The following is a 230,686-nucleotide window of genomic DNA, read 5'->3' as shown; positions in this document are numbered from 1 at the left end:
CGCCGAGAAGATGGGACCCGTGGGGCTGGGGCAGAGCATGGAAGCGCGCGCCGTCGTGCTGCTGGTCAAGGGCTGATCCCTTTTCCTTTTCCCGTTTCGCCTTGCGAGCGGCGAGCCCCCTCTAGGGCGTGAAGCGTGTCACCTCGTCGGTGATCAGGCCGTCCACGCCCAGCGCCATGAGCTGCTGGGCCAGTGCGCCGTCGTTGACGGTGTAGCACAGGGCCCGCAGGCGGTGGGTGTGCAGGATGTGGCGCAGGTCGGCCGTCATCAGGCTGTGATGCGTGACCACGGCCACGCAGCGCAGCGCCAGGGCGGTCGCCAGCCAGTCCAGACCGGTGCCGGATTCTTCCGCGTTCCACAGCGTATCCAGCAGCAGGCCGCGCGGCAGACCGGGCGCGGTGTCGAGCGCCGCCTGCAGCGACTCGGGCTTGAACGAAGTCAACAGCGGCGGCTCGACTTCCGCCGGCCAGCGTTGCTGCAAGGTCTGCGCCACGACTTCGCCCGTGCGGTACTCCACGCCGGGTGTCGGCTTGATCTCGACATTGAGCGCCAGGCCCTGGCCCAGACACAGGTTGAGCAGGTGTTCGAGCCGGGGCAGCGGTTCGCCCGCATAGGCCGGGCTGTGCCACGAGCCCGCATCGAGTCTCGACAGCGTGTTCCAGCCGATCTCGCCCGCCACGCCCGACTGGCCCGTGGTGCGATCCAGCGTGGCGTCGTGCATCAGGAAGACCTGTTCATCGGCGCTGAGCTTGGCATCGCACTCGAACATGCGGTAGCCCTGGGCCGCACCGAAACGAAATGCCGCCAGCGTGTTTTCCGGCACGTGTTTTCCGGCACCCCGGTGGGCGATCCAGAGCGGGTAGGGCCAGTGGTCGTAGTCGACCGGCAGCAAGCGGCTGCCTGAGGAGGATGAGGTCATGGCTGCAGTCTCGAGCGTGTCGGGATCGGCGTCAATCGCCGATGCGGCGGCCGTCCTGTGCCGAAAACCAGTGCAGCCGGTCGGTCCGGGGGGCGAGTTGCAGCGTCGAGCCGATCTCCGGCAGCGGCACCGATTCGTCGGTCCTCACCACCACCGGGCGTTCGCTGCCCTGTCCGCCGAGCTGGCCATAGATCAGGTGCTCGGCCCCCAGGATTTCGACCATCTCCACGAACAGCGGCCAGTGGCCCGGCGCAGGCGGCTCGTCGGCGGCCAGCACCCGGATGTGCTCGGGCCGGATGCCCAGCGTCACCGGCCCCTGCACCGGAGACACCGCTCCCGGCGGCAGCGCCAGCGTGCGTGCGCCGATCGTCAGCCCGTCCGGGCCGGCATCGCCCGGCACCAGGTTCATGGGCGGCGAGCCGATGAAGCTCGCCACGAAGGTGCTGGCCGGCCGGGCATAGACCGTTTCGGGCCTGCCGAACTGCTCCATGCGGCCGCCGTTCATGACGATCATGCGTTGGGCCAGCGTCATGGCTTCCACTTGGTCGTGTGTCACGAACAAGGAGGTGATGCCCAGTTCGCGGTGCAGTTTCTGGATTTCCAGCCGGGTCTGCACCCGCAGTTTGGCGTCGAGATTGGAGAGCGGCTCGTCGAACAGGAAAACCTGCGGCTGGCGCACGATGGCGCGTCCCATGGCCACGCGCTGGCGCTGGCCGCCCGAGAGCTGGCGCGGCTTGCGGTCGAGCAAATGGCCGAGCTCCAGGATCCGCGCGGCCTTGTCGACACGCGTCTTGATCTCGTCCTTGGGCACCTTGGCGATCTTCAGGCCGTAGGCCATGTTGTCGAACACGCTCATGTGCGGATAGAGCGCGTAGTTCTGGAACACCATGGCGATGTCGCGTTCGGCCGGTTCGAGATCGTTGACCACGCGCGGGCCGATCGCGATCTCGCCGCCCGAGATTTCTTCCAGGCCCGCGACCATGCGCAGCAGCGTCGACTTGCCGCAGCCCGAAGGGCCGACGATCACGATGAACTCGCCATCGTCGATCTCGGCATCGATGCCGTGGATCACGGGCTGGGCCGAAGCACCCGTGCCGTAGTGTTTGAGGACTTTGCGTAAGGAGATGGAAGCCATGGATTCAGCTCGAATGGGGTGATGCGGTGAAAGGCGCGGACAAGCCAGGGCGCGGCATTATTTTTCGGTATCGACCAGGCCCTTGACGAACCATTTCTGCATCAGCAGGACCACCGCGGCGGGCGGCAGCATGGCCAGCAGCGCCGTGGCCATGACGATGTTCCACTCGTTCTGGCCGTCGCCGCCGGCGATCATGCGCTTGATGCCGATCACCACCGGATACATGTCCTCGCTGGTCGTTGCCAGCAGCGGCCACAGGTACTGGTTCCAGCCGTAGATGAACTGGATCACGAACAGCGCGGCGATCGACGTGCGAGACAGCGGCACCAGGATGTCCTTGAAAAACCGCATCGGGCCGGCGCCGTCCATGCGGGCGGCCTCGACCAGTTCGTCGGGCACGGTCAGGAAGAACTGGCGGAACAGGAAGGTCGCCGTGGCCGACGCAATCAGCGGGATCGTCAGGCCGGCATAACTGTTGAGCATGCCCAGATCGGACACCACCTGGTAGGTCGGTGCGATACGGACTTCCACCGGCAGCATCAGCGTGACGAAGATCAGCCAGAAACACAGGCCGCGGAACGGGAAGCGGAAATACACCACCGCAAAGGCCGAGAGCAGCGAAATCGCGATCTTGCCGAAGGTGATGACCAATGCGCTCACCAAGCTCACCCACATCATGCGGGCCACCGGGGCCGTCGATCCGGCGCCCGATTCGCGTCCCAGCAGCGCGGCCTTGTAGGTCTCCCAGAAATGCCCGCCAGGCAGCAGCGGCATGGGGGCCTGCACGATCTCCTGCGCGGTGTGCGTGGAAGCCACAAAAGCCAGGTACAGCGGAAAAGCGACGATCAGCACGCCGAGGATCATCACGGCGTGGGCCAGCAGGCCCAGGGTCGGACGGCGCTCGATCATGGGGCCACTCCTGTCTGCCAGGTGCGGGCCACGGAAACAGGGCGTGCCATCAGTAGTTCACTTTCTTTTCGACGTAGCGGAATTGCACCACGGTCAGCGCGATCACGATCAGCATCAGGACCACCGACTGCGCGGCCGAACCGCCGAGGTCCATGGCCTTGAAGCCGTCGTAGTACACCTTGTAGACCAGGATGGACGTGTCCTTGCCCGGTCCGCCCTGCGTGGCGGCATCGACGATGGCGAAGGTGTCGAAGAATGCGTAGACCACGTTGATCACCAGCAGGAAAAACGTGGTGGGCGACAGCAGCGGGAACTGCACCGACCAGAAGCGCCGCCACGGTCCCGCGCCGTCGATGGCAGCGGCCTCGATCAGCGACTTCGGAATCGATTGCAGCCCGGCCAGGAAAAACAGGAAGTTGTAGGAGATCTGTTTCCACACCGAAGCCATCACGATCAGCGTCATGGCATGGGTGCCGTTGAGCAGATGGTTCCAGTCGATGCCGAGGTGTCCCAGCGCGTAGGCCACCACGCCCAGCGAGGGCGAGAACATGAAGACCCACAGCACCGCCGCCACGGCGGGCGCCACGGCATAGGGCAGGATCAGCATCGTCTTGTAGAAGGTCGCGCCCCGCACCACGCGGTCGGCGAACACCGCCAGCATCAGCGACAGCGTGATGCCGATCGTGGCCACCAGCGCCGAGAAAATGGCCGTGGTGACAAAGGAATCGATGTAGCTCGGGTCATCGAGCAGGCGGCGGAAGTTGTCCAGGCCCACCCATTCGGTGGATGTGCCGAAGACATCCTGCATCTGCATCGACTGCAGCAGCGCCTGGCTGGCCGGCCAGAAGAAAAAGACCAGGATCACCGCCATCTGCGGTGCGATCAGCGCCCAGGGCAGCCAGGCGGATTTGAAGCGAACACGTTTTTCCATGCGCGGGTCCTGCAGGCGCCGGCCATGCGGCCAGCGCAGGGAAACTCATCCCTTGTTGGCTTTCTGGAAACGCTCCAGCTGCTCGTTGCCGCGCTTGACGATGGCGTCCAGCGCTTCCTTGGCCGTCTTCTTGCCGGACCACACCTGTTCGAGCTCTTCGTCCTCGATCGCGCGGATCTGCACGTAGTTGCCCAGGCGGATGCCACGGCTCTTGTCGGTGACCTTGCGGATCATCTGCGTCACCGCCACGTCGGTGCCCGGGTTCTGCTTGTAGAAACCGGATTTTTCGGTCAGCTCGTAGGCGGCGGTGGTCACCGGCAGGTAACCCGTCCGCTTGTGGCTGGCCGACTGCACTTCAGGGGTGGAGATGAACTCGAAGAACTTGGCCACGCCCTTGTACTCCTCGGGCTTCTTGCCGGCCATCACCCACAGGCTGGCGCCGCCGATCACGGTGTTCTGCGGTGCGCCCGGAACATCGGGGTAGTAGGGCAGGGGGGCGAGGCCGTAGTCGAACTTGGCATTCTTGGCCACGTTGCCGTAGAAACCCGACGAGGTGTTGATCATGGCGCACTCGCCCGAGACGAAGCTGGCCTCGGGCACGTTGCCGCGGCCCTTGTAGACGAACAGGCCCTGCTTGGACATGTTGCCCAGATTCTCGATGTGGCGCTGGTGCAGTGCCGAATCGACCTTCATGCGGGCGTCCAGGCCCTGCAGGCCGTTGGCCTTGGTGGCGAACTCCACGTTGTGCCAGGCCGAGAAGCTCTCGAGCTGGGTCCAGCCTTGCCAGGCCGTGGTGAACGGGCAGCGGTGGCCCGATGCCTTGAGTTTGGCGGCGGCGGCAACCACCTCGGGCCAGGTCGACGGCGCCTTGTCGGTGGGCAGGCCCGCGGCCTTGAAGGCGTCCTTGTTGAAATAGAAGATCGTGGTCGAGCTGTTGAAGGGGAAGCTCAGCATCTGGCCGTTGGGCGCCGTGTAGTAACCGGCGACGGCCGAGATGTAGGCGTTCGGGTCGAACTTGGCGCCGGCGTCCTTCATCACCTGGCCGACCGGCACGACCGCGCCCTTGCTGGCCATCATGGTCGCCGTGCCCACTTCGAACACCTGCAGGATGTTGGGCGCATTGCCGGCCCGGAAGGCGGCGATCGAGGCCGTCATCGACTCGTCGTAGCTGCCCTTGTAGGTCGGCACGATCTTGTAGTCCTTCTGGCTCTCGTTGAACTGGCGAGCCAGATCGTTGACCCATTCGCCGTTGACGGCCGTCATCGAGTGCCACCACTGAATTTCGGTGACGGCCAGGGCGGGCGTGCTGGCCGCGGCAGCGAATCCGGCAATGACGGCGAGATGTTTGAGATGAAGCTTCACGAAAGACTCCTGTGGCGTTCGTCGGAAAGAAGACGGATGTTTCCTGGCGGTTGCGCCCACGGGAGGAGCGGGCGGCGGGCTCAGGCCTGGATGCCTGGCGGGCGGATCAAAGGCCAAGTCGGCAAGACCGTCCGTGTCGGCATCAGTCGGCGCATGCTAGGCCGCGTCTGTGACAGTTTGGTGATTTTTGTCAGTGAAGTGAAAAATTCGTGACGGGGTTAACCCGTTGATGCGCATGTCTCGACGGCAGAAGGGTTTTGCCGGATCGCGCCCAAGGCCTTTCGGGGCTGCGTGCTAGCATCACGGGCTGCACGGCGGATGTGCCCGCCGCAGAGCGGGCGCCCGGGCATGCGCGTCAGCCGGGCGCAGGTTACCCTTTTATTGCGCCAGATTTGGCGGCTATTTTCCTATGAGCAAAACGTCACTCGACAAAAGCAAGATCAAGTTTCTGTTGCTGGAAGGTGTGCATCCTTCCGCCATCGAGGTGCTGCGCGCCGCCGGCTACTCTCAGATCGAAGCATTGCCCAGTGCCCTGCCCGAGGAAGAGCTCAAGGCCAAGATCGCCGATGTGCATTTCATCGGCATCCGCTCGCGCACCCAGCTGACGGCCGATGTCTTCGCCGCCGCCCAGAAACTGGTGGCCGTCGGCTGCTTCTGCATCGGCACCAACCAGGTCGACCTCAACGCCGCGCGCGAACGCGGCATCGCGGTCTTCAACGCCCCGTATTCCAACACCCGCTCGGTGGCCGAGCTGGTGCTGGCCGAAGCCATCCTGCTGCTGCGCGGCATCCCCGAGAAAAGCGCCGTGGCGCACCGTGGCGGATGGCTGAAATCGGCTTCCAACTCCTACGAAATCCGCGGCAAGACGCTGGGTATCGTCGGCTACGGCTCCATCGGCACGCAGCTCTCGGTGCTGGCCGAGTCGGTCGGCATGCATGTGCTGTTTTACGATGTGGTCACCAAGCTGCCCCTGGGCAATGCCCGCCAGGTCCACAACCTGACCGACCTGCTGGCGCAGAGCGATATCGTGACCCTGCACGTGCCCGAACTGCCCTCCACCCAGTGGATGATCGGCGAGAAGGAAATCGCCGCGATCAAGCCCGGCGGCATCCTGATCAACGCCTCGCGCGGCACCGTCGTCGAGATCGAACCGCTGGCCGCGGCCCTCAGGGCCAAGAAGCTGCTGGGCGCCGCCATCGACGTCTTCCCGGTCGAGCCGCGTGGCAACAAGGACGAGTTCCAGTCGCCCCTGCGTGGCCTCGACAACGTGATCCTCACGCCGCACATCGGCGGTTCGACCATGGAGGCGCAGGCCAACATCGGGCTCGAAGTCGCCGAGAAGCTGGTCAAGTACAGCGACAACGGCACCTCGACCTCGTCCGTCAACTTCCCTGAAGTGGCCTTGCCTGCCCACCCCGGCAAGCACCGCATCCTGCACATCCACCACAACGTGCCGGGCGTGCTCTCCGAGATCAACAAGATCTTCTCGGAAAACCAGATCAACATCGCCTCGCAGTACCTGCAGACCAACGAGCGTGTGGGTTATGTCGTCATCGACATCGACGCCACGTCCTCGCCGCTTGCCGTCGAGAAACTGTCGCAGGTCGCCGGCACCATCCGCTGCCGCGTGCTGTTCGACTGATCGGCCAGGCCGACCGGCGGCCGGCCTGAAACGGGCCGCCGTCGCCTTGCCGGACGCCCCAGGCGGGGCGCCTCGATCCGGGCCCGGCCGGGGCCGCCGTTCGTCATCGAACCGACCGGTCGATCCGTTCCGGCGCCGATGCCCGCGGGTGCCGCATGCCGCGCAGCGCGGAATTTTTCCAGGACCTCGTTGTGGATCGGCGCGCCGTCCGGCCGCCGGGGCATGCCGGCTGGCTTATGCTGCCTGTGCCGCGCCGCCGCAGGCCAGTCCGTCGGACGGGCCGGCTTGCGGGCCGCTTTGTCCCCCACACATTCCCACATGAAGGAAACAGACGGTGTTCAAGAATTTGATCGTCTACCGCATCGGTCCGACCTGGCAGCCCCAGCTCGAAACCGTGGTCGAACAACTGGCCAAGGCCGAATTCGCCGAATGCAGCGCCACCCAGGAAAAATCCATGGGCTGGGTTCCGCCGCGTGGCGACGCCCATGGGCCTTTCGTCGAAGCCATCGGCGGTCAATGGGTGCTCAAGCTCATGATCGAGACCAAGGCCGTGCCCAGTTCGGTCATCAACCGCAAGGTCAAGGACAAGGTCGCCGAGATCGAGCAGGCCACGGGCCGCAAGCCGGGCAAGAAAGAAACCAAGGAACTGAAGGAAGAAGCCAAGCAGTCCCTGCTGCCCATGGCCTTTTCCCGCCAGGGCAGCGTGGGGGTCTGGATCGATCCGGCCGCACGCCTGCTGCTGGTCGATGCCTCCAGCCAGGGCAAGGCCGACGACGTCGTCACTGCCCTGATCGAGCAGATCGAGGGGCTCACCCTGACCCTGCTGCAGACCCAGCAGAGCGCCGGCACGGCCATGTCCGGCTGGCTGGTGAGCCAGGAGGCGCCGGCTGGCTTTTCCATCGATCGCGAATGCGAGCTCAAGGCCACGGACGACTCCAAGGCCGCCGTGCGTTATTCCAAGCATGCGCTGGACATCGATGAAGTGCGTGCTCACATCGAAGCCGGCAAGGTGCCGACCAAACTGGCGATGACCTGGCAGGATCGCGTGAGTTTCCTGCTGACCGACAATCTGCAGATCAAGAAGGTCACGTTCCTCGAAGGCGTCTACGACGGGGCCGGCGGCAACAAGGAAGACGGCTTCGACGCCGATGTGGCCATTGCCACGGGTGAACTCGTGCAATTGCTGCCCGAGCTCGTCGAGGCGCTGGGGGGCGAGGTCGAACTGGCCTGAAGCCCGAGACCCGGCGGGCCCACGTCATGGCTCGTGGGCTCGTGGGCGTTACCATAGCGGCATGGCATCCAGCAGCTCCCCCGTCCCGCGTCCGCGCAGCGTCATCCCCGTCTCGATCACCGTGCACCAGAAGTCACGGCAGCTCGAGATCGGCTGGGACGATGGCGCCCTGTTTTCCATCCCGCTCGAACTGCTGCGTGTGTACTCGCCGTCGGCCGAGGTGCAGGGGCACGGCCCGGGCCAGGAAACCCTTCAGACCGGCAAGCGCGAAGTGGGGTTGCTGGCGCTCGAGCAGGTGGGCAACTACGCCGTCAAACCGGTGTTCGACGACGGTCACGAGAGCGGCCTCTACACCTGGCCGTATCTCTATGACCTGGGTGCCCGCCAGCAGCAGCACTGGGACGACTACCTCAGGCGCCTGCAGGCCGCCGGTGCCGATCGCGATACGCCGATGCCCGGCAAGAAGCAGTCTTCCGGCGGTCACGGCTGCGGCACCGAAGGCGGGAGCTGCGGCAGCCATTGAGGCCCGGTCTGCCCGGCAGGGCCGACCCCGCCGTGCACTGTAGGGAAACGTGCCATCGAAGCCCGCACCGGCGTCGCCAGCCCTGACAATACAGGGGCGGCAACGCGCGGCAAATTCACAACACATGTCCTGGGATGGCCCTCGGTTGTAAACCGGCCGGCCCGTCTCTTGCATCTAGTATCAAGTTATGAGCGACACGCATTTCGGTTACGAAACCGTCAACGAAAAGGACAAGGCCCAGCGGGTTCGCGGCGTGTTCGATTCCGTTGCATCCAAATACGACATCATGAACGACCTCATGTCGGGCGGGATGCATCGGCTCTGGAAGCGCTACACCGTCATGGTCGCGAACGTGAAACCCGGCATGCGTGTGCTCGACATCGCCGGCGGCACGGGCGATCTGGCGCTGGCTTTTTCTCGCCAGGTCGGCGCCACCGGCCAGGTGGTGCATACCGACATCAACCACGCCATGCTGAGCACCGGCCGCGACCGTCTGGTCGATGCCGGCGTGATCCTGCCGACGGTGGTCTGCGATGCCGAGCACCTGCCGTTTCCGGATGCCCACTTCGATGTCGTGACCGTGGCCTTCGGCCTGCGCAACATGACGCACAAGGATCAGGCGTTGCGCGAGATGCAGCGTGTGCTCAAACCCGGCGGCAAGCTGCTGGTGCTGGAGTTTTCCCGGGTGGCGCAGCCGCTCGAAAAGCCTTATGACTGGTATTCCTTCAAGATCCTGCCCTGGCTGGGCCAGAAGGTGGCGGGCGATGCCCACAGCTACCGTTACCTGGCGGAGTCCATCCGCATGCATCCCGGTCAGAAGGAACTCAAGGAACTGATGAAGAGCTGCGGCTTTGGCCATGTGGACTACCACAACATGACGGCCGGTGTCGTGGCCCTTCATGTCGGAATCAAATGCTGAGCCATTGAAAGCGGGGCCATGGCCCGCATCTGAGAAGGAGATCGCCGTACCGCGCCTTGCGGGCGGATTCGCACGGAACGCCAGAAAGATTCAAAACATCCGCGTCTGCCGTATTTTTGTAGTGTGTGTTGATGAAAGAAAGACGTAGGAGATGTCGATGAACAAACTCTGGTCCGTGTTATTGGTGGCAGCGCTGTCTATCACGGCGCTGGATGCCGACGCCCGCCGTATGGGGGGAGGCCGTTCCGTCGGCCAGCAGTCCGGCAACGTGATGCAGCGCCAGGCGACCCCGCCCGTACAACCCGCGGCACCCGCCCAGAACGCCGCCGCGCCCCGCCAGGGTGCTGCGCAGGGCGCCGCCGCCGCACAGGCACAACGCAAGCCTTGGGGCGCCATGCTGGGCGGCCTGGCTGCAGGCCTGGGACTGGCCTGGTTGGCCTCCAGCCTCGGCCTGGGTGAAGCCTTTGGCAACATCCTGACCATGCTGCTGATCGGCATGCTGGTGCTGGCCGTCGTCGGGTTCTTCCTGCGCCGCCGTGCGGCTGCAGCGATGCCCGCAGGCGCCGGCGCCGGAGGCCCCAACATGGCCTACCGCGAGCCCGCTCCGGCGTACAAGCCGCAGAACGTCGGCAACGACGCCTCGGCACGTCCCTGGGAAAACCAGGCTCCGGCCGCCGCCAACTTCCAGTCGGCCGGTGCGGCTGCGGGTGGCAGCATGATCGGCGCGGCTCTGGGTGGCAATCAGAACTGGGGCGTTCCCGATGGTTTCGACACCGAGGGATTCCTCAAGGCCAGCAAAGCCAACTTCGTGAGCCTGCAGGCGGCATGGGATCGTGGCGACGTTTCGTCGCTGCGCGCCATGATGACCGACGACATGCTGCGCGAAATCCAGTCGCAGCTCGCCGAGCGCGAGGCGCAGGGCGGCCAGCCGACCAAGACCGAAGTCCTGACGCTGGATGCCAGCCTGCTGGGCATCGAGGAACGCGGTGGCGACTACATGGCCAGCGTCGAGTTCACGGGCGTGCTGCGTGAAGACGATTCGGCAGGCCCGAGTCCCTTCCGCGAAGTCTGGAACATCACCAAGGCCAAGTCCGGCGGCGGCTGGCTGGTGGCAGGCCTGCAGGCCATGCAGTGATCGTGCCGGAACGGCGGGCGGTCGTCCGCTGACAGCCGGACGGGCTGACGGAGAATCCGCCAGCCCACCGGTTTTCCTTCGATAATGGGGCGTATGAAGAGTACGCCCCATTTTTCTTTTCCGCCGCCGTTCGTGACCCAGTTCCTCGGCGGTCTGCAGCCGCCGGCCTGGATGGTCGACGAGGTTCAGCAGCGCGTGGTTCTGTTCCTCAACCATGTGATCATGCAGGAACCGCAGGCGCAGCAGCGCATGGTCCAGCAGACGGGGCGTGTGATCCTCGCGCAATGGCGTTCCTTCAACATCCGCCTGGCGGTCACGCCGGCCGGCCTGTTCGACCGCGCCGATGAATCGGGCGTGCCCGATCTGACCCTGACCGTCAACGACACCTCGCCGCTCGACCTGGCCAGAAGTGCCGTCCGTGGCGAGAAACCGTCGCTGCGCATCGAAGGCGACGTGCAACTGGCGGCCGACGTCAACTGGTTGATCGCCAACGTGCGCTGGGATGCCGAAGAGGATCTGTCGCGTGTGGTGGGCGATGCGCCGGCCCATGCGGTGGCTTCGGTCGGTCGCCGTGTCGCCGAAGGCCTGCGCAGTTTCGTGGCCGAGCGCCGAGCCAGCCGCTGATGCGCTGGTTCAGGCAAGCAGCCCGCGGGCTGTTCATCATCTGGGTCCTGTTCCGACATGGGCTCGACGAGCTGGTTCTCAGCAGTTTCGAACACCCGGGCCTGCGCCGGGTGACCCGCATCCTGACGATCGGACGCAAGCTCGATGCGCCGCGCGGCCAGCGCCTGCGTCAGGCGCTCGAAAGCCTGGGACCGATCTTCGTCAAGTTCGGCCAGGTGCTGTCGACCCGGCGCGACCTGCTGCCGCCCGACATCGCCGACGAACTGGCGCTGCTCCAGGACCGCGTGCCGCCCTTCGACAGCGCCGTCGCCGTGCAACTGATCGAAGCCGAGTTGCGCCGTCCGCTGATGGCCGTGTTTGCCACCTTCGAGCACGTGCCCATCGCCAGTGCCTCGATTGCCCAGGTCCACTTCGCCACGCTCTTCGACAAGCAGGGCATCGAGCGCGAAGTCGCGGTCAAGGTGCTGCGGCCGGGCATGCTCAAGATCATCGACCAGGATCTGGCCCTCATGCGCGTGATGGCCGGCTGGCTCGAACGCCTGTCGTCCGATGGCCGCCGGCTCAAGCCGCGCGAGGTGGTGGCCGAGTTCGACAAGTATCTGCACGACGAGCTCGACCTGCTCAAGGAAGCCGCCAATGCCGCGCAACTGCGCCGCAACATGGAGGATGTGGACAGTGTGATCATCCCCGAGATGTTCTGGGACTACTGCCATTCCACCGTGCTGGTGATGCAGCGCATGAACGGCGTGCCCATCAGCCACAAGCAGGAACTGCTCGACGCCAAGGTCGACTTTCAACAATTGGCGCGCGACGGCGTGACCATCTTTTTCACCCAGGTCTTCCGTGACGGCTTTTTCCACGCCGACATGCACCCGGGCAATCTGCAGGTGAGTCTCGCGCCCGACAGTTTCGGCCGCTACATCCTGCTGGATTTCGGCATCGTGGGCACGCTCACCGAGTACGACAAGGAATACCTGGCGCAGAATTTCGTGGCGTTTTTCCGCCGCGACTACAAGCGGGTGGCCGAGCTTCACGTCGAGAGCGGCTGGGTGCCCCGGCAGACCCGGGTCGACGAGCTCGAAGCGGCGGTGCGCGCCTGCTGCGAGCCGTACTTCGACCGGCCGCTCAAGGAAATCTCGCTGGGCATGGTGCTGATGCGCCTGTTTCAGGCCTCGCGCCGTTTCCAGGTCGAGATCCAGCCCCAACTCGTGCTGCTGCAAAAGACATTGCTCAACATCGAAGGCCTGGGCCGCCAGCTCGACCCCGAACTCGACCTCTGGAGCACGGCTCGTCCTTTCCTCGAGAAATGGATGCGCGACGAACTGGGCCCCCGCAAGTTCTTCGAGCAGCTCAAGGCCGAAGCGCCGCGATACGCCAAGCTGCTGCCCGAATTGCCGCGGCTGTTTCACGACTACCTGCAGCAAGGGCAGGCCGTCGAGGGGCACCGCCGCACACTCGAGGCCTTGCTGCTCGAGCAGCGCCGGACCAACCGCCTGCTGCAGAAACTCATCTACGGTGGCCTGGGTTTTGCATTGGGTGTTCTGGCTGTGCTGGTCTTGGTGCGCTGGCGATTCTTTTGAACGCCAGATGTGGCTATCCAACAAAAAACAGGGCCGATCGCCCTGTTTTTTTGTGTTTTTGACCAATAATCCGCGCAGTTTTTTGTTCAACCCTTGCGTTTAATCCTGCCTGCATGAGGAGTGTCCGGTGCTACTGACCCTGGTGATTGCCTATCTGATCGTGACCATCGCCATTGGCCTGTGGGCCGCCCGGCGCGTCAAGACCACTGCCGACTTTGCCATCGCGGGGCGGCATCTGCCCCTGTTCATGATCATCACGACCACGTTCGCGACCTGGTTCGGCTCGGAAGTGGTTCTGGGGATTCCCGCCAAGTTCGTCGAGGGCGGTCTCAACGCCATCGTGGAGGATCCGTTCGGTGCCGGCATGTGTCTGGTGCTGGTGGGCATCTTTTTTGCCGCACGTCTGTACAAGCTCGATCTGCTGACCATCAGCGACTACTACCGCGAGCGCTTCGGCCGCGTGATCGAGATTCTCTGCTCCATCATCATCATCATCAGCTACCTGGGCTGGGTGGCCGCCCAGGTCACGGCCCTGGGGCTGATGTTCAACCTGCTGTCGGGCGGCGCCGTCAGCATCCCCATGGGCATGGTGATCGGTACCGTGTCCATCCTGACCTACACGCTGTTCGGCGGCATGTGGTCCGTGGCCGTGACCGACCTGGTCCAGATGATCATTCTGGTGCTGGGCCTGAGTGCGATCGCGATCTTCGCGGCCGACCTCGCCGGCGGCGCCGACCAGGTGATCGCCCTGGCCTCGAGCCGCGACATGTTCCGTTTCCTGCCCGAGCCCAGCTGGCACGACATCCTGTTCTTCGTGGCCGCCGCCATCACGATGATGTTCGGCTCCATCCCCCAGCAGGACGTCTACCAGCGCGTGATGTCCGCCAACAGCGTGAGCGCGGCGACCAAGGGTCCGGTGATCGGTGGCCTGGCCTACATGCTGTTTGCCCTCGTGCCCATGTTCCTGGTGACCAGTGCGCTCATCATCATGCCGGAGCAGACCCAGGCGCTGATGGCCGAAGACCCGCAGAAGATCCTGCCCACGCTGGTCATGGATCACATGCCTTTTGTCATGCAGGTGGTGTTCTTCGGCGCCTTGCTGTCGGCGCTCAAGTCCACCGCCTCGGCCACGCTGCTGGCGCCGTCGGTGACCTTCGTCGAAAACATCTGGCGCCAGTTCGTGCCGCGCCAGGCCGGCGCGGCGGGCGACCGCAAGGAACTGTGGACGATGCGCATCGCCACGCTGGTGTTCAGCATCTTTGTCTGCGCCTACTCCATTGCCATGGAAGGCACGTCCATCTATGAAATGGTGGCGGGGGCCTACCAACTGCCGCTGGTGGGGGCGTTCGTGCCGCTGGTCGCGGGCCTCTACTGGAAGCGTGCGACCTCGCAAGGGGCGGTCTGCTCGAGCGTGCTGGGCCTCCTGACCTGGCTGGCCCTGCTGTACACGCCGGCCGGCGAAATCTTCCCGCCGCAACTCGGCGGCGTGCTGGCGGCGGCGCTGGGCATGATCGCCGGCACGCTGGCCCCGCAACGGGTGCGCAATGTGCAGGGGCCGGTCTATCTGGCCTCGCTCGAGCCGACGGCCCGCTGAGGGGCTCCGAGGCACCCCGGCGGGTGCGAGTCCGCCGTGCGAAGGTGCCCGACCGGCCACGCGACAGGCGCGCCTGGCCGCTTGCCCCTGGCAAGAATCTATAATCGGCGGCTTTCCATCCCGCCTGAGCGTGGAGTTCCTGATTCATGCCTATTTACGCCTACCGATGCGACGCCTGTGGCCATGCCAAGGATGCGTTGCAGAAACTGTCCGACGCGCCGCTCAAGGATTGTCCCGCCTGCGGCCAGCCTGCGTTGGTCAAGCAGATCACCGCTGCCGGTTTTCAGCTCAAGGGCAATGGCTGGTATGCCACGGACTTCAAGAACAGCGGCGCCCCGTCCAAGCCTGCTGCTGCGGCATCTGCCGCGGCCCCTGCGGCCAGCCCCGCACCCGAGGCTGCGGCCGCCGCGCCGGCTGCAGCGTGCGGTGGCGGTTGCGCCTGCCACTGAGCGGTGCGACCCAGGGCGCCTGGCGTCACGCACAGTCCGCCTGTGCAACGTGGTTTTCGATTTGATGATGTGCATGCGCCACACTGGCGCTGAAAGATAAAGACATGGCAATGCGTTCCCTCTACTGCGGTCACGTGACCGAAGCCCTGCTCGGCCAGACCGTGACCCTGGCAGGCTGGGTCAACCGCCGGCGCGACCACGGCGGCGTGATTTTTGTCGACCTGCGCGATCGTGAAGGTTATGTGCAGGTGGTGTGCGATCCCGACCGCAAGGACAGCTTTGCCGTCGCCGAAGGTCTGCGCAACGAGTTCTGCGTGCAGATCACCGGTGTGGTGCGGGCCCGCCCCGAAGGCACGACCAACGAGAACCTCAAGACCGGCAAGATCGAAGTGCTGGCCCACGAGGTGAAGGTGCTCAACCCCAGCCTGACGCCGCCTTTCACGCTCGACGACGACAACATCTCCGAGACCACGCGCCTGACCTACCGTGTGCTCGACCTGCGCCGCCCCTACATGCAGCGCAACCTGATGCTGCGCTACAAGGTGGCGATGGCGGTGCGCAAGTTCCTAGACGCAAAGGGCTTCGTCGACATCGAGACGCCCATGCTGGGCAAGTCCACGCCCGAAGGCGCACGCGACTACCTGGTGCCCAGCCGCGTGCACGACGGCCACTTCTTTGCGCTGCCCCAGTCGCCCCAGTTGTTCAAGCAACTGCTGATGGTCTCCGGTTTCGACCGCTACTACCAGATCACCAAGTGCTTCCGCGACGAAGACCTGCGTGCCGATCGCCAGCCCGAGTTCACCCAGATCGATATCGAGACCTCCTTCCTCACCGAAGAAGACATCCGTGCCCTGTTCCAGGAAATGATCGTCGATGTGTTCAAGGACACCATCAACGTCGATCTGGGCGAGTTCCCGGTGATGACCTACCAGGAAGCCGCTGCGCGTTTCGGCTCGGACAAGCCCGACCTGCGCGTCAAGCTCGAGTTCACCGAACTCACCGAACTGATGAAGGGTGTCGAGTTCAAGGTGTTCTCCGGCGCCGCCAACCTGCCCAACGGCCGTGTGGTGGCCCTGCGCGTGCCCGGCGGTGCCAAGGAAGGCTCCGGCCTGTCGCGCGGCGAAATCGACGGCTATACCGAATTCGTCAAGATCTACGGCGCCAAGGGCCTGGCCTACATCAAGGTCAACGACGCGGCCAAGGGCCGTGAAGGCCTGCAGTCGCCCATCGTGAAGAACCTCGACGATGCCACGCTGGCCGAGGTGCTTCAGCGCACGGGCGCCCAGGACGGCGATCTGCTGTTCTTCGGTGCAGACAAGACCAAGGTGGTCAACGACTCCATCGGCGCGCTGCGCATCAAGATCGGCCACAGCGATTTCGGCAAGAAGAACGGCCTGTTCGAGAGCCGCTGGGCTCCGCTGTGGGTGGTCGATTTCCCGATGTTCGAGTTCGACGAGGACGAGCAGCGCTGGTCGGCCGTGCACCACCCCTTCACCGCGCCCAAGGACGGGCACGAGGACTGGATGGAAACCGATCCGGGCCGTTGCATTTCCAAGGGGTACGACCTGGTGCTCAACGGCTGGGAAATGGGCGGCGGTTCGGTCCGTATCCACCGTGCCGAAGTGCAGCAGAAGGTCTTCAAGGCGCTCAACATCAGCGCCGAGGACGCACAGATCAAGTTCGGTTTCCTGCTCGACGCGCTGCAGTTCGGTGCCCCGCCGCATGGCGGCATCGCATTCGGCCTGGACCGCATCATCACGCTGATGACCGGTGCCGAGTCCATCCGCGACGTGATCGCCTTCCCCAAGACCCAGCGCGCTCAGGATCTGATGACGCAAGCGCCGTCCACGGTGGATGAAAAGCAGCTGCGTGAACTGCACATCCGCCTGCGCAACCCCGACGCGGTCAACAAGCCGGCGTAAGCGGGACAAAGGGGCAGGGTCGTCGGATCACGACCTTCCCTGCCCAAGGCGTACCGGCTGGATGCATCGGTCGCTACATCAAAAAAAAGAGGCTCTCGGGCCTCTTTTTTTTGTCGGTGCCATCGGTGCACGGTCGAAAAAAAGCGCCCCGGAAGGGCGCTTCGGTGTCCGGATCCCGGGCCGATTGCATCTGAAGCAACCCAGCCGCGGCAAAGCCGGCGCACGATCAGCGACTGCGGGGCGTCGGCGGGGTACGGCCGGCAATGAAGCGGAAGGTGATGCGACCCTTGGTCAGATCGTAGGGCGAGAGTTCGAGCGACACCTTGTCGCCCGCCAGGATGCGGATGTGGTTCTTGCGCATCTTGCCGCCGGTGTAGGCAATGAGCTGGTGACCGTTGTCCAGCGTGACGCGGAAACGCGAGTCGGGCAGCACTTCCGTGACCAGTCCGCCCATTTCGATCAGTTCTTCTTTGGCCATCTTTCTATCCTTCAACCTAAGAGGGCATGGCGCAGGCATCGACCCGCGCACACACCATGTGTGTATTCATGCGTTCAATTCGCTCTGTCAGGCCAGCGGCAAGCCGTTCGTGCATGCAGGCAGCGCTTCGGCTCGGCCCAATGGGCTTTGATCCAGCCTCCGCCCCGAATGGTGCACCGCCACGCCGATCCACAAGCATGGCAACCGTTCAGGCCAAGGCGGCAGGCTAGCCCGATCAGGCAACAGAAACACTGTGCCCAGGCTGCCGGGAGATCGGCCACCCCAGTACCCCGACAGGCCTGAAAAGGCCCAGGGCGTGCGATGGCGCCGCGACAAAGGCAGGGATTATATCATCCGCCTGATTTTTGGGCGATGGCCGCACCGGGCCGAGGATCAGGCCGGCGTGTAGGCCAACCGGACGTAGATGGGGGCGAAGGCCTCTGCCTGCGTGATCTCGACCAGGGTTTCCTTGCCCAGCTCGAGCAGGGCGATGAAGGTGACGACCAGCACGGGCACGCCGCGCGAGGGATCGAACAGCTCTTCGAACTCGACGAACTTGCGGCCCTGCAGCCGCCGCAGCACGATGGACATGTGTTCGCGTACCGAGAGCTCCTCGCGTGTGATGGTGTGGTGCTGTATGAGCTTGGCGCGCTTGACGATGTCGCGCCAGGCGGCCTGCAGTTCGCTGGCATCGACATCCGGAAAGCGCGGCTGCAGCGACTGCTCGATGTAGACCTGGGCCCGCAGGTAGTCGCGGCCGGCCTGGGGCAGCGCGTTGACCTGGTGGGCGGCGAGCTTGATCTGTTCGTATTCCAGCAGGCGGCGCACGAGTTCGGCGCGCGGATCTTCGGCTTCCTGCTCGCCATCCGACTTCTTGGGCGGCAGCAGCATGCGCGACTTGATCTCGATGAGCATGGCGGCCATCAGCAGGTATTCCGAGGCCAGTTCGAGATTGCGGCTGCGGATTTCGTCGACGTAGCTCAGGTACTGGCGGGTCACGGCCGCCATGGGGATGTCGAGGATGTTGAAGTTCTGCTTGCGGATCAGGTAGAGCAGCAAGTCGAGCGGCCCTTCGAATGCCTCGAGAAACACCTCGAGCGCATCGGGTGGAATGTAGAGGTCCTGGGGCATGGCGAACAGCGGTTCGCCATAGAGCCGCGCCACGGCCAGATTGTCGACGACCTCGGGCTGGCCGGGCACGTCGGGTGCGGGCGTGTCGGGCCACACGGGGCGGTTCATCGGGGCAGGGCGGGACGGGGGTGAGTCGGCAAGCGCGGCGGCGGAGGGCCGGGGGCGTTCACTCGCCTTCGATTTGGTAGACGTAGGGTTTCTGGCTCACACGGGCACGGGCCGAGTCGGCCTGGCTTTCGCGGTTGATCTGCTTGTCCCACAGCAAGGCACGCCCGGCTTTCTGCTCGGCTTCGAGCGTGGGGCGCTGTGCGTGCAGCTCGGACAGGAACTGGGTGATGTCCGAGGTGTAGTCGGGGCGACGGAAGATCGGCATAAACTGCGGCTTTCTTGTCTCTTGTGGGAAGCGCCCAGCCTAGCGGACGGGCGGCTCCCATGATTTTACTGCCGGGGATACGGGATGTGGCAAAGCTGGATGCAGAGTGTCGAGAACCATGGGATTTGGCTGGCGCTGGGCGCCGTCGTGCTGGCGGTGCTGTTGCTGGCAGGCTGCGATGCGCGGCGCATCGAGCAGCTTGAAGAAGGCGTGTCGACCGAAACCGACGTGCGCAAGGCGATGGGCGAGCCCGAACGCGTCTGGCCCGAGCCCGATGGGGCCCGGACCTTCGAGTACAACCGGCAGCCGACGGGACATCGCAACTACATGATCACGCTGGCGCCCGACGGGGTGATGCGGTCCTTGCGTCAGGTGCTCACGCCCGAGAACATGGCCACGGCCACGCCGGGCCTGGAGGAAGAGGTGTTGCGCAGGCGCTTCGGCAAGCCGGCGCGGATCGTGCCGTATGCCTTGAGCGGCGAGACCGACTGGGTCTGGCATTACCTCGAGGACGGCAATCGCAGTTACAGCTTCACGGCCACCCTGGGCCGGGATGGCCGCCTGCTGCGCACCTCGCGCACGCCCGATCCCACCAACGATGCGCCCGATACCCGTTGAGCCCAACTGGCCTTGCCGCACACCGGAGGCTGGACGAAAAAAAGCCGTGCGGGGAGTCATCCGCCGCACGGCTCAAGCTGGCATGAAGCCAACAACAAAGTTGTAATCGTGACGCGCTTCAGTCAGGCGTCGTGCCGGTCACTTGGGCTCAAGCCTGCTTGAGCGCACCGTCCACCAGACGCCAAAGGCCCAGCGGATTGCCGTCCTTCAGTGCTTCGGGCAGCAGGGCGTCGGGCAGGTCCTGGTAGCTCACCGGCCGCAGGAAACGGTCGATGGCGGTGGCGCCCACCGAGGTGTACATCGCGTTCGAGGTCGACGGGAACGGACCGCCGTGCACCATGGCGTGGCAGACCTCCACACCCGTGGGGAAGCCGTTGGCCAGGATGCGGCCGGCCTTGCGCTCGAGCACCGGCAGCAGGCGGCGTGCGTCGGCGTGATCGGCTTCGTCGATCTGCAGCGTCACCGTCAACTGGCCTTCCACGTGCTCGGCCACCGCCAGCAGTTCGTCGAAGTCCTTGGCACGGATCACGATCGAGGCCGGTCCGAACATCTCGGACTCGAGGTCGGGACTTGCCAGCAGGCGCTGGGCATCGGTCACGTACAGCGCAGCCTGTGCGGCATTGGGCTGGTCGCCGGCGGGCACGCCCTGGGCGATCTTGTCCACACCCGCGACGGCGTCCACCTTGGCCGTACCCGAACGGTAGGCTTCGTGGATGCCGGGCGTGAGCATGGTCTGCGCGGCCTTGCCGGCCAGTGCCTCGCCGGCAGCCGAGACGAACCGCTGCAGGTCGGGGCCGTCGACGGCCAGCACCAGGCCGGGGTTGGTGCAGAACTGGCCGGCGCCCATGGTCAGCGAATCGGCAAAGGCCTTGCCGATGGCTTCCGCGCGTGCGGCCAGTGCACCGGGGAACAGGAACACGGGGTTGATGCTGCTCATCTCGGCATAGACCGGGATGGGTTCGGGGCGGGCGTTGGCGATATTCACCAGGGCCAGACCCCCCTGGCGCGAGCCGGTGAAGCCGACGGCCTTGACGGCGGGATGGGCCACCAGCGCTTCGCCGAGCTTGCGGCCGGCGCCGATGAGCAGCGAGAACACGCCTTCGGGCAGGCCCTGGTCCTTGACGGCTTTCTGGATGGCGCGGCCGACCAGCTCGGAGGTGCCGAGGTGGGCGCTGTGGGCCTTGACGATGACGGGCGCACCGGCGGCCAGGGCCGAGGCGGTGTCGCCGCCGGCCACCGAGAAGGCCAGCGGGAAGTTGCTGGCGCCGAACACGGCCACGGGGCCCAGCGGTACCTTGGCCAGGCGCAGGTCGACGCGGGGCAGGGGCTGGCGCTCGGGCTGTGCCGGGTCGATGGTGGCGCGCAGGAAGTGGCCGTCGCGCACGACCTTGGCGAACAGGCGAAGCTGGCCGACGGTGCGGGCGCGTTCGCCGGTCAGGCGGGCGAGGGGCAGGCCGGTCTCGGCGTGGGCGCGTGCGAGCAGTTCGTCGCCGATGGCCACGATGTTGTCGGCGATGGCTTCGAGGAAAGCGGCACGCTTTTCGAGGGGCAGGTTGCGGTAGGGGTCGAAGGCGGCAGCGGCGAGGGCGGCTGCGCGGTCGACTTCGGCGGGGCCACCCAGGCCGAAGGCGGGATCGATCTCGGTGTTGCGGGCAGGGTCGAAGGCGCGCTGGCTGCCTTCGTTGCCGCGAACGGCGGTGAAGCCGATGAGCATTTCGCCGGTGATGGTCATGAGCAGGGTCTCCTAGGATGAAGCAAAAGGACAAACAGGCCAGGCCGACGGTTCACGTCGGCTTTGGCCCGGTGCTATGGCGGTGGAAACCGCAGATACGGTGACATGCGGTCCGCCCGCCAAGGCGGTGTTACTGCGGACCCAGCTTCTGGATCAGCGTGTTCAGGGATTCCATTTCCGCTTCGGTCAGGTCGGTCAGCGGGGCGCGCACGGGACCGGCGTCGTGGCCGACCAGCTTGGCACCGGCCTTGACGATGCTGACCGCATAGCCTTGCTTGCGGTTGCGGATGTCCAGGTAGGGCAGGAAGAAGTCGTCGATCAGGCGAGCCGTGGTGACGTGGTCTTCGGCGGCGACGGCGCGGTAGAAGTCCATGGCCGTCTTGGGGATGAAGTTGAACACGGCCGACGAGTAGACGGGCACGCCCAGCGCCTTGTAGGCTTCTGCGTAGACTTCGGCAGTGGGCAGGCCGCCCAGGTAGCTGAAGCGGTCGCCGAGCTTGCGGCGGATGCGGACCATGGGTTCGATCTCGCCGATGCCGTCCTTGAAGCCGATCAGGTTGGGGTGGGCGTCGGCCAGCTTGGCCAGCCAGTCGGCGCTCAGGCGCGAGTTGGCGCGGTTGTAGAACACCACGCCGATCTTGATCGACTTGCAGACTTCGGCCACGTGGTTGGCAATGCCTTCCTGGCTGGCTTCGGTGAGGTAATGGGGCATCAGCAGCACGCCGTGCGCACCGAGGCGCTCGGCTTCCTGGGCTTGCTGGATGGCGGTGCGGGTGGGACCGCCGGCACCGGCCAGGATGGGGACTTGACCCTTGGCGCCGGCCACCGCGGCGCGGACCACGTCGCTGTACTCGCTGCCGTTCAGAGAAAAGAGCTCACCCGTGCCGCCGGCGGCAAACAGCGCGCTGGCGCCGTAGGGAGCCAGCCATTCCAGGCGTTCCGAATAGGTCTTGGCGTTGAAGTTGCCTTGCGCGTCGAAATCGGTCACGGGGAAGGACAGCAGGCCTTCGGAAATGATGCTCTTGAGTTCTTGAGGTGTCGTCACGGTGGTCTCCAGTTTCAAGGAATTTGCGGGTCAGCGCCGCAAGGTAGGATTTGATGATGTCGGTCATCATACAACATGGGTTTGAGCCCTGTCTTGGTGATAACCCTTGCGGACCCGGCCATTGTGGTTTTCTTGCAGCCGGGCCGTCAAGTCAGGGCTATCCAGCAGGCCTGTCGGCAGGCGCTGGACAGCCGCTTTCCTAGCCTTCCTGGCGCAGCTTGGCGACGCTTTCGTGGGCCTGCCGCAAGCGTTCGCGGCTGTTGGTGAGGTGGGTGCGCATGGCCGCGCGTGCGGCTTCGGCATCCTTGCGTTCGATGGCCGACAGGATGAACTGATGCTCGTGGTTGACGCGCTGCAGATAGGCCTGCTGGTCGTTGGCAGCCAGCGCGGCCGAGTTCACGCGGGTGCGCGGAATGATGGTGGTGCCGAGCTGGCTCAGGATGTCCGAGAAGTAGCGGTTGCCGGTGGCATGCGCGATCTGCAGATGAAAACCGATGTCGGCCTCGACGCTGCTGCCCGGGCCTTGCTGCACGCTGGATTCGAACGCGGCCAGCGCGGTGCGCATGTCGGCGAGGTGGCGGTCGGTGCGGCGTGCGGCTGCCAGGCCGGCGGCTTCCGATTCGATGCTGATGCGGAATTCGAGCACGGCCATGACATCGAGCAAGGTCAGGATGTTGCCGGTGTCGAGCTGCAGCGAATTCGAGATCGGCTTGTCGAGCACGAAGGTCCCGATGCCATGACGGGTTTCGACCAGCCGCGCGGCCTGCAGGCGCGAGATGGCTTCGCGCACCACGGTACGGCTCACACCCTCCTGCTGCATGATTTCGGTTTCGGAGGGAAGCTTGGTGCCCGTGGGGAATTCGCCGGCTTCGATACGCTGCGACAGCGAGCCCACGACTTCTTCGGTCAGGCTGCGTCCGCGGCGGCGGCGGCTTTCGGGATAGTTCATGATGTGTGACGAGTGGCTGGCGCCACGTGCTGGCGTTGATCGTGAGTTTCGCATGGTCACTCCTGGTGTGGATGCTTCTTTTATTTCATCAGGGTAATTCCCAGGTACTCGTAGAGTGTGAGTTCCTACAATTCTTGTACGACAACGTACATCACAACATGGGCGAATACCCTTGGTTTCAGGACCTCGGCGACGCCCTCAAAAATGGAGTCACACATGTTTCCCACAAACTCTGCCGTGTCGCGCGCCGTCGCGGCCGATCGCAGCCGCACGCGCTATTGGATCCTGGCGATGCTGTTCATCGTCACCACGGTCAACTACGCCGACCGGGCAACGCTGTCCATCACCGGTCCCGCCATCAAACAGGAATTCGGCTTCAGCGACCTGCAGATGGGCTACATCTTCTCGGCCTTCAGCTGGGCTTACGTGATGGCCCAGATTCCCGGGGGCTGGTTGCTGGATCGATTCGGTGCACGCCGGGTCTACGCCGCCAGCATCTTTGCCTGGTCGCTGTTCACGGTGCTGCAGAGCACCCTGGGTGCTTTTGCGACCGTGGGCGCCACCGCCTCGGTGCTGTTTCTGATGCGATTCACCGTGGGCCTGGCCGAATCGCCGGCCTTCCCGGCCAATGCCAAGGTCGTCGCATCCTGGTTTCCCAAGACCGAGCGCGGGACGGCTTCGGCGGTGTTCAACTCGGCGCAGTATTTCGCCACCGTGCTCTTCACGCCGCTGATGGCCTGGATGACGCACGCCATCGGCTGGCACCATGTCTACATCTGGCTCGGGGTGTTCGGCATGGCGCTGGCGCTGATCTGGATGATGTTCGTCAAGAGCCCCGCACGCCATCCCCTGGTCAACACGCAAGAGCTGCAGTACATCCGCGACGGCGGCGGACTGGTCGACATGGATGAGGGCCCGCGCCTCGACCAGGCGCCGCTCACCCGCGCGCAGCGGTGGGGCCAGGCCAAGCAGTTGCTGACCAACCGCATGCTGCTCGGGGTCTACCTGGGGCAATACTGCATCAACGTGCTGACGTACTTTTTCCTGACCTGGTTTCCGGTCTATCTGGTCCAGCAACGCGGCATGACCATCCTCAAGGCCGGTTTTGTGGCCTCGCTGCCGGCGGTGTGCGGTTTTGTCGGCGGTGTGCTGGGCGGCATCCTGTCGGATGCGCTGGTGCGCCGTGGCTATTCGCTGACGGCCGCACGCAAGATTCCCATCGTCGGCGGCCTGCTGCTGTCGACCTGCATGGTGGCCTGCAACTACGTCGAGCTGGAGTGGATGGTGGTCGGTTTCATGGCGCTGGCGTTCTTTGGCAAGGGCATCGGCGCCTTGGGCTGGGCCGTGGTCTCGGATACCGCCCCGCGTGAGGTGATCGGCCTGGCCGGCAGCATCTTCAACATGTTCGGCAACATCGCCGGCATCGTCACGCCCATCGTGATCGGCTACATCGTCTACGAGACCCATTCCTTCAATGGCGCCCTGGTGTTCGTGGGGGCGAATGCGCTGCTGGCGGTGTTTTCGTATCTGGTCATCGTGGGCAAGATCGAACGCCTGAAGCTCAAACCCGTCTGAGAGCCGGGGAAGCGGCGGTCATGCTGCCGCACAGTCACCCACCCAGGCACCCGGCCTCGTCGAGCCGGCCCGGTCCTGCGCGGCGCCATCGGCTCATCGTGCCTGCATGAAGTCCGACACCTCGAGCAGGATGAGTTCGTTGTCGTCGGCCCGGTTCGGCTCGCGGCTGCTGGAGTAGGGCAGGTTGTTGTCGTTGCCGACCACGATATGGCGGGCATCGACCGCATCCACGTTCTCGATGGTGAAGAACGGGAAGGTGAAGACGTCGCCGTTGAGGGGTTTGCGGGCCAGCCGCGCCGGGTCCTGGATGGCCATCAGATCGATGTAGCCGATCTTGCGAACCGGCTGTCCGACGTTGTCGTTGCCGAAGGCGATCTTGTAGACGCGCTTGAACCTGGCGATGTCGTCGAAGCAGTTGGCGGCCTTGGCGCCGGCCGGGCAGGCCCGGTCTGCCGTTCCTTCGCCGTTGTCCCGTTCGATCACCAGGCCCACGGCATGGCTGCCGTCGGCGGCCGACTGCATGTCGACGAGGTTGAAATCGCCGATGGCGTGACCGTTGGCCTCGAGCGGGTAGAACCACGAGCGGCCGGTCCAGGCGGCCTGGCGCGTGTCGAATTCGAGCACCCGCAGGGCCTCCTTGCCATCGACCTGTTCGTAGGCCTGCTCGGTTTCTTTCCACAGAGGACCTTCGAGCAGGGCGTAGAGCTTGCTGCCGTCGGGCGATGCGGCCATGCCTTCGTAGCCCTTGGAGCGGCGGGCCTCGAAGGCGACCTTGCCGCCCGGGGCTCCGGGCGTGGCGACCGAGGGATGATCGGGCGAGCGCACGCGCTTGCCGTCGACCAGGGTCTCGAACACGCCCAGCACACGCCCCTTGAGATCGGCCTTGATCAGGTAGGGGCCGAATTCCTCGCCGATCCAGAGGGCGTCGGCCGTGATCTGGAAACTCTCCGGGTCGAAGTCGCTGCCGGTCAGGTAACGCGTGGCGCTGCCTTCCTGCACGATGCGGAAGGGTACTTTCTTGTCGGGATCGTGCAGGAAGACGGTGGCCAGGCGCTGCAGCTGTCCGCTCTTGAAGTCGACCTTGTAGTGGTTGAGGTAGAGCATGAAGTCCGGTGAATTGGCCTTGCTGCCCGCACCGTTGTCGGTGATGACCCAGAAGCTGCCGTCCGGCATGTGCTGGATGCCCGAGTGGCCCTGCAGGGGCTGGCCCTTGAACGGCAGAGACACCCCCGTGGGCCGTCCGCCCGACCGGCCTTCGACGGTGCCGGCCTGCTCGACCCGGCTGCCGGTGGTGAACTTGCCGCTCATCTTGAGGTCGGCCGGCGCATCCTTGGGTGCGGCGATGAAACTTTGCGCCGGCAGCACGGCGTGGCCTGCCAGGGTGGCCCTGAAGTTCGGGACGGCTGAATCGGCAGGGGTGGGCTGCTGGGCTCGTGCCGCGCCCAGCGCAGACAGCAAGGCCAGTACGGGGATCAGGCGTGCCGCGCGAGATGCGGCCCGCTGCACCGAGCGGGTGGGCAAGGGCGACACCCAGGGGTGCACAGGGAGGGGGAAAGACATGCTGGGACTCCGGACGTCGGGGCTGGAACGCGATGACTGTGGAGCGAGGGCATGACAAGCCTGTGACGCCTGGACGCAAAAAAACCGCGCCGCAGAGGCCCCGAAGGGCGGCTGCGGCGCGGCTCGGTGAAACGCGGAGGTCAGCCCTGGACTTTGCCCAGCAGCAGGAATTCCATCAGGGCCTTCTGGGCGTGAAGGCGGTTCTCGGCCTCGTCCCACACCACCGATTGCGGGCCGTCGATGACGTCGGCTTCGACTTCTTCGCCGCGGTGGGCTGGCAGGCAGTGCATGAAGAGCGCGTCGGGGGCCGCCACGGCCATCATCTCGGCATCCACGCACCAGTCGGCAAAAGCCTGCTTGCGCGCCTCGTTCTCGGCTTCGTAGCCCATCGAGGTCCAGACGTCGGTGGTGATGAGGTCGGCACCCCGGCAGGCTTCGAGCGGATCCTTGAAGACCTTGTAGTGCGAGCCCTTGGCCACGCCGGCGACGCTGCTGTCGATCTCGTAGCCGCTGGGCGTGCTGACATGCACGGTGAAGCCCAGTAGTTCGGCGGCCTGCAGCCAGGTGTTGGCCATGTTGTTGCCGTCGCCCACCCAGGCCACTGTCTTGCCGGCGATGGAACCCCGGTGTTCGATGAAGGTGAAGATGTCGGCCAGGATCTGGCAGGGATGGAATTCGTTGGTCAGGCCGTTGATGACCGGAACACGCGAGTGCGAGGCAAAGCGTTCGATCTTTTCCTGCTCGTAGGTGCGGATCATGACCAGGTCGACCATGCGGCTGATGACGCGTGCGCTGTCCTCGATGGGCTCGGCACGGCCGAGCTGGCTGTCGCCGGTGGTCAGGTGCACGACCGATCCACCCAGCTGGTAGGTTCCTGCCTCGAAGCTCACGCGGGTCCGGGTGGATGCCTTTTCAAAGATGAGCGCCACGGTGCGGTCGGTCAGCGGATGGTATTTTTCGTAGCTCTTGAACTTCTTCTTGATCACCGCGGCACGCTCGAACAGGTGGGCGTAGTCGTCGGCGCTCAGGTCTTTGAATTGCAGGTAATGTTTCATGGCGTGCAAAAGGAGTCGGCCCGGCGGATCCTGCGGCAGCGGGCTGCTGCAGGATCGCACCGGGCACCGGGTTCCAGGAAGCTCAGGCTGACTGGGCGGCCAGGAATTTCTTGATCAGCGGCACCAGGATGTCGATGAGTTGATCGGCTTCCTCGATCGTCATGATAAGCGCAGGGACCAGGCGCACGACCCGATCGGCCGTGACCGAGAACAGAATGCCGGCCTCGGCGCCCAGGCCCACCAGTTCACCGCAGCTGTGCTTGAGCTCGACGCCGATCATCAGGCCCTGTCCGCGCACTTCCTGAAAACCGTCGACCGGGCCGAGTTCCTGTTGCAGGCGGTCGCGGATGTGGGCCCCGACCGTGGCGGCGTTTTCCAGCAGGCCGTCCTGTTCGGCGATGCGCAGGGTCTCGACGCCGGCACGCATGGCCAGCGGGTTGCCGCCGAAGGTGGTGCCGTGGTTGCCGGGCTGCAGGATCTGCGCTGCAGCGGGGCCGGCCAGCACGGCGCCGACGGGCACGCCGCTGCCCAGGCCCTTGGCCAGCGAGACCACGTCGGGCTTGATGCCCGACCACTGGTGGGCAAACCACTTGCCCGTGCGGCCGATGCCGGACTGGACTTCGTCGATCATCATGAGCCAGCCGCGCTCGGTGCTCAGGGCACGCAGCTCGCGCAGGTAGTCGTCGCTCATGGCGTGGATGCCGCCTTCGCCCTGGATGACTTCGAACATCACCGCCACCACGTTCGGATTGCCTTCGGTGGCCTTCTTGACGGCCTCGATGTCGTTGAGCGGCACGCGGATGAAGCCTTCGACCAGCGGGCCGAAGCCGGCCTGGATCTTGGGGTTGCCGGTGGCCGACAGCGTGGCGATGGAACGGCCGTGGAAGGCGTGTTCGTAGACCACGATCTGCGGGCGATCGATGCCCTTGTCATGGCCGAACTTGCGTGCGATCTTGATCAGGGCTTCGTTGGCTTCCAGGCCGGTGGAGCAGAAAAAGGCGTTCTCGAGGCCGGAGAGTTCGACCAGCTTGGCCGCCAGTTGCTCCTGCAGCGGGACGTGGTAATAGTTGGAGGTGTGGATGACGCGGCTGATCTGTTCCTGCAGGGCGGGAACCAGCTGCGGGTGGTTGTGGCCCAGCGTGTTGACGGCGATGCCGGCCAGGCCGTCGAGGTACTTCTTGCCGTTGACATCCCACAGCCAGACGCCGTCGCCGTGCGAGAAGGCCACGGGCACGCGACCGTAGGTGGTCATCACGTGAGGGGAAGCGGCGGGGATAGGTGCTGCGGTCATGATCTGGACTCCATCGGATAACAGGGGGGACGAGTCGGGCGGCGCGTCGGCGTCCGTCCCGGCCGGCGGCTTTGTTGCCGGATGCGTCGAATTCTAGGCGGCACCGGCCGCCGGCGGGCCGCGCCATTGCTGAGTTATTCGCATGGGTGTGATGCGTGCCGTCATGCCCCGGTCACCGAGCTTGACCCCGCCGGGTGCTCGGCTGACATACACACGACAGGGGCTGCGCGCTAAAATGGCAGTCTCTCGACCGCGGTCTGCCGGGGGTCTTCCGGGCTTGCGCGCCGGTTGCTGGCACCCGTGGTATCCCACGGCCCGTGCCACCGCCATTCGATGACAGAACCCACAGCCAAAGAAGTTTTTATCCAGGGCATCACCCAGGACGGCAAAGTGTTTCGCCCCAGCGACTGGGCCGAACGACTGGCCGGCGTCATGAGCCAGTTTCGTCCTGGCGGCATGCGTCCAGGAAACCACCTCGGCTATTCGCCCTGGTGCATTCCCACCCAGCAGAACGGCGTGAAGTGCGTGGTGGTCCATCGCGACCTGCGCGACGCCGAACCCATGGCCTGGGATTTCGTCATGAACTTCGCCCGCGACAACGGCTTGACCATCGCCGAGGCCTGCTACGTGCCGCCGAAGTCCGACGGCAAGTGAATCGCCGGTTTGGCGCGCCGTGTGCGGCCGGCCGCGGCGGCGAGTCCGCAAGAGGGCGGGCCCCGGCTAGCTCGCGCGACAAGACTGCGGATCGATTTCCGGTCGTCGTGTGGACTTGAATGCCCTCGACGGAGCGCCGGAAACGAAAAAACCGCCCGAAGGCGGTTTTTTCGTTTCTGCTGACAGCGCACCCGGTTCAAACAGCAGGGCGGCTCAGCCACCCCGTGCGGGTTTGTCTGTTTTTAGGCTCAGGCGGCTGCGGGAGCCAGTGCCAGAGTCTTGACCTTGGAGGCCAGGCGGCTCTTGTCGCGAGCGGCCTTGTTCTTGTGGAAGATGCCCTTGTCAGCGATGCTGTCAATGACGCTTTGTGCCTTGGCGAACAGTTCTGCAGCCTTGGTCTTGTCGCCGGCCACAACGGCCTTTTCGACGTTCTTGACGACGGTGCGGTACTTCGAGCGCAGCGACGTGTTGGCTGCGTTCAGGGCGACGTTCTGGCGTGCGCGTTTGCGGCCGGACGCCAGACGGGGGTTCTTTTTCTTGGGCTTGGTTGCCATGTTCGTAATCCTTGAGGGTTTGAGGATGATGTCAGCAGAACCCGGCATTCTAACACCGACCGACCGCGAAGGCCAGCAAGCCCGCCCGGCATGGCTACACTGCGGGTTGTGAGTCTCTTCAAATCCGCTTCCACCGTCTCGCTCCTGACCCTGGTTTCCCGTATCACGGGGCTGGCGCGGGAGCTGCTCATGGCTTCGGCCTTTGGCGCCAGTGCGCTGACCGACGCCTTCAATGTCGCGTTCCGCATTCCCAACCTGTTTCGGCGCCTGTTTGCCGAAGGCGCGTTCAGCCAGGCCTTCGTGCCGGTGCTGGCGGCCAGCAAGGCCCGCAACACCGAGGCGCAGACCCGCCACCTGATCGACCAGGTGGCCACGGTGCTGGCCTGGGTCCTGGTGCTGGTGAGCCTGGTGGGGGTGCTGGCTTCGCCGCTGATGGTCTGGGTGCTGGCCAGCGGCCTGCGGCAGTCGCCCGAGGGCTACGACGCCGCGGTGCTGATGACGCGCCTCATGTTCCCCTACATCGCCTGCATGTCGCTGGTGGCGCTGGCCGCAGCGGTGCTCAACACCTGGCGGCATTTCGTGGTGCCTGCCGCCACGCCGGTGCTGCTGAACGTGTGCATGATCGCGGCGGCCTGGTTCGGCGCGCCGGCTTTTGCCCGCGTGGGCATCGAGCCCATCTACGCCATGGCGGTGGGCGTGATGCTGGGCGGCTTGCTTCAGCTCGGCGTGCAGGTGCCCGCCTTGCGCCGCCTGGGGCTGCTGCCCCGGCTGAGCGTGAGCTGGCGCGGTTTCCGGTCGGCCTGGCGCGACGAGGCCACGCGCCGCATCGTCACGCTCATGGGGCCCGCGTTGCTGGGCGTGAGCGTGGCGCAGCTGTCCCTCATCATCAACACGCAGATCGCTTCCTACCTGGGGGCGGGCAGCGTGAGTTGGCTGTCGTACGCAGACCGGCTGATGGAGTTCCCGACGGCGCTGCTGGGCGTGGCGCTGGGCGTGGTGCTGATGCCACAACTTTCGGCCGCGCGGGCCAGCGGCGACGACGAACAGTATTCGGGCATGCTGGACTGGGGCCTGCGACTGGTCGTGCTGCTGGCGGTGCCCTGCGCCGTGGGGTTGCTGGCTTTTGCCGAGCCGCTGGTCTCGGTGCTCTATCACTACGGCGCATTCAGGGACTCGGATGTGAGTCAGGTCGCGCATGCGCTGGCCGGCTACGGTGCGGGCCTGCTGGGCCTGGTGGCCATCAAGGTGCTGGCGCCGGGTTTCTATGCCAACCAGGATATCCGCACACCGGTGCGCATCGCGGTGGGCGTGCTGGTGATCACGCAATTGCTCAACGTGGTGCTGGTGCCGCGCCTGGGTCACGCCGGGCTGGCCTTGTCCATCGGGCTGGGTGCCATGCTCAATGCCATGGCCTTGCTGGTGGGGCTGGTGCGGCGCGGCATGTACCGTCCGCGCCCGGGCTGGTGGCGTTTTCTGCTGCAGGTCGGCGGAGCCAGCCTGGTGCTGGCCGCCGGGCTGCTGTGGGCCGCGGGCGCGGTAGACTGGATCGCGATGCGGGCGCAGCCCGGGTCGCGTATCGGCCTGATGGCGGCGATACTGGCAGGGGCAGCGGCAGCCTACTTTGCCCTGCTGATGATCACCGGCGTCAAGCTGCGTCAATTGTTCAGGAAATGACGAGAGGCCGATGGCCATGCGAGGATAGCCCATGAACCTGAATTTCTCGGCTCCATCGGCATTGGAGTACTTCGCCGCGCTGGTGCACAGCGACGATGACATGCCCCTGCTCGAGGCCGCGGTCTCGATTGCGCAGGACGAATACCCCGAGCTCGACATCCAGCAGGTGCTGGGCGACATCGACCAGTTGCTGGCGCGCCTCAAGCGCCGGCTGGCCCCCGATGCCACGCCGGTACAGCGGTTGCGCCTGCTCAACCACTTCTTTTTCCGCGAGCTCAGTTTCGGCGGTAACGTCAACAACTACTACGACCCCGACAACAGCTATATCCATGTGGTGCTGCGCACGCGCCGGGGCATCCCGATCACGCTGGCCCTGGTCTGGATGGAGCTGGCCCAGGGACTGGGCCTGCCGGCCACGGGGGTGTCGTTTCCCGGGCATTTCATGGTCAAGGTGGCACTGGCCAAGGGGCAGGTGGTGATCGACCCGTTCACCGGGCAATCGCTGAGCCGGGAAGAGCTCGCCGAACGTCTGCAGCCCTTCCAGAACCGGGGGCGTGTGGGCCAGGCGGATTCCGAGCTGCCGCTGGCGCTGTTTCTGCGCAGTGCCGCACCGCGCGACATCCTGACCCGCATGCTGGGCAACCTCAAGGAAATCCATCAGCAGCAGAACGACTGGACACGGCTGGTGGCGGTGCTCGACCGCATGGTCATCCTGCAGCCCGAACATTGGGCGAGCTGGCGGGACCGCGGTCTGGCGCGCGCAGAGCTGGGCCATCACAGGCTGGCGCTGGCCGATCTCGAACGTTATCTGGTGCACGAGCCCCATGCCGACGATGCCGAATCGGTGGCGATCCGGCTGCAGTCGCTGCGCCGCATCAACTGAACGCGCGGCGCCCGCCTGATGCGCCGAGTTGTTCCAACGTGTAATTTCCGGAACCGGGCAGGCCCTGTCACTCTCCAACCCTGACCGATTCAACCGTTGGAGTGTCTGATGAAAGCTCGTTTATGGATGGCCGCCGCGCTGTCGGCGGCTTGTCTGGCCGGTGCTGCAGCGGCCCAGGCCCGTGATTTCGGTCAAGACCGTGGCGGTCCGCGCGGCCACGGTCCAGGCCAAGGCCAAGGCCAAGGCCCCGGCTATGGTCACCGCGAGCCGCCCGGTTATGGCCATCGGGCGCCACCGGGTTACGGCGCACCGCGGCACCAGGGGTACAACCCGGCCTACCGGGGCGGCCCGCCGCCGCAGTACCGCTACGTGCCGCCTCCGCCACCGCGCTACGCGCCGCCGCCGGTGGTGCACTACGGTTATCCGGGTGCCCGGCCCTGGTTTCATGCGGGCCGGCCCATGCCACGCGGCTATCGGCAGCAATACTACGTGGTCGATGAATGGCGCCGTTATCCCCGGCTGTCGCCGCCGCCCCGTGGTTACCACTGGGTGCGGGTCGGTGCAGACTATGCGCTGGTGGCCATCGCCACCGGCATCATCGCCTCCATCATTCTCGATTGAAGCCCGGCCGCCGCCAGGCTTTCGGGGGCGTGTCCACCGCAAAGGGCGGCACGGCCGGCGTGGCCGGTGCGCTCAGCTCAGGATGACCGAGCTGAGGCGGCGGCGGTAGGTCGCCACGGTGGGGTCCTGCGGGGGAATCTGGCCTTCGGCGACCTTGACCGGCGGCGGTTCGATGAGTTCGAGCACCGAGACATAGGTCTTGCGGGCGATCTCGTCGTTCCAGGTGCGGTCCCGCATGAGAATCTCCAGCAATTCGTCCATGGCGGCTGTCCACTGCTGGCCGGCGATCAGCGTCTGGGCCAGCGCAAAGCGCGCTTCGAAGTCGCGTTTGTTGGCCGCAATGCGGGCCTGCAGGGCTTCGGCCGACAGGGCCTGGCCGGTGGTGTTGCTGGCGTAGTCGCTGGCATCAATCCAATGCTGGATAGCCTGGAAACGGCGATCGACGATCACCTTGGGCAGCACCGGCGCAAAGGCCACCTTGGCGTCGTCGTCGCGGCCCAGTTGCAGCAGCAGCTTGAGGTAGTCGAAGCGGGCGGTGTCGTTGGCGGGATCCGTGGCGACGGCCTGTTGCAGGGACTCGAGCGCACTCGGCGTGTCGCCTTCGGCCAGGGCCTCGTGGGCGGCCAGCTCTTCCTGAACCGCTTCGGTTTCGTCAGCCGTGGGCACGTGCTTGTCGAGGAACTCGCGAATCTGGGCGGCCGGCAGAGCGCCGACGAAACCGTCGACGGGCTGGCCGTCCTTGAACATCACGCAGAACGGGATGCTGCGCACACCGAACATCTGGCTGAGTTGCTGCGAAATCTGCGGGACCTTGTCGGCGTCGAGCTTGGCCAGGACAAAACGGCCGGCGTATTCGGTCTCGAGTTGCTCGAGGACCGGGCCCAGTTGTTTGCACGGGCCGCACCATTCGGCCCAGATGTCGAGCAGAACAGGCGTCTGGGTGGAGGCTTCGATGAGTTCGGCCTGGAAGTTGTCGAGGGTGATATCAATCATGTCGGTCCTGCGGGAAAACGGGGGATGGGGGGCGGCCGGGCTTCAAGGCGGATGAGACCTGGTGCACAAAACACACGGCGAACACATGGCGTACGGGGGATAATTGAGGGTTCGCTTTAAAATTCCAATATGAACAGCCCCAAAATTGGCGTCGTCATGGGTTCCAGCAGCGACTGGGACACCATGCAGCACGCCGTCCAGATCCTTCAGCAATTCGGCATCGCCCACGAGGCACAGGTGGTTTCGGCCCATCGCATGCCGGACGACATGTTCCGTTATGCCGAGCAGGCCGTGTCGCGCGGCTTGCAGGCCATTATCGCTGGCGCCGGTGGCGCGGCGCACCTGCCGGGCATGATCGCCGCCAAGACGGTGGTGCCGGTGCTTGGCGTGCCGGTGGCCAGCCGTCACCTTCAGGGCGTCGACTCCCTGCATTCCATCGTGCAGATGCCCAAGGGCGTGCCCGTGGCCACGTTCGCCATCGGTGCGGCCGGTGCCGCCAATGCGGCGCTGTTTGCCGTCGCGCTGCTGGCCAATCACGATGAGAATCTGCGTGCGCAACTGCAGGCGTTCCGCGAAAAACAAACCGAATCGGCCCGCGCCATGACGCTGCCGCCCAAGCCATGAGCGGCAGCGCTCCCATCCTGCCCGGCGCGACGCTGGGTGTGCTCGGCGGCGGCCAACTGGGCCGCATGTTCGTGCACGAAGCCCAGCGCATGGGTTATGTGACGGTGGTGCTCGAGCCCGACCAGAGCAGTCCGGCCGGCCTGGTGGCCCATCACCACATCCGGGCTGCCTACGACGACGAGCATGCGCTGGCCGACATGGCCCGGCTGTGCGCGGCCGTGACCACCGAATTCGAAAACGTGCCGGCCCCCACGCTGCAGGCCCTCTCGCGCAGCAAGCCGGTGAGCCCGGCCGCCGAGGCCGTGGCGATCGCCCAGGACCGGGCGCTCGAGAAAGCCCATTTCGTGCGCTGCGGCGTGCCTTGTGCGCCGCATGCGGTGATCGAGACGCCCGACCATCTGGCGGCCGTGCAGGACGACCTGCTGCCGGGCATCCTGAAGACGGCGCGCCTGGGATACGACGGCAAGGGCCAGGTCCGGGTCGCGACCCGCGAAGCCCTGGCCCAGGCCTGGAATGAACTCAAGCAGGTGCCGTGCGTGCTCGAGAAGATGCTGCCGCTGGCCGCCGAATGCTCGGTGGTGGTGGCGCGGGGCCAGGACGGCCAGATCGTCAACCTGCCCGTGCAGCGCAACCTGCACCGCGAGGGCATCCTGGCGGTGACCGAAGTGCATCCGGGCAATGTGTCCGAAGCGGTGGCGCAGCAGGCCGTGGCCGCGGCGAAATCGATCGCCGAGGGCGTGGAGTATGTCGGCGTGCTGTGCGTCGAGTTCTTTGTGCTGGCCGACGGCAGCCTGGTCGTCAACGAGATGGCGCCACGCCCGCACAACAGCGGCCATTACAGCCAGGATGCCTGCGACGTGTCGCAGTTCGAACTGCAGGTCCGTACGCTGGCCCGCCTGCCGCTGGTGCAGCCGCGCCAGCACAGCGCCGCGCTGATGCTGAACCTGCTGGGCGACATCTGGCGGTCGGATGGCGAAATCCCGCTCGAGCCCGACTGGCCGGCCGTGCTGGCCCTGCCGGGCACGCATCTGCACCTCTACGGCAAGACCGAAGCGCGGGCCGGCCGCAAGATGGGCCACCTGAACATCACCGGAGCCGACGCCGCCGGCGTGCGCGAGGTGGCGCTGAAGGCTGCTGCCATCCTGGGCATCGATTCGTTCTGACGGGAGAGGTGTCGTGATCCTTCGTGGCGACGATGCCGGGGCGATTGCCCAGGCGGCCGAAGCGCTGGCGCGCGGCGAGCTGATCGGCCTGCCGACCGAAACCGTCTACGGACTGGGTGCGGATGCGGCCAGCGATGCGGCGGTGGCCGGCGTGTACGCGGCCAAGAACCGCCCGGCCGATCATCCGCTCATCGTCCACGTGACCGGAGCCGACCGTGTCGGCGAGTTTGCGCACGATGTGCCGGATTTCGCCGCACGCCTCATCGACGCGTTCTGGCCGGGACCGCTGACGCTGATTCTGCCGCGGCGGCCCGACCGGGCTGCGGCGGCGGCCGGCGGCCAGGATTCGATCGGCCTGCGCTGCCCCTCGCATCCGGTCGCGCAGGCGATTCTGCAGGCGGCCTGGGCCCGTGGCGTGCACGGCGTGGCCGCACCCAGTGCCAACCGCTTTGGCCGGGTCAGCCCGACCACGGCCGCGCACGTCGCGGACGAACTGGGGCCCGAACTGCTGGTGATCGACGGCGGGCCGTGCGAGGTCGGCATCGAGTCGACCATCATCGACTGCACACGGGGCGTGCCGGTGCTGCTGCGTCCGGGCCTGCTGCCGGCGGCCGCGCTCGAGGCCGCAGCCGGCGAGCGGCTGCGCGGGCCGGGCGATCCGGGGCTGGCAGAGGCTGCCGCACCGCGTGCGTCGGGCACGCTGGCATCGCACTACGCGCCGCAGGCCAAGGTGGTGCTGATGGAGGCGCCGCAACTTCAGGCTGCGCTCGACGCGCTGACTCCCGATCGGCCTGCGCCTGCGGTCTATGCCCGAACGCCTTGCCGGGTGGCGCCGGGCACGGTCGTGCAGCAGCTTGCCATGCCCCGATCGGCCGCCGATGCGGCGCATGATCTGTTTGCGGTGCTGCGTGCGCTCGACGCCACGGGTGTGCCGGAAATCTGGATCGAACGTCCGCCCGCCGATGCCGAATGGGATGGCGTACGAGACCGGCTGCAACGCGCAGCGGCGTGACCGGTCGCGCGGTTCTGCCTAATCCGGATCGTTGCCCGGCGCATGTCACCCCGGCAAAAGTCTAGCGGCGTGCGCAGTTTCTTGACGTGTCCTGTTCGGGTTCCATCGCACAGGCCACAATAGCCCGGCGATTCGCGGCGGATGCACCAGCCAGCGAATGCCGCTGCCGCACGTTTTGCCGTGCTTCGGCGACGCCCGGCTGGTGTTTCATCGTGTGCTCGCATGGCCACGTCAACTTGCTTGACGTGCAGTGTTCATTGACTAAGATGCAGCACCATGACCATGGAACCCCTCACTCGACAGATGGAGGCGCGGCTGGCCCAGTTGCCGGTGGCCGTCATGTTGGAGTTGCCGAACGGGCAGCGCGTCGGCTCCGAGCCGGCGCAAGTCCACGTCCGGCTGAAGAACTGGTCCAGCCTGGCCAATCTGGCGGCCGGCCAGATCGGATTGCTGGGACAGGACTATGTCGAGGGGCTGGTCGACATCGAGGGCGATCTGCACGATCTCATGATCGCCGCTTCGCACCTGATCGGCTCGAATCCGGCCGGCGCCACCCATACCTGGTGGACGGAAGTCTGGCGCAAGGCTCGATCGGTCACCCATCACACGCTTGAACGCGACGCAGCGCAGATCCAGTTCCATTACGACGTCTCCGACGATTTCTATGGCCTGTGGCTGGACCCGCGCCGGGTGTATTCATGTGCCTACTACCGCGACCCGGACATGGAGCTGGCGCAGGCGCAGGAAGCCAAGCTCGATCACATCTGCCGCAAGCTGCGGCTGCAGCCGGGCGAGCGTTTTCTCGACGTCGGCGCGGGCTGGGGCGGCATGCTGCTGTGGGCGGCCGAGCACTACGGGGTGGATGCGACGGGCATCACGCTGTCGCGCAACCAGCATGCCCACGTGAACCGGCTCATCGAGGAGAAGGGCTTGGGCGGGCGCGTGCGCATGGAGTTGCGCGATTACCGTGAACTCGACGAAGGCCAGGCCTACGACAAGATCTCGTCGATCGGCATGTTCGAGCATGTGGGGCGGGCCAACATGAGCGCGTATTTCCGCAAGCTCTACCGCTTGCTCAAGCCGGGCGGTCTCATCCTGAACCATGGCATCACGGCAGGCGGCACACGCAACGCGCAATTGGGCGCGGGCATGGGCGAGTTCATCGAGAAGTACATCTTTCCGGGCGGCGAGCTGCTGCATGTCAGTCACGTGATGGAGTACCTGGCCGGCAGCGAGCTCGAAGCTGTCGATGTCGAGAATCTTCGGCCGCATTACGCCAAGACCCTGTGGGCATGGTCCGATGCGCTCGAAAGCCAGCTGGGCGATGCACTGGGCGTGCTGCGCAAGACGGCGGGCGATCGGGCCGAGCGGGTTCTGCGTGCCTACCGCCTCTATCTGTCGGGCTGTGCGCTGGCCTTCGAGCAGGGCTGGATCAGCCTGCATCAGGTGCTGGCCATCCGGCCGGACCACGACATGTCGCACGGCGAGATGCGGGGCGCGCAGTCGGTTTATCCCTTCACCCGGGACTACATCTATGGCTGATGTCCGACGGCCGATGTAGGCGCGTCTGCGAGGGTGTGCCGGTCTGGCGTCTTCAGAATGATCTAAGCTGACCGGCCTAGAGTCGGTGAGAACGACAACAACCACAGGAGAACGCCATGCTGTACACCTTCAAATCCAAAGCGACTGCCGATCTGACCATGCTCGAAGTGCCTGCCAAGCAGGTGCTGAAGATCATCGGCAAGGCAGCCGGCCCCCAGGGCGTCATCTCGCCCGAAGAGGTGCCTGCCGCCATCAGCGCGCTGCAGCAGGCGATCGCCGCCGAAAACCTCGTGATCCAGCAGCACAAGGGCGATGCGGTGAGCAAACACCCGACCAAGGAAGCCGAGGCACTCAACGATCAGCTGGTGTCGCTGCGCCAGCGTGCCGTGCCTTTCATCCACATGCTCGAAGAGAGCGCAGGCGCGGGTGAACGCGTGATGTGGGGCATCTGAGTACAGAGTTCCTCAGCCAGGCAAAAAAAAGCCGCCTCGAAGGGCGGCTGAATGGGCAAGGCCTCTTTTCGAGGCCTTTGCTTTTGCAAGGGGAGATTTTAATCGGCAGAAACGCCGGCTGCCTTGATGATGGGCGTCCACTTGGCGATTTCGGCCGCCACGAAGGCCTTGTGGGCCGTCGGCTCCTGGCGGTTGTCGGTGACCACGACGGCGCCCAGGCCTTCCTGTTTCTTGATGAAATCAGGATCCTTCAGTGCGGACTTGAGGGCCGTGTTGATCTTGGTGGCGACATCGGCGGGCAGGCCCTTGGGACCGTACAGGCCGTGCCAGATGGTCACTTCGAAGCCCTTGAGGCCGGACTCCTGCAGCGTCGGCAGATCCTTGAGCAACGGAGTCTTGAGACGCTGTGCCGTGGTGACGGCGTAGGCCTTGACCTTCTTGGCCTCGATCTGACCCGAGGTGTTGGTGGTCTGGTCGCACAGCAGGTCGATCTGGCCGCCGATCAGGTCGCTGATGGCCGGCGCGGTGCCCTTGTAGGGCACGGGTGTCATGTCGGCCTTGATCGCGCTGTCGAGCAGCAGTCCGCACAGTTGCGAGGCCGAACCCAGTCCTGCATTGCCCAGGTTGATCTTGCCCTTGTTGGCCGTGATCCACTTGGAGAGCTCGGCGTAGTTGTTGGCTTCGAGCGAGGGACGGGCGATGAGCGTCATGGGCACGTCGTTGACCAGCCCCAGGTAGTCGAAATCGCTTTCGACCTTGAAGGGCAGGCTCTTGTAGAGCGCGGGCATGGTGGACATGCCGATGTGCGTGAGCAGCAGCGTGTAGCCGTCGGCCGGAGCGCGCGCGACCTTGGCCGTGCCGATGGAGCTGCCGGCGCCTGCCGCGTTGTCGATGACGATGGTGACGTCATTGAGCTGCTTGCGCATGGCTTCGGCCAGATCGCGTGCAACGCGGTCGGTGGGACCGCCGGCAGAGAAGGGGACCACGAAGGTGATCGGTTTGGTTGGGAAGCCTTGTGCCAGCGCGGCAGTCATGCCGGCGGCGGCCAGCAGGGCAATGGATAGGCGTTTCATGATCATCTCCTCTTGCTCGGTCTCTGTGGAAACCGGTCCAGATTACAGACCGGTAGGCGATCCTACGGTGCGAAACCATCATGTGAAATAGAGGTAAACACCAAAAGGAAATCCGGGTTTCGCCGCTAGCTTGTCAGCGTGGTGCAAGTTCCATGCGGTCGGCCCGTATTTGGAACTTCGGCACCGGTCTCTTGCCATCGGTCCTGCGCAGCGTCGGCTCGCCCGGTTGGCGTTCGCCATCCGGTGCCGGCGACGGCTACTGGTAGCTGCGTTCGTCGACGATGACCTTGCCGTCGTTGGCCCACTGACCGGGCGGTACCGGCTCGATGTCGGCGCGCAGCTTGGTGACGTCGCGCACGCATTGCAGGCACTGTGCGGCCAGTTCCTCGTTCAACGGGCCTGGGTGGGCGATCTGCAGCACGAGCTGGTCGTCTGCCCGTTCACCGCGCACGACCAGGCGCACACGAGGCTGTCCGGGCAGCCGGCGGGCGACCTCGGCGACCTGGCCGGGATGGATGAACATGCCGCGCACTTTGGTGGTCTGGTCGGCACGTCCCATCCAGCCTTTGAGCCGGGTGTTGCTGCGCCCGCTCGGGCAGGGGCCGGGCAGCACGGCCGAGAGATCGCCCGTGCCGAAACGCAGCAGGGGGTGATCGGCATTGAAGTTGGTGACCACGACTTCGCCGACCTCGCCTTCGGGAACCGGCTCGCCGGTGCCGGGACGCACGATCTCGACCAGCACGTCCTCGTCGACCACGAGCCCCTGGCGGGCCGATGTTTCGTAGGCGATGAGACCCAGATCGGCCGAGGCGTAGCACTGGTAGGCCGCGATGCCGCGCTCGGCGAACCAGGCCTGCAGCGAAGGCGGGCAGGCTTCGCCCGAGACCAGCGCGGTGCGCAGCCAGGGCAGGGCGGTGGCGTTGTCCTCGGCTTTTTCGAGCAGGATACGCAGAAAGCTCGGCGTGCCGACGTAGGCGGACGGACGCAGGTCGAGCATGGCCTGCAACTGCTGTTCGGTCTGCCCGGTGCCCCCTGGAAAAACGGTACAGCCCAGCGCGCGTGCGCCCGACTCCATCATGGCGCCGGCCGGCACGAGGTGGTACGAAAAGCTGTTGTGCACCAGTTCGCCCTGGCGGAAGCCGGCCGCGTGCATGGCGCGGGCCATGCGCCAGTGGTCGGCTGCCAGACTGTCGGGCTCGTAGATGGGGCCGGGACTGGCGAAGGCCCGCGGCATGGCCGCCCCCCAGCCCTGGGTGGCGAAGCCGCCGAAGACGCGCAGGCGTGGGTCGTCGCTGACCGGCCGGGCCTGCCGTGCCTGCTGTTGCAGGGCCAGCAGCTCGTGCTTGCGGATCACCGGCAGGCCGGCGAGCGCCGCGCGGCTGGCCACGCCGTCCGGCCCGATGGACAGGTGGGCGTAAGCGGCCTGGTAAGCCGGACTGTGCTGCAGCGCGTGAGTGACCTGGCGGGACAGGCGTTCCATGAGATCGGCTTCGCGCTCGGCGCTGCCACGGGTTTCGCGCGGATCAGGAAAGGACGTTGAGGTCATGGGACGTGCCTGGGTGGAGAAGAGGGCGTTCGTGTCGGGGCCTTGCCGATCAGGCGAGCCAACGCTTGCGGCGCTTGTACGACTTGGTCTCGCGGAAGGACTTGCGCTGGGATCCGCCCATGCCGAGGTAGAACTCCTTGACGTCCTCGTTGCTGGCCAGCGCCTGCGCCGCACCGTCCATGACCACGCGGCCCGATTCCATGATGTAGCCGTAGTCGGCATAACGCAGGGCCATGCCGGTGTTCTGCTCGGCAAGGAGGAAACTCACGCTCTCCTTGACGTTGAGGTCCTTGACGATCTCGAAGACCTCTTCGACGATCTGCGGCGCCAGTCCCATCGAGGGCTCGTCGAGCAGCACCACCGAGGGGTTGGCCATGAGCGCGCGGCCGATCGCGCACATCTGCTGTTCGCCGCCGGAGGTGTAGGCGGCCTGGCTGGCACGCCGTGTCTTGAGCCGCGGAAAGTAGGTGTAGACCTTGTCGAGATTGGCGGCGATCTCGCCTTTGTCGCGCCGGGTATAGGAGCCTGTCAGCAGGTTTTCCTCGATGGTCAGGTGGGCAAAGCAATGGCGGCCCTCCATGACCTGGACCACGCCGCGGTGCACGAGATCGGCCGGCGAGAGGTTGTCGATGCGCTCGCCGCGCAGCGTGATGCTGCCCTTGGTGACTGCGCCGCGTTCGCCCTGGAGCAGGTTGGAGATGGCGCGCAGCGTGGTGGTCTTGCCCGCACCGTTGCCCCCCAGCAGCGCCACGATGGCACCCTGGGGCAGGGTCAGCGACACGCCCTTGAGCACCAGGATGATGTGGTTGTAGATGACTTCGATGCTGTTGACCTGGAGCAAGGCCGCGGGGGCCGCCGCGCCGGTGCTCTCGGTGCGGCCGGTACTGTCGGTGTGCTGGTCCATCTGGTGGTGTCTCCGGGTGTCGATGGGCGGGGAATGCGCCTCCCGGTTCGCGGGGAGGTGCGGGCGATGCAGGGGTCGACGGATCCCTGCATCGCCGGCTGCCGGGGATCAGTTGCAGCTGCGCGGCGTGATGCCCTTTTCCTTGGCGTACCGCTCGGCATAGGTCTTGACCAGCGGGCCGACCACTTTGGCGTCGGCCTGGTACCAGTCGGACACCACGTCCCACTTCGAGCCGTTCCACTGCGCGATGCGGGCCCAGTCGGCACCGATGTGGTTGCTGCACGAGGTCTTGACGGGGCGCAGGATCTTGCCGAAGCCCAGTTCGTCCAGGCGTGCCTGGGTCAGGTTGAGGTTTTCCAGGCCCCAGCGCACCTGCTCGGGCGTCACGGGCTTGCCCTTGCCGAACTTTTCTTGCGCGGTGCGGATGGCCTCGACCTGCAGCATGGAGATCACCATGCCGCGGGTATGGGCGATGGAGCCCACCTCGGACTTGTCGCTGGCGGTGCCCTGGTTCTTGTCGTAGACCAGCCGGCGCAGATCGTCGTGCACGCGGTCTTGCGAGGCGGTGTCGTGGATGGTGATGGTGTTGTAGCCCTTGGCGCCCGCACCGATGTCCTTGACGTCATGGTCCGATCCGGCCCACCAGATCGCATAGATCTTCTCGCGCGGGTAACCGGTCGCCTGCGCCTCGCGGATGGCGGTGGGGGTCATCACCCCTGCGCTCCACAGCAGCACGTAATCGGGTCGCAGTTGGCGGACCTGCAGCCAGGTCGATTTCTGTTCGACGCCGGGGGCCGTCACCGGCAGCAAGGTGAGGGCGAAGCCGTCCTGTTCCGCGCGTTTCTGCAGCAGGGCGATCGGCTCCTTGCCATAGGGCGAGTCGTGATAGACCAGTGCGATCTTCTTGTCCTTGAGCGAGCCTTTTTCCTTTTTGAGGATGTCCTGGATCATGACGTCCGCAGCGGTCCAGTAGGTGCCCAGCAGCGGGAAGTTCCATTCGAAGACCGAGCCGTCGGCCGATTGCGACAGGCCGTAGCCGGGCGTGATGATGGGCATCTTGTCGCCCGGGGCCTTTTCGCTGACCGCGAAGGTGATGCCGGTCGACTGCGAGTCGAAGCCCGAGGCGCCGCCGCCCCGTGTCTTGAGCCGCTCGTAGCATTCCACGCCGCGCGCCGTGTCGTATGCCGTTTCGCATTCCTCGTAGGCGAGCTTGACGCCGTTGACGCCGCCGTCGCGCGAGTTGACCAGCTTGAGGTAATCCTGCTTGCCGTCGGCCCAGGGCACGCCCAGCGGGGCGAACTGTCCGGTGCGGTAGACGAGCAAGGGCACGAACTGTTCCTGGGCCTGGGCGGCCGCCGGCACGAGGGCCGATGCCAGAGCTGCTGCGGCGCAAGACGCCGCCAGCGTGAAGTCACGTAGCCTGTTGAACATGGTGGTCTCCTGGTACTTGTTATGGCAAAGAGCGGTAAAGGCGGATCAGGCCGACGGACACTGCACTCGAGGCCTGTGCGCGCGGTCGCGTGCCCTGCTGGCGGGGCGCGGCGGCGAAGGGACGGTGTGCGGCTTTCAGGTCATGGCGGAATTCCTCGTGGACGGGTTGCGGGATGCTGCTGGCTGGTACGGGGTCTCGACGTGCGTGCGGCGGGCCGGCCTAGTGGGGGAAGGGCCAGATGCGCAGCTTCTGCCGAGCGGTGGCCCAGAGCTTGGCGAGCCCATGCGGCTCGACGATGAGGAAAAACACGATCAGCGCACCGAACACCATGTGTTCGAGATGGGAGGCCGTGGCGGTGGAGATCGGCAGGCCGATGGCATGCGGCACCGCGTTGAGGACCAGCGGCAGCAGCACAAAGAACGCCGCGCCGAAGAGGCTGCCCACGATGGAGCCGAGGCCGCCGATGATGATCATGAACAGCAGTTGAAAGGAACGGTCGAGACTGAAGGCCGCAGGCTCCCAGGCGCCCAGGTGGACAAAACCCCAGAGCGCGCCCGCCAGGCCGACGATGAAGGAGCTGACCGCAAAGGCGGTGAGCTTGGCGTACACCGGCCGGATGCCGATCACGGTCGCGGCGACATCCATGTCGCGCATGGCCATCCATTCGCGGCCGATGGCCGAGCGCACGAGGTTCTTGGCCAGCAGTGCAAAGATCGCCAGAAAGGCCAGGCACAGCAGATAACGCTGCAGCGGCGTGTTGAAGGCGTAGCCCAGGATCTCGAGGCGGCCCGCGCTGACCGAACCCGACGGCGAATGGTTGCTGACCCATGGCACGCGGTTGGCGAACCAGTCGACGAAGAACTGCGCGGCCAGCGTGGCCACGGCCAGATACAGGCCGCGGATGCGCAGGCTGGGAATGCCGAACAGCACGCCGAGAAGCGTGGCGCAGACGCCGCCGCCCAGCAGTGCGAGGATGAGCGGCATGCCGTCGATGCGCACGTGCAGGTTGTAGGCGGCATAGGCGCCGGCGGCCATGAAGGCTCCGGTGCCCAGCGAGATCTGGCCGCAATAGCCCACCAGGATGTTGAGGCCGATCGCCGCCAGCGCCAGGATCAGGAAAGGAATGAGCACGGCGCGCAGCATGTAGTCGCTGGCGACCAGGGGCACCAGCACAAAGGCCACGGCCAGGATCAGGCCGATGGCGATGCGGTCCTGGCGCACCGCGAAGATCTGCTGATCGTCCTGGTAGCGGGTCTTGAACTGGCCGTTTTCACGATAGAACATGGTGCTCTCGCCTCCTGTGCTTGGCCGGTCAGACCCGGTCGATGATCTTGTCGCCGAACAGCCCCTGCGGGCGGATCAGCAGGAAGCCCAGGGCCAGCACGTAGGCGAACCAGCCCTCGATGCCGCCGCCCAGGTAGGGGCCGAGATAGATCTCGGCGAGCTTTTCGCCCACGCCGATGATGAGCCCGCCGATGATGGCGCCGGGGACCGAGGTCAGGCCGCCCAGGATCACCACCGGCAGCGCCTTGAGCGCCACCAGCGACAGCGAGAACTGCACGCCGAGCTTGGAGCCCCAGATGATCCCGGTGACCAGTGCCACGCCGCCGGCGACCGACCAGACGATGATCCAGGTGCGCGACAGCGAGATGCCGATGGATTGGGCGGCCTGGTGGTCGTCGGCCACGGCGCGCAGGGCACGGCCGGTGCCGGTCTTCTGGAAGAAAAGTGTGAGGGCCGCGACCAGGGCCGCGGCGATGACGGTGGTGTAGAGGTCTTCCTGGCTGACCAGCAGCCCGCCCTCGAACACCGAGTCGAACAGCAGCAGCGGATCTTTCGGCATGCCGATGTCGATCTGGTAGACGGCGCTGCCGAAGATCAGCTGCCCCAGTCCATCGACGAAGTAGGCGATGCCCAGGGTGGCCATCAGCAGCGTGATGCCTTCCTGGTTGACCAGCCGCGAAAGCGCCAGCCGCTCGATCAGCCAGGCCATGGCGATCATCAGCAGAAGGGCGGCGGCGAGGGCCAGGAGGTTGGCCAGCAGGCGGCTTTCGAAGCCCAGCCACTGCGGGATCCAGACCGAAAAGCGCGCCATCGCCAGGGCCGCGAACAGCACCATGGCGCCCTGCGCGAAGTTGAATACGCCCGAGGCCTTGAAGATGAGCACGAAGCCCAGGGCCACCAGCGAATACAGCATGCCCACCATGAGGCCGCCGATCAGGGTTTCGAGGAAAAATCCCATGTCGTGTGCTCCCTCAATGTGCCGCGCCGAGATAGGCGCGGATCACGTCTTCGCTGCGGCGTACCTCGTCGGGGGTGCCGTCGCCGATCTTCTTGCCGTAGTCGAGCACCACCACACGGTCGCTGATGTCCATGACCACGCCCATGTCGTGTTCGATCAGCACGATGGTGGTGCCGAACTCGTCGTTGACGTCGAGCACGAAGCGGCACATGTCCTGCTTTTCCTCGATGTTCATGCCCGCCATGGGCTCGTCGAGCAGTAGCACCTGGGGCTCCATGGCCAGCGCGCGGCCGAGGTCGACGCGTTTCTGCAGGCCGTAGGGCAACTGGCCCACCGGGGTCTTGCGCCATGCCTGGATTTCGAGGAAATCGATGATGTGTTCGACCTTCTCGCGGTGCCGCAACTCCTCGGCGCGTGCGGGCCCCAGATGCAGGGCCTGCAGCAGGATGTTGCTGCGCATGCGCAGGTTGCGTCCCGTCATGATGTTGTCGAGCACGCTCATGCCCTTGAAGAGCGCGAGGTTCTGGAAGGTGCGGGCCACGCCCATCTCGGCGACCTGGCGGCTGTTCATGTGCCGGAAGGTCTGGCCTCGGAAGGTGATGCGGCCCTGCTGGGGTTGGTAGACGCCGTTGATGCAGTTGAGCATGGAGCTCTTGCCGGCGCCGTTGGGGCCGATGATGGCGCGGATCTCGTGCTCGCGGACATCGAAGCTGATGTCGGTGAGCGCCTTGACGCCGCCGAATGCCAGCGAGATGTTCTGCACTTCGAGAATGACGTCGCCGATGCTGCGGGTGGACATGCGAGGCTTTCCTTTGTGGCTCAGGCGGCGTGGCGCTGGGCGTCGCGGATGGGCAGGGTGGCGGACACGCTGCCGCTGCGTCCGTCCTCGAACTTGACCTGGGTCTCGATGAACTGCTCGCCGAGGCCGCCGTAGAGTGCATCGATGAGCACCGCGTACTTGTCGGCCACGAACTTGCGACGAACCTTGCGGGTGCGGGTGAGCTCGTCGTCGTCGGGGTCGAGTTCCTTGTGAAGAACCAGGAAACGCGCGATCTGCGTGGCGGCCATGCCTTCTTCGGCAGCCAGGTCGGCATTGACCTGGCGCACGCAGTCGGCGATGAGATCGAGCACCTGCGGTTTGCTCGCGAGGTCGACATAACCGCTGTAGGGCAGGCCCTGGCGTTCGGCCCAGTTGCCCACGGCCTCGAAGTCGATGTTGACGAAGGCACAGACGTTTTCGCGCTCGTGGCCGAAGCAGACGGCTTCCTTGATCTGCGGAAAGAACTTGAGTTTGTTCTCGATATAGTTGGGCGCAAAGATGGCGCCGCCCGTGAGCCGGCCCACATCCTTGGCGCGGTCGATGATGCGCAGGTGGCCGTCGCTGTCGATGACGCCGGCGTCGCCGGTGTGGAAGTAGCCTTCGGCATCGAGCACCTCGGCCGTGGCATCGGGCCGCTGGTAATAGCCCTTGAGCACGCTCACGCCCTTGACCAGCACCTCGCCCGAGTCCGCGATGCGCAGCTCGATGCCGGGCGCTGCCTCGCCCACGGTGTGCAGCTTGACGCGCCCGTTGCGCTGGATGCAGACATACGCGCAGGTCTCGGTCTGTCCATAGAGCTGCTTGAGGTTGATGCCGATCGAGCGGTAGAAACGAAACAGGTCGGGCCCGATGGCGGCACCCGCCGTGTAGGCCACGCGGATGCGCGAGAAACCGAGCACGTTGCGCAGCGGCCCGTAGACCAGCAGCGAGCCCAGCGCATAACTCAGCCGCGCGCCCAGCGGCACGGGTTTGCCGTCGAGGAGGTCTGCGCCGTGGCGCCGTGCCACATCCATCGCGCGGCGGTAGAGCCAGCGTTTGGCGGCCGAGGCATCTTCCATCCGGATCGACACCGACGTGAGCAGCCCCTCGAAGACACGGGGCGGCGCGAAGTAGTAGGTGGGACCGATCTCGCGCAGGTCGATGGCGGTGGTGGCAGTGGATTCGCAGCAGTTGATGGTGAAGCCGGCGACCAGCCACTGCGCCACCGAGAACAGGTGGTCGCCGACCCAGGCTGCAGGCAGGTAGGAGATGACGTTGTCATGCGAGTCCAGGCCGTCGACTTCGATGCCGCCGCGCGCCGAGGCGATGAAGCTGGCGTGGGTCTGGCACACGCCCTTGGGTTTGCCGGTGGTGCCCGAGGTGTAGAGGATGACCGAGGTGTCTTCGGTTTGAATCTGCGACAGACGCTCGTCGAGCAGTGCGGGACGGGCCGCGGCCTGCTCGCGTCCGAGCGCGATCAGGGCCGCCATGCTGATGAGCCCTGGCTGGTCGTAATGGCGCAGGCCACGCGGGTCGTCGTAGACGATGTGGGCCAGCAGGCCGGGCTCTGCTGCGGGGTCGGCCTCGAGCAGGGCCCGTGCTTCGAGCAGCTTGTCGACCTGTTCCTGGTTTTCCGCGAACACATAGCGGATGTGGGCGTCCTGCAGCACGAACACCATCTCGGCGGCGATCGCGTCCTGGTACATCGGCACCGGCACGCCGCGCAGGCTCTGCGCGGCGAGGAAACCCATGTAGAGATAAGGCCGGTTGTCGCCCACGATGGCGAGGTTGTCGTCCGGTGCAAAACCCAGCGCATCAAGGCCCCATGCCAAGTGGCGCACGTCCTGGTCGACTTGCTGCCAGTTCCAGGTTTGCCAGATGCCGTAGGCTTTCTCGCGCAGCGCGGCGTCGCTCGGACGCCGGGTTGCATGCAGACGCAGCAGGTGGGGGAAGGATGTCTCCATGGCGCTCTTTCTGGGCGGGATCACGACAGGGGGCTCGAGCCTGGGGCGGGGCCGCTGCAGTGTCATCAACGGAAGGGCTTGGAGACAATGGTAGGAAGCACTTTGACGCTGGGATGTCGTTTTGCCGACAAATCGCGGGTTACTCCCATTGGGACGTGTCCTAGGGATTTCTCACACTGAAGACTTCCACATGACGACTCAAGATGGACCCTCTACCCCTGCAGCAACGCGCCCGTTTCGCAGAACGCAAGGAACTCGACGGCATTCCCTGGCTGGCAGTGCTCGACGCCGGCGCGCGCGAGCAGGCGCTGGCCGCCATTCGCGTGAGCGAGGTGCTGCCCGGCGAGCATGTGTGCCGCATCGGCCGCCCGGTGGTGTACTGGTTCGGCGTGATCGAGGGATTGCTCAAGATGAGCCGGGACAATGCCAAGGGCACGACCATGACCTTCGCCGGATTGCCGCCGGGGGGCTGGTTCGGCGAAGGCACGGTGATCAAGCGCGAGCCCTATCGCTACGACATCCAGGCCCTGCGCAAGAGCCTGATCGCCGGTCTTCCGGTGGATACCTTCCATTGGCTGCTGGATCATTCCATCGGTTTCAATCGGTTCGTGATGGGGCAGCTCAACGAGCGGCTGGGGCAGTTCATCATGGCCCGCGAATACGACCGCCTCAGCAGTCCGGACGTGCGCGTGGCGCGCAATCTGGCGGCACTGTGCAACCCGGTGCTCTATCCCGGGGTGCAGGATCTGCTGCGCATCACACAGCAGGAGCTGGCTTACTTGGTCGGCCTTTCGCGTCAGCGCGTGAACGAGGGATTGCAGTTTCTGCAGGGCCGGGGCCTGATCCGCATCGAGTATGGCGGCGTGCGCATTCTCGACCTCGATGGCCTGCGCGTCTGTGAGTTCTAGGTGCCTGCCGCGACGGCGGCGGTGCAACGGGGCGCCGGTCTTGCAGGGTGCGAATCTTCTGTGCCCGTGCAGCCGGCAGCGCCGCGCAGGGCAGGCTCTTAGAATCGACTGCTTTCCGGCCCGCTTGCGGCCGGCGACTTTTTCCGCGCGGATCGGCTTTCGGGCCGTGCGCCCGCGCGTTGCCCGACCATGAATCGCCACGACTCCCGTCCTCCGTCTCCATCCGCTCCACGGCCCACGTTTGCCAATCGGCGATCGCCTGCCGCAGGTACCTCCGAGTCTGCCCCGGGCCGCCAGCCGTCCGCCGGTCGTCCGGCCGCCCCGGGCCGTTCCGCCGCGGCATCCGATCGTGTTCCGGACCGTGCACCTGCGCGCGCGCCCCAGCCCGCGAGGCCTCCGCTGCCCGCCAGCCGGGGTGCACCGGTGCGTGTGAGGGCTGCGCCTTCCGCACCCGATGCGGGGGGCGATCCCGGGCTGACGCGCCTCAACAAACGCATGGCGGAAATGGGACTGTGCTCGCGCCGTGAAGCCGACGACTGGATCGACAAGGGCTGGGTCCAGGTCAACGGGCAGGTGGCGGGCATGGGGGTGAAGGTCTCGGCCAACGACCGCATCACGGTCGACCGGCAGGCCCACGGACAGCAGTCGCAGCAGGTCACCATCCTGCTGCACAAGCCCATGGGTTATGTCAGCGGCCAGGCCGAGGACGGCCACGAGCCGGCCGTGGTGCTGGTGCAGGCGCGCAACCGCTGGGACGGCGACCGGTCTCCGCACCGCTTCAACCCGGGGCAGTTGCGCGGTCTGGCGCCGGCCGGCCGGCTGGACATCGATTCGGTGGGCCTGCTGGTGCTGACGCAGGACGGCCGCGTGGCGCGCCAGCTCATCGGCGAGGACTCGACGCTCGAAAAAGAATATCTGGTGCGTGTGCACTACGGCACCGTGGCCACCGACGTACAGGCCGTGTTCCCGCGCGAACAGCTCGCTCGTCTGCGTCATGGCCTGTCGCTCGACGGCAAGGCGCTCAAGCCCGCGCAGGTGGATTGGCAGAACCCCGAGCAACTGCGCTTTGTGCTGCAGGAAGGGAAAAAACGCCAGATCCGCCGCATGTGCGAACAGGTGGGACTCAAGGTCGTCGGCCTCAAGCGCATTCGAATGGGGCGCGTGCAGTTGGGCCAACTGCCGCCCGGCCAGTGGCGTTACCTGGGGCCGGACGAGCGCTTCTGAGCCAGGTGTCGGCGCTTTGCGACAGGCCCGGCCAAGGCTGAAAAAAATTGCCGGCGGGCGTCGGGCGGGATCGGGCTTGACCCTGCAAGGAAAAGACTCGCGCCTGAGTATAAAAGTGTAACAAATGCAATGAAACGAACAAATCCGATCTCGTGCCAAGATAGTGAGCGAGATTGGATTCATATCTATCTTTTGTCTACGGTATTGCTATAATTTTTGAAGTAGTTACATCGAACATTCTGGCGACACAACTCATGATGCAGAGATCGATACATTCGGGGCCGGCCTGGCCGTGCGTCGCTCGCCTGGCGCTGGAAAGCCTCTATGCCGGCACCTTCGCCTGAAGGCCCGCGGTCACCCACCGCGACAGCCGCCCAGGCCTTGTTGCTCTCCGCGCAGCAGCAGCAGCCAGCGTTGCTGGAACTGGGCAGCGACGGTTGCATCCGCTATGTCAACGGGGCGGGCGAGCGTCTGTTCGGGGCCGAGTCGATCGACCTGGTCGGGCGGCACCACACGGTGCTGGTTTCGGCATCCTGCCGCGAGACCCCGGCCTATGCGTCGCTCTGGCAGCGGCTGGAGCAGGGCGAGGTGGTGAACAACCGCCTGAGTTATGTGGCTTCCGACGGGCAGATCTTCGACGACGATGCCCTGTATCTGCCGGTCCCGACCGTCGAGACGGGCGACGACGGCGTGAGCGGGCCCGTCGTGATGCTGATCGCCGGACGCGACGGGGCCGAGATCTTGCCGCTCCCTGCAGTGGCTCAGCTGCCCGACGCAGACGGCACCCTGGCCGCGTGCCTGCAGGTGGCGGTCGAAGCCTCCGACCGAGCCGTCCTGATCGCCGATGAATACGGCCGCATCGAATACGTCAATCCTTTTTTCGTGCGCATGTACGGGTACGAATCGCGACTGGCGGTTCAGCGCAATGTCGCGGACGTGCTGTTTGGCGAAAGCACGCGGGCCCATCTCTCCAACGAGTGGCGGCAGGCCGTCGGCCGCGACAGCCGTTTCATTCAGTACTGCATGACCGAAGGCCGGTCGGGCCAGCGCTACTGGACCCGCCTTGCCACGCTGGTCGTGCGTCAGGGCAGCGCGGGACAGGGGCGGACCATCGTGTTCGCGACCGACGTGACCAGCGGCCGTCTGCGCAAGACCGTGCAGCAGCCGGTGCTCGAGGCCCTGGTGCGCGATGCACCGGTGCTCGACGCCATGAACCTCATCTGCCGCGAGATCGAGTCGATGGTGCCCGGCACCCGGCTGGTGCTGTCCCAGGTCGGCGAGGGCGGCATGTTGCGCACCCTGGCTGCGCCCAGCGTGGCGCCGCACCTGGTGATGTCGTGGTCGGAAATCCTGGACGACGACGAAGGCGCAGGCACCCTGCGTTTTGCTGCGGTGCTGAGCGGGCAGCCGGTCTTTGTGCCCGATGTCCGCGATACGCCTTTTGTCGGTCTGCTGGCCGCCGACGAGCAGACCGATGCGGAGGCCAATGGCGCTCCGGCGGCGGTGGCGCCGGTGGCCTGCTGGGCCGTGCCCATCCAGTCCAACGACAACGACGTGCTGGGCGTGCTGGCCTGCCTGGGCCGATGGCGCGGCCAGCCCGACCCCTTCCTGATGCGGGTGGTGGACAGTTGCCTGCAACTGTGCGGACTGACCCTCGAGCGTCACCAGGCCCGCCAGCAGCTCGAGCAACTGGCTTTCTACGACACCTTGACCGGGCTGCCCAATCGGCGGCAGCTGCAAAGCCTCTCGGGGCAGGTGATCGCCGATGTGCAGCGCCAGGGGCAGCAACTGGCGGTGATCTATATGGATGTGGACCGGCTCAAGCAGGTCAACGACTCGTTGGGTTATACCGCCGGCGACATCGTGCTGCGCAGCGTGGCCCAGCGGCTGGCGGATGTCGACAGCCGGGCCCTGGTCGGCCGGCTGTCGGGCGACGAGTTTGTCCTGGCGATGCCGATCGATGCCGACAGCGAGGCATTGCCGCTGGTCGAGACGCTGCACGAGCGTCTGTCCGAGCCGGTCGAGATCGCCGGCATGAAACTGGAGATGTCGGTGTCCATGGGCATCAGCCTGTATCCGGCCGATGGCCGCGACATGGAAACCCTGCTGCACCGGGCCGATATCGCGCTGCACCAGGCCAAGGCGGGCGGCGCGGGCAGCACCGGCTTCTTCAGCCGCGAGATGAACCGGGCCAGCCATGGCCGTCTGGTGATGGAAGCCGCCTTGCGCGACGCGCTGCGGACGTCGCAACTGAAGCTGCATTACCAGCCGCAGGTGAGGATCGCCGATGGCAGTCTCTACGGCGCCGAGGCCCTGTTGCGGTGGCAGCATCCTGAATGGGGAATGATCGGCCCCGACCGGTTCATCCCCCTGGCCGAGGAACTGGGGCTGATGAACCCGCTGGGCCTGTGGGTTCTGGCCGAGGCCTGCCGCCAGTTGCAGGCCTGGCGTGCGGCGGGTCTCGCGGTGCCCGCGGTGTCGATCAACATGTCGGCATCCAGCCTGCGCAACGCCGATCTGCCTCAGCACATCACCAGCACCCTGGCTGCACACGGGCTCAGCACGGGCGACCTGCTGATCGAGGTGACCGAAAACGTGATGCTGGATTCGGACCCCGGCACCCTGGCCGTGGTCCGCGAAATCGAGAACCTGGGCGTGCGCCTGTCCATCGACGATTTCGGCACGGGGTATTCGAGCTGGGGTTACCTCAATCGCCTGCCGCTCGACGAGATCAAGCTCGACAAGAGTTTTGTCCAGGCCGTGGCCAGCGACGAGATCAGCCGCATCCTGAGCCAGGCCGTGGTCAGGATCGGCGAGGCGATGGACCTGACCGTCATCGCCGAAGGCGTCGAAACACAGGAACATTTCGATCTGCTCGAACGCCAGGGTTTCGACGTGGTCCAGGGTTATCTGGTGGCCAGGCCCATGCCGCCCGACGAGTTCGTCGTCTGGCTGGAATCCCGCCTGCCTGCCCTGACCCGACCGTCCTGAGCGGATCGCCCGATCGCGGGCCATTCACAGCACGGCATGTCCCGTTTCGTACATCGTGTGTCGAACTGTGGTATGCGGACGACAGATGGCGGCGCGGGGGAAAATAGATTTTTCCCAGTCGAGACCGGATGACGACGTCAGTCTCTAGACTTAGTGAGCGTCTTTGACAATTGAATGCCATGTAGACTCCGGGTTCTAAGGGAGTACGGTTGTGAATGCTTTGGGAATCTTGAGATTCATCCCATCAATGACCGGACGATTTCGGCGCAAAGACTGAAAAAAGGGATAAACGAGATGGATGCACCTTTGATTCATTACGTACGCGAACTGCAGGCGGATCCGTCGTGGACGCCCTTCTTGCGCACGCTGGGCCAGGAGCTCGAAGCTCAATTGGCACCCGCAGATCTGCGGGTGTTGATGGCGCGTGTGGGGCAGCGCTTTGCCGCCTCCTATCCCTTGGGCGCCAGTGCGACGTTGCCCGAGCTTCAGGTGGCGATGAACGAGCGCTGGTCGGCGATGCGCTGGGGCCTGGTCTCTCTGGAAGAGAGCAGCGGTTTCCTGCGTGTGAATCACCAGCTTTCGCCGCTGGTGGCGGTGCTGGGCGAAACCTCGGCGAGCTGGAGCGCCGCCTTCCTCGAAGGCGTCTATCAAGCCTGGTTCACGGCCATGGGGATCGACCCGGCGCTCAAGATCCGTCAGGCCGCCGAACCGGATGCCCTGGGGAGTGTTGAATTCCGCCTGGAGCGCAAGGAGGCGCCTGTGCCCAAGGCGCCCAGTATTTTTGCTTGACTGCGAGGGCAGCATGTTGTGATTTGGGACCTGCCATGAGAGAACTCGACGACGTCAAGAGCCTGTTTGCCGAAATCGGTGTGAGCGGTAGCTCATACAAGGAGATCGCGCGTGACGACTTGGCGCGAGAGTCCCTGTCGCGCTGGCCCCTGCTGTCCACCGTCCACGAGACTGCGGCAGCCGAGGCCGGGCAGGTTGCGTCGACACCGCCGGCGGCGGTTCCCGTGACGCCTGCGCCGCTCGACAAGCCGGCATTCCCCGCGGCCGCTGTTCCTTCTTCGGCACCTGCGCCTGCGCCTGTCTTGGCTCCCGCGCCGGCTGCGCTCGGGATGATGTCGGCCGCCGCACGGTTGTTTTCCCGCAAGCCCGCCGCCGAAGTATCGTCGCCTGCACCGGCTGCCGCGCCTGTCGCCACGCCGCAAGCGGTTGCACCGCAGGCCGACACGCGAGTCGAGCCCGTGCTGGCCAACGCGCCGCTGTTCCGCGCCGCAACGGCTGCGCCGGCCGCGCCAGCCGCGCCGGTGACGGCCCCTGTGCCTGCCCCGGCCCCTGTCGCTGCCGAGCCGGCCCCCGTTGCCAAACCGCCTTCCAAGGCCCAGTTCATTCCCCCCCGGCCGCGTCCGCCTGTGACGGCCGTGTTGCCGGACGGTGCGCCGGCGGTGCCGGGGCAACCCGCCTCTGCCGTGGCTGCGCCGGCCTCGACGCCTGCGCCGTCCAGCCCTGTGACGGGCAGCACGGTTTCGTCTTCACCGCTGCGATCGGCCCTGAGCGCGGTGCTGAAGGCGCAGGAACCGGCGATCCCCGCGCCCGCTCCAGCACCTGCCGACGCGCTCGTCTCGGTGTTCGACCGGCTGCTGCACGGCGCGGCGGTCGCCGGCGATGCCCCGCCTCGCCCAGGAGGGCCTCCCGGGCCTGCTGCTGCCGCGACGCCCGTGCCGGCGCCGACCAGCCTGCTGCAGCAGCTCAACCGCTTATGAAGCGCGTAGCCGTTGTGTCCCCCAAAGGCGGGGTGGGCAAGACCACGGTAACGGTCAATCTCAGCGTCGCGTTGCACCGGGCCGGCCATCAGGTCATGGTGGTCGATCTCGATCCCCAGAGCGCCTTGCGTTTTCACTTCAATCTGGATCTGGAGCATCCCGGCGGACTTTCGCGCGCGGCGATCGACGGTACGCCCTGGCGTGATGCGTGTGTCCAGAGCGAATCCGGCGTCGTCGTGCTGCCCTTCGGTGAGGTCGGCGAAAGCGAACGCGAACAGATCGAACTGGCCATCCACCATGACCCCGACTGGCTGCTGCGTCACCTGCAGGCCATGGGCCTGTCGCAGGACGCGATCGTGCTGCTCGACACCCCGCCGGGGGCTTCGGTCTATCTGCGGCAGGCGCTGCAGGTGGCCCATGCCGCACTGGTCGTGGCGCTGCCCGATGCCGGCAGCTATGCCACCTTGCCCGGCATGGAACGGCTGCTGCAGACCTATTGCGCCGGCCGGCCGGATTTTGTCGGCTCGGGCTACGTGATCAACCAGATGGACGCCTCGCGCCAGTTGGCGCGCGACGTTGCCGGCGTGCTGCGCCAGGACCTGGGCGAACGCCTGGCGGCCGTGGTCCATCAGGACGCGTCGGTGGGCGAGGCCGTGGCGTTCCGGCGCAGCATCTTCGACTATGCACCGCACAGCCTGGCTGCGCAGGATTTCGCGACCTGCGTGCAGTGGCTGCAGGCGCGTTTCGACACCGGCACGACGTGGGCTGATCCCAGCGCGCACTCGGCCTGACTTTTTTTGATTTAACCGGCACATTCCGATGAGCACCACCGAAGTCCCTTCTGCCGATCGCCCGCCGAGCTGGGCTCATCGACTGGCCGGTCTGGGCGACCGCATGCTGGCTTCGCGGGGCTGGGACCATCCGGTGCTGCGTTATGCCGCGATCGCCTTCGCCGCCGTGCTGTTCATCACCGTGGTGACGGTGCCGCTGGATGTCACCATGCAGGCGATCTTTGCCGGCACCTGCGTGGTGCTCGCCCTGGTGCTGCGCAAGGTGCCCGGCCGGCTGGCCATCCTGACGATGATCATCCTGTCGCTGATCGCCTCGCTGCGCTATATGTACTGGCGCCTCACGTCGACGCTGGGCTTCGAGACCTTCCTGGACGCCTTTTTCGGCTTCGCGCTGCTGATCGCCGAGTTGTATGCGCTGATCACGCTGCTGCTCGGGTATTTTCAGACGGCCTGGCCGCTGCAGCGGCGGCCGGAGCCGCTGCCGGCCGATCCGCAGACCTGGCCCAGCGTCGACATTCTGATTCCCACGTACAACGAGCCGCTGTCGGTGGTGAAACAGACGGTCTACAACGCGTTGGCGATCGACTGGCCGGCCGACAAGTTCAAGGTCTTTGTGCTCGACGACGGCCGCCGCCCCGAGTTCCGCGAGTTCTGCGAGATGATGGGCGTGGGTTACGTCACGCGCGACAACAACTTCCACGCCAAGGCCGGCAACATCAACTCGGCGCTCAAGCTCATGGAAGGCGAGTTCGTCGCCATTTTCGACTGCGACCATATTCCGACACGGTCCTTCCTGCAGGTGAGCATCGGCTGGTTCCTGCGTGACCCCAAGCTGGCCATGCTGCAGACGCCGCACGTGTTCTTTTCGCCCGATCCGTTCGAGAAGAACCTCGGCACCTTCCGCACCACGCCCAACGAAGGCGAGCTGTTCTACGGCCTGATTCAGGACGGCAACGACCTCTGGAACGCGACCTTCTTCTGCGGTTCATGTGCCGTGCTGCGCCGCGCGCCGCTGCTGGAAGTCGGCGGCATCGCCGTGGAGACCGTGACGGAAGACGCCCACACCGCGCTCAAGATGAACCGGGCCGGCTACAACACGGCCTATCTCGCGATTCCGCAGGCCGCCGGCCTGGCCACGGAAAGTCTGTCCGGGCACATCGGACAGCGGATCCGCTGGGCGCGGGGCATGGCGCAGATCTGCCGCGTCGACAACCCGCTGTTCGGGCCGGGGCTGAAACTCGGGCAGCGGCTGTGCTACCTCAATGCCATGCTGCACTTCTTCTACGGCCTGCCGCGGCTCATCTTCCTGACCGCGCCGCTGGCCTTCCTGCTGTTCGACATCCAGATCTTCGAGGCTTCGGCCCTGATGATCACGGCCTACGCCATGCCTCACATCCTGCACGCGACGATGACCAATTCGCGGGTGCAGGGGCAGTTCCGGCATTCGTTCTGGAACGAGGTCTACGAGTCGGTGCTGGCCTGGTACATCCTGCGGCCGGTGCTGGTGGCCTTCATCAACCCCAAGCTGGGCAAGTTCAACGTGACGGCCAAGGGCGGGGTGATCGAGAAGGCCTACTTCGACTGGGTGATGGCGCGGCCCTACCTGATCCTGCTGCTGCTGAATCTGGCGGGTTTCATCGCCGGCGTCATGCACCTGGTGTTCTCTGCGGAAGGAACGAGCGGCCTGGCCTTCACCATGCTGATCAACTTGTTCTGGACTTTCTACAACATGCTGATCATCTGCGCCTGCGTGGCGGCGGCCAGCGAGACGCGCCAGGTGCGCGACAACCCGCGTGTGCCGCTCGACCTGCCGGCCGCGCTGCACCTGCCGGGTGGCCAGACCATCGCCTGCGACATGACGGACTTCTCGCAGGGCGGCATCGGCATCCAGTTGCCGGAAGGCGCGGTGGTGAATCTGCACGAGCAGGTTCGTGTCTCGTTGTTCCGCAACCGCGCCGAGTCGGTGTTCCCGGCCGATGTGGTGTTTGCACGCGGCAACCGGGTCGGACTGCAACTGCGTGACCTCACGCCCGCCCAGCAGGTCGAGTTCGCGCAAATGACGTTTGCCCGTGCCGACATCTGGACACGCGAATGGGGCAAGACCCAGCGCGATGCGCCGCTGAACGCGCTCGGCACGGTGTTTCGCACGGGAGCCCGGGGTTTCGGCCTGGTCTTCGTGCATCTCTGGTCGATGGTGGATTCCTGGCGCAAGGGCGAACTCAAGGTCGTCAAAACAAAACTGGATACGGGGGATTGATGTCTGTCTATTTTTCGATGCGGCATAGACCGCTGACGAGAGCGGCCCTGGCTGCTGCCTGTGCGGTGATCTGCTCGCCGCTGGCCTTGGCGCAGAACACCGGTTCTGCCGGTGCACCGCCGGCCGCCGGTTCGCCCGCGCCGGCCGTGGCGCCCGTGGGCGGCTCGGCTGCGGTGCTGCCGACCGATGCATCCTTCCAGCCGACGGGCAACAGCGCCGTGGGTGGCAACCGGGTGCATCGCCTGACGCTGCGCCAGCTCGGCGCGATCTATCCACTGCAGTTGCGTGGCGTGGACGGCATCAACAGCGTGCCGTTCTCCGTGCGATCCGACGAGATCATCGTCGGCGCCCGCCTGCGCATGAATTACAGCTACTCGCCGTCGCTCATCACCGAACTCTCGCACCTGCGGGTGCTGGTGAACGACGAGGTGGTGGCGACCATCCCGGTGCCCAAGGACCAGGCCGGCACCAATCTCACGCGCGACGTGCCCATTCCGGTCCGTGTGCTGACGGACTACAACCGGGTGGGTGTCCAGCTCATCGGCCATTACACCAACGAGTGCGAGGATCCGGCGCACTCCAGCCTGTGGGCGACGGTCAGCAACAGCAGCGTGCTGGAGCTGACGGTGGCCCCGGTGGCGCTGCAGAACGATCTCGGCCAGTTGCCGCTGCCTTTCTTCGACGAGCGCGACGTGCAGCAGCTCAACCTGCCCTTCGTCTTCGCCAACCCGCCCGGCAACGATGTGCTGGAAGCCGCGGGCAGCCTGTCGTCGTGGTTCGGTGCCAAGGCCGGCTACCGCGGCGCCAAGTTCGACGCATTGCGCGACCTGCCGGCCACCGGCAATGCCGTGGTGCTGCTGACCGGCCGTGAGCGGCTCAACGGCGTGGCCACGCCCGAGAGCGTGACGGGCCCGACGATTTCGGTGCAGACCAATCCGCGCGATCCCAACGGCAAGCTGCTGCTGGTGATGGGCCGCGACGCGAACGAGCTCAAGCGTGCGGCCGAGGCGCTGGCCCTGGGCAATGCCCCCCTGTCGGGGCAGACCGCGACCATCACGCAATTCACCGAGACCAAGCCCCGCGTCGCCTACGATGCGCCCAACTGGCTGCGTGGCGACCGGCCGGTTCGTTTCGGCGAACTGGCACAGACCCAGGACCTGGAAGTCAGCGGCTACGCCCCCGACCTGATCCGCGTGAACATGCGGGTCCCGCCCGACCTGTACGCCTGGCGCGGCAAGGGCGCGCGCATCGATCTGAAGTACCGCTACACGCCGCGCGTGGCCTCCGGCAAGTCGACGCTCAACGTCAACATCAACCAGCAGTTCCTGCTGGCCTTCCCGCTGACCGCGGCAGGCCATCTGGGCGACACGGCGCTCGAGCGCCTGGTCAACCGCTTCGTGCCTGCGGGCGTCCAGCCGGTGAACGCGCCTTTCGACCTGCCGCTGTTCCAGTTGCCGTCGAAGTCGCAACTGCAGTTCCACTACTACTATGAAATGTCCAAGGGCAGCTGCGAGGCCCCCCTGGACAACGTGAAGGGCACGATCGATCCGGAGTCGACCATCGACATCTCGGGCCTGCCGCATTTCATCGCCATGCCCGACCTGGCTGCGTTCAGCAACATGGGTTTCCCCTTCACGCGCATGGCCGATCTGTCGGACTCGGCCGTGGTGATGCCTTCCAATGCCGGCGTGGGCGACTGGTCGGCTTACCTGACCCTGATGGGCCGCATGGGCGAGTCCACCGGTTATCCGGCGACGCAGGTCTCGGTGGTGCAGCCCGGCGAAGTGCAATCGATGGGCGGCAAGGATCTGCTGGTGCTGGCTTCGGGCGACAACCAGCCGCTGATCACCCAGTGGGCCTCGCGCATGCCGGTGGCCCGGCAGGGCGATACGCGCACGTTCCAGGTCTCGGATCTGGTCTACAAGATCGCCAACTGGTGGGATTCCGATTCGCGCGTGAACGTCAACGACTCGCGGGCCACGATCGGTTTCCGCAGCAACGGCTCGGATGCCTATCTCACCGGCTTCGAATCGCCGCTGTCGTCGGGCCGCAGCGTGGTCGTGGTGGCCGGCGATTCCTCGGGCAGCCTGCAGAACGCCGTGTCGACGCTGATGGATGCCGACCTGGTCAAACGCATCCAGGGCAGCCTTGCCGTGATTTCCGGCCGCGAGGTCTCCAGTCTCGTGGCCGACCAGACCTATCATGTAGGTGACCTTGGCCCCATACGCTACGTGCAGTGGTTCCTGTCGCAGCGGCCCTACCTGATGGTCTTCGGCGGCGCGGCGGCTGCCGTCCTGCTGGCCATGGTCTGGTATCTGGCTCTGCGCGGCCGTGCCCGGGCCCGACTCAAGAGGTAAACATCTATGGCGCTACCCCGCTCGTCCCGTCCGTTCGATCCTTCGCGCCGCCGCCTGGCCGCCGGAGGTCTGGCGGCGGCCGCGTGGTCCTGGCTGGCCGCTCCCGGCCTGGCCGGGGCGCAGCCGGCGGCACCGGCCGGCGGCAATCGCAAAGGCTCGTGTCCCGCGGTCACCTGGCCGCTCTGGCAGGCCTTTGCCTCGCACTACCTGCAGGCCGATGGCCGTATCGTCGACTACAGCGTGCCCCAGATGCACAGCACGTCGGAAGGGCAGTCCTACGGCATGTTCTTTGCCCTGGTGGCCAACGACCCGGCCGCCTTCGAGCGGATCTGGCGCTGGAGCGTGCTCAACCTTGCCGGCGGCAACCTGTCGGCGCGGTTGCCCGCCTGGCAGTGGGGCCGCCGCGAGGACGGCAACTGGGGCGTGCTCGACCCGAATGCCGCATCGGATGCCGATCTGTGGTTCGCCTACGCGCTGCTCGAAGCCGCTCGCATCTGGAAAAAACCGCAGTACCGCGACGAGGCCCGTGTGCTGCTGGCGCGTGTGCAGCGCGACGAAGTGGTGAACCTGCCGGGCCTGGGCCAGATGCTGCTGCCCGGTCCGCAGGGTTTCAACCTGCCCGGCGGTGTGTGGCGCCTCAATGCCAGTTACCTGATGGTGCCGCAATTGCGCCGTTTCGCGACCGAGGACCCGAGCGGACCCTGGGCCGCGATTGCACGCAATTCCCTCAGGGTGCTGGCCGAGTCGCCGGGCAAGGGTTATGTCGCCGACTGGATCGGTTACCAGGTTTCGGGCTCGTCCGGCGGCCGTTTCATCGTCGATCCGGGCAAGGGCTCGGTCGGCAGCTACGACGCGATTCGCAGTTACCTCTGGGCCGGCGTCACCTCGGCGGCCGATCCCCTGTTCGCGGATTCGCTCAAGGCGCTCGACGGCATGCGCGCTGCACTGGTCACCTCGGGCGGTCTGCCGCCCGAGAAGGTCGATGTCACGACCGGTCAGACGACGGGCACCGGGCCGCTGGGGTTTTCCGCCGTGCTGCTGCCCTACCTCGACGCGCTGGGCGAAAGCGCCCTCTACAACACGCAAATGCGGCGGGTGCTGAGCATGCTGCCGGCAGCCAACGTCACGGCTGCCAACATCCCCGTGTACTACGACATGGTCTTGAGCCTGTTCGCCCTGGGGTGGACGGACGGGCGCTATCGTTTCCTGCAGGATGGGCGTGTCCGCCTGTCCTGGGCGGTCGGGTGCTGAATCCAGCCCCGATGCCGACTACCTGAGTGAATTTCATGAGCCTCCTGCTTGTCGAATCCTTCCGCACCGGTCCGCTGGGCGCCTCGCGGCCCCGGCCCGAGAGCGCCGGCCTGATGTTGCGCGCCGTGGCCGTGGCGTGCGTGCTGCTGGCCTTGCAGCCGGCCGATGTGCGGGCGCAATCCGCTTCGGCCACGCCCGAGCCGGTGCGTGTGCTCATCGAGCAAAGTCAGTACTGGCAGGCCCGCGGCGATCGTGCACGGGCTCGCGAGAATTGGGAAAAGCTCCTGCGCATCAGCCCCAACCAGCCCGAGGCGCTGGTCGGCATGGCGCAGTTGGCCCTGGACGAAAACCAGACCGACAACGCCCGCGAGTACCTTCGCCAGTTGCAGTCCTCGCATCCGGAAAGCCCGCTGATCGCGCAGCTTGAGCAGAGCATTCGCGTGGGCGGTAACCGGCAGCAACTGGAATCCGCGCGTGCGCTGGCCCAGCAGGGCCGCTCCAACGAGGCCGTGGCCGAGTACCGGCAGGCGCTGGGCGGTCAGGCCCCGACCGGCGACCTGGCCCTGGAGTACTACCAGACCCTGGGCGGCAGCGCGCAGGGCTGGGAAGAGGCACGCCAGGGTCTGGAACGTCTGGCCCAGGCCGACCCGGGCAATGGCACCAAGGCGCTGGCCCTGGCCCAGCATCTCACCTACCGCGAGAACACGCGGGCCGAAGGCATCCGCCGGCTGTCCGAGTTATCGCGTCGTCCCGAGGTCACGCAGCAGGCCATTCAGTCCTGGCGTCGTGCGCTGGCCTGGCAGGGCACGGGGCCGGCCGCCATTGCCGCCTACCAGTCCTACCTGCAGCAGAATCCCGACGATCAGGGCGTGCGCACGCAGCTCCAGCAACTTCAGCAACAGCGACAGGCCCAGGCGCAGGCCCAGAGTCAGACGGTGCAGGAAACGCGCGACCCTCTGCGCGAGCGCAGTACGGCCGGTTTCCGGGCACTCGACCAGGGCGATGTCGCCGCTGCCGAACGCGACTTCCAGGCCGTGCTGGCCTCGCGTCCCAACGATGGCGACGCCCAGGGCGGCATGGGCCTGATCCGCCTGCGCCAGGAACGCTTCGAAGAGGCACAGCGCCTGCTGCAGCAGGCCTCGCGCGGCAGCGACGCCTCGCGCTGGCGTACGGCGCTCAACAGCGCCACGTACTGGACGCTGGTGCGGCGCGCCGACACCGAACGCAATGCGCGCAACTGGCCCGAGGCCCAGCGTTCGCTGGAACAGGCCGTGCGCATCGATCCCAACGAACTGACCGGCCAGAACGCGCTGGCCGACGTGCTGGCTCGCAGTGGCCAGCCCGCCGCTGCGGAAACCGCGTACCGCAACATCCTGCAGCGCCATCCCGGCAACACCGATGCCACGCGCGGACTCATCGGCGCGCTCTCGCAGAACAACAAGTCGGCCGAAGCGCTGCAGTTGCTCGAGCAGCTTTCGCCCGAGGAACAGCGTCAACTGGGCTCGATCGGCGCCTTGCGTGCCGAACGCGATCTGGCACTGGCCAAGCAGGCCCAGCAGCGCGGCGACCTGACCGCTGCACGCAGTTCGCTCGAGCGGGCCATGAGCAACGATCCGCAGAGCCCCTGGGTGCGTCTGGATCTGGCCCGCATCTACCTGCAGATGGGTGCGCCCGACCAGGCCCGCAACCTGATGGCCAACATGCTGACGGCGGGTCCGGCCACGGCCGAATCGCTTTACGCGTCGGCCCTGTTCGCCTCCGAGACCGCCGACTGGCCCACCACCCTGAGCCTGCTCGAACGCATCCCGGCGCAGAACCGCACGACCGACATGGGCGCCCTGCAGCGCCGTGCCTGGGTGCACGCGCAGGCCAAGCAGGCAACCGCCCTGGCCCAGCAGGGCCGCACGCAGGAAGCCATCAACCTGCTCAACCAGGCCCGCGGCTTTGCCGGCCAGGACAACGAACTGATGGGCGTGGTCGCCAACGGATTCTCGGACGCCGGCCAGCCGGCCCTGGCCATCGACATGCTGCGCCAGTCCATCGTCAGCACGGTGCGGCCCCAGCCGGGTCTCTGGCTGCAGTACGCCGGCATTCTGCTCAAGACCGGGCAGGACGCCGAGCTGGCCGGGATCCTGCAGCAGCTCTCGACCCAGCCGCTCAATGCCGAGGACGATCGCACCTACCAGGGCCTTCGCGTGTCCTATGTGGTGCGTCAGGCGGATGCGCTGCGCGAGGCCGGAGATCTGGCCGGTGCCTACGACATGCTGGCGCCGCTGCTCGTCCAGTTGCCGGGCAACGGCGACGTGATCGGGGCCCTGGCGCGCATGTACGCCGACCACGGCGACTACAACCAGGCACTGCAGCTCTACACGCGCCAGCGCCAGTCCAACCCGCGCGACGTGCCCACCTTGCTGGCGGCCGCCTCGACCGCGACGCAGGCCAAGGAGTACGGCTATGCCGAGAATGCGCTGGCCGCTGCGCTTCAGGTGGCACCGCAGGATCCGGAGGTGCTCGCCGCCGCTGCGCGCGTGTACCGCGCCCAAGGCAAGAACTCGCGTGCCGAACAGCTCTACACCGCTGCGCTCCAGGCGCAGCAGCGTGCAGCGGGCGGCAGCATCGGCTTGCCGACGGGGCAGGTCTCGTGGTCGGATGCCCGTCCGCGCAATCCCTTCCGCAATGCGACGACGGGTGTGCCTTCGAACAGCCTGACCGCAGCGGCGGCAGCCGGCGGCCGCCAGAACGCGGGCAATCCGTTCGCGGCCTCCAATCTGCAGCCGGCTGCGGGTGCGTATGCCGGTGCCTACGGCGCTCCGGCGCAGCAGCCGGTCTATCCGCCGATCGCCTCGGCCGGTCAGAATTTCATTCCTGCGCCCGTGATGGCAGCGCCCCAGGGCCAGGCGGGCTACGGCGGCTATCCCGCCACGGCCGCGCAGCCTTACGGTGCGGCCAGCATGCCGTCGGCCTATGTGGCAGCACCCGTGGCGCGCACGGCACCGGCGGCCGCCACGGCTCGCACTTCGACAGCCAACAGGCGAACCGCCACGGCCGCAGCCCCGGCGGCCGCACCCGCGCAGATGGCGGCTTCGCTGCCCCAGGCCTACTACGGCGCGGCACCCGCCGCACAGGCGTATGGACAGCCTGCACAGCCGGTCTATCCCCAGCAGGCCTACCCGCAGAACTACGCGATGCCGGCCCAGGCCGGCGTCTACGGTGCACCGGCGGCCTATGGCGCCCAGCCGGTCTACGGCGGTGTCCAGCAGCCTTACGGCTTGCCCCAGCAGCAACCGCAGCAGGGCCTGCTGGCCTCCATCTTCGGGGACAGCGACGTTCCGGTGCAGCGTGCGCCCGCCACATTGGCCGAGGAACTGGCCAGCCTGCGCGAAGAACGGGGTGCCACCGTCTCGCTCGGCGCCACGCTGCGCACGCGGCAGGGCGAGGCCGGTCTGGGCAAGCTCGACGATCTCGAGACCCCGTTCGAAGTCAGGGTGCCGGCCGGCAACGGCAAGGTGGTCTTCAATGCGACCATGGTCAGCCTCGACGCCGGCACGCCCGCCACGGCCACCAGCCTCTCGAGCTACGACCAGGCCAGCCGCTTCGGCGGCGGACCGGTGGCCGCTTACAACTCCTATCTGTCGGCCACGGGCGGTGGCCGCGGCATATCGGCCGGCCCACAGAGCGACGACGGCGTGGGCCTGAGCATCGGCTACGAGAGCGAGCGCTGGCGCGCGGACATCGGCACCACGCCCATCGGTTTCCTCTACAGCACGGTGGTCGGCGGGGCGCAGATCGAAGGGCCGCTCAACGACCAGATCGACTACAAGGTCGGCGTCTCGCGCCGTGCCGTCACCGACAGCCTGCTGTCGTTTGCCGGTGCCAAGGATGCACGCACAGGCGACGAATGGGGCGGCGTGGTGGCCACCGGCGCGCGCGCCGAACTCGGCTTCGAGACCCAGCCGGGCCAGGGCTTCTACGGCTACGGCTCGTACCACACGCTCAACGGCCACAACGTGGCCTCCAACAGCCGCTTCGAAGGCGGCGGCGGCATGTACTGGCGCCTGATCGACGAGCCCAACCGCACGCTCAGCTCGGGCCTCAACGTCACCATGCTGGGCTTCGGCAAGAACCGGCGTTACTTCACTTACGGTCACGGCGGTTATTTCAGTCCGCAGAACTTCCTGTCGGTGGGCGTGCCCGTCGACTGGACCGGACGCAGCTCCCGCCTGAGCTACCGCGTGCAAGGCTCGGTGGGCCTGCAGCACTTCAAGGAAGATGCGGCCAATTTCTTCCCGACCAGCAGCGCACGCCAGGGCGCCGCCTTCGAAGCCGCCCAGACCGCCGGCGGCCTGACCGAACTCGGCGACGACGCCGCACGCGCCCGCTATGCCGGCCAGACCAAGACCGGACTCGGCTACAACGTGGGCGGCTCGCTCGAGTACAAGATCGGCCCGCAGCTGTTCGTGGGCGGCCACCTGGCCTTCGACAACGCCAGCGATTACCGTCAGATGACCGGCGGCGTCTACCTGCGGTATGCGCTGGAGCCGCAGACCCGGGCCATGGCCATGCCGGTCAACCCACTGAAGTCGCCTTACGCACCGTATTGAGCCCCGCACGCCGTGCAGAGCGCGGCGGCGGGTCATGCACCCAGCAGGAAGGATGTCCGGGATGGGCATCCAGGAGTTGAAAATCGTGAAGACAGCAAACATCAAAAAACATTCAGGGATGACACGCGCCGGACTGTGGAGCGTGGCGCTGCTGGCGGCGGCGACGCTGGCCTCGTGCGGCGGTGGCGGCGGCGACGACAGCGACATCGGCGCCGGCGGCGGCACCGACTCGGGCAGTTCGTCGGGCCAGCAGTATCCGGCCGGCATCTGGTCGGGCACCAGCGGCGGCCAGACCTTCTTCGGCATCATCGATCCGGGCAGCGCGACCGGCACCAGCGGCTTCTACTACTTCTCGCGCGGCGGCACCGATGCGATGGGCTTCGACGGCCTGTACGGCACCGACCTGCAGACCACGGGCGGACGCGTGACCTCCAACTCGGGCGTCTACTACCAGCGTCCCGCCGACGAGCAGGGCACCGGCACCTTCGTGACCAGCATCGCGCTGACCGGCACGCTCAGCGGCCGCGGCACGCCCAGCTGGACATCGGCCAACGCCACGTTCAACGGCAACTACACCAACCCCGGCAACAGCGCGACCCGTCTGCAGTTCACCAGCAGCTACGACGTCAACCTGGCCAAGCGCACCGCCAATCTCAGCCTCAACGGCGGCATCCAGGGCGCCTACATGGGGGCGACGTCCGATACCAGCGGCTGGGGTCTGTACGTCGACTGGGCCGGCCGCATCAGCGGACGCAGCGGCAACTGTCAGCTGTATGGCTCGGTCCTGCCGCAAAGCAGCGGGGGGCCGTTCTACAACGTCACCATCACGCTCGCCAACACCATCGACGGCACCACCTGCGCGCAGGCCGGTCATGTCCTGTCGGGACGCGCCATCGTGCGCTACAGCACCGACGACGTGAAGACCGGCCTGTGGCTGGCCGTGCGCACGGTGAGCGGCACACGCAACACCTTCATCCTCGACGGCAGCTTTGCCGCGACGGATTCGACCACCGTGCCGCGCAGTTTCGATGTCGGCTCCATCGCCACGACCAGCCAAGTGCCTTCGGGCATCTGGAAGGGCACCGATCCGTTCAACAACGAAGCCATCGACATGGTGGTGCTGGCCAACAACCAGTTCCTGATGTACCGCAACAATGGCAACGGCGACGTGTTCTACAACCCGTCGAATATCGGCATGGGGAACGCTTCGGGCGGTTTCTACTCGGAAAACAACATCTTCTGGCGCCGTTCGACCGACACGCTCTACAACAACATGCACTTCGCCGGCGCCGTGGCGACGCGGACTTCGCTCAAGGCGATCTACGACGACCCGTCGAAGCAAAGCGCCAACGGCAGCACCCTGGCCTACAACGGCCTGCCGGCGGCCATGTCGCTGACTCCCGCCGCCACGAGCGCGCGCGAAGTCGCCTTCGTCAGCGAACTGACCGGACAGACCTACCGCAGCACCAATTCGGCCGGCTTCGGCAGCCAGCCGCGCGTGACGTCGATCACCATCGGCAGCACCGCCAACACCGACGGCTCCTACCCCTTCAGCGGCACCGCCAGCGGAGGCTGTACCGTGAAGGGCGCCATCACGCCCATCCGTGAAAGCATCCAGACGGCCGGCAACATGTTCTCGGTCAGCGACCTGAGCTATTCGGTCGCAACCGGTTCGACGAGCTGCTCGCAGTCGGGTACCGACACGCAAAGCGGCGTGCTGATCGTCGATCTGAACGCATCGAGCCAAATTTCCGCAGTTCGCGTGCTCACGGCGTCCAGTACCGGCTTTACAATTTTTCTAGGCCAGCCCTGACCGGGGTTGATTCTTCGTCCAGCGGTTCACAACCCGGATCCACGCCACTTCCATGCCTGCCGCAGACCTCACGCAAGACTCCCACATCGTCGACAGCCTCGCGCAAGGGGTGTTCGTCTGCGATGCCGAGGGCGTGCTGCTGCGCGTCAATCCGGCGCTCGAACGCCTGACGGGCTACAGCGCTCACCAGCTCGTCGGCAGCGGGAACACCACGGTGGCGCAACTGCATGACACGCCCGAGCTGCTGCGGCGCGCGGCGCAGTTGCCGTTCGAGGTGTCGGTCGGTGCGCAGGGCCAGCCCGTGCTGGCCGCGCGTGCCTCGGCGCTGCCGACCAGCGGTGCGGAGTTCGACCGGCAATCGTGGACCTACCGCCGGCGCGACGGCACCAGCGTGCGTGTGCAGGTCACGCTCACGACCTTGCCGCAGGCCTGGCCGGCCGCGCTGCGCACGCCGTGCTACATGGGGCTGGTGAACCTCGAAGGCGCCTCGGCGCGCGACGCCTCGCATGGCGCCAATTGGCACGAGGGTTTCCAGGATGCCTGGACCCAGTTGCCCAACGTGACCTGGTTCCAGGAGCGTGCCTCGCTCAAGCTGCAGCATGCACGGCTTCGCCACCGTCCCTGTTCCGTGCTGGTGATCGAGATCGACCAGATGTCGCGGCTGCGCGACTCCATGGGCGACGACATGCTGGGCCAGGTGCTGCAACTGTGCGGTCACCATGTGCGCGGCGTGATCGGGCCGGATGCGATCCTGGCGACCATCGGCGGCGGGCTTCTGGCTTGCGTGGTCGACGGCGACACCCACGAAGTCGACATCCTGATCGGGCATATGCTGCGCCGGGTCTCCCAGCCCATGCAGGCCATCGATCGCAATCTGCGGCTCACGGCCAGCGTCGGCGCCTCGCTGTACCTGCCCGAGCTCAAGGTCGATACCGGCGAGCTGCTGCATCGCGCACGCGTGGCGCTGGGTGCTGCCAAGGCCGCGCACGGCAACCAGGCGTGCTGGTTCCGCAACGCCATGCAGTCCGAAGCCGTCGACCGGCTCGAACTCGAAGGACTGCTGCGCGAGGCGCTGGAGCAGCAGCAGTTCAGCCTGGTCTTCCAGCCGCAGGTCAATCTGTCGACCGGCCGCATCCTGCTCATGGAAACACTGCTGCGCTGGCAGTGTCCGGGGCGCGGTTCCATCAGTCCGGCGACCTTCATCCCGGTGGCCGAGGACATCGGGCTGATCGTGCCCATCGGCGAATGGGTGCTGCGGGAGGCCTGCCGCGAAGTGGGACGCCTGCGGCGCATGCTGCTCGGCAAGTCCGCCGAAGTGCCGCAGGTCGCCGTCAACGTCTCGGCCCGGCAACTGCTTCAGCCTGGCCTGATCGATCTGGTCAAGAGCGCGCTGGACGATGCCGGACTGCTGCCCGAGCACCTCGAGATCGAAGTCACCGAAAGCGTGCTGTTGGGTGACACCGAAGGTGCCCTGGCCACGCTCGAAGGCCTGCGGGCCCTGGGCGTGGGCCTGGCCATCGACGATTTCGGCACGGGGTACTCGAGTTTTTCGTATCTCACGCAGTTCCCCTTCGACCGCCTGAAGATCGACCGTTCGCTCATCATCAACATCGACAAGCCCGGCAAGGGTTACGCCATCGTCTCGGCCATCGTCTCGCTGGCGCATGCCCTCGAGATGCTGGTGACCGCCGAAGGCGTCGAGACCGCCGAGCAGGCCGAGGCACTCAAGAGCCTGCAATGCGACGACGTGCAGGGCTACTGGTTCTCCCGGCCCCTGGCACCCAAGGCGCTGGAGCGGGTGCTCACGGCGATTGCGGACCAGGCCGGCCTGCATGCCGCTTCGGCGCAGACGGCCGGCTGAACGACGCCGGCCCGGCGCTGCGGGCTGCCGGTTTTTCTAGGTACGTTCCGCTACCGCGATCTGATTGCGGCCGCCTTGCTTGGCCCGGTAGAGCGCGACGTCGGCTGCCTTGAGTGCGTCTTCCACATGCCGGTCTTCCAGCCGGAAATCCGCCACGCCCATCGACAGGCTGATGGGCACGCCTTCGTAGGCTTCTTCGATGGCCAGGGCCTGCGCCAGCCGTTCACAGGCGTGCACCGCCTCGTTCGAAGGCGTGCCGGGCAACAGCATCGTGAACTCGTCGCCGCCATTGCGGCACAGCACATCGCCCGAGCGGGCCGTTCGCCGCATGCGTTCGGCGAGGAAACGCAGCACGGCGTCGCCGACATCGTGGCCATGCGTGTCGTTGATCGACTTGAAACGGTCGATGTCGAGCACGACCACCGAGAAGGGCAGGCGGGCCTCGTCCAGCGCGCGGAGCGTGTCGTCCATGCCGCGCCGGTTGAGCAGACCCGTCAGCGGGTCGGTCACATTCTCGTGATTGAGCCGCGAGATCTTGCGCTGCACCAGGCTCAGCCCGGCCAGGATGGCGTGCTTGAGCTTGATGACCTCGTAGTACCACGATGGCACCTTGCCGATTTTTCTTTCGGTGTCGGCATCGTCGAGGCGGCTGGCGATCATGGCCAGGTCGTGCAGCGGGTTGGCGATCAGCCGCGTCAGGAACCAGATGGCCAGCAAGGTCAGCATCAGCAGCGGTGCGACCTTGAGGAGCATGTCCATGACGGGCTGAGTCAGCAGTTCGAGCGTGAGATCGGTCGGGCGCTGCACCACGACCCCCCAGCCGGTCGAGCTGACCGGCGCGTAACCCGACAGCATGGCGGTGCCCCGTGTGTTCTCGGACTGCGCGCTGCCGGTTTCGCCCCGGCGTACGGCCTGCACCACCGGATTGCGCATGACGTTCTCTCCGACGCGCTGCTGATTGGCGTGGAACACCAGGTTGCCCTGCCGGTCGACGACAAAGAGGTAGGAGCCGTTCTGGTAATGGTGGCGCCCCAGCACGCTGTGCAGCCCGTTGTCTTCGTGCAGGTAGACCGTGCCGCCGATGAAGCCCAGGAAATCGCCCCTCTGCGAGTAAACCGGATAACTGATGAAGATGACCAGCCGGGCCGTGCCCGAGGTGACGAAGGGCTCGCTCACCCTGGGCTCGCGCGCCTGGTAAGCGGAGAGCATGCCGGCGCTGCTGATCTGCAGGCCCAGCACTTCGGTCAGCGGCGGGGTGATGTTCACGATCTTGCCATCGGCATTGACGATGAGGACCGAGTTGAAGGTCTTGTTCTGATGAACCAGACGGCGCGTTTCGGCGGTCTGCAGCGACACGTCGTCGAAATTGGAACCCAGCACGTGGGCGCTGAAGCTGAGTTGCGAGAGCGCCTGCTGCAGGAACACGTCGGTCAGCTCGGCCATTTTCGAGGCGTAGGCCTGATTGGCGTCCAGCGTGTTGCGGATCAGCAGTTCGCGCTGCTGCGAGTAACCCGCATGGAAGGTGTTGAGGAAGGTCACCAGCACGGCCAGCAGCGACATCCCCAGGATCAGGCGGCGCAGATCCACACGCAGCAGAAGCGGCAGCAGCCGGGACGAGCGGAGCCGGCTGAGCAGTCGGACGGAGCGGGGAGGACGTTGGGTTGACACGCGGTCGAGGAAAATGAAACGGTCGGGGATGGAAGGCGTCGCGCAGGCATCGGCTTGCCGCGACGGCCGGAAGGCGAGACGGCGGGCTCCCGGCGTGCACCGGGCTGGCCTGTCGGCGGCTGTCGGGTGGCGGATTCGGCAGGGTGCGCAATGTTGCAGAATGGACGGACTGCTGGTCCGGTCGTCGACGGCTTCCCCCAAGTTATTGAAATTCGGCCGCGCACCCGCACTTTCTATCGGCCGTTACTATTTGTGAATCGAATTAGATACCAATGAGCAAGAAAACGCTATCTTTTCAGGCGGAAGTCGCCCAGCTGTTGCATCTGGTCACCCACTCGCTGTATTCCAACAAGGAAATTTTCCTGCGCGAGTTGATCTCCAACGCCTCGGACGCGTGCGACAAGCTCCGCTTCGAAGCCCTCGACCGCCCCGAGCTGTTCGAGGACGCACCCAACCTCGAAGTCCGCGTCAGCTTCGACAAGTCCGCGCGCACGCTCACCATCGTCGACAACGGCATCGGCCTGAGCCAGGACGAAGCCATCGAGAACCTGGGCACCATCGCCAAGAGCGGCACACGCGATTTCGTGAGCAAGCTCTCCGGTGACCAGAAATCCGATGCCCAGCTCATCGGGCAGTTCGGTGTGGGTTTCTACTCCGGCTTCATCGTCGCCGACAAGATCTCGGTGGAATCGCGCCGCGCCGGATTGCCGGTCGACCAGGGCGTGCGCTGGACCAGCGGCGGCACCGGCGACTTCGAAGTCGAGTCGATCGCCCGCGCCCAGCGCGGCACCAGCGTCACGCTGCACCTGCGCGAGGATGCCGAAGACTATCTCAATGCCTGGACGCTCAAGAGCATCATCGGCAAGTATGCCGACCACATCTCCCTGCCCATCCTCATGGAAAAGGAAGAGTGGAAGGATGGCGAGAACGACCAGCCCGGCGACATGGTCAAGACCGGCGAGTGGGAAGCGGTCAACAAGGCCAGCGCCCTGTGGAGCCGCAGCAAGAAGGACATCACGCCCGAACAGTACGGCGAGTTCTACAAGCAGATCGCCTACGACGCCGACGAACCGCTGGCCTGGACGCACAACCGCGTCGAAGGCAGCACCGAGTACACCCAGTTGCTCTACGTGCCGGCCAAGGCGCCGCAAGACCTCTGGAACCGCGATCGCAAGACGGGTCTCAAGCTCTACGTCAAGCGTGTCTTCATCATGGACGATGCCGAGGCGCTGCTGCCCAGCTACCTGCGTTTCGTCAAGGGCGTGATCGATTCGGCCGACCTGCCGCTCAATGTCAGCCGCGAGTTGCTGCAGGAAAGCCGCGACGTCAAGGCGATCCGCGAAGGCAACACGCGCCGCGTGCTCGGCCTGCTGGAAGACCTGGCTTCGCGTCAGCGCACGGCTGCCGACAGCAGCGACGGCAAGATCGACATCGGCACCGGCGACGCCGTGCCGGCGCCTGAATCCACCGGCGGCAGCGACGACAGCGCGACTGCCGCAGGTGCGGCCGCCGAGTTCGCGGACGAGGCCGACAAGTACGCCCGTTTCTACGCCGAGTTCGGTGCGGTGCTCAAGGAAGGCCTGGGCGAGGACCAGTCCAACAAGGACAAGATCGCCAAGCTGCTGCGCTTCGCCTCGACACACGACGACTCCGGCAAACCGGTGGTGAGCCTGGCGACCTACAAGTCACGCATGAAAGAGGGCCAGGACAGCATCTACTACATCACCGCCGACAGCCTTTCCGCTGCGCGCAACAGCCCGCAGCTCGAAGTCTTCCGCAAGAAGGGCATCGAGGTGCTGCTCATGACCGATCGGGTCGACGAGTGGGCGCTGAACTTCCTGCACGACTTCGACGGCACGCCGCTGCAGAGCGTGGCCAAGGGCGCGGTCGATCTGGGCAAGCTGCAGGACGAGGAAGAGAAAAAGGCGGCCGAGCAGGCGGCCGAGTCGTTCAAGCCCGTGCTCGACAAGCTCAAGGACGTGCTCAAGGGGCAGGCCAAGGACGTGCGCGTGACCACGCGCCTGGTCGACTCGCCGGCCTGCCTGGTGGTCGAGGACGGCGACTATTCGGCGCAACTGGCCCGTCTGCTCAAGCAGGCCGGACAGCAGGCGCCCGAAGTCGAGCCGATTCTCGAGATCAACCCCGAGCATGCGCTGGTCAAGAAGCTGGAGCAATTGGCAGGGGCCGACAACGGCTCGGATTTTGCCGACTACGCCCACATCATCTTCGACCAGGCCCTGCTGGCCGAAGGCGGCATGCCGGCCGATCCGGCGGCCTATGTGCGCCGCGTCAACAGCCTGCTGGCGACACGCTGAGGCTGGCCCGCCTGCGGGTGGGCCCTGGGCAAAAAAAAGGATGGCTCCGCGAGGACCATCCTTTTTTTCATGGGGCACCATTGCACTGGCCGCCCGGGCGTGCGGCCTCAGAGCGCCTTGCGCAGATTGGCCGGCGCGATTCTCAGGGCTTCGCGGTACTTGGCCACCGTGCGGCGCGCGCACTCGATGCCTTGCTCCTTGAGCATGTCCGAGAGCTGGTTGTCGGACAGCGGTTTCTTGACGTTCTCGGACGACACGAACTGCTTGATCAGCGCCCGCACCGCCGTGCTCGAGGCATTGCCGCCGGTCTCGGTCGACAGCGCGGAACCGAAGAAGTACTTGAGCTCGAATGTGCCGTAGGGCGTGGAGATGTACTTGGCGGTCGTCACCCGGCTGATGGTGGATTCGTGCAGGCCGAGTTCGTCGGCGATCTCGCGCAGCACCAGCGGGCGCATGGCGAGTTCGCCGTGAATGAAGAAGTTGCGCTGGCGTTCGACGATGGCCGTGCTCACGCGCAGGATCGTGTCGAAGCGCTGCTGGATGTTCTTGATGAACCAGCGGGCCTCCTGCAGCCGCTGCTGCAGGCCGCCGTCGCCCTTGTGGCCCTTGAGCGCGTTGGCATAGATGTCGTGCACCCGCAGGCGCGGCATCACGTCGGGGTTGAGCTGGGCGCGGAACTTCATGTTGGGACCGTGGCCGCTGCTGGTCACGATCACGTCCGGCACGATCACGTTGCGCTCGACGTTCACGAAACGACGGCCGGGCTTGGGTTCGAGCCGCGCGATCAGCGCCATGGCGGTGCGGATGGCGGCGTCCGGTGCGTCGCACAACTGCACCAGCTTCTTGATGTCGCGCCGCGCCAGCAGATCCATGGGCTGGCGGCAGATGCGCCGTGCCACTTCGCATTCCTCGCTCGGCGGCAACTGCGCGAGCTGCAGGCTCAGACACTCGGCCAGATTGCGCGCACCGACCCCGGCGGGCTCCAGGCTCTGCAGAAGCTTGAGAGAAATGCGGAACTGCTCGACCAGTTCCTCGAATTGCTCGAGATCCGGGTCGGCGCCCGTCAGGCTCTGCGCCAGTTCTTCGAGGGGGTCCTCGAGGTAGCCGTCGTCGTTGAGCGATTCGATCAGGAAGTACAGCGCCTGGCGACCGACCTCGTCGAGCCGCAGGCCCAATGCCTGCCGGTGGAGATGGTCTTGCAGCGACTCGTGGGCACGCGCCAGATCGGCCGCGCTGACATCGTCGTCGTCGCTGGCCGCACCGTTGCGCGCCGGGGCATCGCCGCCCCATTCGCTGTCGTCGGCCGCCATGTCGATGCTGCCGTCGCCGTCCCAGTCGCTCAGCGTTTCGGTTTCACTCGATGTGTAGTCGTCGCCCGTATCCGCTGCGCTCTCTGCGGCAGTGGTGGATTCTTCGCTCGCGGCCGACGTGCTGCCGGTGCTGCCGGCGGCCATGCCGTCCTGGCCGAATTCCTCGCGCGGCGCTGCCTCGTCGCCGACCTCCAGGAAGGGGTTTTCATCGAGCATCTGCTCGACTTCCTGGTTGAGCTCCAATGTCGATAACTGCAGCAGCCGGATGGACTGCTGCAGTTGAGGCGTCAGGGCCAGATGCTGGGAGACGCGTAGCGACAGGCTTTGTTTCAAGGCAGATGACTTCTTGCGTTACATGCGGAAATGCTCGCCGAGGTAGACCCGGCGGACGTCGGCGTTGTCGACGATCTCGGCTGGTGTGCCGCTCGCCAGCACATGCCCGTCGTTGATGATGAAGGCGCGGTCGCAGATGCCCAGCGTCTCGCGCACGTTGTGGTCGGTGATCAGCACACCGATGCCGCGCGACTTCAGGAAACTGATGATGCGCTGGATTTCGATGACGGCGATCGGGTCGATGCCGGCAAAGGGTTCGTCGAGCAGGATGAAGCGCGGTTGGCTGGCCAGCGCGCGGGCGATCTCGACACGCCGGCGTTCGCCGCCCGAAAGGGCCAGCGCAGGCGACTGGCGCAGGTGGTCGACACGCAGGTCCTGCAGCAGTCCGTCGAGCCGCTGGTTGATGGCGGCCTTGTCGAGCGGACGTTCGTTCTCGTCGAGCTGGAGCTCTAGCACGGCGCGGACGTTGTCCTCGACCGACAGCTTGCGGAAGATCGACGCTTCTTGCGGCAGGTAGGACAGCCCCATGCGCGCGCGCTTGTGGATGGGCATGTCGTGCACCGGCAGGCCGTCGATGCTGATGTGGCCCGCGTCGGCGCGAACCAGCCCCACGATCATGTAGAACGAGGTGGTCTTGCCCGCCCCGTTGGGGCCGAGCAGGCCGACGACCTCGCCCTTGTCGACGTCGAGCGACACGTCCTTGACGACCTTGCGGCTGCCGTAGGACTTCTGGAGCCCCTTCGCGATGAGGCGGCTGCGCGCGGTCTGCCCGGCCGCCGGCGCCTGGGAGGGATTCAGGGGTTTGCTGCTCACTGGCGGGGCTCCGTGAGAGTGGTGCTGCCGCGCAGGCTCTGTCCGGCCGGCGCAGGGGTCTTGGCGGGGGCGGCCTGTTCGCCGGTGTTGCGGGGCGAAATGGTCGCGCGGACCCGGCCGCCGCCTTGTGGCGAGCCGTCGACCGTGAACACCTCGGTGTCGGTGCGGTAGACGATGCGCTGCCCCGAGGTCTCGTCGCTCAGCTTGCTGCCGACGTAGCGCCGCATCTCGGCATTGCCGATCAGGCGCATTTCGGCAGCCTTGCTGTCGTACTCCAGCGTCAGGGCTTCGCCTTCGATGTATTCGTCGACGCCGTCGCGCTTCTGCCGGAAAAAGGCACGTTTGGACTTGGTGCCGTGCGCCACGCCGAACTGTTCGCCGGCCGCATCCTGGCGCACGTCCATGCGGTCGGCCCGCATGGTCAGCGTGCCTTGCGTGACGACGACATTGCCCGTGAACTGGCTGGTCTGCTTGGCATCGTCGAAGCGCAGCGAGTCGGCCTCGACATTCATGGGTTTCTGGCGATCGGCCTGCTCGGCCTGCACCGTACCCGCGCCGAGCAGCATGGCCGCGGCCAGGAGGATGGGGGAGAGGAGGTGTATCGCTTTAGTCATGAGGCATGAATCTTGCTCTGTTAGCTTTTCATTGTAGCCAGCAAATCGCCGCTGGCAGCGTGCAGGCTGTTCGGCAGACCGCGCGATGCGGGATTTCGCCGAGGACTTGACGGGGCGGCCTGGGCATGCGCCAACAAAAAACCCGACGTCAGGCATCGGGTTCGTTGTGCGGGAAAGACAGGCGCCGCGGGCGCCCGGCCGGGTCAGCGGCCCTTGCGCAGTTCGGCGACCAGGAAGTCGGTCGTCTGCAGCACACGTTCCATGCTGCCGGCTTGCTGGCCGTCGGTATAGAAACGTCCGCCGACGCCGATCGAGGGCACGCCCGCGACTTCGTAGGCATCCTGCAACTGGCTGGCACGGCGGGCCTTGGAGGCGACCGAGAACGAGTCGTAGGTCTCGAGGAACTTGGCCTTTTCGACACCCTGCGTGGCAATCCAGGTGGCGATGGCGTCCTTGGTCGTCAGGTTCTTGCGTTCGACGTGAATGGCATAGAAGACCTTGGCATGTAGCGTGTCGACGAGGTTGAGCGCCTCGAGCACAAAATACAGGCGCTGCTGCGGCTCGAAGTCGGCACGGAACGAAACCGGCGCGCGGCGGAAGCTGACGTCCTTGGGCAATTGCTTGACCCAGGCTTCGAGGCGGGGTTCGAAGGCGTTGCAGTGCGGGCAGCTGTACCAGAAGAACTCCACCACTTCGACCTGCCCCTTGGGCGCATCGGTGGGGGCCGGCTTGCCCAGGACCAGGTATTCCTTGCCTTCCTTGGGCGCATTGCCCTGGGCCTGGCTCGCGCTCACGGCCAACAGGCTGCTGGTGGCCGCCACGGTGGCAGCGAAATGACGACGGTTGATCATTCGGAAAGACTCCTCAATTGGGTTGCTCCTAACGAGGAGTCAGAACCCGCAGGTCATGAAAAAGTTTCGGCGACGGCGAGAAAGCCATGCGGGCGCGAACGGATGCGAGATCCGTTCACGCCGCAGCCGCTCAGCGCTGGACCCGCACCAGGGCCGCTTCGACGCCCAGTTGGGCCAGGCGTGATTTCACGCCTTCGGCTTCCTGCTGGCTGTCGTACGGACCGCTGCGCACGCGGTACACAGGACGGCCATTCTGCTCACGTTCGGTGATGCGCGTGGAGATGCCCGAAAAAGACAGCTTGGCTTTCTGGGATTCCGCTTCCTGGTTGGAGCGGAATGCCCCGGCCTGCACGAAGTAGCTGTAGGCCGCGGCCGAGGCGTCGGGAGCCGAGGTGGCGCCGCCTGCACGCGACATGGCCAACTGGCCCAGTGGATCGTTGCCGCCCACGGTCGCCGGCGGACGCACGGGTTGCGGGGTCTGGGCCTGGCCGCCGGCCACGGCGGGCGGCAGGTTGGAGGCGGCCGGCGGTTGTGCGGTGGCCGGCGCCACATCGGGGGTCGCAGGGGCGGGCTGGCGTCCGTACAGCGGCGAGTTGGGATCCCAGTTGGGGGTGTTGGCCGTGCTGCCCGCGCTCGACGACGGCGAGGGCGTGACGGGGGTGATCGCCGTGGAGCTTGCCGGCGTGTCGGCCGCAGCCGGTCCACGCTTGAGGAAAGGCACGGGCACCTTGGTCACATAGACGGCAACGGCCAGGGCGACGCCGAGGCCGAACACCAGGCCCAGGATCAGTCCGAGCACAGTGCCGCCCAACTGGTGAAGGCGACGGCCGGGGCGCGGGGAAGTGGGGATACGAACCATGTCTGGGAAAAACTCCTTGGGGTTACATTTTCTGCGGCGCGCTCACGCCCAGAACGGCCAGGCCATTGTGCAGGACCTGCGCGGTGGCCGCCACCAGCGCCAGCCGTGCCTGCTTGACGGCTTCGTCGTCGACCAGGATGCGCTCGGCGTCATAGTAGCTGTGATAGGCGGCGGCGAGTTCACGCAGGTAGAACGTCACGTCGTGCGGGGCGAAATCCTGGGCGGCCGAAGACAGCATGTCCGGGTACTTGGCCAGTTGCAGCATCAGCGCCTGGGCCTGCGGGCTCTGCAGGGCGGAGAGGTCGGCCTGTTCCAGGGTCGCCACGTCGCCGCCCCAGGCGGCCAGCACCGAGCGGATGCGCGCATGCGCATACTGCACGTAGTAGACCGGGTTGTCGTTGTTCTGGGCCAGCGCCAAGTCGATGTCGAAGATGTATTCGGTATCGGGCTTGCGCGAGAGCAGGAAAAAACGCACTGCGTCCTTGCTGGTCCATTCGATGAGGTCGCGCAGCGTGACGTAGCTGCCGGCGCGCTTGGAGATCTTGACCTCCTCGCCGCCGCGCATCACGCGCACCATGGTGTGGAGCACGTAGTCGGGGTAGCCCTGGGGGATGCCGACGTCGGCCGCCTGCAGGCCGGCACGCACGCGGGCGATGGTGCCGTGGTGGTCGGTGCCCTGGATGTTGACGACCTTGCTGTAGCCGCGTTCCCACTTGGCGATGTGATAGGCCACGTCGGGCACGAAGTAGGTGTAGGTGCCGTCCTGCTTGCGCATGACGCGATCCTTGTCGTCGCCGTAGTCGGTGGTCTTGAGCCACAGCGCACCGTCTTTTTCGTAGGTGTGGCCGTTGGCGATCAAGCGGTCGACCGTGCGCTGCACGCGGCCGCTGGTGTAGAGGCTGGACTCGAGGTAGTACTCGTCGAACTTCACCGCGAAGGCCTGAAGGTCGAGATCCTGCTCGCGGCGCAGGTAGGCGACGGCGAACTGGCGGATGGATTCGGTGTCGTCGACATCGCCGCTGGCCGTGTCGCTGCGGTCGTCGGCCTGCACGGTGGCGCCGGCCAGGAACTCGCGTGCGATGTCCTGGATGTAGTCGCCGTTGTAGAAGCCCTTGCTGGCCGGATTCTCGGGGTCGATGGGCCAGCAGTCGTCGCCGGGCTTGTGGCCCTGGGCGCGCAGCCGGGTGCTGTGGGTGAGCGTCTGGATCTGCACGCCCGCATCGTTGTAATAGAACTCGCGGTGGACTTTCCAGCCTTGCGTTCCGTACAGGTTGCAGATGGCGTCGCCCAGCGCGGCCTGGCGGCCGTGGCCCACGTGCAGGGGGCCGGTGGGGTTGGCCGAGACGAACTCGACCAGGACCTGCTGTCCGTTGGCGGCCTGGCTGCCGAAGGCATGGCCCGCGGCCAGCACTTCGCGCACCACTTGCTGCTTGGCGTCGGGCTTGAGGCGGATGTTGATGAAGCCGGGGCCGGCGATGTCGAGGCCGTCGGTCCAGCGCACGAAGGCGGCGTCCTGCTGCAGCCGCTCGACCAGGGCCTGGGCCAGTTGGCGGGGGTTCTGCTTGAGCGGCTTGGCCAGTTGCATGGCGGCCGTGCAGGCCCAGTCGCCATGCGCGGCGACCTTGGGCGATTCGAAGACGGCTTTGTCGCCGGAGCCCGGCGACAGGTGCTCCAGCGCTTGGGCCAGGGCGGACAGGAGTTCTTGTTTGACGGAAAGCATAGTCGGGCGATTCTACGAGGTGTGCATGGCAAGTGGCCGCGCTCGCAGCAGCGGCGGGCCCGGCCGGACGATCAGTGCCACCAGCCGCGGGCGTAGAACACGGCCACGATGGCGATCACGGGAATGGCGTGGGCCTGCATCATGATGAGTTTGCGGGTGCGCAGGATGGCATCGGCCGGCGGCAGGGCGCCGGTGGCGCGGTAACTGCGCCGCCACGACAGAATCGTCAGCGTGGGCTTGATCGAGACCAGCGCGAGCACGATGAACAGCGTGAGCTTGAGGTGCAGCAAGGGGCCGCCCCAGTACCAGCCCATGCCCTTCATGCCCCACACCGTGCGGGCCAGGCCGGTGGCCAGCACGGCCACCGCCGAGATGCCGTAGATCATGTCCACGCGCGCCAGGCGCTCGAGCAGCGGGCCGTTGAACCATTCGGGCCGGCACAGGGCGGCCGCGCTGGAGACAAAGACCACCAGGGTGAGGATGGCCGTGATGTGCAGGGCGGCCAGCAGGGTTTCGAGTGTCATGGTCGGGGGCAGGGAGTCGTCGGGGGGAGGCGCCGGTCGGGTCCAGGCAGGGCATGGACGGCTTGCCAGGCTGACCGCATTGTCGCGCGGGCCGGCCGCGACGGGGGGCATGACGGCGTTCGGGCCATGATCGAGATTCATTTGGTTACAAAAAAGACGGCCCAAAGGATGTCCTTTTGGCAGGGTTCAAACGACATAGATCACGTAAGCCGCCGTAGCAGGCATCCTCGGCCCCGGCCGGACGGCGTCTGCGCGATTCTTCTTTTTTGACCTCGAGCTTCGATCATGACTCTGAACCTGTCCAAATCCGTTGTCGCGCTGGGCGCCTGCCTGTCGCTGGCCTTGCTTGCAGGCTGTGCCGCCCCTTCCTCCGGCTCCGCCGACACGGCTCAGGCCCCATCGGCCGCAGCGCCGGCCGCCGTGCAGCGCCAGGATGTCGCCGTCGGCCTGTACGAAATCGCGGCCGCCAGCCCCTCGGCCCTGTTCGTGGCCGCCACGCCGTCGTTCGAGAAGACGCAGGGCGGTCTGCTCTACCAGGTCGACCCGGCCACGCTGCAGGTGGCGCGTACGCTCAAGCTCGATCGCCGCGCGTTTGCCCTGGGCTACAACCGCAAGACCGGCCTGCTGTACGTCGGCAACACGCTGGACGGCTCGCTGACCGTCGTCGAAGCCGCCAGCGGCACCGTCAAGGGCGTCGTGCAGGTGGGCCAGCCCGATGCCAAGGGTGAAGCGCCGCATACCCGCAAGGTCATCGTCGACGAAGCCGGCAACCGCATTTTCGTGACCAGCCCCGAGCAGGAGGGCAAGGTCTGGATCGTCGACGGCGCCACCGGCCGCGTGACCAAGACCTTCGAGGCCGTGGGCAAGTGGTCGACCGGCGCTGCCTACGACGCGGCTGCCAAGCGACTGTACGTGGGCCATGGCGGCCGCAACCAGATCGTGGTGATCGACGTCGACGCCCAGACGATCGTGCAGCGCCTGGACGTGCCCGACGGCCAGGAACACTACTTCATCAACCTGGCGCTCGACAACCAGGGACAGCGCATCTTTGCCGCCGATGCCCAGCAGAACGCGCTGCTGGTGATCGATCCCCGCAACGGCCAGGTGCTCAAGCGCGTGGACACCGGCCTGGGCACGCTGGATGTGCTGTTCAATGCCGCGCGCCAGGAGGTGTATGTCACCAACCGCGGCGTCTCGCGCGAGCAGCCGGTGGGCAGCGGCAAGCTGACGGTGATCGATGCAGTCACCTATGCCGTCAAGCGCACCGTCGATCTGCCGGTGCACCCCAACAGCCTGGCCTTGTCGGCCGACGGCCAGACGCTGTACGTCACGGTGAAGGCGCCCCATGGCGACAAGCACCCGGCCTACCGCAAGGGCGCGCTCGACAGCGTGGTGCGCATTCCGCTCGGCCGCTGAGCCGCTGAGCCCGGGAGCCGGCCTGCAGGCGCCGGACCGGGCCGGCTCGGCAGATCTGCCCGGCCGGACCTGGGCACCGGGCCCTCAGCGCCAGTAGCTGCTGGCGCCGTAGGTGCTCTTGAGGAACTCGATCCACAGGCGCAGGCGGACCGGAAGGTGCTTGCGCTGGGTGAAGACGGCATGAATGCCGTTGGGGGCGGCCGCATAGCCGTCGAGCACGCTGACCAGGCGGCCGCTGGCGATGTCGCCCGCGACCTCCCAGGTGCTGCGCCAGGCGATGCCGCGGCTTTCGAGGCACCAGGCGTGCAGCACCTGGCCGTCCGAACAGTCGAGCGGCCCGCTGGGCTTGATGTGCAGCAGTTCGCCGTCGACCTGGAAGGCCCAGCCGCGCGTTTGCGACGCCTCGCTCGACAGGGCCAGGCAGGCATGGCGGGTGAGATCGGATGGGCGTTGCGGTGTGCCGTGGCGCTGCAGGTAGGCCGGCGTGGCCACGCACAGGCGGCGGTTGTCGGCCAGCCGTACGCTCACCAGCGATGAATCGGGCAGGTCGCCCACGCGCACGGCGCAGTCGTAGCCTTCGGTCGCGATGTCGATCACCCGGTCGCTCAGGTTGAGCGAGAGGCTGACATCGGGATGGAGGTCGCAGAAGCGCGGCACCAGCGGCGCCACGTGCTGGCGGCCAAAGCCCGCCGGGGCGGTGATGCGCAGATGCCCGCTGGCCTGCACGCTGCCGGCGCTGACACTGGCTTCTGCATGGTCGATCTCGGCGAGCAGGCGCTGGCAATCTTCGACGAAGGCGCTGCCCTCGTGCGTCAGGGTGATGCGGCGGGTGGTCCGTACCAGCAGCTTGACGCCCAGGCGTGCCTCGAGCGCATCGAGCCGGCGGCCCACCACGGCCGGTGCCACGCCTTCGGCGCGGGCCGCTGCCGTCAGGCTGCCACGGGTGGCGACGGCCACCAGGGTTTCAAGCTGTTTGAGTTTGTCCATGTCGGGCCGCGGCGCGGCATGCGGTGTGAAGACCCGCCACGGTCAGCCTGCAGCGAGGGCCTTGGCCCGGCACAGATCGGCCCAGGCCTTGGCCTTCTGGTCGGCCTTGCCCAGCAGCAGGGAAGGCGGATAGCTGACCACTACCGGGATGCCGAAGGCCTCGAGGGCCTGGCCGCGCAGCCGGCCGGGTGCGACCGGCGTCTGCAGCAGGCTCTGCGTGGCGTAGCGGCTCATGAGCACGATCACACGCGGTTGCAGCAGCTCGACCAGCCGAGCCATCCAGGCGTGTCCCTGGCTGCCCGCCGCATCCTGCGTGGCATGGTGGGTGTAGGCCAGGAAGGCCCCGGCCTGGCGGCTGAGCCCGCAGGCGCGCAGCATGTTGTCGAGCAGTTGTTCGGCCGGTGCGGCGCGGCCGCCTGCAACCGGGGCCGCCACCGGCGCATCGCTGGGGGCATCCCCGATGAACAGCCAGCGGGCCTGGGCATCGCCGTGGCCCGACAGCACCCGGGTTTCGCCTTCGGGCAGCACGGCCTGGGCCAGACGGGCCTGGAAAGCGGGCCAATCCAGGTCGGCGAGCTCGGCCGGCACGGCGATCGGCGCCAGCCCCGTTGCCGGGATCGAGCTCGCGGCAGGGGCGGCGGGCCGGGTCGGTGCATGGCTATCGACCGCAGCCGCAGGCGTTTCAGCGCGCGCCGGCTGCGGCTTGCCGGGAACGGGCCGGGCCGCCGCTCGTGTGGCCGGATCGACGCTCGGCGACGCCGGAGGGTTGGCCGGCCCGGCGCCGGATGCCGGCCGTGTGCCGAGGCCGACATCGAGTCCCTGCCGGAGCGCGGGTGCGGCTTGCTGCGCCGTGTTGCCGGCCGCTGCCGCAGAGCTTGCAGGCGCCGCAGCCCGGGTAGCCGGGGTGGGGGCCGCATCGTCCAGCGGTGCCCAGGTGCGGATGCCCATCTCGGCCAGCATGGCGCGCTGGCGTGTGTCGAGGGCAAGGCTGGGGGCGGAAACAGGCATGAACGTGCAGTGAAATGAAGAGAAAACAAAAAACGGTTCGGCGACCGGGCCGGCGACCGCGCGCCGCGCACGGCGGGCGCCCGGTGCGACGATCGTCAGGCCGCGGGGAGCGCCGGGGTCTGCAGATCCAGGCTCATGACGATCGCGTCCTCGCGCTTGGTCCAGGACACCGGATAGTAACGCTTGCGTTCGCCGACGACCTGAAAACCGTAGCGTTCGTAGATGGCACGGGCCCGGTCGTTGCTCTGCCTGACTTCCAGCCAGAGTTGCTGTGCGCCTTCGCCGCGCGACCACAGGGCGAGCGCATCGAGCATGACCCGCGACCAGCCCTGGCCGCGCTGATCCGGTGCCACGGTGATGTTGAGCAGGTGCACTTCACCCACGCCTTTCATGGCGACGAAATAGCCCAGGATGCGTTCGCCGGCCATCAGCAGTTCGACCAGATAGCCGTTGTGAACCGAGTCGGCGAAGTTGCCGCGTGTCCAGGGATGGGTGTAGCTGGCGGTCTCGATGTCCATCAAGTCGCGCAGCCGGAGTTCATCGGCCGCATTGACGAGCACGAGCCGCTGCAGGCGGGCATCGTCGGGGCCTGGGCCTGGCTCTGGCGGCGTGGAGGGACTGACAACGGCATTCATGCGCAAGAAAGGGCTGCTGTGGAAGAACGGCTGGCCGGCGGCGCGGCGCCGGTGGGCTTATTGTGTCATTGCAACCCGCCGTTGGTGAAGAGGGCGCGAATGAAACCGGCCGGGGCCGGGCTAGCGTGGGGCTGCGGCGACGGCTGCGGCCTGGCGTTCCGCCAGGCGCTCGGCGGTGGTCTTGGCGACCTTGTCGCGTACGTAGCGAGGCATGGCCAGCGCCGGATCGACTGCGTCGCCGCGCTGCAGCAGTGCCGGGGCCAGCCGCAGCAAGGCGGTGGCCGTGGGCAGGCAGTGGACAAAAGGCAGCGCCCGGGTGGCGGCCGGCAGGCGCTCTCCGAACACGGCGCGTGCGTTGCCGGCGACCAGCGTGTCTGCCGGCAGATCCAGGGCTTCGGGGGCGGCCAGGCCGGCCTCGCCCCGTGCGGCAGGCAGCCCGGTCGACGGCGAGGACAAACCCGCCGGCCACTCGAAGACGCCCAGGTAGATTTCGTCCATGCGGGCATCCATGGCCGCCGCGACGCGGCTGCACGGGGACTCGCCCGGGTGGGACAGCGTGTACTGGTAACGGGCTTCCTCGGCCACGCACATCAGGGTATCGACGGGAATCACGCGCAGCCCGGCACCCAGTGCCAGGCCCTGAGCCACGGAGCAGGCCGTGCGCAAGCCGGTGAACGAGCCCGGCCCTGCGCCGAAGACGATGGCGTCGAGTTCATCCAGGCGCCAGCCGGCATCGGCCAGCAACTGCGAGATGGCGGGCAGCAGCGTGGCCGACGATTGCGCGCCGCCGGCGCCGCTGTAGTGGCCGAGGACGACCGGCGTGGGGCCGGCGGAGCCGGGGGCGGTGGCCATGGCACCCAGGGCCACGGACAGGGTATCGGTGCTGGTTTCCAGCGCGAGGAATTTCATGGTGTCGAGGGGACGGGCGGCCGAGCCGCGTGATCAAGCGCCGATTATCGCCCTCGCGCCAGTCCGGCCCTGCCGCGAGCAAAATGGCGGGCATGCCCTTTCTGCCCATGCAGGGCGCCCGCGCGGCGACCCGTTCATCGTCCTCCCGTTCCCTGGTCCTTTGCCTGGTGGCCGCTGCTGCCGGCTTCGCCGCCGCCGCGCGTGCGCAGGATGCCGTACCGCTGCCGGCTTCGCCTGCGTATCCCGCCGCTGCGCCGACGGCGGCCCCGGGGCCTGCCCGTGCGCCTGTGTTCGCACCGTCTTCCGCACTGCCGGCGGCCGTCGATGCCGCCTTGCGTGCCGCCAAGCTGCCGGCCTCGTCCGTCACCGCCCTGGTGGTCGACGCCGGCGCGCAGCAGGGCGCCCGGCTGGCCTGGCAGGCACAGGCGCTGGTCAATCCCGCTTCGATCATGAAACTGGTGACCACCTATGCCGCGCTCGAGAACCTCGGGCCGGCCTACACCTGGCAGACCCGGGTCTACCTGACCGGCCCCATCCGCAACGGCGTGCTCGAGGGCGACCTCGTGATCCAGGGCGGCGGCGATCCGGGGTTGGTGGTCGAGAAGCTCTGGCTGCTGATGCGGCGTGTGCAGGGCCTGGGCATCCGCACCATTGCCGGCAGCATCCTGCTCGATCGCGCCGCCTTCTCGTTGCCCGCCCACGACGCGGGTGCGTTCGACGGCGAACCGCTGCGGCCCTACAACGCCAGCCCCGACGCCTTGCTCGTCAACTTCAAGTCGCAGGTCTATACCTTCGTGCCGCAGCCTGCTGCACCCGGTGCGACGGCCTATGCCGCAGTGCACGCCGAGCCGCCGCTGGCCGGGGTCGAGGTGCCGGGCCTGGTGCCGCTGAGCAACGAGCCGTGCGGCGACTGGCGTGCGGCGCTGCAGGCGGATTTTTCCTCGCCTCAGGCGGTGCGCTGGAACGGCCGCTACCCCGCAGCCTGCGGCGAAAAGAGCTGGCCGCTGGCCTATGCCGATCCCGCCACCTTCACCGCCCGGGCCGTGCTCGGCCTGTGGCAAGGGCTGGGCGGCACGCTGCTGGGCGAGGTGCGCGACGGCCTGGCGCCGGCCGGCCTGGCACCGGTCTTCAGCCAGGGCTCGCAAAGCCTGGCCGAGACCATCCGCGACGTCAACAAGTTCAGCAACAACGTCATGGCGCAGCACGTGTTCCTGAGCCTCAGCCTGCCGCTGCCGACGCAGCCCGGTGCCGCCGCGCAGCCGCGTTTCGCCGCCAGTTACGATCTCTCGCGCCGTGCGCTGGCACGTTGGTGGCAGTTCCGTTTCCCCGGCTCCGAGGTGCCGGTGGCCGACAACGGTGCCGGGCTCAGCCGCGAAGCCCGGCTCAGCGCCGAAGGACTGGGCCGCATGCTGCAGGAAGCCTACCGCTCGCCGCTGCAGCCCGAGTTCATGGCGTCGCTGCCCATCGTCGGCGTCGACGGCACCCTGCGGCGCAACCGCAGCGGTGTCTCGGGCCACCTGAAGACGGGCACGCTGCGCGATGCCTCGGGCGTTGCCGGTTACGTGCTGGGCGACAGCGGCCGCACCTATGTGGTCATCATGATCGCCAACGACCCCAACGCCGCCGCCGTGCGGCCGGCCTACGACGCCCTGATGGCCTGGGCCGCGCGCGACGGCGGGCCCCAATGACGGCCAGCTCGCACGCAGGCCGTGCCGGGGCGGGCAGGGGACAAAACCGCAGGGGCCTCCAAGTCTTGCGATAATCCGGGTCCCGTGGTCTGCCACGGGCTTTTTTCCGCATCCGCCGGTCGTCCCCTTCGTTTTGCCGGACACCGGTGGCCTCGCCAGCCCACGCCCAGCGCCCCCTGCGCCCTCACCATGACCGCTGCCCTCCATACCTCTTCCCTGAAATCCTTGCCTTTGCTCGCACGCGGCAAGGTGCGCGACAACTACGCCGTGGGCGAGGACCGCATCCTCATGGTGGCCAGCGACCGCCTGTCCGCCTTCGACGTCATCATGGGCCAGCCCATCCCCGGCAAGGGTGAACTGCTCACGCAGATGGCGCTGTTCTGGTTTGCCCGCCTGGGCCATATCGTGCCCAACCACCTCACGGGCGAGGCGCCTGAAAGCGCCGTGTCGGCCGACGAGGCCGAACTGGTGCGCGGCCGCTCCATGCTGGTCAAGCGTCTCAAGCCCATTCCGGTCGAAGCCGTGGTGCGCGGATACCTGGCCGGTAGCGGCTGGTCCGAATACCAGCAAAGCCAATCCGTCTGCGGCGTGCCGCTGCCTGCCGGCCTGCGCAACGCCAGCCCGCTGCCCGAACCCATCTTCACCCCGGCCGCCAAGGCCGAGATGGGCGAACACGACGAAAACATCGACTTCGCACGCGTGGTCGAGATCGTCGGCCCCGAGCTCGCCGCACAGATCCGCGACATCAGCATCGCGATCTACAAGGAAGCCGCCGCCTTCGCGCGCACCAAGGGCATCATCATTGCCGACACCAAGTTCGAGTTCGGCCTGGATGCCGACGGCACGCTGGTGCTGATGGATGAAGTGCTGACCCCCGATTCCTCGCGCTACTGGCCCATCGAAGGCTACGACGAGGCTTTCCGCACCGGCGCCAATCCGCCCAGCTACGACAAGCAGTTCGTGCGCGACTGGCTCGAATCCGTGCGCATCGACGGCCAGCCCTGGCCCAAGACCGCGCCGGCTCCCGAACTGCCGGCCGAAGTCATCGGCAATACCGCCGCCAAGTACCAGGAAGCGTTGACCCGTCTCACGGCCTGAGCGGTTCGGCCTTTCACCCGCCCATCCTGCGCAAGCGCGTGACGGCCGGTCCCCGCAAGCAGCCGGCCGTCCGCCACCGGCCGCCTCGTCGTCTGCTGGGCGCGGGCTGGCATACCCGCCGCCAGGGCGATCCCTGGACGGCCATGGCGGGGCTGGCTTCGCTCACCGCCGCGCTGCAGTCCCTGGGGCCGCTGCGGGTCGTCGTGCTGCGCCAGGCCCTGGCACGGCCCAGACGCGATGAACGCCGCGCCCTGCGGCTGACGGCTTCCTTTGCGCTGGTGCGCGAGATCGAACTCCATGTCGGCGGAGTCGCCCTGGTGGCGGCCCGCTCGGTGCTCTCCGTCGGCGCCTCGCGCGGCGCATGGCGGGCGGTGCGCGGACTGGGCCACCGGTCGCTGGGCAGCCTGCTCTTTGCCGATCCGGCCGTGTCGCGTTCGGTCCTGGTTTTCGGACGGCCACCGGCGAGGACGGCCCGGCAGCGTCCTGACGCGTCCGGTCCCGGGTTCGGCAGCCGCCGGCAGCATCCCGCCCGGCGGTCGGTGTTTGTGCGCCAGGGGCAGGGCCTGCTGGTCATGGAGCGTTTTCTGCCCGCTTTGCTCGAGCAACTGGCGTCGGATCGCGCAGCGTCGGCCTCCCTGGCCCGTGCGTCGATGACGGCACCCGATTCGGCCCCGCGGCGCAAAAGGCCAGTGTCCTAGTCCACTAAAGGCTAGTTTTGCGGACGGGGTGCCATAATTTTGACGCCTGTTCCAGCCAGCCGCGCTTCTTTTCTCGTGTTCACACGCGAGCGCACAGCCAGCCTTGCGACATGCACCGACTATCCGGCCAAGCCAGCTCTATTGCCGACCCCCGCTGATTCGTTGTTCTTGTTCCAGCCACTCGCGCATTAATCCAGCCAGCCTTATTTTCTGCGGTCCTTCCGGCGCCTGTGCGCGTGGTGGGGCGGTGTCGACGGGTCTGCTGCTGCGCTGCGTTTTTAGGCGAGTCAGCACCGGCCCCCCGGTCCGCCCTCTGCGTGCAGAGCCGGGGATTGCACCCTGTGCGAGACAAAGAGACAAAAGGAACACGTCATGGAACACACCAAACGACAGCTCCGCCCGGCCCAGCCCGCCACCCCTGAAGATCCGGACCAGGGCAGCCACAGCGCCGAAGCCCTGCTGGCCGGCACCCTGGCCCTCATGACCGGCCACGCGCAGGCCGATGGCCGCCCGGCCGAACAGCAAATGATCGCCGCCAAGATCATCGACAACCTGCTGCGCCTGTCTGCCCACCCCACCTTGTCCACGCCTTTCTGCGCCATGGTGAACAAGCTTCAGCACGACTGGTTTGTGCTCATGGCCGAAGACCGCCCGGCGGTCGGACACGCCGGCGGCGAGCGTCAGCGCCCCGCCGTGCCCTGGGTGGATGCGCCGGATGCCTTGCAGTAGGCCTGCGGCGTGTGCTGCCTGTATCGGGCAGTCCTGAGAAAACAGCTGGTGCTCTCGCACAGGTACAGGCGCGGTGCCGTTCGAATCGTGCCTGTCCTCAACCGCCATGCGGTCGATGGGCTGCGATGTCGTCGAGCCGGGCGGTTCTGGACCGATCTGGGACAGGCGAGCATTTCAGCCCTCGAGCACCCCTGACATTCGCTGCCTCGATCTATCGGCTGTGTCGTTTCGGCAGCATCCCGTTGGTTACGTGTGGCCTGGAAGGATGAACTTCGTGGCCAACAGAGACAGGGCGCGAGCGTTCTTTTGACGCCGCTCGCTTCGACGACGAGCTCATGAGCGGCTATTTCGATGCCATGGCCCATTGTGCGGCGTGCGCCCTGGCGACGATCGATCTCGACCAGGCGTCACCGAGTCTCAAGGAGCGCCTCGCGGTCGAGGAAATGAGCAGGAAAAGGGCGGCAGCGGCTACGCTTGCGAGGGAGCACGGGTGTCCGCAATGACGCAGGTGGACGCGGAACGTCGAACCTAGCAACCTCAGGTTCATCAGATCGGTTGGGGATCGAAATATGACAGATGTCGTTTGTGTGCGAGTTCGCTTGAAAGAGGGCAGCCTTCCTCGGGCACGGGAGTGGGCTCGTGAAATCGCTGGTCGCGAATCAGAAGCGCTTGATACGCTTGCATCGGAAGGTGTGTCTATTGAGTCCGTGTTTCTAGACTCAAGCACCGAAGGAGATTTTTTGATCTACTACATGCGAGCCCGATCCATCGGGCAGGCGTCGAAAGTTGCAGCGACTTCTGTTGCTGCTATCGATCAGTTTCACCAAGCGTTCAAGCGCGAAGTTTGGGTCGATGTGCGCAAACTGGAGCTGTTACTGGATCTGCAGCAAAAGCAGACGTAACACCAGAGACAAGACAGGGACCGTTTTCGCAGATCGCGCGTTTGCCATGCATGTCCTTCATGAGCGCATGCTTGTACGTCCGATTCTGCGTGGGCAGGTCTTAACGTGCCGCATGCTGCATCGACCTATCCGCCGCTTAATAAAAAAGTCCGGACGGTTGAACACCGTTCCGGACCCTGATCTGGTGCCCTCAACAGGAATCGAACCTGTATCTAGCGCTTAGGAGGCACTCGTTCTATCCGTTGAACTATGAGGACGAAGCCCCGGATTGTAGATGAGATGAACGGCGCCGACCTGCAGACGCAGGAACGGGACGGCGCAGAAGCGTGCGGTCCGTGTTTACCCGGCTTGGTTTCTTTTGACAGCCTTTTGAAAGGTTCCGTTTTTTATCGTGATCGAGGGTTAGTGACAGCCAGCCCGATCACTTGAAAAAAGAACGGAGACCTTATGAAGAAGTACAGACTGTTTGCGCTTGGTGCGATCTGTAGTGCGGCCGCGATCGTTGCAGCCTGCGGTGGTGGAGACTCGGATGACGACGTGGCTCAGCCGGTCGATCCGGTCGATCCGCCGGTCGTGATCCCGGCAGACCAGCCGCGCGAAGTGCGCACCACCTGGTTCGGCATCAGCAATTTTCATTATCAGGCCGGCGACTTCGGCTTCATTCTCGACGGCGAGGTGGTCAACAGCGGCAGGGCGCCGACGCCGGCGGCTGTGACCAAGGTGCTGGGTGCACTCTCGAAAAAGGGCAGCGTCGACGCTTTCCTGGTGGGCCATGAGCATGGCGACCATGCACTTCAGATTCCCGAATACGCCAAACAGACGGGCAAGCCCATCTACGCCCCTCGCGCGGTCTGCGAAGACGTGGTGGCCTATGGCAATCCGGCCTCGCAGTGCACGTCGCTGAAGGGCGGGGAAACGTTCGAGTTCTCTCCCTATGTGACCGTCAGGGTGGTCCGCTGGCTTCACAGCCTGAGCTGCGGCGTCAGCGGCAACGGGTCGGCCGGCGTGGAGACGTTCGGTTTCCTGATCACGGCCAGGACACCTGAGAAGGTCGTGTCCATCTACGCATCCGACAGCGGTGCGGGCGGTCAGGAATTGTTCATTCCGCGTGTGGTCAACAAGGGCACGGCCAGCGAAGAGAACTATCCCTCGCCGTTCGACAACCTGATGACGGCCTTCAAGGCCGCCGGGATTCCCAACATCGACCTGTGGCAGGGCGGACCGGAGTCGCGGGTGGTCAATCAGGCGCGCATCATCGTGCCTGCCTTCGGCGTCAAGTATTTTGCCCCGCATCACCTCGGCACGCGCAACACGCTGGTGGATGGGCAGAGCGTGGGCTTCAGCCTGGAATACGGTCTGCACTTTCCGTATCTCGAGTCCGAGGTTCCGTTGCTGACGGCCTATCTCAAATCGGTGGGCACCACGGCCTTCAATCCGGACAACTATTTCGACGCCTGGAGCCTGACGGCCAACGGGTTCACGACTGTCGACAACGCAGAAGTCAAGGCTGTCTACGGACTGCCGGCCACGGGTCCGGGCCCAGGCAAGCAGGGTCCCAATCCGCGGGCTGGCCAGCTCGAATGCGCGGGCGACTGATCCCGGCGCCGGCGATGCATCGACGAGGGGGCCGAGTTGTCGATGCATCGTCCCCATCCCGACGTCTGCCCGTGCAGCGCCTGCATGCGTTGCAGTTGCAGGGTGTCGACGACCTCGCTCTTCCTTCAAAAAAACGGAAACAACATGGAACATTCTTTGATCGATGGCACGGCACGCTTGACGCGCAGGCGTGTCTTGTCCGGTGCCGGCACGCTGGCGGCTGCCGGCCTTTTGCCCCGTCTTGCCAGTGCCCAGACAGCGTGGCCCACCAAGCCGATCCGGTTCGTGGTGCCTTTTGCACCGGGCGGCAGCTCGGAGATCGTGGCCCGATCGACGGCGGCCGAACTGGGCAAGACGCTTGGCCAGAGTGTCTTTGTCGACAACAAGCCGGGGGCAGCCGGCAACATCGCGATGTCGGAGGTGGCACGCGCAGAGGATCAGCACACCGTGATCCTGGGGCACATCGGCACCTTGGCGGTGAATCCCTACATCTTCGAGAAAATGCCCTGGAAACTGAGCGACTTCAAACCCGTCAGCCTGCTGGCCAAAGTGCCCAGTCTGTACGTCGTTCATCCCGACGTGCCGGTTCGCAACCTGCGCGAGTTCATCGCCTATGCCAAGAGCAAGCCGGGCAAGCTGAGCTACGGCTCTGCGGGCAACGGCAGTGCCGGTCACCTGGCGTTCGAGTTTCTGAAGATGTCGGCCGATATCTTCATGCTGCATGTGCCTTACCGCGGAACGGGCCCGATGCTCACGGACTTGATGGCGGGGCGCCTCGAGGCTTCGGCCGTCGGTGCCGCCGCCATCATTCCGTTCATCAAGGCGGGCAAGGTTCGCTGCATCGCCACTGGTTCCTCGCAACGATTGCCTCAGTTGCCCGACGTGCCCACGGTCGCCGAGCAGGGTTTTCCTGGGTTCGAGATGACCCAGTGGTATGGGTTAATCGCCCCTTCGAATCTGGCGCCCGATCACTTGGCCAAGCTGTCGGCCGAAACCATGAAGGCCGTGAAGGCACCCGACGCCCTGGCCCGACTGCATGCCGACGCCGCCGAGCCCATCGGCGATACGCCGGATCAGTTTGCGAAGTTCATCGCTTCGGAGCAGGAGCGCTGGAAAAAGGTGATTGCCCGAGCCCAGATCAAACCTGACTGAACCAGGCGCGGTGTTGGCGCTCCCTTGGATGCTTATCGATGCGTATCCTTCTCGCGGAAGACGAGCACACGCTCGGGACCTGGCTGTGCAAGGCGCTGGAGCACCTCGGCATTCAGGTCGAGTGGGTCGACAACGGCCGCTCGGCCGACAGCGCGCTCCAACTGCGCGATCACGACGCGCTGGTGCTGGACCTGGGCTTGCCCGGCCTCGACGGCCACGAAGTGCTCCGGCGCCTGCGCGAACGCGACCAGCGTCTGCCGGCGCTCATCCTGACGGCACGGGATTCGGTGAATGACCGTGTCGACGCGCTGAATGCCGGTGCAGACGACTACCTGGCCAAGCCGTTTGCCTTGCCTGAGCTCGAGGCTCGCCTTCAGGCTCTGGTGCGGCGATCGCGGGGCATCGAGCATCCCCGGTCGAGTTGCGGCCCTCTGGTCTACGAAACCGCTCGCCGGCAGTTCACGCTGCATGGCGAGGTGCTGCACATGCCGCCGCGCGAGCATGCGGTGCTGCGCGCGCTGCTTCAGCGCAGCGGGGAGCCTCTGTCCAAACAACAGATCATCGACCGGGTCTTTTCGGACGACGACGAGGTTCATCTCGAGGCGATCGAGGTCATCGTTCATCGGCTGAGAAAACGCCTGAGCACGACGCCGGTTCGCATCCATACCTTGCGGGGGTTGGGTTATGTCCTTGAGCTGGCTTAGCGACAGGACGATGGCCAAAGCCAGGCGCGCCAGCCTGCGCCAGCGACTGGCGGTCCTGCTGCTGCCCTTTCTGGTCGCCCTCACGGGAGTCGAGTTGTGGATGACCCGAAAGGATGCGATCGAGGCCGCCAACTCGGCTTATGACCGCTCGCTGCTGGGGGCGCTCAAGGCCATCGACGCCAGCATCTCCACGGCGTCGGGGGGCCTGTCGGTCGAGTTGCCCTATCGCCTGTTCGAGTTCTTCGAGCTGACGGCGAACGGGCAGGTCTATTTCCGCATCGCGACCTCGGACGGCCTCGTCGAGCTGGGAAGCGCCGACATGCCCATGCCGTCCTCGCCCGTACTCAGCGACAGGCCTGTCTTCTACGACGACGTCTACTATGGGGAGACGGTCCGCCTGGTTGCCTACCGCCGCGCGCTGGACCGCGCACCCATCGGCAGTCAGACCCGGACGGTCTTGGTACAGGTCGCCGAAAGCACATTGTCCCGGCAGGAGTTCATCGACCGGTTTGTGCAGAGAGCGGCGTATCGCGACTCGGCCGTGCTGATCCTGATGCTGCTGGGCACCATGCTGGCCTTGGCGGCGGCGCTGCGGCCGCTGGCCATTCTGGCGCGCAAGGTCAAGGAGCGCCGCCCGGACGATGTCACACCGCTGCCCGATCGGGAGTTGCCTGCGGATGTGCGTCCGCTGGTCACGGCCGTCAATCATCAGATGGCCCGGGTCGAACTGCTCCTCGATCAACGCCGGACGTTCCTGGACGACGCGTCCCATCAGCTTCGAACACATCTCACGACCTTGCAGATGCAGATTGCCGTGGCCCAGCGATTGGGCGGCGGTCACGGCGTGATCGATGCACTGTCTGCGCTCGATACCGAGGTCCGCCGGGCGACGCGCACCACGCGCCAGCTTTTGACGCTGGGGCGAAGCGACAGCGTCGAGATCAGGAAGGACAGGCTGGATCTGGCGGTCTTGCTGCGGACGGTCGCCGTGTCCCTGCTTCCGCGAGGGAAGGCAAAAAACATCGATCTCGGTATCGACGCCGCGCCCTCTCCTTGCTGGGCGATCGGTGACGCCGGTCTGCTGCAGGAGGCCTTGGCGAACCTTATGTCCAATGCGATCGACCATACGCCGGAGGGCAGCGTGGTGACCGCATCCGCGACGCGTGTGACGATGCGCGGTGCGGGGTGGCTTCTGGCCGTAGAGGACAACGGTCCGGGGCTTTCCGAGGACGAGCTGCAGTCCCTGGGGACACGTTACCGAAAGGGGGCCCACGCGAGCAGCAGCGGGTCGGGGCTCGGCCTGGCGATTGCACGCTCGATCGCCGGCCGGCATGGCGGCGAACTCGGATTGCATCGGCGGCCGGATGGCCCCGGACTGCGAGCCACGATCTGGTGGCCGGACAACACACAGGATCGAACGCATGATTGACCGTTTTGCACCCCGATCGGGACCGCTCGACCGCCGGCAAGTTCTCGTGAGGATGGCCGCGGTGTTGGGCGCCACGGGTTGGCCGCATGCGCATGCGGCCTCGAGAGAGCCCTCCAGCGCGGCCGCGGCTTCTCAGGTAGGCGCGGCGAATGCGGCAGAGTGCATCATCCCGTCGAAGGCGGGAGGGGGTTTCGAGCTGACGTGCTTCATTGCCCGCGACGGTCTGCAACTGGTTCGCAAGCATGAGCCCCCGCTTGAATCCACCTATCTGCCGGGCGGCATCGGCGCCATGGCCTATCAGCGCATGGTGTCGAACGCCATCGGCGGGGATTCGACGGTGGTCGCCTTCTCCAGCGGCTCGTTGCTCAATCTGGCCCAAGGGCGCTTCGGCCCGCCTGGAGAGCCGGTCCGATGGCTTGCCGCGCTGGGCGCCGACTACGGCCTGATAGCCGTCCATCGCGACTCGCCCTTACGCAGCATGGCCGATCTGCTGGCCGCGATTCGGGACGACCTGCGGCAAGTCGTGTTCGGGGCAGGGGGCACGGTGGGCAGTCAGGATTGGGTCAAGGCGGCATTGATCGTTCGGGCGGCGGGCCTCGACCACAAGGCCATGCGTTTTGTCTCTTTCGAAGGCGGCGGTGACGCCTTGGCTGCGCTATCGGGCGGGCACATCAAGGTCTTCACGGGCGATGCCGCCGAGGCCATGCTGGCACTGAACGACGGCGCCGCCTTGCGGCCGTTGGCCGTGCTGTCCGAGCATCGGTTGCCAGGCATATGGTCCCGCACACCGACCGCCCAGGAACAAGGCGTCGATCTGGTCTGGCGCACGGTTCGCGGCCTGTACACCGGGGGACAGGTGTCGGCCGAGGCCGTTGCCCGATGGCGTGCCGCCCTGGCCGAGATGCTGGGGCATCCCGCGTATCCCGCGATCCGGGATCGATACGGCCTGTTCGAGTTTTCGCTCACCGGGCCGAAGCTGGAGCAGTTCGTGGAAAAGAGTCTGGAAGACTACCGCGCTCTGGCCGAAGATTTGCGGTTGCAACGGTGGCTTTTGCGGTGATGTGGTCTCCAGGATCGGCGGTCATCGCAGAGTCTGTCTGAAAGCGTCTCCATCCTGGGGTGATGAAGCCTTTCGTCCTACTCGATGCACGCTTGAAAAGCCGAACACTCACTGGCGCCTTGCAGTTGACCATGAGCATGGCCAAGTGAAGCCTCTTGATCCCGAATCCGCATCATGCCCTGTTTCGAGAACTTGAGTAAGCCGGATTTTCAGAAATGGCAAGGATGTTTTCACCGGGTTATACGTTGCTTTTTTCCCCACTGACGAAGGCTGCGGAGATTTTGCCGAAAGCGGCCCCATTTGCTGATGCTTTCGCTATCATCTGTTCGATGTCGTAAAGAAAAAACAGAACGTTTTTTCGTAATGAGCGACGACAAATGGCTGAAATTGCGTTGAGACCTGCTGGGTTGGGCCTGCCGGGGCAATGACAAGATTTTTTAATAATTGTCATTACGGACGCAGGTTGTCTCGGCTTGCGAAGAGAATTGAGAAATCAGGAGGCAGATTCGCTGTGAGGTTTTTCTTTGCCGATGTTTGGCATTCAATAGAATCGTTTTTATGTTCTCTGTCTGAGTTGATAAATCTCATTTTTCACGCGATCGCCTTTGACGTGCACGCGTGTCGGCAGGCTGGGTGTGCATGATTATCCATTGCCTGTTTGATGGGCTTGAGAATATTGTCTACAGCTCGGTCAGTACAGGCGAGTCGTATGTAGAGGGCTCTGCAGCTTTGGAATCGAAAAGACTGCCCAAGTGAATTATTTCAACTATGTCACTCGGCCACTTTTGCGCCGAATGTTTGCAAAGGGACTCCTTGGGCGTCCTCCGCGCGCGCCTGCGGATGTTCCTCGTTTTCGGGTGCTGGTGTTGGGAATCTACCTGACCGACCGTGTCAATCAGGCATCGCAATTGGTTGTGGATTTCGCCAAGTCGCAGCACCATGATGTCGACCAGAAATGGGTCGCTCTGGGCGCGACGCCCCCGACTTCGGATCCGGGCCTGAAAGCGGTGACCGTCAGGCACTGCAGGCAGCTGATCCCGAAATTCAAGTTGCTCAATGAAATGCTGGCGGGTCTCGAGGTCGATGACTATGACTACATCATCTTCACGGATGACGATGTGGCGTTGTGTCCGGATTTTGTCGATGCCTATTTGGCCTGGGTAGCGAGCTGCGGCTTCTCGATCAGCCAGCCGGCTCGTACGCGTTTCAGCTACCGAGACCACAAGTTCTGTTTGCGGACGTGGGGTGTCAAGGCGCGCGAGACCTTGTTTGTCGAGATTGGACCGGTTTTTGTTTTCGACAGGGCTGCTGCTCGTCATTTGTTGCCTTTCGACGAGCGAAGTCCCATGGGTTGGGGCATTGATTTTGTATGGCCCAAAAAGACCCGAGAGCTGAATATGACGATGGGCATCATCGATGCGGTCACGGTGGACCACAGCTATCGTGAGCAGGGGAAGACCTATAGCTCGAGCGATAACAGAATCATCATGGATGAATTTTTGCGCGACGTCGAGCATTTGAAGCCTGAAGAGGCCAGGGTCTCTATCAGGATTTACCGGTGAGAGTTTATCAATGGATTCGATGAGTTTTTCGATTCTCCAAGGGCTGTGCAGAGAATGAGATTTCTGAGTCGTATTTTTATACTGCCGGCCAGTTTCTATTACTGCCGAAATATCCGGGAATGGCTGGATGAGCGGCGGACCAATCCCCACTTTTATCAGTCGGTGATGATCGACTCCCTGCACATCAGACGGCGTTTGATCAAGCGCAAACGCCTTTGGCAAAGCCTGGTCTGCGGTGGGTTTCTGGTGGCCCGTGAGCTGGAATCCGGGGCGTCTGCACGCCAGGCTTTGACGACCGTCTGGACGCACTACCGGCGCTTCGGCGCGAAGGCCATCCGAGCCCGGGTTCTGGATTGGTCAGAGAGCACCCCTGCCGCATCGCTCAGCATGACCGCGAATCCGCGAAAGATTCTGGTCGCCGATAGCAATCTGCCCCGTGCCGACTTCTCTGCCGGCGAACTCGCAACCGTCGGCATGCTGCGCAGCCTGGTCCGACTGGGATATGAGGTGGTGTTTTTACCCGCGGATTTCCAGGACGATGTTGTGTATCGGCAGAAGCTGGAGACGCTGGGGGTCGAAGTGATCGTCAAGGGTCGGGGTTATGAGTCTGTCACTCGCTACCTGGTGACGGAGGCTCATGCCTTCGCGAGTATCTACCTGATCAGGGTGAATGTTGCCGAGCAACTGTTGCCGGTCATCGAAAAGGCGGCGCCGCACGCCAGGCTGATTTTCCATGCACCCGATCTGTATTTCCTGAGAGAAATGCGGGAGGCCGACCTGAGCCAGGATCCCAAGATGCGGATCCAAGCCAACCAAACGCGTGACCGAGAGTTCTCGGTCATGGGGCGAGTCCACCACACGGTGGTCGTCAGCTCGGCAGAGGCCGCCGTCCTGCGCGAAGCGTTGCCCTCGCTGTCGCTTTCCGTTTTCAACGTGCTTTATGTGGATGTGACGTCGCGCCCTTATCTTCCAGAAGAGCGCAAGGGACTCTTTTTCATTGGGGGATATGCCCACAGCCCAAACATCGATGCCGTGATGTGGTTTGTGAAGAAGGTCTGGCCCTCGATCCACCTACGCCATCCAGACGCCACCTTCCATATCCTGGGTGCCAAGGCGCCCCCATCGGTCGTCGAACTGGGCAAGGTGGCGGGTGTCCGGTTTGTCGGCCATGTCGGTGATCTGGATGAGGCCTTTTCATCGTATCGCCTGGGCGTCGCGCCATTGCGTTTTGGCGCAGGAATCAAAGGCAAGGTCGCCGCGACCATGGGGGCGGGGGTTCCCATGGTCTGTACCACGGTAGCGGTCGAAGGCATGGGAATCGTGGACGGGCACCATGCGCTGGTCGCAGATGGAGAACGGGCTTTTGCCGATGCCGTGAGCCGGTTGCTGGACGATTCGGATCTCTGCCGGTCGATCTCCGATCGGGCGCGCCCATTGGTGACCCGCCGCTTTGGTGACGAGGCCAATCACACGGCGTTCATGGGCATGCTCAACGATGCGCAGGTTCTGGATCTGTCTCTTTATCTCGAGTGGATCAAGAAGGAGCATCCGCGAGAGGACGCTCGATCCTTGCAGCGACTATCCGGTTTCGGTCAATCCGAAGAAATAGATGTCTCGATCATCGTTCCTGTTTTTAACCAGTGGCATCTGACGGAGATCTGTCTTTATGCATTGGTGAAGACGCTGTGGAACAGCGAGCATCGCATCGAAATTCTGCTCGCCGACGACGGTTCTTCGGACGACACGTTGCGGGCCTCGGAATTTTTCCCGTCGGTCAAGGTGATTCGCAATCCAGCCAACCTCGGGTTCTTGAGGAACTGCAATCATGCGGCGTCGCTGGCGCGCGGGCGATATCTGCTTTTTCTGAACAACGATACGGTGGTGCTACCGGGTTGGCTGGATCACCTGGTCGAGACCTTGGCGGCCGATTCCTCGGTCGCCATTGCAGGCTCGAAACTGCTGTATCCGGACGGCTCGCTGCAGGAGGCCGGCGGCAGTCTGCTGCGGGACGGCAGTGCCATCAATCAGGGGCGTGGTCACGCCAGATTTGCGACGATGTTCGATCTGCAGCGCGAAGTCGATTACATATCGGGTGCTTCGATTCTGGTCGAGCAGGCCTTCTGGAAAGCGGTCGGTGGATTCGACGAACGGTATGCCCCGGCCTATTGTGAAGATTCGGATCTGGCCATGGCCGCTCGCCACCTGGGCCGGCGTGTGGTCTATCAACCGAAATCCGAGGTTGTGCATTTTGAACACGCTTCGTATGCAGAGCAGGCCAGTCACCAACCCAAGACTCTGCAGCAGGTCAACAGCGTCAAGCTTTACGAAAAATGGGCGCCTCGATTCGAAGTGGATCATTTGGCTTCGAGTGTCTCGGCGGAAGTGGCGTATGCCCACGGAGAGCGTCGGCCCAGTCGGCACGCGGCCCGGTTAGCGGGCAACACGCGGCTGAATGTCCTTTATCTTTCTTTGTTGTCCTTGAAGCCTGGCCCTGCACACCCCCCCGGTCATTCGTTCATCCGTGAAATGACGGCGTCCGGCATGAATGTGCGGATCGTGCTGTTCAGCGAAGATCGATTCGACGAGGCTCTCAAGGCCGAGATTCAGAAATCCTGGCAGCCGTTCGATGTCGTCTCTGTTCTGCGGGCAGAACGTTCCTTGCAGGGTGGCGAGACGGGGTTCGATGGCTCTTATTCTCACGCGCTGGGTGCTGTGGTTGCAAAGTGGTGTCATCGGGAAGAGATCGATATCGTCTACTGCGATGCGGTCTACTTGGTGAGGCTAATGGATTATGTGCCCGCTCATGTATTGAAGGTCTTGGAGACACGAGGTGAATGGATGGGAAATTCTCAAGCGGGTGTGCTGAAAGCTGTGTCGAACGACCAGCCCATCGAGCCTCGCGGTGCTGGGGAGACGTATTTGCAGAGTGCAGATATCGTGGATCCGTTCGACATCGGCGTCTTGATTCAGCACGCAAAGATCACTTCTACTCATCCATGACACCATGCTGTTTCGAGCACGCGCACCTTTGAGACTGGGGCTGGCAGGAGGCGGAACGGATGTTTCTCCGTTTTGCGATCTGCATGGCGGATATGTACTCAACGCCACGATCGATCGGTATGCCTATGCCGTTCTGCAGCCTCACGAAGCCCGCGAAATCCGTTTTGCGGCGACCGACCAAGAGGTTGCAGTGACCTTGTCTGCCGACGAACAAGTAGAGTTGGATCCGGCATTGATGCTGCACCGAGCGGTCTATCGACATTTCGTGGACCGGTATCACGAGGGAGTGAACATCCCCCTGACGCTGACGACGTATTGCGATGCCCCGGTGGGGTCCGGGTTGGGCGCGTCGTCGACGCTGGTGGTTGCGATGATCCGGGTGTTCTCCGAGTTTCTGAACATTCCCTTGGACGATTACGCAATCGCCGGTCTGGCCTACGATATCGAACGTGAGGTGTGCGGGCTGGCGGGTGGTCGGCAGGACCAGTTCTCAGCCTGTTTCGGTGGTTTCAACTTCATGGAGTTCTACAGCGAGAAGCGCGCATTGGTGAACTCCCTGCGCATCAAGAACCACATCATTTGCGAACTGGAAGCCTCGCTGGTTCTGTTCTATACCGGTGTGTCGCGTGAATCCGCACGCATCATTTCGGACCAGAGCCGAAATGTCTCGGCAGGGCAGGAGCAGGCACTGGAGGCCATGCAAGGGCTCAAACAGGAGGCGTTGTCCATGAAGGAAAGCTTGCTGAAAGGGGATTTCGAAGGCATCGTCGAGTCCATGCGCCTGGGGTGGGAGAACAAGAAACGATCCGCTGCAACGGTCTCGAATCCGCATATCGAACAGATCTACAGCGCCGCCACAGCCGCGGGGGCATCGGCCGGCAAAGTATCGGGGGCAGGCGGCGGTGGTTTCATGCTGTTTTTTGTGAATCCCGAGAGTCGCATGGATGTGATACGTGCCCTGAGCCGATTCGAGGGGCAGTCTTCCAACTGCCATTTCACCAAGACGGGAGCGCAGGCATGGAGCGTGAAATGATCGAAAAACTGCGGCAAAGTGTGGGGCAGACCGCCGATCTGATTCAGATGATGATGAGCGACGATGTGCTGCTCGGCTCTCTCGAAGAGGTCATCGAAGCGTGCATCCTGAGCTTGAATTCCGGTGGCAAGATTCTGCTGGCTGGCAATGGCGGCAGTGCTGCCGACGCTCAGCATATCGCCGGGGAGTTCGTCAGCCGGTTCGAGTTCGATCGGCCCGGTCTGGCTTGCATTGCGTTGACGACCGATACCTCCATTTTGACCGCGATTGGCAACGATTACGGCTTCGAACGTTTGTTCTCGCGCCAGATCCAGGCGTTGGGAAGAGCGGGTGACGTCTTTATCGGTTACAGCACGTCGGGGCAATCGTCCAATGTGATCAATGCGCTGCGAGTCGCCAGGGACCAGGGCTTGGTCACAGTGGCCATGACGGGCAACCGGGGAGGGCCCATGCTCGAGTTGTCCGACCATGTCCTTGCGGTGCCTTCGCCCCATACCCCGCGCATACAAGAAGGCCATCTTGTACTGGGCCATCTTCTCTGCAAAGAGGTCGAGCATGCCCTTTTCGGCGAACGGAGGGTTTGAGTGATGGAGGCCATCGTGCTGGCAGGGGGCTTGGGTACTCGATTGCGGTCGGTGCTTCCCGATACGCCTAAACCCATGGCGCCCATTTGCGGCAAGCCGTTTCTGGCAATCTTGCTGGAAAACCTGGCCCGTCAAGGATTTTCACGTGTCGTCCTGTCGGTCGGCTACAAGGCCGATGTGATACAGGCGTATTTCGGCGATGTCTACGCCGGTTTGGTCCTGCGTTATGAAGTCGAAACAGAGCCGCTCGGAACAGGGGGCGCCTTGCGCAAGGCGTTGGGGCAGATCCAGGGCGATCATGCCTTTGTGTTCAATGGCGATACTTTTCTGGATCTTGAGGTCGACGCGGTTGCAGCGCTTTGGGGCCGGTATCGACAGCCGGTTATCGTGGCTCGCGAAGTAGACGATGTTTCGCGTTATGGTCAGGTTTTTCTGGAGAACGGCCGGGTCCGCACATTCGGGGAGAAGTCGGGTGTCGGGGCGGGATTGATCAATGCCGGCTGTTACGTGTTGCCCGTTGACGCATTCGCAAACATCGCCGTGCCGGCACCGTTTTCGCTCGAGCATACCGTGCTCGCACCGTGGGTCGCCAGCGGATGTGTGAGAGGACATGTCACGCGGGGTCTTTTTATCGATATCGGTATCCCGAGCGATTATGCGCGGGCACAGACGTTGCTGGGGGAGTCCTGAGGCGTGGTCGGCAGCAGAGCACTTTTTCTGGATCGCGATGGCGTCATCAATGTGGACAGCGGCTATGTTCATCGCATCGAAGAATTCCGATTCCTACCCGGCATCTTTGAATTGGTTCGCCAAGCCAACGCTTGCGAATACCGTGTGGTTGTGGTCACGAACCAGGCCGGCATCGGTCGTGGTTATTACACAGAGATCGATTTCAGAGTGTTGATGGATTGGGTGCGCGAACAGTTTGCCTTGCAGGGTGCCGTGCTCGATGCCGTTTATTTTTGTCCGGATCACCCGGAACACGGCGTGGGCCAGTACCGCCGCCAGTCGCCCATGCGCAAGCCCGGGCCCGGGATGCTGCTCCAGGCCCAGCAGGATCTAGGGCTCGATCTGTCGCGCTCCATCATGGTCGGAGACAGCCTGAGCGACATGCAGGCCGGCCGCGCCGCAGGCGTTCCGGTCAACCTGTTGTTGAATGCGGATGTAAAATCCGGCGAGGATCACACGCTCATTACCCACTTGGCCGATGTCACGCCATACTTGGTGCCGCCCGCAGTCGGCAAGGCGAGATAACTCTGAAAGCGCTTGAAGGATGGCCGCTTGTTTCTCTGGCTGCCGGGCTCGTGCCGCTGCGTTTTTTGCCGCGTATCGGCATGTGAGGCGATGAGCCCGTGACAGACACTTGCAGTCACGGCCTAGAGGCTCTTCCTTATGCCGAACGGCGCGTGCTCGTGGCGCCTTCACGGCACAGTTGGCATTGCCGCTTGAATAAGTATCCTTGCTGTGGAGCGTTGGCGTGGATGTTTTTATAAAGTTTTGATATGCAGATCGTCAGCTCCGCCCCGCCGAAAAAGAAAATGCTTTTTCTGTGCATCGGGCATTTTGGTCTTTACAAGATCTTTGAGGAAGGCTTTGCAACCCACGGTCATTGCGATGTGACGACCATACTTTACAAGGGCTACTTCTATCAGTATAGAAGTGTGTGGGAGCGTCTCTACAATGTCTTCAGCAAGATTTTTCTGGGCGTCAATATAAAGATCGAAAAGACGGCGCTCCATCATTTTCAGAGCTTGAGCGCAGAGGCCCACTTCGATTACCTTTTTGTGATCTGTCCCGAGATGATGCATCCGTCGGCTCTCGACTACATCACGGCCAAGGCGGACCAGTCGATCGTCTATTATTGGGATGGCTTTGACCATTTTCCGGCTTACCTGGATACGGTCAAGTATTTCGATGAGCACTATAGCTTCGATCCGGTGGATGCGAAGAAATATGGTCTACAGTTCATCACCAATTTCCACTTCTATGGCCATGACGACCGTCCCGTCGAACAGGATTTTTATTTTGTCGGTACGTGCGATCGGCGTTATCCTGAAATCGAGAGAATCGCGAAGTGCCTTTCCGAGCAAGGTCAGCAGGCTGTTTTTAAATTGCTGATCGACAAACCCGAATGGGTGCCGGCCGAACGATCGCCGTTCATCGAACTCATCGAAGAGCCGGTGCCGATGTCGGAGGCCAAGGAACACTTCAAGCGGTCACGGTATGTGCTGGATGTGCACAAGGAAATTCAGCATGGCTTGAGCTTTCGGATTTTCGAAGCCATGGGCATGAAAAAGAAGCTGATTACCACCAATGCCGATGTCAGGAATTACGATTTCTATCGGCCGCAGAATATCTTTGTCTGGGAAAGCAGCACAGACCGGATTCCCGATGAGTTCTTTGCGACGCCTTATCTCGACCTGCCCGATGAGATTTTCCGGAAATACAGCCGCGAGCATTGGGTGAGGACGGTGTTGAAGATGGATGCCGACACCGCCTGATGGCGGCCGGCATCCCGGTCACGAGGCACGAAGTTTCACGCTGACCGCTCGGCTTCCACCAGCCGCCCCACCAGACTGTCCGGGCGATACAGACCCCGTGCCACGTAGGCCTCGATGTACTTGCGGTCCATGCTGCGCAGCTTGATCAGGGCGGGCGCGTCGGGCGGTGCGGGATGCGCCAGCAGTTGGAGCTGCAGGGGTGTTCTGCGCCAGCCGGCTTGCTCGTGAAGGCGGAAGGCGGTGTCTTCGGCCTTGTACAGGGCCAGGCGATAACGGCTGCGGCCCTGGTCCTGATCCTGATCCTGAATGAGTTGCTGCGCGCACAGGTGCATGGTCAGGTAGTCGGGCATGCCGATGGCCTGGGCCAGCGTGTCCAGCCGGCCGCTGTCGCGCAGCTGTGCCACATACCGGGCGGCTCCGCCTTCGATGATCTCGCGTGTGAAGATCTCGCGCCAATCGGCAATGAAACGGCTGCGGGCGGGCGCGGCGAGGAACCAGTTCTCGATCACGGGATAACGCGGGTCGCGCTGGCTTTGGGCGATCTGGAAGCCGACCCACTCGCTGCCCGTTGCGCGCTGCGTGTCGAACACCCAGTCGAGCGGTGCGGTGAGCACCGTGCTGGCATCCAGCCAGATGCCGCCGTGGCGATGCAGCAGTTCGAGCCTGATCCAGTCGGCACGCTGGTGGACGGAGGCGCGGGCCAAGCCGGGATGCAGCACCAGATAACGCGGCAGATCGTCCGGGCGCAGCAGCCGTACCTCGAGTTTCGGATTGAGTCTGCGGACACCGGCGATGCACCAGGCCACGAAGGTCGGGATGCGTGCGGCGTCCCAGTACATCCACACGACGGGCGGCACGGGATCCGAGTGGGCGGGCCCATCGCCCCAGAGGGCGGCAGCGGGCCGCGATGCCGCGTCGCGACCGGCATGCGTCACGGCCGGTGCCCGAGGCTCGGCCTGGGCCTGCTGGAAGGCGCGCCGCCACCGATGGGTGTGGTAGCGGGAGCGCAGTGCATGAAGAAGGGCGGCGAACGTCATGTGGGCGGGATGATACCGCCGCATGCGGCAGGTCAGACCTTCCTCACTGCCGTTCGTGCAGCCGGCAGCGGCGAACCGTCGCTGGCTCGCGGCGCCATGGCCGGGATGGGGCGACCGGTCTGCGTGTCGATCAGCACGGAGTGGCGTTCACCGCGCGCGAACAAATGCCGTTCGCCCCATTGCCGCAGGGCGACCACGACGGGGAACAGGCTTACTCCCTGGGTCGTCAGTACGTACTCCTGGTAGGCCGAGCCGTCCGAGGCCGCCCGGGTCTGCAGGATCCCGGCCTGGACCAGTTTGCGCAGCCGGTCGGACAGGATGTTGCGAGCCACGCCCAGGCTGCGCTGGAAGTCGCCGAAACGGTGCAGTCCATCGAACACGTCCCGCACGATGAGCAGCGACCAGCGGTCCCCGATGACATCCGCCGCACGCGCAACGGGACAGGGTTCGGTGGGGTCGGGCATCGACGGGGCGGGCATGGGATCGGTGATGGGCATATCGAAGGCATCGCTTTTCTGGTTGCATTTTAAAACCAATATTCCTATCATCCATCTGGTTTTGTTTTGCAACTGGATCCAAGGTCATGGCCATCGCTCCCGTCAGTTCCACATCGCCGTCTCGAGAGGGCTGCGTGTCGAGACCGCTCACCGGCATGCCGCGCAGCCTGGTGCTGCTGTTTGCGCTGGCCAGCGGATCGAGCGTGGCCAATGTCTATTACGCCCATCCGTTGCTGGATGTGCTGGCGCGCGATTTCGGCATCGGCCTGGCGGCGGTCGGCGGTGTCGTGACGGCCACGCAACTGGGGTGCGCGCTGGCCTTGCTGCTGCTGGTGCCGCTGGGCGACCGGGTGGACCGGCGCCGCCTCATGGCCGTGCAGATTCTGGCCTTGACGGCGGCCTTGGGGCTGGTGGCGCTGGCGCCATCCACGCCGTGGTTGCTGGCCGGCATGCTGGCCGTGGGATTGCTCGGCACCGCGATGACCCAGGGATTGATCGCCTACGCGGCCAGCGCAGCCGCGCCGCACGAGCAGGGCCGGGTGGTCGGTGCGGCGCAGAGCGGGGTGTTCATCGGCCTGTTGTTGGCCCGTGTCTTTGCCGGTGGCGTCGGCGATGTGGCAGGCTGGCGGGGAGTCTACTTCTGCGCGGCCTTGCTGATGCTGGCATTGGCCGGCTTGCTGTGGAAGCGCCTGCCGGTGCTGCCTGCGCCATGGCAGGCGATGCGTTATGCCCGTCTGCTCGCATCGCTGCCGGTGCTGCTGCGCGAGGAACGGGCGCTTCAGATTCGGGGTGTGCTGGCGCTGCTGATGTTTGCAGTCTTCAACATCTTCTGGAGTGCGATGGTGCTGCCGTTGAGCGCACCGCCCCATGGCCTGTCGCACACCGCCATCGGCGCGTTTGGGCTGGTCGGAGCGATGGGGGCGCTGGCTGCTGCCCGAGCCGGGCAGTGGGCAGACCGGGGGCATGGCCAGCGCACCAGTCTGGCGGCCCTGATGCTGCTGTTGGTGGCGTGGTGGCCGCTGTCGCAACTGCAGGTGTCGTTGTGGGCGCTGGCGGCGGGCGTGGTGTTGCTCGATCTCGGCGGACAGGCTCTGCATGTCACCAACCAGAGCCTGATTTTTCGCAACCGCCCGCAAGTGCACAGCCGGCTGGTGAGTCTGTACATGCTGTTTTACGCCGTGGGCAGTGGATTGGGGGCCCTTGGCGCGACGGCGACCTATGCGCGGGCGGGCTGGTCCGGGGTGTGCGCATTGGGGGCGGGCGTCAGCCTGCTGGCCCTGGTGTTCTGGTCGGCGACCCGGCGGTTCATGCCTCCGCCGTCCGTTGCGCGGTGAACGGCGTGGCCTGGCGTGCCAGAAGGCGTGCGCAGAGGTCGAGCAGGCTGCACATCAGCCAGTAGACCGCACCGACGAAAAGAAACACCTCGGCCGGGTGCAGCATGAGACGGGCATTGATCTGGGTGGCGAGAAAGGACAGTTCGTTCACGCCCACGATATAGGCCAGCGAGCTGTCCTTGACCAGGGTCACCCACTGGTTGATGAAAGAAGGCAGCATCATACGCAAGGCCTGAGGCAGCACCACATGGCGCAGCGCCCCCCAGCGCGTGTAGCCCAGCGACAGCGCCGCTGCCATCTGCCCCGAACCCACACCGCGGATGCCGGCGGCCACGCCGTGTGCCAGATAGGCGCCGCTGACGAGTGCCAGCGCCGCCATCACCGACAGCACGCCGGGCACCGAGATGCCCAGCACGACGGGCAGCAGAAAGTAGGTCCAGAAGACCAGCATGAGCACCGGAACGGCTCGCAGAAATCCCAGCACGACGGTCAGCGCCAGCAGCGCGGGGCCCCGCAGCAGAACCAGCAGCAGGCCCAGGCCGAGGCCCAGCAGCGCCGAGGCCACGCCGGAGCCCAGGCTGAGCAACAGCGTCAGCAGGGCGCCGCCGGGCGGACCGTCCGGAAAGGTCCCCCAGAGCAGGTAGCCCAGGTCGTCTTCGAGGAATGAAAAATCCATGGTTGCGATTTCGCTTGTCTTGCCGGCGGCCGCCGTTCGGCTCAACCGCGCAGCCGCGCCTGGCGCCGCTGCAGAATCTGTCCCAGCACTTCCAGCAGCGCGATCGCCACGATGTAGAGCAAGGTGGCCACACCGTAGACCTCGAAGGTTTTCCAGCTCTCGGCCTCGGCCTGGCGGGTGCGGTAAGACAGTTCGACCAGGCCGATGGCCATGCCCAGCGAGGTGTTCTTGAGGATGTTCATGTACTGGCCAAGCAGCGGGGCCGTCGCAATGCGCAGGGCCTGCGGCAGCACCACGTGGCGCATGACCTGCGCGGGCGTGAAGCCCATCGCCCGTGCGGCCGCGCGCTGGCTGACGGCCACGCCACGCAGGCCCGAGCGGATGTCCTCGCCCACGTAGGCGGCCGAATAGAAGACCAGCCCCGTGATGGCTGATAGAAACTCGAACGAGGGCCAGCGAGCCAGCACCCAACCGCCGATGGCCAGCTCGTGCGTGCCGTTGAGCCATTGCAACGTGGCCTCGGGCAGCAGGGTAGGGATGCCGAAGTACCAGAAGAACAATTGCACCAGCAGCGGGGTGTTGCGGAACAGCGAGAGATACACGCGGGCCGTCCGCGCGAGGCCGGGCCGTGCACTCTCCCGGGCTGCGGCCAGCGCGATGCCGAGTAGGGTGGCCCCGGCCACCACCAGCACGGTGGACCACAGTGTCATCAGCCAGCCGTCAATCAGCCAGTCGAGGTACTTGGGCGCGAGCAGATCCGCAAGGCGAGCTTGAAGTTCGGATGTCATGAAAGCCGAAAAATGAAAACCGCCCTCGCGGGACGATCGGGGGCGGTGTGTATCGGTGAGCCGGCATCTTGCCGGTCGAGCCGGTGGATCAGCCCTTGTCGCCGATCTTGAAAATGCGCTTGAGCGGAGACTTTGTGGTCGGACCGAACCAGGTGTCGTAGATCTTCTGGGCCCGGCCATCGGCCTCGAGTTCGCGCAGCGTGCCGTTGACGAAATCGGTCAGAGCGGTCTCGCCCTTGGGGATGCCGACGCCGATGTAGTCCTGCGAGATCGCAAACGGCGGTACTTCGTACTTGTCGCGGTCGGGCACATTGGCCAACAGGCCGATCAGCTTGGGGCCGTCCTGCGAAATGGCCTGCACCTGTCCGTTGCGCAGCGCGGTGAAAGCGAAGGGCGTGTCGTCGTAGGCCACCAGCGTGGCCTTGGGAAACTGCTCGCGCAGCTGGATTTCGTTGACGGTGCCTTTGTCCACGCCGATGCGCAGGCTGTTCAACTGGTCGGGCGATGTCAGCGTGCCCTTCTTGGCGATGAACTGCGTGCCCGATGCGAAGTAGGGAATGCTGAAGTTGACGACTTTGGCTCGCTCTTCGGTGATGGTGAAGTTGGCGAACACCAGATCCACCTTGCCCGATGTCAGCAGCGGAACCCGGTTGGCGGGATTGGTCGGAACGACTTCCAGCTTGACGCCGAGCTTCTTGGCCAACGCATGGGCGTAGTCCACGTCGAGACCGACGATCTTGCGGCCCTTGCCGTCGACAAAACCGAAGGGCGGATTGGCGTCGAAGGCCGCGACGCGGACCACGCCCGCCTTCTTGATGTCGTCGAGGCGATCGGCCCATGACAGGGTCGAGGCCAGGGCCAAGCCCGCAAACAGGGCGATCTTGCGTTGGAGGTGATTCATGATGTTGTTCTTCCGTCTGATCTTTGGATGGTGGCGCGGGCGTTCAGGTGCCAGGGCCGCGGTGTATCCGCAGGTCTGGCAACTGACCGTTCGTGCTGGAAGAATGCTAAGCCCGCGCCGTTTCATCCCCGGCCGCAGGCGAAGAACCAATCTGGCTTTGCTTATGCGCATCGCAAGCAATGGCCGTCGGGATTGCCTGCACGGCCGGCAGGACGCCGCCGCTGCGTCGCGCCGTTACGGCAGCCAACCGGTCAAGCGCTCGCCGACGGCGTTGGCGACCCAGGCGCCGGCCAGCCCGGCCAGGGCGATGCAGAGCATGCCTGCTGCGAGTCGGCGCACCAGCAGCGGCTGCCGTGTGCGCCAGACGAAGCTGAGGCTGAAGCCGATGCTGGCCAGCGAGGCGAGTACTGCACCGTGCCCGGCCACGATGGCGGGCAAGTCGCCCTTGGCGGCGAGGCTGGCGGCTGCGGCAACCGCACTGGCACTCGACATCAGACCTCCCAGCAAGGTGACGGCATAGAAGCCGGCGTCGCCGAACTGGCGCTGCATGAGGTCGCCCGCCACGTGCAGCACCAGAAACAGCAAGCCATAGCGCAGCGCCACCGGCAGGGAGAACGGCAGCTCCAGTTGCATGTCGAGTGGCTGGGCTTGCCCTGCAAAGCCGCCGCGCCAGTAGCTCAGCAGCACCATGGCGGCACTCACCAGCAGCATGAGCAGATACGAGGGCAGGGCACTCACGAGAGCCGCCGGCGCCAGGATCAGCAGCAGGCAGGCATTGCGGACCAGCATGGCCGTCATGGCCAGCAGGATGCCGCGGTACGCCGTGGGCACCAGTCCGGCATGGCCTTCACGCACACGGCCAGCCAGCTCGATCACCGTGAAATTGCTGTTGACCAGGCCGCCCAGGAAACCCGACAGCTCGGTGCCGCGCGCACCGTAGAGTTTCCACAGGATGTAGTTGACGAATCCGATGGCGGCAATGAGGATGACCGTCACCCATGCGGCGCGGGGCTCGATCAGGCCCCAGGGGCCGATGGCGCCGCGCGGCAGCGCCGGGTAGATCACGATCGCCAGAATGGCCAGCAGCAGCGCCGAGCGCAGTTCGTTCTCGGTCAGGCCCATCGAGAAACCGGACAGCCGCTCTTTCCAGGCCAGCAAGGCCGTGGCCATGACCATCACGGCCGCGGGCGCAATGGTGTGGCCTTGCCCGCACAACACGCCGGCCAGGCAGGTCACCAGCATGGCCGCCGACGTCGTCAGCTCCGCACCCTGGCCGGCACGCAGCGTCTGCACATTGAGCACCATCACCAGCATGCCCACGAGCAACAGGGCCAGCAGCGCAAAACTGTCGCCCATCGCACCGGCGAGCGCCCCCAGCAGCGCGACGAAGCCGAACGTGCGCAGCCCGGCTTCCTTGCCGCGGCGCTCACGCTCCAGGCCGATCAGCAGGCCCAGCGCCAGGCTCAGCGCCAGGCGGACGAGTATGTCCACATACGGCCATTCCGCATGCGGGAGTTCGGAGAAGACATTGAGCATGTGTTTTTGTGCGCTGGCTGGAGAGGTGCGTTCATCGGCCCTGGAGCCCATGCCTGCACGCATCCAGGCCAGCGGTCTGGTTCTTGTTTGCCGAATGAGTGAGCCCGAGACCGGCACGCGCCGGATCGGGGCTGTCTATCGTAGCCAGACCCACGAGGCCTGCAAATGGTTTGCCCTTCCTTGGTGCATTTTTGAGCGGTTGTCCGGCAGGCTTGCGGTGGCCAGATACAAAAAAGCCCGGCGCTGTCACGCGCCGGGCTGTTCGCGAGGCTGGGCTCGGGCTCAGCGCACCAGGTAGTCCCCGGTGTCGATGGTGGTCGGGTAGCCGTCGGCATCGAGCGCGTCGTCGTTGCCGAAATACAGGCGGTCGCCATCGACATCGGCCAGGTCCTTGCCGGCCTGCACCAGGTCGAGCTCTTCCAGTTGTGCCATGGTGAGCGGGACCGGAACGGTCTCGCCGTTGCGGGTGGCGGTGGCGTCCTTGAACGTCAGGTCGGCGCGGATCACGTTGCTGCGGCCGGCAACCGTGACCGGGCTGTGCGTCAGGTCGAAATTCAGGCTGATCGTGGTTTCGTCGAGCTTGCAGGCGCTGTCGGTGTAGGCGTACGACAGGATCGAGGCCGAAGTCTCGCTCAGCGTCACGGCGAATGCATCTCTCACGAAAACCGCACCGGCGTCGTCGGCCTGCCAGCACTCGGACGAGGCGGTGGTTTTCCAGGTGCCGAAGAATTCGTCGAAATAGTTGGCACTGCTGCCATTGCCGTTGCCAGCGCCGTTGCCGGCCTCCGAGCCGGTCCCTGCGCCGCCGTCTCCGCTTCCACCGCCCCCGCCGCAGGCCTGCAACAGTCCGACCAGGAGCAGGGCAGGCAGCACGCGCCAGACGCGGCGCAGGGGGGGAGTGAGGGTTGCAGTCATGTTCGTTTCTTTCTTCGGGCGAGCGTATGGAAGAGATAAATGCTCAGGAGCAGCCCTTGCCGGGCCGCCTTGTCGTGGCACATGGCCGGCAAGGCCGGAAATCTGTCCTTGCGCGGCTATTCCTTTGGAGGATCGACGAGTTTAGCTATGGTTTCTGATGAAGAGAATGCTTCGAAGGCTTTTGTTTCATTTTTGTAAAGCTTCCCGATCCCTGTCCTCGGCGGGGGCCGACCGCGGGCTCGGAAATTGCATACAAAAAGTCGGTAGACCGGATGCGATGCAGGCATGCATCCCATCTTTCCGCGACATCGTCTTTTTCATCCTCGAGGACCCGCTATGCAACGTCGGTATCTGATCTCTTCCCTTGTCTGCGCGATGACCACGCTGGGCCTCGCCTCGCCTGCCGTCGCACAAGGGACCTACCCCGACCACCCTGTCAAAGTGATCGTGGCCTTGCCGGCCGGCGGCAGCGTGGACATGATCGCGCGGGTGATGAGCGAACGGCTGTCGTCCGCGCTCAAGCAGCCGTTCGTCGTCGACAACCGGGCCGGTGCATCGGGCCAGATCGGCGTGCCGGCAGTTGCGCGCGCGCCGGCCGACGGCTACACGCTGATGGTTTCGCCGGCCTCGTTCCTGACGACCAACAAAAGCATCTTCAAGACCTTGCCTTACGACCCGGAAGCCGACTTCGTACCCATCACCAAGCTGGTCAACCAGCCGATGGTGATGGTGGTGAGGGACCGGCTGAAATTCCCCACGCTGCAGGCCGTCATCGCCGCGGCCAAGGCCAAGCCGGGCGAGATCACCTTCGCTTCTTCGGGCGACGGCAGCCCTCAGCATCTGGCCGCACTGATGTTCGAAACCCGCACGCAGGTGAACATGCTGCATGTGCCCTACAAAGGCGGTGCACCGGCCATCAACGATCTGCTGGCAGGCCACGTGAACATGATGTTCTCGCCGATGCCCGAGGCGTTGCCGTACCTCAAGAGCGGTCAGCTTCATGCGCTCGGCATCATGAGCGACAAACGCGCGAGCATATTGCCCGGCACACCGACCATGCGGGAAAACGGAATCGAAGACCTGACACTCTCGGCCTGGATCGGCCTGCTGGCCCCGGCCAAGACCCCCCAGCCCATCGTCGATCAGCTCAACCAGGCGGTGCACGCGATCCTGGCATCGGACGTGCGGACCAAACTCGTCGAGAGCGGCATGGAGATGGCCCCCACGACGCCCGACGAGCTCAAGAAAACCATCTCGCAGGAAATCAAGATCCACGCGGAACTGGTGAAGAAGGCCGGCCTCGCTCCGCAGTGATGGGACAGGGGTCTTCCATGCCGCAAGACGAAGCAGCCTGCGCGCACCCGCAGCAGGCTGCTTGAACGTCAGCGTGCGGCCTTGGCGGCTTCGTAATCGGCCTTGGCCTTGCGTTCGCAATTGTCCTTGGCGTCGCCGCTGAGGTCGTCGCATTTCTCGTCGGCGACTTCGTAGGCGGCCTTGGCCTGGGCTTCGCGGAGTTTCCTGGCGTTTTCCGGACCCGGCTTGTAGCTGTGCTCCAGTTCAGCCAGGGCGACATCCCGCTTGCCTTCGGCTTCCTTTTCACAGACGTCCTTGGCGTTGTCCTTCAACGAATCGCAGCGGTCGTCTGCTGCCTTGTAGTCCGCCTTGATCCTGGATTCGGCCGCACTGTGCTGGTCGCGGGTCATGGGCGCGGGAACCTGCGTGCCCTGAGCCATGGCGGTGCTGGCGATCAGGCCGGCAAACGCTGCGGCGACGAGGTTGCGCAGGAGGGAAGAGTTCGGGCGGATGGACATGATTGTTCCTTTGTGAATGCTGAAACCGTGGACCCGTTCTGCCGACATCGGCTGGGCTGGATCGCACACCTCGTGACGAGGTAGATGCACTTTAGAGAGCAAGCGGCAGGCGCCCGGTAGTCACGTGTGACCCCTGGCCGTCGTCAAGGGCCCACAGGCTTTGTAGCCGCCGCGTCCGACATGGCCTGTAGGCACCTGCATGTCCCACACCGGGTGCCGCTGCACTCCGACGTCCGGCGCCGCAGCAACTGTCTACGGTGAAGTCATGCGCCCGCAAGGGCCGGCTACTCCCTCGGGCAACGCCCGGGGTGTTCACATCCCGCACCACACGTCCACGCCATGTCCGCTCTGTATCTGCCGCCGTCTCCCATTACCCGCGAAGCTGCGGTCAGGAGTGCCGGTGCGCTGACCGAACCCGACACCGATCTGGCGCCTCGCATCGAAGCCCTGCTGGCCTCGCTGGCCCAGCCTCTCGATCCCGCGGCGGCTTTGCGTGCACTGGTCGACGCCCGGCTCGACCGGCTGCCCTTGCCCGGCAGCGGCCGCACCCTCGATCGCTGGCGGGCCTTGGCCCGTGTCGCCAGGCATGACCTTGTGCTCGCCAAGCTCTACGAGGGCCATACCGACGCACTCGCGATCCTGGCCGAGCTCGGTGCCTCTGCGTTCGAGGACGATGTCCCGGCGCTGTGGGGGGTCTGGTGCGCCGAGCCCCCGAATGCCCGGGTCGTGGCCCACGCGACCGGTGCGCATGCCGACGCGGTGCGTGGGGGTGAGGTGCGTGGGGGTGAGGTGAACTTGCAAGGCACCAAGGCCTGGTGTTCGGGCGCCGGTGTCGTCACGCATGCGCTGATCAGCGCCTGGAACACGGATCGGCAGCCCGTCCTGGTCGCCGCCGATCTTCGGCAGCCTTCGGTGTCGATCGACGAAGACGGATGGGGCGCCGTCGGCATGGGGCGCTCCGGCAGTTACAGCGTGATCCTGGACGGTGCCGTCGCGCGCCGGGTCGGCGCGCCGGGCGCCTATGTCGCCAGGCCCGGCTTCCTGCAGGGCGGTGCCGGGGTGGCCGCATGCTGGTATGGCGGCCTCGAAGGCATCGCCCAGGCCCTTCGCCGCTCGCTGGATCAAAAGGCCGGCCGTTCGGCATCGGAGGCGGCTGCGCCGCCGGAACTTGCTCATGCCTTGGCTCACCTCGGCGCTGTGGATGTGGCCTTGACCCAGGCCCGCGCAAGCCTGAGAGAGGCTGCGCATCACATCGACAGCCATCCCGACCGGCCCGCCGGGCCGTCTGCAGCCCGCGCCCGACTGGCTGTCGAAGCCGCCGCCCGCGACGTGCTGGACCGCGTGCCGCGGGCCTTGGGCGCGGGTCCGCTCTGCCACGATCGAGCCCTGGCCCAAGCCTTGGCCGATCTGCCCGTTTTCATCCGCCAGAGCCATGCGGAGCGCGATCTGGCCGCCCATGCCTGGCAGTTGCTGAAGGGTCCCGCAAAAGAGGACCCGTCATGCGGCACCGAGGACCGCTCATGGAACCTGTGAACACCTTCACCGAACACGACAGGCTGATCCAGGGCAGCGGGACAACTGCGGCCGATTGGCGGCATTGGCTCGATGCACATCTCCCGCCGGCCGTCGACATCGACGCGCTGTCGGCCGCTCACGGCACGCTGTGGGTCGTCGCACCCCACCCTGACGACGAAGTGCTGCTGGCGGGCGGGCTGCTGGCCTTGCTGGCGCAGCGGGGACGGCTGGCGCATGTGGTGGCGGTGACCGATGGCGAGGCCAGCCATCCCAGGTCCACGCGCTGGCCAGTCGACGCACTGGCGGCAGCCCGTCGCGAAGAAACCGCGCGTGCGCTGGCGCAACTGGCGCCCGGCACGCCCCTGCAGCGCCTGGGTGTACCAGACGGCGGCGTGGCGAAGCATGAAAGGGATCTGGCGATCCGCCTGGCGAGCCTGTTCGGGCCCCGGGATGTCGTGCTCACCACCTGGCGGCTGGACGGTCACCCCGATCACGAAGCCACGGGACGCGCTTGTGCGTCGGCTTGCCGATTGCGTGGCGCTCGGCTTTACGAGGTGCCCGTATGGGCCTGGCATTGGGCTCCGGCAGGCGATCCACGCTTGCCCTGGACCCGGGCCGTCAGCGTTCCGCTCGGTGCGCAGGCCCTTGAAAGCAAGCGCCTGGCGCTGTTGCAGTACACGAGCCAGACGGAGCCCGATCCTTCCACCGGCGCATCGCCCGTGCTGCCCGGGACGGCCATCGCCCGGCTGCTGCATCCCTACGAAATTCTGTTTTCACCATGACGACGCCATCCTCGCCGACGGCTGCCAGCCGCGCGCACTTCGAGCAGCTCTACCGTCAGGATGCCGATCCCTGGCAGGTCGGTTCACGCTGGTATGAGCGCCGCAAACGCGCCCTCGTGCTGGCGGCTCTGCCGCGCGAGCGTTATGGCCACGTCCTCGATGCGGGCTGCGGCACGGGCGACACCGCGTTTGCGCTCGCCGAACGCTGCGACGAACTGCTGGCCGTCGACTACTCACGGCAAGCCGTATCCCGCCTGCAAGCCCGACTGGCCGGCCATCCGGTGGGTCACCTCTCGGTGGCCTGCATGGATCTGACGGGGCACTGGCCGAGCCGCCGATTCGACCTCATCGTCGTTTCCGAGCTGGCTTATTACTTCAGCCCGGCGCAGGCGCAGTCGTTCATCGCACGCTGCCAGGCCGGCCTGGCCCCCGGAGGCGAACTCGCGATGTGCCACTACCTGCCGGATTTCGACGACAGGCAGGTCGATACCGAAACGCTGCACGGCTATGTGCATGCCTGCCATGGTCTGCAGCCCAGCGTCGCCTACCGGGATCGGGATTTTCTGCTCGACATCTGGCGCGCGGGGTAGATCGAAGCCCATGAACGCATAGGCCTTGCCGAGGGCTCAGGGTGCCTCCGATGGTCTACTTCTCCGAGTGCTCCCGGTCGTTCTGCCTCAGGCCGCGGATGTTCATGAAGAGCAGGGCGAACTGCAGGACGATGAGCGCGTAAGCCTGCGTCGACCAGCCCCATGCGACCCACAGGGCATTGCTGGCCAGATAAAGCCAGAATCCGCTCCAGCGCAGTTGAGGTCTGTTCGAGGCCACACACCACGCTGCTCCGATCGTGGCCAACATGGCGGGCCACTGAAGCCAGGCGATCCAGTTCTGCATGGTGATGAAATTTCTCGAATGTGCCGAATGTGACCCCCCATCGTGCAGCACCGCAAGGCTGGCGCGTGTCGGTCGTGATCGGCTTCTGCTGCGGTCCCAGGTCGGGCTGCTCCGCAGGCGGGCATGGCAAAGCCGCCTCGGCGCAGCACCCGGCTTGCCGCGTGGGTGGGCATAGGCCTCGACGTGCGTGACGACACGGACAAGCGTGACCGTCTCACAGTCGCGAGCCGGCTTGAGGTTCACCATGACAGCAGGCGGCGCGTACAAGCCCGCTGCATCAACTGCATGAACGTCCGATCTCTCCCCATCCTCAGGAGCCCCCATGTCAGGTGACAACAAAGAACCCAATGCCATCCTCAACGCCCTGTCCAACACGATCGCAGCGATCCGGGCGGACGACGACATGCTCGAGTTGGCCAAAGCCCATGAGGGTCTGCATCCGAAAGCCATCGAAAAACTCACGCCTGAAGAGGCGCGGCGTCAACCGACCATCGCCGATGCCGTGCATGCGCTGCTGCAATCCAAGGGGTTGAGCACCGATCCCGCCGTGCTGGTCCCCGGCGTCAGGTCCCGTGACACGGTCGTCGACGGCGCCGCGGGCGTGCTGCCTGCGCGTGTGTTCACGCCCGAAGGGGTTGGCCCCTTCCCCGTCATTCTGTTTTTCCACGGCGGAGGCTGGGTGATCGCCGACAAGGCGGTGTACGACGCCGGCGCGCGCGGTTTGAGCCATGCGGCGCAGGCGGTCGTGGTCTCGGTGGACTATCGCCAGGCGCCCGAGCACAAGTTCCCCGCTGCCTGGGACGATGCGCTTGCCGCCTACCGCTGGGTGCTGTCGCACGCGGGCGAAATCGATGGCGATGCCACCCGGCTGGCACTGGCCGGTGAAAGCGCGGGCGGCAATCTGGCCGTGGCGACGGCGGTCGCGGTGCGCGATGCGGGCCTGCCGCCGCCGCTGCATGTGCTCGCCGTCTATCCGGTCGCCCAGACCAGCCTCAACACCGAGTCCTATCTCGAGAATGCCATTGCCAAGCCGCTCAATCGCGCCATGGTCGAGTGGTTCGTGGGGCACCTGCTCAACGATCCCGACGAGAAAAAAGACCCGCGTCTGTCCCTCGTCGATGCCGATCTGCGCGGTCTTCCTCCGGTCACCCTCGTCAATGCCAGCATCGATCCGCTGAGAAACGACGGCGACAAGCTTGCCACGGCCTTGGAGGCCCAGGGTGTGGCGGTCGAACGCCGGGTCTACGACGGCGTGGCGCACGAGTTCTTCGGCGCTGCAGCGGTGGTCGAGAAGGCCAGGCAAGCCCAGGCTTACGCCGGCCAGCGTCTGTCTCGATCGCTGCGACAGTCCCCGCGCACGACCCCATCTCCCATCTGACGTGCCGGCGCCCATGTCGTTGCCGCGCTCGGTGCCTGTCTCGGGCATGAGGCGGCGAGCCGCAGCCGGTGTGTCTTTCCGGTTCACGAGGTCTCCATGATCGGTATCTGCATTCCTGCCCACAACGAGCAAGACGAGATCGACGCCTGTCTTTTCTCGATCCAGGCCTGTGCGCATCATCCGGCCTTGCTCGACGAAGCCGTTCAGGTCGTGGTCGTACTGGACGCGTGCGACGACGACACCGCCGGGCGAGCGGCGGCGATGGGTATTTCCACCTTGACGGTGTGTGCCCGCAACGTCGGCACGGCACGGGCCACCGGTGCCGAGTGGCTGTTGAGCCGGGGATGCCGGTGGCTCGCCTTCACCGACGCCGACACGCGTGTCTCGCCCGATTGGCTGGTCGCGCAATTGCAGCTCCACGCCGATGTCGTGTGCGGCACGGTGGGTGTGGCCGACGAGGCCTGGGCACTGCACGGCCAGTTTGCCGAAAGCGTGCGCGAATCCTTCAAGGTGACGTACAGGGACGAAGACCATCACCGCCATGTTCATGGCGCCAATCTGGGCATCTCGGCCGATTGGTATCGGCGCAGCGGCGGTTTCGGCGCGTACCCGTGCGGCGAAGATCAGCGCCTGGTCGACCAGTTGCTGGCCGTGGGCGCGCATGTCGCCTGGAGCGCCAGCCCGCGCGTGCTGACCAGCGCCAGGCCGACATCCCGTGTCGAAGGCGGCTTTGCAACCGCGCTGCGGATGGCCTGGGCTCCCTCGATCGGCATCGACATCGTGCCGACGTGAGCGCATGGAGAGAAGGCCGTGTGTTCCCGGTGCGCATGTCCATGCACCGGGTGCCGTGATCCTACGTCCGTGCGGCCTGATGCCCCATCCGTGTGCAGAGGGGATCGCGTTAATCTGAATGCGAGCCCGCGTTTTCTCGCGAAAGATGCTCCGCCGCCGCCTTCGCTCATGCGCTGCTCCGGCCCGTTCTTTTCTTGCCGGCCCTCCCCAGCCCATGAGGGTGCTGTTTTCCCTGCCTTTCGAGAGACCTTCCCATGACGATTTCAGACAAGCCGACGCCGCCCTTTGCAGAACACGAACAGGCATTTCCCGGCAAGACCTTCGACATGAACATCAAGCCCGACCATGGCGAAGCCAGCTACAAGGGCAGTGGTCAGCTTGCGGGTAAAAAAGCACTGATCACCGGTGGCGACAGCGGCATCGGTGCGGCCGTGGCCATTGCCTATGCCCGCGAAGGCGCCGACGTCGCGATCTCTTACCTGCCCGACGAACAGAAGGATGCAGAAGCCATCGCGCACTGGATCGATGCCGCCGGCCGCACGGCACTGCTCATTCCGGGCGACATCAGCGATCCCGCCCATGCGAGCCACATGATCGAGCGCACCGTCGACAAGCTCGGCGGCCTGGACATTCTGGTCAACAACGCGGCCTATCAGAAATACTTCGACCGCTTCGAGGACATCACGCTCGAAGAGTGGCAGAAAACCTTCGACACCAACGTGCATGCGGTCTTCAACCTCATACGCCTGGCGGTGCCGCACCTGAAACCCGGGTCGAGCATCATCAATACGGCCTCTCGGAACGCCAAGAATCCCAAGCCCAATCTGTTGCCGTATGCGACGACCAAGGGTGCATTGGCCAACCTCACGGTGGGCCTGGCGCAGTTCTTGGCCGACAAGGGCATCCGCGTGAACGCCGTGTTGCCCGGACCGATCTGGACGCCGTTCATCGCGGCAGGGACCAACCTCGAGATGCTGCAGAACTTCGGTTCCGAGACGCCTTTCAAACGACCCGGGCAGCCGGCCGAACTGGCTTCTGCCTATGTGCTGCTGGCCTCGGATTCGTCCAGCTACACATCCGGCGCGCTTCTCACGATCGCGGGCGGCGATCCGGTGTTCTGAGCGACGGCACAAAGAAGTTCCAGCCTTCGCGACGGGCTGGCGTTCGGCGGTCCGGATCCATACGCCAACACTCACAGGATCTCTTCGATGTCCCCCAAGCAAAACAACCCCGATTTTCCCGATCCCGATCGCGAGCCTCTGCACGACGTGCCCGCCCAGCCGGATTCCGCCGATGCGCCCGCCAGCGACGGTCATGCGCGGGACGAACCTGCCGATCCCGCGCAAGAACGTCCTCTTCGTTCGCCCGGCCAAGCGCTGGACGACGAGCGAAACGACAGACCGTGATGACGCGAGCCGAACCGGCAATCCGGCGGGGCAGCCGGGGGCACCGCGCGGGGGCCGTCCGATGCTCCCTGGCACCCGTCATGGGCAGCCGGTTCGTGCAAGGCCATGGAGTGGCCTGAAGCCTGTATTCCAATCCCCGCCGAAAAGGAAGTTGCCGATGGCCCAGCAAACCTCAACCGCCGATGCCTTGCGTTCGGCCCGGAGCCTGCATGGCCAATTGCCGCTGAAGCTCTACGGTGCACTGGGCGACGGACGCTCCGTCGCGCTCAGCGGTTCGGATGGATCGCTGGACTGGTGGTGCGTGCCGCACATGGATTCACCGCCGTTGTTCGACCGCCTGCTCGACGCCTCGGGCGGGGGATTTTTCCACATCGAACCGGTCGGCCATTACCGCGTCGAGCGCGCGTACGTCACCGACAGCAACGTGCTCGAAACACGCTTTGTCGGCGATTCGGGGACCGCGTTGCTGGTCGAGTCGCTCAACAGCGGCCCCGCCGGGCGGCTGCCCTGGGCGGAGCTGGCCAGGCGCGTCGAAGGCATCAGCGGAACGGTGGAGTTCAAGGTCATCCTGCGCCTGGGGCACCGTGGCGGCAGTGCCAATCCCTATCTCGCGTCCGTCGGACGCCACCGCATGTTCCAGCTCGGACCGGTCTCCGGGCTGTTCCTCTGCACGGACGGCGTCCGCATCGTGCATCAGGACGACGAGGGCCTGCAGGGGCATTTCCGGGTGAAGTCCGGACAGCGGCAGACACTGGCCATCGTGGCCGGTGAAAACGAGCCCCTGGTCGTGCCCGACATCCAACTGATCGATGCCCGCATCGATGGCTCCGACCGCGAATGGAAACAGTGGGCCGGGTGTCTGGGTTTCGAGGGTCCCTTCGAAGGCGTCGTCAAGCGCAGCGCGCTGGCGTTGAAGCTGTTGCTGTCGTCGCCCAGCGGAGCCATTGCCGCCGCCGCCACGACGTCGCTGCCCGAGCATCCCAACGGCAGCAAGAACTACGATTACCGCTATGCCTGGGTGCGGGATGCGGGCTACACCATCAAGGCCTTTCTCCGCATCGGTGCCATGCCCGAAGCCCAGGCGGCATTCAAGTGGCTGCTCAAGCAATTGAGAGACCACGGCGCCCGGGTCTGCTACACCCTGCACGGTGGCCTTGTGCCGCCGGTTCGCGAACTGGAGCTCGCCGGCTATCGCGGCGCGACGCCCGTGGTCACGGGAAACCTGGCCGGGCATCAGCACCAGCACGGCATCTATGGCGACATCTTCGAGACCGCCGCCGCGTTTGTCTCGCGTGGCAATCTGCTCGACGCTCAAAGTGCAACGACACTCTCGCAGCTCGCCGACGAATGCGCCGACCGGTGGCGCCAGCGCGACGCCGGCATCTGGGAACTGCCGGACGACGAGCACTACACCATGTCGAAGATCAGTTGCTGGCAGGCCCTGGCTCGCGCGGTCGAGTTGGCAGACAGCGGGCAGATGCCCACCACCTGCCGCGACCGGTGGTCGCGCGAGCGCGATCGCATCAAGGACTGGATCGATGCGAATTGCTGGTCCGAGGCCAAGCAGGCGTATGTGATGTATCCCGGCAGCGACAGGCTCGATGCGTCGATTGCGTTAGCCGTGCGGTTTCGCTTCGACGGACACGAGCGCCTGGCCCGCACTCTCGACGCCATCGACCGCGAGCTCGGATGCGCACCCTTGCATTACCGCTATTCGGATGTGGCGGTCGAGGAGCATTGTTTTCTGGCGTGCACCTTCTGGATGGCCGAGGCCCGTGCGCTGTTGGGCCAGAAGGCGCGAGCAAGACGCCAGTTCGACGAGGCCCTGGCGGTGCTCGACGGCGGCATGGGCGTCTACGCCGAAATGTGCGATCCTTCCACCGGCGAATGCTGGGGCAACTTTCCGCAAGGCCTGACGCATCTGGCGTTGATCCAGGCGGCCGCGACGATATCCGGCCGTCCGCTCTGAGCGCGGTGCCGGCGTGTGTGGGTGCGTCCGGACGTGCTCAGTCCAGCCGTATCGAAGGCCGCACGCGTTTGTTGATCAGGTCCACCAGCCAGATCAGTCCACCGCGCCAGAAACCGTACAGCCGGGACTGATGGGCGCGGTACAGCAGCACATGGCTGAGCTGGGCCACCCGGCCCTTGATGAAGCCGCCCTTGAAGAAGCCGAACTTGCCCAGCGACCCGTAGGCGTCGAAATGGCCGAGAGAGACCAGCGCGCCCATGTCGCGGTAACGGTAGTGCGGAACGTCCTGCCCTTGCAGCAGGGATTCGAGATGGTTGATGAGGTACTGGGCCTGCTGGTGCGCGACCTGCGCGGTGGGCGGGAGCGGTCGTTCCTCGCCGTCGGGCGTGTAGCTGGCGCAATCGCCCAGGGCAAAGATGGCGGGGTCTCCCGAGGCGCGCAGGTGGCCGTCGACCACCAACTGGTTGTTGCGGCCGGCTTCCAGTCCATCGAGCTGGGCCAGAAAATCAGGCGCCTTGACCCCTGCCGCCCACACGCGCAGCGAGGCCGGGATCAGCTCGTCGTCCTGGGTCACGAAGCCCACCTCGGTCACGGCCTTGATGCGGGTTCCCGTGCGGACCTCGACGCCGAGCGCCTGCAATCGCTGGGTGGCCAGCAGCGAGATGCGCTCCGGAAACGCGGTCAGAATGCGCGAGCCGCTTTCGATCAGGGTGATCTTGAACTTGTTGGCCAGGCCGTGGGCACCGTAGGCGACCGTTGCTTCCGCCAACTGAACCAGTTCCGCCGCGAGTTCGACACCCGTTGCGCCGCCGCCCAGAATCGCGATGCGCAGTTCCTCGTTCCTGACCAGGCTTTGCAGCATGCGGATGCGCAACTCCTGGTTGAATCCGTCCGCGGCCAGGCGTGAATCGATCATGTAGCAATAGTCGCGGGCGCCAGGCGTGCCGAAGTCGTTGGCGGTGCTGCCCAGCGACAGGATCAGCGTGTCGTAGGGCAGGCTGCGCGCCGGCACCAGCTCGCGGCCGTCTCTCGCCAGCAGGGGCGCAAGCAGAATCGTCTTGCCTGCACGATCGAGGCCGCACATCTCGGCCGGCTGGTAGTGAAAGCCGGCATCGCGGGCCTGCGCGATATAGGTCATCTGCTGCTGCGCCAGATCGCGTGTGCCCGCGGCCATGGTGTGCAGCATGGGTTTCCAGACGTGAGCCGAATCGCGATCGATCAAGGTGACCTCGTAGGCCCCGTGTTTGTCCACCTGCTTGTTCCAGAAACTGCCGCGGTAGCGACGTCCCAGGGCGGTTGCGATTTCCAAGCCGGCGACGCCGCCGCCCACGATCACGATCTGCTTTTTGTCCATGTCGATACCTGTACTGATCAAGACTGCCGGATACACCAACGGCATCCCGATGGCAGTCTAGGCCGCGCAGCGTGTCGGCGGCGTGTCCGTACAGGCCTTGTGGATGTCAGCGGGGGTCGATGATCGCCTTTGGGAGAGGGGCAGGCCTCTGGGCCGGGCCGGGCCGGCGTCCGCGGTCGTCAGGCGGCTTTCGGGCGATCGGTCTCGTCGATCGCATCCTCGGGCTGCCAGTTGCGGGGCCAGCCTTGTTCCTGCTCGCACCACTTCAGCAGTTCGTCGGCCGTGTCGCCGAAGTGCCGCTCGAGAATCGCGCTGGCGCGGTCCATGTCCTTCGACAGAACGGCATCCAGCAGCACCTGGTGTTCGTTCTCCAGCGAGCGTTCCTTGGGGATGAAGCCGATCGAGGCCAGCCGGTATCTCTCGCCTTGCACGTAGATCTGTTCGCGCAGCTTGAGCAGCCACGGGCTGTCGCAGGCCGAAATCAGCACACGGTGGAAGTGGGCGTGCGCAGTCGCCCACGGCCGTGTGGGTGCCGCATGGCGCTGGGCCGGATCGACGGGCGCGCGCATGAGCGCATGGAAGGCGCCCACCACGCGCGATTCCCATTCGATGTCGCCCAGTGCCATCGAACGGCGCAGGCACAGCACCTCGATTTCGATGCGCACCCGGGTGATGTCGCGCAGTTCGGCCGCAGACATGGTGGCGACACGGAAACCGCGCTGCGGCTCGGCCGTCACCAGTCCTTCCGCGCCCAGACGCGCCAGCGCCTCGCGGACGGCGCCGGGGCTGACGCCCAGATCCAGCGCAAGTCCATTGATCTTGAGCTTCTCGCCGGGGCGAGCCTGTCCGGTGACCAACAGGTTGCGCAACTGGTCGTAGGCCGATTCGGTGAGGCTGATCGGGGCGATTTTGAGGCTGCTCATGGTGATCCGGAAAACAAGCGGGGGGGTCGCTCGCCTGTGCGCTGCAGAAGCCCTGCATTGTGCCCACTTCGGCAAAGCGCGGTTCCAACAAAAAACAGATGAGCTAATAGAAAAATATATTTTTTCAAAAAAATATTTCATTCATACCATGCAGCCCTCACGACCTGTTCCACATCCTAACCAAGAAGCCGCTGCACGTGTCCACCCGCTCCCCCGCGACCCTCCACCCGACCTTGCCGGCCCGCAGGAGGGTGCGTCCCCTCTGGCTGGCTTGCGCGGCGTTCGTGGCGCTGTTTGCCGCAGCCATGCTGGCACCGCTGGCCACGGCCCTGGTGGGCAGTTTCGAGCCACCCGTCAGCGGTTACACGCTGCAGGGCTGGCTGGCGCTGTGGAACGAACCCCGGCTCGCCAAGGCCCTGGCGAACTCCATCGGGCTGACGGTGGTCACGCAGTGCATTGCGATGACCTTGGGCATCGGGCTGGCATGGCTCATCGGCCGCACCGACCTGCCGGGCCGCCGATGGCTGGAATTCGCGTTCTGGATCTCGTTTTTCCTGCCCTCCCTGGCCGTGGTGCAAGGCTGGACGCTGCTGCTGGATCCCCACTACGGCCTGCTCAACACCTGGTTGATGCGTTCCTTTGGACTGTCCGGCGCTCCGCTGGACATCTATTCTTGGGGCGGCATCGTGTTCGCCCACCTGGCGACCACCACGGTCTCGGCCAAGGTGATGATGCTGACACCCGCCTTCCAGGCCATGGATGCGCGGCTCGAGGAAGCCGCCGTCATGGCCGGAGACAGCCGCTGGCAGGCCTTGCGCCGGATCACCCTGCCGGTGCTGCGGCCGGCCATCATGGTGGCGGCCCTGCTGGGCGTCGTGTATGCGCTGCAGTCCTTTGAAACCGAGCTGGTGCTGGGCTCACCGCGCAACATCGACGTCTACAGCACCGTCATCTACGACCTGACGCGTTCCGATCCCATCGATTTCGCAGGCGCCTTTGCGCTGGGCAACATGGTGGTCGTGGTGACCCTGGCCTTTGCCTGGGTGTCGCGCCGGGTGTCGAGCGGCGAGGGCCACGTCACGATCTCGGGCCATGCCCGAACGCAGCCGGTTGCGCTTGGCCGCTGGCGCTGGCCGCTGGGTGTCCTGGTGGGGGCCTTTGCCTTGCTGCTCACGGCGATTCCGCTGCTGTTCCTGGTGGCCAGCAGCCTGATGACCCGGTTCGGATTTTTTGGCCTGCCGCAGGTCTGGAGCACCTCGCATTGGCGCAGCGTGCTGCAGGACAGCGGTTTCATCGACGCGTTGACCAATACCCTGGTTCTGGCGGGCGGCAGTGCGCTGCTGGCCGTGGCGCTGAGCATCCTGGTGGCCTATCTCATCGTGCGCCTGCGCCATCGGGCCATCGCCGTGCTGGAGCTGGCCTCGTGGATTCCGTCGAGCATCCCGGGCGTGCTGTTCTCGCTGGCGTGGCTCTGGCTCATCCTGCGCAGCGGCGTCGACGGCCTGTACGGCTCGACGGCCAGCCTGATCCTGGTCGTCGCCCTGGCCTGGATGACCATGGCCGTGCAACTGGTGCGCAGCCAATTGCTGCAGATCAGCCCTCAGCTCGAAGAAGCCGCGCAGGTCGCCGGGGCCTCGCATTTCAAGATGCTGCGCACGGTGGTGGTGCCGCTGTGTGCCCGCACGCTGGTGGTGGTCGGCGTGATGGTCTTCGTCTCGGCCATCCGCGACGTCGGCCATGTCGCCTTGCTGACGACGGGCAACAACCAGCCGCTGTCCATTCTGCAACTCGGCCTGCTGACCGAAGGCCGCAACGAGGCGGCCGCCGTGATCGGCGTGATCCTGGCCGCCACCGCCATCGTTGCCGCGCTGATCGCACGCCGCCTGGGCTACAGCCTGGCGCGCCATTGACCCAAGGACCGACATGCTCACGCTTCGCCATCTGCACAAACACTTCGATGCCCCCAATCGCCATCAGGCGGGCCACACGGTGCTGGACGACCTGTCGCTGGACATCCATGCCGGCGAGATCTTCACGCTGCTCGGCCCCAGCGGTTGCGGCAAGACCACGCTGTTGCGCCTGATAGCCGGACTCGACCGGCCGGACCGGGGCTACATGGCCTTTCGCGGCGAGCCCTGGGTCGACACGGAGCGCGGCATCCTGGTGCCGCCGCAGCACCGCGGCATCGGCCTGGTGTTCCAGAGCTATGCGGTCTGGCCCCACCTGAGTGTCTTCGACAACGTGGCCTACCCGCTGCGCAACCAGAAGCTGGCGGCCGCCGACATCCGGCGCCGTGTGCACAAGACGCTGCGCAGCGTCGGCCTCGACGGCCTGGCCGAGCGGGCGACCCACCAGCTCAGCGGCGGGCAGCAGCAGCGCGTCGCGATGGCGCGGGCCCTGGTGGGCGAACCCGGCCTGCTGCTGCTGGACGAGCCTTTCAGCAATCTCGACGTCGGACTGCGGCACAAGCTGCGTCTCGAGCTCAAGGATCTGCAACGCGAGCTCGGCCTGACCGTGGTGCTGGTCACGCACGATCAGGAGGATGCATTCGCGCTGTCCGACCGCATCGCCCTGCTCGAAGCCGGGCGCGTCGCGCAGATCGGCACGGCCGAACAACTGCACGACCAGCCCCGGTCGGCCTATGTGTACGACTTCATCGGCAAGAGCTCCGCGCTGCATGCGGTGGCCCAGGCCGCCGTGCCGGGCGGATTGCCGCGCGCTGCGGTGGCCGACGCCAGCGTGGCCCTGTCGCCCGACGGCGAGCACTTTGCGCCGGGCAGCGAACTGGTGTTGCGCGTGCGGCCTCAGGACGTGCGCCTGAGCGCGCAGGGCGAGGGCCTCTGGGGTGAAGTCAGCCACACCATCTTTGCCGGCAGCCGCTATGAAACCCATGTGCGCCTGGCCGACGGGCAGCAGCTCATGGCCTACCAGCCCCGGGATGCCTACTGGAAGGCCGGCCAGCGCATTCACATCGACATCCTGGCCGCGCCGTATGCAAGCGCGGCCGCCACCCCCTCCGCGCAACGGCCTTGACTCCCATGACCTCATCCTCCATCGCACACGACCTGGCCACGGCCAACCACATCCTGGCTCGCGAGGCCGTTGTCGACAGCTACGGGCACGTCAGCCTTCGCGACCCTCAGCGTCCGGATCACTTCTGGCTGTCCGCCTCGGTCAGCCCCGAGCAAGTCCGTGCCGAGGATGTGCTGCTCTTCGGTCCCGATTCGCAGCCTGTGGAGCCCACCGGGCGTGCGCTCTATTCGGAGCGGGTCATCCACTCCGCCATCTTCCGGGCACGGCCCGATATCCATGCCGTGGTGCATGGCCACGCCGAAGAGACCGTGCCGTTCTCCGTGACCGACGTGCCGCTTCGACCGGTGCTGCATGTCGCGGGCATCATCGGCCGCAACATCCCCGTGTGGGACATGCGGCAGCGGTTCGGCGACACCGACCTGCTGGTGACGGAGTCCGAGCAGGCCGACGACCTGGCCCGCACGCTGGGCGACGGCCGGGTGGTCCTGATGCGAGGCCACGGCTTCACCGTCGCGGCCGAGTCGCTCGAGCTCGCCGTCCGCACGGCCGTCTATCTCAAGATCAACGCCCGCATCCTGCTGCAGGCCCTGCAGCTCGGCGGCCGCGTCACCCCGCTCACCGACGGCGAGATCGACGCCGTCAATGCCCGCATGGGCAGCCCGCGCGCGACACGCCGCGTGTGGGACAACTGGCAGCGCCGAAGCGCATCCGGTGCCGAGGGCGGAGGCGTGCAATGAGCCAGGAGCTCACCATTGCGCTGGCCAACTTCGACCGGCACATGCCCTTCTTCATGAACTGGCTGCCGCCGGCGTCCGGTTTTCATCTGCGTGCGCTGGATGTCGGCATCAATCCGCCGGGACGCGACGGCGGCGATCGTCACGGGCGCATGCTGGTCGACGGCGAGTTCGATGTGGCCGAGGTCTCGCTGGCTTCCTACATCATGGCCCGTTCACGCGGCGCGCCTTTCACGGCCGTACCGGTGTTTCCGCGACGCCTGTTCAGCCAGAACCACATCTACGTGGGTGGCCGCAGCGGCATCCATTCTCCGGCCGATCTGGCCGGCCGCCGCGTGGCCATCCGTGCCTTCCAGGTCACCCTGTCGGTGCTGGCCAAGGGCGATCTCAAGAGCCACTACGGCGTGCCGTGGGAAGACATTCGCTGGGTGGTGCAGGAAGCCGAGCAACTCGCCTGGTCCAACCCCCGCCTGAACATCGAGCGCATGCCGCCCGGCACGCGCGGTGCGGATCTTCTGGCGCGCGGCGAAGTCGATGCCTACATCGATCCGAGGCCGCCCGCCGCCGTGCTCGATGGCCATGCCGGCGTGCGCAACCTGTTCGCCGATCAGCGCGAGGCCTGCCTCGACTACCACCGGACCCGCGGCTGCTTTCCGATCATGCATCTGCTGGCCGTGCGCGAAGACACCGTGCGGCGTTTTCCTCATCTGCCCGCCTACCTCATGGAGGCCTGGGAGGACGCGCAGGTCAAGACCCGGCGCGTCTATGAAGACTACGCCTACACCGCCATGCCGTTCGGCCGCCTGGCCTGGCAGGACGACCAGCGCCGCTTCGGCGCCGATCTCTGGTCGTCGGGTCTGGCCGCCAATGCCGACAACCTGCGCTGGTTCATGGATTACCTCGTCGACCAGACGCTGCTCGACAAGGCCCTGCCCATCCCCGAGCTGTTCCACCCGTCCGTGCAGGCGACCTGACCTCTGCACGACGACCACCCCATTCAATCCCCAGCCTCAATCACAGCCCTGTTGCGGGCCGATTCATCCAGGAGTTTTTCTCATGACGTTCTCTCCCTCCCGACAATGGACCCGGCGCCATGCGCTGGCCCTGGCCGCTGCCGTCGCGCTCTCGGGCACCGGCCTGGCCGCCCATGCACAGACCGCCAATGACTGGGCCCGCATCGTGGCCGCTGCCGAGCAGGAGGGCGAAGTGATCGTCGCCGGTCCCGTGATCCAGCCCTACCGCGAAGCCATCGAAGGCTTCCGCAAGGCCTATCCCAAGATCAAGCTCGAGTTCAACGCCGTGACCTCGCCTGCATTCGATGCACGCATCAGCAGCGAGCGGCGCGCCAACAAGCACCTGACCGACGTCGTGGTGCTGGGCTTCAGCGGTGCGGCCTTCACGCAGCAGATACCGGCCGGTTGGTTCGATCCCATCCGCCCCTTCATCGTGCAGCCCGACGTCCGTTCCGACAGCCAATGGCTGGGCGGTTTCGATGCCGGTTTCCTGGATGCCAAAAAACAGTACCTGTATGCCTTCCAGGCCGGCAAGCAGAACAACCTCAACATCGACCGCAGCGTGGTGCCCGCAGCCGAGTTCAACAAGCTCGAAGATCTGCTGGATCCGAAGTGGCGCGGCAAGATCGCCATCCTCGATCCGCGCCAGCGTGGCAGCGGCCACCTGGTCACGCTGCTGCAGACGGCGCTGGGGGCCGAGCAGGCTCGCCGTTTCCTGGTCGAACAGAAGCCCGTGATCGCCTCCAGCAACCGGCAACTGGCCGACTGGGTGGCGCAAGGCGCCTATCCCATCACCTCGGGCCTGAGCCCCTCCGAAGTGGCCACGCTCAAGGAGCAGGGTCTCGCCAAGGACGTGCAGGCTCTCGACACGCCGCCCGAGCGCACGGCCTGGACCCCCGGCTGGGGTGCCATCGGCCTGCTGAGCCAGCCGCCGCATCCGAACGCCGCCAAGGTCTTCATCAACTGGTTCCTCTCCCAGCCCGCGCAGGCCGAATGGGCACGCCTGGGATTCGTCAACTCCCGCCGCAAGGACGTGCAGCCCGGCCTGCCCATCAGCGCGCTGAGCGAAGAAGCCTTCAGCAAGGGCCTGTCGTTCAACACCGAAGGCCATGCCCAGACCGCACTCGACGCCACCGAACTCGCCAAGAAAGCCCTGCAATGAGCGCCCTTCATCCCCTCGCTTCCAACTCGCCGACCCTCTCTTCCACGCTGGACGTGCCGGACCGGCGCTCCGTCACCCTCGATGCCGCCCAAAGCTGGATCCGCAGCCAGCGCGAAGCCTTCCGTGCGCGCGGCGCACAGGCCGACCGCGACGGCGTGGTGCCCGTGGAGAGCCTGCAGGCCCTGCATGCCCAGGGCTTCTGGCACCTGACCCATTCCGCCGCCCTCGGCGGGCCCGACGGCAACCTGCTGGGCCAGCGGCCGGATCTGTTCCTCAACGTGCTGCGTGAAATCTGCAGGGCCGACGGTCCCACCGGCCACAGCTTCCAGCTGCACAACCATGCGCTGTGGCAGCTGGAGACCATCGGCACGCCCGAACAGATCGAGAACATCGTCAAGCCCGCACTGCGCCGCTTCAGCGTGTTCGCGGCCGTCGGCAGCGAGCCGGGACGCGTCAACATGTACGAGATGAAGACACGTGCGCAACGGGTGGACGGCGGCTGGCTGGTCAACGGCGTGAAGAACTTCGTGACCAACGGCACCGTCGCCGACCTGATCATCACCTCGGTGGCGCTCGATGGCGTCGAAGGCTACTTCGACAATCTGCAGATGCTGCTCATCGACCGCAACATGCCGGGCGTGAGTTGGGACGACGACTGGTACCGGCCGCACGGCATGCGCGCCGCGAGAAGCCCCATCATGCGTCTCGAGAACGTGTTCGTGCCCGACAGCCATGTGCTGGGCGAGCCCGGCACCTTTGCCCGTCAGCGCTGGCAGGGACGTTTCCACCTGGGCTTTGCCGCCAACTACCTCGGCAGCATCGAGGGCCTGTACGACTGGTTCCTCGACTACCAGCGCCAGCGCAACAAGGCCGGCGATCCGTACACCCAACTGCGTGTGGGCGAAGCCAAGCTGCGCCTGGATGCCGCGGCGGCTCTGTTCGACAAGGCCATCGACGGCTGGCGCCATGGCGACGTGGTGCCGGCCGAGCTGGGTTCGATGAGTGCCAAATCCACGGCAGCGCGGGCCGCGTACGAGGTCCTCCAGACCATCTTCTACTCGGCGGGTGCCACGGCACAGTTCGAAGAACACCCGCTGGGGCGGACGGCGCGCAACATCGAGACCTTCGTGGTCCATGCCGGACACGACCGGACCGCGCAGATCATCGGCCAGGCCCAATTGGGCGCGACCTTCGATTCGACGCTGCAGCGCTGAAGGCCTTTTTGCCATGACTCAACCGAAACTGCACCTGGGCCTGTTTCTCCAGGAGGCGGGCCATCATGTCGCGGGCTGGCGCCATCCGAAGGCCGTGGCCCTGGCGGCCAGCGATTTCCGCCATTACACGGCCCTCGCGCGCCTAGCCGAAGCCGCCTGCTTCGACATGGTGTTCATCCAGGACTCATATGCCATGCGCGGCGCATCCGATCTGCAGGCGCTCAGCGGCACCGCGCGTGCACTCACCTGGGATCCGCTGACGACCCTGGCCGCGCTCGCCGCGGTCACCGAACGCATCGGGCTGGTCGGGACGGCCACCACCACCTACAACGAGCCCTATGCCGTGGCGCGTCAATTCGCCAGCCTGGATCATCTGTCGGGAGGCCGTGCGGGCTGGAATCTCGTGACCTCCAACAACGAGTCCGAAGCACGCAATTTCAGCCGATCGAGCCACGCCCAGCATGCCGACCGCTATGCGCGGGCCTCGGAGTTCCTGGACGTGGTGCGCGGCCTCTGGGACAGCTGGCAGGACGATGCCTGGCTGCTCGACAAGGAGAACGGCCGGTTCTTCGACCCCGAGCGCCTGCATGTGCTGCAGCACCGGGGCGAGCATTTTTCGGTGCAGGGTCCGCTCACCGTGGCCCGGCCACCCCAGGGCCATCCGGTGCTGGTGCAGGCCGGTTCATCCGATACGGGCCGTGCATTGGGCGCCCGGGGCGCCGACGTGATCTTCACGGCCCAGCACCAGAAGGAAACCGCGCAGGCTTTCTACCGCGACATGAAACAGCGCGCGGCCGACGCCGGTCGTTCGGTCGGGGCGCCGCTCATCATGCCCGGACTCGCACCGGTCGTCGGCCGTTCGCGCCAGGAAGCGCAGGACAAGCAGGCCCAGTTGCAGGAAGCCGTGCCGCCCGCGGTCGGACTCGCCACGCTGGCGACCTCGCTCGGCGAGGTGGATCTGTCGGCCTATCCGCTCGACGGGCCGCTGCCCGAACTGCCGCCCACGAACGGCCCGACCAGCCGGCGGCAACTGCTCGTCGAGCTGGCCCGGCGCGACAACCTCACCATTCGTCAGCTCTACCAGCATGTCACCGGTGCGCGCGGGCACCTCACGGTGGTCGGCACGGCTCAGGACGTGGCCGACGTCATGCAGGACTGGCTTGAAAGCCAGGCGGCCGACGGATTCAACATCATGCCGGCCCATTTCCCGGCGGCACTCGAGGATTTCACGCAAGCCGTCGTGCCGGAACTGCAGCGCCGCGGACTGTTCCGTACGCAGTACGAAGGGCACACGCTGCGCGACCATCTGGGTCTGCAGAGACCGGTGCATCCGCATGCCCGATAAGACGCCCGACGGCGCCGGCAAGCCGCCGGCAGCCAGCCACAGTCACGGCATCGCGCAGGCCGTGACGAAGCTGCGGTACGACGATCTGCCCGCCGAGGTGGTGAAGCACGCCAAACGCCTGATCGTCGACACGCTGGTGGTCGCCGCAGCCGGCGCCGGCCGTGCCGGAGGCACCAGCAGCCGGGCGCTGCGTACGGCCGTGCCCGCTGCGCCCGGCCGCAGCAAGCCCTGGTTCCTGCGGCAGCCTGCCGGCGTGCATGCGGTCGATGCCACCTTCGTCAACACCCTGCATGCCGCAGCGCTCGACTTCGACAGTCTCAACCGTGCGGTGCATGCCGATCTGGTGTGCCTGCCGGCGGCCTGGAGCATGGCCGAAGCCAGCGGTGCCGGCGGACGCGATTTCATCGCCGCCTATGTCGCCGGCAGCGAGCTGGTCAGCCGCTGGTCACGCGCCGCGCAGGGGCCCTCCAAGGGCTGGAGCGGCACCTCGCTGTATGGCGGACTGGGTGCGGCAGTCGCCGCAGGCAAGCTCATGCAACTGCCGGACGTGACCTTGCGGCACGCGATCGGATTGGCCTGCAGCCAGGCTGCGGGCACCCAGCAAGCCAATGTCGAACAAGTCCTGAGCAAACGCCTGCAGCCCGCGCTGGCTGCACGCCAGGGCGTGTTTGCCGCTCATCTCGCGGCGAGCGGCGCCAGCGCGCCCGAGCATGCGCTCGAAGGCCGTTTCGGACTGCGGGCGCTGACGCAACCCGGCGACGACAGCCAGGTCCTCGACGGGCTGTGGCAGCAATGGCAGTTCCTGGACACCGGGCTGAAAGCCTATCCCGTATGCGCCTGCAGCCACGCCGCCATCGAAGCCTGCCTGTCGCTGCGTGCCCGGTATCGGTTGAACGCCAACGACATCGCCTCGTTGACCGCCACGGTATCGCCTTTCATGGCGAGGCTGGTCGGGGCGGCGTTTTCCCGGCGCGGCGATGCACAGGTCACGGCCCAGTTCAGCCTGCGCTACCACCTGGCCTGTTGCCTGGTGCACGGCCGGATCGGCCTGGACCAGATCGAGCCCCAGGCGCTCGACGATCCCCGTGTGCTCCCGCTCATCGAGCGCATCCGGATCGACATCGATCCGCTGAACACGGCCGAGCTCGCTCCGGCCAGTGTCTCGATCGTGCTGCAGGGGGGCCGAGAGGTGACCGCACGCTGCGAACAGGTCGTCGGCGGATCCGAGGCCCCGTTGACGGACGAAGCCCTGTTTGCCAAATGGACGGATTGCGGCGCACGCGCCGAGACGCCTCTGTCGGCCGACGATTTGCACCGGCTCGTCGAGCAGGTCGATCGACTCGAACGGATCCAGCACATGGATCGGCTCCCCTCCGGCCTCGAAGGCCTCATCCACTGATCCAGCCAGGAACCTGCTTCATGTCCACACTCGCCGATCGCGTCATCTGGATCACGGGGGCCACGGGTGCCCTGGGCAATGCCCTGGCCCATGCCCTGCATGCACAGGGGGCCCATGTCGTGCTGTCGTCTCGCCGCATCGACGATGCAGAGCCTGCCGAAAGCGACCGCTGGTCGCCCCTCGCGCTGGATGTCACGCACGGTGCGGATGTCGAGTCGGCAGCCCGGCGGATCGTGGCCACGCAGGGCCGCATCGATGGCGTGGTCTGCCTCACCACGCTGCCCCTCTTCGGCGACTTCCTGTCCCTGGACGATGCGGCCTGGCGTCAGGTCCTCGACACCAAACTCCTGGGCTCGGTGCGTGTCGTGCGGGCTGCGCTGCCCTTCATGCTCGAACGCGGGCAGGGCAGCGTGGTGCTGGTCAGCGGACGGGGCGGCAGCGAACCGCCACCGCGTCATCTGCCGGGTGCGTGCGCCAATGCCGCCATCAATCTGCTGGTCCAGGGATTGGCCACGGCCTACGGGCCCCGGGGCATACGGGTGAATGCCGTTGCCCCCGGCCCTGTGGACTCGCCCCGGCTGCGCGCCATGCTGGCGCAGGGCGCCGGCGGCATCGGCAATGCCTTGCAACAACCCGCGCGATCGTCCGATGTGGCACAGGCCATCTCGTTTCTGCTGTCGGATGCAGCGGCGCACATCACGGGTGCCGTCCTGCCCGTCGACGGCGGACGCGGCGCCAGGACCTGAGCCGGCCGGGGTCGGCCGTTGCGGGGGACGGGTCGAGGCGAGCCGGTACGCGACCGCGCCGGCGATGGGCTGGCGCACCGATTCTTCTTGTTCGGCAGTGCCGGTCAGTTGGGTAAACTCAGTGCGACAAGCACCGAACCAGAAAGAATCCACCATGCGAATGCTCCACACGATGTTGCGCGTCGGCGACCTGCAGCGCGCCATCGATTTCTACACCCAGGTGCTCGAGATGAAGCTGCTGCGGACGTCCGAGAACCCCGAGTACAAATACTCGCTGGCGTTCCTCGGCTACGAAAGCAACCCGGCTCAGGCCGAACTCGAGCTCACGTACAACTGGGGCACCACGCGTTACGAACTGGGCACGGCCTACGGCCATATCGCGATCGGCGTACCCGATGCCTACGCGGCCTGCGACAAGATCCGCGCTGCGGGCGGACAGGTGACACGCGAACCCGGCCCGGTCAAGGGCGGCACCACGGTCATTGCCTTCGTCACCGATCCCGACGGCTACAAGATCGAGTTGATCCAGCGCGCCGACGACGCAGCGCCGGGTGGCGGCCTGCGCGCCTGAAGAAAGAGATCCTGCGCACGGTCCGGTTTCCTCCGGTCCGCTGCGTGGCCTGCCGGCCTTGCCGCGGGGGCACGAGCCCGGCGCTGCGGTCGTTTGCCGGTGTCAGACCGGCAGCACTCTCGCTTGCAGAGGGACCGTGCCGCCTTCAGGGTTGAAGAACGCGTCGAGCAGCGGAACGAGTGTCGGAAAATTCCGGGTGAACATCGTCCGATTCACAAAATACGCCTCGCAGGCCACGGCGAAGAATTCCGCCGGGGCGCTGGCCGCATACGCGTCGAGCCACGGCGGCGGCGCGCCGAAGCGCTGATACATGATCACCTGCTGCCGGAAATCGTCGTACGCGACGCCCCAGGTCTGGTTCCATTCCTGGTAGACGGACGATCGGTTCGCATGGCCCATGAAACCGCTGGGCAGGGGAGGGCAGCCGTCGGCCGGGCCGTTGCGCATGTCCATCTTGTGGATGAACTCGTGGATCACCAGGTTGTAGCCGTCCATCGCCAGCACGGCGGCATCGGCGACCATGGGCCAGCTCAGCATCACGGGGCCGCCTTCCATTGCCTCGCCATCGATCACCTCGGTGTAGTAATGCACCACACCGCTGTCGTCGTGCGTCGTGCGCCGGGCGACCACCTCGCTGGGCTGCATCACGATGCCGACAAAATCGTCGTACCACTCGAGCGCCATCCAGGGCCGGTTTTCGGGGGCCATGTGCAGCAAGGGCAGGCAGGCCTGCACGGCCACCAGCAAGGCGACCTGATCGGTCACTTCGAAGCCGTTGACGCCCGTGAATTGCTTGTGGTCGAGGAACAGGCTGCTGAGCGTGCGCAGGTGCCTGAGCTCGCCCGGCTCGAGTTCGTGAAGGAACGGCAGGGCGGTCAGCGCATGGTTCCACAGCACCTCTGGAATGGCCTTGCGCCTGAGGGCGCGGCGGGCTTTCCAGCGGTCAAGCCACATAAGTTGATAAAGGAATGCGTTGCCACGAGACGCCCGCGCCGTCGGTGAGCGTCAGGCGCAGGGCTTCGAGCCTCGGCGGCGTGGCGGTGGCCTCCCAATCGCTCAGCACGATGCGCTGGTGATCGGCATCGAGCGTGTGCTCGGCAGGCCTGTGGGTGTGTCCGTGGATCATCACGGGACTGTTGTGAGCCTGCAGCCAGGATACGGTGGCGGGACCGTCGAGATCGGCGTGGCTTTCCACGCGGCTCTGCTGGGCCCGGCTCTGTGCACGCATCTGGCTGGCGATCATCTGCCGCTCGGCCAGGGACTTGGCCAGCAGCGGCTCTTGCCACTGCGGGCTGCGCACCATGGCGCGAAACTGCATGTAGCGCGTATCGGCCAGGCACAGCGCGTCGCCATGGCTGAGCAGCCAGCGTGTGCCGCCGAAGTTCAGCACCGTCGGGTCGGCCAGGCCCCGCACGCCGCAGGCGTCGAGGAAGGCCGGACCCACCAGGAAATCCCGGTTGCCGGGCATGAACAGCAGGTCGCGCTGGCGGCTGGCTTCCAGCAGGATGCGGCCGCAGCGGGCCTCGAAACTGTCGGTCTGCTCCAGCGCGGCATCGTCGCCGATCCACACCTCGAACAGATCGCCCAGCATGAAGACCGCCTCGGCCGGTGTCTGCGCGAGATAGCGCTGCCAGGCCTCCAGGGTGGCCGGCTCGCTTTCCTGCAGATGCAGATCGGCGATGAAGTCGACGGTGCGCCACTCGGCGGGCGCGACCAGTTCTTCGGCGTGGGGAATGGCAGGCGAAGTCGTCATGACAGGGGTGCGTCGGCGTTCGTCGATCAGACGGCCACGGCCTTTTCGATCACCACGTCGGTGGCGGGCACGTCGTCGTGGTAACCCTTGCGTGTCGTCTTCACACGGCGCAGCGCGTCGACGAGTTCGGTTCCGGCAACGACCTTGCCGAACACGGCGTAACCCCAGCCCTGGGCGCTGGGCGCCGTGTGGTTGAGGAAGCTGTTGTCGGCGACGTTGATGAAGAACTGAGCCGTGGCCGAGTGCGGGTCGGAGGTGCGAGCCATGGCCACCGTGTAGCGGTTGTTGGCCAGGCCGTTGTTGGCTTCGTTTTCGATCGGTGCATCGCTGGGCTTCTGGGCCATGCCGGGTTCGAAACCGCCGCCCTGGATCATGAAGCCGTCGATGACACGGTGGAAGATGGTGTTGTCGTAGTGGCCCTTGGCCACGTAGGCCAGGAAGTTGGCTGTCGACTTGGGGGCCTTGTCGGCGTCGAGTTCCAGCGTGATGACGCCGTGGTCCTTGATATGCAGGTCTACTTTGGGATTGCTCATGGGTCTCACCTTTCGAGAGTGGCTTGTGTGATGGTAATGGGCGTGACCGGGACGTTCTGATGGGGTCCGCGGTTGCCCGTCTGGACGGCACGGATCTTGTCGATCACCTCCATGCCTTGCGTGACACGGCCAAACACGGCGTAGCCATGGCCGTCGGGCCGGGGTGCGTCGAGGTTGGCGTTGTCGGCCACGTTGATGAAGAACTGGGCCGTGGCGGAATTCGGATCCCGGGTGCGGGCCATGGCCACCGTGCCGCGCGTGTTGCGCAGTCCGTTGCCGGCTTCGAGCTTGATGGGCGCACGCGTCTCGCGTTCACGCATGTCTGCATTGAAGCCGCCGCCCTGGATCATGAAACCGTCGATGACGCGGTGGAAAATGGTGCCGTTGTAGTGGCCATCCTTCACGTACTGGACGAAGTTCGCCACGGTCACCGGCGCCTTGGCGGCATCGAGGGTCAGAACGATGTCGCCCGCCGTCGTCTTGAAGCGGACGACCGGTTGCGAACTGCCCGCTGCGGCGGTCTGCGCCATGGCGGGCATCGTGACGGCCAGGGCCAATGCCAGGCCACTGAGGCGGATGCCCCATTGTCTGCGGGTGGCCGAGGATGTGAAAAAGGAAGAGCGGTTTGTATTCATCGCTTTATATGCTTTGTTTGCTATCTTAATGCGGAAAAAAGCCGGAAAAGGAATAAAGAGGTGATTGTTCCAGGTGCCTTCAGCGCCGCGCTCACTGCGGTGCGAGCAACTGCGAAGTCAGGCGCAGCTTGGGGGCCAGGCGGGCATTGCGGGCATCGAGGCTCTGGGCCTGCTGGTACTCGCGTGCGGCCAGCTGGATATAGATGTCGCCCAGATTCTCATGCGCCACGGCATAGGCCGGATTGGCCTGTACCGCTTGCTGCAGCAACTCGCGGGCCTTGTCGAAATCGCCTCGACCGGCGTAGATGGCGGCCAGGTTGTTGTAGGGCTCTGGCAGTTCGGGGTAGACCTGGACCAGTTCGGTGAAGGTCGCGATGGCGGCATCGGTGTTGCCGCTGCCCGTCTGGGCCACGCCCTTGAGGAAACGCACCTGGGGGTCGCGGCGGTTGTCGGCCAGGTAACGGTCGGCGGCGGCGATCGCCGCGTCGTAGCGGCGTTCGGCGATCAGTTGCTGGATGTTCTGGTAAGCCAGATTGACCTGCGCGGCAACGGCGGCCTGTGCCTGTGCCGATGTCGGCAGGGCGGCGGACAGCACGACCATGCCGGTCGCCAGCACGGCGGAGAACAACGCCGAACGCCACCGTTGCGGCACGTTCGCGCGCGTGGCGCAGGTGAAGGCAAGCTGCGGCTTGACCGAGGACGGTTGGTGCATGGAAAAACTGCCTAAGGATGAATGCACGATGAGGCCGTGCGTGCGCGGACAGGCGTCCAGTGCGCAGGATAGCGCAAAGGCACGGGGGCCGGACGTCAGCGGACGACTTGAAACTCGTTTGTCGTGGTCTGGTTCTACCGGTGACATTTTATTGTCACATCGAATACTTATGGTTGGGGGTGACCCGGTCAGACGTACTCCTTTTGTGTGTGCAGCGGCTGGGCGTGGCAAGGGACCGACGTCCTTGTGCCAGTACCAGGGTGCGACCGGGTCAATCGCCCCACAAATTTACGATAACAGGTACCCCATGACTCAGAATTCGACCTCTTTCGCCTCGGCCCAGGCGACGCGCCGCCGTTTGCTCAAAGTGCTGGCGGGTGCGCCCATGCTGCCCCTGGGCGGCACCCTGGCCGCTGCAGCCACCCTGGCCGCCTGCGGTGGCGATGGCGGGGACGGCAACGACGCCGTCACGCCGCCCACCGTGGCGCCGGCCGTGACATTTGCCTCCGCTTCCTTCGTCGGCATGGCGGCACCCAGTCTTGCCAATCCCGCGGCCATGGCGACGACCACCGTCGACTCGCAGCTCAAGGTCTCGTTCAGCGACGGCAGCAGCGAAACCTTCGATCTGGCCTATCAGCCCTTCTTCAAGACCGGCGACATGGTGCCGGACGGCAAGGGCGGCACGATCCTGGCCGGCGGCTACTACGACATCGCCAACAAGGCCATCATCGACACCTCGGTGGCCGCGTCGCCCCGGCAGTTCTTTTCCGACTGCCCGGACGGCACCTCGCTGATCCACCTCGAGGGCGCAAAGGTCGATGGCGTTGCCCACCCGGTCTTCTGTGTGGTGCAGTTCGAGTATGCGTCGCTGGCCCAGGACGGCGTCACCAGCATGTACGGCCGCCTGCCGTCGCCGATCGCCGTGCTGACCCTGGACCAGGACCCGGCCACCGGCGCTCTCACGCTCAAGAAATACCACAACGTCGACATGTCCAGCGCGCACGGGCTGTGGATCACCTGCGGCGCCAGCCTGTCGCCCTGGAACACCCACCTGTCGAGCGAAGAGTACGAGCCCGACGCATTCACCGCCGCCACCTCGTCGCAGTTCCGTGGCTACAGCAAGAACGTCTTCGGCAACGAAACGACAGCCAATCCCTATCACTACGGCCACCTGCCCGAGATCACGGTGAACCAGGACGGCACCGGCTCGGTGACCAAGCATTACTGCCTGGGCCGCATCTCGCATGAACTGGTGCAGGTCATGCCCGACGAGCGCACCGTCATCATGGGCGACGATTACACCAACGGCGGCTTCTTCATGTTCGTGGCCGACAAGGCACGCGACCTCTCGGCCGGCACCCTGTATGTGGCGCGCTACGACGCCGTGCTCACCGACACCTCGACCGCCGCGATGACCTGGATCAAGCTGGGGCACGCCACCAGCGCCGAGATCGAGGCCCTGGCCAATTCGCTCAAGCCCACCGACATCATGGATGTCAAGTACAGCGATCCGTCCGATGCGTCGTACACCAAGATGTATTGCGACGGCACGGCCAACTGGGTCAAGCTGGTGGCGGGCATGGAGAAGGCCGCTGCGTTCCTGGAAACCCACCGTTATGCCAACCTGGTCGGCGGCAGCATGGCCTTCACCAAGATGGAGGGCACCACCGTCAACGCCAAGGACAAGGTCGCCTATTCCGCGCTGGCCAATATCCAGACCTCGATGATCAGCGGACAGGCCGCCTGGTCGGCCGCCCACCAGGTCACCTTCCCGACCACCATCAAGGCCGGCGGCATTCTGCAGCACAAGCTGGGCGAGGGCGCCAAGGATCACCTGGCCGGCGCCATCGACAGCGCCTGGGTGCCCCTGGCCTCGCATCTGATGCTGCGCGGCGAGGACATCGCTGCCGACGCCCTGGGCAACACCGCCAACCCCGACAAGGTCGCCAGCCCGGACAACCTGAAGTTCTCGGAAAAACTGCGCACCCTGTTCATCGGCGAGGACAGCGGCAATCACGTCAACAATTTCCTGTGGGCCTACAACGTCGACACCCAGGAGCTGTCCCGCATCCTGTCGACCCCGGCGGGTGCGGAATCCACCGGCCTGCATGCCGTCGACGAGATCAACGGCTGGACCTATGTCATGAGCAACTTCCAGCACGCCGGCGACTGGAGCAGCCTGCACGGCAAGATCAAGGACACGCTGGAGCCCTATATCAATACCAACTACAACAACGGCTTCTCTGCGTCGGTGGGCTACATCACCGCTGTCGGCCGCAGCATCAGCCTCGACAAGAAGAGCACCTGATCACGCATCGGCGGGCCCCGAGGCCCGTGTTCAGGGTGCCCCGGATGGGCTGCTGTGACGGCTTGCCGCCACAGCGACTCGTTGCAGGGCCACTCCCGGCACCTGTCCGCGTTGCGCGGGCAGGTGTTTTTTCATGGGGATGGAAAAGCCGTCAAGGGCTTTTCATATCGAGTGGGTTTGCTTCCAATATTGATGTGTCCCATGCCTCAGTGTCGGGCCTCTGTCAAGCACCGCAGCAGTGGCCGCTGCGGCAAGCCGACAAACCCTGCGCGCACGCTTATACTTTGCCGCCTGCCCGGCGATCCGCTGGCTGCGGCGCACAGGCGGCCGCAACCCGTGGCTGACTTCGGCGCATCGCCCGCACAGCAGTCCCCCCAATTCTTTCTGTCATGACACTCCGCATCTACAACACGCTCACGCGTGGGATGGCGCCTTTTGCCCCGATCAACCCCGGCCACGTGGGCATGTACGTGTGCGGCATGACGGTGTATGACCTGTGTCACCTCGGCCATGCGCGTTCGATGATGACCTTCGACGTCATCCAGCGCTGGCTCCGGGCCTCGGGCTACGGCGTCACCTATGTGCGCAACGTCACCGACATCGACGACAAGATCATCCGGCGGGCGCTGGACAACGGCGAGAGCATCCGTTCCCTGACGAACCGCATGATCGATGCCCTGCACGAGGATGCCGATGCCCTCGGCATCGAACGCCCCACGCACGAGCCGCGTGCCACCGACTACGTGCCGCAGATGCTGGGCCTCATCGACCGTCTCGAGCAGAAGGGCCTGGCCTACCGGGTGCCCGGCGGCGACGTCAATTACGCCGTTCGCAAGTTCGACGGCTACGGCAAGCTCAGCGGCAAGTCGCTCGACGAACTGCGTGCCGGCGAGCGCGTGGCCGTGCTCGACGGCAAACAGGATCCGCTCGATTTCGTGCTCTGGAAAAGCGCCAAGCCCGAGGAGCCCGCCGAGGCCCAGTGGCCCAGTGCCTATGGCGCAGGCCGGCCGGGCTGGCACATCGAGTGCTCGGCCATGAGCTGCGCGTTGCTGGGCGAGTCGTTCGACATTCACGGCGGCGGTGCCGATCTGCAGTTTCCGCATCACGAAAACGAAATCGCGCAGAGCGAGGGCGCCAGCGGCCAGGCGCTTGCGCAGTACTGGGTGCACAACGGCTTTGTCCGTGTCGACAACGAAAAGATGTCCAAGTCGCTGGGCAATTTTTTCACCATCCGCGAGGTGCTGGCGCGCTACGACGCCGAAACCGTGCGTTTCTTCATCGTGCGCACCCACTACCGCAGCGACCTGAACTACAGCGACGTGCACCTCGACGACGCCAGGGCCTCGCTCAAGCGCCTGTACACCGCGCTCGATGCCGTGCCCGCAGCAGGCGATGCCGGCCCCATCGACTGGACCGAGCCCCACGCCGCGCGTTTCAAGGCAGCGATGGACGAGGACTTCGGCACACCCGAGGCCATTGCCGTGCTTTTCGAACTCGCCTCCGAAATCAACCGCACACGGGATGCCGGCCTGGCCGGACTGCTGCGCGCACTGGGCGGCTGCCTGGGCCTGCTGCAGGGGGATCCCCGCGCTTTCCTGCAGGCCGGTGCCGGCCTGGACGAGCCGGCCATCGAAGCCGCGATCGCCCGGCGCGCCCAGGCCAAGGCCGAGCGCAACTACGCCGAAGCCGATCGCATCCGCCAGTCGCTGCTGGCCCAGGGCATCGTCCTCAAGGACAGTGCCGCCGGCACCACCTGGGAAGCCACCGCCCGTACGCCGGGCGAGGGCCAGCCATGAAGGCCGCCGCCACGGGCATCGCCCTGCCGGCAGAGACCGTGTTGCCTCTGGTGCCGGGGCAAGGTGTGGCCGCCGATCCGCAGGCCGTGCTCCAGGTGCCGGATTTCTGGTCCGAAGGCTGCCGCCACCTCGTCAAGAAGGACCGCGTGATGAAGCGTCTCATCCCGCAGTTCGGCAACGCCTGCCTGCAGTCGCGCGGCGATGCCTTCACCACGCTGGCGCGCAGCATCGTGGGCCAGCAGATCTCGGTCAAGGCCGCGCAGGCCGTCTGGGACCGCTTCATGCATCTGCCCGCGCAGATGTCGCCCGAACACGTGCTCAAGCTGCGCGTGGACGACATGCGTGCGGCCGGACTGTCGGCGCGCAAGGTCGAGTACCTGGTCGACCTGGCCCTGAAGTTCAGCAACGGCGTGCTGCATACCGACCAGTGGCAGGGCATGGACGACGAGGACATCATCGCCGAACTGGTGGCCATCCGCGGCGTGGGCCGCTGGACGGCCGAGATCTTCCTGATGTTCCATCTGCTGCGCCCCAATGTGCTGCCGCTGGACGATGCCGGCCTCATCAAGGGCATCAGCGAATGTTATTTCTCGGGCGACCCCGTCAGCCGCAGCGATGCGCGCGAAGTCGCCATGGCGTGGGCACCGTACCGCACGGTGGCCACCTGGTACATCTGGCGTTCGCTCGAACCGCTGCCGGTCGCCTACTGACTGCCGAAGGCCGGGGCGCCATGTCGCCATCCGGCTTCCGGAACCCGGTGCCGCTCGCGTGGCTCCAAACCGCAAGGGCCCACTGGTCGATTGCTCATAAAGATGGAGCGAACGATGGCGCCCAGACTGTTGTTCAACCGCGGAAGCTGATTCTCGAAGCGTGAGAGTCGTTCCCGCCTTTTTGCCTTGTCCGGATTGTCTGTGGCATCATCGCGCCCCAGACGCGTCTCACGGGAGAACCTTTTGTCCAAAAAAACTTTCCTCGATTTTGAGCAGCCCATTGCCGAGCTCGAACGCAAGATCGACGAACTACGCTACGTCCAGACCGAGTCCGCCGTCGACATCTCCGACGAGATCGACCAGCTCAGCAAGAAGAGCTTTCAGCTGACCAAGGACATCTACAGCGACCTCACGCCCTGGAAGATCACCAAGATCGCCCGCCACCCCGAGCGGCCGTACACCTTCGACTATGTGCGGGAGATCTTCACCGACTTCGTCGAGATGCACGGCGACCGCCACTTTTCGGACGATCAGTCCATGGTGGGGGGCCTGGCCCGCTTCAACGGCACGCCCTGCATGGTCATCGGCCATCAGAAGGGCCGTGACACCAAGGAACGTGCCCTGCGCAATTTCGGCATGACGCGGCCCGAGGGCTATCGCAAGGCTCTGCGCCTGATGAAGACGGCCGAGAAGTTCAAGATTCCCGTTTTCACCTTCGTCGACACGCCCGGTGCCTACCCCGGCATCGATGCCGAAGAGCGCAGCCAGTCCGAGGCCATCGGCCGCAACATCTTCGAGATGGCTCAGCTCGAAGTGCCGATCGTCACCACCATCATCGGCGAAGGCGGCTCCGGCGGCGCATTGGCGATTGCCGTGGCCGACCAGGTGCTCATGCTGCAGTATTCGGTGTACTCGGTGATCAGCCCCGAGGGCTGTGCTTCCATCCTCTGGAAGACCAGCGAGAAGGCCCAGGACGCCGCCGAAGCGCTGGGCATCACGGCCCACCGCCTCAAGGCGCTCGGCCTGATCGACAAGATCGTCAACGAGCCGGTCGGCGGCGCGCATCGCGACCACAAGCAGATGGGCGCTTTCCTCAAGCGTGCGCTGGGCGAGGCCTACCGCCAGGTGGCCGATCTCAAGGTCCCGGAACTGCTGGATCGCCGCTACCAGCGCCTGCAGGCCTATGGACGCTTCAACGACACCAAGGCCGATCGCGCCTGATCTTGCCGCCTTGCCCGACAGCGCCGCCGATGCGGCGTTTGTCGTTTGGGCCCGGCAACGATCGGTTCCAGGGGCCTCTTCCCCGACGCTTGCCGTGGCCTACAGCGGTGGCGCGGATTCGACCGCCTTGCTGTGTGCGGCCGCCCGTCACTGGGCGGGTCCTCTGATCGCCTTGCACGTGCACCACGGGCTGCAGGCTGCCGCCGACGGCTTCGAACATCACTGCCGCGAGCGCTGTCTGGCCTGGGGCATCCCTTTCGACACGCAGCGTGTGGACGCCCGCCATGCCGTCGGGCAAAGCCCGGAAGAGATCGCTCGCCAGGTGCGTTACGCCACGCTGGCGCTGGCGGCCCGCCGGGCGGACGCGGGCCGGGTGGTGCTGGCCCAGCATGCCGACGACCAGATCGAGACCTTGCTGCTGGCCCTGAGCCGCGGCGCCGGCCTGGCCGGGCTGGCGGCCATGCCCGCACGATTCGAGCGCCATGGCATGGTGTTCGAGCGCCCGCTGCTGGCGCTGACCGCCGCCGAGATCCGCAGCGGCTTGCAGGCGCAAGGCCTGGATTGGATCGAGGACCCCACCAATCGGGACACGGGTTATACCCGCAACCGCATCCGCCTTCAGTTGCTGCCGGTGCTCGAACAGGTGTTTCCGGGTTTTCGAACCACCTTTGCCCGTTCGGCGGCCCATGCCGCGCAGGGCCAGGACCTGCTCGACGAACTGGCCCGGGCCGACCTGGCCGAAGTCGGGTGCCCGCCCCGGATCGCGGCCCTGCAGGGCCTGACCCAGGCGCGCCAGGCCAACGTGCTGCGCCACTGGCTCAAGCAGCAGGGCGGACGCAGCGGCAGTGCGGCGCAGCTCGAGGCGCTGCTCAGACAGGTGGCCGCCTGCACGACACGGGGGCATCGAATTCACCTCAAGGTGGGTCAAGGCCATGTCGTGCGTGAGGGTCCGTGTCTGGCTTGGCAGGCAGGGCCTTTATAATCCTGCGGTTTTGCCCCGCGCATCGCCTTGAGTCTTGCGGCCTGATCGGCCGGACGATGCGCACCTTCCCGGCTCTGGCGCCATCCGCGCCCGGGCTTGGCGGGGCTGGCACCGTTGCAGGGTTCACGTGCAGGCCGCTTGAGCGACAGGGCCGTGTGTGCGCCGAGTCCTGCTGGACCTCCTATCCGTATCCTGGGTGTTTTTGAATGGCTTTGATCGTCCATAAATACGGCGGCACCTCGATGGGCTCGACCGAGCGCATCCGCAATGTCGCCAAGCGCGTGGCCAAGTGGGTACGCGCCGGCCACCAGATCGTGGTCGTTCCCTCCGCCATGAGCGGTGAAACCAACCGCCTGCTCGGCCTGGCCAAGGAGTTGGCTCCGCCCATCGCCACCACCGGCATCAATCGTGAACTCGACATGCTGGCCTCCACCGGCGAGCAGGTCTCGGTCGGTCTGCTGTCCATCGCACTGCAGAGCGAAGGCCTGTCGGCGGTGTCGTACGCCGGCTGGCAGGTGCCCATCAAGACCAACGATGCCTACACCAAGGCCCGCATCGAATCCATCGATGACGCCAAGATCCGCCGCGACCTCGACGCCGGCCGTGTGGTCGTCATCACCGGTTTCCAGGGCGTGGACCCGACGGGCAACATCACCACGCTGGGCCGCGGTGGCAGCGACACCTCGGCCGTGGCCGTGGCCGCCGCCCTCAAGGCCGACGAGTGCCTGATCTACACCGACGTCGACGGCGTCTACACCACCGACCCGCGTGTCGTGCCCGAGGCACGCCGCCTGCAGACCATCAGTTTCGAGGAAATGCTCGAGATGGCCTCCATGGGCTCCAAGGTGCTGCAGATCCGCTCCGTGGAATTCGCAGGCAAGTACAAGGTGCCGCTGCGCGTGCTCAGCAGCTTCACCCCGTGGGACATCGATATCGACGAAGAAGCCCGGTCCGGCACGTTGATCACTTTTGAGGAAGACGAAAAAATGGAACAAGCTCTCGTGTCCGGCATCGCGTTCGCTCGCGACGAAGCCAAGGTCTCCGTGCTCGGCGTGCCCGACAAGCCGGGCATCGCCTACCAGATCCTGGGCGCCATCAGCGCGGCCAACATCGAAGTCGACGTCATCATCCAGAACATCAGCAAGGATGGCAAGACCGACTTCAGCTTCACCGTCAACCGCAACGACTACGCCCGTACCGTGGACATCCTGAAGAACCAGGTCGTTCCGCACCTGGGTGCCGAAGAAGTCGTCGGCGACACGAAGATCTGCAAGGTCTCCATCGTCGGCATCGGCATGCGCAGCCATGTCGGCGTCGCCAGCCAGATGTTCCGCGTGCTGAGCGAAGAGGGCATCAACATCCAGATGATCTCCACTTCCGAGATCAAGACCTCCGTCGTGCTCGACGAGAAATACATGGAATTGGCCGTTCGCGCATTGCACAAGGCATTTGACCTGGATCAGGCCTGATCCATGGCATAATGCGAGCTTCAACCAGAGTGGAGACGTGACCGAGAGGCCGAAGGTGCTCCCCTGCTAAGGGAGTATGCGGTGATGAGCTGCATCAAGGGTTCGAATCCCTTCGTCTCCGCCACTCGTTGAAACCCGATTCAAGGACAGCCGTCAAACGCTGTCCTTTTTTCTTGGGCGCGCCGGTATGCGAAGCATTCACACCGGTGTCTGTGTGGTCGGTCGGGCTCAGTGGCGGTACGGTCGTCCGTGGCTTACAAGCGAGGGCGTACAGGGCCTTTATGATGTGAAGTCCGGAGACGCCGTGCGCCTCTTTTCTCTTCTCATCCAACAAGGAGCCGCTGGCCGTGCATCCGGTACAGCCGCGCGCCCCCATAAGAACAGATTGCAACCGCTGTGAATTACTCGTTCGACGTCAAGCGTTTCCTTCGTGACCTGAAGCCCCATCAGGCCGGCCTGTGGATCGCGCTGGTGTGTTCCATCGTGTCTGCGGCCATCGAGCCCATTATCCCGGCCTTGATGGCCAAGCTGCTCGACACCTCCGTAGCCAATACCGCACAGGGCATCAACTATCCCGTGTGGGCCATACCGTTGGTGATCGTCGGGGTGTTCACGCTGCGGGCGGGGGCCAACTATCTTTCGTCGTATGTCATGACGCGCTCCACGCAGAGCATGATCGCCGATATCCGCACCCGTCTGTTCGGTCGCATGTTGCACTCCGAGCCCAGCCTGTTCGAGCGTCAGCCGTCCAGCATGCTGATCAACACCATCTCGCTGGAAACCCAGAACGCAGTGGGCTCGCTGGTCAATTCGGTGCAGACTTTCGTCAAGGAGGGCTTGTCGCTGATCGCCCTGGTCGGTTTTCTGTTCTATACCAATTGGCGGCTGACCCTGGTGGCGATGTGTGTGTTGCCCGTCGTCGCGCTGATCGTGCGCTTCACGCGCGAACGGCTCTTTGCCATCATGCGCAGCCAGCAGAGCGGCACCGACCAGATGACGTATGCGGTCGAGGAGAACGTGCTGGCTTACCGTGTGGTTCGTCTCTACGGTACCCAGACCAGTCAGCACAGCCGTTTTCGGGAAATCAACCGTTTCTTGCGCAATGCCGCGATCAAGATGAATGCTGCCGGCAGTCTGATCACGCCCCTGAGCCAGATCGCCACGTCCATTGCGGTGGCGATCATCGTGACCATGGCGCTGCAGCAATCGAGCAGCGGCAATCTGACCGTGGGCGGCTTTGCTGCTTACATCACGACCATGCTCATGACCGTGCCGCGCGCCAAGTCGCTCAGCGATGTATGGCCCGGCATTCAGCGTGGTTCCATCGCCCTGCAGCGCATCTATGCACTCATGGACGAAAAGCTCGAGGAAGACAAGGGCACGCATGACGTCGAGCGCGCGCGCGGCGACATCGACATCGACGGCGTGACCAAGCTTTACGCCAACACGGATCGGCCTGCAGTCGACAACCTGTCGTTGCAGATCAAGGCGGGCGAGACCGTGGCTTTTGTGGGCCAGTCGGGCTCAGGCAAGACCACGCTGGTCAATCTGCTGCCGCGGTTCCTGGAGCCGACCGGTGGCCAGATCCGGCTCGACGGTGTACCGCTGGGCGACTGGAAGCTCGCAGCCTTGCGCCGCCAGATGGCCATGGTCAACCAGGATGTCGTGCTCTTCAACGACACCGTGGCTGCCAATGTCGCGCTGCTGATGAAGGGCGATGAAGGTCAGATCGACATGGATCGTGTGCGCGAGGCCCTCAAGAGGGCTCACCTGCTGCACTTCGTCGAGGGCCTGCCCAACGGTCTCGAAACGCATGTGGGTCACAATGGCCAGACGTTCTCGGGCGGCCAGCGCCAGCGTATGGCGATCGCTCGTGCGCTTTACCGCGATGCGCCTGTACTCATCCTCGACGAGGCCACCTCGGCGTTGGATGCCGAATCCGAGCGCCTGGTGCAGGATGCCTTGCGCAATCTGACCACGGGCCGCACCACCATCGTCGTGGCCCACCGCCTGTCCACCATCCAGCATGCGGATCGCATCGTGGTGATGGATCAGGGGCATATCATCGAGACTGGCAACTATGGCGAGTTGATGCGCAAGGACGGCGCATTTGCGCGGTTGGTGGCGGCGCAGATGGCGGTGGATACGACGCTTCGTGGCCAGTCAGACGTCCAGACCACAGTGTAAAAAACCTTGGAGGGGCGTGATGACTGCCCCGCCTGCCGCGTGATCGATGCTGCAGAAGCGCCTAAATCAGGCTATCGGCCATTAATTTCCCCGCGGCTCAAGACGTTTGGGGTTCAAGCCGAGTTCCTCACGGACCTTGGCGCGGATCGCCTCGAGGATTCGTCGACTGGCCTGCGGGCGACCAAACAGCTCGTCGACGATCTGCTGCTGGGTGCCTGCCAAGGGATCTTCGTAATCCGGGTTGCCGATGGCGTCTGCCAATTGCATGGCCTGATCGATCGACGTGACGCGATGAACACCCTGCAGGACGCGTTCGCCGATCTCGTTGAACGCCACGTGCCCGTCGCGTTCCAGAAACAGCAGGGGTTTGTTGGCCAACTGGTATTCGATCAGCCAACTCACACCGTCGGTCATCAGTAGATCGGACGCCTGAAACAGAGGACCGTAGTCGCCGCCGGTGAAGATCGCCGTATTGGGCAGTGCATTCCAGTCCGAGAAAAATGCCTCTGACTGCCGATGCGGCATGTAGGGGCTGTCGTTCTGCAATTGGGTCAGCAGTGCCGGGTGCGGAGAAAAAACGATGTCGACGTCGGTTCGGGTGCGGGCCCAGTCCAGCATGTCCTGCGCAATGCGCGGAAACAGTCCGAATCGCGTCCAGTCATCGTCGATGCTGTGATGCGCCGACCAGATGATACGAAGGGGCCGGGGGCGCCCACGAGCCTTGATCGGCCAGGACGGCTTAGCCGTGCGCAGGCGATCTCCCTTGGGATGGCCCGTGGCGTGGAACTGTTCGCCCGAGAGCGCCCCGTGGGCGACCGCTTGCTGACGTGCTTGCTCGTTGGCGCAAAAAATCATCCAGCAGGCTCGGTGGAACACCGTGTCGGTCGCACTGTCGATCACGTTCTCGTCGGTCTGGACGTTCTGCACCAGATTCATGGCTTCGTACGGGACAAAACACAAACGTGCAAAGCTCAGCGACGCCGTGGCAAAAGCCGGCTGAACGTCGTCGTCCCACTGAGACTGGCGGAAGATGATGTCCGGGTTGATCGCCTTGACGATACCCAGTGAAACGGCATCGTCTTCGAAACCCAGCCGGATATGCTCGACACCCAGCGCAGTGAGGCGGGCATCGATCTGGTCTTCATTTTCGAAGTGGATCGCCCCCGGGAAACGACGTGGAATCGAGGCGACCGTGACCTGAAAGTCCGGGCTCTCCTGCATGGCTGCGTGGACACCTGCCAGGCTGTCCCAAGCCTCGATATGGTGAACAAGCATCAGGCATTTGATCTTGTTCGGGCGAAGCGTGATGCGTCGTGCAATCAGGTTCGTGGTTTCGCGAAGTTCGTCTATCGCATGGAGCAGCTCCTGGCGCATGGCCTCGGTCTGTGCCTGTGCCCGTTCGTTCAGCTCACGTGCTGTCCGTTGCCAGGTCTCGCGTTCTTCCTGCAGGGTGTCCTTGAGCTGCGCCAGCTCCGCGCGGAGTTCTTCCTCGGCGCGTGCCTGCTGTTGATGCCCTTGCGCGATCTGGTTGGGCAGGTCTTCCAGCCTGGCAAAAAACCCCTCCTCCAGAAAGAGGGTTTCCTTGAGCGTGCGGGACAAGCGCTTTTTCATGCTGATCGTTCGGAATCAGGCACTCAGTTGCTCGCCCAGTGTCGTTGCGCTGGCCAGTGCGGCCGCAACCACTTGGTCCATGTTGTAGTAGCGATACTGGGCCAGACGTCCAATGAATGTGACATCGATTTCCTGATCGGCCAAGGCCGCATATTTCTTGAAAAGCGCCTCGTTTTCCGGGCGAGGAATAGGGTAGTAGGGGTCGCCTTCGGCCTGTGGATATTCGCGAACGATCGATGTACCGGTGTGAGTCTGGCCCGTCAGGTGCTTGAACTCGGTCGTCCGGGTGTAGGCATGGTCATTCGGGAAGTTGACTGTTCCCACGGATTGCACTTGTGCCGTGTCCGGCAGATGCTGGTGATCGAAGCGGAGGCTGCGATAAGGCAATCTGCCGTATCGGTGATCGAAGTATTCGTCGACCGGACCCGTATAGATCACATGCGCGTCAGGATAGAGGTGACGCACCGTCTTGAAATCGGTTTCGAGGCTGACCGAGATATTGGGGTGATCCAGCATCTTGCGAAACATCTCGCCATAGCCCTCGGAGGGCATGAACTGGTAGGTGTCGGCGAAATAACGGTCGTCGTCGTTGGTGCGCGTCGGAATACGAGCAGCAACCCCTGCGGACAGCTCCGAGAGATCCAATCCCCACTGCTTGCGGGTGTAGCCGCGGAAGAATTTCTCTCCCAGATCGTGACCGACGCTGTTGAGTACGACGTCCTCACTGGTCTTGATCGGGTCGCGGTTCTCCCGTACGCTGTCGAGATAACGTTCCGCGCCCTTCTCGTCGAGGTCGAGTTTGTACAGCTTGTTCAGCGTGGTGCGATTGATGGGAATAGGGTAGAGCTCGCCCTCGACCTGAGCCAGTACGCGGTGTTCGTAGAAGCGCCAATCGGTGAAACGCGACAGGAACTCGATCACACGTTTGCTGTTGGTATGAAAGATGTGTGGACCATATGGATGGACCAGCACGCCATGTTCGTCGTGAACATCGTAGGCATTGCCGCCGATATGCGAGCGCTTATCGACGATGTGGATGGAGTGACCTTGGTCGGCCAGGATGCGCGCGCAGACGCTGCCCGCGAAACCTGCACCAACGATCAGAATGTTCTTTTTTTTCATCGTGAAATCAATAACGGTGACGACCTGTGACTTGACGGCCGCCGTCTCGGAGAGCGTGCCATGCTGCACGGAGTTTGCTGGCGCGATTCGGACCTTTGGTCATCCGCCAGCTGTGTATCAAGATAAAGACCCAGAACAGCTTGGAGTGAAAGCTTGCACGTTCATGGTAGGGCTTCAGTCTTTGCCGTAGAAGCAGACGATTGCGAATATCGTAATAAATCTTGAATGGCGTATTGTTGCCATTGGGTTTGATTTTCTTGATCAGACGTGCCCGGTTGGTGTAAATCACGTTCGTCTGCATGCTGGCCATGTAACCGTAGTGGCCATCATCGCCAAAAACGAAGAAGTCGGCGAGAGGGTATCCGATTTTGTCCACGATGCTGGATTTGATCAGCATGCCCTCGAAGCAGGCGACGTTCATGCTGCACCAGTCTTTGCCATTGGCAAAAGACCTGTTGCGCAGGCCCGTCTGCAGCGTGGTGATGGGATCGAAAAGGTGCTCCCACTGGTGTTCGCTGCCATCTTGGTACACCACCAGCGGATGGATGCAATCAGACACCGGCTCCAAGCTGAGCATGCGTTCCAGGCAGTCGGGTTCCGGTTCGACGTCATCGTCCAGCGTCCAGATCCAAGGCGCGCCCGATCGGTGCGCTTCACGTATGCCATGATGAAAACCGCCAGCGCCGCCAACGTTTTCGGGCATCCGAATATATTTGACCTGTGGGTTGAGCGCATAGCTTTCGCGCATCAGGTCTTGTGTGTTGTCTGAGCTGGCATTGTCGATCACGTAAATGGCGCTGATTCGATTGCTCAGGGTCTGTGCAAGGATGCCCTCAAGGCACTCGCGAAGCAAGGCCGCACGATTGAAGGTGACCAGAACTACAGCGACGTCAGAACGTGGAAGGGACATTTTTTTTACGGCGGAAGAATGCTTGGATCTTCTTGCGAAGTCGTGTGTAAAGGCTGCGTTTTCTGGATTGCAAATACCGTTGTGTGCTCAGGCTTTGTTCAAATGAGATGGCCATCGAAAACATGTCGGCGTAGCCCAGGGTCTTGTCTGCAAAGCCTTGACGCACCCAGCGATTGATGATTCGTGCCCGGTACACCCGATGCAGGTCTTGCCCCGCGTTGACGCTGTTGCCGTAATGCCCCGTGAGCTTGGGGCGCTGGTGCCAATAGGCCAGTTCTTCCCGGAGCGTGCCGATCTCGTACTTGCTCAGAAAACGGAGATTGAACTCCCAGTCGCCGCAGACCGGCAGCGTCTCGTCGAACAGGCCGACCTCTTCGAGTGCGGCTCGTTCGAATACAAAACAAACCGGCGTAAATCGATTCCAGGCAAACAACTGCAGAAAATCGATGTGTTCGATCCAATTGTTGAATTCTTCGCTGCCGGTGATCACCACGCTTTCACCCACTATCTTTTCGTGGACGATACGGGTGTGGCAAAACATGCCCCGTGTACCGGCCCACGTTTCCGTAGCCAGTGCGGCGGTCATTTTTTCCAGGAATTTCGCATGCCACGTATCATCGTCATCCAGGATCACCAGATAGGTCGATTCGCTGTTGTTGATACCGATGTTGGATGCAGCCTCCATGCCGACCGACACGGGGTTGTGGATGACTTTTAGACGACCTCGGTACTGTGCCTGATAAGCACTGATCAGTTCGTCCAATGGCGCCGCTTCACCGCCGTCGTTGACGATGACGTGAACCCAGTCTTGCTCGGTTTGTGCCAGTACGGAACGAATGCATCTGTCGAGAAGAAGGTTTCTATTCTTGGTGCGTGTGATGATGGCAACCTTGCTGGCCTTTTGGGCTAGAGGTTGTGCGTCGGTGTTGAACGTGTCCATGTCAGGTTGGGGTGCCGGAGAGGCTAAACGAGAGAGATGCGATGAGGGGCGTGCGTCGTGTGGCGGCGGGGTCGCTGTTTTCAGGACGGTTGTTTTTTTAGATTTTTCTTCAGTCGAAGCCAGAACCGTGAGAGAAGCGGATCTTTCACCCGAGTCACTCTCTCGCTCAGGATTTCATACTTGGGATTGCGAAAGTAACTGCTGACGCTGTATTTGCGCAGAACGTCTTTTTCATCGCGATAACAGTCGAGATGGGGGTTGTTCTTGTAGAGATCGCCGCCCAATGGGCGCGTATGCTTGATCGCTACGGCATCGATGATGCCGATTTGGCGGAGGCCGTTTGCCATGCACAGTGCGGGCCAGATGCGATCCAGGCCCCACCCGGAGGGGCTGGCCGTGAAGGAAGACAAGCAGGTATGAAGTGCCGCGCGGCTGAAGATGGGCGCCATGACTTCCACGAAATTGATCATGCGCAACACGTTGTCAGGCTCCTGCAGCAGCACGCGCCAACTGTAGTATGAGTCGTGCGTCAAGGCCGGCTGTGCGAGCGACAATTCAAAGCCGTGAAACAACGCAAACATGCGATTGATGTCAGGGGTCTGAATGGCCAGGTCGTCGTCGGGAAACCAGAATGCGTCATATCGATCCAACAACTCTGGATGCAGGCTCAGGAGGTCGGCGATGCACGGCCATTTGGGGCCGGGGCGCATTTCATAGTAGTCGGCCGACTCGGCGAAATTGTCGGTTTTTTTACCGTAATAGCTGACAAAAATATCGAAATCGCGGCGAGGATCCGCGATCCAACCGGGATGCAGTGACTCGTCACCCGCACGAATGATGACCAGATTCTTTCGATACTGGACAGCGGTGGACTTGAAGCGGGCAGGCGACATAGCAAGGGGGCAAGTGTGTCGCAGCACACGCTACAGGTGCATGCAACGATCACGGCCGGAAAGGCATCATGAGGGCGGCTTGTGATTATGCCCAGTTGTCGAGGGACTGCTGTCGGATATCACCTCAAGATGTAGCAAAGATGTATCAAAATAAGCTTTTGTAAATGTTCGCAATAAACTTAGAACAAAAGTGACTTGCAATGGCTGACGTTAGCTTCGACGCAAGGCTTTGCAGGGGCTGCTGGTCAATTGAAAACCTCAGCTTCGGCCCATGCTATGCCGGCCCCGTCTTTCGTCGACAGCGAAGGATGGGTTCCGACGTCGGGCCAGGCGATGGCGAGAGTCGCATCGTTCCATGCGATGCACCGCTCATGCGTAGGAGCGTAATAGCGGGTCGTTTTGTAAAGGAAATCTGCACTCTCGCTGAGCACCAGAAAGCCATGGGCGAAGCCTTCGGGCACCCAGAGCTGCCGTTGGTTCTCTTCGGAGAGCTCCACGCCCACCCAACGACCAAAGGTGGGAGAGGGCTTCCGGAGATCCACCGCCACGTCGTATACCGCGCCCCGCGCCACGCGCACCAGCTTGCCTTGCGGTTGTTGGATCTGGTAGTGCAGGCCACGCAGCACGCCCTTGCGGGAGCGCGAATGGTTGTCCTGTACGAACGTGACGTGACGGCCGACGGCCTCATCGAAATGCGTCTGGTTGAAGCTCTCGAAGAAGAAGCCGCGTGCATCGCCAAACACCTGAGGTTCGAGGATCAGGACGTCTGGAATGGCCGTTGGAATGATGTTCATGGGGGTGTTTGTGTGGGTGGGACGAGCGAGTGTCTGTGCAGCATCTTCCATGGCCTCGAGTCGGCTCGCTGATTGCATCCGGCACATCGCTAGGGCTGTCTTTTGATTTTCGGTGTTTATTCGGGGTCAACACGACCTTCGTCGAGCAGGCCGCGCAGGTATTTGCCATAACCGGTTTTCTTGAGTGGCTCGGCCAACTGGGCCAGTTGCCGGTCGTCGATGAAGCCGCTGCGCCATGCAATCTCCTCAGGGCATGCGATCTTCAGGCCCTGCCGCTGCTCCAGCGTCGAGATGAACTGGCCGGCCTCGAGCAGGCTGTCGTGCGTGCCCGTGTCCAGCCAGGCATAACCCCGCTTCATGATCTTGACCTTGAGTTTGCCGGCCTCCAGGTAAGCCTGGTTGACTGCCGTGATCTCGAGCTCTCCGCGGGCGCTGGGTTTGACCGCCTTGGCGATGCGCACCACGTCGTTGTCGTAGAAGTACAGCCCCGTGACGGCATAGTGGCTCTTGGGTTCGGCTGGCTTTTCCTCGATCGAGCGGGCCTGGCCCGTGGCATCGAATTCGACCACGCCGTAGCGCTCGGGATCGTGCACGTGGTAGGCAAAGACGGTGGCGCAGTCCCTTTGTTGGCCGGCTTCGGCCAGCAGCTCCTGCAGATCGTGGCCGTGGAAGATGTTGTCGCCCAGCACCAGCGCGCAGGGCGCGTCGCCGAGAAACTCTTCACCGATGATGAAGGCCTGGGCCAGGCCATCGGGGCTGGGCTGCACCGCGTATTGCACGCGTATGCCCCATTGACTGCCGTCGCCCAGCAGTTGCTCGAAACGCGGGGTGTCCTGCGGCGTGCTGATGATCAGGATGTCCCGGATGCCCGCCAGCATGAGCGTCGACAGCGGGTAGTACACCATGGGCTTGTCGTAGACGGGAAGCAGCTGTTTGCTGATGGCCAGCGTGGCCGGGTGAAGGCGTGTGCCCGAGCCGCCGGCCAGGATGATGCCTTTGCGTTGTGTCATGGTCAGTCCGCTAAGTTTTGAAATCAAGGTGCACCCGTGCGACAGGCACAGATCCTTGGGTGGAGCGCGTGCTAGAGCGTTTCACGCAACATCCGCTCGACGCCGGCTTGCCATTGCGGCAGCACCAGCCCGAAGGTCTTCTGCAGCCGTTCGGTCGATAGCCGCGAATTGAGCGGGCGTGCCGCCGGTGTCGCAAAGGCGCTGGTCGGCACGGCCGCGACCGCGTCCGGGCCGGCCTTGAGGGCGACGCCGGCAGCCTGTGCCTGGGCCAGCACAAAACGCGCATAACCGTTCCAGGTGGTTTCTCCACCGGCCACGAGGTGGTAGAGGCCCGATTTGCCCGTGTCCGCCAGCGTCTGAGCCAGGGCATGAGCCGTCACGTCGGCAATCAGCTCGGCTCCGGTGGGCGCCCCATGCTGGTCGGCGATGACGGTGAGGGTGTCGCGTTCCTTGGCCAGGCGCAGCATGGTCTTGGCGAAGTTGCCGCCGCGCGCCGCATAGACCCAACTGGTGCGGAAGATCAGGTAGGCACCGGCCCGTTCCTGGATCAGCACTTCGCCTTCGCGTTTGGTGCGGCCGTATACGCTCAGCGGTGCGGTGGCTGCGTCCTCGTCACGCGCGGTCTCGCCACTGCCGTCGAAGACGTAATCCGTGGAGTAATGCACCAGCAAGGCGCCCAGAGACCGCGCGGCCTCGGCAATCGCCCCGGGGGTCGTGGCATTGAGTGCACGCGCCAGCTCGGGCTCGCTCTCGGCGCGGTCGACGGCCGTGTGGGCCGCCGCGTTGACGATCACGTCGGGCCGCAGCGCCAGCACCTGCTCGCGGACCTGGGCCGGGTTGCGGAAGTCGGCTTCGGCCGAGCCGAGTGCCACCACGTCGCCCAGCGGCGCCAGGGCGCGCTGCAGCTCCCAGCCGACCTGGCCGTTCTTGCCCAGCAGCAGAATCTTGCGGGCACTCATGCGGAAGCACCTTCGGCCTGGCGACCGGTGTACTGCCGGTCCACCCATGCGCGGTAGGCGCCGCTCTGCACGTGCGCGACCCACTCGGCATTCGCCAGGTACCACTCGACGGTCTTGCGAATGCCGGTCTCGAAGGTCTCGGCGGGCTTCCAGCCCAGTTCTCGCTCGAGCTTGCGGGCATCGATGGCGTAGCGGCGGTCGTGGCCCGGACGGTCTTTCACGAACGTGATCTGGTCCTTGTAGGCCTTGCCGTCGGCGCGCGGGCGCAGTTCGTCGAGCAGCGCACAGACGGTGTGCACGATGTCGAGATTGGCTTGTTCATTCCAGCCGCCCACGTTGTAGGTCTCGCCCAGCGTGCCGGCTTCGAGCACACGGCGGATGGCGCTGCAGTGGTCCTTGACGTACAGCCAGTCGCGGATCTGCTGGCCGTCGCCGTAGATGGGCAGGGCCTTGCCGGCCAGGGCGTTGACGATGATCAGCGGGATCAGCTTCTCGGGGAAGTGATAGGGGCCGTAGTTGTTGCTGCAGTTGGTGGTGAGCACCGGCAGGCCATAGGTGTGGTGCCAGGCGCGCACCAGGTGGTCGCTGGCGGCCTTGCTCGCCGAGTACGGGCTGTTGGGTTCGTAGCGGTTGGTTTCGGCGAAGGCCGGGTCGGTGGCCGACAGCGTGCCGTAGACCTCGTCGGTCGAGACGTGCAGGAAACGGAAGGCCGCCAGGTCTTCGGCCGGCAGATCGCTCCAGTAGGCCCGGACGCTTTCGAGCAGGTTGAGGGTGCCCACCACATTGGTCTGCACGAACTCGGCCGGTCCGAGGATGGAGCGATCGACATGGCTTTCGGCTGCGAAGTTGAGCACGGCACGGGGCTTGTGTTCGGTCAGCAGGCGGGTCACAAGGTCGCGGTCGCCGATGTCGCCATGGACAAAGAGGTGGCGTTTGTCGCCGTCGAGCGAACGCAGGTTCTCGAGATTTCCTGCATAGGTGAGTTTGTCGAGATTGACGACCGGTTCGTCGTTTTGAGCGAGCCAGTCGAGTACGAAGTTGGAACCAATGAAGCCAGCTCCGCCGGTGACGAGAATCATGAGTTTTATTCCTGGAGGTCGATGTATGGCCTGATGCCCATTGTTTCACCGGTGGCAGGGCTCGACCTCTCGCGTTTCCATTCAAGTGTCGTATACCGTGGAAAGGGGCTTTTGTCCGACAAGCTTCGATTCGATTCAAGCAGGTCGGAAGATCTTTCGACATGCCGAAATAAAAATAAGTTCTATCCAGGGTTTTTTGCAGCCTTGGGCACACGTCCCAATAAATAGAACTCCGGATTCGGCTGCATGTCGCTGAAGCTGGCCAACCGGTTCGACATGCCGAAGAAGGCGGTGATGGCGGCAATGTCCCAGATGTCTTCGTCGTCGAAGCCAAAGGCGTGCAGGGTCTCGAAGTCGGCCTCGTCCACCAGATGGGACTGGGTGCAGACCTTGAGGGCGAAGTCCAGCATGGCGTGCTGGCGCGGCGTGATGTCGGCGCGGCGGTAGTTGATCGCGACGTCGTCGGCGATGCGGGGCTTTTTTTCGTAGATGCGCAGCAGTGCCCCATGTGCGACCACACAGTAGACGCATTGGTTGGCTGCGCTGGTGGCGGTGACGATCATTTCGCGATCGCCTTTGCCGAGCGAGCCTTCCTCTTTGAGCATCAGGGCGTCGTGGTACGCAAAGAACGCTCGCCATTCGGCCGGCCGGCGTGCCAGTGCGAGAAAAACGTTGGGGATGAAGCCCGACTTCTCCTGCACTTCGAGGATGCGTGCCTGGATGTCGGGGGGCAGGGTATCGAGATCGGGCAAGGGGTAGCGCGGAGTCGGCATGGCGGCGGTTTCCCTGGATGGCGTGCGGCCTCCCGGGACCGGGCCGGCGGTCGAACGCACGGATGAAGGACAGCCCCGTAGGGGGCGGCGGGCACCGGCTGGCCGGACAGGGCTGCGAAAACCTGGTCCGGCGAGGCACGGAGGGCTCTACGATAGAAGAGCTGTGGCGATCTGTCTTGAGGGATGGACCCGAGGATGTGCCGTGGGATCGGCGGGCACCCTCTCTCCGGTGCTCAGTCCCACCCTCGGTCCGGCGTTCAGTCCGGCGTTTCGCCCTCGGTGACCAGGCGCTTGACCAGCTCGGTTGTGCTTCCGGCACCGTATTTGCGCATCAGACGTGCCCGGTAGAGTTCGACGGTCCGATGGCTGATGCCCAGCGCGCGGCCGATCTCCTTCGACGTGAGGCCCTGCGCGACCTGGGCCGCGACTTCGCGTTCGCGCGCAGTGAGTCCGGCACGCACCGGTCTCTGGGACGAGAGGTCCTCGAACGTCCAGATGCCGGCTGCATGCGGATCCTGGCGATCGAAGGCCTGGCCCGTGACGTGGCACCAGAACAGTTCGCCCTTGAAGCGACCGTCGACACGCCGCATGATCCGGTTGTCCGAATAGTGGCCATTGCGCCCCAGCAACGGCGCCAATCGCTGGCCCATGCGCTCGAATTCGTCGGAGCTGGGGTACAGCACGGCAAAGCTGCGGCCCACCAACTGGTCTCGGCCGGCGCCGAAGATGGTGGCCAGCCGTGCATTGCAGTCGACGATGATGCGATGGCGCGACAGCACCAGGCCCACCGGGGCGAGCTCGAAAGCCTGCCGGTAGTCGATATCGGCACCGCCATGGAAACCGGGTCCGGCGGCAGGCGTCGGGGTGACCGAGGCGGTGGTGCGGTGGGTGGGATCGGGCTGCATCATGGGCAATGCTTAGGAAATACTACGTATGCGTTAACGTAGTATCTTATGGAGCAGTCCCGTGCAAACGATGCACGGGCCACTTTCTTTCTTCGTCTTGGAGAGGAGACATTCCGTGAACAAACTGTATCCCGGCGCCGCGCAGGCGCTTGACGGCATCGTGGCAGACGGCCAGATGCTGGCCGTCGGCGGCTTTGGGCTGTGCGGCATTCCCGAGGCCCTGATCGACGCCTTGCGCGATTCCGGCGTCAAGGACCTGACGGTGATTTCCAACAACGCCGGCGTGGACGGATTTGGCTTGGGCAAGCTGCTCGAGACCCGGCAGATCAAAAAAATGATCTCGAGCTACGTGGGCGAGAACAAGGAGTTCGAGCGCCAGTACCTCGCAGGCGAACTGGCCCTGGAGTTCACGCCGCAGGGCACACTGGCCGAGAAGCTGCGCGCCGGTGGTGCGGGCATTCCGGCGTTCTTCACGAAGACGGGCGTGGGCACGCTGGTGGCCGAGGGCAAGGAACTGCGCGATTTCGACGGCGAGACCTATGTGATGGAGCGCGCCCTGGTGCCCGACGTGGCGCTGGTCAAGGCGCAGGTCGCCGACAAGTCGGGCAACCTGCGCTTCAACCTCACGGCACGCAACTTCAACCCGGCCGCGGCCATGGCGGGCAAGGTGTGCATCGTGGAGGTCGAGGAGATCGTCGAGGTCGGTGAACTCGCGCCCGACGACATCCACCTGCCCGGCATCTATGTGCACCGTCTGGTGCTCAACGCCACGCCCGAGAAGCGCATCGAAAAGCGCACCATCACGCCCACGCAGCAAGGAGCTTGACATGCCCTGGACCCAAGACCAGATGGCCGCGCGCGCGGCCCAGGAACTCGAAGACGGTTTTTACGTGAACCTCGGCATCGGCATTCCCACCTTGGTGGCGAATTTCACCGGCGACAAGGAAGTGTGGCTGCAGTCCGAGAACGGCATGCTGGGCATCGGCCCCTTTCCGACCGAGGACCAGGTCGATCCCGACCTCATCAACGCCGGCAAGCAGACCGTGACCACCATCAAGGGCTCGTCCATCTTCGGCAGCCACGAGAGCTTTGCCATGATCCGGGGCGGCAAGATCAACCTGTCCATCCTGGGCGCCATGCAGGTCAGCGAGAAAGGCGATCTTGCCAACTGGATGATCCCGGGCAAGATGGTCAAGGGCATGGGCGGGGCCATGGACCTCGTGGCCGGCGTCAAGCGGGTGATCGTGCTGATGGAGCATGTGGCTCGCAAGAAGGATGGCACGACAGACCTGAAGATCCTGCCCGAATGCACCCTGCCGCTCACCGGCGTGGGCGTGGTCGATCGCATCATCACCGATCTGGCGGTGCTGGACGTGATACCCGAGGGACTGAAGGTGGTCGAACTGGCGCCCGATGTCAGCTTCGAGCAGCTGCAGGAGAAAACCGGCGTGAAGCTGATCGCGTCCTGACGATCGGTCACGAGCCGTCGCGGACGGCTCGTGGCGGATCCGCGCTCAGAACAGCCGGCCGTTCGGATCGTCCGGGTCGTGCAGCTCGAGGGGTTCGCCGGCGGCAATGGCCTCGAGGTCTGCGCGGGGCACGAGGCTGCCCACGCGCACGCCCAGCAGCCGGATGCGCTGCTCCAGATCCACGCGCTTGAGACACAGGCCGGCCGTACGCCGGATGAGCGTTGCATCGTCGGTATGCACCGCCAGGGTCTGGTCGCGGGTGACGATGCGGAAGTCGTCATAGCGCAGCTTGATGCCAATCGTCTTGCCGCGATAGCCTTTGCGTTGCAGATCGTCGGCGACCTGCTGGCACAGGCGGGTGAAGATCTGGCCCAGCTCGGCCTTGTCGCGCACGGCATGCAGGTCGTTCGAGAACGTGGTTTCCCGGCTCATCGACACGGGCTCGCTCTGTGTGGTGACGGGACGCTCGTCGCGTCCCCAGGCCGCCTCGTGCAGCCAGGCGCCATACGATTTCCCGAAATGCGCCATCAGCCAGTGGCGTTCGCGCGCGGCCAGATCGCCGATGGTGTGGATGCCGTGGGCCTCGAGCTTGACGCCGGCCTTGGGGCCGATGCCGTTGATCTTGCGGCACGGCAGGGGCCAGATCTTGCTCTGCAGATCCTCGGGCTGCACGATGGAAATGCCGTTGGGTTTCTTGAACTCGCTGGCCATCTTGGCCAGCAGCTTGTTCGGGGCAACGCCGATGGAGCAGGTCAGCCCCGTGGCCTGCGTGATGCTGCTCTGGATGAGGCGTGCCAGGCTCAGGCCGCTTTCGCGCTGGCCGCCCGGCACGTCGGTGAAGTCGATGTAGACCTCGTCGATGCCGCGGTTTTCCATGACGGGCGCGATGTCGGTGACGATCTGCTTGAACTGCTGCGAAAAGCGTCGGACTTCATCGAAGTCGACCGGCAGCAGGATGGCCTGTGGACACAGCTTGGCGGCCTTCATCAGGCCCATGGCCGAGCCCACGCCGAACTGCCGCGCGGGATAGGTGGCGGTGGTGATGACGCCCCGGCCCACATAGTCGCGCAGGCGCGGGAATTCATCGACCGGGATGTCGGCTGTATCGCGGCCGGCTTCGCGTGCCTGTAGGGCCTCGTCCATCTTGCGGCGGCTGCCGCCGATGACCACGGGCAGGCCCTTGAGCTGCGGATAACGCAACAACTCGACCGAGGCGTAGAACGCGTCCATGTCGAGGTGGGCGATGCGGCGGCTGGGCTGGGTAGGCGTGGGGTTCGGGGTCATGTGACCCCCGTATTGTCGCCCGATCAGGTGCAATTCATGGGGCTCAGGGGGGCAGGGCGATGCCGCGCGGCGCCCCTTCGCGGCCGCCGAGCAAGTCGGCATTGCAGTCCATGGCCTGGCGCAGGTAGTCCCACACCAGTTTGATGCGGCGCAACCGGTAGAGATCCTCGTGGCAATACATCCAGAAGCTGCGTTCGATCTGGATCTCGTCGGCCAGCACGCGGCTCAGGCGCGGATCCTGGGCTGCGATGAAACACGGCAGGATGGCCAGCGCGTGTCCCTGGAGCGTGGCGTGGTACTGGGCCACGACGCTGGTGCTGCGCAGGATGACGCGGCTGCCCGGCAGCACGTCTTCGAGATAGCGCAGATGGGGACTGAAGACCAGGTCGTTGACGTAGCTGATGAAGCTGTGGCTGGCCAGATCGGCTGCCGTCGCGATCGGTGCGTGACCGTGCAGATAGGCCGGCGTGGCGTAGAGGCCCAGGGCGTAGTCGCACAGCTTGCTGCAGACATAGGGGCCGCGCTGCGGTTTCTCGATGGTGATGGCCAGGTCGGCTTCGTGGCGCGACAGGCTCACGAAACGGGGGACCGGCATGACGTCGAGGGTGAGGCGCGGGTGGCGCTGCTGCATGGCAGTGGCCAGCGGGGTCAGCACGTAGCAGCCGAAACCCTCGGTCACGCCGATGCGCAGGTGTCCGCTGGGCTGTTCGCCGCCGTCGTGCAGGTCTTCGCGGGCACATTGCAGCGCAGTCTCGATCTGCGCGGCGTGCACGAACAGGCGTTCGCCGTCGGGCGTCAGGGTGTAGCCGCTGGCTCGCGATTTCTCGAACAGCAGCGTGCCCAGTTCGGCCTCGAGCGAGCGCACGCGGCGCGCCACCGTGGTGTGCTCGACGGCCAGCCGGCGCGCCGCCGCACTCACGCGCTGGGTGCGGGCGACTTCCAGGAAATGGCGCAGATTGTCCCAATCGGGCATGGAATCCTCTGTGGTGGCGGATGGGATCGCACCCCTCGAAGGACTTCGCGCCGGTCCTGGGCAAGGGGGTCGACGGATTGTGCATGGATGCACAAGCCATGTGTATTGGTGGTCTTGCCGATGCGCGGCGGCGCGCACACACTGGACCGACCGCTCCGCCGGAAACGGATTCCCCGAGAGCGGCCAATACAACGAACGGAGACATCACATGACTAATTTCTTGCGCCCGCATGCGGCGGGGTCGCGGCCACGGATGGCGTTGTGCATGGCTGCACTGGGGGCGCTGGCCTTGACGGCGCAGGCGGCCCACGCGGCGCCGCCCCCCGTCAAGATCGGCGTCCTGGGGGACATGTCCGGCACGTATGCCGGCATGGGAGGCCCTGGTTCGACGGCAGCTGCGCGGCTGGCCATCGACGATTGCCTGGCCGCCGAGTGCCGGGGCATGCAGATCGAGCTGGTCTCGGCCGACCACCAGAACAAGGCCGACATCGGTGCCGCCAAGGCCCGCGAGTGGTTCGACCGCGAAGGGGTGAGTGCGATCGCCGATCTCACCAATTCGGCCGTGGCACTCGCGGTGCAGGGCGTGGCTCGCGAAAAGAACCGTGTGGTGATGTTTTCCGGGCCGGCCACGACGGCGCTGACCAACGCCCAGTGCTCGCCGGTGGGGTTCCACTGGATGTTCGACACCTATTCGCAATCGGCTGGCGGTGCACGTGCCACGGTGCAGACGGGCGGCAAGTCATGGTTCTTCATCACCGTCGACTACGCATTCGGCCACTCGCTGCAGGCCGACACCGAGAAGATGGTGAAGTCGCTGGGCGGCTCGGTGGCGGGCGCGGTTCGTCACCCGCTCAATGCCTCGGACTACGCCTCGTTCCTGCTGCAGGCGCAGAGCTCGGGCGCTCAGGTGGTGGCGCTGGCCAACGGCGGTCAGGACACGGTCAATGCCGTCAAGCAGGCGCGCGAGTTCAAGGTCGTGGAAAGCGGCCAGCGCCTGGTGTCGCTGCTGATCTTCCTCTCCGATCTGCGGGCGCTGGGGCTCGAGAACGCACAGGGCCTGTCGTACGTGGACGGTTTCTACTGGGACTACGACGAGCAGAGCCGTGGCTGGTCGGACCGGTTCGCCAAGGCCTTCCGTGACCTGAAACCGACGATGACGCAGGCGGGCGTGTATTCCAGCGTGCGGCATTACCTGAGGGCGGTGGCGGCATCCGGTTCGACCGACGGCAAGGTCGTGGCCGACAAGATGCGCGAGCTGCCGATCCAGGATCCGATCATGCGCAATGCCACGATCCGGCCCGACGGCCGTGTGATCCACGACATGTACCTCTACCAGGTCAAGACGCCCGCCGAATCCAAGGGGGGCTGGGACTACTCGAAGCTGGTGGCCACGATTCCGGCTGCACAGGCCTTCCAGCCGCTTTCCGATTCGACCTGCCCGCTGGTCACGAGCCGGCAGTAGCCCGTGGCGCCTGGCCGGCCGGCAGTTTCCCGGCCGGCTCCATCGAGCCTTTCGAATGTGCGCTTCGTATTCGTGCGTTGCATCCGCTTTTTGTACTTCTGGAGACATCACCATGACACGAGAGATTCCACGCCTGCCGCTGTTGATCGACGGCGAGCTGGTCCAGTCCACCACCGACCGCTGGCGCGACGTGCTCAACCCGGCCACGCAGGAGGTCGTCGCGCGTGTGCCGATGGCCACCGCCGGGGAGCTCGACCGTGCGGTGCGCAGCTCGGCCCGCGCCTACGAGCGTTGGCGGGCGGTCGGGCAGGGGACCCGCATGCGGGTGATGCTGAAGTTCCAGCATCTGCTGCGGGCCCACACGGCCGAGCTGGCCGAGCTCATCACACGCGAGCATGGCAAGACGCTGCCCGATGCCGAAGGCGAGATCGGGCGCGGGCTCGAGGTGGTCGAGCACGCCTGCTCCATTGCGAGCCTGCAACTGGGCGAATATGCCGAGAACGCCGCATCGGGCATCGACGTGTACACGCTGATCCAGCCGCTGGGGGTGTGTGCCGGTATCACGGCCTTCAATTTTCCGGTGATGCTGCCGTGTTTCATGTTTCCCCTGGCGGTGGCCTGCGGCAACACCTTTGTGCTCAAGCCGTCCGAACAGGATCCGAGCGCGTCCCTGCGCCTGGCTCAACTGGCCCAGGAAGCCGGGCTGCCGCCCGGTGTGCTCAATGTCGTGCACGGCGGGCCCGAAATCGCCAACGGCCTCTGCGAACATCCGCTCGTCAAGGCCGTGTCGTTCATCGGCTCGACGCGGGTCGGCACGGAAATCTATCGCCGCGCGACCGATGCAGGCAAGCGCTGCCAGTCGATGATGGGGGCCAAGAACCACTGCGTGATCCTGCCCGATGCCGATCGCGACGTGGCGCTCAACCAACTGGTCGGCGCGGCCTTCGGCGCGGCCGGCCAGCGGTGCATGGCGACATCCGTGGCGGTGCTGGTGGGCGAGGCCCGCGAGTGGCTGCCCGATCTGGTCGAGCGCACGCGCAGCCTGCGGGTGAATGCGGGCACCGACCGCACGGCCGATCTGGGCCCGCTGATCTCGCCCGCCGCACGCCAGCGCGTGGAAGGCCTGATCGCCAGGGGCCAGGAGGAGGGCGCCAGCCTGCTGCTCGATGGACGGGGCGTGGCGGTCGACGGTTATGGCGAAGGAAATTTCGTGGGGCCGAGCATCTTCGGCGGCGTCAAGGCTGCGATGAGCATCTACCAAGAGGAGATCTTCGGGCCGGTGCTGTGCGTGGTGGAGGCCGAGACGCTCGACGAGGCCATCGCCTTCGTCAACGCCAACCCCAATGGCAACGGGGTTGCGCTGTTCACGCAGGACGGGGGCGCTGCCCGCCATTTCCAGTCCAACATTGATGTGGGCCAGGTGGGCATCAATCTGCCGATCCCGGTGCCGGTGGCCTGGTTCAGCTTCACGGGCTCGCGCGGCTCGAAGCTGGGCGACCTGGGCCCCAACGGCAAGCAGGCCGTGCAGTTCTGGACTCAGACCAAGACGGTCACCGCGCGCTGGGCACCGCGCGGAGGCGGCCCCAGCGGCATCAACACCACGATCACCATGAAGTGAGATCGCTCAGCCGCAGCGTACGGCGCTGACGATGCCTCGGCTGTCGAGCACCAGGCTGACGCGCTGGGCGTTGAACTCCATCGTGACGGCCTGGCCCGGCTTCAGGGCCCGTGCGATCTTGGCCTGGCTGCGCTCGCGCACCGAGGTCTGCAGCGCGGCGGTGTAAGGTTGGCCGACCGCGAACTGCGCGGCTTCGGCCTGGCAGGCTCCGCCGGCCGTTTCGGCGCCGGGGGCGTTCGCACCAAGTGGGGTCGGGGCTGAACCGGCCGGTGCACTACCCGCTTGGCCGGTTTGGGCCGATGGGACGGTCACGCCCGGCAATGCGGGCGGCGGCGGTGCGGCCTGGCGGGCAGGCTGCAAGCCGGCGGCCATGGCCGAGCCGGCGTTGCCGTTGGCCGAGCTGCCGGCTGCCGCTGTGCCGCCCGTTGACGAGCAGGCCGCAAGGGTGGCGATCGCCGCCACGGCGGCACTCAGCACACCCAGGCGGACAGAAGAGAAAAAGGCGTTCGAAGTCATGTCTGCATTATGGTGGCAGGGCTCGGGCCCTGCCTTTCAGGCCGGGTCGCTCAGAAGCTGCCGGGCAGCAGGATGTCGGAGCCGACGTCGTCGATCCGGGTACGGCCGCAGAAGGCCATGCTGACATCCAGTTCCTTGTGGATGATCTGCAGTGCCCGAGTCACGCCGGCTTCACCGGCCGCTCCCAGCCCATACAGGAACGCCCGCCCGATGAGTGTTCCGCGCGCGCCCAGGGCGCGGGCCTTGAGCACATCCTGGCCGCTGCGCACGCCGCCGTCCATCCAGACCTCGATGTCGCGCCCGGCCGCCTCCACGATGCCGGGCAGTGCTGAAATCGACGACGGCGCACCGTCGAGCTGCCGCCCGCCGTGGTTGCTCACGATCAATGCATCGGCGCCGCTGTCGGCGGCCAGGCGGGCATCTTCGGCGTCCATGATGCCCTTGAGGATGAGCTTGCCGCCCCAGCGCTTCTTGATCCACTCCACGTCGCCCCAGTTGAGCTGCGGATCGAACTGTTCGGCCGTCCACGACGACAGCGACGACAGGTCGCCCACGCCCTTGGCATGGCCGACGATGTTGCCGAAGGTCCGGCGCGGGGTGCCCAGCATGCCCATGCACCAGTGCGGTTTGGTGGCGAGGTTGAGCAGGTTGCGCAGCGTGGGTTTGGGCGGTGTGCTCAGGCCGTTCTTGATGTCCTTGTGGCGCTGGCCGAGGATCTGCAGGTCCAGCGTGAGCTGCAGTGCGCTCACGCCGGCAGCCTTGGCGCGATCGATGAGCCGTTCGATGAAGTCGCGGTCGCGCATCACGTAGAGCTGGAACCAGAACGGCTGGCGGCCGGTGTGCTCGGCCACATCCTCGAGCGAGCAGATGCTCATGGTCGAGAGCGTGAAAGGAATGCCGAACTTCAAGGCGGCACGCGCGGCCAGGATTTCGCCGTCTGCATGCTGCATGCCCGTCAGGCCGGTGGGCGCGATGGCCACGGGCATCGAGACGTCCTGGCCGATCAGCGTGGTGCGGGTGCTGCGGCCGGTCATGTCGACGGCGACGCGCTGGCGCAGCTTGATGCGCTTGAAGTCGTCTTCGTTGGCGCGGTAGGTGCTTTCGGTGTACGAGCCGGAATCGGCGTAGTCGTAGAACATGCGGGGCACGCGACGCTTGGCAAGGACACGCAAGTCCTCGATGCAGGTGATTTTCGAGAGGTCGGTCATGATTCGGCTCGGTATGGCGTAGGGGTCTCGCAGGCACGGCACGGCGCGGGGCGGGCTCTGCTGCACCTGGGGGACCAGAACGTGTGCCGAGGGCAGCAGCAGGCGGCGGCGCGTGGCCGTGCGTCGGCGGCCATCATAGTGCCAGGCGAGGCCAGACCGGGTCTCGGCGGTTTTCAGCCCGCGGGCGCCGTGGCGCTCGGCTGCGGCGCGTCGCCGGGTTCGCGGCTGGCCGGATCGAACTGGTTGGCCAACTGGCGCAGCGGCTCGATCTGCCGCGCGATGAGGGCCAGTTGCAACTGCACCAGGCGCCGGTCTTCCGGCAGTTCTTCGGGGGCGGCGTCCAGCCGCTCGGCGATGGCCTGGCCTGCCGGTTCGGCTGCCACGCTGGCCGAAGGCACACGCAGGTGGCGGGCGATGGTGTCGAGGTGCCCGGCCAGTTGAGCGGTGACCTCGGCCACGGCCGTGCCGGTCTCGGTTTCGCTCGTGGCCGAGGGGGCGAGGCTGTGACGGTGCGCACCCAGTCCCGAGAGGTAGTTGAGCAGGGTATGCAGTTGCACCTGGAGGCGTACGGCGGTTTCGCCGTCCTGGCGCGAGGTGCCGGGTTCCTGCAGCATGGCGGCGACGGCATTCGACAGGGCCGCGTCTGCGTTGTGCGCCTCGCGCCGTGCGACGCGGTAGGCGAGCGTGTCCTGCTTGCCGCTGTGCCCGCTTTCGTACTGGCGCATGATTTCTCGCAGGTAGCGGCCGCAGGCGGCTATGGCGTTGGCTGCGACCAGGTTGAGGCGGCGCGTCTGCCAGTCGGGCAGCACCAGGTAGACGGCCAGCACGGCGATGAAGCCGCCGATGAAGGTGTCGACCATGCGCGGCACGATGAGCGCGTAGCCGTTGCCGATCTGGTTGAAGCCCAGCAGCACCATCAGCGTGATGGCGGCCGTCGACAGCGCGTACCGTGTGGTGCGTGTGGCAAAGAAGGTGACGCCCGCCGCCACGGCAAAACACGCCTGCAGCAGCAGGTTGGGGAAAAGCCGGAACAGCGCCCAGCCCACCAGCAGGCCGGCGATCGTGCCCAGCATGCGTTCGGCCACGCGTGTGCGTGTGGCGCCGTAGCCCTGGCGGCAGACAAACACCGTGGTCAGCAGGATCCAGAAGCCCTGGTTGGCGTGGATCAGGTGCATCACGCCGTAGCCGGCCGCCAGCGCCACGCACAGGCGCACCGCATGCCGCATCAGCGCGGAAGAGAGCGTGAACTGCAGCCGCACGCGGTCGAACGCCTCCTTGAAGTTCTTGGGCGAGCGGTCGTGCAGCCGCTGGTCGGCCGGCATGGCGGTTGTTGCCGCCGTGGCCGAAGGGCCCGGTGCCGGGCCGGCCGACGACGTGCCCAGGGGCGCGGTGTTGGGGGCGCTGGCCTGCCCGAGCTGGTCTTCCAGCGTCGCCAGGTTGCGTGCCAGGGCGACCAGTGAACGCAGCAACTGGCGCCAGATCGGCTGTTCGAGCGTGCCCGGCATGCCGCGCAGCCACGACAGCGAGGCCTGCAGGTCCACGAGGGCCAGCGCGCTGGCCTCGCCCTTGACGTAGGGCTGGCGCACACGGATCGCCTGCGCCAGTTCATGGCAGGCATGTCCCTGCAGGGCCAGTACACGCTGGCAGCGGAACATCACGTCGCTGTGGAAGAAGGTATCGGTGAGCTGCTCGTACGAGTCGTGGGATGAACTGGCGCGCTCGTGGATGTCCTGGGCAATGAAATACAGCGTGAGATAACGGTTGATGCGGCGGGTCGGCCGGATGCCCCGTGTCATGCGGTTGAAGAGCCCGTCCTTGGCCGCGTTGAGTGCGGCCACGACGCGGCTGTTGGCCTGGGCGAGGGTCAGGCGCCTCGCTTCCATGTTGATGCCGCGCACGGGCTCGAACATCTGCGATTTCAGCCGCAGGTAGCGTCCCAGTTCGTCGTACAGCCGGGCCAGGAACTGCTGCACCGGCTGGTTCGGAAACAGCACGCACCAGACGACCGACAGCAGGCCGTACCACGCCGCCCCGGCCAGCAGCAGCATGGGTTGCCACCAGAACGGACCGGCCAGCGCATGGGCCTGCTGGTCCACGGTGATGCTGGTGTAGATGCAGATGATGAGCGTGGCGTAGGCGATGGCCTGGTAGCGGGTGCTGATGGCGCCCAGCAGGGTCAGCGAGAACGCGGCGGCCACCAGGGTGGCGAGGTAGAGCCAGGGTTGATGGAAGACGGCTTCGATGGCGAAGGACGCCAGCGCAAAGGCCGCAAGCGTCACCGCGAGCGCACGGGCCCGCCCGCGCCAGTGGTCGTCGCTCTCGGCCAGGGCGCTGGCGATGCAGCCCAGGAACAGCGGCATGATCAGCCGTGACTGGTCGCTGCTCCAGCAGGCGGCCATGATGGACGACAGGGCGATGAAGACCCGCAGGCTGTAGGAGAAGCTGCCCAGCGCCCACAGGCGGCGAAGCGCGGTCGAGAAAGTTGAATGACGGTCCATGCGATCGGGTGGGAGCCTTGCGCGGCCTCCAACCCGGAGGCCGCTTGCCCGCAACGATATTAAGGGTTGCTCGGCGACTGTGTACCGAGAGGCAGGCATTTTGTGCAAGAAACACGCCTGTCCTGGCCCATGGGTTGCGCCAGGCCGGCGCCGCGCACTTCGATGCGGATCTCGTCGCGCACGGTGCCCCGCGCATCGACCACACGCACTTGGTGGCGGCCGGGCCAGGGCAGCCAGGCCAGCCGGGGCCCACGACCCAGAGGCTGGCCGTCGAGCTCCCAGCGGACGTCCACTCCCTGGGCCTTGAAGGTCAGGCGCTGGTGGGTGGGCGGAATATCGGGGTCGAGGGCAATGACGGTTCCCGAGACCGGCGATGTGATGCGCATCGGCTCTGGCAGGGCCGCCATGCCGGTCCCCGACCGGGAACCGCCTGGATCGGACGGCGCGGTGCGGCTGGCGAGCCGGGTCGACACGGTCTGCTCGGTTCCAGACAAAAACCACTCGCTGCGGGTCGCTTCGAGCGCGGTTCGACCGGATTCGCCGGGTGGATCGGGGCTGAATCGCACGGATTGGCGCACCAGCCCGGCCGGCACGGCAGGGGCCGGATCGGGGCGCATGCCGGATTCCAGCGCCTGCATGAGGTCTGCCCAGACCGGGGCCGCACCGCTGGTCCCGCTGATGTCGCGCATGGCCTGGCCTTCGGCATTGCCCACCCACACCCCCACGGTGTAGCGGTGCGACCAGCCGACGACCCAGTTGTCGCGCATATCCTTGCTGGTGCCGGTCTTGACGGCGGTCCAGGTGCGGGTGGCCAGCACGCTGCGGGTACCGAACGTGCGCGCACGGGCGTTCGGGTCGCTGAGAATGTCGGCCACCACGTAGGCGGCGCGCGGGTCGATGACCACCGGGCCCGGCGCAGGCATGGGCCCGGGCAGGAAACGCACGTTGCCGTGATGGCCGCCGTTGGCCAGCGTGCGGTAGGCATTGGTGAGCGCCAGCAGGCTGACCTCGGCGCTGCCCAGCGCCAGGCTGAAGCCGTAGTAGTCGCCGGTGTGCGGCAGGGCCAGGCCGAAATCGCGCAACTGCCGTGCAAAGGCAGCCGGCGTGACCATGGCCAGGGTGCGGACGGCCGGCACATTGAGCGAGGCCGCCAGCGCGGTGCGCACCGACACCCAGCCCTTGAAGTCGCGGTCGTAGTTCTGCGGAATGTAGAGCCCGCCCGACGTGTCGATGTGTGTCGGCGCATCGTGCAGCAGCGAGGCGGCGGTGAGCCGCCGTTCGGCCAGGGCCTGTGCGTAGAGCAGCGGCTTGAGTGTGGAGCCGGGCTGACGCAACGCCATGGCGGCGTCGACCTCGCGCGCCTGGCTCAGTTCACCCGACGAGCCGACATAGGCCAGCACGTCGCCGCTGGCATTGTCCAGCACCACCAGCGCGCCGTCGTTCACCTCGCGTCCGCGCAGTTCCCTCAGATGCCGCCCCAGGCTTTCCTGGGCCACGCGCTGCAGGCGGGCGTCCAGGGTGGTGAGAAGGGGGGGCTGCTGTCCCTGGGGCGCGGGTCGAGCCGCGCGCAGCGCCTGCCGGGCCGCATGAGGCGCAATGCCGGCGCTGGATGCGTAGGCGCTGCGTTCGAGCGCGGACTGGGTCAGCATCGTGAGCCACAGGCAATCGGGTTGCGTCACGGGAGCGGATTGCGCGCGGGCCTGCAGCATGTCGCGCCAGACGCCGCAGGCCCGCCGGGCCACCTGGGCGACCGGTGCGTTGGGCGCGCGAACCAGCGCGGCGGCGATGGCGGCCTCGCCGTCGTCCAGGCCATGTGCGGCCTTGCCGAACAGGGTGCGGGACAGGGCATCGATGCCGACGAGTTCGCCGCGCCAGGGGACGAGGTTGAGGTAGGCCTCGAGCACCCGGTCCTTGCGCCAGCGCCGATCGAGCACCGTGCCCGAGACGACCTGGCCGACCTTGTCGAGCACCGTGCGCTGGCCCGAGCGGGGCCGGTCGCCTTCGCCCAGCAGGCCGACAAGCTGCATGCTGATGGTCGATGCGCCCCGGGTGCGTTCATGGAACAGATGCCCCCAGGCCGCAGCCGAGACCGACGCCCAGTCCACGCCGCTGTGCGCGTAGAAGCGCCTGTCCTCGCTGAGCACCAGCGCCAGACGCAGCGCGCCCGAGGTGTCTTCGAGGCTCACCCATTCGCCGCGCCGCACCGTGTAGTCGGTGCGCAGGCGTTGCAGCAGCTCGCCGTGGCGGTCGAGGACAAGCGTCTCGGAGGACGGGTAGGCCGCTCGCACGTCGTCGAAGCTGGGCAGTGCCCAGGCGAGACCCGAGGCCGCGCACAGCGCCGCCGTACAGCACATCGTGCGCAGGATCTGCGCCATCGGCGTCATGGTGCGGCGACCACCCGCAGGCGGGCGTTGGGCGTTTCGGCGAACATCTCGGGGGCATAGAGCGCTTCGACACGGCTGGCCGGCAGGGCAAATTCACCGACGCTGTTGAGCCTGACGGTGTAGCTGACGACAAAACGTCCTTTGGGCACGAACGCGTAGTACGCGCGCCAGGACTCGAAACCGCGTTCCTCGAAGGCCAGCCACGGCTGGTTCCAGGACGGGCCTGCGGTTTCCTCCGTGTCGACCGGAGACGGTTCGCTGCCGGGCCGCTGGGCGGCGATCGCCGAATCCCGGCCCAGTCCACTGCCCAGTACGGTGGCACCGGTCGGAACCGGGTCCTGGACGACGACCCAGCTCATGTCGGCCGTGGCATCGATCTCGAGTGCGATGCGCAGCACATCGCCCCGGCTGTAGCGGCCGGGCTGTGCCTGCTCGACCGCGGTGACGGATTTGCGCAGACTGTAGCCCGCGCTGACCGCTGCCGTGCGCGGCACGGCGGCAATGGATTGCAAGGTCATCCACGGACTGCCGCTGCCTTCGTGCTTCACCTGCAGTTCGGCCGGCTGGGCAGGCCAGGGCAGGGTCATGGCGTTGTTCGCCAGTTGTCCTGCGACGACAGGGGCACCGAACAGTGCGTCGGGGCGGGGCGCGCTGCCAGCAGGCACAGGCTGGACTTGCCGCCAGTCGACGCGGGCCTGCGCCGCGCCCAACCGGGCCTGCGTGGTGCCGTCGACGGGTACGGACTCGAAGCGGCGGCCGAAGTCCTGCAGGGCCAGGCTGCCCCACAGGTTGGCGGTGGTGGTGCGCCAGGCCCCGTTGCGTTGCTGGCGGCCGATGAGACCCGTGACCAGACGGGGCAGGTCTTCGCGCCAGGCCGGATCGTCCATGACGGCCAGCAGCAGGCGTGCGGCGTTGGTGTCGCCGCCGGCCATCAGCCACCACCACTCGTCGGTGCTCTCGGTGCTGAAGACCAGCCGCGTGCCCTGCACGCTCAGCCGGCCCCTGAGCACCTGGCCGGCTTCCTGCAGGTGACGTTCGCGCAGGGGCGCATCGGTCACGCGCCGCAGAATCGACAGCCAGTCGACCACGGCACTGGTCGGCCAGCGGTTCGGATCCGCAGACAGGCTGCCCAGAAGCCGCGCCGTGACCTGCCCGCCGCGCGACAGGGCTTCGAGGGCCGCGAGCTTGCGGACCTCCAGATCGGGGCGCGGGCTCCAGAACCGCCGCTCCAGCCGGCCTTCGACGAAACGCAGTAAACCGTTTTGCATGCGTGTGCGCAGCTCGGGCGGCAGTGCAAAGGCCGGATCGGTTGTCGCAGCCTGGTCGCTGGCGGCCAGCAGATAGGCGGTCAGCGTGTCGCTGCCGCGTGCCGCGTCGCCCGATCGCGGCGGAAAGTAGTTGGCCAGACCGTCCTCGTCGAGGTAGGTGGGCATCGTCTCGACCACACGGCTCCAGAGGGCCGCGTCGCCCAGGCCGATGGCCCGGCTGGCCTGCTGTTCCAGGCAGGTATAGGGGTAGTTTTCGAACCAGTCGCGTACGCCGGACAGCCCTTGCGCCAGGCGCGGCTGCAGCGTGATCTTCAGTCCGCCGCGGCCCGGCAGTGCGCCGGCCGGCAATGCCACGGCCTGGGTGTAGGCGGGCAGGGCCGTGGCGTCTACCGTGTCGGGTGTGCCGGGCGGCAGTTGCACCAGCGTGGCCTGCTGCACGCCGAGCGGCACGGCCGGCAGCAAGCGCTGGGTGATGCGGATGCGATCCTGGGCACCGCTGCCGGAGGTATCGCGGGCTTCGATCTGCCAGGGGATCTCGGTGGCGCGGGCCAGGTCGGCGGGCACCTGGATGTCCCATTGCGCCTCGCGTGCCTCGCCGGCCGGTACATCGAGCTGCCGCTTCGGCAGGTTCAGGCCCGGGGCGCTGGGCACGAGTTCGACGGCCATGGCCTTGGCGGTGGTGTTGCGCACCGTGACCTGGGCGACATACCGGTCGTCGCTGCGCACCAGGGGCGGCAGGCCGCTGAGCAATTGCAGATCCTGCGTGGTCTGGATCTGCGTCGAGCCGGTGCCGAATTCACTCGCCTGGGCATCGGTGCGCCCTGCGGCCTGCGGGATCTCGGCGATGGCCACGATGCGGAACTGCGTGAGCGCATCGTTGAGCGGCACGGTCAGGCGTGCCTGCCCCTGTGCGTCGAGCGCGATGTCGGGTTGCCATGTCAGCAGGGTGTCGAAGAGCTCGCGTGTCGCGCCGTTGCCTCCGCCGTCGCCGCCGGCCGGGACCGCCTTGCGGCCGTAGTGACGGCGGCCGATGAGCTCCATCTGGGCCGTCGCGGTCTGCACGCCCCAACTGCGCCGGGGGTACATGGCTTCGAGCAGTTGCCAACTCGTGTTGGGCCACAGATCCAGCAAGGCCTGGTCGACTGCCGCCAGTGCGATGCGGGCTTGCGGCGCGGGGCTGCCATCGGCGTGCCGCACCGTGACCGTCACCTGGGCCTGGCCCCGCACGGCGTAGCGGGACTGGTCGGTCTGCACCTGCACCTGAAGCTGCCGGGCCTCGAGGCCGACGCGGATCTCGGCCACGCCGATGCGGAACGCGGGTTTGCTCAGGTCGACCAGCGCGGTGGGGACGGTGTATTCCTTGCTGTCGTAGCGGAACGCCCGCCACCATTCGCGGGGCGCCTTGTAGCCCCAGGTGAAGAAGGAGTACCAAGGCACCTCGACCAGGCGCCCGCGCAGCACGAGCGCGCTGACATACACATTGGGGCCCCAGTCGGGCTGCACCTTCAGGCGCACCGTGGGGTCTTCGCCCGTCAGCGCCATCACCTCGTGGTGCAGGATGCCCTCGCGTTCGACCGTCACCAGCGCCGTGGCGCGGCGAAACGGCATGCGCACCTGGAAGACGGCGGTGTCGCCGGCCTGGTACGACTTCTTCTCGGGCAGCAGGTCGATGCGGTCGTGGTCCTGTGCGTCGAACCACATTTCGCCCTGCCGGGCGATCCAGACCGACTCGGCGGCCTGGGAGATCCGTCCCTCTGCATCGGTGGCCGTGACGACCAGTTCGATCTCGCCGGCCTTGGCCAGGCGCGCCGTGCAGGCCAGCAGGCCCCGGCTGTCGCTGCGGCCCTGGCAGATCTCGCCCAGGTCCTGGGTCTGCCGCTCGTGGTCGTAACTGTAGAAGCCGCCGACCATGCGCTTGCGGCTGGTGGTGGTGGTGTGGGCGATCGCGCGTACGCTCAGCGCCACGCCGGCTTGCGGCCGGCCCAGGGTGTCCAGCGCCAGGGCCTGCACCGGCACCGACTGGCCGGCCGAAGCCCAGCCCTCGGCACGAATGCCGGCCACCACACCCGAGGGCCACACCGCATGCGTACTGCTCAAGGTCTGGATCTCGCCGTTGGGATCGCTGTAGCTGGCCTCCAGCACCAGCTCCCTGGCGTGGGTGGCGGGGGACAGCGGGCCCACATCGACATGACCCTGGCCTTGGTTGTCGAGTGCGAGGGGGGCCTGATCGAGCACGATGCGTGTATCGGCCGCCGAGGCGTCCGACGTGCCGTCTTCTCCTCCGTCGGTCTCCTGGGCTTCTTCTGCCGCCCGGTCACGGGGCGGGTCGAAGCGGTAGCCCGCATGGTCCAGGAAATCCACCCCGCGCGGTCGCAGCAAGGCCGACACCCGCACCGGCAACTGACGTGCGGGCCCGCCGGAAAGGTAGTCGATCTGCACACGTGCCTCGACCTTTCCGGGCTGCACCAGGGGCAGCGGGCCGGCCGGCTGGATGCGGCCCGTCATCACCGGCAGGCGGAACTCCTCGACCCGAAACGTGGCCGTGGTCTCGGTCACGGCATCGTGGCGTGCCGAGCTGCGGCCGCCCGGCAGGGCGGTCAGCGACACTTCATAGACTCCCAGCTTGGCCTGTCGGGGGATGGCGAATGTGCTGGTCGCGCCCTGGCCCGAACCGGGCTGGAGCACCAGCGGGTACTCCTGGCCGCTGCCGACGTGCACCAGCTTGGCCTCGGTCAGCTGCATGCGCCCGTAGGCCAGTCCCTGGGCGGTCTGCTGGCGCACCAGGTGTTTCATCGACACCGTCTCGCCCGCCCGCAGCAGGCTGCGGTCGAGCACGGTATGCAGGCGCGTGTCGGGCCGCGGGCTCGAATCGGTCGGCACGTTGAAGCGCCAGGATTCGATGCCGCGTGTCCAGTCGCTCCAGACAAAAGCCATGTCGCTGTCGGCTCCCTCGCCGGTTCGCGCGCTGACGAAATAGGCCTGCATCGAGTCGCCGGGGAGCGAGCAGGTGGGGGCGCGCGGCGAGAGGCCCTCGAGCCGCGCAATGCCCTGCGCGTCGGTGCGTGCGTTCGCGACCTCGCGGCCGTCGCAGGTGGACACGCGCACGGCGGCATCCGCAACCGGCTGGCCGTTGTCCAGCCGGGTCACCCAGGCCAGGGCATTCTCGCGGCCGAGCTTGAAGTGAAGGCCCAGGTTGGTGACGAGTACCGAGGTGCGCACGTACAGGGTGCGGTCGGCACCGAGCTTCGGGTCGAGCAAGGCCTCGCCCAGCCGCGACGAGGCGATCTCCACCACGCTGAAACCCGGCTCCATCGGAATGCCGACCACCTCGAAGGGCCGCGGGTCTTGCTGCAAGGGGGCGGGCAGGGCGAGCTTGCGGGCCGTTTCCTGGCCGTCGAGCAGCGAGACCTGGCGGGTTGCGATCCAGGTGCGGTCGCTGTCGCCGGTCGGCGGCGGTGCATCGACGCCGTCCTGCCGCAGCACTTTGCGATCGATGGTGCCTTCGTCGTAACGCCGGATGCGATGCCACCAGCGGATGATGTCGGCATCCTGCGCGGGCCGCAACGTGCGAACCTGGCCGCTCGATACCGGTCCGGATATGGCCTGCGTGCTGACCGGCAGTGCCGCCTCGACGCGGCGCAGCGTCACGGGCAGAAGGGGCGGGCCGTCCGGCTCGGCATGGCGCTCGATCACACCGAAGGGCGAGGCGGCAAACTTGGCCAGGGGCGGCAAGTCGCCCGTGGCCACGGACAGGGGGAACGCGCTGGCATCGGCCAGGGGCCTGCCGGATGCGTCCTGGAAGCCGGCCGGCACCTCGAGCTGCAACCGTGCACGCACGGGCAGCGGGGAGGCGAAACGCAGGCTCTGGACCACGGCATCGCCGTCGGCCGCCTCGGGCTCGTCGAACTGCGGCGCGATGGCCGCGCGCGGCTGGCGCGGGTCGACCAGCCGGATGGCACTGGCGACCGACCGTTTCACCGGCGCGGAGAACTGCAGGTTCAAGGGCCGGATCGGCAGGCAGTCGGCCTGTGCGTTTTCGCGCTCGCAGCTCACGTGCGCGGAAAAAGGCGCACGAACCGTGTAGTCGTACGGGACGGCGGTGCGGCTGGCCAGTCCACCGGGTGTGCGGATGCCGGCGCCGACGACGAGCTGCATGTCGGTGCCGGCCGTCAGGCGGCGTTGGCAGGCCAGTACGTGGAAGCGTGCGGGGGCGCGCTGGGCCTGCCGCGACAGCCCCAGGGTTTCGAGCAAGGCGGCACGTTCGCCGGCCTCCACGGCCCGCACGGGAACCTGTTCGCCCAGGTCGCCGGGCTTGCACCACACATGCTGCGCCACGCTGGCCGCCGTCGCGGCTGCGGAGAACTCGAGCACGAAGGTCTGCTCCTCCTCGATGTCCTGCCACGTGTTGGGCCTGACCCGCCGAACGGCCGGGCCGCCGGTGTCGAAGTCGAAGCGCGTGGCCGCAGCCAGAGCGGCGTCTGCCGGCGAACGAAAGCCGGGCACGGCCGTGGCCGAGCAGCGCACGCCGGCCGGCACATCCGACTCGAAGGTATAGACCCATTCGCGGGCGTTGGTCCAGCGTCCTGCGCCGGCGGGCGCGGCGGCATCGGTGCAGCGCACCTCCAGCGGCGCGGCCGCAAGCGGGTCGCCGAAGCGGACGGCATCGGCGTCGAAGCGGGCCACGAACTGCCGGACCTGCGTGACCGTGCCTTGCGGACTGGCGGACGCGACCCGCAGCGGCGGGGCGGCAGCCATCGCGTCGCCGAGGCCGACCGCCGTCCATGCCGACAGGCACAACGCCAGGGCACCGAGGCGCATGCGCCAGTCAACTATCGGGGAGCAGGATGTCTCGTCTGTCTTGTTGTGCGGCATGATACTGCGGCCTCTTGTGTAGCGTTTGTGCCGTGTGCGGCATGGGTTTGCGCCACATGCTAGCCCGTTGTTCCGCGTCCGTCATGGTTTTCATGGCCGGTCCGCATGGCCGGGGGGTGCAGGTGCCGCATCTGCCGGATCGCTTCCGGCGACCGCCATTCTCCTGCGCCGCCGTGGACTGTCCAGGGTGCGAGCGTCTGTACAAGAGCCCAAATCCCTGCCTGAATGCCTGCCCATGACACTCACTCCTTCTCCCGCCGATCCCCTCTCCACCCTCGATCCCTGGCTGCATGAACTGCAGGACTGGATCGCCTGTGAATCCCCTTCGGCCGACACCGCCGCCGTGACCCGCATGATGGAACTGGCCGCGCGGCGCGCCCAGGCCAAGGGCCTGCGGACCGAGTCGATTCAGTTGGCCGGAACGCCTGCCCCCGCGCTGCTCGTGAGCAACCGCGCGGCCGGAGACGATCGTGCCGGCATTCTGATCATCGGCCATCTCGACACGGTTCACCCGGCCGGCACCCTGGCGCGCAATGGCTGGCGCTGCGTCGACGATCGGCTCTATGGTCCCGGCATCTACGACATGAAGGCCGGTGTCTATCTGGCGCTCGAGGCCCTGGGCGAGTTGCAGGCGGCCGGCGGCCGTACGGCCTTGCCCGTGGACATGCTGCTGGTGCCGGACGAGGAAATCGGCAGCATCCACAGCCGCACGCTCACCGAGGATTGGGCACGCCGCTCGCGCTACGGCCTGGTCTGCGAGCCGGCGCGGGCGCGCACGGGTTACTGCGTCACGGCCCGCAAGGGCACCGGCATGCTGCGCGTCGTGGCGCATGGACGGCCTTCGCATGCGGGCGTGCAGCACGACAAGGGCCGCAGCGCCATACGCGAGATGGCCCACCAGGTGCTCGCCATCGAGGCCATGACCGACTATGCCCAGGGCGTGACGGTCAGCGTGGGGCTGATCGAGGGCGGCACCACCCGCAACGTGGTGCCGGCGCGCTGCGAGATCTTTGCCGATTTCCGGGTGCCCGATCAGGCCCGAGGCGACGCCTTGCTGGCGCGCATGCGTGCGCTGTCTCCCCGCGATGCCGACGTCACGCTCGAGATGACGGCCGAGATGAACCGTCCGCCCATGGAGCCGTCCGACGCCACCCTCGCGTTGCTGGCACGTGCCCAGGCTTGTGCGTCGCAGGCCGGCTGGACACTGGGCGCTGCCCCCATGACAGGGGGCGGCAGCGATGCCAATTTTGCCGCCGCGGCCGGCCTGGCGACGCTCGACGGCCTGGGACCGGACGGCGACGGGGCCCACACGCTGGACGAGTACATCCTCGTCTCCACCTTGGCGCAACGCCTGGCGTTCTGGCGACTGCTGCTGCAATCCCTGGATTGAGCCGGCCACCTGCCGCCGCGGACGCCTGGCATCCGCGGGTCATGGCAGGACAACCGGTTCTCTTCGGGAGGCTCAGTCCAGCCGCAGGCCCATGCGGGCCGTGATCGTGCCGAAGCGCTGCAAGTCGCGGTTGAGCAGGCGCTGGAAGGCCCGGGGGCTGCGCTCGTCGCCGCGGGTCAGTGTGTAGCCCATCTGTTCCAGGCCGGTCTTGAGTTCCGGCTGGGCGATCGCGTCGGCCAGAAGCCCGTTCACGCGCGCAATGATCCCGGCAGGCGTTCCCGTCGGCGCCAGCAGGCCATGCCATTGGTCGAGTTCGTAGCCCGGCAGGCCTTGCTCGGCCACCGAAGGCACGTCGGGCAGTTGTGCGATACGCTCGCGCGAAGTGACGGCCAACGCGCGCAGCTTGCCGCTCGCAAGTAAGGGGGCTGCCGCGCTGGCGGTGACGATGCCCAGTCCGACCTGGCCCGACATCACGTCGGTCAGGGCCGGCCCGCATCCCTTGTAGGCGATCTGCTGCAGCGGCGCATGAGCCTGCATGCGCAGCATTTCGCCCGCCAGATGCTGAGGCGTGCCGGCGCCGCACGAGGCAAAAAACGGCGTTTGCGACGCACCGCGGGCGGTGGCCAGCAGATCGTCCAGTCCATGCCAGGGCGAGTTCGACGGTACGACCAGCACCGACGGCACAAAACCGACGTTGATCACCGTATCGAAATCGCGGCCGGGCGAAAAATCCAGAGGTCCATACACACCGGGGTTGATGGCGAATGTGCTGTTGACCATCAGCAGCGTATAGCCGTCGGCTGCTGCCTTGGCCACCCGGCTGGCCCCGATGTTGCCGCTGGCGCCCGGGCGGTTTTCCACCACCACGGGCTGTCCCCATCGCTGTTGCATGACAAGAGCCAGCTTGCGTGCCAGCAGATCCGTGCCGCCACCGGGCGCAAACGTGACGACGATGGTGATCGGGCGGGTGGGATAGGCGTCGGCGGCCTGCGCCTCGACGCGGGCGGTGTCGTTGGCCTGTGCGGAGCCGGCGGCCAGGGCCAGGGCGGCCCATGCCAGCCAGGCCTGGCCCGTCATGACCGCTCGCACGCGATGGAGAAAACCGGGCACAGCGGGATTTGGGCTGTTTTTATTGCTCATGATGAGTATAAGTTGGCGTAGCCGTCAGGGCACGAAAGCGCTGGGTCGTCAATTTATGCTGTTTTTGAGTATAAATCCAGCGGATCGCAGGAAGACCCGGATGTCCGAATGGACAAATGCCATGAAGAGCAGGCGCCCGTGGTCTCGAACCTGCACGCCGCCTTCAAGCCGCTTTCATGCCGGCTTCGCACCGTGTCAGCGGGACAGCGGCAGCTTGCTGCCCGAAATCGCACGTTCGAACAGCACATCGTCGCGAAAACGGAAAAGCTTGGCGGGGCGGCCCGAGGTCCCTTGCGTCATCGCGCCGGTTTCCTCGACCAGTGCCTGCTGCTCGACCAGGCGGCGGAAATTCTGCTTGTGCAGGGTCCGGCCGGCCAGCACCTCCACGCTCTGCTGCAACTGCAGCAGCGTGAAACTGTCGGGCATCAGCTCGAAGACGACCGGCCGGTACTTGATCTTGGCGCGCAAGCGGGCGATGCCGGTGGCCAGGATGCGGCGGAAATCCTGCGCCATGGGTTGTCCGCTCCAGGCCGGCGCGCGGTGGCCGGGGCCTGGCGGGACGGCTGCACCGGGTGTTCCGGAAGCCTCCGGCAGGCGGGCGTGCGGCGACTCGGCCACCAGCCCGGCTTCGTACAGCAACTCGTAGCGCTGCAACACGAAATCCTCGTTCCAGCCGGCGCCCTGCAGGCCAAAGGCGGTGTCGATGCGCATGCGTCTGAGCTGCGCCGTGGCCGCATCCGGCGCGGCGTTGCACCAGGCCTCGAGCGCGGGCCCTGCGTCCTCGGACAGGCGTTTGCGAGCGGCGCCGTCGCGCTGGTCTTCCCAGGGGAAATAGTGGTACCAGTCGCGCCAGACGGCACCGTCGGCGTGGCCTTCTCGTGTCAGTCCCAGGTAACTCACCGAAATCACGCGTTGTCCCTCGCGGCGCTCGCGGTCGCCGTCGGCGAAGGTGTAGAGCTGCTCGATGTAGCCGATGGGGTGATGGGTTTCGGTCTCCACCCACGCCCGCATGCCCGATTGCAGCGAGCGGTGGGCGAGTTCGAACGGCCCGCTGGGCAAGGCCTGCCCCTCGTGCGTGGTGAGGATACGGGCGTGGCCCTGGGTGACGGCCACCAGCACGGCGACCAGGTCGGCGGCCACGGGCTGGGGTGAGGAAGCAGGGGGCGAGGAGGCGGGCAAGTCTGGCGATCCGTTGGTCTTCGAGCGGCGCCGGGGATTTCTCCGTGCGCCTGGATGCCGATTCTAGGTCGAGGCCGGGCCGCGTTCAGTGGTGGGTCTGGTCGGGGACGAACACGTAACCGATGCCCCACACCGTCTGGATGTAACGGGGGCTGGCCGGATCGGGTTCGATGAGCTTGCGCAGCCGGGAGACCTGGACGTCGAGGCTGCGGTCGTAGGGATCGAACTCGCGGCCGCGTGCCAGCTTGGCCAGTTTCTCGCGGGTGAGCGGCTGGTGCGGATGGCGCACCAGCGCCTTGAGCATGGCGTACTCGCCCGTGGTCAACGGCATCTCTTCGTCGCCGCGGTGCAGGGAGCGATTGCCGAGGTTGAAGTTGTAGGGGCCGAAACTGAACACCTCTTGCGCGGAAGACGGGGCACCCGGTGCCTCGAGCCGGGGGCGGCGGCGCAGCACGGCGTTGATGCGGGCCAGCAGTTCGCGCGGGTTGTAGGGCTTGCCCATGTAGTCGTCGGCGCCGACTTCCAGACCGACGATCCGGTCCACATCCTCGCTCTTGGCGGACAGCATGATGATGGGCGTGCCGTCTTCGCCGGCACGCAGACGACGGCAGATGGACAGGCCGTCTTCGCCTGGCAGCAGAAGATCCAGCACGATCAGGTCGACACTTTCGCGTTGCAGAACACGATTGAGGCCCGGTCCATCGTCGGCCAGGACCACTGAGAAACCTTCCTGGGCGAGATAGCGCCGCAGCGTATCGGCGGCACGGGCGTCATTGTCGACAACCACGATCTTGTCTGCACGCGGGGGTGTTCGGGACATAAAAAAACAATTCTTCGAGTTGTACGAAACTATACGTCTGACGGGGGACTTGACAACAGTGAAATCCATCAAATCAACGTCAGACGTTGCCGCATGAAAGCCGATTCATGCCGACGCTGGATGGAGCAGGCCCGATCCGCCAGGTTCCGTATGTTGCGACAAATGGATGCTCACCCCCGTGCGAATGCGCTCCTATCCGACAACGTCAGGGAATCCGTGCGTCTATAACAGGCTCACGCTGGCCTATGCCGGCCTCTCTCATTGCAGGAAAAAAGGCTGTATCCATGACCCCAACGCATTCCACTCGCCGTTTCGCCCCCGCCCGGGGTTTCATCCGCTCGTCGGCTTGGGCCGTTGCGGCCGCAGGGCTTCTGCTGGCCACCGGCGCGCATGCGCAGTCGTCGCAGCCGATCATGCTGAGCAGCCCGGTGCCCGCCAACGTGGTGCAGATCTCGGCTGCCGGCAGCATCGAAGTGCCGCAGGACTACCTGACCATCACGCTGGCGGCCACGCGCGAGGCGCCCGACGCCGCCACGGTTCAGACCCAGCTCAAGACGGCGCTCGATGCCGCGCTGGCTCAGGCGCGCGGTGCGGTCCAGGGCGACCAGCTCGAGGTGCAGACCGGCGCTTTCTCGTTGTCGCCGCGTTATGACCGCAACGGCAAGATCAGCACCTGGCAGGGCCGTAGCGAACTGGTGATCCAGGGCCGCGATTTCGGCCGGATCAGCACGCTGGCTGGTCAGATCCAGGGGCTCGCCATCGCGGACGTCGCTTTCAGCCTCAGCCGCGACGGGCGGCAGAAGGTCGAGCAGCAGGTCCAGGGCCAGGCCATCGAGCGCTTCAAGGCCAAGGCCGGCGATGTCGCCAAGGGTTTCGGTTTTTCGCAGTACAGCCTGCGTGAGATTTCCGTCAACACCGAAGGCGACGGCGGCTACGTGCCCCGCCCGCGGATGATGGCCATGGCCGCCTCGGCCAAGATGGAAGATGCCGCCGTGCCGGTGGAAGCCGGCAAGGCGACGGTGACCGTGACGGTCTCGGGCTCGATCCAGCTCCAGTAAAGCCCTCGGGTGCGAGGGGCCGGCCGGCTCAGTGCAGTTTCTTGACCAGGACCTGCGAGCGGCGATCCCAGTTGTATTTGCGCAGACGTGCCTCGGGCAGCCAGTCCGGCTCGACCGGCTGGAAGCCGCGCTTGATGAACCAGTGCATGGTGCGGGTCGTCAGCACGAACAGGCTCTCGAGGCCGATCGCACGGGCCCGCTGTTCGATGCGCTTGAGGATGCGTTCGCCGTCGCCCTGCGACTGCACGTTGGCCGACACGGTGAGCGCGGCCATTTCGCCGGTGCGGGCATCCGGGTAGGGATAGAGGGCGGCGCAGCCGAAGATCACGCCGTCGTGCTCGATCACCGTGTACTGCGCGATGTCGCGTTCGATCTCGGTGCGGCTGCGCTTGACCAGCGTGCCGTCCTTTTCCAGCGGTTCGATCAACTGCAGAATGCCGCCGATGTCTTCCACCGAGGCTTCACGCAGGCTTTCGAGCTTTTCGTCGACCACCATGGTGCCGATGCCGTCGTGCACGTAGACCTCGAGCAGCAACGAGCCGTCGACCGCGAAAGGCAGGATGTGGCTGCGTTCGACGCCGCTCTTGCAGGCCTTGACGCAATGCTGGAGGTAGAAGGCCGTGTCCTGAGGGGTCTGCGCGGCGGGCAGGGCGGAGAGCAGTTTCTCGGCGACATCCAGCGGCAGTTCGGTGTCGATGGGGTTGTCTTCGGCTTCCGGCTCGCCCGGGCGCATGCGGATGCCCGGCACCTCGGTGAGGAAGATGAGCTTGTCGGCCTGCAGCGACGTGGCCACCGAGGTCGCCACTTCCTCCATGGTGAGGTTGAACGCTTCGCCGGTCGGCGAGAAACCGAAGGGCGACAGCAGCACCATGGAGCCGAAGTCGAGGTTGCGCGAGATGCTGGCCACATCGAGCTTGCGCACCACGCCGGAGTGCTTGAAATCCACGCCGTCGATCACGCCGACCGGACGGGCCGTGATGAAGTTGCCCGACACCACGCGCACCGTGGCCCCGGCCATGGGCGTATTCGGCAGGCCCTGGCTGAAGGCGGCCTCGATTTCATAACGCAGTTGCCCGGCGGCTTCCTGGGCGCAGTCGAGCGCCACGCTGTCGGTGATCCGGATGCCGTTCGAATACTTCGCTTCGTGGCCCTTGGCCTGCAACTGTTCGTTGACCTGGGGGCGGAAGCCGTGGACCAGCACGATCTTCACGCCCATGCTCTGGATCAGCGCCAGATCCTGGGCGATGGCCGGCAGCTTGCCTGCCGCGATGGCCTCGCCCGCGATACCCACCACGAACGTCTTGCCGCGGTGCATGTGGATGTAGGGCGCCACGGAGCGAAACCAGGGCACGAAGGTGAAATTGAAGACAGCGGACATAAGAGCTTCGGACGGCGGCCGTGGCTGTGACAGGTTCTGGGAAGCCGTGCGCGTCGATGGTCGACCCTTGGCGGCGCGATGAGTTTTTCAGGCCGCGAGTGTAGTCGCCTTGAGCCCGGACTGCATGCCTGCGGCCCCGGAGGCGCTGCAGGGTGTGGCCCTCGCGGCACAGCACGGGCCGATCGGGCCGTCTGCTGGCCGCGCTCCTGTCCGGAAACCGGGTGGAAGCACAAGGGGGCACAGGCAGACGCGGCGGCCTGCAGGCCGCGCCGGTGTGGCCTTTCTACGTACTTGCGGTGGCGTGTGGAACTGGAATATGCAGAATTCAGGTCGATTCGGAATAGATAGCAACGATCCTTCGATTCCATTGTGCTGCCAAGGGTTTCGTTTCGAATCGTCGGTTTTCATGGCACGGCCTGTCCCGGGGTTATCGAAAAGATAGCGTATCGGCATCGATTCATATCTAATTGCGGGCGTCGGAGGACTGCAGCTCTCGCCGAGAGGACCTGACTGGATGGCGACGGCGTTGCGGGCGTCTCCAGGCCCAGCGGGCGATCGAGGTGTCTCGCCGGGCGATGGTCAGCCGACCCATGGCGGTTTTTGCCGTTTCTCGACTCGATCAGCAGCGTTGTGCCAGTGACCCCGACCCCGACTCCCCCCACTCGTTCTTTTTTCCGATTTCTCGACCGTCTGGGCGCCTCCCGGATCGCCTCGCTCGCGGTGCATCTGGATCTGCGGCGCCTCATCATGGGCCTGGCGCTGCTGGTGGTGCTGGTGACCTTCGCGAATACGTTCTATGCAGGCTATCTGCAGCAGCGCGAGATGCTGATCCGCAATACGCTGGAATCCAACCAGGCCTATGCCACCAAGGCCGCGGGACTGACCGACGGTTTCCTGCAGCAGGCCCTGTCTCAGTTGGGCTACAGCGCTCAGTTGCTGGGCAGCGGTTTCGACAGTCCCGCCGTGCAGAGCGCCGAGACCCGCCGGCTGCTGCAGCAGAACCAGACCTACAACTCGGTGGTGATCGTGAATGCCGCTGGCAAGGTCCTGAACATTTCACCGCCGATGGCCGAAGTCGTCGGGCAGCAGATCGGCAGCAGCGGCATGCTGGCGGCCCTGCAGGCCCGTCAGCCTCTGGTGAGCGAGCCGTTCGTGGCAGGCACCGGGCGGCTGGTGATCTTCATCAGCCACCCGGTGTTCGCGCCGGGAGGGGAGTACCTGGGCTTCATCGGCGGCAGCGTCTATCTGCATGATCAGAACGCGCTGCATGCCGTGCTGGGCCAGCACCATTTTCTGAACGGCTCCTACCTGTTCGTGGTGGATCGGCAGGGGCGCCTGATTTTCCACCGGGATCAGGAGCGCGTGGGAGAGAACGTCATGCGCAACCGGGTGGTGCAATCGGTGATACAGCGGAATGAAGCGGGCAGCGCCGAATCGGTCAACACGCGGGGAGAGTCCATGCTGTCCGGTTATGCCCCGGTGGGTCTGACGGGCTGGGGCGTGGTGGTCCAGCGCCCCACGGAACTGACTCTGGATGTGCTGCCTCTGCAGGTCCAGGGGATGCTCTGGAAGGTCGCTCCCTTGCTGGTCGCGACCTTGCTGGCGATCTGGGCCCTGGCCCGGTGGATTGCCAAACCCCTGCATGACCTGGCCCGGATTGCCAACCGGCTCGACGATGCGGACACCGCAGGCAACATCGCCCAGGTGCCCTCGTGGTACTACGAGGTCATCAAACTCAAGCAGGCGATCCTGGCCGGATTGAGCCAGGTGCAGCGCAGGATCACGCGGCTGAACACCGAAACCGTGACGGACCCGCTGACCGGCCTGCTGAACCGCCGCGGCATGATGGAGACGCTGCAGGCCTGGGAAGAAGCCGGACGCCCGTTTTCCGTGGCGGTGATCGACATCGACCATTTCAAATCCATCAACGACACATACGGGCACGACGCGGGCGACACGGTGCTGCGTTTCCTGGCCGACCACATGCGCCGCGCGGCCCGGGCGGGCGATGTGCTGTGCCGCCAGGGGGGTGACGAGTTCACCTTGCTGTTGCCCGCAACGCCTGCGCATGAGGCGGTGCATGCCTGCGAGCGGCTGACGCACGGCATGGCCTTCGAGCACGCGTATCCGGGCGTCACGATCACGCTGTCGATCGGGGTGGCCGATTTCCGGCGCGAGGATATCCATGTGAACGGAACGCTGAAGGCTGCCGACGTGGCGTTGTACCAGGCGAAACGACGCGGACGCAATCAGCTCGTCGAGGCCGAACGGGCTTGATCCGGTGGGATCGCGCCACAGCCGATCCAGTCATCGGGCAGATCGAGCCGTCTTGCCGTTCGACCGGGCCGCATGCGGCCGCTGCAGGGCCGGGGGGCCGCATCAGGGGGGGCGCTGCCGAATCGACTGCTAGCGGCTGGCTGCGGGGCCCGACGGCGGGCGGCCGGCGACGCTGCCGCGCCATTGCCAGTCCACGGGCAGCAGCATGCTGGCCGGCGGCTGGCCTGACGCGAGCGCGCTCAGCAGGTGGCGGGCGGCGGTCTCGCCCAGCCGGCGGTTGTCGACTCGGCCGCTGGTGAGCGCAGGCGTCAGGCGAGAGACCATGCGCAGGTCGTCGAAGCCGGTCAGCGAGACGTCTTCCGGAATGCGGATGCCGGCCTTCTGGGCGGCAAAAAAAGCCCCCAGCGCCAGCTCGTCGTTGCCGCAGATCACCACGCTCGGCGGTTCGGGCCGTGCCATCAGCCGAAGAAACGCCTGCTCGCCGAAATCGATTCCGGTGCCGGTCTGCTGCATCTCGAAATCGCAGGCCACGGGGTCGGGCGTGCCGGCTTCGCGCACCGCGTCGCGGATGCCGTTGAGCCGGGCCTCGACCCGGTCGTTGTTGAGCAGCGGTTGCAGGATCACGCCCAGCCGGCGATGCCCCGAGGCGATCAGCCGCTGCGCGAGTTCGTGGAAAGCCTGGCGGTGGTCGACGCCGATGCAGGCATGCGGCGCACCGGCACGCCAGCTGTAGAGCACGACGTACGGCATGCCGCGTGCACGCAGCAGCTCGAACAGACGGGGATTCTGGGTCTCGCCGACGACGGCCAGGGCTTCGATGCCTCGGCCCAGCATGATCTGGGCCTCGTCCAGCGCCACGTCGATGTCGTAGTTCGAACAGCCGATCAGGAGGTTCATGCCCTGTTCGCGCAAGACCCGCTGAAGGCCCTCGGTCTGGTGTGCAAAGACCTCGTTGTCCATGGTCGGCAGCAGCAGACCCATCAGCCGCGAGCGGCTCGATGCCAGGGCGCGCCCGGTCGCGTTCGGGATCCAGCCCAGTTGGGCGATGGCCGATTGCACGCGCTGGCGCACGTCCTCCGAGACCTTGTCCGGCGTGTTGATGACGCGCGACACCGTGGCGGTCGATACGCCGGCGGCCTGCGCCACTTCGCGCAGGCCCGGCCGCGTGTCGCGCCGTCTCGATGTTCTCTGTGACGATGACAAAACCTAACTCCCTTCTGGATGGACCGTGCCGACCCTAAACCATTCGATACACGCTGTCTTATCAGGGAAAACCCTGTTCAGCCGGTTTCATGTAAACGTTTACTCTAGCGCACTCGGCCGCCTTCCAGGGCGCCACGTCTCTTTGCCTGGAGTTTTTTTCGCATGCATCAACCCATCGACGGCATCATTCCCGTGATGCTCACGCCCTTGACCGAACAGGGCGCACTGGATCTCGAAGGCCTGGACCGGCTGGTCGACTGGTATCTCGACCATGGCGCGGACGCCCTGTTCGCGGTTTGCCAATCGAGCGAGATGCAACTGCTGAGCCTGGATGAACGGGTGACGCTGGCACGCCGTACGCTGGCACGCGCGGCCGGGCGGGTTCCCGTGATCGCATCCGGCCATGTGAGCGACGACCGCCAGGCACAGCTCGACGAGCTGCTGGCCGTGGCCGAGACCGGCGTCGACGGTGTGGTGCTGGTCACCAACCGGCTCGATCCGCAGCGCCTGGGTGCCGCGACATGGCGCGACAACCTCGACTGGCTGCTCGAACGCCTGCCCGCCGAACTGCCGCTGGGCCTGTACGAATGCCCGGCGCCCTACCGCCGTCTGCTCAGCGACGAGGAACTCTCATACTGCGCGCAGAGCGGCCGTTTTGTGGTGCTCAAGGACGTGTCGTGCGATCTGGCCACCGTCCAGCGGCGCGTCGAGCTGGTGCGCGGCACGCCGCTGGCCATCGTCAATGCCAATGCGGCCATCGCTCACGAAGCCATGCTGGCGGGCGCACGCGGCTTCAGCGGCGTGTTCACGAACTTCCATCCCGACCTCTACAAGTGGCTGCTGGTGCAAGGGCCGGACCATCCCGAGCTGGCCCGTGAACTGGCCAACTTCCTGTCGCTGTCGGCAGTCACCGAAACGCTGGGTTATCCCAAGAACGCCAAGGTCCATCAGCAACGCCTGGGCACTTTCGAGAGCACCTTCAGCCGTGTCGTCCGCGACGACGTGCTCGAGAAGTTCTGGGCCCTGGGTGTCATCCTCGACCAGATCCGCGACGGCGCCGAACACTACCGGCGCAAGATCGGCGACGCCCGCTGAAGACCCCCGATCATCATCCAAGGAGACATGACATGAAATTCATCCGACGCATCGCCCTGAGTGCCTTGATGCTCTCGAGCTCGGCCTTCGCCGCCTGGCCCGACAAGCCGATCAGCATCATCGTGCCCTGGGGTGCCGGCGGCAACACCGACACGGTGGCGCGCCTGGTCGCCCAGGGGCTGCAGAAAGAGCTGGGGGTCAACGTCAACGTGATCAACCGCACGGGCGGCAGCGGCGTGGTGGGCCACGACGCCATCCACCGTGCCAAGGCCGATGGCTACACGCTCGGCGTGGTGACGGTGGAGATCGCCATGATGCACCACCAGAAGATGACGCCTCTGAGCTACCAGGACTACACGCCCATCAGCCGGCTGGCCTTGATCTATGGCGGCCTGCAGGTCGCCAAGGATTCGCCGTACAAGAACGCCAACGAGCTCATGGATGCGATCAAGCAGCAGCCCGGCAAGCTGCGGGCCTCGGGCAGCGGACTCAAGTCGGTCTGGCACCTCAACACGCTGGGCATGCTCCGGAGCGCGCAATTGCCCGATTCCGCGGTGCGGTTCGTGCCCTCGCAAGGTTCCAGCGCGGCGCTGCAGGAACTGGTGTCGGGCGGTGTCGACTTCGTCACCTCTTCGCCGGGCGAGGCCAAGGGCATGGTCGATGCCGGACTGGTGCGCCATCTGGCCATCATGGCCAACCAGCCGTCGGAGCTGTATGGCCAGATTCCCCGCTTCAACCAGGCGACGCCGTACGACTGGTCGCTGACGACCTGGAACGTGCTGGCGGCCCCCAAGGGACTGAGCCCGGACATCGCCGAAACCCTCGCGGCGGCGATGAAGAAGGTCTATGCCAGCGGCGAACTGCAGAAGTTCGCCAACAACCAGGGCTTCGAGGTCAACGCGCTCTATGGCGATGCACTGCGACAGTTCATGAAGGACGAAGACGCACGCTTCGGCCGCCTGCTGGTCGAAGACCGATAAACCGAAAGCCGGGCAGGCCGCGCCCGACGCGGCCTGAAATCACATGCGCATGCCACCTCTTTCCCTGCTGTTGCCGTTGCTCTTCCTGATCCTGGGCTCCGGCATGGCGCTCTATGCCTGGATCGTGCTGGGCGACGCCGGCTCCTACGGCGCGGGCTTCATGCCGGCGGCCATCGGTTGCCTCATCACGCTGCTTTCCGCCCTCGAGCTGGTCCGCGAGACCCGCCGCTGGCTTGTCCTGCGCCCGCAGCCGGAGTCGGGCGGCCGCGAACTGTTCAGCCTGGCCGTGGTGATCGCGGCCGTGGTGTTCTACATCGCGTTCGTCGATGTGCTGGGTTTCGTCGTGACCTCCAGCCTCATCGTCGTGGCGCTGCTCGTGCCGTTTCTCGGCAAGCGCAGGCTGATGGCCTCGCTGGCAGCCATTGCCGCGGTCGCGGGTATCTATTACCTGTTCTCCGCGATCCTGCTGGTCCCGCTGCCTTCCGGCAGCCTGTTCTGAAGACGGTCCATGGAAAACCTGATCAACGCCAGCAGCTATATCACGCTCGAAGCCATCGCCGCCATCCTGGGGGCCGGCCTGTTCGGCCTGTTCGTCGGTGCCATCCCCGGGCTATCGGCCACCATGGCCGTGGCTCTGCTGGTGCCTTTCACTTTCTTCATGGAGCCGATCCCCGCGATCGCCATGATGATCTCGGTCGGTGCCTCGACCATCTACGCGGGCGACATCCCGGGCGTGCTGCTGCGCATTCCGGGCACACCGGCGTCGGCCGCCTATGTGGACGACAGTTATGCCCTGAGCCAGCAGGGCCGGACCAACCATGTGCTCGGCCTGGGCCTGAGCACATCGGTGATCGGCGGCATCTTCGGCGCCATCGTGCTGGCCGTGGCTTCGCCCGTGCTGGCTTCGTTCGCCATGAAGTTCAGCTCCTTCGAGTACGCCTGGCTGTCGCTGCTGGGCCTGAGCTGCGCCACGCTGATCGCCGGACAGCACGTGCTCAAGAGCCTGCTGGCGCTGCTGCTCGGCCTGGGGCTGGCAACGGTGGGCTACGACGAATTCACCGGGCAGCCTCGCTTCACGTTCGGCCAGGTCGCGCTGCTGGAGGGCATCAGCTTCATTCCGGCCATGATCGGCATGTTCGCCATTGCCAACGCGATCGAGTTCTACGCCGGCCGCCATGCCGCCGCGCGCGCCGGCGCGCCCCGGCCGGTGCAGGAAAAGGCGTCGTTCAACATCCTGGCCGGCATCGGTCCGTCGCTGAAGAAGAATCGCTCGGGCATCGCGCGCAGCAGTGCCATCGGCACGCTCATCGGCGTGCTGCCGGGGGCCGGGGCCGATATCGCCGCCTGGATCTCGTATGCGGTGGCCAAGAAGTTCTCCCGCCAGCCGCAGGAGTACGGCAAGGGTTCGGAAGAGGCCGTCATCAATGCGTCGTCGAGCAACAACGCGAGCCTGGCCGGCAGCTACATTCCGACCCTGGTGTTCGGCATTCCGGGCGACTCGGTGGCCGCCATCGTCATCGGTGTGCTCTACATGAAGGACATGCAGCCGGGGCCGTCGCTGTTCATCTTCCAGCCCGACAAGCTCTACGCCATCTTCCTGCTGTTCTTCATCGCCAATCTGGCCCTGTTGCCGCTGGCGCTGCTGGTGGTCAATGCGCTCAAGCGCCTGACCACCATCAACAAGGACGTCATCTATCCGTTTGTCATCCTGTTCAGCATCGTCGGCGCGTTCGCCATGAACAACTCGATGGCCTCGGTGATCGTGATGCTGGTGATGGGCGTGGCCGGGTATTTCCTGCAGAAACACCATTACCCGATCGCGCCGGTCATCCTCGGCATGGTGCTGGGGCCGCTGTTCGAGAAGAACCTGCTGGCCTCGCTCACCAAGGCCGACGGCCAGTGGCTGGCTTTTGTGGAACGGCCCATCTCGGCTTGCCTGGCCGGCCTGTTCCTGATGGTGGTGGTCATGCAACTGCGCAACATCGCACGCGATCTGCGGGCGGCCGGCCAGTCGCCGGCGGCTGCGCCCGATCACACCCGCTGACAGGGGCTGCGCCGCGTGCGCAGCGCTGACGGGGCGCCGTGAAGGCCCGGGCCTTGCCGGCACGGCCTACTCGGCGGCGTCTCAGATCGTGGTCTGCAACTGCAGGTAGTTCTGCAGGCCCATCTTGTCGATGAGGCCCAGCTGCTTTTCCAGCCAGTAGGCGTGGTCTTCCTCGGTGTCGCGCAACTGGGTGAGCAGCACGTCGCGGCTCACGTAGTCGCCCACGCCTTCGCACAGTTCCATGCCCTTGCGCAGCGCGGCGCGGACTTCGTACTCGGTGTCGAGGTCCTTGCTCAGCATCTCGGGCACGGTGAGGCCGGGCGTGAAGGGATTGGGGCGCATGTCGGGGCGGCCGCCCAGGAACAGGATGCGGCGCAACAGCGCATCGGCATGCTGGGTTTCCTCTTCCATCTCGTGGTTGATGCGCTCGTAGAGCTTGAGGAAGCCCTGGTCTTCATAGGTGCGGGAATGAACGAAATACTGGTCGCGTGCAGCCAGTTCGCCGCGCAGCAATTCGTTGAAGTAGTCGATGACTTGAGAATTTCCCTGCATTGTGGTGTTCGATCTCGTGATGGTTCGGCACCGAGTATCCCCCGACTCGCTCGTCAGAGGGGCAATGCCCCCGGCGCCGCACTCTGCATGCGTTACGACCTCAGAAGCGTTTGCATTGGGACTGATGAACCCGGAAGCCGCTCGAAGCCCGGTCGGGTCGTCACCGTGGGGGGGGGGGGGGGAGAAAAAATCGTGCGCGCGAGGGGCCTGTCCCGCCGTCCCGCCGTCCGGCCGGCAGCGGCCCGGTTCTTCAGTCGATGGTGGCCAGTATCGACTGAGCTTCCTGGGCGGCACCGGCCGTGGCTTTCAAGGCGATGGTCCCGCTGCGGTGGGCGGTGACCTGCATCTCCATCTTCATGGCTTCCATCACCGCGATCAGGTCGCCTTCCTTGACCTGAGCGCCGTTTTCGACTTTCCAGGCCTGCAGGGTGCCGGCAATGGGCGCCAGCACGCCGCCGGCGGACGCCTGGCAGACCGGGTCGGTGCCGGTGGCAGCAGGCGGCGCTGCGGCCGCGGACTGGAGCGTGCCCAGCAGTTCGGCCGGCAGGCCCAGGGCCACACGGCGGCCGTCGATTTCCATGGCGGTGCGATGCAGTGCGACCGATGCGAGCGGCTCGGGGCGGACGCCGGCTGCCAGGTCGTCCGCGAAGTCGGTCTCGATCCAGCGGGTGTGAACGCCGAAGGTGTCCGGGCCGGTGAAGTCGGCATGCTGCATGACCAGTCTGTGGAAAGGCAGCACGGTCGGCAGTCCTTCGATCTCGAACTCGGCAAGGGCCCGGCGTGCCCGCCGAATCGCCTGTTCCCGGGTGGCACCGGTGACGATCAACTTGGCCATCATCGAGTCGAATGTGCCCGGCACCGTGGCGTTGCCATCCACCCCGGTATCGACCCGCACACCGGGGCCGGAGGGCGGAACGAACCGCTTGATACGGCCGGGCGAGGGCAGGAAACCCCGGCCGACGTCCTCGGCGTTGATGCGGAACTCGAACGAATGTCCGCGAGGGACGGGGGTCTGCGTGAACGAAAGTGGCAGGCCGTCGGCGATGCGCAACTGTTCGACCACGAGGTCGACGCCTGCGGTTTCCTCGGTCACGGGATGTTCGACCTGCAGGCGGGTGTTGACTTCGAGAAAGGAGAGGGCGCCGGTCGCGCTCAGCAGGAACTCGACGGTGCCTGCGCCCGTGTAGCCCGCTTCGTCGCAGACATCGCGCGCAGCCTCATGGATGCGCGTTCGCTGTTCGTCGCTCAGGAACGGGGCAGGGGCTTCCTCGACCAGTTTCTGGTTGCGCCGCTGCAGTGAACAGTCGCGGGTGCCGACCACCACCACATGGCCATGGGCATCGGCCAGCACCTGCGCTTCGACATGGCGGGGCCGGTCGAGGAACTGCTCGACGAAACATTCGCCGCGACCGAAAGCCGCAACGGCCTCGCGCACGGCGGATGCGTAGAGCTCCGCTGCATCCTCGAGCTTCCAGACGACCTTCATGCCACGGCCGCCGCCGCCGAATGCGGCCTTGATGGCAATCGGCAGACCCTGCTGGCGGGCAAAGTCGACGACCTCTTTGGCGCTGGTCACCGGACCGGGCGTGCCGGCGACCAGCGGAGCGCCGACCTTGAGGGCGATCTTGCGGGCCTGGACCTTGTCGCCCAGGGATTGGATGGCATGCGGCGAGGGGCCGATCCAGATCAATCCGGCGTCGAGAACCGCCTGGGCAAAGCCTGCGCTTTCGGACAGGAAGCCGTAACCGGGGTGAACGGCATCCGCGCCGCTGCGGCGCGCGATGGCGATGAGCTTGCCGATGTCGAGGTAGGTGTCGGCCGGGCGGTTGCCTTCCAGCCCGTAGGCTTCGTCGGCCATGCGGGCGTGCAGGGCATCCAGATCGGCGTCGGCGTAGACGGCAACCGACTGCACGCCGTAATCGGCGCAGGCGCGAACGATGCGGACGGCGATTTCGCCGCGGTTGGCAATCAGGACTTTTTTCATGTCGTTGCTGAACGCTCTGGGTCAAGCCACGGCGGCTGGCTCGGCCCGGGTCTCGGAAAAAACTTGGATCGGCCGGAAGCGCACGGGGGTGCCGACGGGAATCTGGCCGGCCCGGTCGAGGTGGTAGGGCGCGACGCAGGCGATGACGGGGTAGCCGCCGGTCAGCGGATGATCGGCCAGGAACAGGACGGGCAGACCGCTGGGAGGCACCTGGATGGCACCGGCGGCCGTGCCTTCGCTCGGCAGCTCCGCCGCCAGGGCCCGGGTCAGCGGCTGCGCGGCACCGAGGCGTATGCCGACCCGATTGGATTCGGACGTGACTCGCCAGACCTGTTCGCTGAAAAGCGTCACGGCTTCCGGCGTGAACCAGTCGGTGCGGGGGCCCATGACCACATCCAGCGTGACTTCGGTGTCGGCACGTGGCAGGTCCGGGCACGGCTGGGCCGGGTGGCCCACGATGGCGCCGCGCGGCACCGGCCGAATGCCGACGACGTCGCCGGCTGCGAGCGGTTTCGGGCCGACATTCGACAGCGTGTCCGTCGACCGGCTGCCGAGTACCGGCTCGACATCGAAGCCGCCGCGCACGGCGAGATAGGCTCTGACGCCCGCGCGGGGCTGGCCGAACGCCAGCCGGTCGCCGCTGCTCAAGGCCAGCGGGGCGTGGTTGCTTTCCGGCCAGCGCCGCAGGGTGCCGTCGGCATCGCGGCTCACCCGGGTGAGCGGCACGTCGGCACCGGTCACGGCCACGACGCTGTCGCCGCTGGCTTCGAACTCGAAGCCGCCGTAGGCCAGCTCGATGCAGGTGCAGTCGGCCGGATTGCCGACCAGCGCATTGGCCTGTTTCAAGGCGCCTCGGTCCATCGCGCCCGAGGCCGAGATGCCCTGCCCCGCCTGGCCGGGGCGGCCCAGGTCCTGGAACAGCGCTTGCACACCGGTCTTCCCGACCGTCAGCGTCGCTTGCCGTGCATCGGCCGGGCGCGTGCTGCGCGATTCGGCCGGCCCGGTGGCGTAGGCAGGGGCTGCGATCAGCGGACGGGATTTTTCGGCAACGAATCGCACCCGATGACCGGGCTGCAGCAGTGCGGGCTCCTTGCGGTTCAGGTCCCACATCGGGGTGTCCGTCACACCGATGATCTGCCATCCGCCGGGGCTCGCCTGGGGATAGACGCCGCTGAACAGGCCGGCCAGGCCCACGGCTCCGGCAGGAATGCGGGTCCGGGGCGTCTTTCGGCGCGGTACGTTCAGACTGGGGTGACCGCCGCTGAGGTAGGCGAAGCCGGGCGCAAAACCCGTGAACGCGACCGTGTAGGTGCTTCCGGTGTGGCGTTCGATGACCTCGGGGATACCGATGCCGAGGATGCGGGCGACCTCCTCGAGATCGTCTCCCTCGTAGCGAACCGGGATCTCGACCAGTCGGCCCGAGCGCTCGACCCGCGCCGTGATGTCCAGGCGGCCGATTCGCGCGGCGAGCTCGGCGGCAGCGACCTGCAGGGGATCGAAATGAACCAGGATCGTCCGGGCTGCGGGAATCAGCTCCAGGACACCGGCCAGCGGCCGGTTTTGCAGTCCATCGAGCAGCGTCAGCGTCTGATCGAGGTCGTCGAGCTCGATCAGCATCGCATTCAGGTTGACGGGAAGAAAACGCATCACGCCTCCAGGCTGCCCACGAAGGAGCCCAACTGCACGCCCTCGTGCATCAGGCGCTCGCGCAGTTGCTGCGCAATCGCCACGGCACCGGGGCTGTCGCCATGCACGCAGATCGAGTCGGCTTCGAGGTGGACCAGGCTGCCGTCGACGGCTTCGAGGCGGCCCTCTTGCACCAGGCGCAGCATGCGGTCGCCGATGCTTCTGGGATCGTGCAGCACGGCACCCGGCTCGCGCCGCGAGACCAGCGCACCCTGCGGCGTGTAGGCCCGGTCGGCAAAGGCCTCGGCCCTGACCTCCAGTCCGCTGTCGCGTGCCCAGCCGATCAGTGGCGATCCGGCCAGTGCCAGCAGGACCAGGCTGGGGTCGATCTCGTGCAGCGCAGCGATCACGTCCTGCGCCTGGCGGCGATCGTGTGCGATGGTGTTGTAGAGGGCACCATGGGGTTTGACGTAGCGCACCCGCGTGCCGGCCGCGGTGGCAAGTCCCTGCAGGGCGGCGATCTGGTAGATCACGCCGGCCACCAGATCCGCGCTGGCGATGTCCATGTTGCGGCGGCCGAATCCCGCGAGGTCGGGATAGGACACGTGCGCGCCGACGACGACCCCGCGCCGCGCCGCGTCCTTGAGCGTGGCCAGAATGCCGGCCGGGTCGCCCGCGTGGAATCCGCAGGCCACGTTGGCGCTGGTCACCACCTCGAGCAGGGCGGCGTCGTCGCCCATGCGCCAGGCGCCGAAGCTTTCTCCCAGATCGCTGTTCAGATCCATTTTCATCATCGTCCAATACTCCTGGGCAGATCGGCTCTGCACTCGTGTTGTCGGAGGGTGCGGGCCGCGGATGCGGCGCATGCCGTCAATGCAATCGGCCGGCGGTTTCGCGGAGGTCTTGCGACACCGCAAGCGAAGTCCGGATCACGCTTCGCAGGGCTGCGATCTGGGTCTCGAGCGCCATGCTCGGCGCACCGGGAACCCGCGCAGCCTGCTCGGGAAGATAGGGAACGTGGATGAAACCGCCGCGTGCCTGCACGCCCGGGCCGGCGTGGGCAAGACGGTGCATCAAGGCAAAGAAGACGTGGTTGCAGACGAAGGTTCCCGCCGTGTTGGAGACCGAGGCCGGCAGCCCGGCGGCGCGCAGCGCGTGCACGATGGCCTTGATCGGCAAGCTCGAGAAGTACGCGGCCGGGGCCCCGGAGACCACGGCCCGATCGATGGGCTGCCGGCCCGCGTTGTCGGCGATGCGGGCATCGTCGATATTGATCGCCACGCGTTCGGGTGTGATGTCGGCCCGTCCGCCTGCCAGCCCCAGGCAGATCACCAGCGCGGGCCGCAGGGTGGCGATGGCCTCGTCGAGCTGCGCCGTGGCCTGACCGAAGACGCAGCGCAATTGCAAGGCATGAACCACGGCGCGACCGGCGGCCCGATCCCCGGCTTGCCCCGTCTCGCCCGTGGCCTCGCCGCTGCCCGTGCCGTGCACCGCTGCGCGGTCGGGCTGCCAGCCGTCCAGCGCGCGCGCCACCTCCCACGAGGGATTGACGCTGTCGCGATCGAAGGGCTCGAACCCCGCCAGCAGGATGTTGACGGGCGCGGGGGCGTGCGGGGATGAGGCGGGGGCTTCAGGCATGGCGGCAGTCTCGTTTCATCGGAACATCAGGGAATACGGCAGGAACACATTGGCCGTCAGCCGCATCGGCGCGGTCGGGGTCCGGGCACCGGCCCAAGCCTACCCCAAGCGCACCGGCGACGGAAATCGCCGGCAGGGTCCTGGCGTTTTCTGCCAGCCTGCGTCAGTCTGCCGACCGCGTCAACGCCCGAAGAGCTGACCGCCCCAGGCTTCCACGCGTTCGGTGATGGCCTGGGCGACGATGCGTGTGGCCGGCGACAGCTTTCCCTGCTTGGGCAGCGCCAGCGTGACATGGCGGGTCAGGTCGGGCCGAACGACCTTGCTGCACGAGAGTTTTCCTTCCTCGAGCTCGGTCATGATGGCGTAAGGCCCCAGCAGCGAGTAGGTGCCCGGCGTCTGGGCGACGAGCTGTTTCTGCAGCGTGAGCGAATCCGCCTCGACGACCGCCTGCAACCTGAAGCCGAGGCTGCGCGCCGTTTCGTCCAGCGCGTTGCGCCAATGGCTCGGCCGCCTGGGCAGCACGAGCGGTAACGATTCGAGGCGGCTGAAGGGCACGGTCGGCGACGACGTGAGCTCATCCCCGGGGTGGCCGATCAGATAGGTGTGCGCGATCGCCAGGGGCTTTTCATCGTCTCCACGGGGCGGGTGATACCGGAACAGAATCGCCAGGTCGACCAGTCCGCCATCCAGCATGTTGTCCAGTTCGGCCCCCTGCGCTTCGCTGATGCTGAGCCGGATTCCGGGGTGTTCCGCCTTGAGGGACTGGCACAGGCGTGTCATCAAGGGATGGACTGCCGAGGGAATGATCCCCAGCCGGACCTCGCCTTTGACCGAACCGGACTCCGCACGCAACTCCTCCGTCATTCGTTCCGTGTCGAGCAGCCAGAGTCTGAGCCGGCTTGCCACGCGTTCGCCCACGGCCGTCAGGACGACGCCGCGGCCGGTGCGCCGAAAGAGCGCGGTGCCCATGCCGGCTTCGAAGTCGCTGATCTGCCTGCTGACGTGGGACTGAACCGTCTGCCGGCGGTTGGCGACCTTGGTCAGGCTGCCCGCTTCGGCGACCTCGAGAAACAAACGAACCGCGTCCAGATTCATACGGAGAAACCCTGGTTTGTCATGCCTTTTTTGGCATGTCTGAAAGCTTGGAATTCTATCTTCCCGGATGAGAGCGCTTTTTTTAAAGTCGCTTCCAAGGTCGGCTGTACCGGTGCATCGTGCCGGAGCCGCTCATCAACCAGGAGAAAGAATTGAAACTCGCAGCTTTTCGGCACGATGGTTCGACGGCCTATGGCGTGATACAGGGCGACCAGGTGCTCGTACCGCCCCCCGGCTTCTTGCAACGCCATCCCGATATCAGGTCCGTGCTGGCCGCCCAGGCCCTGCAGGCGCTGCAGGAATCGGCATCCGCGTCGTCGAGCCTGCCGTTGTCCGGTCTGCAGTGGGAGCCGGTCATTGCCCAGCCGAACAAGATCATCTGCGTCGGCCTCAACTACAAGACCCATGTCGCGGAAACCAAGCGGGCCGACAGCGAATACCCTTCGCTGTTCCTGCGTTTTGTCGATACCTTGACGGCGCACGAGACCGACGTGCCGCGTCCTTCCTTTTCCGATCGGTTCGACTGGGAGGGTGAACTGGCGCTGGTGATCGGCAAGGGCGGGCGCGACATCCCAAAGGAAAACGCCTTCGAACACATCGCGGGCTACGCCTGCTTCAACGACATCAGCGTGCGCGACTGGCAGCGCCACACCCATCAGTTCACGCCCGGCAAGAACTTTCCCGGCACGGCTCCTTTCGGGCCCTTCCTGGTGACGCGCGACGAGGTCGCGGATGTCCAGGCGCTCGGGCTCGAGACACGAGTCAATGGGCAGGTCATGCAAAAGGCCAGCATTGCCGATCTCATCTTCGATATCCCGACGCTGATTGCCTACATCTCGCGTTTCACGCCGCTGTCGCCGGGCGACGTGATTGCCACCGGTACCCCGGGCGGCGTGGGTGACCGCCGCGAGCCCCCGCTGTACATGAAGGATGGCGACGTCGTCGAGGTCGAAATCACAGGTCTCGGCGTCTTGCGCAACCGCATCGTCACGGCCGCCTGATCACAAGGACAAGAAATGGCAAACCAACCCAAGCTTCGCATCGCCGTCGACATCGGGGGGACGTTCACCGACATGGCGGCCTTCGATGAAACCACGGGCGAGCTTCTTTTCGGCAAGGCCCTGTCCACGCACGGCCAGCTCGTCGACGGCATCCAGCACACCATCGACAGCGCAGGCATCGACTGGCGCGACGGCCAGCTGTTCCTGCATGGATCGACCATCGCCATCAACACATTGCTGGAACGCAACGGTGCGCGTACCGCGCTGCTCATCACCGAAGGGTTTCGCGACATCTACGAAATCGGCCGGGTCAACCGCCCCGATGCGTACAACCTCTTTTTCAGCAAACACGAACCCCTGGTCAAACGCTCCTTGCGTTTCGAGGTCGCCGAGCGCCTGCGGGGCGACGGCAGCATCCACAAGCCGCTCGACGAGGAGGCGGTTCGGGAACTGGCGCGCGACCTGCGGGGCCAGGATGTCGAAGCGGTCGCCGTGCTGTTGCTGCACTCCTACCGCAATCCGGCGCACGAGCAGCGCGTCAAACAGATCCTGCAGGAAGAGCTGCCCGGTGCATTCGTCTGTGCCTCGCATGAGCTCAGCCAGGAATACCGGGAGTTCGAGCGCGTGTCCACGGCCGTCGCCAATGCCTATGTCGGCCCGCGCGTTTCGCAGTACCTGGGACAGCTCGAACACCATCTTTCGGACAACGGCTTCGACGGCGATTTCTACATCGTCCAGTCCACGGGCGGCCTCTTTCCGGTGGAACACGCCAAAGTCGGCTGTGTGCGCATGCTCGAGTCCGGCCCCGCCGCCGGGGTCATCGGGGCACAGGCGATCTGCGCGCAGCTGGGCATGGGCGATGCGATCGCGTTCGACATGGGCGGCACCACGGCGAAGGCCGGGGTGATCAGCGAGGGGCGGCCTCTGACCACCGGCTCGGCCTTGATCGGCGGCTACGAGCGTGCGCTGCCGATCCAGATACCCATGATGGATATTCACGAGGTCGGCACGGGAGGCGGGTCGATCGCACGCGTCGAAACGGGCCGTGCATTGAGAGTCGGGCCGCAGAGCGCAGGCTCCATTCCCGGCCCCGTCGCGTACGGAAGGGGCGGCACGGAGCCGACCGTCACCGATGCCAACCTGCTGCTGGGGCGTCTGGATGCCGAGCATTTTCTGGGTGGCGAGCTCAAGCTCGATCTCGAGGCCTGCCAGCGCCAGATGGCGGAGCGGGTCGCCGGCCCCCTGGCGCTCGAGCCCACCGAAGCGGCCGATGGCATTCTGCGCATCGCCGTGACGCAGATGTCCCATGCCGTCAAGGCGGTGACCACCGAGCGGGGGCTGGATGCCGGCAGCTTCACCATGGTGGTGTACGGCGGTGCAGGTCCCCTGCATGCGTCGGCCATTGCCCGCGAGATCGGCATCAGAAAAGTGCTGATCCCCTATGCGCCCGGTTATTTCTCGGCCTACGGCATGCTGTTTTCGGACCTGCGCTACGACTACGTGCGTTCGGTCTTCCGCAAGCTGGGCGATGTCTCGTTCGAAGAAATCGAGTCGCTCTACACGACCCTGGAAGACGAAGGGCGTGCCGCACTGGCCCAGTCGGGCGTCCAGGCCGACGGCGTGGTGGTCGAGCGCGCCGCCGACATGCGTTATGTCGGACAGGAGCATGCCGTCACGGTCGATCTGCCTCTCGAGTTTTTCGAGGGCAAGGACCGCTCCGCCATCAAGCGACAGTTCGATGAACTGCACAAGGTCCGCTACGGGACGTCGGCGCCGAAGGAGCCTGCCGATCTGGTGAGCCTGCGGGTGACGGTGCTGGGCACCATGAAGAAGCCGCCTCGTCACCAGGTCGCTGCCGGGACGGCCGAGCCCGACCGGGCGGCGGTGCGTGCCGTGAAGCCGGTTTATTTCCGGGCGACAGGCTGGGCCGATACGCCCGTCTACACCCGTGATCGTCTGTTGTCGGGCAACGAAATCCTCGGGCCCGCACTGATCGAGGAACACGCCTCGACCACGGTCGTGCAGCCTGGCGATTCGCTGCGCGTCGATGAATTGGGCAACTTGCAAATCGAAATCGGGAGTGACCGGACATGAGCAACAACCTGCAGACCTCCGCCGGCGCGGCCGTGGATCCGGTCACTGTCGAGATCATTCGGAACGGCCTGTATGCCGTCACCGAGGAAATGAAGACCAACCTCACGCGCACGGCCTACAACCTGATCATCTACGAGGCATTGGATTTCACCGTCGGGCTGTTCACGAAGGAAGGCGACACCGTCTCGATCGGCCTGGGCCTTCCGATGTTCATCCGCGGCATGTCGGAGACCGTCAAGGCCAAGATCAGGCACTTTGGCTACGACAACATCAAGCCGGGCGACATCCTGGTGACCAACGACGCCTACACCACGGGCAGTCACCTGAACCATTTCACCTTCACGATGCCGGTCTACCACGAGGGGCGGCTCGAGGGGTTCACCTGTTGCATGGCGCACTGGCTGGATGTCGGCGGCACGCTCGGCAACGTGACCACCGACATCTTCAGCGAGGGCATTCAGATTCCGCTGCTCAAGTACCAGAGCGAAGGCATCGTCAACCAGGACCTGGTGGACATCATCGCGATGAATGTGCGCCTGCCCGAGCGGGCCCTGGGCGATCTGCGGGCGCAGATCACGGCCGTCACCACCGGCGAGCGCCGCTATCTGGAGCTGCTGCAGCGGTATGGCGCGGAGGCCGTCAACGGTTCGATCCGCCAGATCATGGACGCGTCCGAAGCCGTGGCGCGCAAGAACACGCTGTCGATTCCCGACGGCGTGTACGAAGCCGAATCCTTCATGGACGATGACGGACTCGAGATCGGAAAACGCATCCCGATCCGGGTCAAGGTGATCGTCCAGGGCGACGAAATGACGGTGGATCTCTCGGACGTGAGCAAGCAGGTCCGGGGTTTCTACAACTCCGGTTTCACGACCGGCATCGCCTGCGCCCAGGTCGCCTACAAGTGTCTGACGACGCCCACCGACTACCCCGTCAACGACGGCAGCTTCCGCTCGCTGAAAGTGGTCATGCCGATGGGCACGGTCATCAGCGCGGAGAGACCCTATCCGATGCGGGTCTGGATGACCTTCCCCATGACCGTCATCGACACCATCTTCAAGGCCCTGGCGCCGGCCATCCCCGACCGTTCGATTGCAGGCCACCACGCGGATCTGGTGTTCCCCAACATCCATGGCATCTCGCCCGAGGATGGCCGGCTGTTCATCGTCGGCATCGGTCCGCTGGGCGGCGGCTGGGGCGCCAAGAGCCGCGAGGACGGGGTCTCGGTCACGGTGTGCATCAACGACGGGGACACCCACAACAGCCCGACCGAGCAACTCGAGGCCAAGTACCCGGTGCTCGTCGAAAAGTATGCGATACGGCAGGACTCCGGCGGTGCGGGCCGGTACCGCGGCGGGCTTGGCGCCGAGATGATCGTGCAGGCCCTGTCGCCCTTCACGGTGACCACCCGGATCGACCGTGTGCATTGCAAGCCCTGGGGGCTCGAAGGCGGCGGCGATGCAGCGGGCAACGGATTGGCCGTCCGTCACAAAGGCGAGTGGAAAACCGACCACCCCAATGCCAAGATCTTCAACGTCCGGCTGGAACGCGGGGATGCCTACAAGATGTTGTCCGGCGGGGGCGGCGGCTTTGGGAATCCGCTCGATCGCGAGCTCGACCTCGTGGCTCGAGACGTTCGCGAGGGGTATGTGAGCGCATCGGTGGCGCGCGAGGTCTACCGTGTCGCCCTCGATGAAAAAGGCCGTGTGGACCCGCAGGCAACGGCTGCGCTGCGCTCGCAGCAAGGCCGGGCGACATGCTGATGGCCACCGCCGCACACGCCGAAGCCCGGCAGGCCGCCCGGCTGCTGGACTTGTGGAGCCGCCTGTCCTCGCGTCACATTGCGCTGGGATCGTCCTGTGCGTGCGGCGCCGGCGGCGTCACCCTGGTGCTCGACGACTTCGAGCTCGACATCTACGGTTACCTCCAGGATTCGGCCGAACGTTGCGACGTGGAGGAGGCGAGGGCGTTCTTCGCCGCCTCCACAGCGACCGAGGCCGACGCCCGGCCCCTGCTGCGCCTTCTGGAAACGGCGGCGGCCGGGCACCTGCCGCCGGGCGTCGGCGCGTGGGCCTTGCCCAAGCTCGAACGCACGCTGAGTTCGTTTGCGGAGTTGCACGGGACCGAATCCGGAGGCATGTGATGGCAGGCCACTTTTCATCGCTGGTCGCGGTGCCTGAAGGGCATGCAGGACGGGTGCCGGTCTCCGTGCTGACCGGTTTCCTCGGAAGCGGCAAGACCACCTTGCTCAACAGGCTGCTCGGCAGCCAGGACCTGACCGGGACTGCGGTCATCGTCAACGAGTTCGGCGAGGTCGGGATCGACCAGGATCTCATCGCACAAACCAGCGAGCAGACCTTGCTGCTGGCCAATGGCTGCCTGTGCTGTGCCATGCGGGGCGATCTGATCGAGGCGCTCGAACGGCTGCGCTCGCGCATGGCCTCGACGTTGTCGCGTGTCGTCATCGAAACCAGCGGACTGGCCGATCCAGGGCCCATCCTCCGCACACTCACTGCGGATCCGGCCGTCACACGTCACTTCCGTCTGGCCACCGTGGCGTGCACCGTGGATGGCATCCTGGGTGTCTCGACACTCGACGCTTTCAAGGAGGCGCAGGAGCAACTGGCCGTCGCCGACCAGGTCTTCGTCACCAAGCTCGACACGCTCGGCGGGCGCATGCCGGACGCACTCGCCTGCCGCCTCGCCGCCGGCGCGACACAGGCCCGGGTTCACCTGGAGGCCGGCGAGTTCCGCGGGCTTCTGGACGAGCTGACCCGGGGCCGTCCATCCGCCGAAGACGACTGCCCCGAGGGCCCGCTCTACCGGATCGAATCCCGCGAACGATCGGCCGATGCACGGCACACGTCGGCCGTCCGGTCGGGCGTGATCCGGCGAGACGAAGCCCTGCCGCTGAAGGCTCTGCAGGCCTGGCTCGACCTGCTGATTGCCAGCCGGGGCGACGATCTTCTGCGCCTCAAAGGCATCGTCGCCATTCGCGAGCATCCGGACCAGCCCTTGGTCATCCACGGTGTTCAGCATCTTTTTGCACCGCCCGAACGGCGCTCGGCATGGCCGACATCGTCTCGGCAGACCCGCATCGTCGTCATCGGCCGCGACTTGAACATCGATGTGCTGTCGCACACCCTGGACGTCCTGGCTTCCCGGCACAGACGCAGCGAGACGGCCGCATAGGCCTTGGACCGCATCGCTTACCCATAACATCAGGAGACATCCGTGAAAGCTGAAGCCATTCGCATCCTCTGTGTCGCAGCGTGCCTGGTCGTGCCGGCCGCGCATGCGCAAGACTATCCCAAGCCAGACCAGACGCTGAAGATCATCGTGCCCTTCGTTGCCGGCGGCGGGGTCGACAACGCGGCCAGACTGCTGTCCGAGCGGCTGCGCCAGCAGATGGGTCTCAACGTCATCGTCGAGAACCGCGCGGGAGCCAACGGGTCGGTCGGGGGCAGGGCCGTCCAGCTCGCCGCCGCCGATGGCTACACGCTGCTTTTTTCGGCCTCCACGCATATCTTCGCCAAGGACGTGATGGTGAATGCGCCCTACGATCCCGAGAAGGACTTCGTGGCGGTCGCCAAATTCGCCGAGGCGCCCTTGCTTCTGGTGGTGGCCTCCCAGCTCGGCGTCACGACGCTCAAATCGGCGATCGCTGCAACCACCGACGGCAAGGGGCCGTGGTCGGCGGCGTTGCCCGCCTACGGGGCCGCCAGCCATCTCGGCACCTTGCTTCTGGCCAAGCAGACGGGCATGAATCTCCAGTATGTGCCGTACAAGGGCACCCAGCCGGCATTGATCGACGTGGCCGGCGGCCATGTGCAGCTGCAGTTCGATTCCATGGTCTCGTTGGCGCCCATGGCCCGGTCCGGCCGTGTCGTTCCGCTCGCCATCTCGTCGGACAAACGCGTCGCGGCGCTGCCTCAAGTCCCGACGTTTGCCGAAGCCGGCGTGCCGGGTCTGGTCTATTCGTCCTGGTACGGGGTCTGGGCGCCGAAGAACACGCCCCCTGAGCGCGTGAAGACGCTCAACGCCAACATCAACAAGGCGGCGGAGTTCCTGGCTCAATCCGGCGCCCTCGACACCCTCGGACTGAACGCATCGCCGATTTCGACGGAGAAGTTCCAGTCCCTCGTGTCGTCGGAAATCGCACTCGGCCGAGACCTGCTGCGGGCATCCGGCTTCAAGCCGGAATGAGTGCCGAGACCGGCCCGCCGGGCCTGTCCGTCCCGATTCCGCGGTTCATCCCGGCCAGCCGTCGCTCGACCGGGGCCGGCAGACCCCGCTGGCCCGAAACGCCGACCGCTCGCGCAGCCTGTCAGGCGATGGACGCGCCCCCGTCGAGCGTCACGATGGTTCCGGTGGCATAAGGTGTCGCCGCCAGCAGCAGCAACTGGCGCGCGATGTCCAAGGGTTGGCCGACGCACCCGGCAGGGTAGCTGGCCCGCAGTCTTTCGAACATCGCTTCGCGCACGCTCGGCTCCATCGAATCCCACATCGAGGTGTCGACGACGGCCGGAGACACCGCGTTGACACGGACCGGCTTGAGCTCGAGTGCCAGCCCGCGCACCAGGCTCTCCAACGCCGCGTTGATGGCGCCCATCAAGGCCCGTCCGGCGGCAGGCCGAGTCGACAGAAAGCCCGCAACCACGCCCAGCGATCCGCCACTGTGGATGCGAGCGTGCCGGGCCACGTGATAGAAGCCCCAGAACTTGCTGTCGACGGCATCCAGCGCCGAGGACAGCGGCAGGTCGCGCACGGCCGCCATCGACACCTGCGAGCCGGTGACGACGATGTGGTGCCATGGTTCGTCGAGCGCGAAGAACCGGGCGACCGCCGCATCGTCGGCGAGATCGAGCACTGCGCCCCGCAGCCCGTGTGCGCAAGAGCGGCAAGCCGCCTCGACACGCTCGCGGGAACGGGAGGCGATCGTCACATCGGCCCCCAGTTCGGCCGCCAGCTCGGCGGTGGCCAAGCCGATGCCCGAACTGCCGCCGGCGACCAGGATGCGCTGACCTGAAAAATCTAGCATTCGAATGACCTTTGGATCATCAACCGATATCGGTTGCGGTGTTGCTGTGCGAAAGCGCGTAGAGACCGTGGATCGCCTCCCGGCAAGCGCCGGCCTTCACGAGCGCGGGGTCGCCCAGATGGTCTGCGGCAAACCGCTCGAGAGCGGATCGATCGTAGCCGCAGACGATGAAGATCCAGTCGGCGGCGGGATCGGGGCCGCCCCTGATCTTCTGCTCGGTGGTCGCCGCGATCTTCGGCGTCTGGTTCTGCAGCAGATGGCCGGCCGCGATGCCCGTCGACGCCGCTGCGGACCGAGCCAATGCGCGGAGGTGCGCACGCAGCCGCTCGGACGCGCCTTCTGCAGGCGAGAGGCGCACAGTCAGGGCATGCCGCGAGAGCGCTCCGCCCGTGCTCTCGAGAACGCGGCATTGGCTGCGCACCATGTGACGGTGATGCGGCATCATCTTCGTCGACCACGGCGTGGGTGCATTGAGTCGATCCAGATAGCCGCGCGAAATCAAGGTCTCGTACGCATCCAGTTCGTACATGACAAAGAACCCTTCGCCGCCATCGACGGCCGACCAGCGCGAGCCCCGATTGAACCCGGGAATGCGCATGCGTTCCGGAAAGTGTTCATGGGTGTGCCAGTCCTCGAATTCCGATCGGATGTCGGGCGCGATGTCCCACCACATGGCGATGGCGCCCTGACCGTGTAACGACATTCGATACTCCTTATTTGCTGCCGCGCATGCGAGCCAACTCGGCGTTGACTTCGTTCATCAGCGGCTCGCCGACCTGCTGGGCGAATTTGTCGATGACCGGCTGGACCTTCTGTCTCAGGCGGGCCAGCTCGGCAGGCGCGACTTCGTTGACCTGCATCTGCTTGCTCAGGTTGGCGATCGACTCGATTTCCTTGGCCTGCGCGATTCGGCGTTCCTCCTGCTTGGCTTCGTTGGCCGACTCGACGATGATCTTGCGTTCCGCCTCGGACATGCCGTCCCATGTCTTCTTGCTCATCAGCACCGGCATGCCGGTGTAGACATGGCGGGTCAGCGAGAGGTACTTCTGCACCTCCGAGAACTTGGCCGACTCGATCACGCCGACCGGATTGTCCTGGCCATCGATCGCCTTGGACTCGAGCGCGCCATAGACCTCGCCGAACGTCATGGGCACAGGGTTGGCTCCCAGCGTGTTGAACATGTCCAGATAGATGGGCGAAGCGATGACGCGGATCTTCAGACCTTGAAGATCTTCCGGTTTGGCGATGGGGCGCTTGCTGTTGGTCATGTTGCGAAACCCCAGGTCCCAGATGCCCAGCCCGACGAGTCCGTGATCCGCCAACTTGGCCTGGAGCTGGGTGCCCACCGGCCCGTCTGCCAGTGCATAGGCCTCTTGAGGGGTGTTGAAGAGGAAAGGGAAATCGAACACCATGAACTGTTTGTCGATCCCGGCCAGCAAGCCCGTCGCCATCGAGGCGAAGTCGAGCGTGCCGCCCCTGACCGCCGACAGGTTCTGCGGATCGCCGCCCAGCACCGCGTTGGGAAACAACGCAACCTTGATCTTGCCTCCGCTCTTTTCCGCCACGAGTTCGGAAAACTTCTGAGCGCCCAGTCCCAGAGGATGATCCTTGGCCAGGCTGAACGCGAACTTCAGGTTGCGTTCCTTGATGTCCTGAGCCCATGCCCCGGACATCGCAGACGCCAGTGCGATCGTGCCGAGCGCGGCCAGTGTGGCGCGACGAATCAAAGATGTCTTCATGTCTCCATACCTTTCTGTTGTCTCCTGTCCGAGTACCGAGTTTCGCCCGGCTTGGCCATCTTAATCAGATTTCCTGAATGGCTTTCAACTTATTTATGCCATTCAAATTTTGAAAGATGCTTTATGATCCGGCAAAATCCGAGTCAACCAAAGGAATGCCAATGAGCGGTGCTCTCGAAAAATCCTTAGCCATCCTCGAGTACCTCGTGGCCTATCCGGATGGCGTTGCGCTCGTGAAGATATCCACCGACCTCAACATGCTCCGCAGCGGTTGCCACCGCACGCTGCACGAGCTCATCGGTTATGGCTATGTCCGCCAGATGCCGCAAAAGGGCGACTACGCGTTGACGACCAAGATGGCTTCGATGGGCCTGAGCTTCCTGAGCCGCTCCGGCGTGGTCGACATCGCCCAGCCCGTGATCGAACGGCTCGCCCGGGCGACAGAGGAACTGGTGCGCCTGGCGATCGTGGACGGCAGTCGTCTGACGCTGGTCGCCAAGGCGCAGGGCGCCAAATCCGGCCTGCTGTACGACCCCGACATGGGCATCGATCTGCGGCTGTCCTGCAGCGCAGCCGGGCATGCCTGGCTGATGACCTTGCAGGAAGACGAGGCTGCCGAGTACGTCTCCAAGCAGGGATTGGGCAGTCCGCGCCAGTTCGGCCCCAATGCCCCGACTTCGCTCAAGGCGTTGCAGGCCGCCCTTCGCCTGCATGCGAAGCGCGGCTACAGCATCATCCAGGACGCCTATGCGCCCGGCATGAGTTCGATGGCCGCGCCTGTTCGACGCAAGGGCGAGCCGGCGACGGGCGTGCTGGTCATTGCAGGGCCCTCCGCTCGCCTGACCGCCAAGAACATGGCTCGCTTTGGTCCGGAGCTGATGTCCGCGGCCGACGAACTGGCGATGTCCGGGAGCGCATCCCCCTTGCTGAAGGCCGCGAATGTCGGGACGTGGGGCAACCGCGTGGACAGCGGAGCGGACTGAATCCGCCGTTTCGTGCAGATCGAGGACAGGTGCCGGACATCGGCAAACCGCCGGTGGCCCACGGCGCAGCATGCCTTTGCGCCCAGGCTGGGATAATCACGCCCCTATGTCTTTGAAGATCGAATTCCCCGAGTCGCTGCCGGTCTCCGGCAAACGCGACGAAATTGCCCGTGCACTGGCCGAGAACCAGGTCATCATCGTGTGCGGCGAAACCGGCTCGGGCAAGACCACGCAGTTGCCCAAGATCGCCCTGGCCATGGGCCGTGGCCGGCTCAATGCACCCGAGGGCACCCGGGGGCGTCTCATCGGCCACACGCAGCCGCGCCGTATCGCGGCCAGCTCGGTGGCCAAGCGCATCGCCGAAGAACTGAAGACGCCGCTGGGCGAGGTCGTGGGCTACAAGGTCCGTTTCCAGGACCGCCTCTCGCGCGATGCATCGGTCAAGCTCATGACCGACGGTATCCTGCTGGCCGAGACCCAGACCGATCCGCTGCTCAAGGCCTACGACACGCTCATCATCGACGAGGCGCACGAACGCAGTCTGAACATCGATTTTCTGCTCGGCTACCTGCGCGAGATCCTGCCACGCCGGCCCGATCTCAAGGTCGTGGTGACCTCGGCCACCATCGATGCCGACCGGTTTGCCGAACACTTTGCCTCCAAGCGCGGCAAGGCCCCCGTGATCTACGTCTCGGGGCGGACCTTCCCGGTCGAGCAGCGTTACCGGCCCTACGAGGAATCGCGCGACTACGGCCTCAACGAGGCCATTGCCGACGGCGTCGACGAGCTCTGGCGCAATCCCGCCGACGGCGGCGACATCCTCGTCTTCCTGCCCGGCGAACGCGAGATCCGCGAGGCCGCCGACCATCTGCGCAAGCACCTGGCGCACCATCCCGTGCTGCGCAGTGCCGACGTGCTGCCGCTGTTTGCCCGCCTGTCGCAGGCCGAGCAGGACCGCATCTTCGACAGCCACAGCGGCCGTCGCATCGTGCTGTCGACCAACGTCGCCGAAACCTCGCTGACCGTGCCGGGCATCCGCTATGTCATCGACAGCGGCACGGCGCGGGTCAAGCGCTACAGCTTCCGCAACAAGGTCGAGCAACTGCTGGTCGAGCCGGTGAGCCAGGCCGCGGCCAATCAGCGCGCCGGCCGCTGCGGCCGGGTGGCCAACGGCATCTGCATCCGTCTCTACGACGAGAAGGATTTCATCGCCCGTCCGCGTTTCACCGATCCCGAGATCCTGCGCTCGTCGCTGGCCGGCGTCATCCTGCGCATGAAGGCCCTGCACCTGGGCCTGGTCGAGGATTTCCCCTTCATCGAGGCGCCGCAGCGCCGTGCCATCGCCGACGGTTACCAGCTCCTGCAAGAACTGGGCGCGGTCGACGAAGCCAACGAGATCACGCAGGTCGGCGCCGAACTGGCGAAGCTGCCGCTCGATCCGCGTGTGGCGCGCATGCTGCTCGAAGCCCGCGAACGCGGTGCCTTGGCCGAGGTGCTGGTCATCGCCTCGGCCCTGTCGGTCCAGGACGTGCGCGACCGTCCGCTCGAGGCGCAGCAGCAGGCCGACCAGGCCCATGCCAAGTTCGACGACGAGAAAAGCGAGTTCAGCGGTTACCTGACGCTCTGGAAGTGGCTGCACGATGCGCGGGGCGGCGCGCCGGTGGCCACCTCCCGCCGCGAAATGGCCGTGCAGCGGGGCGAGGTGCGCAAGGCGTCTGCTGCCGTGCTGCCGGTTGCCCAGCGCCTGACCGCGCCCGCGGAAGCCCCGTCCACGGCAAGCGCCACGGACATCGCCCCCGCCAGCCACAAGCTCAGCAATCGCCAGTACGAGGCCCTGCTGCGCCAGAACTTCGTCAATGTGCGCCGGGTGCGCGAGTGGCGCGACATCCACAGCCAGCTGTTGACCGTGGTCACCGAGCACCGCTGGCCGATCAACCCGCAGCCGGCCAGCTACGAGCAGTTGCATCTCTCCATGCTGTCCGGGCTGCTGGGCAACGTCGGCTGCAAGAGCGACGAAGAGGACTGGTACCTGGGCGCGCGCGGCATCAAGTTCTACCGGCATCCGGGCGCGAACCTGCGCAAGAAGCCCGGCCGCTGGATCGTCGTCGCCGAACTGGTCGAGACCACACGTCTGTTCGGCCGCGGCATCGCCGCCATCGAGCCGCAGTGGATCGAGGAGATCGGCGCCCATGTGCTCAAGAAACAACTGCTCGATCCGCACTGGGAGAAAAAAGCCGCGGAAGTCGTGGCGCTGGAGCGTGCGACGCTGTACGGCACGGTGGTCTACAGCAATCGCCGCATCAACTACGGCAAGGTCGATCCCATGGCCGCCCGCGAGATCTTCATCCGCGAAGGCCTGGTCGGCGGGCAGTGGGACAGCAAGCTGCCCTTCCTGACGCACAACCAGAAGCTGGTGCGCCAGGTCGAGGAGCTCGAGCACAAGTCGCGGCGGCAGGATGTGCTGGTCGACGACGAGCTCATCTACGCCTACTACGACCAGCACCTGCCTGCCGATGTGTGCTCGGGCCGGGGACTGGAGCACTGGTGGCGCGAAACGAGCCGCGGCCAGCCCCGCCTTCTGCACCTCAGCCGCGATGAGCTCATGCGGCACGAAGCCGCGGGGGTCACCACCGACGCCTTTCCGCGCAACGTGCGCCTGGGCGGCATCGACTGCCGTGCCACCTACCTGCACGATCCGGGCGATCCCAAGGATGGCCTGACGGTCGAGGTCCCGCTGTTTGCACTCAACCAGGTCAGCGAGGACCGCTGCGAGTGGCTGGTGCCCGGCATGCTGCGCGAAAAGATCCAGGCCCTGCTCAAGAGCCTGCCGCAGAAGCCGCGTTCGCGGTTCGTGCCGTTGCCCGAGTCCGCTTTACGCCTCGAGCAGGAACTGGGCACGCCCGAGCGCTACGGCCAGGGCTCGCTCACGGATGCCCTGCTCAAGGCGGTGCGCGCCGCCACCAGCCTGGACGTCAAGCGCACCGACTTCAAGCTCGACATGCTCAGCCCCCACTTGTTCATGAACGTGCGGGTGGTCGACGAGCATGGCCGGCAGCTCGGCCATGGACGCAACCTCGGCGCACTCAAGTCCGAACTGGGCGTGATGGCGCGGGGGGCCTTCCAGGCGCTGGCAGCGCTGCGTACCGCCGCGCCTGCCGCGCCCGAGTCCGCCGATCCCGGCCCGGCCGCCGCTGCACAGGCCGAAGGCGCCGCGCATGCGGCAGGCCGGCGCCACGCGGCCACCGGGGCCGTCGCAGCGTCTGCATCGGCACGCGGCAGCAGCCCGGCTGCAACGGCCGACCAGAACTACACCACCTGGGCTTTTGGCGAACTGCCCGAACTGATGGAGATCCAGCGCGGCAAGCAGACCTTGATCGGTTTCCCTGCCGTGGTCGACCGGGGCAGCGAGGTCGGCATCGAGGTCTTCGATGAACCCGAGGTCGCAGCCGGCCGGCATCGCGCCGGACTCCGGCGGCTGTTTGCCCTGCAGATCCGCGATGCACTCAAGTATCTCGAGAAGAACATCCCGGATCTGCAGAAGATGGCCGTGGCCTATATGCCGCTGGGCACGGCCGATGAACTGCGTGCGCAGATTCTCGACGTCGCCCTCGACCGGGCTTTCCTGCTGGATCCCTTGCCTGCGAACGAAGGCGAGTTCAAGCGGCGGGTGGAAGAGGGCCGTGGCCGGTTGACCCTGATCGCCGGCGAGGTGGCCCGGCTGGCGGCCGTCATCCTCGCCGAGTACGCCACGGCGGCACGCAAGATCAAGGACACCAAGATCCAGCCCGATGCCACGCGCGATGCCGAGCAGCAGTTGCAGCGGCTGGTCGGCAAACGTTTCCTGGCCGATACGCCCTGGGCGGCGCTGCAGCACTATGCGCGTTACCTCAAGGCGATCACGCTGCGGCTGGACAAGCTGCGCGCCGATCCGGCACGCGATGCCACCCGGTTGGCCGAACTGCGCCCGCAGGAGCAGCGCTACTGGCGGCTGGTGGCCGATCGCAAGGGGGCCGTCGATTCACGCATGCAGGAGTTCCGCTGGCTGCTCGAGGAATTGCGTGTGAGCTTTTTTGCTCAGGAGCTGCGCACGCCGCAGCCCGTCAGCCTCAAGCGCCTCGACAAGGTCTGGGCGCAGCTGTCGGCCTGAAGACGCGATGCGGAGGGGTCTTCGGGCCTGTCCGTCTCAAAGACGCTGCAGCCGCTCCAGTGCGGTCTGCAGTGTCTGGTCCTGCTTGGCGAAACAGAAACGAACCACACGCTGGTCGAAGCCGTCGCGGTAGAACGCCGACGTCGGGATGGCTGCCACGCCCAGCTCCACGGTCAGCCACTGGCAGAACTCCGATTCGTCGAGGTCGCTGACCGCCGAGATGTCGACCGACTGGAAATAGGTGCCTTCGCAAGGCAGCAGCTTGAACCGGGTGCCGGCCAGTCCTGCACGGAACAGGTCGCGCTTGCGCTGGTAGAAAGCCGACAGCTCGAGATAGGGCGCCGGATCGGCCATGTACCGTGCCAGTCCGTGCTGCATCGGCGTGTTGACCGTGAACACATTGAACTGATGGACCTTGCGGAACTCGGCCGTCAGCGCCGGGGGCGCCGCCACGAAGCCGACCTTCCAGCCGGTCACGTGGTAGGTCTTGCCGAAGCTCGAGACGATGAACGCCCGTGCGGCCAGACGCGGCAGGCTGGCCGCGCTCTGGTGGTGCTGGCCGTCGTACACCATGTGTTCGTAGACCTCGTCCGAGATCAGCACGATGTCGGTGGGCGCCAGCAGCTCGTCGAGCTGGCGCCATTCCTCGGCCGTCCACACCGTGCCGCTGGGGTTGTGCGGTGTGTTGACGACGATGGCGCGCGTGCGCGGCGTGATGGCCGCGGCGATCCTGGCCATGTCCGGGCGGAAGGTGTGCGGCGTCAGCGGCACGCCCACCACGGTGGCGCCGGCCAGTTCGATGTTCGGCACATAACTGTCGTAGCAGGGTTCGAGCACGATCACTTCGTCGCCCTCGCGCACCACGGCCAGCACGGCCGTCAGGATGCCCTGGGTGGCGCCGGCGGTCACGGTGATGTCGGTCGCCGCGTCGTAGCGGCGGCCGTACAGCGCCTCGATCTTGTCCGAGATCGCCTGGCGCAGCGGTGCGGCGCCCGGCATGGGCGGGTACTGGTTGTGTCCCGCGCGCATGGCCTCGGCCACCGCATCCACCAGCTTGGGATCGCACGAGAAATCCGGGAATCCCTGCCCCAGGTTGACCGCGTCGTGCTGCACGGCGAGCGCCGACATCACGCTGAAGATCGTGGTGCCCACGCGGGGCAGCTTGCTCTGCAGCGCAGGCGTGCGCGGCGTGGCGGACTCGAGGGCGGACAGGGGGGCGTTCATGGTGACGTCGGGGTGGCGGTCGGGGAAATGAATGAGGGAAGGTGGATGACGCACGGACAGCGTGCAGGGCTTTGACGCGGCGCCGTCTGGCGCCCGATGCTCAGAGCCGGTAGCCGTCGCCTTCCGTGCCGTTCATGGCCTTGATGATGAGGTCGCGGCTGAGCCGGTCGCTGAGCAGCTCGGCGAAGCGGTAGACGAAATTGCGCAGGTAGGCGCCCCGCTTGAAAGCCACGCGGGCCACGTTCTGGCCCAGCAGGTAACCCAGCGGTTGCACGGCCAGGTCGGCGTTGGCGGCAGGGTCCTCGGTCACGGCCATCTCGGCGACGATGCCGATGCCCAGCCCCAGGCGGACATAGGTCTTGATCACGTCCGAGTCGATCGCCTCGAGCGCAATGCGCGGCTGCAGCGACTTGGCCGCAAAAGCCTGGTCGATGCGGGTGCGGCCGGTGAAGGAGGGGTGATAGGTGATCAGCGGCTCGCTGGCGATGTCCTCGAGCGTGATGTTGCTGCGGCCGGCCAGCGGATGGTGCTGGGGCATGACCAGCACGTGCTGCCATTCGTAGCAGGGCAGCGTCACGAGTTCGGGGTAGTTGTTGAGCGACTCGGTCGCCATGCCGACCTCGGCCACCTCGTCGATCAGCATCTTGGCGACCTGATCGGGCGAGCCCTGATGCAGGCTGACGTTGACCTTGGGATAGAGCTCGCGCAGCTTGGCCACCGGCGAAGGCAGGACGTAGCGCGCCTGCGTGTGCGTGGTGGCGATGGACAGCGTGCCGCTGTCCTGGGCGCTGTACTGTTCGCCGATGCGCTTGAGGTTGCCGATCTCGCGCATGATCACTTCGATGCTGCGCAGCACATGCTCGCCCGGCTCGGTGATGCGTTTGAGCCGCTTGCCATGGCGCGCAAAAATCTCCACGCCCAGTTCTTCCTCGAGCTCGATGATGGCCTTGGACACGCCGGGCTGCGAGGTGTGCAGAGCCTTGGCGGCCTCGGTCAGATTCAGGCCACGGCGCGAGGCTTCCTGAACAAAGCGGAACTGGTGAAGGTTCATAGATTTATATGCGATACGCGCTAATGAATCCCTTCATTATGCAGCGAATATCTAAGAACTTGTGGTTATGAGGGAAATGCGGACCAGGCTTCCCGCTTCAGGCCTGGCCGCTCGGCAGTCTCAGGGCCCATTGCGAGATCGCTTCGATCATGGCCGGATCCTCGCCCAGAGCCGTGCGCAACACGAACGCGGTATCGGTATGCCGCTGCCGGAGGGCGGCAACCAGTTCCGGCAGATCCTCGCGTGCGTGCCGGCCTGTCCCGAGGAACATGGGGAGGATTTCCACCGTGCGTGTGCCCTGTGCCACCAGCGCATCGCACGCCGTGGGCAGGTCGGGCGTCATGAGTTCGAGATACGTGCAGACCACGGGCCGATGGGGCACCAGCGTGCGCAGCCGGGTTGCCACGGCTTCCATGGGTTCGGCCCAGCGGGGGTCGCGCGAGCCGTGGCCGAACAGCACGATGGCCGTGCCGCTGCCGTCGGGGGTCTGGATGGGAGGAGTCGAGGCAGTCATTTCGGGGCAGTCATTGAAGGGGTCTTTGCTAACGCTTGAGCACCAGCCAGCCGAAGGCGCCCAGCGACAGCAGGCTGTAGAGAATGCCCGGTGCCGCCGCCGCGATCCAGGGCGACCAGTTGCGCAGGTTTCCGATGTAACCGAACACGTTGTTGAGCAGGAAGAAGCTGATGCCGATCAGCACGCCCGCGAACACGTAGCCGGCCATGTTGCCCGAACGGAAGTGCAGGTAGGCGAAGGGCAGGGCCAGCACGACCATCACCAGGCAGCTCAGGGGGAAGAACACTTTTTTCCAGAACTCGATGGCGTAGCGCTGGGCGCTCTGCTCGTTGGCTTCCAGATGCTGGATGTACTGGAACAGGGCAATGGTGCTCATGCGGTCGGGCTTGAGCACCGCTGCAGAGACCATTTCCGCCGAGATCTCGGTGGGCCAGACATAGCTGGGCAACTGCTCGCGCGCGACCCGGGCCCGCTCGGCCTTGGCCGGCGGAAAGAGGCTGCGGGTGACGTTCTCCAGTTGCCAGCCCTCGGGCACCACGCGGCCGCTGGCGGCTTCGGTGAGGGACGACAGGTAACCCTGTTCGTCGAAGGCGTAGACGCGGATGTTGCGCATGGTGGTGTCCGAGGCCAGCGCGCCCACATTCACCGAAAAACGCTTGTCGCCCTGCGCCTCGCGCAGCCAGGCCCCGGTCTGGCCGACCGAGATGTCGCCCGAGTGGCGGGCCTTGAGCAACTGCGCGCCGCGGTCGCTCAGCGGCGAGACATAGTCGCCCAGCGCGAACGTCAGCACCACGAAGCCCAGGCCCAGCACCAGCAGGGTCCGCAGCGCACGCCAGGGCCCCAGTCCGCTGGTGCGCAGGATGGTGAACTCCGAACTCTGCGCGAAGCGGGCCAGCACAAAGATCGTGCCCAGCAGCACGGCGATCGGCAGCAGCTCGTAGAGGTGGCCGGGCACCAGCAGCGTCACGTAGAGCAGGGCGTCGACCGTGCGGTAGGGGATCAGCCCGCTGCCGACGTCCTGCAGTTCGTCGACCAGGTCGAAGAAAAAGAACAGTGCCAGAAACCCCACGGTCACCAGCATCACGGCCTGCAGCACCTCGCGGTAGATGAATCGGCGGATGGTCTTCATGCGGCGCCTCCGGCCTGCGTTGCGTCGGTGCGGCCGCGGGGCAGCAGATCGCGCCACAGCCAGTTCAGTTCACGTTTGTAGAGCCAGCCCAGTGCAAGGGCCAGCATGCCGCCGTGCAGCAGCACCAGCCAGGCCACCAGTCCGATGCGGCCGGAGCCGATCCAGTTCTGCCCCAGCGTGATGAGGTTGTAATAGACGACGAAGGACAGCAGCGCAAAGATGGTGTTGAGACTTCGGCCCGCCCGCGGATTGACGCGTGTGGACGCCAGCGCGATGAGCAGGAAGTTGACGCCGGCGAAGGCCAGCCCCAGCCGCCACGACAGCTCGGCACGGCTTTGCGGGGCCGGATCCTGCAGCAGGTCGAGGGTGTTGCGGGCCCGAACCGGCGCCACCTGTTGTGCCGGGGCCTGGGCCTGGGCCACCAGAATGCTGTAGCGGTCGAAGTCCGCGATGCGCATGGCCGTGCCGTCGTTGGCCGCCGGATCCTGCCAGCTCTCGAGGTTGCGCCCGTGTTCGAGCACCAGCACCCGGTCGGTGCCTTGGGTCTCGATGTGGCCGCGCTGTGCCGAGGTGATGGTGAGCTTGCCGTCCTTGACGGTCGAGACGAAGACGTTGCGGCCCGTGTTGCTGTCGGGGGTGTCCTTGTCGATGAAGAACACCCGGCTGCCGTTGGACGACTCCTGGAACTGGCCGGGCGCGATGCGGTCGAGGTCGCTGCGCTGCTCGTAGTTCGCGCGCAGGTCGGTGATCTGCTGGTTCGCCCAGGGCCAGATCACCACCGCCAGCGCCAGAATCGTGGCCAGGATGGGCCAGGCAAACCGGAAGATCGGCCGCACGAAACTCGTCAGGCCGCGGCCGCTGGAAAACCAGACCACCATCTCGCTGTCGTGGTACATGCGCGAAAGCACGCCCACCACGGCCACGAACAGGCTCAGCGTGAGGATGGTCGACATGTGGCTGAGCACCGTATAGCCCATGACCATCATCACGTCGGCAGGACTCACCGAACCGCGCGCTGCCAGGCGCACGGCGCGGATGAGCATCATGCTGATCACAATGGAGACCAGGACGACGAAGGTCGCGCCGAAGGTCCGGGCCAATTCTTTGCGTATGGAAGAATGGAATAACATCGAAGAATCTCTAGGGTGCAACACCCTACAAGGAAAACGTGGATTATGGACTTTGCTCTCAAGAATGCAGATCTCGCCGCTGCGGCGAATGAAAAGGCTGATGCTTTGGTCGTGTTGGTGCCCGAAGGTTTCAAGCCCGGCACCGATGCCCTGTCGGCGTTGATCCAGACGGCGCGCTCCGCTGGCGATTTCGAAGGCAAGCCGGGCCAGACCCTGCAACTGTATGCGCCCGCCGGCTTCGGCGCACGCCGCGTCACCCTGGCGGGTGTCGGCGCCGGCCTTGCCCGCCACGTGGCTCAGGCCGTCCGCTCGGCCCTGGGCGGGCTCAAGGACAGCCCGGTACGCAAGCTGGCGCTGGTGCTGGCCGCGCTCGATCAGCCTGGCGAGGACGTGGTCCGTGCCGCCGTGCTGGCCTGCGGCGATGCCACGTATGTCTACACCTACACCAAGGCCAAGGCACGCGCCAGCACCATCGGCCGCGTCACGCTGCTGAGCCCGGCCGGCATCGGCCGGCAGGGCGTGGCCGAAGGCCGTGCGCTCGCCGAAGGCATTGCCTTCGCCAAGGAATGGGGCAACCGGCCCGGCAACCACGCCACGCCGACACTGCTGGGCCAGGCCGCACGCACCCTTGCACGCCTGCCGCGCGTGCAGGTCGAGGTGCTCGGACCCAAGGAAGTCGCCGCGCTGGGCATGGGCTCGTTCATCGCCGTCGCCAAGGGCTCGGTCGAGCCCCTGCGCTTCATCGTGCTGCGCTACAACGGCGCCGCCAAGTCGGTGGCCCCCCACGTGCTGGTCGGCAAGGGCATCACCTTCGACACCGGCGGCATTTCCATCAAGCCTGCCGGCGAGATGGACGAAATGAAGTTCGACATGTGCGGCGCCGCCAGCGTGCTCGGCACCTTCCGTGCGCTCGGCGAGTTCCAGCCCGCCATCAACGTCGTGGGCCTGATCGCCAGTTGCGAGAACATGCCCGATGGACAGGCCCTCAAGCCGGGCGACGTCGTCACCAGCATGAGCGGACAGACCATCGAAGTGCTCAACACCGACGCCGAGGGGCGCTTGGTGCTGTGCGATGCGCTGACCTACGCCGAGCGCTTCAAGCCGCAGAGCGTGGTCGATATCGCCACCCTCACCGGCGCCTGCGTGATCTCTCTGGGCGGCGTGCGCAGCGGCCTGTTCAGCACCGACGAAGCCCTGGCTGCCGACCTGCAGGCTGCAGGCGAGCAAGCCGGCGACCTCTGCTGGAGGTTGCCGCTCGACGACGACTACGCCGACGGCCTCAAGACCCATTTCGCCGATGTCGCCAATGTGGCCGGCCGTGCGGGCGGCGCCATCACGGCGGCCAAGTTCCTGCAGCGTTTTGCCTCGGCCTATCCCTGGGCGCATCTCGACATCGCCGGGACCGCCTGGAAGGGCGGCGCGGCCAAGGGCTCCACGGGTCGTCCCGTGGGCCTGCTGTTCCAGTACCTGCTGAACCTGGCGGCCAAGCCGGCCGCAGCCGACGCCGTTGCCGCGACACGCAAGCCGGGTGGCCGCCGCAAGACGGCAGCCCCCGTGGCCGCCGAGGTCGTACCGGCCAAGGCTGCCCGGCGGACCCCGGCCGCGACCGTGGCTGCGGTGGCTGCGCCCGCAGTCAGGAAAACCGCATCGGCCCGCAAAGCCGCTGCTCCCGCACCGGTGCGCGCACGTCGCGGCGCGCGTCCGGCGGCCTGAGGCCAGGGCTCATGACCCGTATCGATTTCCACTCCAATGTGGCCGATCGCTGCGCCTACGCCTGCCGCCTGCTGCGCAAGGCGGCGGGGCAGGGCGCCCGGTTGCTGGTCGTGGCCGAAGAGCCCTTGCTCGACCGGCTGGACCAGGCCCTGTGGAATCTCTCGGATACCGAGTTCCTGCCGCATTGCCGCAGCGTGGATGCCGCCGAGATGCTGGCCGCCAGCCCGATCGTGCTGCACGATGCGGGCGCGGCCGAGCCGCCCGACCTCCAGGCCTGCAGCGTGCTGGTCAACCTGGGCCAGGCCGTGCCGCCCGGTTTCGAGCGTTTCGAACGCCTTGTCGAAATCCTGGGCAGACCCGAGCTCGATGCCGAGGGTGTGGCCCAGGGACGCCGGCGGTGGAAACATTACAAAGACCGGGGTTACGCCCTGCACAACCACGCGTCGCCATGAAGTCCGCGGCGACGCTCACCGGCCCGTCTGCACCATGACCGATCCGACCCAACCTGCCGGCCCGCCGGCCCACATCCCGACCTTGAACGACGTGCTGATGCCGGCACCCGACGAGCGGCTGGTCGACCTGCCCCATCCCGCAGCCGTCGAAGCCGCGGTGGTCGCGCAGGTCATGGCCCGCATCCAGCCCCTGCTCGAGCACCATCTCCAGACCGCGTTGAACGACCTGATCCAGCGTGAAAGCCAGCGCCTCGCGCACCAGATCCGGGAAGAAATCGAACTTGTCGTTCGCCAATGCACCGAAGACGCGCTGAAGCCGGCCAGGCCGGTGCGCTGATGTCCACCTCCGGCGTCTCTCTTTTTTGACGGACGTCCGTCAGCAGCCCGGCGGTGCCTGGGCGCTATCCCGTGGCCTCCGGGGCCGACGCCGGCCCACCACAAAACCGGCCCTTGCCGCATGCGGGTAAAACCTCGCGCGGTCCATGCACCAAATCGGTCAAACTTTGCGCGACGGCCGGCCTTGGATGTGGCGCAGAACTTGCAATATCGCTGCAGCCGAGTCGATGTCTGTCCTCGTTTTTGCAGGACGGGCTGGCTTTCGGATGTTCAACCAATCTGAGGTTTTTGGAGGCTGATATGCAATGGAAGTTGACAGTCGTCGTGATGGCCGCCGCCCTGGCCGCTGCCGCTTGCGGCAAGAAGGAAGAGACGCCTGCAGCAACGACGAGTAGCGCCGCACCTGCAGCGGCACCGGCTGCCGCCCCTGCCGGCGGCGATGTCGTCGTGCGCATCGGCCATGTGGCCCCCATGTCGGGTGGCCAGGCCCACTACGGCAAGGACAACGAGAACGGTGCCCGCTTTGCCATCGAGGACCTGAACAAGCAGGACATCACCATCGGTGGCAAGAAGGTCAAGTGGGAACTGGTGGCCGAGGACGACGGTGCCGATCCCAAGCAAGGCACCGCCGCCGCACAGAAGCTGTGCGATTCGAAGGTCGCAGGCGTGGTGGGTCATCTGAATTCGGGCACCACCATCCCCGCCTCCAAGATCTACAACGACTGCGGCATTCCCATGGTCACCGGTGCCGCCACCAATCCGGACCTGACCAAGCCCGGCTACGACACCACCTACCGCATCATCGCCAACGACAACGCGCTGGGCGCAGGCCTGGCCAACTACGCCGTCAAGACGCTGGGCTTCAAGAACGTGGCCGTCATCGACGACCGCACCGCCTACGGCCAGGGCGTGGCCGACATCTTCCGCAAGACCGCCGAGACCGATGGCGCCAAGGTCGTCGACCAGCAGTTCACCACCGACAAGGCCGTGGATTTCATGGCCATCCTCACGGCCATCAAGTCCAAGAACCCCGACGTGATCTTCTACGGCGGCATGGACGCCCAGGCCGGCCCGATGCTGCGCCAGATGGCCCAGCTCGGCATGACCAAGGTCAAGCTGTTCGGCGGCGATGGCATCTGCACGACCAAGATCGTCGAACTGTCGTCGAAATCGGCGACCATGGACAACGTGATCTGTGCCGAAGGCGGTGCCTCGCTGGCGAAGATGCCCGGTGGCGTGGAATGGAAAAAACGCTACGACGAACGTTTCCCGGGCGAGTTCCAGATCTACAGCCCTTACACCTACGACGCGACCATGCTGCTGGCCGATGCCATGAAGCGTGCCGATTCGGCCGATCCCAAGGTGTACCTGCCCAAGCTCAAGGAATCCAGCTACCAGGGCGTGACGACCACCATCAAGTTCCAGCCCAACGGCGAACTGGTCGATGCCCCCTACACGCTCTACAGCTACAAGGACGGCAGCAAGGTGCCGGTCGAGCAGTAAGCTCGCAAAGCCGCGCGTCATCGGCCGGGATATCTCCTGGCAGGTGGCTTGCCAGCCAGCCCGCAGCCCGCAAGGCCTGCGGGCTTTTTTGCGAACGGCCACCGGGGGAGGCGAGGCGATGTCTTTATATGAAATCTGAATATAAATTCAAGGTAAATGGGTATTTCTTGAAATTAGCCGAGGGATACACAATGGGGGTGTCCATCCTTCGGATGCCGTTTTTTGGAGATTCCCAATGAGCAACACTCTTCGTCTGGGCGACCAGGCTCCCGATTTCAAACAAGCTTCGAGTCAGGGCGACATTCAGTTCCATGCCTGGGCTGGCGACAGCTGGGTCGTGCTGTTTTCCCATCCGGCGGATTTCACCCCCATCTGCACCACCGAACTGGGCCGTACCGCTGCGCTCAAGACCGAATTCGCCAAGCGGGGCGTCAAGCCCATCGCCGTCAGCGTCGATCCGGTCGAGTCCCACTCCGAGTGGATCAAGGACATCAACGAGACCCAGAACACCGAGGTCGACTTCCCCATCCTGGCCGACGCCGACCGCAAGGTGGCCGAGCTCTACGACCTGATCCACCCCAATGCGTCCGCCACGCACACGGTGCGCAGCGTCTTCATCATCGACCCGAAGAAAGCCATCCGCGCCACCATCACCTATCCGCCGAGCACCGGCCGCAACTTCGAAGAGATCCTGCGTGTGATCGATTCGCTGCAGCTCACCGACAGCCACAAGGTCGCCACCCCGGCCGACTGGAAGGACGGCGACGACGTCGTGATCGTGCCCAGCCTGCAGGATCCGGAAGAGATCGCCCGGCGTTTCCCCAAGGGTTACACCACGGTCAAGCCCTACCTGCGCGTCACGCCGCAACCCAACAAGTAAGCGCTGACTGCGGGCTGGCCCACGTGTCCTCGGGGATGCGCGAGGGGCCGGCCTCGAGACCGACGAAGGACCTGCCGCACAGGTCCTTTTTTCATGGTGGCCAGGCGAATGGGCACGACCTGCATCCGCAGGTGCGCCAGGGCACAAGAAATCACGATTTGTCCGCGAACTTTGTCGTCCGGCTGCTCTCAATGACAGGGCTTGGACGACAATCCATGCGTGCTGAACGAATCGAGCGGGCCGCGGCCGGGATGAGCGTCCGTGGCGGCTGCCTGGCGATCGTTCACATGTCTTGGGGCGCGCCAGTTGCTGCGAGCCAATATGATGGGCGGCCCCTCCTGGGCTGATGAAGAGGAATCGAAGTGCTGACTACGCTGTTGGGAACCCGCCGCAAGGTGCTGGCCTGGGTGTTTGCGATCTGTGTGCTGCTGCTGGCATTTGCCTTGTATCTGCAGCATGTCGTGGGGCTCGAACCCTGCCCCATGTGCATCGTGCAGCGTTACGCGCTTTTCCTGGTGGCCATCGTGGCCGGGCTGAGCGCTTTGCCTCGTGCGCGGTCGGTGCATCTGGCCGGTACGGTGCTGGCCCTGGTCGGTTCGGGTTTCGGTGCCTTCGTGGCGGCCCGCCAGAGCTTTCTGCAGTGGTACCCGCCTGAGTTCGCTTCGTGCAGCCGTGACTTCTACGGCATGATCGAGACCTTCCCCCTGCGCCGTGCCATTCCCATGATCTTCAAGGGCAGCGGCGACTGCACCGCCATCGACTGGACTTTCCTCGGCCTGAGCATCGCCAACTGGTCGTTCATCGCTTTTGCCGGCATGGCCATCGCACTGCTTTACGCCCTGTTGCGCCGCAAGTGATCGCCGGCAGGTGAACGGCGACGGCACAGACGATCACTGCACCAACGGCAGTTGCACAACCAGAAGCCCCGTGTCGGCCAAGACACGGGGCTTCTGTCTTTGCGAGGGGGCGGCTCGGCCGGGCCGGCAAGGCGCCAGCGGTTTCATGCCGGTCGTGCTGCGATCTTCCATCAGGGTCTCCACCCGTGCGCCGGCTGGCGGCGTTTGTTATGGTGATCCCCATATAAAAGTACGATCGTTCTTTTTGGTCGGGCAGGCGGGTGTTTCCCCAATCCGTGGAAAACATCTGCTATTCCCCATGCCGTATGGGGACGATGCAGAGGGACACTAGAATGTCCAGTTGACGTAAGCGTCAATCGACGGTCTTGTGAGTCGATGGCGCGATGGATCAATCTAAGGAGCCGCAATGAAGGTGTTGGTAGCAGTGAAAAGAGTCGTGGACTACAACGTGAAAGTCCGCGTGAAGTCCGATGGCAGCGGTGTGGACATCGCCAACGTCAAGATGAGCATGAATCCGTTCGA

194 protein-coding genes, 2 tRNA genes and 1 pseudogene (1 of these 197 cut by a window edge) are annotated in these 230,686 nt (G+C 65.6%); 107 read left to right on the top strand and 90 right to left on the bottom strand.

All coding sequences use genetic code 11. The features are described 5' to 3' along the window. On the top strand, window positions 1-76 hold the 3' end of the coding sequence (gene ispF, locus EC845_RS15545; protein ID WP_123299037.1) for a 2-C-methyl-D-erythritol 2,4-cyclodiphosphate synthase. 437 nt of this gene lie to the left of the window's left edge; only the last 76 of its 513 coding nucleotides appear in the window; its start codon lies beyond the left edge, outside the window; its stop codon occupies window positions 74-76. A gap of 45 nt (window positions 77-121) precedes the next feature. On the opposite strand, the gene ugpQ is transcribed toward ispF, so the two are convergent. The 5 genes from ugpQ to ugpB are packed head-to-tail and all read right to left on the bottom strand — an operon-like array spanning window position 122 to window position 5,256. After that, window positions 122-919, bottom strand: coding sequence for a glycerophosphodiester phosphodiesterase (ugpQ, locus tag EC845_RS15540; protein WP_123299036.1), 798 nt, complete (start codon window positions 917-919; stop codon window positions 122-124). 31 nt (window positions 920-950) lie between these two features. After that, a complete protein-coding gene (locus EC845_RS15535) occupies window positions 951-2,054 on the bottom strand; it encodes a sn-glycerol-3-phosphate import ATP-binding protein UgpC (protein WP_123299035.1) in 1,104 nt (367 codons plus the stop codon). A 57-nt stretch (window positions 2,055-2,111) separates the two neighbouring features. Beyond that, entirely contained in the window at window positions 2,112-2,963 is an 852-nt protein-coding gene (gene ugpE, locus EC845_RS15530) for a sn-glycerol-3-phosphate ABC transporter permease UgpE (RefSeq protein WP_123299034.1), read from the bottom strand. A 49-nt stretch (window positions 2,964-3,012) separates the two neighbouring features. Next, the gene (gene ugpA, locus EC845_RS15525; RefSeq protein ID WP_123299033.1) at window positions 3,013-3,894 is read right to left on the bottom strand and encodes a sn-glycerol-3-phosphate ABC transporter permease UgpA; all 882 of its coding nucleotides are present in this window, start codon (window positions 3,892-3,894) and stop codon (window positions 3,013-3,015) included. Between the two features lie 45 nt (window positions 3,895-3,939). After that, window positions 3,940-5,256 (bottom strand): sn-glycerol-3-phosphate ABC transporter substrate-binding protein UgpB, encoded by a 1,317-nt coding sequence (ugpB, locus tag EC845_RS15520; RefSeq protein WP_123299032.1) that lies wholly within the window; start codon window positions 5,254-5,256, stop codon window positions 3,940-3,942. 409 nt (window positions 5,257-5,665) lie between these two features. On the opposite strand from ugpB, the gene serA reads away from it, so the two are divergent. The 10 genes from serA (at window position 5,666) to aspS (ending at window position 16,875) form a co-directional block, all read left to right on the top strand. After that, the gene (gene serA, locus EC845_RS15515; protein ID WP_123299031.1) at window positions 5,666-6,898 is read left to right on the top strand and encodes a phosphoglycerate dehydrogenase; all 1,233 of its coding nucleotides are present in this window, start codon (window positions 5,666-5,668) and stop codon (window positions 6,896-6,898) included. Between the two features lie 334 nt (window positions 6,899-7,232). Next, window positions 7,233-8,129, top strand: coding sequence for a recombination-associated protein RdgC (locus tag EC845_RS15510; RefSeq protein ID WP_123299030.1), 897 nt, complete (start codon window positions 7,233-7,235; stop codon window positions 8,127-8,129). Between the two features lie 61 nt (window positions 8,130-8,190). Continuing rightward, on the top strand, window positions 8,191-8,652 hold the full coding sequence (locus tag EC845_RS15505; RefSeq protein ID WP_123299029.1) for a gamma-butyrobetaine hydroxylase-like domain-containing protein: 462 nt from the start codon (window positions 8,191-8,193) through the stop codon (window positions 8,650-8,652). Window positions 8,653-8,839: 187 nt separating this feature from the next. After that, window positions 8,840-9,571, top strand: a complete 732-nt coding sequence (gene ubiE, locus EC845_RS15500) for a bifunctional demethylmenaquinone methyltransferase/2-methoxy-6-polyprenyl-1,4-benzoquinol methylase UbiE (protein ID WP_123299028.1) — start codon at window positions 8,840-8,842, stop codon at window positions 9,569-9,571. Window positions 9,572-9,728: 157 nt separating this feature from the next. After that, window positions 9,729-10,706 carry a Tim44 domain-containing protein gene (locus EC845_RS15495; protein WP_123299027.1) on the top strand — a complete coding sequence of 326 codons (978 nt, stop codon included), beginning with the start codon at window positions 9,729-9,731 and terminating at the stop codon, window positions 10,704-10,706. 93 nt (window positions 10,707-10,799) lie between these two features. Then, on the top strand, window positions 10,800-11,330 hold the full coding sequence (locus EC845_RS15490; protein ID WP_123299026.1) for a hypothetical protein: 531 nt from the start codon (window positions 10,800-10,802) through the stop codon (window positions 11,328-11,330). Continuing rightward, window positions 11,330-12,910, top strand: coding sequence for a ubiquinone biosynthesis regulatory protein kinase UbiB (ubiB, locus tag EC845_RS15485; protein WP_123299025.1), 1,581 nt, complete (start codon window positions 11,330-11,332; stop codon window positions 12,908-12,910). The genes EC845_RS15490 and ubiB overlap by 1 nt, the downstream gene beginning before the upstream one ends. A 127-nt stretch (window positions 12,911-13,037) precedes the next feature. After that, complete coding sequence (locus tag EC845_RS15480; protein ID WP_123299024.1) at window positions 13,038-14,504, top strand: sodium:solute symporter family protein; 1,467 nt, start codon at window positions 13,038-13,040, stop codon at window positions 14,502-14,504. 146 nt (window positions 14,505-14,650) lie between these two features. Then, on the top strand, window positions 14,651-14,953 hold the full coding sequence (locus tag EC845_RS15475; protein WP_123299023.1) for an FmdB family zinc ribbon protein: 303 nt from the start codon (window positions 14,651-14,653) through the stop codon (window positions 14,951-14,953). A 104-nt stretch (window positions 14,954-15,057) separates the two neighbouring features. Beyond that, on the top strand, window positions 15,058-16,875 hold the full coding sequence (gene aspS, locus EC845_RS15470) for an aspartate--tRNA ligase (RefSeq protein ID WP_123299022.1): 1,818 nt from the start codon (window positions 15,058-15,060) through the stop codon (window positions 16,873-16,875). A 226-nt stretch (window positions 16,876-17,101) separates the two neighbouring features. On the opposite strand, the gene infA is transcribed toward aspS, so the two are convergent. The 3 genes from infA to EC845_RS15455 form a co-directional block, all read right to left on the bottom strand. After that, the gene (gene infA, locus EC845_RS15465; protein ID WP_123299021.1) at window positions 17,102-17,353 is read right to left on the bottom strand and encodes a translation initiation factor IF-1; all 252 of its coding nucleotides are present in this window, start codon (window positions 17,351-17,353) and stop codon (window positions 17,102-17,104) included. 393 nt (window positions 17,354-17,746) lie between these two features. Further along, the gene (locus EC845_RS15460) at window positions 17,747-18,592 is read right to left on the bottom strand and encodes a ScpA family protein (RefSeq protein ID WP_123299020.1); all 846 of its coding nucleotides are present in this window, start codon (window positions 18,590-18,592) and stop codon (window positions 17,747-17,749) included. Window positions 18,593-18,650: 58 nt separating this feature from the next. After that, the gene (locus EC845_RS15455; RefSeq protein WP_123299019.1) at window positions 18,651-18,857 is read right to left on the bottom strand and encodes a DUF3460 family protein; all 207 of its coding nucleotides are present in this window, start codon (window positions 18,855-18,857) and stop codon (window positions 18,651-18,653) included. Window positions 18,858-18,956: 99 nt separating this feature from the next. Between EC845_RS15455 and EC845_RS15450 the strand changes: the two genes are divergently transcribed. Beyond that, window positions 18,957-19,475, top strand: a complete 519-nt coding sequence (locus EC845_RS15450; protein WP_123299018.1) for an outer membrane protein assembly factor BamE — start codon at window positions 18,957-18,959, stop codon at window positions 19,473-19,475. Between the two features lie 148 nt (window positions 19,476-19,623). Here EC845_RS15450 and EC845_RS15445 read toward each other — a convergent pair whose 3' ends face one another. From EC845_RS15445 to EC845_RS15435, 3 genes are all read right to left on the bottom strand, one after another. Further along, window positions 19,624-21,207, bottom strand: coding sequence for an aldehyde dehydrogenase (NADP(+)) (locus EC845_RS15445; RefSeq protein WP_123299017.1), 1,584 nt, complete (start codon window positions 21,205-21,207; stop codon window positions 19,624-19,626). A gap of 130 nt (window positions 21,208-21,337) precedes the next feature. Further along, entirely contained in the window at window positions 21,338-22,252 is a 915-nt protein-coding gene (gene kdgD, locus EC845_RS15440) for a 5-dehydro-4-deoxyglucarate dehydratase (protein WP_123299200.1), read from the bottom strand. A gap of 199 nt (window positions 22,253-22,451) precedes the next feature. After that, window positions 22,452-23,201 (bottom strand): FadR/GntR family transcriptional regulator, encoded by a 750-nt coding sequence (locus tag EC845_RS15435; RefSeq protein WP_123299016.1) that lies wholly within the window; start codon window positions 23,199-23,201, stop codon window positions 22,452-22,454. Window positions 23,202-23,417: 216 nt separating this feature from the next. Here EC845_RS15435 and EC845_RS15430 point away from each other — a divergent pair, with 216 nt between their 5' ends. Next, window positions 23,418-24,776 carry an MFS transporter gene (locus tag EC845_RS15430; protein WP_123299015.1) on the top strand — a complete coding sequence of 453 codons (1,359 nt, stop codon included), beginning with the start codon at window positions 23,418-23,420 and terminating at the stop codon, window positions 24,774-24,776. A 93-nt stretch (window positions 24,777-24,869) separates the two neighbouring features. On the opposite strand, the gene EC845_RS15425 is transcribed toward EC845_RS15430, so the two are convergent. The 3 genes from EC845_RS15425 to EC845_RS15415 all read right to left on the bottom strand — a co-directional run bounded on the left by EC845_RS15425 (window position 24,870) and on the right by EC845_RS15415 (window position 28,682). Further along, window positions 24,870-26,249: an esterase-like activity of phytase family protein gene (locus EC845_RS15425; protein ID WP_370451344.1), complete on the bottom strand. Its 1,380-nt coding sequence runs from the start codon at window positions 26,247-26,249 to the stop codon at window positions 24,870-24,872. 227 nt (window positions 26,250-26,476) lie between these two features. Next, window positions 26,477-27,391 (bottom strand): ornithine carbamoyltransferase, encoded by a 915-nt coding sequence (gene argF / locus EC845_RS15420; protein WP_123299013.1) that lies wholly within the window; start codon window positions 27,389-27,391, stop codon window positions 26,477-26,479. Between the two features lie 82 nt (window positions 27,392-27,473). Continuing rightward, window positions 27,474-28,682, bottom strand: coding sequence for an aspartate aminotransferase family protein (locus EC845_RS15415; protein ID WP_123299012.1), 1,209 nt, complete (start codon window positions 28,680-28,682; stop codon window positions 27,474-27,476). Between the two features lie 333 nt (window positions 28,683-29,015). Between EC845_RS15415 and EC845_RS15410 the strand changes: the two genes are divergently transcribed. Beyond that, complete coding sequence (locus EC845_RS15410; RefSeq protein WP_123299011.1) at window positions 29,016-29,336, top strand: DUF3579 domain-containing protein; 321 nt, start codon at window positions 29,016-29,018, stop codon at window positions 29,334-29,336. Between the two features lie 248 nt (window positions 29,337-29,584). On the opposite strand, the gene rpsT is transcribed toward EC845_RS15410, so the two are convergent. After that, on the bottom strand, window positions 29,585-29,890 hold the full coding sequence (rpsT, locus tag EC845_RS15405) for a 30S ribosomal protein S20 (RefSeq protein ID WP_123299010.1): 306 nt from the start codon (window positions 29,888-29,890) through the stop codon (window positions 29,585-29,587). A 108-nt stretch (window positions 29,891-29,998) separates the two neighbouring features. On the opposite strand from rpsT, the gene murJ reads away from it, so the two are divergent. From murJ to EC845_RS22660, 3 genes are all read left to right on the top strand, one after another. Continuing rightward, complete coding sequence (gene murJ, locus EC845_RS15400) at window positions 29,999-31,564, top strand: murein biosynthesis integral membrane protein MurJ (RefSeq protein ID WP_123299009.1); 1,566 nt, start codon at window positions 29,999-30,001, stop codon at window positions 31,562-31,564. A 31-nt stretch (window positions 31,565-31,595) separates the two neighbouring features. After that, window positions 31,596-32,447, top strand: a complete 852-nt coding sequence (locus EC845_RS15395) for a SirB1 family protein (RefSeq protein WP_123299008.1) — start codon at window positions 31,596-31,598, stop codon at window positions 32,445-32,447. Window positions 32,448-32,555: 108 nt separating this feature from the next. Then, window positions 32,556-33,068 carry an RcnB family protein gene (locus tag EC845_RS22660; RefSeq protein WP_233598104.1) on the top strand — a complete coding sequence of 171 codons (513 nt, stop codon included), beginning with the start codon at window positions 32,556-32,558 and terminating at the stop codon, window positions 33,066-33,068. Window positions 33,069-33,140: 72 nt separating this feature from the next. Here the strand turns inward: EC845_RS22660 and EC845_RS15385 are convergent, their stop codons facing one another. After that, complete coding sequence (locus EC845_RS15385; protein WP_123299007.1) at window positions 33,141-34,061, bottom strand: tetratricopeptide repeat protein; 921 nt, start codon at window positions 34,059-34,061, stop codon at window positions 33,141-33,143. A gap of 129 nt (window positions 34,062-34,190) precedes the next feature. On the opposite strand from EC845_RS15385, the gene purE reads away from it, so the two are divergent. From purE to EC845_RS15360, 5 genes are all read left to right on the top strand, one after another. Beyond that, window positions 34,191-34,685 (top strand): 5-(carboxyamino)imidazole ribonucleotide mutase, encoded by a 495-nt coding sequence (purE, locus tag EC845_RS15380; RefSeq protein ID WP_123299006.1) that lies wholly within the window; start codon window positions 34,191-34,193, stop codon window positions 34,683-34,685. Continuing rightward, complete coding sequence (locus tag EC845_RS15375; RefSeq protein ID WP_123299005.1) at window positions 34,682-35,848, top strand: 5-(carboxyamino)imidazole ribonucleotide synthase; 1,167 nt, start codon at window positions 34,682-34,684, stop codon at window positions 35,846-35,848. The genes purE and EC845_RS15375 overlap by 4 nt, the downstream gene beginning before the upstream one ends. Window positions 35,849-35,861: 13 nt before the next feature. Beyond that, window positions 35,862-36,860 (top strand): L-threonylcarbamoyladenylate synthase, encoded by a 999-nt coding sequence (locus EC845_RS15370; protein WP_123299004.1) that lies wholly within the window; start codon window positions 35,862-35,864, stop codon window positions 36,858-36,860. A gap of 282 nt (window positions 36,861-37,142) precedes the next feature. Next, the gene (locus tag EC845_RS15365; RefSeq protein ID WP_123299198.1) at window positions 37,143-38,402 is read left to right on the top strand and encodes a class I SAM-dependent methyltransferase; all 1,260 of its coding nucleotides are present in this window, start codon (window positions 37,143-37,145) and stop codon (window positions 38,400-38,402) included. Window positions 38,403-38,518: 116 nt separating this feature from the next. Next, window positions 38,519-38,854, top strand: a complete 336-nt coding sequence (locus tag EC845_RS15360; RefSeq protein WP_123299003.1) for a DUF1840 domain-containing protein — start codon at window positions 38,519-38,521, stop codon at window positions 38,852-38,854. Between the two features lie 98 nt (window positions 38,855-38,952). Here the strand turns inward: EC845_RS15360 and EC845_RS15355 are convergent, their stop codons facing one another. The 8 genes from EC845_RS15355 to EC845_RS15320 form a co-directional block, all read right to left on the bottom strand. After that, on the bottom strand, window positions 38,953-39,927 hold the full coding sequence (locus tag EC845_RS15355) for a tripartite tricarboxylate transporter substrate-binding protein (protein WP_123299002.1): 975 nt from the start codon (window positions 39,925-39,927) through the stop codon (window positions 38,953-38,955). Between the two features lie 256 nt (window positions 39,928-40,183). Beyond that, a complete protein-coding gene (locus tag EC845_RS15350; protein WP_123299001.1) occupies window positions 40,184-41,473 on the bottom strand; it encodes a phenylacetate--CoA ligase family protein in 1,290 nt (429 codons plus the stop codon). A gap of 49 nt (window positions 41,474-41,522) precedes the next feature. Next, complete coding sequence (locus EC845_RS15345) at window positions 41,523-42,377, bottom strand: ABC transporter ATP-binding protein (protein ID WP_123299000.1); 855 nt, start codon at window positions 42,375-42,377, stop codon at window positions 41,523-41,525. 108 nt (window positions 42,378-42,485) lie between these two features. Continuing rightward, on the bottom strand, window positions 42,486-43,808 hold the full coding sequence (locus EC845_RS15340; RefSeq protein WP_123298999.1) for an ABC transporter substrate-binding protein: 1,323 nt from the start codon (window positions 43,806-43,808) through the stop codon (window positions 42,486-42,488). A 220-nt stretch (window positions 43,809-44,028) separates the two neighbouring features. After that, window positions 44,029-45,093 carry a branched-chain amino acid ABC transporter permease gene (locus EC845_RS15335; protein ID WP_123298998.1) on the bottom strand — a complete coding sequence of 355 codons (1,065 nt, stop codon included), beginning with the start codon at window positions 45,091-45,093 and terminating at the stop codon, window positions 44,029-44,031. A 28-nt stretch (window positions 45,094-45,121) separates the two neighbouring features. Then, on the bottom strand, window positions 45,122-46,051 hold the full coding sequence (locus EC845_RS15330; protein WP_123298997.1) for a branched-chain amino acid ABC transporter permease: 930 nt from the start codon (window positions 46,049-46,051) through the stop codon (window positions 45,122-45,124). A 13-nt stretch (window positions 46,052-46,064) separates the two neighbouring features. Continuing rightward, window positions 46,065-46,850: an ABC transporter ATP-binding protein gene (locus EC845_RS15325; protein ID WP_123298996.1), complete on the bottom strand. Its 786-nt coding sequence runs from the start codon at window positions 46,848-46,850 to the stop codon at window positions 46,065-46,067. 20 nt (window positions 46,851-46,870) lie between these two features. Continuing rightward, window positions 46,871-48,814, bottom strand: a complete 1,944-nt coding sequence (locus EC845_RS15320; protein ID WP_123298995.1) for a long-chain fatty acid--CoA ligase — start codon at window positions 48,812-48,814, stop codon at window positions 46,871-46,873. A 203-nt stretch (window positions 48,815-49,017) separates the two neighbouring features. On the opposite strand from EC845_RS15320, the gene EC845_RS15315 reads away from it, so the two are divergent. The 12 genes from EC845_RS15315 (at window position 49,018) to EC845_RS15260 (ending at window position 70,634) form a co-directional block, all read left to right on the top strand. Further along, entirely contained in the window at window positions 49,018-49,722 is a 705-nt protein-coding gene (locus EC845_RS15315) for a Crp/Fnr family transcriptional regulator (RefSeq protein WP_123298994.1), read from the top strand. A gap of 429 nt (window positions 49,723-50,151) precedes the next feature. Beyond that, window positions 50,152-50,946, top strand: coding sequence for a pseudouridine synthase (locus EC845_RS15310; protein WP_370451335.1), 795 nt, complete (start codon window positions 50,152-50,154; stop codon window positions 50,944-50,946). Between the two features lie 324 nt (window positions 50,947-51,270). After that, on the top strand, window positions 51,271-53,937 hold the full coding sequence (locus EC845_RS15305) for an EAL domain-containing protein (protein ID WP_123298992.1): 2,667 nt from the start codon (window positions 51,271-51,273) through the stop codon (window positions 53,935-53,937). Window positions 53,938-54,231: 294 nt separating this feature from the next. Continuing rightward, window positions 54,232-54,726, top strand: a complete 495-nt coding sequence (gene bcsD, locus EC845_RS15300; protein ID WP_158615705.1) for a cellulose biosynthesis protein BcsD — start codon at window positions 54,232-54,234, stop codon at window positions 54,724-54,726. Between the two features lie 35 nt (window positions 54,727-54,761). Next, window positions 54,762-55,703: a BcsR/BcsP family cellulose biosynthesis protein gene (gene bcsR, locus EC845_RS15295; RefSeq protein WP_123298990.1), complete on the top strand. Its 942-nt coding sequence runs from the start codon at window positions 54,762-54,764 to the stop codon at window positions 55,701-55,703. Then, a complete protein-coding gene (gene bcsQ / locus EC845_RS15290; protein WP_123298989.1) occupies window positions 55,700-56,494 on the top strand; it encodes a cellulose biosynthesis protein BcsQ in 795 nt (264 codons plus the stop codon). Before bcsR ends, bcsQ begins: the two co-directional genes overlap by 4 nt. Before the next feature lie 28 nt (window positions 56,495-56,522). Beyond that, window positions 56,523-58,751, top strand: coding sequence for a UDP-forming cellulose synthase catalytic subunit (gene bcsA, locus EC845_RS15285; protein ID WP_370451333.1), 2,229 nt, complete (start codon window positions 56,523-56,525; stop codon window positions 58,749-58,751). Further along, window positions 58,751-61,108 carry a cellulose biosynthesis cyclic di-GMP-binding regulatory protein BcsB gene (gene bcsB, locus EC845_RS15280; RefSeq protein ID WP_233598102.1) on the top strand — a complete coding sequence of 786 codons (2,358 nt, stop codon included), beginning with the start codon at window positions 58,751-58,753 and terminating at the stop codon, window positions 61,106-61,108. Before bcsA ends, bcsB begins: the two co-directional genes overlap by 1 nt. Before the next feature lie 6 nt (window positions 61,109-61,114). Continuing rightward, the gene (gene bcsZ / locus EC845_RS15275) at window positions 61,115-62,359 is read left to right on the top strand and encodes a cellulose synthase complex periplasmic endoglucanase BcsZ (RefSeq protein WP_123298988.1); all 1,245 of its coding nucleotides are present in this window, start codon (window positions 61,115-61,117) and stop codon (window positions 62,357-62,359) included. Between the two features lie 35 nt (window positions 62,360-62,394). Next, window positions 62,395-66,960 carry a cellulose biosynthesis protein BcsC gene (locus EC845_RS15270; RefSeq protein ID WP_233598101.1) on the top strand — a complete coding sequence of 1,522 codons (4,566 nt, stop codon included), beginning with the start codon at window positions 62,395-62,397 and terminating at the stop codon, window positions 66,958-66,960. Between the two features lie 118 nt (window positions 66,961-67,078). Next, entirely contained in the window at window positions 67,079-68,773 is a 1,695-nt protein-coding gene (locus tag EC845_RS15265; protein ID WP_148077319.1) for a hypothetical protein, read from the top strand. Between the two features lie 52 nt (window positions 68,774-68,825). Then, window positions 68,826-70,634 carry a bifunctional diguanylate cyclase/phosphodiesterase gene (locus EC845_RS15260; RefSeq protein ID WP_123298986.1) on the top strand — a complete coding sequence of 603 codons (1,809 nt, stop codon included), beginning with the start codon at window positions 68,826-68,828 and terminating at the stop codon, window positions 70,632-70,634. A gap of 36 nt (window positions 70,635-70,670) precedes the next feature. Here EC845_RS15260 and EC845_RS15255 read toward each other — a convergent pair whose 3' ends face one another. Continuing rightward, entirely contained in the window at window positions 70,671-72,302 is a 1,632-nt protein-coding gene (locus EC845_RS15255; RefSeq protein ID WP_148077318.1) for a sensor domain-containing diguanylate cyclase, read from the bottom strand. 272 nt (window positions 72,303-72,574) lie between these two features. Here EC845_RS15255 and htpG point away from each other — a divergent pair, with 272 nt between their 5' ends. Then, window positions 72,575-74,617 carry a molecular chaperone HtpG gene (gene htpG, locus EC845_RS15250; protein ID WP_123298984.1) on the top strand — a complete coding sequence of 681 codons (2,043 nt, stop codon included), beginning with the start codon at window positions 72,575-72,577 and terminating at the stop codon, window positions 74,615-74,617. Window positions 74,618-74,724: 107 nt separating this feature from the next. Here htpG and EC845_RS15245 read toward each other — a convergent pair whose 3' ends face one another. The 7 genes from EC845_RS15245 to EC845_RS15215 form a co-directional block, all read right to left on the bottom strand. Beyond that, window positions 74,725-76,260 (bottom strand): RNA polymerase factor sigma-54, encoded by a 1,536-nt coding sequence (locus EC845_RS15245; RefSeq protein ID WP_123298983.1) that lies wholly within the window; start codon window positions 76,258-76,260, stop codon window positions 74,725-74,727. Window positions 76,261-76,278: 18 nt separating this feature from the next. Then, window positions 76,279-77,073: an LPS export ABC transporter ATP-binding protein gene (gene lptB / locus EC845_RS15240; protein WP_370451332.1), complete on the bottom strand. Its 795-nt coding sequence runs from the start codon at window positions 77,071-77,073 to the stop codon at window positions 76,279-76,281. After that, entirely contained in the window at window positions 77,070-77,687 is a 618-nt protein-coding gene (gene lptA, locus EC845_RS15235) for a lipopolysaccharide transport periplasmic protein LptA (protein WP_123298982.1), read from the bottom strand. Before lptA ends, lptB begins: the two co-directional genes overlap by 4 nt. A 203-nt stretch (window positions 77,688-77,890) precedes the next feature. After that, a complete protein-coding gene (locus EC845_RS15230; RefSeq protein ID WP_123299193.1) occupies window positions 77,891-78,535 on the bottom strand; it encodes a thiol:disulfide interchange protein DsbA/DsbL in 645 nt (214 codons plus the stop codon). A gap of 133 nt (window positions 78,536-78,668) precedes the next feature. Next, window positions 78,669-79,397 (bottom strand): SPOR domain-containing protein, encoded by a 729-nt coding sequence (locus EC845_RS15225; RefSeq protein ID WP_123298981.1) that lies wholly within the window; start codon window positions 79,395-79,397, stop codon window positions 78,669-78,671. Between the two features lie 22 nt (window positions 79,398-79,419). After that, window positions 79,420-81,117 (bottom strand): arginine--tRNA ligase, encoded by a 1,698-nt coding sequence (gene argS / locus EC845_RS15220; RefSeq protein WP_123298980.1) that lies wholly within the window; start codon window positions 81,115-81,117, stop codon window positions 79,420-79,422. Between the two features lie 71 nt (window positions 81,118-81,188). Further along, window positions 81,189-81,641, bottom strand: coding sequence for a DUF2214 family protein (locus EC845_RS15215; RefSeq protein WP_123299192.1), 453 nt, complete (start codon window positions 81,639-81,641; stop codon window positions 81,189-81,191). 285 nt (window positions 81,642-81,926) lie between these two features. On the opposite strand from EC845_RS15215, the gene EC845_RS15210 reads away from it, so the two are divergent. Then, the gene (locus tag EC845_RS15210; RefSeq protein ID WP_123298979.1) at window positions 81,927-83,057 is read left to right on the top strand and encodes a YncE family protein; all 1,131 of its coding nucleotides are present in this window, start codon (window positions 81,927-81,929) and stop codon (window positions 83,055-83,057) included. 84 nt (window positions 83,058-83,141) lie between these two features. Here the strand turns inward: EC845_RS15210 and EC845_RS15205 are convergent, their stop codons facing one another. From EC845_RS15205 to tsaB, 4 genes are all read right to left on the bottom strand, one after another. Beyond that, window positions 83,142-84,044: a LysR family transcriptional regulator gene (locus tag EC845_RS15205; RefSeq protein ID WP_123298978.1), complete on the bottom strand. Its 903-nt coding sequence runs from the start codon at window positions 84,042-84,044 to the stop codon at window positions 83,142-83,144. Between the two features lie 42 nt (window positions 84,045-84,086). Beyond that, entirely contained in the window at window positions 84,087-85,052 is a 966-nt protein-coding gene (locus EC845_RS15200) for a uracil-DNA glycosylase family protein (RefSeq protein WP_123298977.1), read from the bottom strand. A gap of 95 nt (window positions 85,053-85,147) precedes the next feature. Then, window positions 85,148-85,687, bottom strand: a complete 540-nt coding sequence (gene rimI / locus EC845_RS15195; protein ID WP_123298976.1) for a ribosomal protein S18-alanine N-acetyltransferase — start codon at window positions 85,685-85,687, stop codon at window positions 85,148-85,150. 120 nt (window positions 85,688-85,807) lie between these two features. Next, window positions 85,808-86,596: a tRNA (adenosine(37)-N6)-threonylcarbamoyltransferase complex dimerization subunit type 1 TsaB gene (gene tsaB, locus EC845_RS15190; RefSeq protein WP_123298975.1), complete on the bottom strand. Its 789-nt coding sequence runs from the start codon at window positions 86,594-86,596 to the stop codon at window positions 85,808-85,810. Window positions 86,597-86,688: 92 nt separating this feature from the next. Between tsaB and dacB the strand changes: the two genes are divergently transcribed. From dacB to EC845_RS15165, 5 genes are all read left to right on the top strand, one after another. After that, window positions 86,689-88,284 (top strand): D-alanyl-D-alanine carboxypeptidase/D-alanyl-D-alanine-endopeptidase, encoded by a 1,596-nt coding sequence (gene dacB, locus EC845_RS15185; protein WP_233598100.1) that lies wholly within the window; start codon window positions 86,689-86,691, stop codon window positions 88,282-88,284. Window positions 88,285-88,473: 189 nt separating this feature from the next. After that, window positions 88,474-89,382 (top strand): phosphoribosylaminoimidazolesuccinocarboxamide synthase, encoded by a 909-nt coding sequence (locus tag EC845_RS15180; RefSeq protein ID WP_123298974.1) that lies wholly within the window; start codon window positions 88,474-88,476, stop codon window positions 89,380-89,382. Between the two features lie 38 nt (window positions 89,383-89,420). Beyond that, window positions 89,421-90,080, top strand: coding sequence for a chorismate lyase (locus EC845_RS15175; RefSeq protein ID WP_123298973.1), 660 nt, complete (start codon window positions 89,421-89,423; stop codon window positions 90,078-90,080). A 372-nt stretch (window positions 90,081-90,452) separates the two neighbouring features. Beyond that, the gene (locus EC845_RS15170; RefSeq protein ID WP_123298972.1) at window positions 90,453-90,809 is read left to right on the top strand and encodes a hypothetical protein; all 357 of its coding nucleotides are present in this window, start codon (window positions 90,453-90,455) and stop codon (window positions 90,807-90,809) included. Between the two features lie 569 nt (window positions 90,810-91,378). Beyond that, window positions 91,379-91,711 (top strand): DUF6176 family protein, encoded by a 333-nt coding sequence (locus EC845_RS15165; protein WP_123298971.1) that lies wholly within the window; start codon window positions 91,379-91,381, stop codon window positions 91,709-91,711. A gap of 182 nt (window positions 91,712-91,893) precedes the next feature. Here the strand turns inward: EC845_RS15165 and EC845_RS15160 are convergent. After that, window positions 91,894-91,968, bottom strand: a tRNA-Arg gene (locus tag EC845_RS15160). 190 nt (window positions 91,969-92,158) lie between these two features. Here EC845_RS15160 and EC845_RS15155 point away from each other — a divergent pair. The 12 genes from EC845_RS15155 to EC845_RS15100 all read left to right on the top strand — a co-directional run bounded on the left by EC845_RS15155 (window position 92,159) and on the right by EC845_RS15100 (window position 106,332). Further along, entirely contained in the window at window positions 92,159-93,307 is a 1,149-nt protein-coding gene (locus tag EC845_RS15155; RefSeq protein ID WP_123298970.1) for an MBL fold metallo-hydrolase, read from the top strand. Between the two features lie 144 nt (window positions 93,308-93,451). Then, complete coding sequence (locus tag EC845_RS15150) at window positions 93,452-94,459, top strand: tripartite tricarboxylate transporter substrate binding protein (protein WP_123298969.1); 1,008 nt, start codon at window positions 93,452-93,454, stop codon at window positions 94,457-94,459. A 38-nt stretch (window positions 94,460-94,497) separates the two neighbouring features. After that, a complete protein-coding gene (locus tag EC845_RS15145) occupies window positions 94,498-95,163 on the top strand; it encodes a response regulator (RefSeq protein WP_123298968.1) in 666 nt (221 codons plus the stop codon). A gap of 10 nt (window positions 95,164-95,173) precedes the next feature. Continuing rightward, entirely contained in the window at window positions 95,174-96,592 is a 1,419-nt protein-coding gene (locus EC845_RS15140; RefSeq protein ID WP_123298967.1) for a sensor histidine kinase, read from the top strand. Window positions 96,593-96,644: 52 nt separating this feature from the next. Next, window positions 96,645-97,652, top strand: a complete 1,008-nt coding sequence (locus tag EC845_RS15135) for a tripartite tricarboxylate transporter substrate-binding protein (RefSeq protein WP_123298966.1) — start codon at window positions 96,645-96,647, stop codon at window positions 97,650-97,652. A gap of 752 nt (window positions 97,653-98,404) precedes the next feature. Then, complete coding sequence (locus EC845_RS15130; protein ID WP_148077317.1) at window positions 98,405-99,214, top strand: glycosyltransferase family 2 protein; 810 nt, start codon at window positions 98,405-98,407, stop codon at window positions 99,212-99,214. Between the two features lie 54 nt (window positions 99,215-99,268). Continuing rightward, window positions 99,269-102,214 (top strand): glycosyltransferase, encoded by a 2,946-nt coding sequence (locus EC845_RS15125; RefSeq protein WP_123298964.1) that lies wholly within the window; start codon window positions 99,269-99,271, stop codon window positions 102,212-102,214. Window positions 102,215-102,218: 4 nt separating this feature from the next. Continuing rightward, window positions 102,219-103,247 carry a dehydrogenase gene (locus tag EC845_RS15120; RefSeq protein ID WP_123298963.1) on the top strand — a complete coding sequence of 343 codons (1,029 nt, stop codon included), beginning with the start codon at window positions 102,219-102,221 and terminating at the stop codon, window positions 103,245-103,247. After that, entirely contained in the window at window positions 103,247-103,831 is a 585-nt protein-coding gene (locus tag EC845_RS15115; protein ID WP_370451343.1) for a D-sedoheptulose 7-phosphate isomerase, read from the top strand. Before EC845_RS15120 ends, EC845_RS15115 begins: the two co-directional genes overlap by 1 nt. A gap of 3 nt (window positions 103,832-103,834) precedes the next feature. Then, window positions 103,835-104,521, top strand: coding sequence for a nucleotidyltransferase family protein (locus tag EC845_RS15110; protein ID WP_123298962.1), 687 nt, complete (start codon window positions 103,835-103,837; stop codon window positions 104,519-104,521). Window positions 104,522-104,524: 3 nt separating this feature from the next. Then, window positions 104,525-105,085 (top strand): D-glycero-beta-D-manno-heptose 1,7-bisphosphate 7-phosphatase, encoded by a 561-nt coding sequence (locus EC845_RS15105; RefSeq protein WP_123298961.1) that lies wholly within the window; start codon window positions 104,525-104,527, stop codon window positions 105,083-105,085. A gap of 248 nt (window positions 105,086-105,333) precedes the next feature. Continuing rightward, a complete protein-coding gene (locus EC845_RS15100; protein ID WP_123298960.1) occupies window positions 105,334-106,332 on the top strand; it encodes a hypothetical protein in 999 nt (332 codons plus the stop codon). A gap of 35 nt (window positions 106,333-106,367) precedes the next feature. Here the strand turns inward: EC845_RS15100 and EC845_RS15095 are convergent, their stop codons facing one another. After that, entirely contained in the window at window positions 106,368-107,369 is a 1,002-nt protein-coding gene (locus tag EC845_RS15095; protein ID WP_158615704.1) for a glycosyltransferase family 32 protein, read from the bottom strand. A gap of 32 nt (window positions 107,370-107,401) precedes the next feature. Next, the gene (locus tag EC845_RS15090) at window positions 107,402-107,848 is read right to left on the bottom strand and encodes a winged helix-turn-helix transcriptional regulator (RefSeq protein ID WP_370451342.1); all 447 of its coding nucleotides are present in this window, start codon (window positions 107,846-107,848) and stop codon (window positions 107,402-107,404) included. A gap of 173 nt (window positions 107,849-108,021) precedes the next feature. Here EC845_RS15090 and EC845_RS15085 point away from each other — a divergent pair, with 173 nt between their 5' ends. Then, a complete protein-coding gene (locus EC845_RS15085) occupies window positions 108,022-109,200 on the top strand; it encodes an MFS transporter (protein WP_233598112.1) in 1,179 nt (392 codons plus the stop codon). Here the strand turns inward: EC845_RS15085 and EC845_RS15080 are convergent. The 5 genes from EC845_RS15080 to EC845_RS15060 form a co-directional block, all read right to left on the bottom strand. Beyond that, window positions 109,172-109,876: an amino acid ABC transporter permease gene (locus tag EC845_RS15080; RefSeq protein ID WP_123298957.1), complete on the bottom strand. Its 705-nt coding sequence runs from the start codon at window positions 109,874-109,876 to the stop codon at window positions 109,172-109,174. The genes EC845_RS15085 and EC845_RS15080 overlap by 29 nt on opposite strands. 41 nt (window positions 109,877-109,917) lie before the next feature. Beyond that, window positions 109,918-110,664 carry an amino acid ABC transporter permease gene (locus EC845_RS15075; RefSeq protein ID WP_123298956.1) on the bottom strand — a complete coding sequence of 249 codons (747 nt, stop codon included), beginning with the start codon at window positions 110,662-110,664 and terminating at the stop codon, window positions 109,918-109,920. Between the two features lie 88 nt (window positions 110,665-110,752). Continuing rightward, window positions 110,753-111,565, bottom strand: a complete 813-nt coding sequence (locus EC845_RS15070) for an ABC transporter substrate-binding protein (protein ID WP_123298955.1) — start codon at window positions 111,563-111,565, stop codon at window positions 110,753-110,755. A 234-nt stretch (window positions 111,566-111,799) separates the two neighbouring features. Then, window positions 111,800-113,101, bottom strand: coding sequence for a DUF4010 domain-containing protein (locus tag EC845_RS15065; protein WP_123298954.1), 1,302 nt, complete (start codon window positions 113,099-113,101; stop codon window positions 111,800-111,802). 282 nt (window positions 113,102-113,383) lie between these two features. After that, window positions 113,384-114,016, bottom strand: a complete 633-nt coding sequence (locus tag EC845_RS15060; protein WP_123298953.1) for a hypothetical protein — start codon at window positions 114,014-114,016, stop codon at window positions 113,384-113,386. A gap of 336 nt (window positions 114,017-114,352) precedes the next feature. Here EC845_RS15060 and EC845_RS15055 point away from each other — a divergent pair, with 336 nt between their 5' ends. After that, a complete protein-coding gene (locus EC845_RS15055) occupies window positions 114,353-115,330 on the top strand; it encodes a tripartite tricarboxylate transporter substrate binding protein (protein WP_123298952.1) in 978 nt (325 codons plus the stop codon). A gap of 68 nt (window positions 115,331-115,398) precedes the next feature. Here EC845_RS15055 and EC845_RS15050 read toward each other — a convergent pair whose 3' ends face one another. Next, the gene (locus EC845_RS15050; protein ID WP_233598098.1) at window positions 115,399-115,827 is read right to left on the bottom strand and encodes a hypothetical protein; all 429 of its coding nucleotides are present in this window, start codon (window positions 115,825-115,827) and stop codon (window positions 115,399-115,401) included. Between the two features lie 339 nt (window positions 115,828-116,166). Here EC845_RS15050 and EC845_RS15045 point away from each other — a divergent pair, with 339 nt between their 5' ends. The 3 genes from EC845_RS15045 to EC845_RS15035 are packed head-to-tail and all read left to right on the top strand — an operon-like array spanning window position 116,167 to window position 118,714. Then, entirely contained in the window at window positions 116,167-117,360 is a 1,194-nt protein-coding gene (locus EC845_RS15045) for an acyl-CoA dehydrogenase family protein (RefSeq protein ID WP_199739816.1), read from the top strand. Further along, window positions 117,348-118,124: a PIG-L deacetylase family protein gene (locus EC845_RS15040; protein ID WP_123298951.1), complete on the top strand. Its 777-nt coding sequence runs from the start codon at window positions 117,348-117,350 to the stop codon at window positions 118,122-118,124. Before EC845_RS15045 ends, EC845_RS15040 begins: the two co-directional genes overlap by 13 nt. Next, the gene (locus tag EC845_RS15035) at window positions 118,121-118,714 is read left to right on the top strand and encodes a bifunctional 2-polyprenyl-6-hydroxyphenol methylase/3-demethylubiquinol 3-O-methyltransferase UbiG (RefSeq protein WP_123298950.1); all 594 of its coding nucleotides are present in this window, start codon (window positions 118,121-118,123) and stop codon (window positions 118,712-118,714) included. Before EC845_RS15040 ends, EC845_RS15035 begins: the two co-directional genes overlap by 4 nt. Before the next feature lie 55 nt (window positions 118,715-118,769). On the opposite strand, the gene EC845_RS15030 is transcribed toward EC845_RS15035, so the two are convergent. After that, a complete protein-coding gene (locus EC845_RS15030; RefSeq protein WP_123298949.1) occupies window positions 118,770-119,018 on the bottom strand; it encodes a hypothetical protein in 249 nt (82 codons plus the stop codon). A gap of 322 nt (window positions 119,019-119,340) precedes the next feature. Here EC845_RS15030 and EC845_RS15025 point away from each other — a divergent pair, with 322 nt between their 5' ends. From EC845_RS15025 to EC845_RS15005, 5 genes are all read left to right on the top strand, one after another. Continuing rightward, the gene (locus EC845_RS15025) at window positions 119,341-120,396 is read left to right on the top strand and encodes an alpha/beta hydrolase (protein ID WP_123298948.1); all 1,056 of its coding nucleotides are present in this window, start codon (window positions 119,341-119,343) and stop codon (window positions 120,394-120,396) included. A gap of 96 nt (window positions 120,397-120,492) precedes the next feature. Beyond that, window positions 120,493-121,188, top strand: a complete 696-nt coding sequence (locus tag EC845_RS15020) for a glycosyltransferase family 2 protein (RefSeq protein ID WP_123298947.1) — start codon at window positions 120,493-120,495, stop codon at window positions 121,186-121,188. A gap of 254 nt (window positions 121,189-121,442) precedes the next feature. After that, a complete protein-coding gene (locus tag EC845_RS15015; protein ID WP_123298946.1) occupies window positions 121,443-122,309 on the top strand; it encodes an SDR family oxidoreductase in 867 nt (288 codons plus the stop codon). Window positions 122,310-122,396: 87 nt separating this feature from the next. Next, window positions 122,397-122,594 (top strand): hypothetical protein, encoded by a 198-nt coding sequence (locus tag EC845_RS15010; RefSeq protein WP_123298945.1) that lies wholly within the window; start codon window positions 122,397-122,399, stop codon window positions 122,592-122,594. Window positions 122,595-122,751: 157 nt separating this feature from the next. Continuing rightward, window positions 122,752-124,563, top strand: a complete 1,812-nt coding sequence (locus EC845_RS15005; protein WP_123298944.1) for a glycoside hydrolase family 15 protein — start codon at window positions 122,752-122,754, stop codon at window positions 124,561-124,563. A gap of 37 nt (window positions 124,564-124,600) precedes the next feature. On the opposite strand, the gene EC845_RS15000 is transcribed toward EC845_RS15005, so the two are convergent. Together EC845_RS15000 and EC845_RS14995 are read right to left on the bottom strand one after the other, a co-directional pair. Continuing rightward, the gene (locus tag EC845_RS15000; protein WP_123298943.1) at window positions 124,601-125,917 is read right to left on the bottom strand and encodes an NAD(P)/FAD-dependent oxidoreductase; all 1,317 of its coding nucleotides are present in this window, start codon (window positions 125,915-125,917) and stop codon (window positions 124,601-124,603) included. Window positions 125,918-126,096: 179 nt separating this feature from the next. Beyond that, a complete protein-coding gene (locus tag EC845_RS14995; RefSeq protein ID WP_158615703.1) occupies window positions 126,097-126,840 on the bottom strand; it encodes a GntR family transcriptional regulator in 744 nt (247 codons plus the stop codon). 197 nt (window positions 126,841-127,037) lie between these two features. Here EC845_RS14995 and EC845_RS14990 point away from each other — a divergent pair, with 197 nt between their 5' ends. The 10 genes from EC845_RS14990 (at window position 127,038) to gloA (ending at window position 138,057) form a co-directional block, all read left to right on the top strand. Further along, window positions 127,038-128,750 carry an iron ABC transporter permease gene (locus EC845_RS14990; RefSeq protein WP_199739815.1) on the top strand — a complete coding sequence of 571 codons (1,713 nt, stop codon included), beginning with the start codon at window positions 127,038-127,040 and terminating at the stop codon, window positions 128,748-128,750. A 13-nt stretch (window positions 128,751-128,763) separates the two neighbouring features. After that, on the top strand, window positions 128,764-129,873 hold the full coding sequence (locus EC845_RS14985; protein WP_123298940.1) for an ABC transporter ATP-binding protein: 1,110 nt from the start codon (window positions 128,764-128,766) through the stop codon (window positions 129,871-129,873). Between the two features lie 5 nt (window positions 129,874-129,878). Further along, window positions 129,879-130,610 carry a class II aldolase/adducin family protein gene (locus tag EC845_RS14980; RefSeq protein WP_123298939.1) on the top strand — a complete coding sequence of 244 codons (732 nt, stop codon included), beginning with the start codon at window positions 129,879-129,881 and terminating at the stop codon, window positions 130,608-130,610. Next, window positions 130,607-131,581 carry an ABC transporter substrate-binding protein gene (locus tag EC845_RS14975; RefSeq protein WP_123298938.1) on the top strand — a complete coding sequence of 325 codons (975 nt, stop codon included), beginning with the start codon at window positions 130,607-130,609 and terminating at the stop codon, window positions 131,579-131,581. Before EC845_RS14980 ends, EC845_RS14975 begins: the two co-directional genes overlap by 4 nt. Before the next feature lie 82 nt (window positions 131,582-131,663). Next, entirely contained in the window at window positions 131,664-132,782 is a 1,119-nt protein-coding gene (locus tag EC845_RS14970; RefSeq protein ID WP_123298937.1) for an ABC transporter substrate-binding protein, read from the top strand. Continuing rightward, complete coding sequence (locus EC845_RS14965; RefSeq protein ID WP_123298936.1) at window positions 132,779-133,996, top strand: acyl-CoA dehydrogenase family protein; 1,218 nt, start codon at window positions 132,779-132,781, stop codon at window positions 133,994-133,996. Before EC845_RS14970 ends, EC845_RS14965 begins: the two co-directional genes overlap by 4 nt. A 13-nt stretch (window positions 133,997-134,009) precedes the next feature. Then, on the top strand, window positions 134,010-135,341 hold the full coding sequence (locus tag EC845_RS14960) for an LLM class flavin-dependent oxidoreductase (RefSeq protein WP_123298935.1): 1,332 nt from the start codon (window positions 134,010-134,012) through the stop codon (window positions 135,339-135,341). Further along, window positions 135,331-136,740, top strand: coding sequence for an MmgE/PrpD family protein (locus EC845_RS14955; RefSeq protein WP_123298934.1), 1,410 nt, complete (start codon window positions 135,331-135,333; stop codon window positions 136,738-136,740). The genes EC845_RS14960 and EC845_RS14955 overlap by 11 nt, the downstream gene beginning before the upstream one ends. Before the next feature lie 20 nt (window positions 136,741-136,760). Then, window positions 136,761-137,486, top strand: coding sequence for an SDR family NAD(P)-dependent oxidoreductase (locus EC845_RS14950; RefSeq protein ID WP_123298933.1), 726 nt, complete (start codon window positions 136,761-136,763; stop codon window positions 137,484-137,486). A 154-nt stretch (window positions 137,487-137,640) separates the two neighbouring features. Continuing rightward, window positions 137,641-138,057 carry a lactoylglutathione lyase gene (gloA, locus tag EC845_RS14945; RefSeq protein WP_204579653.1) on the top strand — a complete coding sequence of 139 codons (417 nt, stop codon included), beginning with the start codon at window positions 137,641-137,643 and terminating at the stop codon, window positions 138,055-138,057. 102 nt (window positions 138,058-138,159) lie between these two features. On the opposite strand, the gene EC845_RS14940 is transcribed toward gloA, so the two are convergent. The 5 genes from EC845_RS14940 to EC845_RS14920 form a co-directional block, all read right to left on the bottom strand. Next, entirely contained in the window at window positions 138,160-139,011 is an 852-nt protein-coding gene (locus tag EC845_RS14940) for a zinc-dependent peptidase (protein WP_123298931.1), read from the bottom strand. Next, the gene (locus tag EC845_RS14935) at window positions 139,001-139,810 is read right to left on the bottom strand and encodes a UDP-2,3-diacylglucosamine diphosphatase (RefSeq protein WP_123298930.1); all 810 of its coding nucleotides are present in this window, start codon (window positions 139,808-139,810) and stop codon (window positions 139,001-139,003) included. Before EC845_RS14935 ends, EC845_RS14940 begins: the two co-directional genes overlap by 11 nt. A 26-nt stretch (window positions 139,811-139,836) precedes the next feature. After that, window positions 139,837-140,343, bottom strand: coding sequence for a peptidylprolyl isomerase (locus EC845_RS14930; protein ID WP_123298929.1), 507 nt, complete (start codon window positions 140,341-140,343; stop codon window positions 139,837-139,839). Window positions 140,344-140,348: 5 nt separating this feature from the next. Beyond that, complete coding sequence (locus EC845_RS14925; protein ID WP_123298928.1) at window positions 140,349-140,978, bottom strand: peptidylprolyl isomerase; 630 nt, start codon at window positions 140,976-140,978, stop codon at window positions 140,349-140,351. 91 nt (window positions 140,979-141,069) lie between these two features. Beyond that, complete coding sequence (locus tag EC845_RS14920; RefSeq protein ID WP_233598097.1) at window positions 141,070-141,690, bottom strand: tetratricopeptide repeat protein; 621 nt, start codon at window positions 141,688-141,690, stop codon at window positions 141,070-141,072. A gap of 307 nt (window positions 141,691-141,997) precedes the next feature. On the opposite strand from EC845_RS14920, the gene EC845_RS14915 reads away from it, so the two are divergent. The 8 genes from EC845_RS14915 to msbA all read left to right on the top strand — a co-directional run bounded on the left by EC845_RS14915 (window position 141,998) and on the right by msbA (window position 152,363). Then, window positions 141,998-143,998 carry a PhoX family phosphatase gene (locus EC845_RS14915; RefSeq protein ID WP_123298927.1) on the top strand — a complete coding sequence of 667 codons (2,001 nt, stop codon included), beginning with the start codon at window positions 141,998-142,000 and terminating at the stop codon, window positions 143,996-143,998. A gap of 389 nt (window positions 143,999-144,387) precedes the next feature. Next, a complete protein-coding gene (cysS, locus tag EC845_RS14910; RefSeq protein WP_123298926.1) occupies window positions 144,388-145,794 on the top strand; it encodes a cysteine--tRNA ligase in 1,407 nt (468 codons plus the stop codon). Next, on the top strand, window positions 145,791-146,504 hold the full coding sequence (locus EC845_RS14905; RefSeq protein ID WP_123298925.1) for a DNA-3-methyladenine glycosylase: 714 nt from the start codon (window positions 145,791-145,793) through the stop codon (window positions 146,502-146,504). The genes cysS and EC845_RS14905 overlap by 4 nt, the downstream gene beginning before the upstream one ends. A 243-nt stretch (window positions 146,505-146,747) precedes the next feature. Continuing rightward, window positions 146,748-147,725 carry an acetyl-CoA carboxylase carboxyltransferase subunit alpha gene (locus tag EC845_RS14900; protein WP_123298924.1) on the top strand — a complete coding sequence of 326 codons (978 nt, stop codon included), beginning with the start codon at window positions 146,748-146,750 and terminating at the stop codon, window positions 147,723-147,725. After that, window positions 147,688-148,707, top strand: a complete 1,020-nt coding sequence (gene tilS / locus EC845_RS14895) for a tRNA lysidine(34) synthetase TilS (RefSeq protein ID WP_123298923.1) — start codon at window positions 147,688-147,690, stop codon at window positions 148,705-148,707. Before EC845_RS14900 ends, tilS begins: the two co-directional genes overlap by 38 nt. 206 nt (window positions 148,708-148,913) lie before the next feature. After that, window positions 148,914-150,176 carry an aspartate kinase gene (locus EC845_RS14890; protein ID WP_123298922.1) on the top strand — a complete coding sequence of 421 codons (1,263 nt, stop codon included), beginning with the start codon at window positions 148,914-148,916 and terminating at the stop codon, window positions 150,174-150,176. Between the two features lie 31 nt (window positions 150,177-150,207). Continuing rightward, window positions 150,208-150,300 (top strand) — tRNA-Ser (locus EC845_RS14885). Between the two features lie 272 nt (window positions 150,301-150,572). Further along, the gene (gene msbA, locus EC845_RS14880; protein ID WP_158615702.1) at window positions 150,573-152,363 is read left to right on the top strand and encodes a lipid A export permease/ATP-binding protein MsbA; all 1,791 of its coding nucleotides are present in this window, start codon (window positions 150,573-150,575) and stop codon (window positions 152,361-152,363) included. An 81-nt stretch (window positions 152,364-152,444) separates the two neighbouring features. Here the strand turns inward: msbA and EC845_RS14875 are convergent, their stop codons facing one another. The 11 genes from EC845_RS14875 to EC845_RS14825 all read right to left on the bottom strand — a co-directional run bounded on the left by EC845_RS14875 (window position 152,445) and on the right by EC845_RS14825 (window position 163,362). Then, window positions 152,445-153,974 carry a hypothetical protein gene (locus EC845_RS14875; protein WP_148077316.1) on the bottom strand — a complete coding sequence of 510 codons (1,530 nt, stop codon included), beginning with the start codon at window positions 153,972-153,974 and terminating at the stop codon, window positions 152,445-152,447. A 15-nt stretch (window positions 153,975-153,989) separates the two neighbouring features. Then, complete coding sequence (glf, locus tag EC845_RS14870) at window positions 153,990-155,096, bottom strand: UDP-galactopyranose mutase (RefSeq protein ID WP_123298919.1); 1,107 nt, start codon at window positions 155,094-155,096, stop codon at window positions 153,990-153,992. Window positions 155,097-155,103: 7 nt separating this feature from the next. Continuing rightward, entirely contained in the window at window positions 155,104-156,006 is a 903-nt protein-coding gene (locus tag EC845_RS14865) for a glycosyltransferase (RefSeq protein ID WP_123298918.1), read from the bottom strand. Beyond that, complete coding sequence (locus EC845_RS14860; protein ID WP_123298917.1) at window positions 155,987-156,946, bottom strand: glycosyltransferase family 2 protein; 960 nt, start codon at window positions 156,944-156,946, stop codon at window positions 155,987-155,989. The genes EC845_RS14865 and EC845_RS14860 overlap by 20 nt, the downstream gene beginning before the upstream one ends. Window positions 156,947-157,026: 80 nt before the next feature. Then, complete coding sequence (locus tag EC845_RS14855; RefSeq protein WP_123298916.1) at window positions 157,027-157,839, bottom strand: DUF707 domain-containing protein; 813 nt, start codon at window positions 157,837-157,839, stop codon at window positions 157,027-157,029. A gap of 245 nt (window positions 157,840-158,084) precedes the next feature. Continuing rightward, window positions 158,085-158,633, bottom strand: a complete 549-nt coding sequence (gene rfbC / locus EC845_RS14850; protein ID WP_123299186.1) for a dTDP-4-dehydrorhamnose 3,5-epimerase — start codon at window positions 158,631-158,633, stop codon at window positions 158,085-158,087. Window positions 158,634-158,749: 116 nt separating this feature from the next. Then, a complete protein-coding gene (gene rfbA / locus EC845_RS14845) occupies window positions 158,750-159,643 on the bottom strand; it encodes a glucose-1-phosphate thymidylyltransferase RfbA (RefSeq protein ID WP_123298915.1) in 894 nt (297 codons plus the stop codon). A gap of 71 nt (window positions 159,644-159,714) precedes the next feature. Continuing rightward, complete coding sequence (gene rfbD, locus EC845_RS14840; protein WP_123298914.1) at window positions 159,715-160,602, bottom strand: dTDP-4-dehydrorhamnose reductase; 888 nt, start codon at window positions 160,600-160,602, stop codon at window positions 159,715-159,717. Beyond that, window positions 160,599-161,681 carry a dTDP-glucose 4,6-dehydratase gene (gene rfbB / locus EC845_RS14835; RefSeq protein ID WP_123298913.1) on the bottom strand — a complete coding sequence of 361 codons (1,083 nt, stop codon included), beginning with the start codon at window positions 161,679-161,681 and terminating at the stop codon, window positions 160,599-160,601. Before rfbB ends, rfbD begins: the two co-directional genes overlap by 4 nt. Window positions 161,682-161,863: 182 nt before the next feature. Next, on the bottom strand, window positions 161,864-162,454 hold the full coding sequence (locus EC845_RS14830; RefSeq protein WP_123298912.1) for a peroxidase-related enzyme: 591 nt from the start codon (window positions 162,452-162,454) through the stop codon (window positions 161,864-161,866). 257 nt (window positions 162,455-162,711) lie between these two features. Then, window positions 162,712-163,362, bottom strand: a complete 651-nt coding sequence (locus EC845_RS14825) for a PAS and helix-turn-helix domain-containing protein (RefSeq protein ID WP_233598095.1) — start codon at window positions 163,360-163,362, stop codon at window positions 162,712-162,714. 112 nt (window positions 163,363-163,474) lie between these two features. On the opposite strand from EC845_RS14825, the gene EC845_RS14820 reads away from it, so the two are divergent. Together EC845_RS14820 and EC845_RS14815 are read left to right on the top strand one after the other, a co-directional pair. Further along, the gene (locus EC845_RS14820) at window positions 163,475-164,185 is read left to right on the top strand and encodes a CoA transferase subunit A (protein WP_123298911.1); all 711 of its coding nucleotides are present in this window, start codon (window positions 163,475-163,477) and stop codon (window positions 164,183-164,185) included. A gap of 1 nt (window position 164,186) precedes the next feature. Beyond that, window positions 164,187-164,828, top strand: coding sequence for a 3-oxoacid CoA-transferase subunit B (locus tag EC845_RS14815; RefSeq protein WP_123298910.1), 642 nt, complete (start codon window positions 164,187-164,189; stop codon window positions 164,826-164,828). 45 nt (window positions 164,829-164,873) lie between these two features. On the opposite strand, the gene dinB is transcribed toward EC845_RS14815, so the two are convergent. Next, complete coding sequence (gene dinB / locus EC845_RS14810; protein ID WP_123298909.1) at window positions 164,874-166,112, bottom strand: DNA polymerase IV; 1,239 nt, start codon at window positions 166,110-166,112, stop codon at window positions 164,874-164,876. Window positions 166,113-166,155: 43 nt separating this feature from the next. Then, window positions 166,156-167,085 carry a LysR family transcriptional regulator gene (locus EC845_RS14805; protein WP_123298908.1) on the bottom strand — a complete coding sequence of 310 codons (930 nt, stop codon included), beginning with the start codon at window positions 167,083-167,085 and terminating at the stop codon, window positions 166,156-166,158. 208 nt (window positions 167,086-167,293) lie between these two features. Here EC845_RS14805 and EC845_RS14800 point away from each other — a divergent pair, with 208 nt between their 5' ends. Both EC845_RS14800 and EC845_RS14795 read left to right on the top strand, forming a co-directional pair. Beyond that, window positions 167,294-168,547 carry an ABC transporter substrate-binding protein gene (locus EC845_RS14800; protein ID WP_370451330.1) on the top strand — a complete coding sequence of 418 codons (1,254 nt, stop codon included), beginning with the start codon at window positions 167,294-167,296 and terminating at the stop codon, window positions 168,545-168,547. 112 nt (window positions 168,548-168,659) lie between these two features. Continuing rightward, window positions 168,660-170,165, top strand: coding sequence for a CoA-acylating methylmalonate-semialdehyde dehydrogenase (locus tag EC845_RS14795; RefSeq protein ID WP_123298906.1), 1,506 nt, complete (start codon window positions 168,660-168,662; stop codon window positions 170,163-170,165). A gap of 6 nt (window positions 170,166-170,171) precedes the next feature. Here EC845_RS14795 and EC845_RS14790 read toward each other — a convergent pair whose 3' ends face one another. From EC845_RS14790 to EC845_RS14770, 5 genes are all read right to left on the bottom strand, one after another. Next, a complete protein-coding gene (locus EC845_RS14790) occupies window positions 170,172-170,681 on the bottom strand; it encodes an I78 family peptidase inhibitor (RefSeq protein WP_233598094.1) in 510 nt (169 codons plus the stop codon). 50 nt (window positions 170,682-170,731) lie between these two features. After that, the gene (locus EC845_RS14785; RefSeq protein ID WP_123298905.1) at window positions 170,732-171,889 is read right to left on the bottom strand and encodes an alpha-hydroxy acid oxidase; all 1,158 of its coding nucleotides are present in this window, start codon (window positions 171,887-171,889) and stop codon (window positions 170,732-170,734) included. A 173-nt stretch (window positions 171,890-172,062) separates the two neighbouring features. Continuing rightward, the gene (gene yccS / locus EC845_RS14780) at window positions 172,063-174,387 is read right to left on the bottom strand and encodes a YccS family putative transporter (RefSeq protein WP_123298904.1); all 2,325 of its coding nucleotides are present in this window, start codon (window positions 174,385-174,387) and stop codon (window positions 172,063-172,065) included. A gap of 59 nt (window positions 174,388-174,446) precedes the next feature. After that, window positions 174,447-176,762, bottom strand: coding sequence for a penicillin-binding protein 1C (gene pbpC, locus EC845_RS14775; RefSeq protein ID WP_199739824.1), 2,316 nt, complete (start codon window positions 176,760-176,762; stop codon window positions 174,447-174,449). 5 nt (window positions 176,763-176,767) lie between these two features. After that, window positions 176,768-182,857 carry an alpha-2-macroglobulin gene (locus tag EC845_RS14770; protein ID WP_123298903.1) on the bottom strand — a complete coding sequence of 2,030 codons (6,090 nt, stop codon included), beginning with the start codon at window positions 182,855-182,857 and terminating at the stop codon, window positions 176,768-176,770. Window positions 182,858-183,146: 289 nt separating this feature from the next. Between EC845_RS14770 and EC845_RS14765 the strand changes: the two genes are divergently transcribed. Then, window positions 183,147-184,301, top strand: a complete 1,155-nt coding sequence (locus tag EC845_RS14765; RefSeq protein WP_123298902.1) for a M20 family metallopeptidase — start codon at window positions 183,147-183,149, stop codon at window positions 184,299-184,301. A gap of 72 nt (window positions 184,302-184,373) precedes the next feature. Here the strand turns inward: EC845_RS14765 and EC845_RS14760 are convergent, their stop codons facing one another. The 3 genes from EC845_RS14760 to ompR form a co-directional block, all read right to left on the bottom strand. After that, on the bottom strand, window positions 184,374-185,378 hold the full coding sequence (locus EC845_RS14760; protein WP_123298901.1) for a tripartite tricarboxylate transporter substrate binding protein: 1,005 nt from the start codon (window positions 185,376-185,378) through the stop codon (window positions 184,374-184,376). A 258-nt stretch (window positions 185,379-185,636) separates the two neighbouring features. Continuing rightward, complete coding sequence (locus tag EC845_RS14755; protein WP_123298900.1) at window positions 185,637-186,620, bottom strand: hypothetical protein; 984 nt, start codon at window positions 186,618-186,620, stop codon at window positions 185,637-185,639. Between the two features lie 85 nt (window positions 186,621-186,705). Further along, window positions 186,706-187,440: a two-component system response regulator OmpR gene (ompR, locus tag EC845_RS14750; protein WP_123298899.1), complete on the bottom strand. Its 735-nt coding sequence runs from the start codon at window positions 187,438-187,440 to the stop codon at window positions 186,706-186,708. Between the two features lie 284 nt (window positions 187,441-187,724). On the opposite strand from ompR, the gene EC845_RS14745 reads away from it, so the two are divergent. After that, a complete protein-coding gene (locus tag EC845_RS14745; protein ID WP_123298898.1) occupies window positions 187,725-188,498 on the top strand; it encodes an SIMPL domain-containing protein in 774 nt (257 codons plus the stop codon). Between the two features lie 28 nt (window positions 188,499-188,526). Here EC845_RS14745 and argA read toward each other — a convergent pair whose 3' ends face one another. Next, window positions 188,527-189,876, bottom strand: a complete 1,350-nt coding sequence (gene argA, locus EC845_RS14740; RefSeq protein WP_123298897.1) for an amino-acid N-acetyltransferase — start codon at window positions 189,874-189,876, stop codon at window positions 188,527-188,529. A 720-nt stretch (window positions 189,877-190,596) separates the two neighbouring features. On the opposite strand from argA, the gene EC845_RS14735 reads away from it, so the two are divergent. After that, window positions 190,597-192,153 carry a sensor domain-containing diguanylate cyclase gene (locus EC845_RS14735; protein ID WP_123298896.1) on the top strand — a complete coding sequence of 519 codons (1,557 nt, stop codon included), beginning with the start codon at window positions 190,597-190,599 and terminating at the stop codon, window positions 192,151-192,153. A 129-nt stretch (window positions 192,154-192,282) separates the two neighbouring features. Here the strand turns inward: EC845_RS14735 and EC845_RS14730 are convergent, their stop codons facing one another. Beyond that, complete coding sequence (locus EC845_RS14730) at window positions 192,283-193,356, bottom strand: LacI family DNA-binding transcriptional regulator (RefSeq protein WP_123298895.1); 1,074 nt, start codon at window positions 193,354-193,356, stop codon at window positions 192,283-192,285. A 162-nt stretch (window positions 193,357-193,518) separates the two neighbouring features. On the opposite strand from EC845_RS14730, the gene EC845_RS14725 reads away from it, so the two are divergent. Genes EC845_RS14725 through EC845_RS14710 form a run of 4 tightly spaced genes read left to right on the top strand, consistent with a single transcriptional unit; the run spans window position 193,519 to window position 197,475 of the window. Then, window positions 193,519-194,451: a dihydrodipicolinate synthase family protein gene (locus tag EC845_RS14725; RefSeq protein ID WP_123298894.1), complete on the top strand. Its 933-nt coding sequence runs from the start codon at window positions 193,519-193,521 to the stop codon at window positions 194,449-194,451. A gap of 32 nt (window positions 194,452-194,483) precedes the next feature. Then, entirely contained in the window at window positions 194,484-195,431 is a 948-nt protein-coding gene (locus EC845_RS14720; RefSeq protein ID WP_123298893.1) for a tripartite tricarboxylate transporter substrate binding protein, read from the top strand. 49 nt (window positions 195,432-195,480) lie between these two features. Then, the gene (locus tag EC845_RS14715; protein WP_158615701.1) at window positions 195,481-195,930 is read left to right on the top strand and encodes a tripartite tricarboxylate transporter TctB family protein; all 450 of its coding nucleotides are present in this window, start codon (window positions 195,481-195,483) and stop codon (window positions 195,928-195,930) included. Between the two features lie 9 nt (window positions 195,931-195,939). Continuing rightward, window positions 195,940-197,475, top strand: a complete 1,536-nt coding sequence (locus tag EC845_RS14710) for a tripartite tricarboxylate transporter permease (protein ID WP_123298891.1) — start codon at window positions 195,940-195,942, stop codon at window positions 197,473-197,475. A gap of 81 nt (window positions 197,476-197,556) precedes the next feature. On the opposite strand, the gene bfr is transcribed toward EC845_RS14710, so the two are convergent. The 6 genes from bfr to EC845_RS14680 form a co-directional block, all read right to left on the bottom strand. Then, window positions 197,557-198,027 carry a bacterioferritin gene (gene bfr, locus EC845_RS14705; protein WP_123298890.1) on the bottom strand — a complete coding sequence of 157 codons (471 nt, stop codon included), beginning with the start codon at window positions 198,025-198,027 and terminating at the stop codon, window positions 197,557-197,559. A 250-nt stretch (window positions 198,028-198,277) separates the two neighbouring features. After that, the gene (locus tag EC845_RS14700) at window positions 198,278-200,011 is read right to left on the bottom strand and encodes a biotin carboxylase N-terminal domain-containing protein (protein ID WP_123298889.1); all 1,734 of its coding nucleotides are present in this window, start codon (window positions 200,009-200,011) and stop codon (window positions 198,278-198,280) included. A gap of 21 nt (window positions 200,012-200,032) precedes the next feature. After that, window positions 200,033-201,658, bottom strand: coding sequence for a 5-oxoprolinase subunit PxpB (pxpB, locus tag EC845_RS14695; protein WP_123298888.1), 1,626 nt, complete (start codon window positions 201,656-201,658; stop codon window positions 200,033-200,035). Further along, complete coding sequence (locus EC845_RS14690) at window positions 201,658-202,428, bottom strand: LamB/YcsF family protein (protein ID WP_123299182.1); 771 nt, start codon at window positions 202,426-202,428, stop codon at window positions 201,658-201,660. Before EC845_RS14690 ends, pxpB begins: the two co-directional genes overlap by 1 nt. A gap of 79 nt (window positions 202,429-202,507) precedes the next feature. Beyond that, a complete protein-coding gene (gene pcp, locus EC845_RS14685) occupies window positions 202,508-203,275 on the bottom strand; it encodes a pyroglutamyl-peptidase I (RefSeq protein WP_123298887.1) in 768 nt (255 codons plus the stop codon). A gap of 180 nt (window positions 203,276-203,455) precedes the next feature. Then, entirely contained in the window at window positions 203,456-204,370 is a 915-nt protein-coding gene (locus tag EC845_RS14680) for a LysR family transcriptional regulator (protein WP_123298886.1), read from the bottom strand. Between the two features lie 152 nt (window positions 204,371-204,522). Here EC845_RS14680 and EC845_RS14675 point away from each other — a divergent pair, with 152 nt between their 5' ends. The 6 genes from EC845_RS14675 to EC845_RS14650 are packed head-to-tail and all read left to right on the top strand — an operon-like array spanning window position 204,523 to window position 211,671. After that, the gene (locus EC845_RS14675) at window positions 204,523-205,371 is read left to right on the top strand and encodes a fumarylacetoacetate hydrolase family protein (protein WP_123298885.1); all 849 of its coding nucleotides are present in this window, start codon (window positions 204,523-204,525) and stop codon (window positions 205,369-205,371) included. Window positions 205,372-205,386: 15 nt separating this feature from the next. Next, window positions 205,387-207,465: a hydantoinase/oxoprolinase family protein gene (locus tag EC845_RS14670; RefSeq protein WP_123298884.1), complete on the top strand. Its 2,079-nt coding sequence runs from the start codon at window positions 205,387-205,389 to the stop codon at window positions 207,463-207,465. Next, window positions 207,462-209,228, top strand: coding sequence for a hydantoinase B/oxoprolinase family protein (locus tag EC845_RS14665; RefSeq protein WP_123298883.1), 1,767 nt, complete (start codon window positions 207,462-207,464; stop codon window positions 209,226-209,228). The genes EC845_RS14670 and EC845_RS14665 overlap by 4 nt, the downstream gene beginning before the upstream one ends. After that, entirely contained in the window at window positions 209,222-209,608 is a 387-nt protein-coding gene (locus EC845_RS14660) for a hypothetical protein (protein ID WP_233598092.1), read from the top strand. The genes EC845_RS14665 and EC845_RS14660 overlap by 7 nt, the downstream gene beginning before the upstream one ends. After that, window positions 209,608-210,657, top strand: a complete 1,050-nt coding sequence (locus tag EC845_RS14655) for a GTP-binding protein (protein WP_123298882.1) — start codon at window positions 209,608-209,610, stop codon at window positions 210,655-210,657. The genes EC845_RS14660 and EC845_RS14655 overlap by 1 nt, the downstream gene beginning before the upstream one ends. A 42-nt stretch (window positions 210,658-210,699) precedes the next feature. Continuing rightward, a complete protein-coding gene (locus EC845_RS14650; RefSeq protein ID WP_123298881.1) occupies window positions 210,700-211,671 on the top strand; it encodes a tripartite tricarboxylate transporter substrate binding protein in 972 nt (323 codons plus the stop codon). A gap of 121 nt (window positions 211,672-211,792) precedes the next feature. On the opposite strand, the gene EC845_RS14645 is transcribed toward EC845_RS14650, so the two are convergent. From EC845_RS14645 to EC845_RS14635, 3 genes are read right to left on the bottom strand one after another with little or no spacing between them, the layout of a single operon-like run. Then, complete coding sequence (locus tag EC845_RS14645; RefSeq protein WP_123298880.1) at window positions 211,793-212,506, bottom strand: SDR family oxidoreductase; 714 nt, start codon at window positions 212,504-212,506, stop codon at window positions 211,793-211,795. Window positions 212,507-212,525: 19 nt separating this feature from the next. After that, window positions 212,526-213,209: a hypothetical protein gene (locus tag EC845_RS14640; RefSeq protein ID WP_123298879.1), complete on the bottom strand. Its 684-nt coding sequence runs from the start codon at window positions 213,207-213,209 to the stop codon at window positions 212,526-212,528. Between the two features lie 10 nt (window positions 213,210-213,219). Continuing rightward, window positions 213,220-214,245, bottom strand: coding sequence for a TRAP transporter substrate-binding protein (locus EC845_RS14635; RefSeq protein WP_123298878.1), 1,026 nt, complete (start codon window positions 214,243-214,245; stop codon window positions 213,220-213,222). Between the two features lie 161 nt (window positions 214,246-214,406). Between EC845_RS14635 and EC845_RS14630 the strand changes: the two genes are divergently transcribed. Both EC845_RS14630 and hrpA read left to right on the top strand, forming a co-directional pair. Next, a complete protein-coding gene (locus EC845_RS14630; protein ID WP_123298877.1) occupies window positions 214,407-215,228 on the top strand; it encodes an IclR family transcriptional regulator in 822 nt (273 codons plus the stop codon). Window positions 215,229-215,298: 70 nt separating this feature from the next. After that, window positions 215,299-219,375 (top strand): ATP-dependent RNA helicase HrpA, encoded by a 4,077-nt coding sequence (gene hrpA, locus EC845_RS14625; RefSeq protein ID WP_199739813.1) that lies wholly within the window; start codon window positions 215,299-215,301, stop codon window positions 219,373-219,375. Between the two features lie 36 nt (window positions 219,376-219,411). Here hrpA and EC845_RS14620 read toward each other — a convergent pair whose 3' ends face one another. The 5 genes from EC845_RS14620 to lptF form a co-directional block, all read right to left on the bottom strand. Then, window positions 219,412-220,599, bottom strand: coding sequence for a pyridoxal phosphate-dependent aminotransferase (locus EC845_RS14620; protein WP_123298875.1), 1,188 nt, complete (start codon window positions 220,597-220,599; stop codon window positions 219,412-219,414). A 100-nt stretch (window positions 220,600-220,699) separates the two neighbouring features. Further along, the gene (locus EC845_RS14615) at window positions 220,700-221,650 is read right to left on the bottom strand and encodes a CysB family HTH-type transcriptional regulator (RefSeq protein WP_123298874.1); all 951 of its coding nucleotides are present in this window, start codon (window positions 221,648-221,650) and stop codon (window positions 220,700-220,702) included. 97 nt (window positions 221,651-221,747) lie between these two features. Next, entirely contained in the window at window positions 221,748-222,164 is a 417-nt protein-coding gene (locus tag EC845_RS14610) for a sirohydrochlorin chelatase (protein ID WP_123298873.1), read from the bottom strand. A 28-nt stretch (window positions 222,165-222,192) separates the two neighbouring features. Further along, window positions 222,193-223,293 (bottom strand): LPS export ABC transporter permease LptG, encoded by a 1,101-nt coding sequence (lptG, locus tag EC845_RS14605; RefSeq protein ID WP_123298872.1) that lies wholly within the window; start codon window positions 223,291-223,293, stop codon window positions 222,193-222,195. Then, window positions 223,290-224,423: an LPS export ABC transporter permease LptF gene (gene lptF, locus EC845_RS14600; protein WP_123298871.1), complete on the bottom strand. Its 1,134-nt coding sequence runs from the start codon at window positions 224,421-224,423 to the stop codon at window positions 223,290-223,292. The genes lptG and lptF overlap by 4 nt, the downstream gene beginning before the upstream one ends. 45 nt (window positions 224,424-224,468) lie before the next feature. On the opposite strand from lptF, the gene EC845_RS14595 reads away from it, so the two are divergent. From EC845_RS14595 to EC845_RS14565, 7 genes and pseudogenes are all read left to right on the top strand, one after another. After that, window positions 224,469-226,136 (top strand): leucyl aminopeptidase, encoded by a 1,668-nt coding sequence (locus EC845_RS14595; protein ID WP_123298870.1) that lies wholly within the window; start codon window positions 224,469-224,471, stop codon window positions 226,134-226,136. An 11-nt stretch (window positions 226,137-226,147) separates the two neighbouring features. Next, window positions 226,148-226,588, top strand: coding sequence for a DNA polymerase III subunit chi (locus EC845_RS14590; RefSeq protein ID WP_123298869.1), 441 nt, complete (start codon window positions 226,148-226,150; stop codon window positions 226,586-226,588). 34 nt (window positions 226,589-226,622) lie between these two features. Further along, window positions 226,623-226,925 (top strand): hypothetical protein, encoded by a 303-nt coding sequence (locus EC845_RS14585; RefSeq protein ID WP_123298868.1) that lies wholly within the window; start codon window positions 226,623-226,625, stop codon window positions 226,923-226,925. Window positions 226,926-227,224: 299 nt separating this feature from the next. After that, entirely contained in the window at window positions 227,225-228,427 is a 1,203-nt protein-coding gene (locus tag EC845_RS14580) for a branched-chain amino acid ABC transporter substrate-binding protein (RefSeq protein ID WP_123298867.1), read from the top strand. A 235-nt stretch (window positions 228,428-228,662) separates the two neighbouring features. Beyond that, window positions 228,663-229,307, top strand: coding sequence for a peroxiredoxin (locus tag EC845_RS14575; RefSeq protein ID WP_123298866.1), 645 nt, complete (start codon window positions 228,663-228,665; stop codon window positions 229,305-229,307). A gap of 362 nt (window positions 229,308-229,669) precedes the next feature. Further along, window positions 229,670-230,164, top strand: a complete 495-nt coding sequence (locus tag EC845_RS14570) for a disulfide bond formation protein B (protein WP_123298865.1) — start codon at window positions 229,670-229,672, stop codon at window positions 230,162-230,164. Between the two features lie 406 nt (window positions 230,165-230,570). Then, window positions 230,571-230,686: pseudogene (locus EC845_RS14565) on the top strand (electron transfer flavoprotein subunit beta/FixA family protein); the annotation flags it as partial.

This window comes from Comamonas sp. BIGb0124, from assembly GCF_003752175.1.
Lineage (GTDB): Bacteria > Pseudomonadota > Gammaproteobacteria > Burkholderiales > Burkholderiaceae_C > Comamonas_F.
Note: the sequence above shows the minus strand (reverse complement) of the source record. Positions and strands in the feature narration are given on the sequence as shown.

Bases quoted from the DNA above. Each gene is read 5' to 3' on its own strand.
- tilS (WP_123298923.1), top strand. From the start codon at position 147,688: ATGGACGCTTCAACGACACCAAGGCCGATCGCGCCTGATCTTGCCGCC.
- EC845_RS15135 (WP_123298966.1), top strand. From the start codon at position 96,645: ATGGCCGCGGTGTTGGGCGCCACGGGTTGGCCGCATGCGCATGCGGCC.
- EC845_RS15200 (WP_123298977.1), bottom strand. From the start codon at position 85,052: ATGCCTGTTTCCGCCCCCAGCCTTGCCCTCGACACACGCCAGCGCGCC.
- rfbA (WP_123298915.1), bottom strand. From the start codon at position 159,643: ATGACACAACGCAAAGGCATCATCCTGGCCGGCGGCTCGGGCACACGC.
- EC845_RS15110 (WP_123298962.1), top strand. From the start codon at position 103,835: ATGGAGGCCATCGTGCTGGCAGGGGGCTTGGGTACTCGATTGCGGTCG.
- bfr (WP_123298890.1), bottom strand. From the start codon at position 198,027: ATGCAGGGAAATTCTCAAGTCATCGACTACTTCAACGAATTGCTGCGC.
- lptF (WP_123298871.1), bottom strand. From the start codon at position 224,423: ATGTTATTCCATTCTTCCATACGCAAAGAATTGGCCCGGACCTTCGGC.
- EC845_RS14615 (WP_123298874.1), bottom strand. From the start codon at position 221,650: ATGAACCTTCACCAGTTCCGCTTTGTTCAGGAAGCCTCGCGCCGTGGC.
- EC845_RS15350 (WP_123299001.1), bottom strand. From the start codon at position 41,473: ATGACCTCAACGTCCTTTCCTGATCCGCGCGAAACCCGTGGCAGCGCC.
- EC845_RS15165 (WP_123298971.1), top strand. From the start codon at position 91,379: ATGACAGATGTCGTTTGTGTGCGAGTTCGCTTGAAAGAGGGCAGCCTT.
- ugpA (WP_123299033.1), bottom strand. From the start codon at position 3,894: ATGGAAAAACGTGTTCGCTTCAAATCCGCCTGGCTGCCCTGGGCGCTG.
- EC845_RS15325 (WP_123298996.1), bottom strand. From the start codon at position 46,850: ATGTCCACCCGCAGCATCGGCGACGTCATTCTCGAAGTGCAGAACATC.
- purE (WP_123299006.1), top strand. From the start codon at position 34,191: ATGAACAGCCCCAAAATTGGCGTCGTCATGGGTTCCAGCAGCGACTGG.
- EC845_RS14790 (WP_233598094.1), bottom strand. From the start codon at position 170,681: ATGACTTCGAACGCCTTTTTCTCTTCTGTCCGCCTGGGTGTGCTGAGT.
- EC845_RS15205 (WP_123298978.1), bottom strand. From the start codon at position 84,044: ATGGACAAACTCAAACAGCTTGAAACCCTGGTGGCCGTCGCCACCCGT.
- tsaB (WP_123298975.1), bottom strand. From the start codon at position 86,596: ATGAAATTCCTCGCGCTGGAAACCAGCACCGATACCCTGTCCGTGGCC.
- EC845_RS15320 (WP_123298995.1), bottom strand. From the start codon at position 48,814: ATGGAGACATCCTTCCCCCACCTGCTGCGTCTGCATGCAACCCGGCGT.
- pbpC (WP_199739824.1), bottom strand. From the start codon at position 176,762: ATGGCGCAGATCCTGCGCACGATGTGCTGTACGGCGGCGCTGTGCGCG.
- EC845_RS14970 (WP_123298937.1), top strand. From the start codon at position 131,664: ATGACGTTCTCTCCCTCCCGACAATGGACCCGGCGCCATGCGCTGGCC.
- EC845_RS15270 (WP_233598101.1), top strand. From the start codon at position 62,395: ATGAGCCTCCTGCTTGTCGAATCCTTCCGCACCGGTCCGCTGGGCGCC.
- EC845_RS15075 (WP_123298956.1), bottom strand. From the start codon at position 110,664: ATGACATCCGAACTTCAAGCTCGCCTTGCGGATCTGCTCGCGCCCAAG.
- EC845_RS14800 (WP_370451330.1), top strand. From the start codon at position 167,294: ATGACTAATTTCTTGCGCCCGCATGCGGCGGGGTCGCGGCCACGGATG.
- EC845_RS14955 (WP_123298934.1), top strand. From the start codon at position 135,331: ATGCCCGATAAGACGCCCGACGGCGCCGGCAAGCCGCCGGCAGCCAGC.
- aspS (WP_123299022.1), top strand. From the start codon at position 15,058: ATGGCAATGCGTTCCCTCTACTGCGGTCACGTGACCGAAGCCCTGCTC.
- EC845_RS15040 (WP_123298951.1), top strand. From the start codon at position 117,348: ATGGAACCTGTGAACACCTTCACCGAACACGACAGGCTGATCCAGGGC.
- argS (WP_123298980.1), bottom strand. From the start codon at position 81,117: ATGCTTTCCGTCAAACAAGAACTCCTGTCCGCCCTGGCCCAAGCGCTG.
- gloA (WP_204579653.1), top strand. From the start codon at position 137,641: ATGCGAATGCTCCACACGATGTTGCGCGTCGGCGACCTGCAGCGCGCC.
- EC845_RS15145 (WP_123298968.1), top strand. From the start codon at position 94,498: ATGCGTATCCTTCTCGCGGAAGACGAGCACACGCTCGGGACCTGGCTG.
- pxpB (WP_123298888.1), bottom strand. From the start codon at position 201,658: ATGCGTTTTCTTCCCGTCAACCTGAATGCGATGCTGATCGAGCTCGAC.
- EC845_RS14960 (WP_123298935.1), top strand. From the start codon at position 134,010: ATGACTCAACCGAAACTGCACCTGGGCCTGTTTCTCCAGGAGGCGGGC.
- EC845_RS15070 (WP_123298955.1), bottom strand. From the start codon at position 111,565: ATGAATCACCTCCAACGCAAGATCGCCCTGTTTGCGGGCTTGGCCCTG.
- EC845_RS14785 (WP_123298905.1), bottom strand. From the start codon at position 171,889: ATGACCGACCTCTCGAAAATCACCTGCATCGAGGACTTGCGTGTCCTT.
- EC845_RS15055 (WP_123298952.1), top strand. From the start codon at position 114,353: ATGCAACGTCGGTATCTGATCTCTTCCCTTGTCTGCGCGATGACCACG.
- EC845_RS15455 (WP_123299019.1), bottom strand. From the start codon at position 18,857: ATGCCGATCTTCCGTCGCCCCGACTACACCTCGGACATCACCCAGTTC.
- ugpQ (WP_123299036.1), bottom strand. From the start codon at position 919: ATGACCTCATCCTCCTCAGGCAGCCGCTTGCTGCCGGTCGACTACGAC.
- EC845_RS14700 (WP_123298889.1), bottom strand. From the start codon at position 200,011: ATGAAAAAAGTCCTGATTGCCAACCGCGGCGAAATCGCCGTCCGCATC.
- EC845_RS15335 (WP_123298998.1), bottom strand. From the start codon at position 45,093: ATGTTCTATCGTGAAAACGGCCAGTTCAAGACCCGCTACCAGGACGAT.
- EC845_RS15340 (WP_123298999.1), bottom strand. From the start codon at position 43,808: ATGTTCAACAGGCTACGTGACTTCACGCTGGCGGCGTCTTGCGCCGCA.
- EC845_RS15120 (WP_123298963.1), top strand. From the start codon at position 102,219: ATGCTGTTTCGAGCACGCGCACCTTTGAGACTGGGGCTGGCAGGAGGC.
- bcsB (WP_233598102.1), top strand. From the start codon at position 58,751: ATGTCTGTCTATTTTTCGATGCGGCATAGACCGCTGACGAGAGCGGCC.
- EC845_RS14635 (WP_123298878.1), bottom strand. From the start codon at position 214,245: ATGAAGACATCTTTGATTCGTCGCGCCACACTGGCCGCGCTCGGCACG.
- EC845_RS14815 (WP_123298910.1), top strand. From the start codon at position 164,187: ATGCCCTGGACCCAAGACCAGATGGCCGCGCGCGCGGCCCAGGAACTC.
- rfbC (WP_123299186.1), bottom strand. From the start codon at position 158,633: ATGAACATCATTCCAACGGCCATTCCAGACGTCCTGATCCTCGAACCT.
- EC845_RS15460 (WP_123299020.1), bottom strand. From the start codon at position 18,592: ATGAACCGCCCCGTGTGGCCCGACACGCCCGCACCCGACGTGCCCGGC.
- EC845_RS14860 (WP_123298917.1), bottom strand. From the start codon at position 156,946: ATGGACACGTTCAACACCGACGCACAACCTCTAGCCCAAAAGGCCAGC.
- EC845_RS15000 (WP_123298943.1), bottom strand. From the start codon at position 125,917: ATGGACAAAAAGCAGATCGTGATCGTGGGCGGCGGCGTCGCCGGCTTG.
- EC845_RS14930 (WP_123298929.1), bottom strand. From the start codon at position 140,343: ATGAGCAATCCCAAAGTAGACCTGCATATCAAGGACCACGGCGTCATC.
- EC845_RS15415 (WP_123299012.1), bottom strand. From the start codon at position 28,682: ATGACCGCAGCACCTATCCCCGCCGCTTCCCCTCACGTGATGACCACC.
- ompR (WP_123298899.1), bottom strand. From the start codon at position 187,440: ATGTCCCGAACACCCCCGCGTGCAGACAAGATCGTGGTTGTCGACAAT.
- EC845_RS14645 (WP_123298880.1), bottom strand. From the start codon at position 212,506: ATGCTAGATTTTTCAGGTCAGCGCATCCTGGTCGCCGGCGGCAGTTCG.
- EC845_RS14630 (WP_123298877.1), top strand. From the start codon at position 214,407: ATGAGCGGTGCTCTCGAAAAATCCTTAGCCATCCTCGAGTACCTCGTG.
- EC845_RS14890 (WP_123298922.1), top strand. From the start codon at position 148,914: ATGGCTTTGATCGTCCATAAATACGGCGGCACCTCGATGGGCTCGACC.
- EC845_RS15330 (WP_123298997.1), bottom strand. From the start codon at position 46,051: ATGGGATTTTTCCTCGAAACCCTGATCGGCGGCCTCATGGTGGGCATG.
- EC845_RS15060 (WP_123298953.1), bottom strand. From the start codon at position 114,016: ATGACTGCAACCCTCACTCCCCCCCTGCGCCGCGTCTGGCGCGTGCTG.
- EC845_RS14825 (WP_233598095.1), bottom strand. From the start codon at position 163,362: ATGATGCAGCCCGATCCCACCCACCGCACCACCGCCTCGGTCACCCCG.
- EC845_RS14915 (WP_123298927.1), top strand. From the start codon at position 141,998: ATGACTCAGAATTCGACCTCTTTCGCCTCGGCCCAGGCGACGCGCCGC.
- EC845_RS15385 (WP_123299007.1), bottom strand. From the start codon at position 34,061: ATGATTGATATCACCCTCGACAACTTCCAGGCCGAACTCATCGAAGCC.
- EC845_RS14620 (WP_123298875.1), bottom strand. From the start codon at position 220,599: ATGAACGCCCCCCTGTCCGCCCTCGAGTCCGCCACGCCGCGCACGCCT.
- EC845_RS15315 (WP_123298994.1), top strand. From the start codon at position 49,018: ATGGACCCTCTACCCCTGCAGCAACGCGCCCGTTTCGCAGAACGCAAG.
- EC845_RS15430 (WP_123299015.1), top strand. From the start codon at position 23,418: ATGTTTCCCACAAACTCTGCCGTGTCGCGCGCCGTCGCGGCCGATCGC.
- rimI (WP_123298976.1), bottom strand. From the start codon at position 85,687: ATGAATGCCGTTGTCAGTCCCTCCACGCCGCCAGAGCCAGGCCCAGGC.
- rfbB (WP_123298913.1), bottom strand. From the start codon at position 161,681: ATGATTCTCGTCACCGGCGGAGCTGGCTTCATTGGTTCCAACTTCGTA.
- EC845_RS15015 (WP_123298946.1), top strand. From the start codon at position 121,443: ATGACGATTTCAGACAAGCCGACGCCGCCCTTTGCAGAACACGAACAG.
- EC845_RS14725 (WP_123298894.1), top strand. From the start codon at position 193,519: ATGCATCAACCCATCGACGGCATCATTCCCGTGATGCTCACGCCCTTG.
- EC845_RS14710 (WP_123298891.1), top strand. From the start codon at position 195,940: ATGGAAAACCTGATCAACGCCAGCAGCTATATCACGCTCGAAGCCATC.
- EC845_RS15085 (WP_233598112.1), top strand. From the start codon at position 108,022: ATGCCGCGCAGCCTGGTGCTGCTGTTTGCGCTGGCCAGCGGATCGAGC.
- EC845_RS15080 (WP_123298957.1), bottom strand. From the start codon at position 109,876: ATGGATTTTTCATTCCTCGAAGACGACCTGGGCTACCTGCTCTGGGGG.
- bcsD (WP_158615705.1), top strand. From the start codon at position 54,232: ATGGATGCACCTTTGATTCATTACGTACGCGAACTGCAGGCGGATCCG.
- EC845_RS15505 (WP_123299029.1), top strand. From the start codon at position 8,191: ATGGCATCCAGCAGCTCCCCCGTCCCGCGTCCGCGCAGCGTCATCCCC.
- EC845_RS14995 (WP_158615703.1), bottom strand. From the start codon at position 126,840: ATGAGCAGCCTCAAAATCGCCCCGATCAGCCTCACCGAATCGGCCTAC.
- EC845_RS15065 (WP_123298954.1), bottom strand. From the start codon at position 113,101: ATGCTCAATGTCTTCTCCGAACTCCCGCATGCGGAATGGCCGTATGTG.
- EC845_RS15365 (WP_123299198.1), top strand. From the start codon at position 37,143: ATGGAACCCCTCACTCGACAGATGGAGGCGCGGCTGGCCCAGTTGCCG.
- EC845_RS15005 (WP_123298944.1), top strand. From the start codon at position 122,752: ATGGCCCAGCAAACCTCAACCGCCGATGCCTTGCGTTCGGCCCGGAGC.
- EC845_RS15140 (WP_123298967.1), top strand. From the start codon at position 95,174: ATGGCCAAAGCCAGGCGCGCCAGCCTGCGCCAGCGACTGGCGGTCCTG.
- EC845_RS15345 (WP_123299000.1), bottom strand. From the start codon at position 42,377: ATGGACCAGCACACCGACAGTACCGGCCGCACCGAGAGCACCGGCGCG.
- dinB (WP_123298909.1), bottom strand. From the start codon at position 166,112: ATGACCCCGAACCCCACGCCTACCCAGCCCAGCCGCCGCATCGCCCAC.
- EC845_RS14665 (WP_123298883.1), top strand. From the start codon at position 207,462: ATGAGCAACAACCTGCAGACCTCCGCCGGCGCGGCCGTGGATCCGGTC.
- EC845_RS15435 (WP_123299016.1), bottom strand. From the start codon at position 23,201: ATGAACTATCCCGAAAGCCGCCGCCGCCGCGGACGCAGCCTGACCGAA.
- EC845_RS15475 (WP_123299023.1), top strand. From the start codon at position 14,651: ATGCCTATTTACGCCTACCGATGCGACGCCTGTGGCCATGCCAAGGAT.
- rpsT (WP_123299010.1), bottom strand. From the start codon at position 29,890: ATGGCAACCAAGCCCAAGAAAAAGAACCCCCGTCTGGCGTCCGGCCGC.
- EC845_RS15090 (WP_370451342.1), bottom strand. From the start codon at position 107,848: ATGCCCGCCCCGTCGATGCCCGACCCCACCGAACCCTGTCCCGTTGCG.
- EC845_RS15360 (WP_123299003.1), top strand. From the start codon at position 38,519: ATGCTGTACACCTTCAAATCCAAAGCGACTGCCGATCTGACCATGCTC.
- EC845_RS15050 (WP_233598098.1), bottom strand. From the start codon at position 115,827: ATGTCCATCCGCCCGAACTCTTCCCTCCTGCGCAACCTCGTCGCCGCA.
- EC845_RS15030 (WP_123298949.1), bottom strand. From the start codon at position 119,018: ATGCAGAACTGGATCGCCTGGCTTCAGTGGCCCGCCATGTTGGCCACG.
- EC845_RS14770 (WP_123298903.1), bottom strand. From the start codon at position 182,857: ATGCGCCTCGGTGCCCTGGCGTTGTGCCTGTCGGCATGGACGGCGGTC.
- EC845_RS15010 (WP_123298945.1), top strand. From the start codon at position 122,397: ATGTCCCCCAAGCAAAACAACCCCGATTTTCCCGATCCCGATCGCGAG.
- EC845_RS15495 (WP_123299027.1), top strand. From the start codon at position 9,729: ATGAACAAACTCTGGTCCGTGTTATTGGTGGCAGCGCTGTCTATCACG.
- EC845_RS14610 (WP_123298873.1), bottom strand. From the start codon at position 222,164: ATGACTGCCTCGACTCCTCCCATCCAGACCCCCGACGGCAGCGGCACG.
- EC845_RS14670 (WP_123298884.1), top strand. From the start codon at position 205,387: ATGGCAAACCAACCCAAGCTTCGCATCGCCGTCGACATCGGGGGGACG.
- EC845_RS15020 (WP_123298947.1), top strand. From the start codon at position 120,493: ATGATCGGTATCTGCATTCCTGCCCACAACGAGCAAGACGAGATCGAC.
- yccS (WP_123298904.1), bottom strand. From the start codon at position 174,387: ATGGACCGTCATTCAACTTTCTCGACCGCGCTTCGCCGCCTGTGGGCG.
- EC845_RS15180 (WP_123298974.1), top strand. From the start codon at position 88,474: ATGACCGCTGCCCTCCATACCTCTTCCCTGAAATCCTTGCCTTTGCTC.
- dacB (WP_233598100.1), top strand. From the start codon at position 86,689: ATGCCCTTTCTGCCCATGCAGGGCGCCCGCGCGGCGACCCGTTCATCG.
- EC845_RS15210 (WP_123298979.1), top strand. From the start codon at position 81,927: ATGACTCTGAACCTGTCCAAATCCGTTGTCGCGCTGGGCGCCTGCCTG.
- EC845_RS14980 (WP_123298939.1), top strand. From the start codon at position 129,879: ATGACCTCATCCTCCATCGCACACGACCTGGCCACGGCCAACCACATC.
- htpG (WP_123298984.1), top strand. From the start codon at position 72,575: ATGAGCAAGAAAACGCTATCTTTTCAGGCGGAAGTCGCCCAGCTGTTG.
- ubiE (WP_123299028.1), top strand. From the start codon at position 8,840: ATGAGCGACACGCATTTCGGTTACGAAACCGTCAACGAAAAGGACAAG.
- EC845_RS15125 (WP_123298964.1), top strand. From the start codon at position 99,269: ATGAGATTTCTGAGTCGTATTTTTATACTGCCGGCCAGTTTCTATTAC.
- EC845_RS14590 (WP_123298869.1), top strand. From the start codon at position 226,148: ATGACCCGTATCGATTTCCACTCCAATGTGGCCGATCGCTGCGCCTAC.
- EC845_RS15265 (WP_148077319.1), top strand. From the start codon at position 67,079: ATGACACGCGCCGGACTGTGGAGCGTGGCGCTGCTGGCGGCGGCGACG.
- EC845_RS15225 (WP_123298981.1), bottom strand. From the start codon at position 79,397: ATGGTTCGTATCCCCACTTCCCCGCGCCCCGGCCGTCGCCTTCACCAG.
- bcsA (WP_370451333.1), top strand. From the start codon at position 56,523: ATGAGCACCACCGAAGTCCCTTCTGCCGATCGCCCGCCGAGCTGGGCT.
- hrpA (WP_199739813.1), top strand. From the start codon at position 215,299: ATGCCTTTGCGCCCAGGCTGGGATAATCACGCCCCTATGTCTTTGAAG.
- EC845_RS14690 (WP_123299182.1), bottom strand. From the start codon at position 202,428: ATGAAAATGGATCTGAACAGCGATCTGGGAGAAAGCTTCGGCGCCTGG.
- EC845_RS15155 (WP_123298970.1), top strand. From the start codon at position 92,159: ATGAAGAAGTACAGACTGTTTGCGCTTGGTGCGATCTGTAGTGCGGCC.
- EC845_RS14585 (WP_123298868.1), top strand. From the start codon at position 226,623: ATGACCGATCCGACCCAACCTGCCGGCCCGCCGGCCCACATCCCGACC.
- ugpE (WP_123299034.1), bottom strand. From the start codon at position 2,963: ATGATCGAGCGCCGTCCGACCCTGGGCCTGCTGGCCCACGCCGTGATG.
- EC845_RS14655 (WP_123298882.1), top strand. From the start codon at position 209,608: ATGGCAGGCCACTTTTCATCGCTGGTCGCGGTGCCTGAAGGGCATGCA.
- EC845_RS15170 (WP_123298972.1), top strand. From the start codon at position 90,453: ATGGAACACACCAAACGACAGCTCCGCCCGGCCCAGCCCGCCACCCCT.
- infA (WP_123299021.1), bottom strand. From the start codon at position 17,353: ATGGCCAAAGAAGAACTGATCGAAATGGGCGGACTGGTCACGGAAGTG.
- EC845_RS14940 (WP_123298931.1), bottom strand. From the start codon at position 139,011: ATGTGGCTTGACCGCTGGAAAGCCCGCCGCGCCCTCAGGCGCAAGGCC.
- EC845_RS14920 (WP_233598097.1), bottom strand. From the start codon at position 141,690: ATGCACCAACCGTCCTCGGTCAAGCCGCAGCTTGCCTTCACCTGCGCC.
- EC845_RS14905 (WP_123298925.1), top strand. From the start codon at position 145,791: ATGAAGGCCGCCGCCACGGGCATCGCCCTGCCGGCAGAGACCGTGTTG.
- EC845_RS15305 (WP_123298992.1), top strand. From the start codon at position 51,271: ATGCCGGCACCTTCGCCTGAAGGCCCGCGGTCACCCACCGCGACAGCC.
- EC845_RS15490 (WP_123299026.1), top strand. From the start codon at position 10,800: ATGAAGAGTACGCCCCATTTTTCTTTTCCGCCGCCGTTCGTGACCCAG.
- EC845_RS15215 (WP_123299192.1), bottom strand. From the start codon at position 81,641: ATGACACTCGAAACCCTGCTGGCCGCCCTGCACATCACGGCCATCCTC.
- bcsR (WP_123298990.1), top strand. From the start codon at position 54,762: ATGAGAGAACTCGACGACGTCAAGAGCCTGTTTGCCGAAATCGGTGTG.
- EC845_RS14640 (WP_123298879.1), bottom strand. From the start codon at position 213,209: ATGTCGTTACACGGTCAGGGCGCCATCGCCATGTGGTGGGACATCGCG.
- EC845_RS15150 (WP_123298969.1), top strand. From the start codon at position 93,452: ATGGAACATTCTTTGATCGATGGCACGGCACGCTTGACGCGCAGGCGT.
- EC845_RS14950 (WP_123298933.1), top strand. From the start codon at position 136,761: ATGTCCACACTCGCCGATCGCGTCATCTGGATCACGGGGGCCACGGGT.
- EC845_RS15035 (WP_123298950.1), top strand. From the start codon at position 118,121: ATGACGACGCCATCCTCGCCGACGGCTGCCAGCCGCGCGCACTTCGAG.
- EC845_RS14680 (WP_123298886.1), bottom strand. From the start codon at position 204,370: ATGAATCTGGACGCGGTTCGTTTGTTTCTCGAGGTCGCCGAAGCGGGC.
- EC845_RS15355 (WP_123299002.1), bottom strand. From the start codon at position 39,927: ATGAAACGCCTATCCATTGCCCTGCTGGCCGCCGCCGGCATGACTGCC.
- EC845_RS14595 (WP_123298870.1), top strand. From the start codon at position 224,469: ATGGACTTTGCTCTCAAGAATGCAGATCTCGCCGCTGCGGCGAATGAA.
- EC845_RS14965 (WP_123298936.1), top strand. From the start codon at position 132,779: ATGAGCGCCCTTCATCCCCTCGCTTCCAACTCGCCGACCCTCTCTTCC.
- glf (WP_123298919.1), bottom strand. From the start codon at position 155,096: ATGAAAAAAAAGAACATTCTGATCGTTGGTGCAGGTTTCGCGGGCAGC.
- EC845_RS15450 (WP_123299018.1), top strand. From the start codon at position 18,957: ATGCAGAGTGTCGAGAACCATGGGATTTGGCTGGCGCTGGGCGCCGTC.
- EC845_RS15025 (WP_123298948.1), top strand. From the start codon at position 119,341: ATGTCAGGTGACAACAAAGAACCCAATGCCATCCTCAACGCCCTGTCC.
- EC845_RS14975 (WP_123298938.1), top strand. From the start codon at position 130,607: ATGAGCCAGGAGCTCACCATTGCGCTGGCCAACTTCGACCGGCACATG.
- ubiB (WP_123299025.1), top strand. From the start codon at position 11,330: ATGCGCTGGTTCAGGCAAGCAGCCCGCGGGCTGTTCATCATCTGGGTC.
- EC845_RS15375 (WP_123299005.1), top strand. From the start codon at position 34,682: ATGAGCGGCAGCGCTCCCATCCTGCCCGGCGCGACGCTGGGTGTGCTC.
- EC845_RS14580 (WP_123298867.1), top strand. From the start codon at position 227,225: ATGCAATGGAAGTTGACAGTCGTCGTGATGGCCGCCGCCCTGGCCGCT.
- EC845_RS14935 (WP_123298930.1), bottom strand. From the start codon at position 139,810: ATGACGACTTCGCCTGCCATTCCCCACGCCGAAGAACTGGTCGCGCCC.
- EC845_RS15045 (WP_199739816.1), top strand. From the start codon at position 116,167: ATGTCCGCTCTGTATCTGCCGCCGTCTCCCATTACCCGCGAAGCTGCG.
- EC845_RS14985 (WP_123298940.1), top strand. From the start codon at position 128,764: ATGCTCACGCTTCGCCATCTGCACAAACACTTCGATGCCCCCAATCGC.
- EC845_RS14925 (WP_123298928.1), bottom strand. From the start codon at position 140,978: ATGAATACAAACCGCTCTTCCTTTTTCACATCCTCGGCCACCCGCAGA.
- EC845_RS15395 (WP_123299008.1), top strand. From the start codon at position 31,596: ATGAACCTGAATTTCTCGGCTCCATCGGCATTGGAGTACTTCGCCGCG.
- bcsZ (WP_123298988.1), top strand. From the start codon at position 61,115: ATGGCGCTACCCCGCTCGTCCCGTCCGTTCGATCCTTCGCGCCGCCGC.
- EC845_RS14795 (WP_123298906.1), top strand. From the start codon at position 168,660: ATGACACGAGAGATTCCACGCCTGCCGCTGTTGATCGACGGCGAGCTG.
- lptA (WP_123298982.1), bottom strand. From the start codon at position 77,687: ATGACTAAAGCGATACACCTCCTCTCCCCCATCCTCCTGGCCGCGGCC.
- EC845_RS15445 (WP_123299017.1), bottom strand. From the start codon at position 21,207: ATGACCATCACCGGCGAAATGCTCATCGGCTTCACCGCCGTTCGCGGC.
- EC845_RS14875 (WP_148077316.1), bottom strand. From the start codon at position 153,974: ATGAAAAAGCGCTTGTCCCGCACGCTCAAGGAAACCCTCTTTCTGGAG.
- EC845_RS14865 (WP_123298918.1), bottom strand. From the start codon at position 156,006: ATGTCCCTTCCACGTTCTGACGTCGCTGTAGTTCTGGTCACCTTCAAT.
- EC845_RS14830 (WP_123298912.1), bottom strand. From the start codon at position 162,454: ATGCCGACTCCGCGCTACCCCTTGCCCGATCTCGATACCCTGCCCCCC.
- rfbD (WP_123298914.1), bottom strand. From the start codon at position 160,602: ATGAGTGCCCGCAAGATTCTGCTGCTGGGCAAGAACGGCCAGGTCGGC.
- lptG (WP_123298872.1), bottom strand. From the start codon at position 223,293: ATGAAGACCATCCGCCGATTCATCTACCGCGAGGTGCTGCAGGCCGTG.
- EC845_RS15100 (WP_123298960.1), top strand. From the start codon at position 105,334: ATGCAGATCGTCAGCTCCGCCCCGCCGAAAAAGAAAATGCTTTTTCTG.
- EC845_RS14765 (WP_123298902.1), top strand. From the start codon at position 183,147: ATGACACTCACTCCTTCTCCCGCCGATCCCCTCTCCACCCTCGATCCC.
- EC845_RS15095 (WP_158615704.1), bottom strand. From the start codon at position 107,369: ATGACGTTCGCCGCCCTTCTTCATGCACTGCGCTCCCGCTACCACACC.
- bcsQ (WP_123298989.1), top strand. From the start codon at position 55,700: ATGAAGCGCGTAGCCGTTGTGTCCCCCAAAGGCGGGGTGGGCAAGACC.
- EC845_RS14720 (WP_123298893.1), top strand. From the start codon at position 194,484: ATGAAATTCATCCGACGCATCGCCCTGAGTGCCTTGATGCTCTCGAGC.
- EC845_RS14575 (WP_123298866.1), top strand. From the start codon at position 228,663: ATGAGCAACACTCTTCGTCTGGGCGACCAGGCTCCCGATTTCAAACAA.
- EC845_RS15535 (WP_123299035.1), bottom strand. From the start codon at position 2,054: ATGGCTTCCATCTCCTTACGCAAAGTCCTCAAACACTACGGCACGGGT.
- EC845_RS15410 (WP_123299011.1), top strand. From the start codon at position 29,016: ATGACAGAACCCACAGCCAAAGAAGTTTTTATCCAGGGCATCACCCAG.
- EC845_RS14715 (WP_158615701.1), top strand. From the start codon at position 195,481: ATGCCACCTCTTTCCCTGCTGTTGCCGTTGCTCTTCCTGATCCTGGGC.
- EC845_RS22660 (WP_233598104.1), top strand. From the start codon at position 32,556: ATGAAAGCTCGTTTATGGATGGCCGCCGCGCTGTCGGCGGCTTGTCTG.
- EC845_RS14805 (WP_123298908.1), bottom strand. From the start codon at position 167,085: ATGCCCGATTGGGACAATCTGCGCCATTTCCTGGAAGTCGCCCGCACC.
- cysS (WP_123298926.1), top strand. From the start codon at position 144,388: ATGACACTCCGCATCTACAACACGCTCACGCGTGGGATGGCGCCTTTT.
- EC845_RS14745 (WP_123298898.1), top strand. From the start codon at position 187,725: ATGACCCCAACGCATTCCACTCGCCGTTTCGCCCCCGCCCGGGGTTTC.
- EC845_RS14855 (WP_123298916.1), bottom strand. From the start codon at position 157,839: ATGTCGCCTGCCCGCTTCAAGTCCACCGCTGTCCAGTATCGAAAGAAT.
- serA (WP_123299031.1), top strand. From the start codon at position 5,666: ATGAGCAAAACGTCACTCGACAAAAGCAAGATCAAGTTTCTGTTGCTG.
- EC845_RS14660 (WP_233598092.1), top strand. From the start codon at position 209,222: ATGCTGATGGCCACCGCCGCACACGCCGAAGCCCGGCAGGCCGCCCGG.
- argF (WP_123299013.1), bottom strand. From the start codon at position 27,391: ATGAAACATTACCTGCAATTCAAAGACCTGAGCGCCGACGACTACGCC.
- argA (WP_123298897.1), bottom strand. From the start codon at position 189,876: ATGTCCGCTGTCTTCAATTTCACCTTCGTGCCCTGGTTTCGCTCCGTG.
- pcp (WP_123298887.1), bottom strand. From the start codon at position 203,275: ATGCCTGAAGCCCCCGCCTCATCCCCGCACGCCCCCGCGCCCGTCAAC.
- EC845_RS15260 (WP_123298986.1), top strand. From the start codon at position 68,826: ATGCCTGCCGCAGACCTCACGCAAGACTCCCACATCGTCGACAGCCTC.
- EC845_RS14760 (WP_123298901.1), bottom strand. From the start codon at position 185,378: ATGACGGGCCAGGCCTGGCTGGCATGGGCCGCCCTGGCCCTGGCCGCC.